Here is a 228,011-nt window from a genome sequence, read left to right on the forward strand (position 1 = left end):
CGGTGTGGTCGCCCGACGGCCGGTGGATAGCCGTCGTCGCCGAGTCGGTCCTGTGGGCCCTGCCCGTCACCGCCGCGGGCGCCCCCGCGGGACCGCCCCGGCGCCTGACCGACGAGCCCGCCGACCACCCCAGCTGGGCCGGGGACGCACGCCACCTGCTCTACCTGTCCTGCGGACATCTGCGCCTGCTCACCCTCGACGAGAGCGGCGCCCCCAAGCGGACACGCACCCTGCGCGCGCCCTATTTGACGCCCCGCCGGGGCACCGCCAAGGACCCGCACGACAGGCTGCGGATCCATGCCGGGCAGTTGTGGGACGCCACCGGCGACAGCGTGCGCCAGGACGTCGACATCCTCGTCCACGGCGACCGGATCACCGCCGTCGAACCCCATCGGCCGCGCCGCGCCGGCCACCGCACCATCGACGCCTCCGCTCAGACCGTCGTCCCCGGCCTCTTCGACAGCCACACCCACCCCTACACCGCCACCTACGGCGCCCGGCAGAACCTCACCGCACTCGCCTACGGCATCACCACCACCGCCTGCCTGGGCGGCCCCCTGTACGAGGCCGTCCGGCTGCGTGAATCAGCCGCGACCGGACACAGCCTGGGGCCACGGCAGTTGGCGTGCGCGGAGCTCATCGACGGCTCCCGCACCGCGTACAGCATGGGACGGGCGCACCGCACCTCGGCCGGTGTCGAGCGCACCCTGCGGCGGGCCACCGCCCTGGACGTCGATTTCATCAAGACGTACGTCCGTGCCTCCGGTGACGTCATGGCCCGGGCCGCCACCGCCGCGCACCGGCTGGGCGTGCCCTGCGGCAGCCACCTGTGCTCCCCCGGCCGCGCGGCCGGCCAGGACCTCACCACCCACCTTCAGGCCACCCAGCGCCTGCCCCACGGGCACGCCACCACCCCGCAGGGCCACATCCACCAGGACCTGGTCGAGCAGTACGCCGACGGGTCCTTCGGCCTGATCATCACCCCGTTCGCCGCGCAGTCCCTGCTGGGCACCGACACCGCGCTGGCCGACGACCCGCGGGTGCGGGCCCTCATGCCTCCCTGGGACATCGCCGACGTCGACGAGCGCGCGAAGACCCCGCCCACAGCCGCACAGCGGCGGCAACTGGCCACCGAGATGGCCAACTACCGGCAGCTGCGCTCTCAGGGTGCGCGCCTCGCGCTCGGCAGCGACGCGCCCCTCGTGCCGGTCGGCCTGTCCATGCACCTGGCCCTGCGCGCCCTGCACGCCCACGGTTTCTCCCCCGCGGAGGCACTGCGCTGCGCGACCACGGTCCCGGCCCGGCTCTTCGGCCTCGGTGACGTGGGCACCGTCGAGGCAGGCAAGATCGCCGACCTCGTCGTCGTCGACGGCGACCCGTTCACCGACTTCGCCACCCTCGTCAACACCTCCCTGGTCATCCGCGAGGGCCTCCCCCACCGGCAGGCCGACCTCACCGCCCTCCACCGGGCAGCCGCCGCTGCTCCGCCCCCGGGCACCACCTGGCTGGAAACCGCCCTCAGCATGCGGCGGGGGTCCTGCTGCCACCACGGCGAGGAGACCTGAACCTCTCGGTGGTCTCCTGATGGCATGTGGTGCGGGGCGGGTAGGGAAGATCGCATGCCTGAAATCTTCGAAGCCGGTGTATGGGGCCTTGTGGCCGGTTCCGCCCTCCTGCTGGGGGCGGTGGTCGGCTACGGGGTCCGGGTGCCCCAGTGGCTGGTGGCGTCCGTGATGGCGTTCGGCGCGGGAGTCCTGCTGTCGGCCGTGTCCTTCGAGCTGGCGGCGGAGGCGTACGACGAGGCCGGCCTCGCCCCTGCGGCGATCGGCACGGTGGGCGGAGCGCTCGCCTATACGGGCGGGAACGCCTGGCTGGCAGGTCGTGGCGCGCGCCACCGCAAGCGCAGCGGGCAGGGCAGGCAGCCCTCCGAGTCCGAACAGGGCGGCTCGGGGCTGGCGCTGGCGCTGGGCGCCCTGCTGGACGGCGTGCCGGAGTCGGCGGTCATCGGGGTGAGCCTGCTGAAGGGTGGTGCGGTCAGTGCGGCGACGGTGGCCGCGGTGTTCATCAGCAACGTACCCGAGGGCCTGTCCAGTTCCGCCGGGATGCGGCGGGCGGGGCGCGGCAAGGCGTACGTCTTCGGTGTGTGGGGCGTGATCGTGCTGGCCAGTACGGTGGCGGCGGTGCTCGGGTACGCCGTGGTGGGCGGCATGTCCACGGCGGTGGTGGCGGCGGTGACCGCGGTGGCGGCCGGCGCGATCCTCGCCATGATCGCCGACACGATGATCCCGGAGGCGTTCGAGAACGCGCACCTGGCCATAGGGCTGATCACGGTGTGCGGGTTCCTCGTGTCGTTCGCGCTGTCCCACGCCTGAACCACGCGGCTGACGCCGCCTCCGGAGGAAGCCTGAGTGCTTGCGCCGGGCAGGGGTAGACGCAGGGAATGCTTGGGACACACCTTCTTGCGCCCATTGCCTCTCTGCCCGGCGCCCGGCTCCGCAGAGAGCCCCGCCACGCGCGCCGCAATCGTCGCCGTGGCCGGCTGCACCGGCGTCTGCTCGCCTACCGCGACGTGGAGATCCTCCACTCGCCCGCACCGAGCGGTGCCGGAGGGCGCTGTCTGCTCCTGGTGTACGGGCGCCGCATCGTCGGCCGCCTCGACTACGAGGTGTGCGAAGAGTGCGGGAGCGGTGTGGTGACGCACGCCCAAGTGACCGGCCCCCTCCAGGACAGCGGGCTGGGGACGCGTGCCGTGTCCCATTTGCGGGCCTGTTACCCGGATGTCGCTTGGTACAGCCGCCTCACCCGGCGCCTGGCTCGTGACCTCGCGCACCGCATGCGTATGCCGCAAGGCTTCGCCGGGCCCTGCGCTCATCTGCGGCCCGTACCTCCTCTAGCGGCGGCTGCGTACGAGTAGATAGAGGAAGTACGGCGTCCCGATCACGGCCGTCATGAGCCCGGCGCCGAGCTGGGCCGGAGCGATGACCGTCCGGCCCACCAGGTCGGCGGCGCACACGAGGATGGCTCCGAGGAGGACGGCGACCGGCACCACCCGGACGTGCCTGCGGCCCACCAGGGCCCGGGCGGCGTGCGGCGCGACGAGGCCGACGAAGCCGATCGTGCCGGCGGCCGACACGGCGGTGGCGCTCAGCAGGACGCCGACGACGAGGAAGGCCAGGCGTCCGCGGCCCAGGGCGAGACCGAGCAGCCTCGGGGTGTCCTCGTCGAGTGAGACCAGGTCGAGTTCGGTGCGCCGTACGACCGCGACGACCAGGCCCACGGCGAGGACGACCGCGAGAGGCACCACGTCGGGCAGGGTCCGCCCGTAGGTGGAACCCGCCAGCCAGGTCAGTGCCTTCGTCGCGTTGAACGGGTCGGTGAGGATGATGAGCATGCTGATGACGGCCGTCGCTCCCGTGGCGAACCCGAACCCGACGAGGACGAGCCGGTTCTGCTGGAAACCACCCCGCGCCGCGAGACCGAAGACGAGGAGCGAGCTGATCGCGGCGCCCGCGAAAGCGCTCACGGCGATGCTCCACGAACCGGCCGCCGGCACCGTCGTGACGAGCAGGACGGCACCCACCGCGGCGCCGTTGGTCACACCCAGGACGCCTGGTTCGGCGAGAGGGTTGCGCGTCACGGCCTGGATGAGCGTCCCGGCGAGCGCGAGTGCCGCTCCCGCCAGGAGGGCGGCGAGGACGCGCGGCACCCGGGTGTCCAGGACGAAGGAAACGGTCCGACCGGCTCGGCCCTGGGCCCAGTTGACCACGTCACCCATCAGCAGTTTGCTGTCCCCGATGAGCACGGCGGCGATCACCAGGCCGATCAGCACGGCCACCAGGGTGACCGTCGTGACGGCGAAGACGGTTCTGCCGCGGATGCGCAGCCGGTCGGCGGGAGCGGCGCCCGCGGTGTCCCTGGCCCGCGCGGCCATGACGATCAGAAAGAGCGCGCCGACCAGACTGGTGACGACGCCCGTGGGTACGGCGACCGCGGTGTCCGACGGCACGACGGCGCGCAACAGCACGTCGGAGCCGAGCACCAGGGCGGCGCCGGTGAGACCGGCGAACGGCAGCCGCGCGCGCGAGCGGGTGAACGCCCGGAACCTGCGGGCGAGCGGGCGTACGAGGGCGGGCGCGCACAGGCCGACGAACCCGACGGGCCCGGCGAGGGTGACAGCGGCGGTGGAGAGCAGTGCGGCGAGCACGACGGTGACGACGCGGGTGGAGCGCACGGGCACACCGACGCCGTGCGCGGCGTCGTCACCGAGGGCCAGCGCGTCGACCCTGCGGGCGAGGAGGAGGAGACCGACGAGTCCGACGGCGGCGATGGGCAGCATCTGTAGGACGCCGTCAAAACCGTTCTGCGCGATGCTGCCCTGGTTCCACTTGTAGAGGCCCTCGGTCTCGTGGGGGAACAGCAGGAGCAGGCCCTCGGTGACGGCGGTGAGGCCGAGGGTGAGGGCACTGCCCGCGAGGACGAGGCGGATCGTGCCCGCGCCGAGCCCGGACAGGCCGAGGACGACGGCCGCCGCGGCGAGTCCGCCGACGAACGCTACGCCGGAGGAGGCGAGGAGCGGGAGCGAGACACCGGTGGCGGCGGCCACGCCGAGGGCGAGGTAGGAGCCCGCGTTGACGGCGAGGGTGTCGGGCGAGGCGAGGACGTTGCGGCTGATCGCCTGGAGGGCGGCGCCCGCCATGCCGAGGACGGCGCCGACGAGCAGGCCCGCGGTCATTCTCGGCAGCCGGGAGGCGACGACGACGGACGCGTCGGCGGTGTCGGCGCGGCCGGTGAACGCCTTCCACACCTCGGTGGGGCCGACGGCGGCCGTGCCCTGGGTGAGGTCGACGAGCGCGAGTGCGGCGACGAGGAGGACCAGTGCGGCCGTCACCGCGGCCGCGCCCGTGCGGGAGGCGGCTGTCGAGGGGCGGGCGGCGGGGGTGGTTGCGGTGACGGCCATGGTGTTACTTCTTCAGCGCCTCGACGACGGCGTCGACGTACTGGCTCATGGACGCGGTGGCGCCGAACATCCAGGTGCCGTCGGGCAGCCGGTGCACGTTGCCCTTCTTCACGAACGAGAGCGACGTCCACACCTTGTCCTTCTTCAGGACGCCGGTGAACGGGTTGCTGCTCTTGTCGCCGTCGTTGCCGATGTAGACGAACTGCACGTCCTTGTCGAGTTGGGTGAGGCCTTCGACGTCGGTGGCGCCGAGGCCGTAGATCTTGTCGCCCTTGACCGTCCAGTCGTTCTTCAGGCCGAGCTTCTCGTTGACGGCTCCGATGAGCGAGCCGCCGGTGTACGGGCGGATCGAGGTCTGGTTGCCGGTGACGTAGCCGTCGGCGAAGGCGTACTTCGCGCCGCCGTGACCGGCGGCGGCGAGCTTCTTCTTGCCCTCGGCGAGCTTCGCCCGGAAGTCCTTCTTGAGCTCGGTGGCCCGCTCGGTGGTGCCGGTGGCCTTGGCGAGGAGGTCGAGGTTCTCGGTCATCTGGCCGATCGGGTCCGCGGCGTCGGCGGGGCGCAGGTTCAGGACCGGTGCGATCTCTCGCATCTGCTTCACGGCGGCGGCGGGCAGGTCGGTGGTGGCGATGATGAGGTCGGGCTTCAGGGACGCGATGGTGTCCATGCTCGGCTCGCCGCGTGTACCGACGTCCTTGGGGTCGTTCTTCAGCGGGGCGGCGGTGTCCCAGGTCTTGTAGCCCTTGACGTCGGCGACGCCGGTCGGGTCGACGCCGAGCGATATCAGGCTCTCCACGGCGTTCCACTCGGTGCCGACGACCTTCTTCGCCGGGCCGTCCAGCTGCACCTTCGTGCCGGTGCCATCGGTGAGGGTGAGGGACCGGGCGTTCTTCTCGGCGTCGTCGGCGGCGGGCTCGGTGGTGCCGCAGGAGGACAGGGCGAGGGCCGCAGCGGTGGCGGCCGCCGCGGTGTACAGGAGGCGTCTCATGAGGTGGTGCTGAGCCTTTCGCTTCGCGAGTGGTGGCGGCCTATGGCGCGGGTACGCAGGTGACCGGTGAGGGGGTCGGAGTCGACTTCGATGCGGATGCCGTATGTCTCGGTCAACCGCTCCGGCGTCAGTACGTCTTCGGGGTCGCCGTCCGCGACGATCCGCCCCGCGTCCAGCAGCAGGACGCGGTCGGCGATGGCGGCCGCCTGGTCGAGGTCGTGCAGGACGGCTCCGACGGCGATCCCGTGCGCGTCCGCCAAGTCCCGCATGAGGTCGAGGAGTTCGACCTGGTAGCGCAGGTCGAGATGGTTCGTCGGCTCGTCGAGCAGGAGCACGCCCGTCTCCTGGGCGAGACAGCCGGCGAGCCATACGCGCTGGAGCTGGCCGCCGGACAGGTGCTCGGCCCCGCGTTCGGCCAGGTCCGCGACGCCGGTCATGGCGAGCGCGCGGTCGACCGCCGCCCGACCGCCCGGGTCGGCCTTGCCCCAGCGGCCCCGGTGCGGGTAGCGGCCGAATTCGACGACGTCCCGTACGGTCAGTCCGCTGGGCGTGGGGCGGCCTTGCGTGAGCAGGGCGACGTGCCGGGAGAACTCACGGGGGCTCAGGGCGAGGCCGTCGGTGGCGCCGTCGATGACGAGCGTGGCGGTCCGGGGCCTTTGGAGGCGCGCGAGGGTGCGCAGCAGCGTCGACTTCCCGCTGCCGTTCGGGCCGACCAGGACCGTCACTTCGCCCGGGCACAGCGTCATCGCGGCGTCGTGGACTACGTCGACGCCTTCGTACGCCACGGTGACACCCGTGGCCGACAGTTCATGACCCTGGGGGCGCGTGGCCTCGGCGGTCTCTTCACCTACATGCACGCCGCAGAGGTTAGCTTAGCCTAACTAGTCCGTGAAATGGGGGTGCCGTGTTCGTCTCGCAAGACGGAATCCGGCCTGACTCACATGGTTTCCGGATCCTTGGGGTGATGGCGGGCGATGTTCCGTTCCAGGAGGCGGGTCGAGGCGGTGACGCCGATGCCGTGGGCGGGGTCGACGAACGGCAGTCTGCCGTCGGTACGCTTCAGGTCGGCGAGCGCGGCCTCCATCGCCTCGTGCGCGGCAGAAGAGACAGGGCGTGCTGTAGACGGCGACGTCCACGCCCACATCGGCGAGTTCGGCGAGCGAGACCGCGGGGACTTGCCCCCGGCGATCTGGTTGAACAGCAGGGGCTTGCCGCCGACCACCTCGCGGAGCCGGCGGATACCCGCCACGTCGCGTACGCCGTCCACCAGGACCACGTCCGCGTCGGTGGCCGCCAGGCACCTGGCGCGCTCCATGATGTCCGCCTCGTCCGTCGCGTCCGTCCGGGCCACCACGACCATGTCCGTCCGGGTCCGCAGCACCATCTCCAGCTTGGTCAGGTACTCGTCGAGGGGCAGCACCTGCTTGCCGTCCGCGTGTCCGCACCGGCGGGGCCGCTTCTGGTCCTCCAGGATCACTCCGGAGGCCCCGATCCGTTCCAGGCTCTCCACCACATGACAGGCCACTTCGGGATCGGCGTAACCGTCGTCGATGTCCACGAGCAGGTGGTGCCGCGGAAACGCGCCCCGCAACCGCTGCGTGAACGCCACCATGTCCGGCCAGGCGATGAACCCGATGTCGGGGAGCCCGTAGTACGAGGCGGCGAAGCCGAACCCGGAGACGAACATCCCGTCGTAGTGGCCGGCGGCGACGGACGCGGAGTACATGTCGTACACGCCGATCAGAGGAGTCGTGCCGGGCGCGGCGATCCGGTCCCGCAACTTCGTTCCGTGCTTCAACGCCTGGCTCCTGGTGGTGTGGGGGGCGGGCATGGGGGAACGCATGCGTTTCCCGAGACAGGATGGTTTCGCCGATCGGGCGGAACCCTCCGGCCCACACCCGTCTCACCCTTCCGGTGCAGCACTTTCACCACAGAAACGTCACTGCCACCCTCGACTGTGCTGAGCCCGTCCCCCCGTCGCGCGGGTCGAGGCGATGACGCCGGGGCGCCCGCTTAGGATCCGCTCGTGGCAGACATCTCCGATGAACTGGTCAAGCTGGAACATTCCGCCGAGACAGAACGCGCCAAGCTCGCGGGCCTTGAGGACGAGGAGTATGCGGCGCAGTGGCGCCACTGGAACGACGCGACAGAGCGCTTCCGGGCAGCCGTCACGGCGCACGCTGCGGCGACCGGGCAGTCCCGCAACGAGGTCGAACAGGCGGCGAAGAAGGCCGCGCGACGCGCCGAGGAAGACCCGGTCGAGTAGCCGGTTCGTTGGACGTCAGCCCGCCGTCCGGTCTGGTGGGAATCGAGAGCGTGGAGGCGCCGGACGCGCGCGAGGGCCGGGGCCACGTTGTCCCAGTCGGTGGCGTTCTCGTCCAGCGCGTGCGACATGACGAGCGGCGGGGTGTCCGGCCGGCCCGAGACCTGATCAGCCAGCCGGACCCCTCCGCCGTCGGTCAAGCGGTGATCAACCGTGCGGGGAAGATACCGCCCCCTGTGTTCACCGCGGCGCGCCCGACCCGACCGTCGGCAGGTAGCGGGGTGCTCGCCACGCCTTGAGGCGGTGCTCCACCGCGGCACCCAGGGACAGGACTTCGGTGTCCTGGTGGTCACCGGCCATCAGGAGCAGTCCGACCGGCAGTTCGTTCACGAACCCGGCGGGCACCGAGAGGGACGGGTATCCGGCGACGGCCGCGGGCGTGGAAGAGGGGATGACGTCGTTGTCGCCGCGCGCGCAGTCGGTTGTCCAGGCGGGCGGGTTCGTGGGCGCGGCGATGGCGTCCAGGTGGTGGGCGGCCATGGTCTCGTCGATGGAGCGGCGGGAGAGGTTCTTCAATTCGGCGCGCATCGCCTTGTACGTGGGGTCGGTGGTGGGCGGCGCGGCGAGGGCCCGTTCGAACAGCTCCTGGCCTGAGAAGCAGGTCTGTTCCTCGGGATGGGCGCGGTTGAACTCGATCAGTTCGGCGAGGTTCCGGGGTCCTTCGCGGGTGCCGAGGTAGGCATCGAGGTCGCGGTGGAACTCGCTGAGCAGCGCCGGGAATTCGAGCTCGGCGAGCCGCTCCTGGTACGGGGGTGTCACCTCGACGACCACCGCTCCGGCCTTGCGCAGCTTCTTCGCCGTACGCGTCATCACCGCATCGACGTCGGGTCCGAGGGAGGGCAGGCGCCACAGACCGATCCGCTTGCCGTGCAGGCCGGGGCCGGCTGGGCCCGCCACCGCGTCTTGGAGGTTTGACGGGCCGGGGCGGCTCGACGGGCCGAGGCGGCTCTGGAGGCCCTTGAGGTGCTGGAGGCCCGGGAGGCGCTGGAGGCTCGGGAGACCTTGGAGGCCGCCGGTGCGGGCGCCATTGGCAGGCGCGTCCGTGTGCTCGCTCAGCACCGCGAGCGTGAGCGCGGTGTCGGTCACGTTGCGCGCCATGGGCCCGGCCGCGTCCTGCTCGGCGGAGATCGGCACCACGCCGGACTGGCTGACCAGGCCGAGACTGGGCTTATGGCCGACGACGCCGTTCATCCCGGCCGGGCACACGATGGAGCCGTCCGTCTCGGTGCCGATCGCCACCTGCGCCAATGACGCGGCGAGCGCGGCGGCGGATCCGGACGACGATCCGCACGGATTCCGGTCGAGGACGTACGGGTTGTTGGTCTGCCCGCCTACCGCCGACCACCCCGATGTCGGCTTCGCGGCGCGGAAGTTGGCCCATTCGGACAGGTTGGTCTTGCCGAGGATCACCGCCCCCGCCTTCCGTAGCCGGGTCACCAGCACGGCATCTGTGGTGGGCGGGCTCCCGGCGAGCGCGAGCGATCCGGCCGTCGTCGGCATGTCCCGGGTGTTGACGTTGTCCTTGACCAGAACGGGAATCCCGTCCAGCGGCCCAAGGGTCTTGCCACGCCGGTGCCTGGCATCGCTGGCGGCCGCCTGGCGCAGGGCCGTCGGGCTGGTACGCAGCACCGAGTGAATCCTGGGATCAATGTCCTGAATCCGCCGCAGGTAGGCCCGGGTCAGCGTCGACGACGTCAGGGAACCATCCGCCATACGCGCCTGTAATTCCGGAATCGTCACAGTGTCCAGGTCGACCCCCGGAACGGGGGATGACCCGCCGGTCGGCCGCGGCGAGTCGTCGCTGCCATGCTCGGCGGCTTGCGCACCGGCGTTCGGTACGCCCGTCAGAAGGGACCCCGCGACAAGCGCGGCGGTCATTGCGGCCATGCTCTTCTTCCCCATGAGTGTCAGCGGACTACACGGGCACCATCCGGCGCAAGGGTGCGAGTGCCTGGAAGGCCTCGCCTACGAGGGAACGGTCCAGGCCGCCCACTGGGCACCCGGCACCTCAGGCCGAAGCTGAAAGCCGAGCTCAGAGGGGCGCGGAGCGCGGTATGGTCCCCCGCACGGCAGCCAGAATCGGCCTGCCGCTCGATCGCGCGGACGCGCAGGCTCTTGCCGTCTTCTGCCCCCTCCTGTGCATCCCCAAGGTCCGCGAGCCCAAGACGGCGAAGAACCGGCTCCACATCGACGTCCGGGTGCCAGGACGCGGCAGCCCTGACGAGCGGTGGGCACGGATCAGGTCGAAGTCCGAACGCCTGGTGCGTGCCGGTGGGACCGTCCTGGAGGAGTTCGACGGACACCATGTCGTCATGGCCGACCCGGAGGGCAACGAGTTCTGCGTCGGCTCAGCCGCCGCGTGACGGAGCGACAGGGGCGAGACTCCCCCACCGGCGAGGCGTACAGCGTGCGGCGCTATGGATGAAGTGAAGATAGTCGTCGAGCGTCGGTACGCTCCGGACCCGGTCGACTACGAACGTCTCGTCTCGCTGGTCGAGTCCACCGGTGAACGCGTCGTGCTCACTGAGGCCGACGTGCCGGTGAGCGTGCTGCTTCCCGCGAGGGTGGTTGCCGAGCTGGAGCACTGGGCCCGCGCCGACTGCCCCGCGCCCGCACCGGGGCCCGTCCCGGTACCGATGCCGCGGGATCCGGAGGAAGAGAACGCGGACGCGGACGAGACGGCGTGGGATGTCGGCCGGCTTCGAGTCGAGCCGTTGGCCAGGCCGCGGGAGTACGGCCCCTACAGCCGGTACGTGCGCGCCGATGGCCGACGTGTGAGCTTCGCCCGGGACGGCATGGTGGTGGCCGTGCAGTTGGCCGCCGACGAGGCGGTGTGGTTCGAGAGCAAAGCCATGTACGCGCGCCAGGGGTACATGGACCCCGAGCAGTCAGCAACATTCCAGGAATTCCTGGATCGGCAGCCTCCGGTCGGCGAGCAGTGACCGGCCGCTCGGCGGACAGCGCCGAATGAGGCGGCCGGTCACAGCGCTGCCGCTGCGCCTGCGGGGGCACGGTGGTGCGTGCGTGCCCCCAGCGGTTGCCGGGTGATGTCAGATCACGCGGAACATGTCGGCGGCGGCGTGAACGTCGGTGAAGTCCTCGACGCAGCGGAGGTTGTCGCACAGGGCCTCAAGGACCGAGTCGGCGGCGCACGGAGCACCGACGGCCACGCCGAAGACCCGGAGACCCAGCCGGTGCTTGGCGTCGTTCCAGCCACGCATCCATTCCTCGGTGACGTCGCACTCGTCATCTCCCCCGGGTCCTTCCACGTACGTGGAGTGCGAGGTGTCCACACACGCGATGACGGCGCCCCTCCCGGTGGTCTGCTCCGCCTGGCTGTCGTAGAGCATCAGTTCCCCGGCGGCGTAGCGCGCGGCGAACACCGCGCGCATTGCCGGTTGTTCCTCCTCATGGGTGTACGAGATGACGTGGCTCGGCCGCGCAGACCGCCCACGCCTCAACAAGCACCCAGCGGTGCACCTGATATGTTGCCTGCCAGTACTCAAGCCTCCCCGGCCGGGCCTCAGCCTCCGCCGCGGAGGCTTTTCTCATGTCCGGGCCCGCCCCGGACGCGCCGGGCACTCGCGGGCGGCACCGCGTTCCTGACACGGTCGAGCCCACCCCGAAGTGCCCGAGCACCGCGAGACTCACGCCATGCGAGGGAGATCGATGACCGACGTATCCGCTGTATCAGCCGTATCCGATGCATCCGCCGTATCGGATGCATCCGCCGTATCCGCGCGCCTGGCCGACGCGAGCGACCAACCGATAGCGGAGCGCCTCTGGTTGCTGTTCCAACATGACATGTCGGAGTTCAGCGGTGCTCTGCCCAACCCCGACGGAACCTTCCGGAGTGAACGGCTCCAAGCCGCCTTCACGCAGGCCGACTGGGCGCCCTATCTCCTGACCAGTGGCGCGTGCCCGGTCGGTCTCGCTGTCGTGCGCGGCCTGTCGGCTCCGACGCGCGTTCTGAACAGCTTCTTCGTGGTCCGTGGCGCACGCCGGGCGGGGATCGGGCTGCGCGCCGTCCAAGAGGTCGTGGCGAGACACCCGGGGCCATGGGAAGTCGCCTTCCAGGAGCGCAACATCGCCGCGGTGGCGTTCTGGCGTCGCGTTGCCACCGAGATCGCCGGTGACGTGTGGAGTGAGGAACGCAGGCCGGTCCCAGGCCGTCCGGAACTGCCGCCGGACACCTGGATCGCCTTCAGCGCCCCGGGCCCCCGCTGAGTCCCAAGGCTGAAGGGTCACCGATGCCGCTCACTGAATGCCGTCCAGGAACGGGATGAGCGCGTCGATGAAGGGTTCGTTCCGGTCACCGACCACCATGTGCCCCGCGTCGCCCACATCGACGTACCGTGCGTGGGGAACCCTGTCGCAGAACTCCTCGGCGATGTCCTCGCGCACCACGTCGCTGAGGCCGCCGCGGATGAGCAGGATCGGCACGTCGGCGTGGCGGGCGGCGTCAAGAAGACGCTCCGCCATGCCGGGCGGGTCCGTCCGGTCCTCGAAACTTCTCAGCATCCGGGGGTCCCAGTGCCAGACCCAGCGATCGCCGAGGCGTCGCAGATTGTTGCGCAACCTCTCGGGGTCGTACGGGCGCCTGCGGTGCGGCAGGTGGGCGGAGACCACGGCGGCCGCTTCCTCGACGCTCGTGAAGCCGTCCGGCCGGCGGCGCATGAACTCGACGATCCGGCGGACCCCGCGGGGGTCGGGTCGATGGGCGACATCGACAAGCACCAGAGCGCGAATCGCCGCCCTGGGCGCCTCTCCGGCGGCGAGCAGCGAACTCAGGCCGCCGAGCGAGGCTCCGACGAGTACCGGGCGGTCGCCGAGGTCGGCGACGAGTGCCCGCACGTCCTCGGCGAACAGGTCGAGGTCGTAGACACCGTCGGCCGACCACTGACTGGTGCCATGCCCGCGCAGGTCGGGAGCGACGACCCGCCACCCCAGCCCGGCCAGTCGAGGGCCGGTCCGATCCCAGGCGTGCCGTGTCTGGCCGCCGCCGTGCAGCAGCACCAGGGGCGGCGCGGACGCTTCGCCCCACATGTCCGCCGCGAGCCGGGTCCCGTCCCGGCCCACGAAGTTCCGGGGCCGTGAGGGTGCGTCGGCCGTCATGCCGTTGCCGTCCCTCGGGTCCGCAGCGGTGCCAGCAGTCGGTCGCGGTGGGCGTCCTCGGCCGACGCGGCGAGCGCGACGTCCAGTGCGAACAGAGCGCGCGCGAGGAACTGGTCGTCGTCGATGAGGGCCGCGACCCACTGATGCAGGGCGCCCACGCACGAGGTGCCGACCACGGCCGCCAGGGCATCGGTATGGATGTCGGCGCGCAGGATGCCCCGCGTCTGTGCCTCGGCCATCGCCCGGCGGAGCTGGATGAGCGGACTGCGGTCGAGCACGAGACCGCTCGCCTCCCACTCACGCACCATGCGCCGCGACACCACCGGGTCCTCTACGAACAGACGTACGGTCAACCGCACGACGTCCCGCGGATCGCCGGCCCCAGCACCACCAGCCGGCGCTCAAGCTCGTCCATGAACCCGGCGGCAAGCGCCTCCCAGACCTTCTCGCGCGGCCCGATCAGGTTGTACACGGTGGCCGGGGCGACCGCCGCCCGCTCGGCGATCCGCTCGGTACTGATCACCGACTCCGGACTCTCCCGCAGAAGTTCCCGCGTCGCGTCGAGGATCCGCGCCCGCCGCTGGGCCTTGTGGTGCTCGCGTAGTCCCCCGTCGATCGCCTGCATTCGCGCACATCCCCTCGCGAGAACTTAGAGAGCACCCTAATTTTAGACGGGTCTCTAGGCCTAGGCAAGGGGTTGCCCAACTCGCGGTGGCCAGCGGCTACTTCGGTACCCCCCGAGCGGCGGACGGTTCTCTCAAGGCGGGCGGTGTGCGGTAGGTCCGTAGGGGTCTGTTGGTCGCGGCCACGGCGGTGATCGCCAGGACGGCGGAGAGGCCACCGGTGACCAGGGCGAAGGAGGCCGAGGTGGCCGACGCCAGCAGGCCCCCGCGGAAGTTGCCGAGTTCGGGGCCCGCGACGCCGATGACATGTTCCACCGAGGAGATCCTCCCCCGGTACGCCTCCGGGGTCTCCAACTGGACCAGGGCACTGCGGGTGACCACGGACACGGTGTCGGCGGCGCCCGCCAGCGCCAGGCAGGCGAGTGCCGTCCACAGCTGTCCCGCCAGCCCGAAAGCGGCCAGCGCCAGCCCCCATGCGCCGGCGGCGGCCAGCTGGACGAGGCCGCTGCGGCGCCGACGTGTCACCGCTCCGGAGAGGAGGCCGGCCGTGATGCCACCGACCGCGACGGCCGAGAGAAACAGGCCCAGATTCTGCGGATTGCCGTCGAAGCGGGCCTCGTTGACCAGCGGGAAGAGGGCGATGGGCATGGCGAGCAGCGTCGCGGACAAGTCGGTGGCCATCGAGCCCCACAGGGTCGGGCGACGCAGGACGAGCCACTGGCCGCCGCGTTTCGGCGGGCGCCGGCCGAGGCGCCGCGACCAGCCCTCGCCGGCGCGCTCCGGCCGGCACCGTCGTGCGCCACCCGTCGCGTCGGTGCCGTCCGGCCTCATGACCGGCAGGCGGATCGCCGTGAGGACCGAGATCCCGGCGGCTGCGACCTGTGCGGCGTAGGCGGCGGGCAGGCCCCAGCGGGCGATGATCAGTCCGGCCAGGGCGGGCCCGGCCAGCATCGCCGCCTGGAAGGAGACGTTGGTCAGCGCGAGCCCGGCGGCGACCTGGTCGGGCGGCAGCAGCCGGACCGGGAAGGTGCGCCGGGCCGGGGCGCCGAGCGCGTTGCAGGCGGCGCCCAGGGCGACCAGGGTGAGCAGCAGCAGTACGTTGCGACTGCCGGCCAGCGCCTGGCCGCACAGCCCCGCCGCGGCGGCCAGTTGGCCGGTGGTGGTGGCTCGCACCAGCGCACGGCGGTCGACGGCGTCGGCCAACGTGCCGCCGAGCAACCCGAAGAGCACCATCGGCAGGCCGGTGGCGAGCCCGATGGCGCCGGTGCCCACCGGGCTGCCGGTCAGGTCCCAGACCTGGGCCAGCACCGCCACCGTGGCTATCTGCCCGCCGAGTTGGGAGGCCGCCGAGCCGATCCACAGCTCACGGAACGGCCGACTGCCCCGCAGCGGACGGACGTCGACGAACCAGCCGCGCACCCTCATCCCGGTGGTTCGACGAGGTGGTGGAGGACCCGCTGCCGCATCGAACGGCTTTCCAGGGCCCGCCGCAGCTCCTGGACGACGGCCGTCATCGCGTACGGGATCTCCGCGTCCAGCTCGGCCACGGCCGCGTGGGTGGCGCGCCACTCGGCCGCCAGGAACGGCACCAGCGCTCGGCCGCGCTCGCTCAGGTCGATCCGGCGCGTACGGGCGTCGGGCCCCGGCTCCGAGGTGACCAGGCCCTCCTTGCGCATGGCTGCGATCGTCTGGCTGATCGCGGAGTGCGAGCGGTTCAGGGATTCGGCCAGTTCGCGGATGGTCAGCGGTCCGGTATGCGCGAGCCGGATCAGCGGGTACGCGAACCGTGGCCGTACACCCTTGATGCCACGCTCGATGTAGACCTGCTCGATCTCGGCGTCCATGGTGGCCAGCAGTTCGTGCAGGGACTGCCAGGGGTCGGGCAGTGCGGTGGGATCGGAGAATGTCACAGCGCTAATATAACAGGACTAATATAACAGCGCTGTGATACTTCACCCCCACCCCCGGTGTCCGTCAGTCCGGCTGCCCGTGGGCGGTGAAGAAGCTGACGAGGCTGTGCGGGGCGCCGTCGTCGAGGCACATCTCGTGGACGCGGGAGGCCTCGGCGGCAGCGGCGGCACTGCGCGGGAAGAGAGCCTTCTCGTACGCGGTGAGTGCCGCTTCGATGTCGTCCGGGTGTGCGGCGAGGGCCTCGCCGAGTTCCGCGCCGTCGTACATGGCGAGGTTGGCCCCCTCTCCGGACGGGGCCATCAGGTGGGCGGCGTCGCCGAGCAGCGTCACGCCGGGCACGCGGCCCCAACTATGCCCGGCGGGAAGTGAATTGACGAGGCGTGGAACCGGCGCGGTGTCGCTGTCCGTGATCAAGGCGGTGAGTTCCGGGGCCCAGTCGTGGAACTCCGCGGCGATGCCGGCCTTGGCCGACTCGGCGTCGTTGAAATCGATGGCGCCCACCCACTCCCGGGGCTTCTTGAGCGACACGTAGGCATGCAGGACGCCATTCGGCTCCCGGTGGGCGGATATCCCCTGGCCGGGGGCGAGCGCGAAGAGCGAGCCGGCGCCGACGGCCCGGGCGGAGGCCGGATGGCGGGTGTCCGCGTCGAACAGGTAGGTCTCGATCAGGGTCGTGCCGACGTACTGGGGCTCGGCGGCGGACAGCAGCGGGCGGATCCGCGACCACGCGCCGTCCGCGCCGACCAGCAGGCCGGTCCGCACGCTCGTCCCGTCCGCGAACGCCACCTCGTGCCGACCGCCCCCGAGAATGCGGGCCCCGGTGACCTTGTGCCCCCATTGGACCGTGCCGGCGGGCAGCGAGTCGAGCAGGATCTGCCGGAGGGCCGCGCGGGGCACCTCAGGGCGCCCGCCGGTACCGTCGTCGTCACGCTCGTCCAGCAGGACCTTTCCGTTCTTGTCGAGGACGCGCGACACCTCGGCGCCCTGGTGAATGATGCCGAGGAACTCCTCGAACAGCCCGGCCGCCCGGAGCGCCCCCTGACCGTTGTGGTCGTGGATGTCGAGCAGACCGCCCTGGGCGCGGGCCGACGGCGACGCATCGGCTTCATGGACCGTCGCCGGAATGCCGTGCACGTGAAGGACGCGGGCGAGCGTCAGCCCCGCGAGCCCCGCGCCGATGATCGTGACCGGAGTGGCCATGGTGCTTGCTTCCTTCCTGATCGCGGACCGGTGGGCGGACGCCCGACGGAACACCACTGAAACATTCTGGAACACCGTTCCAGCCACTCCACTGTGGAACGGCGTTCCAGGCCTTGTCAAGCTGGAACGCCGTTCCAGGGCGGCTAAAGTGGAGACATGGCAACCAATCCGCGCCGTCCGGAACAACGACAGGAACCGCTCTCGCGGGAGCGCATCGTCAGCGCTGCCGTGGAAATCCTCGACACGGTGGGCGAGGGCGGACTCACCTTCCGCGCCCTGGCCAAGCGCCTCGCCACCGGCCCGGGGGCGATCTACTGGCACGTCACGGGCAGGACCCAACTCCTCGGCGCCGCCATCGACTCCGTCATCGCCACCACCATCACCGACGACGACGCCGACGCGACGCCGCAGGAAGCGATCCGCGCCCTCGCGCTCGGCGTGTTCGACGCCATGGACGCCCACCCGTGGGTCGGCACGCAGCTCACCCACGCCCCTTCGCACTCACCGATGCTGCGGGTCTTCGAGCGCATCGGCCGCCAGGTCCAGGCGCTCCGCGTGCCCGAAGCCGCCCAGTTCACCGCCGCGTCCGCCCTGATGAGCTACATCCTCGGAGTGGCGGGCCAGAACGCCGCCAACACGAGAGCGGTGCGGCCGGACACGGACCGGACCGAGTTCCTCGACACCGTGGCGGCCGCATGGGCGCAACTCGACCCCGACGAGTACGCGTTCACCCGAAACGTCGCCGGTCAGCTGCGAGAGCACGACGACCGGGAAGAGTTCGTGGCCGGCATCGACCTCATCCTGACCGGAATCACCGCTCTCCAGCGGCCGACCGGTTGACGCCGACGCTGATACCAGGACATCGCCGAAACGGCGTGCCCCTCGCCGCCCTACGCACCCGGGACCCCCCTCATGACCGGCCGCCCCCTGAGGACGCCCCACCGAGCCCCTCCCGGTCGAAGGACGCGTCGACGACACACGCCTGGACGATCCGTACCTACTGACCACACCCCAACGCACCTGGCCCGGCGGCGACTTCAGCAGCGGGCGGTCAACACCCGCTTAGGGGGTCACGTTGGCGGCCAGGTCCGGGTCCGGGTTCGAGGTGTCGTGTCGTGTGAACACCCACAGCGCCAGTCCGAGGCAACTGAACGCGGCGCCCAGCGCGCAGACGGCCCCCCAACCGGCTGCCGTGTACAGGGAGGTCGCGGCGATGGCGCCGGTGGCGCTGCCGATCGAGTAGAAGACCATGTATCCGCCGATCAGCCGGCTGCCCGCGTCCGGGTGCAGTGCGTAGATCAAGGTCTGGTTGGTGACATGGACCGCCTGCACGGCGAGGTCGAGGAGAACCACCCCGAGGAACAGGGCCCAGAGCGAGCCGCGAGTGAAGGCCAAGGGCAACCACGAGGCGGCGAGCAGCGCCAGGGCGATGCCGGTGGTCCGCCGGGAAAGCCCGCGGTCGTTCAGGCGGCCCGCCACGGTCGCGGCCAGCGCGCCGACGACGCCGATCAGCCCCAGCGCTCCGATCGCGCTGTGCGACAGGGAGTACGGGGCCTCGCTGAGCGGCAGCGCAACGCTGCTCCACAGAGTGCTGAAGGCAGCGAAGATCAGGAGCCCGAACAGGGCCCGCAGTCGCAGCAGCCGCTCTTGCGCGAAGAGCGTGATCGTGGACCGCAGGAGCTGTCCATAGCGCAAGGGGGCGGTCGGGGAAGCGTCGCCGTGGCGGCGTGGCAGTACGCGGTACAGGACCAGGGCGAGCAGAGCGGTGAGCGACGCCGAGGCGAGGTAGACCGAACGCCAGCCCGCGAGATCGGCCATGAGCCCGGATGCGGTGCGGGCGAGCAGGATTCCGGTGACCACGCCGCTGGTGACCACACCAACGACCCGGCCGCGCCCGGCGGGAGGGGCCAGTGAGGCCGCGAAGGCCACCAACGTCTGCGTGACGACCGCGAGAAGCCCCGTCGCGGCCATGCCCACGAGCAGGATCGCCGCCGTGCGAGCGGTGGCCACGACGATCAGCGCGACCATCAGAAGCAGCAACTGGGCCCCTATGAGCAGCCTGCGGTCGGCCACGTCGCCCAGCGGCACGAGGAAGAAGAGGCCCAGCCCGTATCCGACATGGGTGAGGGTGACCACGCTGCCGACAAGTGCCGGGCTCATGGCGAGGTCGCGGCCCATGGTCACCAGGAGCGGCTGGGAGAAGTAGACGTTGGCCACCGCGGCCCCGCAGGCGACGGCGAACAGCATGACGACGCCACGGGACAGAGCCGACGGGGGACTCTCCTCACTTCGGGCGTCGGTCCGTCCTGTCACAGCCTCACCGTTGCAGGACATCCGCACCCCTCCGCATACTGGTTTCATCTTGCCACCAATGGCCGATGAGGGTGACGGTAGCCAGGTTGGTAGCATGTTGCAACCAGCATGGGGAGGAGTGAGGGAAGCCATGGTGACCAGGACGCGCTTCGATGACAGTGAGTGCCCCGTCGCCCGGTCGGTGGACGCGATCGGCGACTGGTGGTCCCTGCTGATCGCGCGGGACGCCTTCGACGGAAGCCGGCGCTTCGGGGAGTTCCAGCGCGGCCTTGGCGTGGCGAAGAACATCCTCACCGCGCGCCTGCGCACCCTGGTCGCCGGAGGAGTCCTCGAATCCGTCCCCGCCTCGGACGGGAGCGCCTACCGCGAGTACGTACTCACCGCGAAGGGCAAGGCACTCTTCCCCGTCATCGTGGCACTGCGGCAGTGGGGCGAGCAGAACTTCTTCTCCCCCGGCGAACCGCACTCGGAGTTGGTCGACCGCCGGCAGGGACAGCGTCTGCGCCCCCTGGAAGTGCTGTCCGCGGACGGACGACGGCTGGACCCCGATGACACCACCGTCCACAAGCTTTCCGCCGAGTGATCCCGGCGGAGGCACAGCGCTGACACGGGCGCGGCGGCACGGCCACGGCCGGCGGACAGGCGCGCCCGGCCGCCGGTCAGTTGGTCTTGCGATTCGCCTACAGCCCCAGGGCCGGGGCCAGGCACGGATAGAACTTCCACGGGCCTTCGGGGTTGTACGACCTGCCTGCGCCTCCCTCAGTCACCAGCCAGGCGGTTACGCACGCAGCCCGGTGACCCGTTCTCAAGCGGAGGCGACTGAATGCTTCGGCGTTGGAGGGGCATGCACAGCATGCATGCCCCATGCCGAACCGGGAGACTCGCCATGAGCCCGCACGAGCAGTGCCCTTACCAGGACGGCAGGGTGGTCATGGACCCCGCCTTCAAGGCTGACGCGCCCGCGCGGTACGCCCGGCTCCGGGAGCTCGGCCCCCTCCACCCGGCTGAGTTCCACCTCGGGCTGAAGGGCTGGGTGGTCGTCGGATACGACCTGGCCCGGGAGGCGTTGACGCATCCCGCCCTGCTGAAGGACGCCACGCCGGCCGCCGAGGCGCTGGCCGCCGCCGGCTACGTCCTGAACCGGCCCTCGGTCGGACTCGGCGCGCAGATGATGGAGGCCGACCCACCCGAGCACACCCGCCTGCGCCACCTGGCGTCGGCCGCCTTCACCCCGCGTCGTACGGCCGACATGGCACCGCGCGTCGAGCAGATCGCCCACGACCTGATCGACGCGATGCCGCCGTCGGGTGAGCTCGACCTCGTCGAGGCGTTCAACGCCCCGCTGCCCGCCACGGTCATCGCCGAACTCCTCGGCATCCCGGAGCAACACCATCGGGACTTCCGTCGCTGGTCGGGCCAGGCGCTCCGGGTGGCCTCCGCCGAGCACCGACCTGCACTGGCCGGTCTGCACGGGCTGCTGGCCGAGCTGATCGCGGACAAGCGCCGCCGACCGCAGGACGACCTGCTGTCCGCTCTGGTCGCCGTGCGCGACCAGGACAACGGCCGGCTTTCCGAGGAGGAGCTGGTCGGCACGGCCATGATGCTGGTGGTCGCGGGCCACGAGAGCACGGTGAACCTCCTGGGCAACTCTGTGCTGGCTCTGCTCCGACACCCGGACCAGTTCCGGCTGTTGCGGGAGAAGCCCGAACTACTGCCCGGCGCGGTGGAGGAGTTCCTACGGTACGACACCTCCGTCGAGCGCTCGACGAGTCGCTACGCGTCGCAGGACCTCGAACTGGGCGGGGTGCCGATCCCCCGCGGAAGCATGATCGTCGTTGCTCTCGGTTCGGCCGGGCAGGACGCCCCACAGGCGGACGGCGACGCCCCGGCGGCACTCGACGTGACCCGGCCGAACGCCCGCCACCTGGCCTTCGGACACGGCATCCACTACTGCCTGGGCGCGCCACTCGCCCGCCTGGAGACATCCATCGCCCTGCGTGTCCTGCTGTCCCGCGTCCGCGACCTGGAACCGGCCGCTCCGCTGGACTCGCTCGACTGGATCGGTTCCGGCATCATCCGCGGCGTACTGTCGCTCCCGGTGCGCTACCGCGTCGCCTGACACCGATCGGCCCTTGCCCTGCAAGCGGTTCAGTCGGATCCGCCCTGCGACTCACACTTGTGCGCACGCGCGCCCAGCTCGACCGTCTCGGCCTGGCCGACCTCGCCCTGGACCGCGGCCCGAGCACGCTCAGCGGCGGCCGGGCCGTCTCCCTCGGCCTCGCCGCCCAGTTGCTCAAGCGCCCCGACGTACTACTGCTCGACGAGCCGACGAACAACCTCGACCTGGTCAGCGCGGGCCAGTTGGAGAGCGCCCTCAACTCGTACCAGGGCGCGTTCATGGTGGTCAGCCACGACGAGCGGTTCCTCACCGCGATCGGGGTGAACCGCTGGCTGCGGCTGGCCGGCGGAGAGCTCAAGGAGACCGGAGCCTTCGTGGTGTGAACCGTCGACGTGTGAAGTGGCCCGCGCCGCGGCCGTGGGGAGAACGGCGTCGGCAAGTCCCCCCTGCTGCGGTCCTCGACGGGCTCGGCCTCGGTGCGCTCGGCCACGAGCGCGCGTTCGGTGGCCGCCAGCCAGTCCGCTACGGCGGCAACTCAGCGCCTGCCTCGGCGAGAAGCGCGCCGAGCGGGAGCCTGAACTGGAGGAAGCCCTGGGAACCGGCCCGGGCGCGACACATGTGACTGGCTGAACGACATCTCTGTCCCCCAAGGAGTGAGAGAGCCGTCAGTGCCTACATGCCTGAGCACCTTTGCGCTTAGGGTGAGGAGTGAACACGCTCGGTGAACCATCGGGCGTCCACACTCGCAGCAAAGGAGTGAACGGTTGTGAGCAGCCAGTCAGCCGCCACCCTCCGGTCTCGGTACGTGCAACAAGCCGCGTCGGATCTGGAGGCGAACCGCAGGCGTCAGGAGGAACTGGCACGGAAACTGGAGCTGTTGAAGCAGGAGGAAGCCCTTCTGTCGGACATCCTCAACCTCGCCGAGCGGTACGAGGGATTCGCCGATGCCCTGCGTCTGCCGGAGCAGGCACAGGATGAGCCAGTCATCGCGAAAGCGAAGCACCGCGACAAGACCGGTGCGTCCGCACAGCGGTCGACGTCGCGCAAGAGCAAGCCGGCTCCCGCGGGGGGCAAGGCGAAGGATGGCGCGAAGGGGAAGTCGCGCGAGCCTCTGCTCGGGGACCTGCTGATGGATCTGCTCGCCGGTCATGAGGACCCGCGACTGGCGAAGGAACTGCGGGACGAGCTCCTGGAGAAACACCCGAGCCGTAATCCGACACCGCAGGTGGTGCGGAATACCCTTGAGTCCCTGGTCGCCAAGGGGCGCGTCCAGCGCCACAAGCAGCAGCGTTCGGTCATGTACACCGTCGCGGAGTCGGCCGACGCCGGCTGAAGACGGTTCGGCGTGCCTGCATACGTTTCTCGCCGGAGAGGGCAGCGGGCACGTTCGGGAAACGCGGTGGAAGCTCAGCCGCCGCAACCGCCGTGGGGCGTGTGGGATACACGCAGTGGCGCACTCTGCCGTGTGCGATAGCGTCACGGCCGTGCCGATCAACTCTCCTACCGCCGCCCCGGGTTCCGCCGAGGGCGCCCAGGCATCAACGGGTCAGGGACGCGTCGCTCGGCGGGTCGTCGACTTCGTGGTCCTGCTGATACCTCTCCTCACCTTCGCCGTCCCCGTGATACTGGTGCGGGCCGGACTGATCGGCGAGGGATTCCTCTTCCTCAACATCGTCTCGCTGGTGGTCTGCGCGACGGTGGCCGCCTATGCCCATATGGGCTGGCACGTCCGCCCGTACGACGACGACCTGCTCTCCGCCCGCACCCTCACCGGTCGGCGCACCGTCGACCTCGCCCAGCTCACCAAGGTCGGCCGCCTCGAAGTACCGGGCCAGACCCGGAACGACGACCGGTTGATCCTGACGGACGCGCACGGCGTGCGGCTCATCGCGCACAAGCTGCGGGGCGGCGACGAGACCGTCGACGCGCTGGTCCGCCGCGCGCTCATGAGGCGGCGCCAGGGCGCGGGAGTGGTCGTCTCCGACCGCGCGGCCGAGCGTCTGGACCTGCGGGCGGAAGTGGCCCGCCCGCACGGCCGGCTCCGGGCAGGCCGCAAGATCCGCGAAGGGCTCATCGGATTCCTGCCGCTGCTGAGCGTATTCGTACTGGCCCCCGTGTCCTTCGGTCTCGCACTCCTGGCCTGGTTCCTCGCCGCCGCCGAGTAAGGCCGAGCAGGGCGGTGGTCGGGCGGGACGCGGATGTCTGATGCGTCCCGCCCGCCCTGCTGTGTCCCGCCCGCCCTGCTGCGGTGCGGTGCTGTCAGGACAGCTGGCCGGCCTCGTAGTCGCCGCCGGGGCGCCGCACGATGACGTTGAGGCGGTTGAAGGCGTTGATGACGGTGATGACGGAGATCAGGTCCGCGAGCTGGTCTTCGTCGTAGTGCTTCGCGGCGTCCGCCCAGGCCTCGTCGGTGACGCCGCCGGGCGTGTCGGCGACGCGGGTGCCCTGTTCGGCCAGTTCCAGGGCGGCGCGCTCGGCATCGGTGAACACCGTCGCTTCCCGCCAGGTGGCGACCAGGTTGATGCGTACCGCGCTCTCCCCCGCCGCGGCGGCTTCCTTGGTGTGAATGTCGAGACAGGAACCACAGCCGTTGATCTGGCTCGCGCGGATCCGCACCAACTCCTGCGTGGTGGCGGGGAGAGACGAATCCAACAGGGTTCTGCCGGCGGAGATGAGGTGTTTCAGGAACTTCCCCGCCGAGGGGTTGCCGAGATAGTCGAAACGGGCTTCCACTCTGGTCTCCTTCACTGCGTCCGGTGTGACACCTCCTCGACGACGCAGCCCCGTGGGATGTGAGGGCCTTCTGCGTGTGACGTGCGTCTCTCTCTCATGGGCGTGCCGATGCAGCCGTAGGTCTCACATTCCGGGGCGCTGTCTCGTCGTACTGGTGAAAGCAGTCGTACGAGCAGTCGTACGAGTGAAGGCAGACGCGACCATGGGAGTCGGCGGCACCATGACCACCCGAACCAACAGCACCCCGTTTGAGGCGAGGCACGACCTGGCCGCGATCACGAGCGAGCGGCGTCAGCTGATCAATCTCGCGTACCGGCTCCTGGGCTCCCTGGCCGACGCGGAGGACGTCGTGCAGGAGACGTACGCGCGCTGGTACGCCATGTCCCCGCGGCAGCGGGAGGGGATCGAGTCTCCCGGTGCCTGGCTGACGAAGGTCGCCGGTCGTATCTGCCTCGACATGCTCGGTTCGGCACGTGCCAGACGGGAGAGTTACGTGGGTGAGTGGGTCCCCGAGCCGCTGCCGGACCGTACGGAGTGGATCAGCGGGCGGTCCGGCGCCGCGAGCGCTGATCCGGCCGACCGGGTCACGCTCGACGAGTCGATCGCGATGGCGTTTCTCGTCGTGCTGGAGTCGATGAGTCCTGCCGAGCGGGTGGCGTTCATTCTTCACGATGTCTTCCGGTATCCCTTCGCCGACGTGGCGGAGGTCGTGGGTCGTACACCCGCGGCATGCCGGCAGCTGGCTTCTTCCGCTCGCCGCCGCGTTCACGCCTCGCAGGGGCTCGCGACGCCCAAGGCTCGGCAGGCGGACATCGTCAGGGACTTCAAGGTGGCCTGGGAGGCCAAGGACGTCCGGGCTCTTGTCGGACTCCTCGATCCGGATGCCACGGCGGTCGGTGACGGCGGCGGCCTGGTCAGTGCGGCGCTCCGTCCGGTTGAGGGCGGCGTCCGGATCGCGCAGGCCTTGGTCGAGATCTTCGACACGGCGGCGTCGGAGGTGACGTTCCTGGAACGCACGGTCAACGGACAGCCCGGGCTGGTGGCCCAGCAGGACGGCGTGACCATCTCGGTGATCGCGTTCGATGTCGTGGGCGACCGGATCAAGCGCATCTGGGCGGTACGCAACCCCGACAAACTCCGTCCATGGACGACAACGACGTCCCCCTCATCTCACACCTGACCCGATGGCTTTGGAGCGAAGTACATGCGTCTGCGGATCGTCACGATCAACGTCCAGAACAACGAGGGTGACCCCCGGCGCCTGGGGCTGCTCAACCAGGAGTTGCGCCGGCTGGCCCCCGACCTGGTCGCACTGCAGGAAGTCGTCGACGGAGGCAGCCCACGGCACCTCGACGCGCTGGTGGCGGGCACCGGCCTGCACTGCACCCATCAGTCCGAAGCGATGTCCTACGCACCGCCGTTCGTCGATCGCTACGGCGGCAACGCGGTCGCCACGCGCTGGCCGCACAAGGTCGTGGAAGTCCTCGATCTGCGCCTGGCCGGTGCGGGTGACGTGCCCTGGTGCACGCTCGCGGTCAAGGTTCCGCTGCCCGGCGAGGGCGAGCTGCTGTTCATCTCCGCCACCGCGTCATGGCGGTTGGACGCCGAAGCCGTCCGTGAACAGCAGGCCGTAGCGCTCGGCGATCTGGACGCCCGGCACCGCACCGACCTTCCCACGATCATCGCCGGTGACTTCAACGCGGGCCCCGACGCGGCCAGCATCCGCTATCTCACGGGGCGTCAGTCGCTCGCGGGGCGCAGCGTGCACTACCACGATGCCTGGGAGGTCGCGGGTGAGGGGCCGGGACACACCTGGAGCGTGGAGAACGAGAACGCCGCCGCCCTGTTCGACCAGATCGTGCGCCAGCCCGGGCACCGGCGCCGGCTCGACTACGTGTTCACCGGTTCCTGGCACGCGCATCCCAGGGCACGCTGCGAGATCCGTGCCGCGCGCCTCGCCTTCGACCGGCCTGTCGACGGGGTCTGGCCCAGTGACCACTACGGGGTCGTGGTCGATGTCGAGATCGGCAGGGACGAGCGCCGGCTCGAAGGCTGATACGTAGCCGATACACAGCCGCGTCACCGCGGAAGCACGGCCCTGACCGGCCGGAAGCGGCGCCCCCCGAGTGTGTGGACGTACCCGATGTCCGGCGTACGTGTATGTGGCTCAGGGAGGCGGTCGCCGTGTTCACACGTGCCGTGCATTCTGTCCGTGTCGCGCTGAGGAGACCCCTGCCGGGGCGCCCGGCAGTCGTATGGGCCCTCGCCGCGGCGCTCGTGGCGGGTGGGACCGGCGGCCGACTGGTGTTCCCGGAGGGCGGCGGGGGTGAACGTGGCGGCGTCGTGCGGCTGCCTCGGGCGCCTGAGCGCGTCAGGGACGGGCTCGACCTGCCGTGGCCGAAGGAGGGCCAGGCGGCCGTGGCGGTGGAGAAGGTCGGTGTCCTGGGGGCCGAGGGGACGAGTCGTCCGGTGCCGATCGCGAGCGTGACGAAGGTGATGACCGCGTACGTGGTCCTCAAGGGGCACCCGCTCGACGCCGGCGAGGACGGTCCCTTGATCAAGGTCGACGAGCGGGCCGCGGCGGAGGCGCACTCGTCGAGCGAGTCCACCGCGCCGCTCGATGCGGGGCGGCGCCTCTCCCAGCGGAAGCTGCTGGAACTGATGCTGCTGCCGTCCGCGAACAACGTGGCCCGGCTGCTCGCCCGTCGGGACGCCGGCAGTTGGCCATGAAACTCCTCAACCCCCGTGCTCTGCGCTGGAAGATCGCCGCCCTGACGGCGGCCGCCTGCTGCGCGGTCGCCGCCGTGATCGGCCTGCTCGTCCACGACGCGACCGCCGAGCGCAATCTGCGGACGGGACGCGATCGGGCGTACGACCAACTGCGCGACGCCGAGAAGGAGTACGCCCGCACCGGCGAACGCCCGGCCGCCGCGGAGCTCATGGCCCCCGACGACGTGCCCGAACCGCTCGCCCGCGGCCTCGCCGCCCGCGACGCGTCCGGCGCCTACGCCGACTGGTACGACAAGAAGGACCCGAACTGGTACTGGATGTGGGCGGCCGTCACCACCGGCGACCGTGTCCTGGCCGTCCGCACCGATATGAGCGGCGAAGTGCGCGGCCTGCAACTCCTTGACCGCAGCATCATCAAGGCCGTCCTCGCCGCTCTTGCCGTGGTCGTCCCCCTCGCCGCGCTCGCCACGGAACCGATGAACCGCCGACTGCGCCACGGCGCCCGTACCGCCCGTGAGATCGCCGGAGGCGACCTGGACGCCCGTATCGGCCGACGCGGCCGGGCCCGTGACGAGATCACCGAGATGTCCGCCGCCGTGGACAGCATGGCCGCCGCGCTTCATCAGCGACTGGGGACGGAGAAGCGCTTCACCGCCGACGTCGCCCATGAACTGCGGACGCCGCTGATGGGCCTGGTCACCGCCGGCGGGCTCCTTCCTCAAGGCGATGAGGTCGCCGACCTGGTCCGTGCGCAGATCCATACCCTGCGCGCCCTGACCGAGGACCTCCTGGAGATCTCCCGCCTCGACGCCGGGGCCGAACAGGCGAGGTTCGACGACGTCCCCCTCGGCGAACTGGTCACCGACGTGGTCCGCCGCGGCGGAACCAGCACCCACGTACACCTTGAGGACACCGACGCCCCGCACACCGTGCGCACCGACCCGCGCCGGGTCGAACGCATCGTGACCAACCTCGTCGCCAACGCCCACCGCCACGGCGTGCCCCCGGTGCGGGTCACCGTGACCGGCACACGTATCACGGTCCGCGACCACGGCCCCGGCTTCCCCGCCGATCTTCTGACGCACGGCCCTCAGCGCTTCCACGTCGCGGCCGCGGAACGCGGGCACGGCCACGGACTCGGCCTGACCATCGCCCTCGGGCAGGCCGCGGTGCTCGGCGCACACCTGACCCTCGCCAACGCTCCCGGCCAAGGAGCTGTCGCCACCCTCGAACTGGCCACCGCCGAGCCGGTCGACGGCCCTGCCCAACGGCCCGTCGAACGCGCCGGGCGGGGCGGCCGTGAGCGTCGGCCGCCCCACCCGGCGCCAGGTTCAGACCGCGGCCGGGAAGCGGTCCCATACGCGGTGCTCGCCCAGCAGCCGCGCCACCTGTTCCAGCACGCTCGCTCCGTCGCCCGCGAGCACCACACCCGGTGCCGTGTCCGTGATCCCGGCCGCTTCGAGTGCCGTCTGCGCGCCTCCCCAGCCGCCGATCGCCTTGCCGTGGCGGAACGCCTCCGACACCATCAGCAGGACCCGCGGGTCGATGGCGGCCCCGGGGCCCGACGGCTCGCCCGCCTTGGCGTCCCTGGCCCCATAGGCGTCGGCTCCCGGCACCGGAGCGCCCGCGAGCAGCAGGACGTCGAATTCGACGGAGCGCGCGTTGGCGAACGTGCGCTGCACGTCGAGCGCGTCCTGCCCGGTGCCGAGGCGGCCGCCGGTGGGGGCGATGATCAGCGGGACCATGCCCGCGGCGAGCACCGAGCGGCGTACGGAGCCGAGTCCGTCGAGGTCGCTCTCCCCGTCGGTGACGATGCCGACGATGCGGCCCTCCACGGGCCAGGTCCTGCCGATCTGGGACAGCGCGGGGCTCGGCTCGGGGTCCGGGAGGTTCTCGGTCGGCTGCGGCGCGGGCAGGCCGAGCCCGGTCGCGACCTGTCGGCACAGTTCGGGGTCGATGTTGGCCAGGACTTGCAGCGCCCGCTCCTTGATGGCCTGCTCGTAGCACTTACTCAGTTCGAAGGTGTAGGCGGCGATGATGTGTTCCTGCTCGACGGGCGTCATGGAGCGCCAGAAGAGCCGGGGCTGACTGAAGTGGTCCGCGAAGGACGCCGGGGCTTCCCTGACCTTCTTCGCGGCGGGTACGTCGACGGGCACCTCGACATACGCGCCGTTCTCCGCTCCCGCGAGGAACGGGCAGCCGCCGTCGAGGGAGTTCGGCCGGTAGGGCGCGGTCCCCGCGTGCACGGCGGTCTGGTGCATCCCGTCGCGGAACATGTCGTTGACCGGCGCGTGGGTGCGGTTGATGGGGAGCTGCGCGAAGTTGGGGCCGCCGAGCCGGCTGATCTGCGTGTCCAGGTAGGAGAAGAGGCGGCCGGTGAGCAGCGGGTCGTCGGTGATGTCGATGCCGGGGACGAGGTGGCCGGGGTGGAAGGCGACCTGTTCCGTCTCGGCGAAGAAGTTGGTGGGGTTGGCGTTCAGGGTGAGCAGCCCGATGGGCTGCACGGGCGCCAGTTCCTCGGGCACGATGTTGGTGGGGTCCAGCAGGTCGATGCCCTGGAAGGTCTGCTCGGGGGTGTCGGGGAAGGCCTGGATGCCGAGTTCCCACTGCGGGAAGGCGCCGGCCTCGATGGCGTCGGCGAGGTCACGGCGGTGGAAGTCGGGGTCCATGCCGTTGGTGATCTGGGCTTCCTCCCAGGTCAGGGAGTGCACGCCGAGCTTCGGCTTCCAGTGGAACTTGACGAGGGTGGTGGCGCCCTCGCTGTTGACGAGCCGGAAGGTGTGGACCCCGAAGCCCTCCATCATGCGGTAGGAGCGCGGGATGCCCCGGTCCGACATGTTCCACAGGGTGTGGTGTGCCGCTTCCGTATGCAGGGTCACGAAGTCCCAGAAGGTGTCGTGCGCGCTCTGGGCCTGCGGGATCTCCCGGTCGGGGTGCGGCTTCCCCGCGTGGATGATGTCGGGGAACTTGATGGCGTCCTGGATGAAGAAGACCGGGATGTTGTTCCCGACGAGGTCGAAGGTGCCCTCTTCGGTGTAGAACTTGGTGGCGAATCCCCGTGTGTCGCGCACCGTGTCCGCGGAGCCGCGAGAGCCCAGGACCGTGGAGAACCGTACAAAGACGGGTGTCTCGGTGTCCTTGGCCAGGAACGCCGCCTTGGTGACGTTCGCCGCCGTCCCATACCCCTTGAAGACGCCGTGCGCCGCGGCCCCGCGTGCGTGCACCACCCGCTCGGGAATGCGTTCGTGATCGAAATGCGTGATCTTCTCGCGCAGGTGGTGGTCCTGGAGCAGCACCGGACCGCGCGCGCCGGCCTTGAGCGAGTGGTCGGTCTCGTACAGGCGGGCGCCCTGCGCCGTGGTGAGGTAGGCGCCGCTCTGGGCGCGCGCGTGGGCCGGAGCACCGGTGGGCTTGCCCGTCGGGGAGACCGCTTCCGGGGACTCCTGGTCGGGCTTGGGAGGCAGGGGCTCGTGCGGCGTGGTCGGCTCGTCGACCGACGGCGGCTGCGGGGTCGGCGCTCCCGGGATGTCGTTGCGGTTCTCGTCACTCATGGGCGCTCCAGTGGTGAGGGAGGGGGGTGTCACAGCCATGGCCTCGGGAGGGCGGGCCCAAACAGGCATACGCCCGTCCAGGGGTGGTCCGGTGGGCCTGCCGCCCCGTGTGCCCGAAGGCCACGGGGCGAAACGGAAGAAGTCTTCTCTGTAGCGGAAGAACTCTTTCCCATGACGGAAGAAGGCTTCTCCGCAGCGAGAGACTCCTCAGCCGATCAGGCGGCCAGGCCGGCGTACGCCGGGGAGGCCGCGCCCGTGAGCTGGGCGCGGGCGGAGGCGAGGGCCGCGTCGAGAGTCCGCGTCCCGGTGGACACGCAGAGCGTGTACGTGACGTCGTCCAGCCGGCGGCGGACCTCTGTGGAGTCCTCCTGGGCCTGCCGGGCTCGCAGCGTCGCGTGGGTCTTGAGCAGGTCGTGCACAAAAGAGGGGTGCGGCTTGAGCACGTCGTGGTCCTTCCATCCGGTGCGAGGAATCGCTGTTCTGGTGCGGGAATCGCCGTTCGGCTGCCCCTTGTGCCCCCTCGGTCGGACGGTAATCACAGAATTTCGGCCGACTGCGCCGCAGAGCGATTGGGGACTACCGGCGAGTTTCTGTCGGCGGTCGCGGGGCAACCGGTAGACAACAGCCGTTAAGCACCGCGCAGCAATTCATCAATTGCGAGCCGAGATGCGACGTCATGGAGGTCAGACATGCTGAAGGCCATTGCAGACGTTCTCCGCGCTGTCGGCGGTGCCATCGCCACCGTGGTGACGCTTCCGTTCCGCGCCATCGCGCGGCTCTTCGGCGGAGCTTCCGACACCGCCCACGGTCACCACTGAGCGCCCTTCGGCACGAGGTCATCCGCTGACTCCACGTGCCGGTTTCACCTGCCTTGCCGCACCGCTGTCGCCGAGCAGCCATAAGGCGCATACTTGAATTCATTCAGAGGGTCGGAGGATCCAATGATCGCACTCGGAATCATTCTGCTCGTCATCGGCCTCGTAGCCGGTATCTCCATCCTGTGGACCATCGGTCTCATCCTGGTCGTCATCGGCGCGGCCCTGTGGGTTCTCGGCTCCGTCGGCCACGCCGTGGGTGGCCGACGGCACTACTGGTAGCAAGCCGGCAAAGCCGAAACGGGTCGACCGCCGGCTCGAGAGCCGGCGGTCCCACCGCGGACCGCGGTGTGAGATGACTCAGTGACCCGTGTCCGCGGCCAGATCGGCGCGGGCCGATTCGAGGCACTCACCCACGAATTCCGCGTAGGAGGCGAGCACTTCGGTGCCCGCCTCCACCATGGCGTCGAGCAGCTGGGGACGGTCGGTGAGGGCCGTCTCCAGCATTCTGCGTCCAGCGCGATGTGGCCGACGTCCACGACGACGTGCTCGTCCAGGAAGGTGAACCGTGTGGGGTCGTCGTCCATGGTGCGTCGGCAATTGACGACCAGGTCGACGGCGAAGCCCGCCGAGAGCTGCTCCATCTCGTAGAGCGCGGCGACGGTGCACACCGGCTCGTCGCCCGCGCTGAGGCGCTCGAACAGCGCGTTGTAACGTGCGGCCGAGGCGAGCGCGGGCGTGTTCTTCAGGATGTCCTCGGTGTCCAGCACGGCCCCGCCCCTGGCGCCCAGGAACGAGGCGGTGGAGCGGGCGTCGTCGACCATCAGCAGATCGTGGCCCGTCTCGCCGCGGGCGTGCTTGACGAGACCTTCGCCGACGGAGTCGTGGCCCGCGTCCTGGGCACGGGTACCGGCGGTCTCGATGACGCGCCGCATGTCACGGGTGACGTGGACGCCGTGCAGGCAGTAGCGGTAGCCACTGAAGGAACAGCGCGGCGTCGATGTGCGGTGAGCTCAGTTCCAGGACGGCGGGGTGGTCGGCGAACGCCTTCCTCCCCGCCTCGGCGCGCGCTTCGTATCGCTCTAACGCAGAGGGCATCCGCGATCTCCTCCAAGAAGGCGGGAAGGCCGGACAACGTGGCCTTCCGGGACGGCCGGATGGTTGCGGCCCCCGAGTGTGCGCCGGGTCTCTGACAGGCACCTGACCCATACCTGACACGTGACCGTGTCTGACCCGTACCTGACGCCGACGAGGCGGTCAGAGGCTGGTCAGCAGGTCATCGAGCGGGGCGGGGACGCGGTCGGACGCGAGGGCCTCGACGAGGACGCGGCCGTAGTGGATCTTGCGTCCGCTCTTCGTGCCGAGGAAGCGCCGCAGCTGTTGCCGGGGCGTGCGGTTCCGCTGTGCGGGCTGGTTCAGGAAGGTCCGCAGAGCACGCAGGTCGCCCTCCGCCTCGACGAGCTCCCGCACCCGTGCCGTGCCCAGCGCGCGGATCAGCTCGTCCTCCAGGTCCGCCGCGCAGACGAAGAACTCACCGGTTTCCTGTGCCGCACCGGCCGGCTCCAGGCCGCGGACGTAGTAGCGGCGCTCCGCCTCGTCGCACAGGCCCGCGAGGCGCAGGCCCAAGCCGGTCGGCCCGAGGAGACCGGCGAAGCGGCCGACGCTCATCGCACCGCCCATCGGCAGGACGCAGACCCCTTCGGCCGCCAGGTCCCGGCCGCGGCTCGCGGCCAGCGCGTCGACGGCCGCCGCGTCGCTCGGCCCTTCGAGCAGGACCACCGCCCGCACGGACAGTCGCGCGGCCAACTCGCGCGCCCGGGCGCCGGGTCCGCCGGCCGCCCACGCGATGATCGCCTCACGGAACACCCCCACGTCAGTCATGCCCGTGAGTCTCCGCCCTTTCCGGCGCCACCGCAGGGATTTTTCGCCGCCGCGCCGTTCGGCTGTGCGTGGCCGGATCGAGGCCCCGCGTCCCTGGGGCAACTCCGGCCAGAGGCACAGGCGTTGCGGGCCCCCTCCCCCGCCGGCCGGGCGCCTGAGAATTACGTACGCGACTCCAACGCACCGCGCCTCACGCCCACTTGAGCCCGGCCGAGACACCCGCCCTCTCACCCCGAAAGACACCTACGGGCGGTCCCTGCCCCGGATGGAGGAGGGGCGCACCACACGTGCCGGGCGAAGACCGGCCACCCGTACGGACACCCTCATCCCGTCACGCACGATTCGAACTAAACAGACAACACTGGCGAATTGCCTTAAACTAGTCCGAGGGTGGGCGTCACTGGTCATAGTGACGAAGTCTTAATCTATTGAGGAGGCATAATGCTTGCTCAGCACACAGCGATTCTCGTCACTCCGACGGATGCCACGGCACTCGGCACGACGATGGTGGAGCCGGAGGCCGACCTGAGCGACGCGCCGGTGTACAGCCCGCAGGCGCAGGCCCAGCTCCTCCTGCTGGCACTTCTTTCGCCGAAGCAGCCGAAGGAGCCGAAGAACAAGTGAGCTCCGATCAGTCGCAGGCCGCTTACGCTGCGTCAGCGGCTGACCTGGCTCTTCGTGCCCTCGATGCCCTCCATGGCATCGAGGGCACGGCCATGGTCGCCGAGCACGTCGAAGGCGCCGACGATCCCAAGGCGGCCCTCGCCGCGATCCGCGTCATCGGCGCCGACCTCTTCGCCCCCTGCCTGCTGGGGGACGCGGTGTTCTCTCCGCAGGACGCGGCGGCGGTCGCGCAGTCCTTCACGGTGTTCCCGGCCGCGGTGAGCACGCCTCCCCCGCCCCCGGCAGGGGCCCCCGAGCCGTGGCTCGTCGCCTGGCGTGACTGGGCCACCGCCACCCTGCTCGCCCGCTTCACCGGCCCGGCCGCCACCGCGAGCGCAGAGCCGGTCGACGCGCCCGGCACGCCCGGCACGTTCGACGGCTCCGGAACCGAGCCAAGCGAGGGCGTTCTCGCTCCGCGGCCCGCCGAGGCCCCGGCACTCTCCGAACCGGACCACCACAGCCCGGCCACCGCAACCGCCCACGCCACGGCCACAGGCACCGGGACGAGCGCAGGCCCCGACACAGGGGCCGGCTGGCAGCGCTGGTCCGTCCGGATGGGACAGCTCTCCCCCTCGCCCTGCCGGGGCTCGAAGGACCGGTCCGGGACGCCGCCCGTGCCGCCCCGCTGGCCCTCGCGCGTGGCGCCACCCGCACCGTGCTGCGCCGCGACTTCCCGACCGCCGCCCGGATCGTGCGCTGGCTGGCCCTGCTGAGCGCCGAGGGCGTGCCCGTCCCCTTCGACCCCGCCCCACTGGTCGAACACCTGCGCCTGCACGGCGGTGGTCCGCGGCTCGCGCTCGACGTCGCGATCGCCGAGCGGGTGCTCGCCCTGCCGCCGCGGAAGGATCAGGAGACACCATGACGGCGTCCGTGACGCAGACCGCGCACCAGGTGAGCACACAGGCCCTGGCCTGGCTCCACACCCACCGCGAGCTCGGCGCGCTGCCCCCCGACACCACCGCCGACCTCGGCGACCCCGACAGTGTCTACAAACCGCTCGGCGAGGCCGCCCTCGCCGCCTCACTCGTGCTGCGCGAGTCGGCGGCGGGCAGTACCACGCTGGGCATGGCCCACGAGCTGATGGCCTTCTGCTGGCGACAGCTCGGCGACGGCGACATGCTCTACGAACGGCTGCTGCGGCACTCGATGACGACCGACCCCCTGGAGACGTACGCGCCCTTCGCCCGCTGCGGCTTCCGGCACGAACCCCTGGAGCGGCTGCTCGCCCACACCAGCGCCCTGCGTTCGTTCCGGGGCGTCGAGATCCTGCCCAACCGCAGGCTCGCCGTCGCCAACGCGGCCCGCGTCGTGGGGCTCGACCCGGGAAACCGGGACTACGACTGGGCGGCGCTCACCCGCGCCACCTGGCTCGGCGGCACTCCCGAACCCTGGCTCATCGACTGGATGGCCGGTTACTGCGTCACCCACGCCGTCTTCCACCTCACCGACTGGGCCGCCCGCCCCGACGGCCTGCCCGAAGACCTCGCCGCGTACGTGTCGGCGTGGCTGCCCGTGTGGATCGACATCTGGGCGGAGATCGAGCAGTGGGACCTCGTCGCCGAGCTGATGATCGTCGGCTGCTGCCTCAAGGAGCCGTACTGCGACCCGGCGGACTGGGAGCGGCTGGCCCGGGTGCAGCACGCGGACGGTCTCCTGCCCCGTGACGGCGACCCCGTCGCCGAGGACCCCGAGCGGCGGTTCCAGGACCACCAGCACACCGCCGTGGTGGCCGCGGTCGCCGGAACCCTCGCGGTCTCCCGCACGCTGGGCGGGGCGGCGGGTGCGCGGTGAGGTTCCGCGGTCGCCGGCGCGAGGGGCGCCCCGAGGAGTTCGTGGCGGCACCGGGCAGCCCCGCCTGGGCGGCCGGTCTGCTCAGGTCCCTGCGCGGTGCCGCACCCGGTGCGAGCACCGTGGCGCTCGCCGTCCGGCACGGCCCCGAGCGCGCCCTCCTCGCCACCGGCGAGACCGCGTGGCGCGGCGGCACGCCCGCCGACGCCGACACCCGTTTCGAGATCGGTTCGCTCACCAAGACGTTCACCGGCCTGCTCCTGGCGGAGATGGTCGCGCGCGGCGAGGTCGCGTACGACGATCCCATCAGCCGTTTCCTGCCCCGCACCGCGAGGCCGCAGCTGCGGGGCTCGCCCATCACCCTCCTCCACCTCGCCACCCACACCTCGGGCCTGCCCCGGCTTCCTCCGGGCCTTCTGCGCAGCGGCGCGCCCGCCTGGTTCAGCAATCCCTACGCCGGTTTCTCCCCCGACGCGCTGCTCGGCGCCCTCGCCCGCACGCGACCGCGGGCCGCCCCCGGCACGCGCGTGCGCTACTCCAACTACGGCGTCGGCCTCCTCGGTGAGCTGCTGGTCCGCGCCGCCCACGGCCCCGGCGGCGACATCGCCCCGCTGCTCGCCGAGCGCGTACTGGATCCGCTGGGTCTGGCCCGCACCAGCTGCGCCGCCGACCAGCCGCAGGCCACCGGCTACTGGCACGGCCGGGCGCGCCCCCGCTGGCAGATGGCCACCATGGCGGGCGCCGGGGCCGGGCGGTCCAGTGCCCGGGACCTGCTGACGGTCCTGGACGCCCTCTGTGCCCCCGGCGCCGTACCGCCGGCGGTTCCCGGCACGCTGCGGGCCGCGCTCCTCGATGTCACCGTGCCCCGCATCGCGCTGCCGACCGCCGGTACACGGATCGCGCTGGTCTGGAACATCCGGCCCCGCCCCAGCCACGACCTCTACCACCACTCCGGCGGCACCCGGGGCTTCACCTGCTTCGCGGGGTTCAGTCCCCAGACGCGGGTCGCCTTCGCCGCGCTGGCGAACACGAGCCCGTCGCTGTCCGGCGGCTTCATCCAGCGGGCGTACCTTGAGCTGTGGGCGCTGGCCCAGCACGGCATCGTCCACCGGGAGAGTTAGCCGGTCCCGGGCGGCGTGCGCGCCGAGGGGTGTCCGCCGTCCCGGCTCGGGACGGCGGATGAAATCATCGGGGGATGTCTGACGTGATCATCGCCGCCTGTGACGGAGCGGCCAAGAAGAATCCCGGGCCCGCGGCCTGGGCCTGGGTCGTCGCCGACGCCGAGGGCCGCCCGCAGCGCTGGGAGGCCGGGCCGCTGGGCCACTCGACGAACAACGTGGCCGAACTGACCGCGCTGGCCGAGCTGTTGGAGTCCACCGACCCGGCGGTGCCGATCGAGGTGCGGATGGACAGTCAGTACGCGATGAACGCGGTCACCAAGTGGATCGCCTCCTGGAAGCGCAACGGCTGGCTGACCGCCGCGAAGAAGCCGGTCGCCAACAAGGACATCGTCGTACGCATCGACGCGCTGCTCCAGGGGCGTGCGGTGACGTTCCGGCACGTGGCCGCCCACCAGGTGGGCGGCGACCACCTCAACGCGATCGCCGACGTCGCGGCCAGCGACGCCGCGACGACCCAGCAGCCCGCCGGCACCGCCCACGGCGCGCTGGAGATCCCCGAGCCGCGCGCGGAACGGATGACCGCCGCGCCCGCGAGCCGCGCCCCCAAGAAGAGTGCCGCCCGCGCGAAGAAGACCGGCCCGGGCCCCGTGATCAAGGCCAAGTTCTCCGGCCGCTGCCACTGCCAGAAGCCCTACGCCGCCGGGGAGAAGATCGCGAAGAACGCGCACGGCTGGGGCCACGTGGAATGCCGGGATGCCGGCGACTGAGCCGCCGGGTTTCCGCAACAGTTCGGCAACCGACACTTCCCGGCCACTTCGAGGGAATTAAACCTGCTGGTTTCGGGCAGGGGTTCCCCTCGGACAGGCATCGCGCGGGAGGAACCAGAGGGGGGAGGCTCATGCCGGCGCAACAGACACGGCTGAGTGAGGGGCCGCCTGGGACAGTCACCTTCGACAAGGAGCCCAGCGCGGTCACCGAGGCACGGGACCTGACGCGGGATTTCGTCGCCGGGCTGAGTCCGGCCGTGGGCGAGCAGACCGCCGCGAGCGTCGAACTCATCGTCTCCGAGCTCATCACGAACGTGGTGCGCCATGCCCGCGGCACCTTGTGCGCGCTGCGGCTCCAGGCGCTGCCCGACGCCCTCACGGTCACGGTGTCCGACGCGGACCCGCGGCCGCCTCGGGAGCGGACCCCCGATCTCTCGGGGGAACGGGCGGGTTCGGCTGGCCCATGGTGCGCAGTATGGCCACGGACGTCAGTGTCACGCTCGGTGCCACCGGCAAGACCATCCGCGCGGAACTGGCGAGGTAGCTCTCCTGGGGTGGGGCTGGCCCCAGGCCGAATTCGGGGGCGGACCGCAGTGAGGCGCGGGTGGTGTCGCGCCTAGCGTGCGGCTCATGAGAATCAACGCGTGTTCACGGGTCGCCGTCGCCGCCGCGGCGATGCTGGCCGTCGGGGCGGGGACGCTGCCCGCCGCCGCCTCGTCGCCGGCCGAGCCGCTCAAGCGGTACTACGACCAGGCCGTCGACTGGCACGGGTGCACCCTTGGCCCCGATGACGCCACCGGGCGGAAACTCGACGCCGCGGGCGCCCGGTGCGCCGACATCACCGTGCCCCTCGACTACTCCGACCCGGGCGGGCGGACCCTCACCGTCGCCGTCTCCCGGCTGCGCGCCACCGATCCCGCGCACCGCGTCGGCGCGATGCTGCTCAACAACGGCGGCCCCGCGGCGCCGGGCCTCGCAATGCCGCCCGGCATGGCCGAGTTCATGGGAAAGACGGCCGGGAAGTTCGACCTGATCGGCATGGACCCGCGGTTCGTCGGGCGTTCCACGCCGCTGGACTGCGGCTGGGACGTCGGCTCGATGATCTTCTCGGCCGGCCGTGACCGGTCCGGGTTCGAGCGGTCCGTCAGCCGTGGGAGGGACTTGGCCGAGCGGTGCCGGCGCACCAACGGCGACGTGCTGCCGTACGTCACCACCCGCAACACGGCCCGTGACATGGATGTCGTCAGGGCCGCGCTGGGCGAGAAGCGGATCTCGTACTTCGGTTACTCCTACGGCAGTTACCTCGGCGAGGTCTTCACCGAGCTGTTCCCCGGCCGCACCGACCGCATGGTCCTCGACGGAGTCATCGACCCCGCGAGATACAGCCAGACGCTCCTTGCGGACTCCACCTCGGCCAATGAACGGGCGCTGCGCGCCTGGGCCGCCTGGGCCTCCGCGCGCCACGGGACGTACGGCCTCGGCGGCACCCCGAAGGCCGTGCTGGCCACGGTGGACCGCATCGAGGAGGCCGCGGCCGAGCAGCCGCTGCGGGTCGGGAGGTTCCGCGTCGACGAACACTTCCTGCCGATCGTCTTCTTCGGAGGTCTCGGCAGCGATCTCGACGCGGCCCGGGGCGAGCTGGCCACCGCGACCCGGACGCTCGCGCGGGCCGCCGAGGGTGAGCGGGTGCAGCCGGGGCCCTGGCTGACGGAGATGCTGACGGCCATGGCGACCAAGGCGGGGTCGCACCAGGGCAGTGCGCAGGCGGCCATTCTCTGCGGGGACGTCGCGACCCGGCGCGGGGCCGAAAGCTACTGGCGTGCCATTCAGGGCGACCGGGAGTCGGCTCCCTTCGCGAGTCCGCTGACGCACAACATCACGGCGTGCGAGTTCTGGGACCGCCCCGTCGAGTCACCGACCGTGGTCGACAACGACGTGCCCGCGCTGCTGGTCAACGCCACGGGTGACACCCGCACCACCTACTCCGGGGCACGGCAGGTGCGCGAGCAGTGGTCGCGCTCCCGGCTGATCACCGTGCCCAGAGCCAACCAGCACGGTGTCTACGGTGACTACGGCAACGCCTGTGTGGACCGGCGGGTGAACGACTACCTGGCCACGGGCAAGCTGCCCGCACGCGACCTCACATGCGGCGCCGTGTAGCCCGCTGCCCCTCCTGAAACCGTCTGAGCGGCCGCGTCCCTGTCCCACGAAGGCGCGGCCGCTCAGCTCACATGTGGCACCGCCCACTGACCATCGGCGGCACCTGCCAGGTTGTCACCCCTGCACTGCACGTGTGCCCACCTCGGGGACGCTCACACCTGGTGCCGAGCGTTCTCCTCCGCCAGCCACGTGCTCCGGCCGGACCACCACTCTCAGCCGCGGCAGCCCGATGCGGGGCGCGACGCACTCGTTCGCGTCGGCCATCCTGGTCGTCGCCCGGACCACCTCGCAGGGGAGCGCCGCCAGCGGGTTCGTGGGCGAGCCATGGTCCGTGGTCTGGGTTAGCTTCCAGCCAGTCCGGTCTGTGGCCCTATTCCGGGAGGATCCATGACCTCGCGTCTCAACCCCTACATCTCCTTCGCCGGTGACGCCCGGCAGGCGATGGAGTTCTACAAGGAAGTCTTCGGCGGCACCCTGGTGCTCCACACCTATGCCGAGTTCGGCCAGACGGACTCCCCCCTGGCCGACAACATCATGCACGGCATGCTCGAAACACCCCGGGGCTTCACCCTGATGGGCGCCGACACCCCCTCGGACGACCACAGGCCGGGCAACAACATCTCGGTGAGCCTCAGCGGTGACGACGACGCCGAACTGCGGGGGTACTGGGAGAAGCTTTCCGCCGGCGCCTCGGTGACCGTGCCGCTGGAGAAGCAGATGTGGGGTGACGTCTTCGGCATGTGCACGGACCGCTACGGCATCACCTGGATGGTCGACATCACCGGACAGGGCGGCTGAGCGCAGGCCGTCGCGGGCGGCCTGCCACTGCCGTCAGACCGAGCCGAGGTCCGAGGAGTACCAGTGCTCCGGGCGCAGGTGGTAGACCGCCTGTTCGCCGTGCTCCTTGGAGGCGAGCTCCACGTACGCGTCGACCTTGTCGGCCGGGAGGTAGCGGGCGGCGATCTCCCGTAGTCGGTCCACGGTGGCGTCCTCGGTGCGGACCACGGGGCCCTCGACGGAGACGTAGCGGACGGTGGGCTCCACGCGGTCGACCATCAGGGAGAAGCGGCCGGCGGCGGCGATCAGGCGGCCCTTCTTGGAGTCGCGTCCGGTCATCACCCACAGCTCGCCGCCGGGAGCGTACTGGTACCAGATCGGGAGGGTGAGCGGTGCCCGCCCTTGGTCCGAGGCCACGGCCAGGGCCCCGATGTGGGGTTCGGCCAGGAACTGCTCGCGCTCTGCGACGCTGAGGGGCATGCGGTTCTCCTGTTCTCCAGCGGTTGGGGCCGTGCTGGTGCCGTCTTACCAGGCGGTGCCGGATCGGGGCATCCGGCTCTCCCGGCATGCCGGAACGTGTGTCCTGGCACAGGCTGGATACGCGGTCATCGCACGGACCACGCAGGACGAGGGAGCAGAGCCTCATGGGAACCGAAGCGTTCCACTCGGAAGTACCCCTGACGGTGAACGGCAAGCCCTGCCGTATCTCCGTCGACCACCGCTCGACGCTGCTGGACGTCCTGCGCGAGCAGCTGGGGCTGACCGGCGCCAAGAAGGGCTGCGACCACGGCCAGTGCGGTGCCTGCACCGTCCTCGTCGACGGGCGCCGGGCGAACAGCTGCCTGCTGCTCGCCGTGGCGCAGGAGGGGTGCGACCTGACCACCGTCGAAGGTCTGCGCGCGGCCGACGGTGAGGGGCCGCACCCCCTTCAGCGGGCCTTCGTGGAGCGCGACGCCTTCCAGTGCGGCTACTGCACGCCGGGGCAGATCTGTTCGGCCGTCGGCGCCATCGCGGAGGCCGAGGCGGGCCACCCCTCGCACGTCACGGACCCGCAGACGCCCGCGGACTTGGCCGTGGAGCTGACCAGGGACGAGATCCGGGAGCGGCTCAGCGGCAACCTGTGCCGCTGCGGCGCCTATCCGCACATCGTCGAGGCCGTGGAGGACGTGACCCGGTGAAGCCCTTCATGTACGTACGCGCGCACAGCGTCGAGGAGGCGACCGCGGCGCACGCGGGCCGCCCCACCTCCCGCTATCTGGGCGGCGGCACAAATCTCGTCGACCTGATGAAGCTCGGCGTGGAGAGCCCCCGGACGCTGATCGACGTCAGCGCCCTGCCCCTGGACGCGGTCGAGGAACTGCGCGACGGCTCCGTGCGCGTCGGGGCGACGGTGCGCAACAGCGACCTCGCCGCTCATCCGCTGGTGCGCGAGCGCTATCCGGTGCTGTCCCAGGCGCTGCTCGCGGGCGCGTCGGGTCAGCTGCGCAACATGGCGACCACGGGCGGCAACCTCCTCCAGCGCACCCGCTGCCCCTACTTCCAGGATCCGGGCAAGCCGTGCAACAAGCGTGCGCCGGGCACCGGCTGCGGGGCCCGGGACGGTGTCCACCGCGACCACGCGGTCCTCGGTCAGTCGCCGCAGTGCATCGCCACGCACCCCTCCGACATGGCGGTCGCGCTCGCCGCGCTCGACGCCGAGGTGGAGTTGTACGGGCCGGGCGGCCGGCGGACCGTGCCCGCGGCGGAGTTCCACCGGCTGCCGGGCGACCGCCCCGACCTGGACACCGAGATCAGGCACGGCGAACTCATCACCGGCGTCGTGCTCCCGCCGGAGACCGCCGGCCTGCCCTGCGCCTATCGCAAGGCCCGCGACCGCGCGTCGTACGCGTTCGCGCTCGCCTCCGTGGCCGTGGTCCTGGACGTCGAGGGCTCCGTCGTACGCGAGGTGCGGATCGCGTTCGGCGGCCTCGCGCACCGGCCCTGGCGTGCGCGGCGGGCCGAGCGGGCGCTGCTGGGCGGCGCGCCGAGCGACGAGGCGTTCCGGCGGGCCGTCGAGGCCGAGCTCGACGCGGCCGAGCCGCTGCGGGACAACGCGTTCAAGGTGCCGCTGGCCCGCAATCTCGCGTGTGACGTCCTGCGCCGCCTGGCGGGCAGACCCCCGGCTGTCTGACTCGGTCCCCGTCGTCCCGCCCCTCCTCCGCCCTCCCAGGGAGAACACCTCATGCCGGACACCACCAGCGTCAGCGCTCTCGGGGCGCCCGCCGAGCGCAGGGAAGGCCCCGCCAAGGTCACCGGGGCCGCCCGGTACGCCGCCGAACACACGCCCGACGGGTGCGCGTACGCCTGGCCGGTCCCCGCCACGGTGGCGCGCGGTGAGATCACCGCCCTCGACGACACGGCGGCTCTCGCCCTGCCCGGAGTCGTCGACGTGCTCAGCCATCTCAACGCGCCGCGCCTGGTCGAGCCGGAGGACGCGACGCTGGCCGTGCTCCAGGACACACATGTGCCCCATCGCGGCTGGTACGTCGCCCTGGTGGTCGCCACGACGCTGGAGGCCGCCCGTGAAGGCGCCGCAGCCGTCGAGGTCACCTACGCCGAGGAACCCCACGACGTCACCCTGACCGCCGACCACTCCGACGCGTACGTGCCCGAGGACACCGACGGCACCTCGGGCGAGCACGTCCGCGGTGACGCCGACGAGGCGTTCTCCTCCGCGCCCGCCCAGGTCGACGTCGTCTACCGCGTACCGCCGTTGCACAACCACCCCATGGAGCCGCACGCGGCGACCGCCTCCTGGGAGGACGGGCGGCTGACGGTGTACGACTCCAGTCAGGGCGCGACCACCGTGCGCGACGTCCTCGCCGGCATGTTCGCGCTGCCCAAGGAGCGGATCACGGTCGTCTCCGAACACGTCGGCGGCGGCTTCGGTTCCAAGGGCACACCCCGGCCGCATGTCGTGCTCGCCTCCATGGCCGCCCGCGTGACCGGGCGGCCCGTCAAACTCGCCCTGCCCAGGCGGCAGTTGGCGACCGTCGTGGGCCATCGCTCGCCGACGCTCCAGCGGGTGCGGCTGGGCGCGCGGCCGGACGGCACGCTGGTCTCCGTGATCCACGAGGTGGCCTCGCACACCTCGCGCGTCAAGGAGTTCGTGGAGACGGCGGCCGCCGTCACACGCGTCGTGTACCCCTCGCCGCACGCCCGCACCACGCACCGCGTCGTACCGCTCGACGTGCCGAGCCCCTCCTGGATGCGGGCGCCGGGTGAGGCGCCCGGCATGTACGCCCTGGAGTCGGCGATGGACGAGCTCGCCGTCCGCCTCGACATCGACCCCGTCGAGCTGCGGCTGCGCAACGACACCCGTACGGAACCCGACAGCTCCAAGCCCTTCAGCAGCCGTCACCTCGCCGAGTGCCTGCGGGAAGGGGCCCGCCGTTTCGGCTGGTCGACGCGTGACCCGCGGCCCCGCTCGCGCGCCGAAGGACCCGTCCTGATCGGCAGCGGTGTCGCCTCCGCGACGTATCCCGTGCTCGCCTCGCCGTCCCGGGCGAGCGCGCACGCCTACCCGGACGGCAGCTTCGTGGTCCGTGTCAACGCCACCGACATCGGCACGGGCGCCCGCACCGTGCTCGCGCAGGTCGCCGCGGACGCGCTCGGCGTTCCGGTGGAGCGGGTACGGGCCGACGTCGGCAGTAGCGACCTGCCGAACGCGCCGCTGGCCGGCGGCTCCTCCGGCACGGCCTCTTGGGGATGGGCCGTCCACGAGGCCTGTACACGGCTGGCCGAGCGCCTCTCGGGGCAGTACGGGCAGCAGTTGCCGCCGGAGGGTGTGGGCGCCACGGCCGACACGGCGGGCACGGCGGACGCGGACAGCGAGTACGCGCGCCACGCGTTCGGCGCGCACTTCGCCGAGGTAGGTGTCGACATGGTGACCGGCGAGGTACGTGTGCGCCGCCTACTGGGTGTCTACGCGGCCGGGCGCATCCTCAACGCCCGTACGGCGCGCTCGCAGTTCGTCGGCGGGATGACCATGGGTCTTGGGATGGCACTCACCGAACACAGCACCATGGACAAGGCCTTCGGTGACTTCGCGGAGTCCGACCTCGCCTCCTACCACGTACCGGCCCACGCGGACGTGCCCGCCATCGAGGCGCACTGGATCCAGGAGGACGACCCCCACCTGAACCCCATGGGCAGCAAGGGGATCGGGGAGATCGGCATCGTCGGGACGGCCGCGGCCATCGGCAACGCGGTGCATCAAGCGACGGGCGTACGGCTGCGCGAGCTGCCGCTCACGCCGGACCGGGTGCTCGCGGCCGCCGAAGGCGTCCTGTGACAGCCACCGGGCCGGCGTGTCGTCAGGCGGCGGCTCCGGCCCGGCTCTGACGGGTCCAGGCCAGCAGTTCCTCCGCCGTCCAGGTCGTCACGACGCGCTCGGCGGGGACACCGCACTCCTCGGCCCGCGCGCATCCGAAGATCTGCCAGTCCAGCTGGCCGGGGGCGTGCGCGTCGGTGTCCACGGAGAACAGGACCCCCGCGTCCACGGCGCGGCGCAGCAGCCCGCGCGGTGGGTCGAGGCGCTCGGGACGGCTGTTGATCTCCACCGCCGTGCCTGCCGCCGCGCACGCGGCGAACACCTCGTCGGCATCGAACGTCGACTCGGGTCTGCCGCGTCCGGTGACGAGCCGGCCGGTGCAATGGCCGAGGATGTCGGCCCGGGGGTTGCTGACGGCGGCGACCATGCGGCGGGTCATCGCGGCGGCTTCCATGCGCAGTTTGGAGTGCACCGACACGACAACCACGTCGAGCCGGTCGAGCAGTTCGGGTTCCTGGTCGAGGGAGCCGTCGTCGAGGATGTCGCACTCGATGCCGGTGAGCAGCCGGAAGGGCGCCCAGCGGGCGTTGAGGTCGGCCACCACCTCCAGTTGCTCGCGCAGCCGCTCCGGGGAGAGGCCGCGGGCGATGGTGAGCCTCGGTGAGTGGTCGGTGAGCACCGCCCATTCGTGGCCGAGCGCCTGTGCGGCCCGACCCATCTCCTCGATGGGGCTGCCGCCGTCGGACCAGTCCGAGTGCAGGTGGCAGTCGCCGCGCAGCAGCGCCCGCAGCTCGGCGCCGCCTTCGGCGAGCGGGTCCCCCGCCTCGCCTTCGAGCCGTTCGAGATAGCCGGGCACGTCACCGGCGAGCGCCTCGCGGATGACGCCGGCGGTCTTCGGTCCGATCCCCTTGAGGGACTCCAGCGTGCCGTCGGCGGCGCGCCGCGCGGCCTCGCCGTCGGGCAGGGCTCCGATCACCGCGGCCGCGGTGCGGAAGGCTCGCACCCGGTAGGTCGGGGCGCGGCCGCGCTCCAGCAGAAAGGCGATCCGTTCCAGCGCCTCCACGGGCTCCATCGGCACCTCCGGCCGCCGGTCTCCATCGACGGCGTACGCGTCCTACCAGCGTCACCCATGACGGGCCGCGCGGCACGGCGAGCCGGCCGCGCGGCCTGGCGCCGGGGGAAGCGCGTACGCCGGAAAGGTCGCCCTCAGGCAGTGGGCTCGTCCGGCTGCGGGTCGTCGGTGGGCGAGGCGTCGGCTTCGGCCGAGCCGCGTCGGCCGGTGCCCGCCTCGTCCGTGTCGGGCACGTCGTCGTCCGCGTCGTCGGGGCCGTTGCCCGTGGTGGACGCCTTCTCGTCCACCTCCCAGGGGTCGGGCTCGTCCGAGGCCTGCTGGTCCGGCAGGTCCCTGGGCACGGGTGGGCCGTCCTGGCCCGGCGACGGGGGGTTCCGCTCGTCCATGGGGTCCATGGGTGGTGCTCCGTTTCCTCGTGTTCTCTGTGCGTTCTCTGTGTTCTGTGTGTTCTCTGTGCCCGGGTGCGCCCCGGTGCGTGCGGCGGGGCCTGCCTACTCGACGACGACCCGCACCGTGTCCAGTTCGCTGTCCTTGGCGTCGGGGAGGTTCGTCCCTGCCGCCACACCGGTGCGGAGACAGCGCAGGACAGGCTCGGTGAGCCGCTCACCGGGCAGTGCGGTGGGGATGCCGGGCGGGTAGGGGGGCATCATCTCCGCGGCGAGGCCGGGACCCCAGAAATCGACGCGGTCGTTGACGTGCAGGCCGTCGATCTGCTCGACTCCGCGCGCACCTGGGCCACGGGGTCGGCGTGCACGGCGTCCGCCATCAGATCCTCGGCACGCTCCAGGACGCGGCCTCGGGTGCGCCGGTCGTCGAGGCCTCCCGAGCCCAGCAGGTCGCCGTGGAACACCGCGTCACCGCACTTCGCGTACGGCCGGGTCGGCGCCGCGGGCTTGTTTGTGGCCGGGTGGCGCGAAGCCGAGCCGGTCCTTCTCGCGGTATGCGGCGAGGGCTTCCAGGACGAGGGCACTGGGTGTGGTCAGGCGGCATGGGTCACGCGTTCCCTGGAGTCGTGCCGCCCAATCCGGGCGTCCGTCAACCGGGCGTAACGCCCGCCGACCAGGAGGGTCACGCGGCGCGGGCGTGCTCGGCGCCGTCGTACCCGGCGCCGGCCTCCGCGCGCACGCGGGCGCAGCTGCGGCTGATCAGGCGCGAGACGTGCATCTGCGAGATGCCGAGCTCCTCGGCGATCCGGCTCTGCGTCATGTCCTCGAAGAAGCGCAGGTAGAGGATGGTCCGCTCGCGTTCCGGCAGCTGCCGCAGGCCCGCCTTGGCCGCTTCGCGGTCGGTGATGCAGTCGTACGCGGGGTCGGGCGCCCCCAGGGTGTCGGCGAGGCTGAAGCCGTCGGGGTCGGCGGAGGAGATCTCGGCGTCCAGCGACAGGGCGCTGTACCCCTCCATGGCCTCCATGCCGTCCTTGACCTCGTCCTCGGTGAGCCCCGCGTGCTCGGCGATCTCGGTGATGCCGGGCTCGGGGCCGCTGCCGGGCCGGTCGAGCAGCTCGCGGCGCGCGACACGGACCTTGTTCCGCAGTTCCTGGACGCGCCGGGGCACACGCACGTCCCACATGCGGTCGCGGAAGTGCCGCCGCAGTTCACCGGTGATGGTGGGGACGGCGTAGCTCTCGAAGGCGCCGCGTCCGGGCTCGTACCGGTTGACCGCCTTGACCAGGCCCATCGCGGCGACCTGCTGGAGGTCCTCAAGGCTCTCGCCCTTGTTGCGGAAGCGACCGGCGATGCGGTGCGCCATGGGCAGCCACGCCTCGACGATCTGCTCGCAGAGGAGTTCGCGCTCGGGGCCGTCCTCAAGGGCGGCGAGGCGGGCGAAGTCCGAGGCGGTGTCCGGTGCGTCGTTGTGGGGGTGCCGGGTCGCCGTACGACGACGGGCGGAGTATGCAGTCAGGTCGGTAAGCATCAGAAAATCGCTCCTCAACGGTGCCGCCAACAGGGACCGCGAGAAACGGAGGCACCCCGGTGACAGGCATCCACCGGGAAGCAACACACCGCTCCCGCGAACGCGCCTCCGGTCCGAAGCACGTTTTCCGCCTGCCCTTCGAAGCTGGGGCCAAACAGCCTTTCCTCCAAAGCGGCGCGGACATGTCTCCGCGCTTGCCGGGAAGACGACCGGCGGGGAGCGAAGCGTCGGAACGGCACGCGGACGCAGGCCTCGCCGACCGGCCGCATTGGGGTGCGGCCGGTCGGTCTCCTCTCCTCCCTCGGCTCACGCCTTGCCGACGGGCACCTCGGCGTCCAACTGGTTCAGCAGATCCGCCGGGTTCGCGTACACGGCCGAGGCACCGGCCTCCTCCAGATCGCTGCGGGGAATGCCACCCGAGAGCAGCGCGATGCTCCGTACGCCCGCGCGGGACGCCGCCCGCATGTCCCATACGGTGTCACCGATGAACAGGGCCTCGTCCGGGCCGCAGCCCGCGATGTCCAGGGCGTGGTGCACGGGGTCGGGAGCCGGCTTGCCCGCGGACACGTCGTCGGCGCTCGCGATGCCGGCGATCACGTCGTCCGCGTCGATGGCCCGGCGCAGCGCGCCCAGTTCCCCGCCGCCCGCCGAGGTCGCGAGGACGATGCGCCACCCGCGCCCGTCGAAGGCGTGCAGCAGGTCACGGGCGCCCTCCAGCGCGGGCAGCCGGTCGAAGTACGTGGCGTACAGGGTGCTGTGCGCGGCGCTGATCTCGTCGTCGAGGCCTCGGTCGCGTTCGTCGCCGAGGAGGTGGGCGATGAGGTCGGTCGAACCGAGGCCGATGGCGTGGTGGATGTCGTGCATCGCGACGTTCTCACCGGCTTGGCGGAACGCCTCCCACCATGTGGTCACATGCAGGTGGTTGGTGTCGGCGAGGGTTCCGTCGACGTCGAACAGCGCGGCACGCGCCATGGTTTTCCCACCGTTCTCTTCGAGGGGTCAGCGTACGTCCGTGATGACGAAGCCGCTGCGGGGCCTGGTCGGCACGCGGTGCAGTGGGATCCGCAGATCCTGTTCGGGTACGCGGTAGTCGAGCCGGGCGAGGCGCGGGAGCAGCGTGGTCAGTACCGCCATGGTGACGTCCTCGCCCGGGCAGCGGTGCCCCGCGGAGGCCTCGCCGCCGCCCTGGGGGACGAGTTCGTCGCGGCCCGGTTCCCGGCCGTCGAACCGTTCGGGGTCGAAGGTGTACGGCGCCTCCCACAGCCCCGGGTCGTGGTTCTGCCCGTAGAGGTCGAGCAGGATCATGGAGCCTTCGGCGATGCGCTCGCCGTGCCAGTCCAGGTCGCTCGGGGCGAGACCGGCGACGAACGGCGCGAACGGGTAGAAGCGCCGCACCTCGTGGGCGAACGCCCGGGCGTAGCCTTCGCCCTCGGTGGCCAGTCGCTCGCGCAGTGCCGGGTGCCGGTGCAGCGCGTGCGCGCCGAAGACGGCGAACCACGTGACGGCGACGGTCGGGCGCAGGACGTTGAGGACCTCGACGGCGGCCGTGCGGGGGTCGAGCAGCCGCCCGTCGGCCTCGCGGTGGGCCGCCACGGCCTCGACCACGGTCGGCGGGTCCAAGGCCTCGTGGCCCGCCGACCGGGTCTCCTCGATCAGGCGGGCGATCCGCTCCTCCTGCCGCTTGCGGGCGCGCCGCGCCTTCCAGTGGCGGGGGCCCGCGGTGGCGAATCCGTCGACCATGGCCACCAGGTCGTGTGCGGTCTGCCGGGCTTCGTCGTCCGGGTGCCCGCTGTTCGGATGCCGCGTCAGAGGGACGCCCGCCCAGGCGCAGACGGCGCGGGTGATCAGGAGGCTCACTTCGTCGAAAAGCGTCACGTGGGAGTCGTCGGCCCACTCCTTGTCGGCCCACTCCTTGACGGTGCGCTCCCATTCTTCGGCGACCCGCTCCGCCAACGCGGTGACCGCGGTCGCGTCCTTGAGCGCCGAGACGAACATGGCCTTGCGCTCGCGGTGCTCCTCCCCGTCGAGGGTGTGCACCGCGCCCTTGCCGAAGAGCGTGCTCAGGACGGGTTCGGGCAGCGCCGTGCGACGGCGCACGTGGTTCTCGTCGTAGAAGAAGGAGACGGCCTCCGGACCGCGCAGCGCGATGGCGGGCCTGCCCATCAGGCGGGTGCGCACAGGCCCCGGTCCCTTGCGGCGGGTGAGGTCGGGGAGCCACGCGTAGCCCTGGGCGAGGAGCGGCAGCGTGTGGTCCAGCATGAGGTCCTCCTGATGGAAAAGGCGCGGGCCGTCGGCATGCGGAGGTGGTGGCCCTCTGACGATCCTCACCGGATCAGGGCCCGCCCGCATTTCCCCGGCCGGCGCACGACTCGGTCGCGTGATCCGCCGCTCGCCTCCCGGTGATCAGCGGATCACGGTGATCGTGTGCCCCGGGGCCATCATGACAAATCTGCCCTTTCTGTACGCATCTCCGCCGTCTCTGGGACAGGTGTACGACTCCGGTAATCTGATCTTTTCCCGCGGGAGGGGTTGCGTCAGTGGAGTTCCGGCTGCTCGGAGCGGTTTCCGTGGCCACGGAGGTCGGCGTGTTGCCGCTCGGTCCCGCCAAGCGGCGCAGCCTGCTCGCCGCGCTGTTGCTGCGGCCCAACCATCCCGTTCCGGTGGATCAGTTGACGGCCGCGCTGTGGGACCAGGAGCCGCCCGCGCGGGCTCGTGGCGTCATCCAGGGGCACGTGTCGCGGCTGCGGGCGCTGCTCGCCGACGCCGAGGCCGACATGTTCGGCGTCGAGCTGATCACCCAGGGCACGGCGTACGTCCTGCGGATGCCGGAGTCGCTGCTGGACGCCCATCGCTTCGAGGAACTGGTGACGCTGGCCCGCGGTCGGCGGGCGCCCGCCGACGCCGTGGCCATGTATCAGGAGGCGTTGTCGCTGTGGCAGGGGCCCGCGCTGACGGGGGCGTACCCGAGTCAGCCGTTGCAGGCCGCCGCCCAGGCGCTGGAGGAGCTGCGGCTGGCGTCGGTGGAGTCGTTGGCCGGGGCCTACACGCGCATGGGCGAGCACGCGCGGGCCGCCGCCGTGCTGCGGGCGGAAGCCGGCGTTCATCCGCTGCGTGAATCGCTGTCGGCCGCGTTGATGGGGGCGCTTCAGCGGGCGGGGCGGCGGACCGAGGCGCTCGACTGGTTCCACCGCACCCGGCGGCTGCTCGCCGACGAACTGGGGGTCGACCCCGGCCGGGAGCTGGCCGACGCCTACGCGGTCGCGTTGCGCGGGGCGGGCGAGGACGCGGACGCGATTACGGGTACGGGTCCGGGTACAGGAGCGGATATGGGGGCGGGTACGGGGGCAGGTACGGTCGCGGGTGCAGGTACGGGTGCGGGCGCCGGTGCCGGTACGCCCGGCACGGTCGACCTGCTGCCGCGTATGCCTCGCGGTTTCCACGGGCGGGCCGGGGAGCTGACCGCGCTGTCCAGGGCCGCCGCCGGTGAGGCGCCCGTCTGTCTGGTCACCGGGCCCGCGGGCGTCGGCAAGACGGCGCTGGTGACGCACTGGGCGCACCGCAACCGCGAGCAGTTTCCCGGCGGCCTCCTCTACGCCGACCTGCGCGGCTTCAGCGAGACCGGCGAGCCTGCCCTGCTGGAGGTGCTGCGGGAGTTCCTGTTGGCGCTGGGGGTCGCGCCGCGCCGGATACCGGAGTCGACGGGCGCCCCGTCCGCGCTGTTCCGCTCTTTGTGCGGCGACCGGCAGTTGCTGGTCGTCCTCGACAACGCACGCGCGTCCGAGCAGGTCAGGGAGTTGCTGCCGGGCGGCGCCCGCTGCGTCACCGTCGTCACGAGCCGCTACCGGCTGCGCGGTCTGATCGCCTCCGACGCCGCGCGTCCCGTACCCGTCGACGTCCTCGAACCGGAGGACAGCACCGCCCTGCTCGCCGCGGTGCTCGGCACGGAGCGGGTGCTCGCGGAGGAGGTGGCCGCGCGGCGCCTCGCCGAGCTGTGCGGTGGGCTGCCGCTCGCGCTGCGGGTGGCCGCCGCGCGGCTCGCGGACCAGCCGGAGTCACCGTTGAGCGCGATGTGCGCCGAACTGTCCGACGAATCGCGCCGGTTGGCCCTCCTCGACGTGGAGGACACGAGCGTACGCGCGGCGCTGCGGCTCACGGTGCGCCGTCTCCCGGCGGACGCCGCGCGGCACTTCGCCCACCTCGGGCGCCATCCGGGCATGTACGTCGACCGGTACGCGGCGGCCGCCCTCGCCGGCACCGACCCGGCGACCGCCGAGGCCGCGCTCGACAAACTCACCGCCGCGCACCTCGTCGTGCGGGCCGGGCCGGACCGCTGGACGCTGCACGATCTCGTACGGCTGTACGCACGTGACCTGGACGCGGGGGCGGAGGCCCTGCCGCGCGTGCTCGACCAGATGGTGGCGACCGCGCTGGCCGCCGCCGACGCGGCCGAACCCGGCGACGAGCCGTGCTTCACGCTGCCCGCGGATTTCCGTCCGCCGCGGGACACGCGGGAGTTCACCGACCGTGAGCAGGCCATGGCCTGGTACGCGGCCGAGCGCGACGACCTGACGCTGGCGGCCGCCGCGGCGGACTCCGCGGGACTGCACGGCAGGACGTGGCGGATCATCCTCGGCATGTGGCCGCAGATCGTGTGGCGGGTGCGGGACGGGTGGACTCCCCTGCTCCGGACGGCGTTGGAGGCGGCGCGGGCCGACGGTGATCCTCGCGCGGAGTCGCGGGTCCTGGCGCTGCTGGGGTGGGTGCTGACCGAGGAGGGCCGAATCGACGAGGCGCTCGCCCACCTGGAGGCCGCGCCGGTGCTCGCGGCGCGGGCGCGGGACACGCGCGGCGAGGCGACGGCGCTCATCAATCTGTCGCTCGCTCAGGCGGCGCTCGGCGGTCCGGACGAGGCGGCCGAGGGGTGCGCGCTCGCGGCGGAGCTCGCGCACAGCATCGGCGACCGGCACACCGAACGCCTCGCCCTGTGCCACCTCGCCCGGCACCGGCTGGACGCCAGGGAGTGGCAGGCGGCCCACGAGACGGCTATCGCCGCGCTGGACCTCGAAGCCCCTTCGGAGGCGTCGGCGGCGGCCAGGGTGCTGCTGCTCACCGCGATCGGCGAGGCCCTGCTGGGGATGGGCGACGAGACGGAGGGAATCCGCCGTCTGGAGAACGCGGCGCTGGAGGCGGAGACGTGCGGCTACGACGACGGCGCGGTCCGGGCCCTCGGCGCCCTGCTCCGCGTCTCGGCGGACGCGGGGCTCCAGGCACGCCACGACATGGCGATGGTCCGGCTGATGTCCCGCACATGACGGCTCGCCGCTCGCCCGACCTGCCCGCACATGACGGCTCGCCGCTCGCCCGACCTGCCCGCACGTGCTGCTCCACGGGTGCGCCGCCGTGCCGGCGCGGGCCCGGCCCCGCGATGGGCGGTGCCGCCGGTCGCGGGGTCTGCACGGGGGCCCGGGTGTGCCGAGCGAGCAACGGGGCGCGCTTCGGTCAGGCCTCTTGCGAGCCGCGCGTGGCGTTCTCCGCCAGTTGGCGGTTCACCTCGCGGGTCTGTTCGGCCAGGTCGCGGGCCCTCGCCTCGGCCTCGTCGGCACGGGCGTTGATGCGGGCGATGTCCTCCTCGATGACCCTCAGGGCCAGCTCGGCCGCGGCCCCCGCCTCCGGTGGGGGCAGGTCCGCGGGGAGGTCCGCCAGCGCGCTCTTGACCGCGGGGATGCCGCCGCGGTCGTGGATCTCTTTCCAGAACTCGTAGTCCATGGCGTCATCCTGGCCGATCGGCCGGCCCCGGCGCGAGGCGGTGCCGCCCCGGGGCCGGGTCAGGACGCGGGCTCCGCGGGCGCGCTCACGCGGGGCGGGGTGCTGAAGTCGAGAACGTCCTGGGCCGTCTGCTGGGTCTCCTCCGCGGCCTTGCGAGCCGTGGCGAGGACGTCGCCGTGCTCCTGGACGAGGGTTTCATAGATCGGCGCCTGGGCGGCGTCATTGGCCGGCATGACCTGCGACTCCTTGTTCGGTGACTGCGTGGTTCGGGTCGGCCGTGGGTGGCCGACCCGCGACCTTACGCGAACTCGGTGCGTGATGGGCACCCGGCCCCGATCATGAGTTCGGGGCTTGTGACCACTTTCACAGGACGAAAGGTGCCGGTCAGGAGCATCGGACGTCCTGGTCGGGGCGCTCCCCCGCGGCGAGGTGGCGCGAGACGGTCCGGTCGCCGCAGGCGGTTTTCGTTGGCGAGGCAGGCGTCGTGGCCGGTCGCGTCGACGGTCACCACCGCCTTGCTGAGCGCGGTTCTCGACGGTTCCGGTCTGGCGTACGAGGCCGTCGAGGGCGAGACCGCGTTCTACGGGTCCAGGATCGACGTCCAGGTCGCCGACGGGGCGGGCCGGGAGTCGACCCTCTCCACCGTTCAGGTCGACTTCCACCGGCCCGAGCGGTTCGACCCGCACTACGTCGGCGCGGACGGCGCGAAGCACCGACCGGTCATGGTCGACCGCAGCATCATCGGCAGCGTGGGGAGGGCCGTCGCACACGTCGCGTCGACGCGCCGCCGGTCGACGAGGTCCTGGCGCGCGCCGAGGCGCTGGTCGGGGCGCGCCGGGCGGAGTTGTGGGACGGTGAGGCCGCGCCGTCCCGGCATGTCTGACGTGCTGACGTGCCTGACAGGCCTGACGCCGCGGCTCACGCTCCACTTCACCCCGGCTGCCGCAGGTGGGCGAGGAGGTCGTCGAGAGCCTTGTGGAGGGCTTCGGAGTTGGCATGGTCGAACCACGTGGTGCGGATGCGTTCGTTGTTGCCGTTGGGGGTCTCGTGGTCGGCGGCGAGCCGGTCCAGGGAACGGCTCTCGTCGCTCAGGGCGCGGCCGACGCCCTGGAAGAGTCCACGGATGTAGCGGTCGGCGTCGTCGGAGGTGATGCCCTGCTCCGAAGCCCATGACGTGAGCGTGGCGAGATACGCGTAATGGGTGGTCAACGTCCCTGTCAGCGCGGAGAAGACGTCGAAGGCCGCCTCGTCCCCGACGGGGAGCGCCCCGCCCAGCCGCTCGAAGAGCGCGTCGGTCACCGGATGGGACGGGAACGTCACCGTGACGGAACGGCGTTCGCGTATCGACGGCAGCGGGATGGCCCGCACCAGCGGGGCGTCGGTGGCCAGTGTCCGGCGCAGGTCGTCATTGGCCACGCCGGCCATCACGTTGACCACCAGTTTGTCGCGGTCCACCGTCAGCCCCGCCAGGGCTTCGTGCCGGTCCTGGCGGCGCACGGCGACGAGCACCACCTCGGAGCGGTCCACGACCTCCTGGTTGTCGGCGCAGACCTGTACGCCTTGAAAGCGCGAGGAGAGTTCCGCGGCCGTGCGGGCTCCGCGGGGTGAGAGGAACACCTCGGGTGCCTCGTCACCTCCGGCGTGCAGACCCGTCACGATGGCTCGCCCGATCTCGCCGACTCCGATGACTCCGATCCGCTTCGCTCCGGTCTGCCGTACGCTGGTCGGCTTCACTCTGTTCCCCTCCGTGCCCATGGTGCGCTGTGGTCGTGGTGAGCCGTGTCGGTCCGCGACGGGCCCGTCCTCAGCAGAGCCTGCCGGCGTGCACGAGCGACGGGACCGGCGCCGTGCCCGGATTCGGTGTCGCCGCATACCCTGCCATGGCCGCGCTCACCCCCCTCATGAACGACTTCGGATCGCTGAGGCCGGGCCGCCCGCCAGGCCCCGGCATGATGTGGCATGTTCACGCCACTTCTGTGCTGCCGGCCAGGTTCGGTGAGATCTGCTCCGGGCCGGGGAAACAAGGCCGCGCCCCCCTTCCACTTCGCTCCCGGCCCGGGATACCCCTGGTGGGACAGACCTGGTCCACTCCCCCGCAGGAAGCGAGTCACACCGTGAACGACGCCCTCGCCGCCCAGCCCCTGGCCTCCGGTTGGTACGTGGATGATCGCTGCACGAACTGCGACGTCGCCCGGCAGCTCGCGCCCGACCTCTTCCATGAGGTCGACGGCCGCTCCGAACTCCTCCGCCAGCCGCGCGACGCGGCCGAGGAACGCCAGGTCCATGCCGCCGCGTTCGCCTGCCACACCCGCTCCATCCGGCCCACCACCGGCCGGCTGGACGAGCGGTGGGACCCGTATCCCCTCCCCATCGGCGAACGTGAGGGTGCCGACCACGCCGACGACAGCGTCCTGTTCTGCGGACACAACTCCACCCGCACCGCGGGCGCCAACTCCTACCTCCTGCGCCGCCCTTCGGGGAACCTGATGATGGTGGACACCCCGCGCTGGAGCGAGGCGCTGGCCGCCCGGTACGAGCGGATCGGCCGAGTCACCGACGTCCTGCTCACCCACCGCGACCACGCCGCCCACGGCCGCCGCTACGCCGACCGCTTCGAGGCCCGGCTCTGGATCCACGAGGGGGATCTGGACGCGGCGCCCGACGCCGACCGCATCCTGCGCGGCACCGGGAGCGTCGAGATCGGCGAGGGAGTCCTCGCCCATCCGCTGCCCGGCCACACGCGGGGCAGCGTGCTGTACGTCGCCGACGAGCGGTACTGCTTCAGCGGCGACAGCTTCTACTGGTCGCGTTCGACCGGCGACATCGAGGTCGCCGAGAGCGTCACCTGGTACTCCATCGAGGAGCTGGCGGCCTCGTTGGCCCGCACGGCCGAACGGTTCCGCTTCGAGTGGCTGCTGCCCGGACACGGCGACCGCACGCACCTGCCCGCCGCCGAAATGGCCGACCGCATGCGGTCGTTGACCGCTCGGACGGCGACGCTGCGGCCCCGTCCGGTGGACTTCACGGCCGTGCGCTGGTGACCTCCGGGTGCGGACACGGCGGTCCGCGCGGGGGGCGCCGAGAACATGCGGCGGACGCCACTCCTGTCTAGCGTCGTCGCATGGAGACTCATCCGCAGCGCTACGAGATTCTGCTGGTTCCTGAGTTCGACGGGGACGGCAGGGCCACCGGCGACACCCGCGGGGCCCTGCGTTCGGCCGTCGTGGTGGCCACCGGCGAGACCGGCGCCTCCGGCTATCCCCGGTACGTGGGGGACGGCATGGAGGCCGACATCGACCCCGTGACGCGCTCTGTCGAGGCCCTGCTCGTGGACGGGGCAGAGCTGGACTACGGGCTCTCGGTACGGGTCGCGGCGCCCGAAGACGGCTGAACCACCGACTGACTGGTGCCGGTACCGGTCAGTCGGTGGCTTCCGCCTCCACCGGCTTCGGGATGAGGAAGGACGTCGCGAAGGCGGCCGCGATGAGCGCGACCCCGGCGAGCATGCCTGCCGTGTACCCGGCGGGCGAGGTCTTGTCGGCCGGCTCGGCGGCGGTCTGCACGGCGTACAGGACCGCGAAGCTGAGACCGGCGCCGAGGTTGAAGGCGCCCGCGTTGAGACCCGGCAGGAAGCCCGGGTTCTCCTTCGGGGAGAGCACGATGCCGAGGCCGTTGAGGACGATGTTGCCGACGCCCGCGTAGGTCACGCCGATGAGGATCGACGCGCCCAGGAGCAGCAGCCGCGAGTCGGCGTGCAGCGTGAACAGCATCAGGGCCACCGTCACGGCCGAGCCGATGAGGCCGAGGCGCAGGATGCGGCCGTATCCGTACGTGGCGGCCAGGCGCCCGGCGATCGGGCCCATGGCGAGGCCCGCGAGGGCGTACGGCGTCAGGGTCCACCAGGCGGACTGCTCGGCGCTCATGCCGAAGCCGGCCTGGGCGTCCTGCGCGAAGGCGGGGATCATGCCGTTCATCACGGCGAAGACGCCCGTCATGGTGAGGACGGTGGTGAGCAGCAGCGCCCACGTGGAGCGTTGACGCAGGTGCCGGGTGGCGACCAGAGGGTGGCTACTGCGGTCCTCGGTGCGCCAGAACAGGGCGAAGGCCAGGGCCGAGACGACGAAGAGGCCGGCGACCAGCGGCCAGTTCGCGGCGGCCAGTTTGCCCGCTTCGTTGAGGGCGATGAGGGCGGCGCCGACCGAGACGACCAGGAGCGTGACGCCGGGCCAGTCCATGCGGCTGTCGGCCGTGGCGGCCGCCTTGGACTCCGGGGTGAGGGTGGCGACCAGGAGCGCGGCGACGGCGGCCACGCCGGCCATGGACCAGAACACCGACTGGAAGCCGTGGTGGTCGGCGAGGTAGCCGCCCGCCAGGGAGTCGACGCCCGCGATGCCGCCGTTGACTGCGGTGATGACGCCCAGCAGCGTGCCGTACTTCTTCGGCTCGTGGACCTCGTGACGCAGCATGATCAGGCAGAGCGGCACGGTGGGGCCGGAGACGCCCTGAATGACGCGGCCCGCGAAGAGCATGGGGACGCTTTCGGCGAGCGCGGCGACCACGCAGCCGACGACCATGAGCGCGAGCATCCCGGCGAGCACCTTGCGGCGGCCGACAAGGTCGCCGAGGCGTGGCAGGAAGAGCGAGAACAGCGCGGCGGAGGTGAAGAAGGCCGTCTGGGTCAGGCCGACCTCCGCGGAGGTCGCCCCGAGGGAGTCCTCGATGTTCTTCAGGGCGGGGCTGAGCATGCTCGCGTTGAGCTGGAAGGCGAAGCAGGCCGCGAGGAGCGCGGTGACCAGGACGCCGATGCGCACGGGGCGGGAGCCGCGGGCGCCGCCGGGGGCCGCGGCGGACGGTTCGGTGAAGGAGGCGTTCATGCGGGGACGTCACCGATCCGGACGCCACCGGTCCCAACGCCACCGGTCCCGACGTCACCGATCCGGACGTCACCGATCCGCTGGAGCGCGTCCACGACGAGGTCCCAGAAGCGCTGGTGGTCGAGGTCGACGGCGACCTGCGTGTGGCAGTCCTCGGGGGCGGGCGCGCGGAGGTCCGTCACGGTCATGCCGAGGGTGAGGGTGCCGGTCAGCTCGATGTCGACGGGGGCCTTGCGGACCGTCATGACGTCGGGGTCGATGACGTACGCGACCGCGCACGGGTCGTGCACCGGGGGCGCCGCGAAGCCCTGGGCCTCCAGGTACATGGCGCCGAAGAAGTCCAGGAGTTCGGTGACGAAGACGGCGGGCTCGGTGCCGACCTTCGCGATCCGCTCGACGACCTCGGGGGTGGCGAGCGCCTGGTGGGTCAGGTCGAGGCCGACCATGGTGACGGGCCACGGTTCGTTGAAGACGATGTGCGCGGCCTCGGGGTCGATCTTGATGTTGAACTCGGCGACGGGACTCCAGTTGCCCGTGTGGTAGCCGCCGCCCATCAGGACGACCTCGCGGACGCGCTCGACGATGCGGGGCTCCTTGCGGGCCGCCATGGCGATGTTGGTCAGGCCCGCGGTGGGGACGAGAGTGATCTCGCCGGGCTCGTGGGCCATGACCGTGTCGATGATCAGGTCGACGGCGTGGCGCTCGTCCAGGGCGAGGGTGGGCTCGGGCATGACGGGGCCGTCGATGCCGCTCTCGCCGTGGATCTCGGGCGCGGTCTCGACGGTGCGCACCAGCGGGCGCGAGCAGCCCGCCGCGAAGGGGACGCCGGTGATGTTCGCGATGCGGGCCACCGAGAGGGCGTTGCGGGTGACCTTCTCCAGGGTCTGGTTGCCCACCACGGTGGTGACGGCGACCAGCTCCACATCCGGATTGCCGTGCGCCAGGAGCATGGCGATCGCGTCGTCATGTCCCGGGTCGCAGTCCAGGATGATCTTTCGGGGCATCGCGGAACCTCTTTGTTCGGCTGAGCCGCCGCCGTCGCCCGCCGGGGGGCGGGGCGGGGGCTCGGGAAAACGTTCTCCGAAGACTGTGTGCACAGGGGCGAATTATGTCAATGGCCGAAACCACACTCCGGCAAACGCGCCCGGAACGGACACGGTCCGGCAGACCCTGGGCTGACTCCAGCAAGGAACTAACTGCCGTAATACGCCCCAAACCAAGACTCTCCGAGGCTCTCCGAGGGTCTCCGAGGCTCTGATTGGAGGGTCTGGTTGTGAGGAACGCCCGCTGATAACGTTTGCCGAAATTTGGCGGCTGGTCGAAGGGACGGGCACGGCGTGGCCGACGTGACGCTGAGGGACGTGGCCCGGGCCTCCGGTTGCTCCGTCGCCACGGTCTCCCGGGTCCTGGCCGGTACGCGGCCCGTCGGCGCCGAGACCGCCCGCAGGGTCCGCGAGGCCGCCGAAGCGCTCGGCTACCGCCCCAATCACGCGGCGCGGGCGCTGCGCGGCCGCTCCACGGGCACGGTCGGTCTCGTCCTGCCGCAGATCACGAACCCCTTCTACCCCGCGCTGGTGCGCGAGTTGACGCACGCCCTGCACGCCGACGGCCGGGCCGTGCTCCTCGCCGACTGCGACGACGACCCGGTGGCCGAGGCGGAGTACGTGGCGGACCTGCTGAGCCGGCAGGTCGACGCGCTCCTGGTGATCCCGGCGGACGAGGACCGCAGCCGGGCGGCGGTGGCCGCGGCGGCGGCGCGGGTGCCCCTGGTCCTGATGGACCGCGGCTGCGGGCCCGGCGTCGCGGACTCCGTCGCGGTCGACAACAGCGCGGGCATGGCCCTCGTCCTCGATCACCTGGCCGCCACGGGGCGCCGCCGCGTCTGTTTCCTCGGGGCGGCGGGGACGGCGTCGGCGGCCGCCGAGCGGCGCGGCGCCTACGCGGCCGGGGCGGGCGCACTCGACGCCGGCGCTCCGGAACGGGTGGTTCTCGGTGACTTCTCCGTGGAGTGGGGGCGGGCCGCCGTCGACGAGGTGTGGCCCGCCCGCCCCGACGCCCTGGTCTGCGCCAACGACCTCATCGCGATCGGGGCGCTCCAGCGGCTCCAGCAGCTCGGCGTGGCGGTCCCCGGCGAGGTCGCCGTCACCGGCTTCGACGACATCCCGATGGCGGCGCTGTCCGCGCCGGGCGTCACGACGGTCCGCCAGCCGGTGGCCGAACTGGCCGCCGAGGCGGCACACCTCCTGGCCCTGCGCCTGTCCGGCGACGCCGACGGCCCCCAGCGATCGATACGGCTGGCACCCACCCTGGTCATACGCGCCTCCAGCGCCCCGATCCGCTTGGCGGAACCACGCAGGGCGGAGCGGGACACCACACCGGTTACGTAGGAGCGGCTGAGGGTGGGGCGGCCGGGGGGCGGCGTGCGGGGGCGCACGGGACCCGGAGGGAACAGCGCGTCAGGAGCGGACGCAGGGCCCGGGGCGGGCCGGGGCCCCGCGACCACTCCCCGGGGTCGCGTCGCCCACACGGGGTCGCGTCGCCCACACGCCCCGGAGACCCGGTGACCGGCGCTCCGGGGCTCAAGCCACCGGCCACCAGCCACCCCGCCAGTCCCCAGTCCCCAGTCCCCAGCCACCCGACGCGCACGCCCATCAGCGCGTTACCCGCCACGTCAGCGTGTCGCTCAGCAACGGCTTCAGTTTCGGGTCACGGACCGCGTCCGTGACATCCGTGGCGCGGACGGAGAGCGTGTGCGTACGGCCGTCGGCGGGGACGCCGAGCGCGCGGGGGCTGACCACGGTGTCGCCCCTGGCCCGCCCGGCCTCGCGGCCGTCGACGGACCAGCGCAGCCGGATGCCGTCCGGCGCTTCCACGGCGACCTTCGCGTCGCGGCGCACCACGCGTTCCGTGGACGTGACAGGGGTGACGACCGACGCGTGCCGGTGAAAGCCGGCGATCATCGCCTCGCGGCCGGGCAGATTGAACTGGCGGCCGAGCGTCCGCATGATCGAGTCGGTCGTGGGCCGGTACAGGCCGCGCGGGTAGTAGCCGCCGCCCTCGTACGCGCCGACGGTCCCGCCGTCCGGTGAGGTCTGCCCGATCCACCGGTACCACTTCTTCTTCTGCGCGGTGAGCCGGTCGGCCGTGAGCTTGCTGGAGTTCGACTCCCACGGCTCGGCGCCGGTGTAGGTGCCGTACTCGTCGTACCAGTACTCGTCGGCCAGCTTGCCCAGCGAGTGGCCCGTCTCGTGGACGAGGACCTGGTCGGACCGGGCGTGGTCGGAGGAGGCGGTGGCGATGCCGTCGTAGCCGGACGGTGAGGTGATGTCGTTGTAGCCCGCGCCGCCGTACTTGGTGGAGTTGGCGAGGACGATCACGAGGTCGGGGTCCGCGGCCTTCTTCGCGTACGACTCGACCTTGTTGGTGTCGACGCACAGCAGCCGCTCGATGCCGTCGCAGTAGAAGGCGGAGCCGAGGGCGGTGTCCTTGACGGTGCCGCTCGTCGGGTCGCCGGAGACGCCGGACTGTCGGGAGACCGCGTTTACGGCCCAGACGTTGAAGAGGCTCTTGTACGAGGCGTACGGCTGGACGGCGGCGACCTTCGCCCAATTGGCGCGCACGTCGGCGTGGAAGTCCTCCTGCTGGGAGGCCGTGTAGCCGTCGCCGATGAAGACGACGTCGAGCTTGGAGCCCGGCGGCCCCGTCTGCACGATCGGCACGACGTCACCGTCGCCGTCTCCCTTGATCGTGGCACGCTCCTTCGCGGAGAGCGGCTCGGCCGCGGGGACCTCGGTGTGCCGGGGGTGGGCGCCGGGCCCGGTGAAGTACTCGACGCGTTGCGTCTGCCGCCGCTCCGGGCCCGGGTCCCGGTCCGGGCCGGCGGCCGAGGCCGTGCCGGCCGGTGCGGTGGCGGCGAACGCCGCGGTGAGGACGATGGCGGTGGCGAGGGCGGCGCGCAGCGGTGTGCGTCTGGGCCGGCCGGATATTCGGTGCGTGGGGGGCATGGGCGTCCTTCCGAAGTCCGCGATATAAATGGAGAGTTAAGCGGGGTTAATGCGCGGTTCAACGTAGAGGCTCCTGGGGTTCCAGGCAATGGGTGTGCCACAAGCCCCTTGTGATGCAAGCGTGTTCCCGCCCGCGCCGCCCCTGATCCCGTTCCGAGAGCCTGGATCTGCGCCCCCGGGACTCAAGACGGCGCGGCGCCGCGACCGAAAGAGCGATGCACGGGGAGGCCACAGTGGCGCAGGACAGTTCCGAAGGCGTACGACCCGACGATCCGGCAGAGATCGGGCGGCGCGTGCAGCGACTGCGCGGCGAACGGGGACTCACACAACGGCAGTTGGCGCAGCCCTCCTACACTCCCGCGTACGTCTCCACGCTCGAATCGGGCAAGGTGCGCCCCTCGGAGGCCGCGTTGCGGCATCTCGCCGGACGCCTCGGCGTGAGTTACGAGGAGCTGGCGACCGGCCGCCCCGCCGAACTCGCCGCCGGGCTGCGCCTGCGGCTCACCGACGCCCGGCGCGCCCTCGCCACCGGGGCCCCCGAGGACGCGGCCACCCTGTTCCGCGCCCTGCACGAGGAAGCCGTCACGCACGCGCTCGCCGAGGAGCAGGCGGCGGCGCTGCTCGGCCTCGGCGACTGCCTGCTGGAGTCGGGCGAACTGTCCGAGGCCCGGGATTGTTTCGCCGCCGTCGAGCGGCTGCTCGCCGACGAGCCGCTGCCGCGCCGGGTCCCGGCCATCCGGGGCCGCGCCACCGCCCATCTGCTCACCGGCGAGCTGCGGTACGCCTGTTACCTCCTGGAGAGCACTCTCGACGAGCTGGACGCCGCCGGGTTGCACGACCCGGAGGCGCTGCTGCTCCTCTACACGGCGTCGATCGCGCCCTACATGGACATGGGCGCGCACGCCCGTGCCGCGCACGCCGCCGAGCTGGCCCTCGCACTCGCCCCGCGGGTCAGCGATCCGGCGCTGGTCGCCGGCATGCACCGCGGAGTGGCCCGCACGCTCATCACCGAGGGACGCATCGCCGAGGCCGACGCGTCGCTCGCCAAGGCCCAGGAGCTCTACCGCCAGCTGCACATCCGTACCGAACTCGCGCACTGCCACTGGATGCGGGGCTATGTGCACGCCCAGGACGGTGACCTGGAGCAGGCCGAGAGCGAGCTGCGCACGGCGCGCTCCATCCTCGCCTCGAAGCGGGCCGCGCTCTTCACCGAGCAGGTCGAGGTGGAGCTGGCGGACGTGCTGCGGCGGCGCGGCAGGACCGCGGAGGCCGAGGCACTGCTCCGGCCGCTGCTGACCTCCGGCGACGAGCGGCACGGCGCGGGCGAGGGCATGGGGGCGCTCGGGGCGGGACGGGGCGCGGTGCACGCGGGCGGCGCGCACCGGCTGCTCGGGCTGATCGCCGAGGAGCGGGGCGACACGGAGGCCGCCGAGGAGCACTACTGCGCGGCACTGTCCCTGCTCGAACGGTCCAGCGCGGCGGGCGACTTGGCGGACCTGTGCCGCCTGCTGGGGGATCTGCTGCGCCGTACCGGTCGGGTGGAGGCGGCCATGGACGCGTACCGCACGGGCCTCGGGCACCGTGCCGCGCCCGGCACGACGACGCTGGGCCCGGCGCCCGCCACGCCCCCCATGTGAGGCACCGCTCCTGCATCGAAGGATGTACCCGCATTTCATCCGCGCCTACGACCCCCTTGATCGCTGCGGCGCCGACCATGGTGAGGACAGCACCTGGTACGGCGGTACGCGACCGTACGGTGGTCCGGCGCCACGGCGGGGGTGTCCGGCGAGAGAGACAGAGGTGACACCGAGATGCGCCCCATGACCGGCCATCGCTCCGGGCCATCGGCCCCGCTCCTCGGGACACTGCGGCGCGCCTTGGGCGGCGGGCTCGGTATGGGCGCGGCGCTGGGCGTCGGCACCGAGGTGGGGCCGGTCGTCGCGGATGCCGTGGGGGCGGGCGGGTTCGTGGCACAGCTGATTCCCGCCGCGGCGGTCAGCGCGCCGGCCGTGCCGCTCGTCGTCCTCGCGCTGCGCCGCCGCGGCGGCTCGCTCAGGGACCTCGGCTTCGACGGGACGGGCGCGAACCTGCGGGCGCTGCTCATCGGCGCGGGAGTGGTCCTCGCGGCGGCTGCGCTCGTGCTGGGCACGGGGACCGCCGCCGGGCTGCTCCGCTGGTCCCGCCCCGACCTCGGGACCCTCGCCGCGTACGTGGTGGCGAACGGCGTGGTCGCCCTCCTCCTGGAGGCCCTCCCCGAGGAGACGACCCTGCGCGGTTACGTCTGGACGTCGCTGCGCGAGCGGTTCGGCGGCGCGGCGTCGGCGCTCGGCACCACGGCCGTGTTCCTGGTCGTGCCGGGCGTCTCGACGGTGGTGGGCGCGGCGACCGCGCGCCTTCTCGGCCGGGAGGCGGGACCCGTCGCAGCGGCACCCGGCGGGCAGGATCCGGTCGGCTATCTGATGCTGCTGACCGTGTTCGGTTTTATGCTGGTGGTGGCCCGCACGGCCGTCCGGCGTGCCCCGTTGTGCGTCTCCATCGGCGCCCATCTGGCGTTCCTGACCGTCAACCGGGTCGTGTACGAGGGGGATCGGCGCGGCGCGGGCTGGCACGCGGACGTGTCGTCGCCGGACGTCCAACTCCTCGTGCCCGTCTACCTGTTGGTGGCTACCACGGGCTTCGCGGTGTGGCGGCTGGTGGCGCGACTTCGTGGCGTGGCGGCGCGGCGGCGCGGCACCGAACCGTCAGGCGCCGAACCGTCAGGGAAGAGCTTCGGCCATTGTGGCGTCCCGGAGGCCGACCGCCGGGACCGCTCATGGACGGCGGGGTCCGCGGTGGCGCACCATGGCGGGCAGAGCGGCTCGGCGTCGCCCGTCACGCCACGTCAGCTCAGGCCGACGCCTGGAAGGGAGCGGCCCCTTGACCCCCTCAACGCCCCCGCCGAAACCTCCGCCGCAGCCCCCGCCGCGCCCCCCGAGCACCTTCCGGACCCTCCCTCCCACCGCCGAGGTCGTGATCATCGGCGGCGGGGTGATGGGGACGAGCATCGCCTTCCATCTCGCCGAGGCCGGCGTACGTGACATCGTCGTCGTCGAGCGCGGCGCGCTCGGCGGCGGCAGCTCGGGCAAGCCGATCGGCGGTGTGCGGGCGCAGTTCTCCGATCCCCTCAACATCGAGCTGGGCCGGCGGAGTCTGCGGGCCTTCCGGGACTTCCCGCGCCGCCCCGGTGCCCGCATCGGCCTCGACACCGTCGGGTACCTCTTCCTGCTGACCGACCCGCGACAGGTGGCGGACTTCGAGGACGGCGTGCGGATCCAGAACGAGCTCGGCGTCCCCAGCCGCATGATCGGCGCCGAAGAGGCCCGGGCGCTCTGCCCCTACCTCAGCACCGACGGGCTGCTCGCCGCCGCCCACTCCCCCGCCGACGGCCACGCCCGGCCCGCCCTCGTCGTCCAGGGGTACGCGCGCGCCGCCGCCCTCTCCGGAGCCGTCTTCGCCTCGCACACCACGGTCACCGGCATGGACATGGCCGGTGATGGTGTCACCGCCGTGCACACCGACCGCGGGCGGGTCTCCTGCGCCACGGTCGTGTGCGCCGCGGGAGCCTGGTCGGCCGGGATCGGGTCCATGGCGGGTGTCGACCTGCCGGTGTGCCCGCTGAAGCGTCAACTCGCCTTCACGGTCCCGCTGGTGCCCGCCGCGCCCCGCATCCCGTTCACGATCGACTTCGCCTCGTCGGCGTACTTCCACAACAGCGACGACGGGCTGCTCCTCGGCCTCGCCGACCCCCGGCAGCCGGAGGGCTTCGACACGACGTGGACGCCGCAGTGGCTCGACCTGTTCCGCGCGGCCGCGCGCCGGCGGGCACCCGCCGTGGCCCGCATGGAGACGTGCCGAGGCTGGGCGGGCCTGTACGAGGTCACGCCGGACCACAACGCGCTGATCGGCCGCTGTGCCGCCGTGCCCAACTTCCTGTACGCCACCGGGTTCTCCGGGCACGGCTTCCTCCAGGCCCCCGCCGTGGGCGAGGTCGTCCGCGATCTGCACCTGGGGCGACGCCCGTGCGTGGACGTCACCCCATTCGGCGCGGGCCGCTTCCGCACGGGGTACGCGAGCCGGCCGGAAGCCCATGTGGTGTGACACCTCCCACCGGCCGGGACGCGCCCTGACCGCAAGCCGAAAGGACGACCGCCGATGACGATCGGCCAGTGGCAGCTGCGCGCCGCCTTCGCCGCGCGGCTCTCCCGGATGTACGGACGTGAAGTCCCCGCCTACACCACGCTCGTGGACGTCTCCCACGAGGTCAACGAGGACGTTCTGCGCGCCCGCGGGGCCGACGCCGAGCGCCTCGGCTCGATCCGCCGGGTCACCGCCGAGCGGCACGGCGCCATCCGCGTCGGCACCCACGGGGAACTGCGGCAGGTCGCCCGCGTCTTCGGCGCCCTCGGCATGCGTCCGGTCGGCTTCTACGACCTGCGCGACACCGCCGGCAGCGCGCTGCCCGTCGTATCGACCGCGTTCCGGCCGGTGGCGGAGGAGGAGCTCGAACGCAATCCGTTCCGGGTCTTCACCTCCATGCTCACGGTCTCGGACCCGCGCTTCTTCGACGCGGACCTGCGCGCCCGGCTGACCGCGTTCCTCGCCGCGCGTGAGCTGTTCGCACCGGAACTGCTCGCCCTGGCCGACCGGGCCGAGGCCGAGCGGGAACTGCCCGAGGCCGACGCCGAGCGCTTCCTCGACCTGGCCGTGCGCAGCTTCGAGCTGTCGGCGGAGCCCATCGACAGGGACTGGTACGCCACGCTGGAGCGGGTCTCCGCCGTCGCCGCGGACATCGGCGGCGTACGCGCCACGCACATCAACCACCTGACCCCGCGCGTCCTGGACATCGACGAGCTCTACCGGCGGATGACCGAGCGCGGCGTCGAGATGATCGACACGATCCAGGGGCCGCCCCGCTGGGAGGGCCCGGACATCCTGCTGCGCCAGACGTCCTTCCGGGCGCTCGCCGAGCCGAGGGCGATGCGCGCGGCGGACGGCACGGTGACCCGCGGCGCGCTGCGGGTGCGCTTCGGCGAGGTCGAGGCGCGCGGCATCGCCCTGACCCGCGAGGGCCGCGCCCTGTACGACCGGATGCTCGCCCTCGTCGACGAACGGGCCGCGCACCGGGCGCCGGGCGACCGCGGTGACGTCGCCCGCGCCGTGTGGGCGGAACATCTGCCGGTGACGGAAGAGGGGCTGGCCGAGCGGGGGCTCGGATTCTTCACCTATCACGTGGCTCCCGGGCGGCCCGAGGACGGCCGTCCGCCGCCCTCGGAGGTCGGCGCGCTCCTGCGGGACGGCTGGGTGCGGGCCGAGCCGATCGTCTACGAGGACTTCCTGCCCCGCTCCGCCGCGGGCATCTTCCGGTCCAACCTGAGCGTCGACACGGGGTCCCGGGACAGCGCCCAGGAGGCCGACGCGTACGACGCCGGGCGGCTCTCCGCCGCCATGGGCCGGGAGGTGCTCGACCCCTTCGCCCTGTACGAGCGGCAGCGGCAGCTCTCCCTCACCCGGGTCGCCCGCGAGCTGGGGCTCGCGGCCACCCCGGACGTGCTCAGACCTGGCTCTCCTTGAGGCGTCGGACGGCGGCCAGGGCACGGTCGGCGTGTGCGCTCATGCGCAGTTCGCTGCGGACGACTTCGGCGACGGAACGGCCCTGGTCGATCACGAACGTGGCGCGCTTGGTGGGCGCCAGTGAGAAGCCACGCGTCACACCGAACCGGTCACGCACCTGGCCCTCGGTGTCCGAGAGGAGGGGGAAGCCGAGGGTGTGCCGCTCGTTGAACTCCCGCTGGCGTTCGACCGCGTCGGCGCTGATGCCCACCGGCCGCGCGCCGGCCGCGGCGAACTCCGCGGCCAGGTCGCGGAAGTGGCAGGCCTCGGCCGTGCAGCCGGGGGTGAGGGCCGCCGGGTAGAAGAACAGCACGACGGGGCCGTCCGCGAGGAGTTCGGAGAGTGTGCGCGGGGTGCCGGTCTCGTCCGGCAGCGTGAAGTCCTCGACGGTGTCCCCGACGGTCACGCGCGCCGTCATGTCCGGTCCCTCTGTGACGTACGGTCCATCGGCGACACGCTGCCTCCTCAAGTGCCGAGTGACGGGAGCCAGAGCCTACGCGACAGGAGGGCCGGGGCTGTCGCGAGTCGCCGCGCCGGCCCCGGTGTACACGCCTCCCACCAGCCTTGATCTCCGCGAATGTGCTCGTGCGATGCTGGGCACGAGCCGAGAGGTACCGAGAGAAGAGCGGGGAGCACGGCATCGCGATGGCAGTGGCACGAAGGACAGCGAAGAGCGTCTGGGACCGGTTCTCGGCGTCGGACCCGGGACTTCTGCGTCTGATGGCGGGGTTGCGCACGGTCGGGGCGATCCTCCTCGCGCTGGCCGTGCTCGCCCTCGTCGGTACCTCGGTGACGCATCTCGTGGCGGGCGCGATGACGGCGATGGTCGCCACGTTCGCGATCCAGGAGAAGGAGGTGCGCGGCCAGGCGATCACGCTGGCGCTCGGCCTGCCCGTGGCGCTCGCGGCGATATCCCTGGGCGCGCTGCTCAACTCCCGTGTCATCGCGGGCGACCTCTTCTTCGTCATGCTGATCTTCGGTGCGGTGTACTCGCGCCGGTTCGGCGACCGGGGCACCGCGCTCGGCCTGATCGGCTTCCAGGTCTACTTCGTCTCGCTCTTCGTGAGCGCGTCCGTGTCGGCCCTGCCCGAGCTGTTCCTGACGCTCACTATCGCCTTCGTATGCAGCGCGGTGGCGCGGTTCGCCCTGGTGCCGGAGACGCCCGAACGCACCCTGGCGCGGTTGCGTGAGGCGTTCCGTGCCCGCCTCGCCCAGCTCGTGGCGCACCAGATCGAACTCCTCGACGCCGACGCCGGGGACGTCGACGCGGTCCTGGCCGACCTGCGGCGCAGCACGGCCCGCCTGCACGAGGCCGCCTTGATGATCCAGGGCCGCCTGGAGGAGGGCACCCGCGACGCGTCCGCGGCGGCGCTGCTCCAGCGGCGGGTCGCCGACGCGGAGATCGCCGCGGAGCGCCTCGGTGTCCTGCTCCTCAACGCCCGCAGCGCCGAGCGCGTGGAGACGCTGACGCTGCATCTGCCGAACGCGTCGGCGGCCATGCCGGCGCGCGCCCGGATCGCGCAGGACGCGGGCTCCGCGCTGCGCCGGGATCTGCGGGCCCTGCACCTCCTCGTGGTGCGCCTGGTCCCCGACGACCGCGGCACGGCACTGCCTCACGTACGCAACCGGCTTCTCGGTTACCGCGAGGAGCAGGGCCTTCCGCAGGGTTCGCCCGCCGTGCAGGACTGCTTCCGCGCGGTCGGTGAGGCGGCGCGCGCCATCGTGGGTCTGCGGCTCGCGGTGCACGCCGCCCAGGACGAGGAGTACGACACTCCGGAAGCGGCCCGCTCCCGGGAGGAGTTCGAGGCGGAGGAGATATCGATCTCCGGTGAGGCCGCGGCCGCCGCCGAGGAGGAGCCGACCGGGCTGCGGCGCCCCACCACCAGGGCGGCCGTGCAGGTGTCGGTGGGGTCGGCGCTGGCCATCGTCGGGGGCGAGTTCCTGTCCACGCAGCGCTGGTACTGGGCCGTGCTGACCTGCTGGGTGGTCTTCCTCAACACCGCCTCCACCGGGGAGATCCTGGTCAAGGGGTACCGCAGGCTGGTCGGCACGGTGCTCGGCGTGGTGGCGGGGGTGGCGCTGGCCGGGGCCGTCGGGAACCACACGTGGATCGCGTTCGCCCTGGTCCTGCTCTGCGTCTTCGGAATGTTCTTCACCGCGCCGCTGTCGTACGCGCTGATGTCCTTCTTCGTCACGGCGATGCTGGGACTGCTCTATACGCTGCTCAACACCTACAGCCTCGATGTCCTGGTGCTGCGCGTCGAGGAGACGGCGCTCGGCGCGGCCTGCGGGATCATCGCGGCGGTCCTCGTCCTGCCGGTGCGTACGTCGCACCGCACCGACGAGGAACTCGGCACCGTCCTCGCACGCCTGCGGGACGTCGTCTCGGCGGCGGTGGCGCAGCTCAGCGGCGGGCCCGCGGTCGACTTGGTGGACCTGGCGCGTGACTTGGACACCGCGCTGGACGATCTGCGCAGCTCCACGAAGCCGTTGACGCACCCGATCGCCCCGCTGCGGGCGCGGCGGCAGAACGCCCGCTATGTGGTGGCGCTTCTGGAGACCTGCGCCTACCACGCGCGTTCGCTGGCGGCGACGGCCGAGTTGGTGCCGTCCAGCAAGAGCGTGGCGGCCGACGCGCGCCTGGCCCTGGCGGGGCGGCGCATCACGCACAACATCGACCTGATCGCCGCGCACGTACGGGACGAGGAGACCGGCGGCGAGATCGAGTCGGGGGCGAGCATCGCCTCGATGCTGGACAGCGGCCGTCACGAGGTGCTGCGCACCGGGTCGGTCGCCTTCCGGGTGCTGCGTCACCTCCAGCGCCTCGACGAGGGGATCGTGGGCCTCGCGCGGCCGTTGGGGGTGCCGCTCTCGGCGCGGGAGGAGAAGGCGGCGGGGGCGCGGGGCGTGGGGTGAGCCGAGCCGCTCCGGCAGGTGCGTCGGGGCTGCCGCCGACTGAGGAAGGCGTGGCGCGCCGCCGCTGCGAACGCGCCCTCACCGTCGCCGGACGGCCGCGTGCGCCGCGGCGAAGTCGGCGAAGGAGCGTGGGGCGCGGCCCGTGACCTGCTCCACGGCGGGGCTCGTACGGTCCTCCGCTCCCCCGGCGATCGCCTCGTCCATCCCGGCGAGGAGATCGGCGAAGCGCTCCGGGATGCCGTCAGCGGCCAGCCGGTCCCGCATCGTCGCGCGAGAGACGGCGCGATGGCGCACAGCCGTGCCCGTGACGCGGGAGAGCGTCGCGGCGACCTGCTCGTAACTCAGCGCCTCGGGGCCGGTGATGAGGTGGGCGGTGTTGTGCGGTCGCTCGTCCGTCAGGGCTCGGGCGCCGACGGCCGCGATGTCCTCGGCGTCCACGAACGCGACCTTGCCGTCCCCGGTGGCCGTCACGATCTCGCCGCGCTCGCGCATGCCGCGGGCGTGCGGGTGATCACCGGTGAAGTTCTGCATGAACCAGGAGGGCCGCAGCACGGTCCACTGCGGGAACCACGCCGGGACCGCGCGGTGGACCTCGCCGAGGCCGCCGTCCGTCTCCACGATGGCGGAGGAGCTGAGCAGCACCACGCGGTCGGCCCCTGCCCGGCGCGCCCGGTCGAGGAACGGCAGCAAGTACGCGGCGGGATCCGGCTCACCGGTGGGCGGGACGAGGTAGACGCGGCGTACGCCTTCCAGGGCCGGGCCGTGGGTCGCCTCGTCACCCCAGTCGAAGCGCGCCCACGTGTGGCCGGCCCCGGTCCCGGTCCCGGGCGACGGCTGGCCGCGCGGACGCGGTGGCCGGCCCCGGCCAGGAGGTCCGCGATCCGGCGTCCGGTGTTGCCGGTACCGCCGGTCACCAGAACCGGTGCCGTACGGCCGCTCATCGTTTCGTGCTGCATGGCTGCGCCTCTCCGCAGGGTGTGACCCGCGTCAGGTAGGGCGAGGCCCGCGCTAAAATACGGACCAGCGGTCCGGATATACGATACGGACTGGCGGTCCGTATTTCCAGTGGAGGCACCGTGACACCACCCCCGCGCAAGGAGCGGGCCGACGCCCGGCGCAACCGCGAGGCCGTACTGGCCGCAGCCGAGCGGCTGTTCCGCGAGCGCGAAGACCCCGACCGCGTGTCCATGGACGACATCGCGGCCGCCGCCGGGGTGGGCAAGGGCACGCTCTTCCGCCGGTTCGGCGACCGGGTCGGGCTGATCAAGGCGCTCGTCGAGCAGCGCACCGAGCAGCTGCGGGCCGATGTCGCGACCGGCCCCCCGCCGCTCGGCCCCGGCGCGCCCGCGGAGGAACGCGCCCTCGCCCTCCTGGACGCCCTGCTGCGCCTGAAGCTGGACACGCGCCCCCTCATGCTCGCCCTGGAGAGCGCGGGCAGCGGCAGCCCCTACCGCAACGGCACCTACGCGCTGTGGCACGCCGAGCTGACCGCCCTGCTCACCGCGGCCCGCGGCGAACGGAACGCCGAGTTCCTCGCGCACGCGCTCCTGGCCGCCGTACGCAGCGACTTGATCGAGCACCTCCGCGCGAACGGCACCCCGGTGCGGCGCATCCACGACGGAGTGGCCGCCCTCGTCCGCGCCACGCTCACGCCCGACGCCCCACGCGCCTAGGCACGGGGGAGGAAGGGCCTATGCTGCCGGCCCCGCCTGCCCATGACCTCCCGTACCCCTACCGGAAGGCGGTGCTTCGATGACGGCACCGAGCCGGCTCGCGGTCTTCACTCACCCCGACGACGAGTCCCTGATGTCCGGCGGCGTGCTCGCCCGGCACGCGGCGGCGGGCGCTCGCACCGCCGTGGTAACCGCGACCTGGGCCCCGGGCACCGGGCGCGCCGCGGAGCCGGCGGAGGCGACGCGCGTCCTGGGCGCCGGGGAGCCCCGCCTGCTCGGCTTCGCCGACGCGCGTGTACCGGATTCCGCCCCGGGAGAGCCACGGTTCCTCGACGCGCCGCTGGACGAGGCGGTGCGGCGTCTGGTGGCCCGCATCCGGGACGTCCGCCCGGACATCGTGATCACCCATGACGCCTACGGCGGGCTGACGGGACACCGGACCACGTCCACACCCACTGGGTGACCGTGCTCGCCACGCAGGCCGCCGGGCTCGAACAGCTCTACCCGCGGGCCGGCGCGCCCTGGCAGCCCCGCGCGCTCTGCCTGGCCACGCACCCGCACGCGGCCGTGGCGGCCCTGAGCGAGGTGGTCGGCGAGCGCAAGGCGGCGCACAGCGTGCCGGACGCGTGGGTCACCGCGACCGTGGACGTCGGCCCCTGGCTGGACCAGAAGGTCGCCGCCGTGCTCGCGCACCCCAGCGAGGTGCAACGGGGCGCCGTGCCCGCCCTGATCGCCGCCCTCGCACCGGAGGTCCGCGCGCGGCTGCTCTCACCGAGTGGTACATCCCTCACCACGTTTCCCCGGTGGCCGGGCAACAGACCGAACTCACCGCCGACGACTGACCGCGCACGAGCGGGTGACCGCCGGGCGCCCCACGGGAACGCGGTCGGTCCGGGCCGCGCGGGCCCGCAAGAAGAGACGCGGTTTTCCCCCCCGGGCCGGGGCCCGGCGAAGAACCCTTCTGCTCCGGGCGGCAGGGCTCGCGCTAGCGAACAACCCGGCCGACCCAGGCGTGGGCCCCCGCAAGAAACCGATCCACACGGGGAAGGGCCCTTCGAAGAACCGGCCGCCCACGGCACGTCCACGGCGGGAAACCCTGCGAAGAACCCGGTTGATCTTGACCCCGGCCCTGAGAAGGTCACGCCCATGCCTGCCCGGCCCCGAGCGGTGCGCGGGGGCGCGGCGGCGCCCCCGTGGTGTGTCTGCCCGGCGGGCCCGTGCAGGCTTCCGCGTACCTCGGCGACCTCGGCGGCCTGAGCGCCCACCGACCGCTGGCCATGCTGGACCTGCGGGGCACCGGCGCGTCCGAGGACACCGCGTCCTACCGCTGTGACCGCCTCGTCGACGACGTGGAGGCCCTGCGCGAGCACCTGGGCCGCGACACGATGGACCTGCTCGCGCACTCCGGCGGCGCGAACCTCGCGGTGCTGTACGCCGCCCGCCACCCCGAACGCGTCGCGCGGCTCGCGCTGATCACGCCGGGCGTGATGGCCCTCGGCATCACGGTCACCGGTGACGTACGGTGTGCGACGGCGCTGCTGCGCCGGGACGAGCCGTGGTTCCCGACAGCGTTCACGGCCCTGGAGGCGATCGTGGCCGGGCGGGGCACGGCAGAGTCCTGGCAGGCGATCCCGCCGTTCGCGTACGGCCGCCTGGACGAGACCGCGCGGGCCCACCAGGCGGCCGAGGACGCGCAGCGAGACGACGAGGCCGCGGCGGCGTTCGGCGGCGAGGGGCCTACGACCCCGACAGCACCCGCGCCGCGCTCGCCCGCCTCCGGGCGCCGGTGCTGGTCCTCGCCGGGGAGGCCGGCCTCGACTCGCCGCCGTCCGCCATGGCCGAGGTCGCCGAGCTCGTCGTGCAGCCCGGCGCCGCCCACTTCCCGTGGCTGGACGACGCCGCGCGGTTCACGACGGCCACGGCCGTTCTCCTCGCCTGAGCCAGGAGGAGCCGGCTCACCAGATCCGTACACGCTCCGCCGGGTCCAGCCACAGGCCGTCGCCCTCCACCGTGCCGAACGCCTCGTGGAACTCGTCGAGGTTGCGGACGATGTTGGCGCGGAACTCCGGCGGCGAGTGCGGGTCGATCGTGAGGTACTGCTGCTCCTGCTCCTTGCGGCGCTTGGTGCGCCAGCAGTACGCCCAGTTCGTGAAGAGCCGCTGCGAACCGGTCAGGCCGTCACTCTCGGGCATCGGCGCCCCGGCGAGCGAGATGAGATAGGCGGTGTGCCCGATGGTGAGGCCGCCGAGGTCGCCGATGTTCTCGCCGACCGTCAGCGAGCCGTTGACGGACTCGCCGGGGAGGTTGCGGGGCGAGAAGCCGTCGTACTGCTTGATCAGCGCCTTCGACTTGGCCTCGAACGCGGCCTTGTCGGCGGCGGTCCACCAGTCGTTGAGGTTGCCCGCGCCGTCGTACTGCGCGCCCTGGTCGTCGAAGCCGTGGCCGATCTCGTGGCCGATGACCGCGCCGATGCCGCCGTAGTTCTCCGCCGGGTCGGCGTCGGGCGAGAAGAACGGCTTCTGCAGGATGCCCGCGGGGAAGCAGATCTCGTTGGTGCCCGGGTTGTAGTACGCGTTGACTGTCTGCGGCAGCATGAACCACTCGTCGCGGTCGACCGGCGAACCGATCTTGGCGAGCTGCCGGTCCGACTCGAACGCCGCCGCCGCCTGCGCGTTGCCGAGCAGGTCGTCGGCGCTGACCTGGAGCGCCGAGTAGTCGCGGAAGGTCTCCGGGTAGCCGATCTTGGGGCGGAACGTGGCGAGCTTCTCGTACGCCCGTTCCTTCGTCTCGTCGGTCATCCAGTCCAGGCGGGCGATCGACTGGCGGTAGGCCTCCAGGAGGTTGGCGACGAGGTCGTCCATCTTCGCCTTGGACGACGGCGGGAAGTGCCGCGCGACGTACTCCTTGCCGACGGCCTCGCCGATGGCGTCCTCGACGAAGGCCACGGCACGCTTCCAGCGGGCGCGCAGCTCGGGGGTGCCGTTGAGGGTGCGGCCGTAGAACTCGAAGTTGTTCTGCACGAAGTCGTCGGTGAGGTACGGCGAGCAGGCCCGCAGGACCCGCGTCAGCGCCCAGTCGCGCCACTGCTCGATCGGCACCTCGGCGAGGACCGCGGAGAGGTGCGCGAGGTAGGAGGGCTGGCGCACGCACGTCTCGGCGATGGTGGCGTCCGAACCGCCGAGCCCCTTGACGTAGCCGCGCCAGTCGAACTCGGGTGCCAGCGCGAGGAGTTCGTCAAGGGACGTGAGGTTGTAGGTCTTCAGTACGTCACGGGTCTCGGCGCGCTCCCAGTGCCCGGCGGCGAGCCTCGTTTCCAGCGTGAGCACGGTCTTCGCGGCGGCCTCGGGGGCGGTGTGCCCGCCGAGCGCGAGGAGCCGGGTGAGGTGGGCGACGTACTTCTCGCGGATCTCGGCGAACTTCTCGTCGCGGTAGTACGACTCGTCGGGCAGGCCGAGGCCGCCCTGGAGGATGTTGAAGAGGTACCGGTCGGAGTCGCGGTCGTCGGAGTCGATGTACGAGCCGAAGAGCCCCGAGCCGCCGACGCGCTCGAAGCGGCCGAGGAACACGGCGAGCTCCCGCACGTCCCGCAGGCGGCCGACCTCGTCGATCAGGGGCTGGGCGGGGGCGAGGCCGCGGGCGGCGATGGTCTCCTCGTCCATGAAGGAGGCGTACAGCGCGGCGATCTTGCGGGCGTCCTCGGACGGGGCGCCGGAGGCCTCCGCCGCCAGTTCCTGGATGATCTCCTTGACCTGCTGCTCGGCCGTGTCGGCCAGCTGCACGAAGGGGCCCCAGCTGGAGCGGTCCTCGGGGATCTTCTCGGTGTCCAGCCAGTGGCCGTTCACGTGTCCGAACAGGTCGTCCTGCGGGCGGATCTCGGCGTTCATGCCCGGGCGGGCGTCATCCAGAATGCTCATCCACGCACCCTATGCGAGCCGTCACCCCGGGAAGAAGGTGCGGCACCAACGGATGCCGGGCGCAGGGGAGCGCGACGCCAACTCGCGTGCAAACCATCCCAATAGGAGCGATAAAGTATCCCGTCCACCTCCGCGTATCTGTCCCACCAGGAGAGCTTCTGTGACCGCAGCCATCGCCCCGTCCGCAACCGCCGCGTCCGAGACCGCCGCCGACGCCGACGCCGACGCGGCACTCCTGGTGGCCGAGGACGCCCGCGCCTTCGGGGCGTACGCGCGCACCGGCGGCTGGGCCTTCGGCCTGAAGGTGGCCCGCAGCGTGCGCCCGGGCGGGCAGGGCGCGGGCGAGACGCCGAAGATCTCGGCCAAGGAGTTCGCCGAGCTCGCGGGCTGCTCGGCGGAGCGGGTCATGCGGTACTACAAGGCCTGGGACAAGGCCGCCGACGACGGGATGGTGCCGCACTTCGAGGCGCTCGCCCCCGGCATGGACGTGGAGCTGCCCGACGCCGACGTGTGGCTGTCGTACTACACCTCCCGCTCCAGCGCCCTGACCCCGCGCGGCAACGCGATCACGGAGGCCGCGGAGGCCGAGGGTATCCGCCCGACCAAGGCCCTGGAGGTCGCGGAGAACCCGACCGCGCTGCGCGCCGCGATCCTCGCCGACCCCGGCACCGCGGAGGCCGCGAGGAAGGCGCTGATGGACCGCCTCGGGGACGACTCGGCGCTCCGCACCGAGCTGGTCCGCGACATCGTGCGCGCCGACGACCTCAAGAAGGCCGTGGCCGCCGAGGCCAAGGCGGGCGACCGCGTTGAGTATGTCCGCCAGATCGTGCAGAAGGGCCAGGTCAAGACTCCCGCGGGCCAGCTGATCGACGCCCCCGCCGAGCTGCGCGAGGAGGCCGAGCGACACCTGTCCCTGATCGACGAGCTGGACGACGGCGAGGAGTCCGGCGAGTGGGCGCGCGAGGCGTACGACACGGTGCGCGACCTGGTGGCGCAGACCGTCCAGAGCGACCCGGAGCTGCGGGTGCAGGAGCGGCGCGCGAAGTTCTACAGCAGCTTGCAGAAGGCGACGAAGGTCTTCGAGGAGCTGACGTTCGACGACATCCAGAACGCCGAGGACTTCCAGGACATCTACGAGGACGACATGGTGCGCCGTCTCGAAGACCTCCAGCAAGCCATCGGCGCGTGCATCTCGGCCCTCCAGGCGGCGACGGCGCGGCCGAGCGCTTCCTGAGGCAGGAGGCAGGGAAGCGGGGCCGCCCCGGCTCAGCTCATCGGCGCGGCGGCGCGAGCGTGATGCGGATGCCGACCGTGCCGTCAAGGCCGCGCCGCAGCCTACTGCCGAGCAGGGTGAGGAAGCCGATCACGCCGTACTTGCGGCCGATGAGGCGGCGGTAGCGCGCGGTGACCTCGGGCGGGCAGATCTCGGCGGTCGCGGGGACCTGCTTGCCCGTCGGGTTGCCCCGCAGATCGCACGGCCCGACCATGACGTCCGCCCGCCGGCGGATGCGCTTCACTTTCCAGGAGTCGGCGGCGGTCCAGATCCCGAGCGCGTCACCGTCCGGGACGACCCAGACGGGGCTCGGCACAAGGGCGCCGTCCTTTCGGTAACTGCTGACCAGCAGGTACTTTCCGGCGCCGAGCTGTGCCCGCGGAGTGTCGTCCATGCGGGGGAGTCTAAGCGCCGGGGGCGGCCGCCGTAACCGCTTATGGTAGTTACATGGAACCGTCCGCGTCCCCCGGCCTCCTGATGCGCGCCCACAGCGGCGCCACCTACCGCTTCGATCCGGGCGCGCTCTGCCTGGAGCTGCTGACCACCGGCGGCCCCGGCGAGTTCCGCCGCTACGAGACGCTGCACGCACCCGAGGACCTGGCCGCCTGGGCGGAACGTTCACGGCTGACGCCGACGCCCGTCCTTGAGGTGTCCGAGGACGACGTCGCACACGCGCGGCGGCTGCGGGACGCGCTGTTCCGGGTGACGACCGCCTTGGCCGAGGGCGCGGGCGCCACCCCTGCCGACCTCGACACCCTCAACGAAGCGGCCGCCCACCCGCCGCTGGTCCCCGCCGTCGGACCGGACGGGGGGCGCCGGTGGGCGCGGGGCTCCCACGGGGCCGGGCTGCTCTCCACCGTGGCGCGGGACGCCGTCGATCTTCTGACGGGACCGTTCGCGCACCGCGTCCGCGTCTGCGCGTCCGACAACTGCTTCCTGATCTACGTCGACACCTCCCGCCCCGGCCGCCGCCGCTGGTGCTCGATGGAGCACTGCGGCAACCTCCACAAAGTACGGACGCTGCGCGCGCGCCGCGCGGCGGACGAGCGGGACGGTTGAAACCGCTGGGGCGCTGTACGGGGCGGGCGGCGTCGACCGCCCCGTACAGCGACCCGGCACGAGCGGACCGCGCCCACCGGTGCGGAGGCCGCGTACGTCGGCCGTGGAGGGGGCGGGCGGTGGCTGCTCCGGAGGTCCGTGCTGCCGGCACGTCTTCCAGGCGGCCTGCGGGGCGACTCCGTAGTTGGTCTTGGTCTCGCGGTAGGCGCCGAAGCCCTCCGCGCCCAGCTCCCGCCCGAGGCCCGACGCCTTCAAGCCGCCCGACGGGGCACCGAAGTCGGGCAGGTAGCTGTTCAGGCCGAACGAGCCGGTACGGACCGCCATGGGTGGCGGGAGACACCACGGTGATGGTCCGGTCACCGGCCGGTTCGTGCCGGCGGCCGTCGATGAAGAAGTGCTCGTGGTCAGACATGGGAGGCGCTCCGCGATGCGAGGGAAACGGGGTTACGGGAACCACCGTGCGACCCCCGCCGCGTCGCAGCCAGGGCCACGGTTTCCGGGGTCCGGCAGGGCCAAGCTGGGTTCCTGCGACCGGCCTGGGCTGGGCTGTATGGGCACTGACCTGGGTGACCTGGGTGATGTCCTGCGGCTGGAGCCGGGCCCGGCTCCAGCCGCAGGACATGGGGCTGCCGGGGGCCGGGCGGCGACGCGTGCCCGGCCTGCGCCGGGCGGAAGTCGCCCAGCTCGCCGGGGTGAGCGTCGACTACTGCACCCGCCTCGACCAAGGCCGTACTCCGAGCGTGTCCGACGCCGTGCTCGACGCCATCGCCCGGGTCCTCCGCCTGGACGAGGTCGAACACGGTCACCTGCGCGACCTGTCCCGTCCGCACCGGAAAGCGGCCCGCCCGCCGGGTGCCGAACGGCTGCGCCCGGGGTTGCGGCACGGCGTCAAGCTCCTGCGGCACCCGGTGGTCGGCGACCTCGACCTCGGCTACGAGATGATCCCCTCTCCCCGGCGACCCCGACCAGTCCCTGGTCGTCTACACCCGCCTCGCCCGGCTCCCCGACCGCCGAGAAACTCGCCGTCCTGGCGAGCTGGACGGCGGATGCGTACGGACGGGCGGACGGGTGACGTGGCCGGTCACACTTACGGACCAGTAGCGATCTTCAAGTCACGATCATCCACACGCATCCACACGGCGGGTGTTCGAGTGTTCCCTCCCGTCGGTGGCTCTCGGCCCGCGCACCACGGCTCCCCCGGTAACCTGCGCATCGGTGCGGAGTGACACCACCGAGAGGTCGTTGATGAGGCGTCAAAAAGCGGGCCCGCGCGCCCCGGCCGACACTGCGCGAGAGATGGCGGAAGGCGCCGGGCGCGAGGCCGAGGGCGTGGGGCGCGAAGAAGACGGCGCCGCGCGGCTCCGCCCGGTCGACCTCGCGCGTGCGGCCGGCATCTCCACGCAGCAGATCCGGAATTACGCGGACGCGGGGATCCTGCCGCCCGCCCCGCGCTCCCCCGCCGGGTACCGCAGGTTCGACGACAGTCACCGGCAGGCCCTGCTCACCTACCGGGTCCTGGCCCGCGGGCACGGTCCGGGCGCCGCTGGGGCGGTCATGCGGGCGGTGCACGAAGGGGACGTACGGAAGGCGCTCGCCCTCATCGACGCGGGGCACGCCGCCCTGCACGAGCAGCGGCGCTCCCTGCGGGCGACCGGCCAGGCGCTGGAGGCCGTGGCCGAGGGCGGGCCCGATGCCCCCGCACTGCCGCGCTCTCGGTTGCGCATCGGAGAGGTGGCCGCCCATCTGGGCGTGCGCACCTCCGCCCTGCGGGTGTGGGAGTCCGCCGGGCTGCTCGCACCCGCACGCGATCCGGGCACGCGCTACCGCGTGTACCTCCCTGCCGATGTGCGCGACGCCCGCGTGATCCACCTGCTGCGGCAGAGCCACTACCTCTTCGCGCAGATCCAGCCGGTCCTCGACGACCTGCGCCGCAGCGGCGGCGTCGAGGCGCTGCGGGCGGCCCTGGCCGAGCGGGACACCGCGCTCGACGCACGGACGCGGGCGATGCTGGAGGGCGCGGGCCACCTGCACCACTACCTCGACCACGCCTCGCGCGGCCCGTTCGGCGCGGACTGCGTCCCCGACAGCAGCGCCCGGTAGTGCCTGCCTCGGGGTAACAGGCGGCCGTGCGGCTCGGATCCAGGTCTCGGTGGGCGGCGGTCAGCTCTCCCACGTCGCCCTCGTCGCCCTCGTCGTGCGGAAGCGCGCCGCGTACGCGGACGGTGTCGTGCCGAGGTGGCGGGCGAAGGTCCTGCGGAGCGTCTCGTCGCTGCCGAGTCCGCTGCGTCGCGCTGCCTCGGTGACGTTCGCGCCGTGCTCCAGGAGGATGCGGGCGGCCTCCACCCGCATGGTCTCCACGTGGGCGGCCGGTGTGCTGCCGATCTGCTGGGCGAAGAGCCGCGAGACGTGACGGCCGCTGATGTTCGCCCGCTGGGCCAGGGAGCGCAGGCTGTGGTCGGCCGCCGGGTCGGCGGCGATGGCGTCCAGGAGCGGGCGCAGCACCGGGTGGCGGGTCGTCGCGGTGCGGGAGGCGGCGGAGAACTGGGACTGGCCGCCGGGCCGCTGGAGGAAGACGACGAGGTCGCGGGCGACCCGGCGGGCCTCCTCGGGGCCGTGGTCCTCCTCGACGAGGGCCAGGCACACGTCGATGCCCGCGGTGACGCCCGCCGAGGTCAGGATCGGGCCGTCCTGCACATAGATGGCGTCCGGCGTGACGGTGACGTCGGGGTGGGCGCGGGCCAGGTCGTCGGCGTACTCCCAGTGCGTCGTCGCCCTGCGGCCGACCAGCAGACCGGCCGCCGCGAGCGCGAACGCGCCGGTGCACACCGCGGCCACGCGCCCCGCGCCGGCGGCCAGTCGGGCCACGTCCGCGACCAGTGCCGGGCGTTCGGCGAGGATGCGCAGGTCGGCCGGGCCGGGGACGACGAGGGTGCCGGTTCCGGTGACGTCGGCCGTGGCCACGTCGGCGGCGATGCGCAGCCCGGTGGAGGTCGTGACGTCCCGGCCGTCGGGGGTGCAGACCCGCACCCGGTAGGCGCCGGTGCGGCCGGCCGCGGTGTGGAAGACCTCCAGCGGGGCGGCGACGTCCAGGAGCCGCGCGCCGTCGAAGGCAAGAACGACGACATCGTGGCCCTCGTGGCCGTCGTGGTCATCGGGGGCGGCGTGGGCGGCGCGCGGGTGGGCGGCGGCGGGTGAGGTGGGCATGGCTCCAACGTAGCCGGTGGCGGTGTCCGGATCTGTGGGAGTCGTGTCCGTGGGGACATGGCCGAGGCAGGGGCCCGAGGCCCAGTCTTGGACCTACAGAGCCCGACCGACACAGGAGCCCTCCATGACCACCCCGTCTTCCGCCGCCTCTTCCTCCGCCGCCCCGCTCACCTCTTCCTCCGTCGCGGGGGTCTTCGTCCCGGACTCCAAGCTCGCCGCCGAGGCCACCGAGCTGGTCCGGGACATCACCGACGACCTGATCTACCACCACTCCCGCCGCGTCTACTGGTTCGGGAGCCTCCAGGGCCGGGCCCGCGGGCTGAGCTTCGACGCCGAACTGCTCTATATCGGCGCCATGTTCCACGACTTGGGCCTCGGCGCCCACTTCCACGACAGCGGGCGCCGCTTCGAGGTCGACGGCGCCGACGAGGCGAGCCGCTTCCTGCGGAGCCGGGGTGTGCCCGAGGACGCCGTGCGGCGCGTGTGGACGGCCATCGCCCTGCACACGACCCCGGGCATCCCCGAGTTCATGGAACCGGAGGTGGCGCTCGTGACCGCCGGGGTGGAGTACGACGTACTCGGCGTCGGCTACGACAGCGTCAGCGCGAGCGACCGCGCGCAGATCACGGCCCTGCACCCGCGCCCCGACTTCAAGCGGCGCATCCTCAAGGCGTTCACCGACGGGATCGCGCCGAAGCCGGAGACCACGTTCGGCAATGTGAAGGCCGACGTCCTGGAGCACTTCGTGCCGGGCTTCACCCGCGGCGACTTCGTCCAGGTGATCCAGGACTCTGGGTGGGAGGAGTGAGCCACGGCGGGCTCCGCGCGGGAGGAGTGAGCCACCGCGTCGCGGCGACGCTGCCTGACGCTCTGCTCTGCCGGCCCCTCAGGGCCGCACGTCCTCCAGCGCGTCGGCGAGTGCGGTGCAGAAGCGGGCGTGTTCCCGGGCGCTGGGCGGCAGTTCGGGGTTCCAGGGCAGGGTGCGCATGGTGGGCCCCAGGGCGTCGCCGAGCCGGGCCGCGTTGGACCGTACGTCGGTGAGTACGAGGTCGGGCTCCAGCGCGGCCGCTTCGGCCCAGCCGGTCGTGGACCAGTTGGTGCCCTGCCCGGACGCGGGGTCCACGAGAGCGACGCCGAGCCCGGCGAGCGCGGCGAGGTCGGGCCAGGCGTAGGGCCTCGCCAGGTGGACGGAGTCGGGCCCCGCCGGCGAGAGGGCGAGCACACGCGGCCGTACGACACCGGCCGCCACGCCGCTCAACCGGCGTTCGGCGGCGTCAAGTTCGGCTTCCGCGTCGGACTGCTCGGGGGCTCCGAGGCTGCGCGCGAGGGCGGTGAGGCGGCTCCTGATCCCGGCGAGGCTGCGGCCGCGGCCGACGTCGAGCACGGCGAGGGGGACCCGCTCCTCCAGGTGCTTGGCGGCTTCCGGGTCGATGCCGTAGACCTGACCGCCGCCGTAGGTGAGCGCGACGACCAACTCGGGCCGTGCGGCGAGGAGGGCGTCCAGGTCGAGCGCGGAGCCCGCGCCGAAGTAGGTGACGTCCTCCAGGGGCAGGCGGCCCGACTTGGCCGGATCCGGTACGGCGGGGTCGTCGTGCGCGGAGCCGAAGACGCCGGCGGGGCGTATGCCGTGGTCGTGCAGCGCGGCGGCCGTCGGCAGGTACGCGACCAGCCGGGCCGGGCGGCGTGGAGCCCTCACCAGCTGGTCCCGGTCGTCGGTGAACTCCCAGTCCTGGCCCATGTGGTGTGTCATGTCGTCCGACTCCTCCTGGTCCGGTGCCACGACGTGGCCCTCCCCTGCCGTGGCCTGTTCCGCCGCCTGCCTGTTCCGCCGTGGCCGTCCGGTGCTTCCTGCCCGGGCGCGCACCGGCGTACACGGAGAGGGGCGCGCGAGCCCGCCCCGAACCGATGCGCGCGTCAGGCTCGCGCCGCGCGCCCCACCGAATGCGCCGGCCTTGCCTGGAGGCACTGAGCCGGCACCACCATGGCTTCCGCCGCGCAGCCTGTGCCCCGGCAGGCATACTCGCCGACCTGTCCGTCAGAGCCAGCGTTCCGCCGACTCGACGGTGTCGTCGACGCCCGTGTTGAACGCTATGGCCGCTTGCGGCGCGTGGCGGTGGATCAGGTTCACGATGCGTTCGAAGAACGGGAGGAGTTGCTCGACCTTGCGGATGCCCGCGCCGACGAGCACCACGTCCCAGGGGCGTTCGGTGAGCGAGGCGACGAGGGTCGGCTCGGCGGTCTCGTCGAACACGATCGCCGACACCGCGGCTTCCATGCCGCGCTCCGCGAAGACGGCCAGTTCCTTGTCGAGCGCGGCGCCGATGGCTTCCGCGTCGACGCCGGGCAGGGCCTGAGGGTCGTAACCGATGACAAGTACGGAAGGCATGCGGTCGACGGTAACAATACCGTCGAGCAGCGCCTTCTCCGCCTCCTCACCTCCGCAGCCAGTGGCCCGCGCCCTCCAGCCAGGTGGCGAAAAGGGCCTCGTCGCCCAGGACTTCGATACCGTCGGCGGGAGTCGGGGAGCGGCGCTGGTAGAGGAGGAGCAGGAGGTCGGTGAGAGGGCCGCGCACGGCTGCGCCCGCCTTCTCGTGGACGTGGCTCACGGTGATGGGCGCATCGGTCAGGTCGATGAACCACTCCCCCGCGCCCGCTACTGTGCCTTCGCCCGCGCCTTCCCCCGCGCCTCCCGGCACGTCGGTGGCGTGGAAGTGGATGCTGCGGCCGGGGCCGAGCAGCGCGCGGTGTGCGGCCTGCGACTCGTAGGCCTGCGGCAGCGTGCTGAACTCCAGCCACTCGTCGAGGCCGTCGAGCGCGACATCGGCGTCCAGGGTGAAGGTCCCGCCGACCGCGGCGGTCGCGTCGAAGCGGTGCACGACCGTCTCGTACGTCATGCGCCGCGCCCAGAACAGCGGCGTGCCGCCCGGGGCCGGCGTCCACACCGTGGCGTCCGGGCCCGCCTCGCGCAGCGTGCCCACGAGCCGGGCGGCGCTCTCGGTGAGCCGGGCGGTCAGCGTGGTGATGTCGTCGTCCGCGCCGGGCGTGACGTCGTTGACCTCGTGGTCCGGGACGGGCCCGGTGGCCCGCGTCCGCACGACGGTCTCGGCCCAGCCGTGCGTGCCGCCGACGTGGCGCAGCAGGTGGGCGAGGGTCCATCCGGGGCAGCCCGGCACGGGCGCGGTGGTGTCGGCGCCCTCGACGGCCGAGACCAACTGGGCGCTCTGGTCGGAGATGCGAGTGACAAAGCGGTCGTACACCGCACGGGGGTTCGGACGCGTCATGGCGCCACGGTAGACCAAGGGCCCCACCGTGGCGGGCACGAACCAGGGGGTGATCAGGACAGCCGGCGGGGCGCTTCGGCCGCCGGGGAATTCGCCGTCCGGCTCGCCGTGGCCGCTCACGCCGGAGCCGAGGTCGACGCGGCCAGGAACTGGGTCGCCGCCAGTTCGCCGTACAGCGGGTCCGCCGCCACCAGTTCGGCGTGCGTTCCTGTCGCCCGGACCTTCCCCGCGTCCATCACCACGATCCGGTCCGCCAGCATCACCGTGGACAGACGGTGGGCCACCACCAGGACCGTCACCTCGCGCGACACCTCTGTCACGACGTCCCGCAGCGCCAGTTCGTTGACCGCGTCCAGTTGTGAGGTCGCCTCGTCGAGCAGGAGCAGGCGGGGTTTTCTGAGCAGCGCCCTGGCGATCGCCACCCGCTGCCGCTCCCCGCCGGACAGCTTGGAGCCCCGGTGGCCGACCACCGTCTCCAGGCCTTCCGGCAGCCGTTCGACGACGCCGTCGAGGCGGGCGCGCACGAGGACCTCGCGGACCTCGGCGTCGGTGGCGTCGGGCGCGGCGAAGAGGAGGTTCTCGCGGAGGGTGCCCGCGAGGACGGGCGCGTCCTGCTCCACGTAGCCGATGGCCGACCGGAGCTGGGCCAGCGGCCACTGCCGCACGTCCTTGCCGTCGACGAGTATCCGCCCGCCCGTCGCCTCGTAGAACCGTTCGATCAGGCCGAACACCGTCGTCTTGCCCGCACCGGACGGGCCCACGAAAGCGGTCATGCCGGGCCCCGGCACGTCGAAGCTCACGCCGTGGTGGACGTATGGGAGGTCGTCGCGGTAGCGAAAGGTCACGTTCTCGAAGGCCACGGCAGCCGGACCGCCGCCGGCGTGCCCCGCCGCCCGCTCCGTCTCCGGGTGCGTCTTCGGGTGCGTCTTCGGGCCCGTGTCCGGGTCCGCATCCGGGTCCGTCTCCTCTGTTTCGAGTCGCTCCGCCTGCACGATCCGTGCGATCGCCGCCGAGCCCACCTGATACTGCGAGGCCGCCTCGACCAGCCGCGACACCGGGTCGATCAAGTAGAAGAGGAAGAGCAGGAAGGCCACCAGCGTCGAAATGGATATCGCGCCGGACGCGACCCGCGCGCCGCCGATCCCGAGCACCGCGAGGAATGACACCTGCACGGAGAGCCCGACCGAACTCCACGCCACCGACTGCCACTTCGCCGCCCGCACGCCGTGCCGCCACGCCTCCTGCGCGGCCTCCTGCACCGCCTCCGCCTCCCGCCCCTCGGCACCGGACGCCTTGAGCGTGCGGAAAGCTCCGAAGGCGCGTTCGAGCGCGGTCGAGATCGTGCCCACCGCCTCCTGGGCGCGCCGCGTCGCCTGCGCGATCTTCGGCATGACGAGGGAGACCGCGCCCCCGATCAGTACGATCACGCCGAGGGTGACACCCAGCAGCACCGGGTCCATCAACGCCATCAGCACGATTGTCGCGATGAAGGTCAGTCCGCCGGACGCCGCGGACACCACGGACTGCGTGGTCACGGCCCGCAGCAGCGTGGTGTCGGAGGTGACCCGGGACATCAGGTCGCCGGGTTGGGTGCGCTCCACCTCCGGGAGGCGCAGCCGCAGCAGCCGACCGATCAGCGTGCGCCGGGCGGCGAACACCACGGATTCGGCGGTGCGCTCCAGGACGTACGCGCCGACCGACTCGATCGCGGTACCGAGGACCACGAGCGCGGTGAGGAGCACCAGGATGCCGGCGATCGAGTCGTCGGCGCCGAGCCGGTCCACGAGCGCCTTGGCCGCGAGCGGCTGCGCGAGGCCGGACGCCGCACCGATCAGCGTCAGGAACGCGCCGAGGGCCACGGCGGCGCGGTGCGGGCGGAAGTGGCGGTACAGGGCACGCCAGGTCTCCCCGGCCGGGAGCCGCTCGGGTTCAGCGGCGGAATCGGCGAAATCGGCGGGATCGGCGGGATCGGCGGGATCGGGGGTCTTCTCGGCGGAGGCGGAAGCTGCGTCGGTCACGTCCGGCAAGACGCAGCCGCGCGTGATCCACCTGACTCGCGGCGCGCACACGTCGTAGGCGTACCCGTACCCGTACCCGTACAGGGATACGACGGACTCAACCCCCCACGGGGCTGCTCTCCCCCTCATCCGGCCCTGCCGACGACTTCTTCGCCCGGGTGGCGGACCGCGTCGCCACCCCCGCCTCCCGGGACGCGCTCCGGCGCCACTTCCTCGCGGGGCTCCCGCCACCCTGATCAAGGATGCCCGCCGCGCACACGGCGACGGCACAGAACGCCACCGGCAGGAAGAACGTGAGGTTGAGCGGCACGAGGTGGGTCAGCGGCCCGATGACGGCGGGGCCGGCCAGCATGCCGAGGTAGCCGAGTCCCGCGACGCGGGAGACGTTGACCCCGGCGGCGTCCTCCTCCGCGTGGCCCGCGGCGCTGAAGAGCTGGGGTACGCAGCCGGAGAGTCCCGCGCCGAACAAGGTCCAGCCGAGGAGCGCCGACGGGATCCAGGGCGACAGCGCCGCCACCGTCAGTCCGACCGCCGCCAGCGCCGCGCCGTAGCGGAGGATCGCCACGGGGCCGACGCGGGCCGCCACCCGGTCGGCGAGCAGGCGGCCGACGGTCATGGCGGTGGAGAAGACGCCGTAGGCGAGGGCGGCGGTGGCGGCGGGTGCGTCCAGGACGTCACGGAGGTGCAGCACGCTCCAGTCGTTGGCCACGCCTTCGCAGAGCATCAGCATGAAGGCGAGGGCGGCAAGGGCCCAGACACGCCGGGGAGTCCGGCGGCGTGACGTCGTACCGCCGCCGCCGGCTTCGGCACCGTCGCCCGAGGTCGCGTCACCCGAGGTCGCGTCACCCGAGGTCGCGTCACCCGAGGTCGCGCTGCCCGAGGTCGCATCGCCCGCGGCCCTCGTACCAGCGTCCGGTCCCGGCCGCAGCAGCGCGGGCGCGGACAGCGCGGCGGCCACCAGGCCGAGCAGCGCCACTCCGCCGAGGGTCGCCGCGGGACTCCAGCCCCAGCTGAGCGTACGGGCGCCGGCCAGCGCGGCGATGACACCGCCGATCGAGAACGTGGCGTGGAAGGCGGACATGACGGGCCGTCGGTAGCCGCGCTCCACCTGGACCGCGTGGGCGTTCATGCTGACGTCCAGGCAGCCGTTGCCGAGCCCGAGGGCGAGCAGGGCCGCGCCCAGTGCCCACACGTTCGTGGCGAGGCCGGGGAGGACGACGGCCGCGCTGCACAGCGCGGCGCTGACCGGCACGACGACGCGGGCACCGAGACGGTCGGTGAGGGGACCGACGACCTGCATGCCGGCGAAGGCTCCCGCGCCGAGCAGCAGCAGGAGCCAGCCGAGCACGGCGTGGCTGATCCCCGCACGGTCCTCGACGGTGGGGATGTGGACGATCCACATCCCCAGGAGGAAGCCGTTCAGGGCGAAGTACGCGAAGGTGGCCAGCCGCCCGGCCCGCAGTGTTGTTCGTTCCATGGCCTCGAACATAACGAACATGATGCATGTTCGGAAGGTTGCCTTACGAACATATCGAGTGTTTGAATCACGAGGTGACCAAGACGAGCAGTACAAGCGGTACAACCAGTGCGAGCAGTGGGAGCAGTGCGAGCAGAGACCGGCTGCGGCAGATCACCGAGGCCGTGCGGGAGGCGGGCCGGCTCGGCGTCGCGGAGCTCGCGGAACTCACCGGCGCTTCCGAGATGACCATCCGGCGCGACCTGGAGGCCCTGGCCGAGCAGGGCGTACTGGAGCGCTATCGCGGCGGCGCGCGGAGCCTGCTGCTGCGCGGGGAGGAACCGCCGTTCGCACTGCGGGAGCAGGACGGCCCGGAGGTGAAGCGGCGCATCGCCGCCGAGGTGGCCGGGCTGATCGCCGACGGGGAGTCCGTCGTCGTGGACAGCGGCACCACCTGCCTGGAGGTCGCTCGCGCGCTGGAAACCCGGCGGCTGACCGTGATGCCGCTCTCCCTCCAGGCGGTGAACGCGCTCAGCGGCGCCCCCCGCCTGACGCTGCTCGTGCCCGGCGGGCGGCCGCGCCCCGGCGAGCTGGCCCTGACCGGCCCGCTCACCACCGCCTCGCTGGCCGCGCTGCGCTTCGACACCGCCGTCATCGGATGCTGCGGCCTGACCGCGGCGGACGGCCTGACCGCCTACGACCTGGACGACGCCGCGGTCAAACGGGCCGCGATCGCCTCGTCCCGCCGCGTCATCGCCGTCGCGGACGCCGGCAAGCTCTCCCGCACCGCCCTCGCCTTCGTCGCGCCCGCCACCGCCCTGCACGCCATCGTCACCGACGGCGCCGCGCCGGACGAGGAGACCGACGCGCTGGCCGCGGCGGGCGTGACCGTACGAAAGGTATGACCCCGGTGAAAGGTGTGACCCCGGTGACCGACACGACGCGCCATATGAACCCTCCGACGGACAGCCCCGGCGACAGCCACAGTTCCGGCGCCAGCCACAGCCACAGCATCCTCCTCTTCGACATGTTCGGCGTCATAGCGCGCCACCAGTCCAAGGACGGCAGGGCCCGCCTGATCGCCACCGCGGGCGTGCCGGAGGTGCCCTTCTGGGAGGCCTACTGGGGGCTGCGTCAGCCGTACGACCGCGGTGACGTGACCGGCCGCGGCTACTGGCGCCAGGTGGCCGACGCCCTCGGCACCGGCTTCGGGCACGAGCGGGTCGCGCGGCTCATCGAGGCCGACATCGTGAGCTGGAGCGGCGTCGACGACACGATGGTGACGTTGATCGAGGAGCTCGCGGCGGCGGGCGAGCGGATCGCGCTGCTGTCCAACATCCCCGAAGAGCTGGCCGTCCACTACGAAGAGCGGCACGCCTGGCTCAAGCACTTCCAACTGCGCGCGTTCTCCTGCCGCATCGGCCACGCCAAGCCCGAGCCGGGTGCCTACCGCTGGTGTCTGGACGCCCTGTCCACCGAGGCGAACCGGGTGCTGTTCGTCGACGACCGCGAGGAGAACATCCGGGCCGCCGAGGCCTGCGGCCTGCGCGGTCATCTCTTCACCACCCCGGCCGCCCTGCGGAGGACGCTGCGGCTCAGCGCGTGATCGCGCCCAGCAGCGCCTTGGCGCACAGGTCGCGCACCTGTTCGCGTGTCAGGTCCTGTTCGGCCAGCCACTCCAGGCAGACGGCCACCATGAAGGCGAGCCAGCCCCGCACCGCGAGGCGCAGCGCGGGCGGGTCGCGGACGATGTCCGTGACCTCCGGGTCCGCGGCGAGGGCCGCGAGGATCTGCCGCTCCTGGGCCGCGAGACCCTGGCCGTAGACCTCGCGGACCAGCGGGTCGCCCGCCGCCTCGGCCCGGTGGAAGGCGCGAAATCCCTGCGCGTGGCTCTCCGCATAGCCGAGGAACGCGTCGAGTCCGGCGCTGATCTGCTCCCGCACCGGCAGACCCGGCACCGCCGCCGTCAGGCGCAGCATGCGTTCGCTCTCGCGCTGCACGACGGCGGCGAAGAAGTCCCTCTTCGTCGGGAAGTAGTGGTACAGGAGTCCACGGGAGACGCCCGCGATCTCCGCGACCCGCTCGATCCACACATCGTCGTAGGGCTTCTGCGCGAAGAGGCGCGCCCCGACGGAAAGCAGCTGCTCACGCCGCTCCTGAGTGCTCATCCTGCGGCGCGTGCGCTCCTGTGGGTTCGCGGCCATGCGGGCACTTTACTCGACTTACTTGACGTGAATTCAATAGCGGGACCAGACTGGGGACGCTTATTGAATCCGCGTATAACAGGCCGCTACGGGGTCCGCCTGTGGTCCCAACCGGCCCTCCAGGCAAGGGAGATGGGCACATGGCGCAGACGACGCGGTCCGCGGCCGGCCAGCCGGGGCCGGCGGCTCCCCCGTCACCCCCGCCACCTCCTCCCAAGGGCTTTCGCAGCGCGGAGCTGGGCTGGCCCGAGCTGCACCGAATACCGCATCCACCGCGCCGTCTGCCTTTTCTCGGCGACGTCCTGGGTGCCGACGCGCGGACGCCGTTGCAGGACTCGATGCGGCTGGGACAGCGGCTCGGGCCCATATTCCGGCGCAAGGCGTTCGGCAAGGAGTTCGTCTTCGTGTGGGGCGCCGGCCTCGTCGCCGACCTGGCCGACGAGTCGCGCTTCGCCAAGCACGTGGGCCTCGGGGTGGCCAACCTCCGTCCGGTCGCGGGCGACGGGCTGTTCACGGCGTACAACCACGAACCCAACTGGCAACGGGCGCACGACATCCTCGCCCCGGGGTTCAGCCGCGAGGCGATGGCGGGGTACCACCCGCTGATGCTGGACGTCGCCCGGCAGCTGACGGCGCGCTGGGACGAGCGGGAGTCGGCGGGCCGGGCGGTGGACGTGCCGGGCGACATGACGAAGTTGACGCTGGAGACGATCGCCCGCACGGGCTTCGGGCACGACTTCGGCTCGTTCGAGCGGTCGGCGCCGCACCCCTTCGTGCGGGCCATGGTCGGCACGCTGTCCTTCGCCCAGCGCCGCAACGTCGTCCCTCCGCTGCTGGCCCCGCTGGTGCTGCGCGGCGCCGACCGGCGCAACGACGCCGACATGGCGTACCTCAACCACACCGTGGACGCGGTGGTCGCCGCCCGCCGCGCCTCGTCCGGTTCGGGTGGCCACGGCGATCTGCTCGACCGCATGCTGGAGGTGGCCCACCCGGAGACCGGGGAGCGGCTGTCTCCGGAGAACATCCGCCGCCAAGTCATCACCTTCCTTGTCGCCGGCCATGAGACGACCTCCGGAGCGCTGTCCTTCGCGCTGCACTATCTGTCGCGTTCTCCGGAGGTACTCGCCCGCGCGCGGACGGAGGTCGACGAGGTGTGGGGCGCCGATGGGGAGCCCGCTTACGAACAAGTGGCCAAGTTGCGGTACGTACGCCGGGTGCTCGACGAGTCGCTGCGACTGTGGCCGACCGCTCCCGGGTTCGCCCGGGAGGCGCGCGAGGACACCACGCTCGGGGGTGAGCACCCGATGCGCCGGGGTGCGTGGGCGCTGGTCCTCGCCACGATGCTGCACCGTGATCCGGCCGCGTGGGGCGAGCGCCCCGAGGAGTTCGATCCCGACCGGTTCGCCCCTTCGGCGGTACGCGCGCGGCCCGCCCATGTCTTCAAGCCGTTCGGCACCGGCGCGCGGGCCTGTATCGGACGTCAGTTCGCGCTGCACGAGGCCACGTTGGTCCTCGGTCTGCTGCTGCGCCGCTACGACCTGCACGCCGCCCCCGGCTACCGACTGCGCGTCGCCGAGCGCCTGACCCTCATGCCGGACGGCCTCACTTTGCGGCTCACCCGGCGCTCACCGGCCGCGTAGGAGCGCCATTGTCAGACCCGTGCGCGAGAGTGAAGGTGGGCATCGCCGCGATGCCGCCCACGCCATCCAGCGCAGAGGAGTCGCTCGACATGACCGGCACGACGTCCGAGGAGCTGCTCGCCGCCCAGGCCTGCTTGCGTCTGCTGCACACCGCGCGCGCCGCGCTGTCCGACACGGCGACGGTCTCACCGGCCGCCGCGGCGACGCTGCTGGCGGGCCCGATCGCGGAGGCGGACGACGCGCTGCGCCGCGCCGGCCTCGCGGGGAACGAGGCGGTGCTCCTCGACCGGATCTACGACCTGGCGCCGCCCCCGCGCTCGCCGGAACCGCCGGCCGCCGCCGGGCACGCTCCGGTGTCCCGTTCCTGTGCGCGCGAGGGCGACTGGTCATGAGCGGCTCGGCGGGAAGCCCGGCGGAGGGCAATGCCTCGTACGGCCACAAGGAGTTCAAGCGGTCCAAGAGCCACTTCGCGGACCGTGTCACCGCCGACGGCCGCGACGGCTGGCCGGTGGAGGCGGGCAGGTACCGCCTGGTGGTGAGCCGCGCGTGCCCGTGGGCGGGGCGGGCGCTGGTGGCCCGGCGGCTGCTCGGCCTGGAGAGCGCCCTGTCCCTCGGGATCACCGACCCGATCCAGGACGACCGGAGCTGGCGGTTCACGCTGGATCCCGGCGGCCGCGACCCGGTCCTCGGCATCGGTTTCCTGAGCGAGGCGTACGACGCGCGGGAGAGCGGCTATCCGGGCGGTGTCAGCGTGCCCGCCCTCGTGGACGTGCCGAGCGGCAAGCTGGTGACGAACGACTACCAGCAGATCACCCTGGACTTCACCACCGAGTGGACGGCGCTGCACCGCGAAGGGGCGCCGGACCTCTATCCCGAACCGCTGCGGGACGAGATCGACGCGGTGATGGACGGCATCTACCGCGACGTCAACAACGGCGTGTACCGCGCGGGTTTCGCCACGGAGCAGAGCGCGTACGAAGCGGCGTGCCGCGATGTGTTCCGCCGCCTGGAGCTGACCTCGGAGCGGCTGGCGAGGCGGCGTTATCTCGTCGGGGAGACCATCACGGAGGCGGACATCCGGCTGTTCAGCACGCTGGTGCGGTTCGACGCGGTGTACCACGGCCACTTCAAGTGCAACCGCTGGAAGCTGGCCGAGGACCCGGTGCTGTGGGCGTACGCCAGGGATCTGTTCCAGACGCCGGGGTTCGGGGACACCATCGACTTCGACCACATCAAGCGGCACTACTACCAGGTGCACGCGGGCATCAATCCGACCGGCGTCGTGCCGCTCGGCCCCGACCTCGGCGGGTGGCTGACGCCGCACCACCGTGAGGAGCTGGGCGGGCGGCCGTTCGGCGACGGCACACCGCCGGGCCCTGTGCCCGCCGGGGAGGAGGTGCCGGCCACCGGGCGGCCCTGACCGGCGCCCCTCCACGGCTCCCCGGCCGTGGAGAGGTCAGTGCGGCCCGCCGTGGGGAGGTCAGTGCGGCCCACCGTGGGGGGTCAGTGCGGCCGCCAGGTGAACTTGTCGCCCCCGACCCAGCGCACGGTGTCCGGGTCGTCGAGGTCATGCACGGTGATGCCGGCCATGGAGGCCGCGTCCAGGACGTCCGTGACGGTCTTCGCCGTGCCGACCACCTCCCCGTCGATCTCCACGATGCGGAACGGCGGGCTGCCGGGCTGGACACCGAGGACCGTGATCCGAGGGTTCGCCGTGTACGGGTAGTCGCTCATGCCGGGAACTCTTCCACGGCGAGCCGACGGACCGCCTCGCCAGTCGGCCGCTCGGGCTACTCCCCCGCCCGCCCGACCAGCCGCCGCGCCGCCGAGCGGGCCGCCGCGAGCGCGCTCCTGCGGTCCGCGCCCCGCTGCCCGAGCACCACGCGCGTACTCAACCCGTCCAGGAGCGCGAGGAGTTCACCGGCGCGGCCCGCGCTGTCGTCGGCCGCGAAGACGCCGGCCGCCGCGCCCTGGGCGAGGAGCGTGGCGAGGTCCTCGTGCCAGCCCTGGTCCAGTTCCTCCTGGGCGGTGCGGAGCGGTTCGTTCGCCCCGGCGCGCGCCCATAGCTCGATCCACAGCATCCAGCGCGGGTCGCGCGGCCCCTTCGGCAGGTACAGCTGGAGGAAGCGGTCGAGCTTGCGGGCAGGCGCGGTCCGGCCCGAGAGCAGGACGCGGCGCTCCTCGGTGAGTGCCGCCTCGCTCCAGCGCAGCGCCTCCAGGAAGAGCCGGTCCTTGCTGCCGAAGTAGTACAGGATGTGGCCGCCGCTCGTGCCGAGGCGGTCGGCGAGCGCGGACATGGTGAGCGCGGCGAGACCGTCCGTCGCGATGGCCGTCATCGCCTCCTCCAGCATCCGGTCCCGCGCGACCTGCCCGTCCCGCCGTCGTGCCACGTGCGCTCCCGCTCTTTCTCATCGACCCGTCGCGTGCGCCGACTTCCCTGGCGACCCTATCCCCGCCCGGCCTGCCTGCGTTTTCCGCCGAGGTCTTGACGTGGCCAAGGCCGGTGCCTCACTTTGAATGCCATTCAAACACTTAGAACGGCATTCAAAGTCTGGGTGCCGGGGAGCGAGGTCCCGCATGGCGCAGCATGCCCCGGTGTCCGCCGGGATCGGCACGGGAGTCACCAGCGACGAGGTGTTCCGGGTCGAGACCCACGGCATCGATCCCATCCCCGAAGCGGACCGGCACGGCAGCGCCAAGGACCTGTTCTGGCTCTGGTTCGGCTCCAATCTGACCTTCACCTACGTCATCAACGGCGCCCTCGCGGTCTCCTTCGGCCTCAGCTTCTGGCAGGCCGTGACGGTCGTCGTCATCGGCGGCCTGTCGTTCTTCGTCATCAGCGCCGCGGGCCTGAGCGGCATCCGCACCGGCACCGCGACCCTCGTCATCTCCCGGGCCGCCTTCGGTGTCCTCGGGAACTTCCCCGCCGGACTGCTCAACTGGGTCGTGTCCATCGGCTACACCGTCGTCAACACGGTGGTCGGCACGCTCGCCCTGGAGGTGCTCCTCACCGACCTCGGCCTGGCCGCCGGGCACACGGCACGCGCGCTCGCCCTCGCGGTGACGCTCGCCATGACCTTCGCGGTCGCCATGTGGGGGCACGCGACGGTGCAGCTGGCCGAGCGATGGCTGGCGTACGTCCTGGCGGCCGGTTTCGGTGTGCTGCTGCTTCTCCTGTTGCCGGGCGCGGAGTTCGGCGGGGCCGGGGCGGCGGGTGGCGCGGGGTTCTCCGGCTGGACGCTCGCCTTCGTCGTGATGCTGGCGGGCCCCTTCTCGTACCTGCCGATGCCCGCCGACTACACCCGCTATCTGCCGCCGCAGACCTCGTTGCGCTCGATCACCCTCTCCGGGGCACTCGGCGGGCTGGTCTCCTCCGTGGCGCTCGGCGTCGCAGGGGTGGCCGCCGCGAGCCAGACGGACATGACGGACGCGGTCGCCGGTGTGGAGGGCCTTCTTCCGGGCTGGTTCCGGCCCGTGTTCCTGCTCCTGGTGCTCGGCGGCTGTGTGACGAACTCGATCCTCACGCTCTACTCCTCCAGCCTGAACCTCCAAGTTCTCGGCATTCCGTGGAGCCGCGCCAAGGCCATCGTGATCAGCGTCGTCGTCACGGCACTCGGTTCGCTCGGCGCCCTGTTCCTGACGGACTTCACCGAGTCGCTGCTCAGCTTCCTTTCGCTACTGATCATCGTCTTCGCGCCGTGGGGCGGGGTGTTCCTCGCCGACATGCTGCTGCGCCGCTGCCGTTACGACACCGACGCCCTGCACGCGACGGGGCGCACGGGCGCGTACTGGTATCGCGCCGGTTTCCACCCCGCCGGGATGGCGGCGCTCCTCACCGGCATGGCCTTCGCCGCGCTGACCTGCGACTCCGAGCTGTGGACGGGGCCGCTGGTGGCGCCGCTCGGCGGCGGTGACCTCACCCTGCTCGGCTCCGTAGTCTCCGGGCTCACGTACTGGGCGCCGGCCCGCCGCACCGTCCGGGCCGCGCTCCCTGTCTGACCCGGGCCCTCCCTCGTACGCATGGACAACCACCGCCCGCACCACCTCTGGAGTTCACCTCTCATGACCCGCACGACCGATTTCGCCCCCTCCCCCGCCGACCTGGTGCTGCGGAACGCCCGCGTCCACACTGTCGACCCCGGCCTGCCGGCCGCCGAGGCGCTCGCCGTCCGCGACGGCCGGATCCTCTGGCTCGGGCCCGACGCGGAAGCCGACCGGTGGACAGGGCCGGGCACCCGGATCATCGAGGGGCGCGGGCGGCTCGTCCTGCCCGGCTTCATCGACGCGCACAACCACGTCCGGCTCGGCTCGGACGACGCCTGCGTGCAACTGGCCGGCGCCCGCACCCTCGGGGAGATCCACGACCGGATCCGCGTCTGGCGCGGCGCGCACCCGGACGCCGAGTGGATCGAGGCGGAGGCCTTCGACTACTCCGCGATCCCCGGCGGCCGCATGCCGAGCGCCGCCGACCTCGACCCGGTCACCGCCGACACCCCCGCCTTCGTCCTCAGCTACGACGTCCACACCGCCTGGCTCAACACGGCCGCCCTGCGCCGCCTCGGGATCGACCGCGACCATACGTCCCTGCCGTTCGGCCGCGCCGAGACCGACCCGGAGACCGGCGAACCCACCGGCTTCATCAAGGACTTCGCCGTCAAGGGGCTGAGTCGCGACGGCCACCGGGCGCTGCGCGCGCTCGGCGTCCCGTGGGCGTCGCCCGACCGGCAGTACGGGCGGCTCGCCAAGAGCCTGGACGACGCGATCGGCTACGGCATCACCACGGTCGTCGAACCGCAGAACTCCCTCGACGACCTCGCGCTGTTCGAGCGCGCCCGCGCCGAGGGGCGGCTGCGCTCGCGGATCGTCGCCGCCCTCTTCCACCCGCGCGGCACCGGCGACGCGGACCTGGACGACTTCGCCGCGGCGGCGGAGCGCTTCGCCGACGACCGGTTCCGCGTGGGCCCGCTGAAGCTGTACATCGACGATGTCGTGGAGCCGCGCACGGCCGCCCTCCTGGAGCCGTACGCGGGGTGCGGGCGGCACCGCGGCGAGACCTTCTACCCTGCGCAGGAGTTCGCGGAGCTGCTGGCGAAGCTGGACGCGCGCGGCTTCCAGTGCTTCGTGCACGCCACGGGCGACCGCGGCATCCGCACCGTCCTGGACGCCGTGGCGCACGCCCGCTCCGTGAACGGGCCGCGCGACGCGCGTCACCAGGTCGTGCACGTCGAGTGCCTGGACCCGCGCGACACCCCGCGCTTCGCGGAGCTTGGCGTCGTGGCCTGCATGCAGCCCCGCCACTGCGCGCCCGAGATCGCCGGGCCCGGCAAGGACTGGGCCGAGAACGTCGGGCCCGGCCGCTGGCACAAGGCCTGGCCGATGCGCAGCCTGCACGAGGCGGGCGCGGTGCTCGCCCTGTCCAGCGACTGGAACGTCGCGGAGATGGACCCGATGGCGGGCATCTACACCGCGGTCACCCGCCGCCCGCTCACCGGCGGCGCCGCCTGGCAACCCGCGGAGACCCTGGACGTGGCGACCGCGGTCCACGGTTACACGATGGGCTCGGCCTACGCCAACTTCCTTGAGAACGAACGCGGTTCGCTGACGGTGGGCAAGCTGGCCGATTTCGTCGTGCTGTCCCGTGACATCCTGCGCGTACGCCCGGAGGAGATCCCGGGGACGCGGGCGGACGTCGTCGTGGTGGGCGGTGAGGCGGTCGTCGACCGGGGGTGCTGAGGGCGGCCGCCGCGCAAGGACCACACGCCCGGCCGACCACCACCGCCGGCCGCCACCGGGGCGTTGGAGCAGCCGTCCGAGCAGCCGCCAGCGCAGCCGTCCGATCGCCTTGAGCACGTGGCCCGCGCCGTCCTCCGCGCCGTGCGGCGGGCGATCCCCCGCGGCCGACCGCGCGTACGCACCCTCGCTCGTCAGACGGCGAAGCGCCTCGGTGAGACGGGGAGTGAGGGCCTCGTAGGGCAGCGGCGCGGTCGCCGCGCCCAGTGACGCGAGGCGGGCCGCCCAGAAGGGCAGGTCCGCCATGACCGGCACGGGGACGGCCGGGGCGCCCGCGCGCAGCGCCGCCGCCGTGGTGCCCGCCCCCGCGTGGTGCGCCACCGCGGCCACCTCGGGGAAGAGGAGGGCGTGCGGCACCTCGGGGAAGAGGAGGGCGTGCGGGCGTGCGGCACCTCGCCGACCGTGCGGACGTCGTCTCCGTACGCCGCGAGCCCCGCGCGCCCGGCTCGCGGCACGCCCCGCAAACCGGCCGCGCGCAGCGCCGCCACCGCGATCGGGAGCAGCGGCACCCGTCCCACTCGCCTCAACCTCAGGTTTAGGGTGAGACTCCGGCTCGAAGTCGTGTCGCCGTCATGGCGCCCGCGAGAACCGGCCGACTCGGCGCCGGCCCGCTCGGCCGTCCGGAGATACGCGGCGCCCCCCGGCCGCTGCTGGGACCAGCGGCCGATGTGCAGCCGGTGCGCCTCGGCCGGCTCCCGCGCCCGCTCACCGCGCGGCGGCTCCCTGGCGTCGAAGGCGACCAGTGCACGGGCTTCGGCCAAGACAGCGATGTCCCGCGCGACGACCAAGGAGGTGGGCACGCTTCCCGCTTCCCGTCCGGTGGAGGTCCGCGCCGGGCGAGCGTTCCGTTCAGGACGGAGCGCGGGAGAAGCGTTCCGTTCAAGACCGAGAGCGAGGGAAGCGTTCCGTTCAAGACCGAGCGTGAGGGGCGGCTCGATCATCGCCGCATGTCCACCTTCGCCACCCTGGCCCTCGCGGCCTTCTTGTCCTGCACGGCCCTCGCCCACGTCGTCTTCCCCGCGTATTTCCGCACCCTGGTCCCGGCCTGGCTGCCGTCTCCCTCCATCATCGTCGCCGGGAGCGCTGCCGCCGAACTGGCCGTCGCGGGCCTGCTGTTCGCGCCCACCACGCGCACGGCCGGCGGGTGGTGCGCGGTCGCGCTGCTCGCCGCCTTCCAGGTCTCCCACCTGGACGCCGCACGGCACACGCGCTCCGCCGACCGGTTCCTCGACACGTGGCCCGGGGTGGCGGCGCGGCTCGTCGCGAACGCCGCGTATCTCGCCTGGGCCGTCGCCGTCGCGAGGGTCAGTTGTTAATGGGATCCATTTTCATATAGCGTCGGGGCATCACCCTCGCCCCCACGACCCAGGAGGACGTCATGGCCGTACCCAAGCGGAAGATGTCGCGCAGCAACACCCGGCACCGCCGCGCCCAGTGGAAGGCCAGCACCCCGCAGCTGGTGCCCGTCACGGTCGACGGCGCGCGGCACATGGTCCCGCAGCGGCTGCTCAAGGCCTACGAGCGCGGCCTGCTGCGCCCGGAGAGCTGAGCGCCGAACCGCATGACGCACCCATCGACCGCGGCCCCCGACCGGCTGCCCGTGACCGTCCTGTCCGGCTTCCTCGGCGCGGGCAAGACCACGCTGCTCAACCACGTCCTCGGCAACCGCGACGGCCTGCGCGTCGCGGTGATCGTCAATGACATGAGCGAGGTCAACATCGACGCCGCGCTGGTGCGCGGCGGCGAGGCCGCCCTCTCACGCACCGAGGAACGCCTGGTCGAGCTGACCAACGGCTGCATCTGCTGCACCCTCCGTGACGACCTGCTGGAAGAGGTCGACCGGCTGGCCCGCGAGGGCCGCTTCGACCATCTGCTCATCGAGTCCAGCGGCATCTCCGAACCGATGCCGGTGGCCGCGACCTTCGCCTTCCCCCGTGACGACGGCGCGACGCTCGACGATCTCGCCCGCCTCGACACCATGGTGACGGTGGTGGACGCCGCCAACTTCCTGCCGGAACTGTCCGGCGGGGACGGCCTCGTGGAGCGCGGGCTCGATCAGTACGAGGACGACGAACGCACCGTGAGCGACCTCCTGATGGACCAGGTGGAGTTCGCCGACGTCATCGTCCTCAACAAGCTCGACCTCGTCGACACCGCCACCGCCGAGCGGCTCGCGGCCACCCTCGCGCGCCTCAACCCGCTGGCCCGCGTGGTGCCCGCGACCCGGGGCCGGGTGGACCTCGCCCAGGTCCTCGACACCGGCCTGTTCGACCTGGAGCGCGCCCAGCAGGCTCCGGGGTGGGTGCGGGAGCTGAACGGCGATCATGTCCCGGAGACCGAGGAGTACGGCATTTCGAGCACGGTCTTCCGCGCCGAACGGCCCTTCCACCCGGGGCGGTTGTGGTCCTTCGTCACGGAGGAGATGGACAGCGGGGCCTACGGCCGGATCCTGCGCTCCAAGGGCTTCTTCTGGCTGGCGAGCCGCCCCCGGGTCACGGGCCTGTGGTCGCAGGCCGGTTCGGTGGCGCGCTTCGAACCCTCGGGGGCGCGCACGGCGGACGACGCGCAGGGCCAGGAGCTGGTGTTCATCGGTACGGAACTGCGTGCCGAGCCCCTCAAGGCCGCGCTGACGCGTTGCCTTATCGACGCCGGAGCGGAGGCGCCGGGGCACGACCCCTTCCCGGCGTGGGACACGCACGGCGTCGACGCATGTGAGGCGGAAGCCCCGTCGGCAGCCGCGGCCGCAGGCCGGTCGGCGTAGCAGGCCGCCGCAGGCCGCCCCCGGCCAGGCCGGGTCGCGCGAACGGTGCGCCTCTTGTCCGCGCGATCACCCAGCGGGCACTGTGGCTGGCACATCCGTCACCACCGACGCACGAGGTGCAGCAATGAACAGCGGAGCAGGGTCGGCCGAGGCTTCCGGGAGCGGTCCGGGGCGGCGGCGGTTCATCGGGGCGCTGGCCGGGGCGGCCGCGGCGGTGTCGTCCGCCGCGGCCTGCGCCTCCTCAGAGCCGCCGGAGCGCGCACGCCCGGAGCGCACCCGCAAGGGACCCGCCTCGTCCGCGGCTCACCGTCCGCGCCGCGAGGGGCAGTTGTTCCTCGGGACGTACACGTCTCAGGAGGGCGGCGGTTCGGGCATCGGGCTGGCGACGTACGACGAGACGACGGGCCGCGTCACCGGGACCGGCACGCTCACCGGCGTGCCCGACCCCTCCTATCTGGCGCTGCACCCTTCGGGCCGCACGCTCTACGCCGTCGACGAGCGGGAGAAGGGCGGCGTGACCGCCGTCGCGCTCTCGCCCGAAGGCAAGCATGAGGTGCTGGGGACGCGTGGGACGGGCCGGGCGGGTCCCTGCCACCTCTCTGTGCACCCGAGCGGCCGTTGGCTGCTCAGCGCGAACTACCTCTCGGGCAGCGTGACCGTCCATCCCATCGGCGAGTCAGGTGCGCTGGGCGAGCGGACGGACGTCATCACGCACTCCGCTCCGCCACCGGGGCCTGGCCAGGAGGGTCCGCACGCCCACCAGATCATCACGTCTCCCGACAAGCGGCACGTCCTCGCCGTCGACCTGGGCAACGACACGGTCTACACGTACCGGCTCGACGGCGACGCGGGCACGCTCCGGCAGGTCTCCTACGCGACGCTGCGCCCCGGCGCGGGGCCGCGCCACCTCACCTTCCACCCCTCGGGGCGCTTCGCCTACCTCGCCAACGAGCTGGACGACACGGTCGTGGTCTGCGCGTACGACCCGGCCACCGGCCGCCTCAGGCCGGGCAAGCCGCAGTCGACGGGCTCGGGCGGTGGCGGTGGCGGTGGCGGTGCCACCAACTACCCGGCGCAGTTCGCCGTGACGCGCGAAGGGCGCTTCGCCTTCCTCGCCAACCGGGGGCACGACAGCCTCGCCCGGTACGCGATCGAGGCCGGCGGTGCCCGGCTGCGGCTCCTGGGCACGGTGCCGGTCCACGGCGAGTTCCCCGGCACCTCGCGCTCTCCCCCTCCGAGCGGCTGCTGTTCACCGCGAACCAGAAGTCGGACTCGGTGAGCGTGTTCCACGTCGACCGGCGCAGTGGTGAACTCCGCCTCGCGGGCAAGCCGTTCCGGGCACCGGTCGCGGTGTGCGCGCTGCCCGTCACGGCCGCGTGAAGCAGACGTCGCGGGCCCGGGCGACGGTTTCGGCGCGGTCGGCGTCGACGGGCAGCCGGAGGCGCCCGGCGGGCGTCCCGGGTTCGACGAGAGAGCCGGCTGCCCCGTCACGCCTCGCGGGTATCGGTCACCCTGCGGGTGTCAGTCACCGTGCGGGGGTGCGGCTGCTCATTCACACGGCCATCATGCCGCCGCCGAGAACTCGCCGCGAAAACACTCGCCCCAGAACGCCTGCCCCGGAACACCTGCCGCAGGACCGCGACGACGAGGGCCGCCCTCGGTAACGTACATGCGTATGAGCACGGAACTGACCATCCTCCTCGTCGGCGCAGCCGTTCTGGCCGTCGCGACGCTCGGCGTCGCGGTCATGCTGCTCATACGTCTCGTCCGCACCCGCCGTGCCCTGCGCAGAGCCGGGCTCCCCGTCGAGCGGCGGTGGGTCTTCTGGGGCGCGGTCGCCTATCTTCTGCTGCCCGCGGATCTGCTCCCCGACCCCGTCTATCTGGACGACATCGGGGCGCTGCTCCTCGCGCTGCGGTCGATGCGGTCAGCCGCCGCCGACGGGCCGCCCGCGCCGGGTCGCTGAGAGCCGGGCCTTCGTCAGCAAGGCGTGCATGCACTCCGTCACCTGGGAGACGTCCGCGACGGTCTCATGGAAGGGCAGGCGTACGTCGGCCTGGCTGCGGGCCCGCTCCAGGCGCAGGGAGATGCCGTGCCGGTCGATGGCGAGGGGCCGGACCCGCACCACGCCCTGGAGGCTGTCGGGGCTGATGAGGCGGGTCAGTTGTTCGACGGCATCCGGGTGGGCGTCGGCGAGGTGGGTGAGCAGCCGTGACTCGGCCTCGGCGAGCGGGTCCGGCACGGTCAGGGCGAGTTCGTCCAGTTCGACGCCCTGGCGTTCGCCGTTCGACTCGTGCAGCACCGCGCACGTCGGGTCGAGGAACAGTTCCTCCCCGTCGTACGCCAGCGAGCCGGACAGCCACAGGCGCGCTCGGATGCGGTCCCTCAGCGGTACGGGCGCGACGTCGACGAACTCGACCAGGGTGGACGGCTCGCCGCGCGGCGCGCAGATGACGGCGGCGGCGAGGGCGCTGTCCTCGGGCGGTCGCAGCCGCAGCCTTCCGTCCTCGGTGAAGCTGTGCGCGCCCACAAGTTCGTCCTTGCCGATCTCCGTGGTCACCGCGCAGGACCACGCGGTGGCGAGCAAGGAACGAGCGCGTGCCGCCGCTGTGGGCACGATCGTGCTGCTGTGACGGACACCCATTCTCAACCTCCATTAGGTAAGCCTTGCCTAACTTATCGGAGATCGAAGAGGAGGGCCAGCACGCGTACGGCCCCGCGCTGTCGATCGCGCGGGGCCGTACCGATGCCGTACCGGCGTCGGGGTGTCAGTGCCCCCTGGCGATCCACTCCTCCAAATGCGGCGCCTCGGCGCCGACCGTCGTGCTGTCGCCGTGGCCGGTGCGCACCACCGTGTCGCACGGCAGCGTCAGCAGCCGCTCCCTGATGGACTCCACGATCGTCGGGAAGTCACTGAAGGAGCGGCCCGTCGCACCCGGCCCGCCCGCGAAGAGCGTGTCGCCGGTGAAGACGGTGCCGAGGTCCGGGGCGTAGAGGCTGACCGCGCCGTGGCAGTGGCCCGGCGTGTGCAGCACCCGCAAGGCCGTGCCCGCGACGGCCAGTTCCTGCCCGTCGACGAGGTCGCCGTCGGGGGCCCGGTCGGGGTGGGTGAGCTTCCACAGCTCCGTGTCGGCCGGGTGCAGCAGGATGGGCGCGCCGGTGCGGGCGGCGAGCGCCGGGGCCGCGTCGATGTGGTCGTCGTGCGCGTGCGTGCAGATGATCGCCACGAGACGCCGCTCCCCCACCGCCCGCGCGATGGCGTCCGCGTCGTGCGCGGCGTCGATGACGACGCACTCGCTGTCGTCACCCACGATCCATACGTTGTTGTCGACCTCCCAGGTGCCGCCGTCCAGGGAGAACGTCCCGGACGTGACGAGGTGGTCCACGCGGGCGCCCGAGGCGCCGCCCACCGGCTCGGCCGCCATCAGAACATCACCACCGAACGCAGGACGTCGCCGTGGTGCATCCGCTCGAAGGCCTTCTCCACGTCCTCCAGGGCGATGGTCTCCGTGACGAACGCGTCCAGGTCCAGGCGGCCCTGCCGGTAGAGGTCGATGAGCATCGGGAAGTCACGCGAGGGCAGACAGTCCCCGTACCAGCTCGACTTCAGCGCGCCGCCGCGCCCGAAGACGTCGAGGAGCGGCAGCTCGATCCTCATGTCCGGGGTCGGCACGCCGACCAGGACGACCGTGCCCGCGAGGTCACGGGCGTAGAAGGCCTGTTCGTACGTCTCCGGGCGGCCGACCGCCTCGATGACGACGTCGGCGCCGTTGCCCCCGGTCAGCTCGCGGATGGCCTCGACCGGTTCGGTGGCGCGGGAGTTGACGGTGTGGGTGGCGCCGAGGCCCTGCGCCGTCCGAAGCTTCTTGTCGTCGATGTCCACGGCGATGATCTTCGCGGCGCCCGCGAGACGGGCGCCCACGACGGCGGCGTTGCCGACGCCGCCGCAGCCGATGACGGCGACCGAGTCGCCGCGGCCGACACCCCCGGTGTTGATCGCGGCGCCGATCCCGGCCATCACACCGCAGCCGAGGAGACCCGCCGCGGCCGGGGACGCCTCCGGGTCGACCTTGGTGCACTGCCCGGCGGCGACGAGGGTCTTCTCCGCGAAGGCTCCGATGCCGAGGGCGGGCGACAGCTCGGTGCCGTCGGCCAGGGTCATCTTCTGCTTCGCGTTGTGCGTGTCGAAGCAGTACTGGGGGCGACCGCGCAGACAGGCGCGGCACTGGCCGCACACGGCACGCCAGTTGAGGATCACGAAGTCGCCGGGCGCGACCTCGGTCACCCCGGCGCCGACCGACTCGACGACGCCCGCCGCCTCGTGCCCCAGCAGGAAGGGGAAGTCGTCGTTGATGCCGCCCTCGCGGTAGTGCAGGTCGGTGTGGCAGACCCCGCACGCCTGGACCTTCACCACGGCCTCTCCCGGCCCCGGATCCGGGACGGTGATCGTCTCGATCCGTACCGGCTCGCCCTTCGCGCGGGCGATCACGCCCCGCACCTGCTGCGCCATGACTTCAGCCCTTCTTCCGTCCACGTCTTTCCATCTCCGACTGCCCGGCCCATCGTTGCAGGTCGCCCCCCTCATGTCCCGGGCGGCACCGGATCGCGCACGGGCGCGGCGCGCCGCCGCGCGGCCTAGGGTGATCGCGTGCGTGATCTCGCTGCCCAAGCTCTCCTGCCGGTCAACACCGCGCTCGCCGTGGTCCTGCTCGTGCTGCTGCTCGCCGCCGCGGCGGCGGCGGCCGTCTGCCGGCTCTCCCCGACGGCTCGCGCGGCAGGGCGCGCGAGATCCTGATCGCCGGGGCCCGCGCCACGGCCCAACTGGCCGTGGTCTCCCTGGCCATCGGGTGGGTGGTGCACCACACGGCGGCGCTCTTCGCCTTCCTGCTGCTCATGTTCTCCGTGGCCGCGCGCACCGCCGGGCGGCGCATCACGCCGAACGGCACGTGGTGGTGGGCGGCGCTGCCGATCGCGGTCCCCGTCGTCCCGGTGGTGACCGGTCTGACCCTGGCCGGGCTGCTGCCCGTGCGGGGCATGGCGATGATCCCCGTCACGGGCATCCTCATCGGCGGCGCGCTGACCGCGACGGTGCTCGCCGGCCGCCGCGGCCTGGACGAACTGCGCACCCGCCACGGCGAGTTCGAGGCGGGCCTCGCCCTTGGCCTCGCCGACCGCGACGCCCGCCTGGAGCTGGTCCGCCCGGCCGCCTCGGACGCTCTGCTGCCGGGCCTCGACCAGACCCGCACGGTCGGGCTCGTCACCCTCCCCGGCGCCTTCGTCGGCATGCTCCTGGGCGGCGCGTCCCCGGTGCTCGCGGGCGCCGTGCAGCTCTTCGTGCTGGTCGCCCTGATGGCGGTCCAGGCGGTGGCGGTGGCCCTGACGGTCGAGCTGGTCTCCCGGGGGCGGCTGCACCGCGAGGAGCCGGGTGCTTCTGCCGGGCGTCCGGGGTGGGCGTAGGCTCGGTCACTATGTCTGTCTACGAAGAGTCTGTCCACGAAGTCGAGATCGACGCCCTGCGGGGCGGCCCCGCCTACCTGCGCCAGTTCGAGGGCAAGACCGTTCTCGTCGTCAACGTCGCCTCCAAGTGCGGCCTCACCCCGCAGTACGCGGGTCTGGAGCGGCTCCACGAGCAGTACGCGGGGCGCGGCTTCAGCGTGCTCGGCGTGCCCTGCAACCAGTTCATGGGCCAGGAGCCCGGCACCTCCGAGGAGATCGCCGAGTTCTGCTCGGCGACGTACGGCGTGACGTTCCCGATGACGGAGAAGGTCGACGTGAACGGCGCGGGCAGGCACCCGCTGTACGCGCGCCTCGTCGACACGGCGGACGCCGAGGGGCACACCGGGGACATCCGCTGGAACTTCGAGAAGTTCCTGGTCGACGGCTCCGGCAAGGTCGTCGCCCGCTTCGGCCCGCGTGTCGAGCCGGACGCCCCCGAGGTCGTCGCCGCGATCGAGAAGCACCTCTCGGCCTGACCCTTCGCCGGGCCCGGCCAGGGGGCCGGAGGCGAGGGGGACGGGGTGATACCTCCAGGCGGACGAAGCCGATCTGCGGACTCGCGGGCGCGATCCTACGGTGGCTGAATGGTCATCAGGTACCTTTCGCGCTCCTGCTCCGTACGGACCGCGGCCCTCGCGCTCGGGACTCTGGTCCTCCTGCCCACACCCGCCGCGGCGGCCGGCGTGTCCGCCGAGCCCGCGCCGCCCCGGCCGGTTCCCGCGTACTCCTCCGCCCTCCTGGACCGGCCGGGCGTCCAGGTCCGGCCCGGGCCCGCCGCGCCCGGGCTGCCCGGTGACGTCTCCGCCCTCGCCTGGCTGGTGGCGGACGCCCATACGGGTGAGGTGCTCGCCGCCAAGGACGCGCACCGTCCGCTGCCGCCCGCCTCCACGCTGAAGTCCCTCTTCGCCCTCGCGGCGCTCCCCCATCTCGACCCGCACCGGCGCCACATCGTCACGCAGGACGAGCTGGACCGCGTCGGCGACGGCAGCAGTCTGGTCGGCGTGGCGCCGGGCCGCGCCTACCGCGTCGCCGACCTGTGGCGCGGGGTCTTCCTCAGCTCCGGCAACGACGCCGTGCACGTCCTCGCGAGGCTCAACGGTGGGATGCGCAGGACCGTGGAGCAGATGCGCGCGAAGGCCCGCGAGCTGGGCGCCCGGGACACGCACGTGGTGTCGCCCGACGGCTACGACGCCGCCGGACAGGTCTCGTCGGCGTACGACCTGGCGGTCTTCGGCAAGGCAGGACTCGCCGACCCGGAGTTCACCCGCTACTGCTCGACCCCGGTCGCCAAGTTCCCCGCCGGCGGCTGGTCGTATCCCATCCAGAACACCAACCGTCTGCTGACCGGAGCCGACGGCGTCGCACCCTACCCGGGGCTGCTCGGCGTCAAGAACGGCTACACCAGCCACGCGGGCTCCACCCTGATCAGCGCGGCCCAGCGCGGCGGGCGCACCCTGATCGTGACGGTGATGAACCCTCAGGTGAGCGGGGCGCGGGCGGTGTACGAGGAGGCGCGGTCGCTGCTCGACTGGGGGTTCGCGGCGGCCGGGAAGGTGCGGCCCGTGGGCTCGCTGCTGCCGCAGGCCCAGGCGAGCCGCACCGCCCAGGGTCCCGTGCACGCCGTCGCTGCCGAGGGCGAGGCCCTGCGGACGGAGCCACAGCGCTCGGACTGGCCCGCGGTGCTGCTGGTGATCGCGGGTATGGCCGCCGTCCTCGCGGGCGTGGTCATGGCGGTCCGGCGGCGGGCGGCCACGGTGGCGCGGCGCGGGCGCTTCAGGGGAGAGTACGTCGAGCGGGAACCGGCGAGGAGGCCATCGGATGAGTGAACCGCTGGGGGTGGCGGTGCTGGGCGCCGGCCGCATGGGGGCCGACCATGTGCGGCGGCTGGGCGAGACGGTGGGCGGGGCCCGCGTGGTGGCGGTGGCGGACCCCGACACGGCGCGGGCGGAGGCGGCGGTGGCGGGGCGGGAGGGGGTGGCCGTGTACGGCGAGACGCTCGCGGCGCTGGGCGCCCCCGGTGTGGAGGCGGTGCTGGTGGCGTCACCGGATGCGGCGCATGAGGAGGCGCTGCTCGCGGCGTGCGCGCGGGGCCTTCCGGTCTTCTGCGAGAAGCCTCTCGACCCGGCCGCCGCCCTCGGAGTCGTCGAGGCCGAGGCCCGGCTCGGGCGCAGGCTGATCCAGGTGGGGTTCATGCGCCGGTACGACGCCGAGTACGCGGCCCTGAAGGCCCTGCTCGACTCCGGCGACCTCGGCCGCCCCCTTCTGCTGCGCTGCGTCCACCGGAACGTGTCGTCCCCGCCGCACTTCACCTCCTCGATGCTGATCAGCAGCTCGATGTCGCACGAGATCGACGCGGCGCGCTGGCTGCTCGGCCGGGAGATCACCGCGGTGACGGTGGTCCGGCCGACGCCGTCGCGAGACGCGCCCGCGGGACTGCTCGACCCGCAGCTGGTGCTCTTGGAGACGGCCGGCGGCGCCGTCGTCGACGTGGAGGTCTTCGTCAACTGCGGCTTCGGGTACGAGGTGCGGTGCGAGGCGGTCTGCGAGCGCGGCAGTGCGCGGATCGGCGACGCGCGCGCGATGGTCGTCCGCGCGGCGGGCCGGGCGCATGAGGACGTGGCCCAGGATTATGTGGTGCGGTTCGCCGACGCGTACGACCGTGAGGTGCGGGCGTGGGTGGCCGCCGCCCGCGGGGGCGGGGCCGTGGGGCCGAGCGCGTGGGACGGGTACGCGGCGGCGGCCGTCGCCGAGGCCGGGGTGGCGTCGCTGCGGGCCGGGGGACGCGTCACCGTCGACTTGGCCGGGCGCCCGGCGCTGTACGGCGAGAGCGGCGACGACGCCTGAGGGCTGCCGCTGCACACCGTCACACGCCGCCGTCACACGCCGCCGTCACACGCCCCCCAGCAGCCGCGAGAGGCCTTGGTCGAGGTCGAGGCTGGTCTCCTCGCCGCCCGCGGGCACCATGGCGTAGGACCGTGTCAGGAAGCGGCGCAGGGCGATCTTGTCGAACTGCACCAGGGCCAAACCCTGGTGCGAGTGGAACTCCAGCACCGTCCGCGCCCGCCCGCACGGCCAGATGTGCACGTCACCGCTGCCCGCGGGGGCGCCGAGACCGTCCTCCAGGAGCTGGCGGGCGAAGACCCAGGTGACCTCCGCGCCGTCGAGCGAGGCGGAGGAGGGGAACGTGATCTGAACCGCCAGCGGGTCCTCGGCCATATACCGCAGGACCACGGGGAGGTTGCGCTCCTGGCCTTCCGGGGTGATGAGGCGGGCGCGGGTGGGCTGCTGGAGGGTGACGGCCATGATCGAGCTCCACTTCTGCGTTTCTTCCAGTTCTCGGGGCCCCGCTCGCTCCCGCGGACCCCTGTGCCCTTACGACCCCGTGGCGGGGGGTGCCATTACGGCATCGCGTCAAGGGATCTGTGTGACCTGTGCCACTCTCCCCGCATCCGGCCCCCGGCGGCGGTGCGGCCGTCACGTCTGTCGATGAGCCCGTCCATGTATGCGTCCATGTGTCGGTTCATGTGCCCGTCACAGCGGAGTACACACGTGTCTTCGCGCAACAGCGGTCACGTGGCCCGCGTCGCGGCCCCGCCGACCGTGCGCCCCGCCCCGCCCCGTTGCAGGATGGGCCCATGCTGCTGGCTCGGCTCGCCCACGTGTCCAAGGAAGTGGCCGCCACCTCCGCGCGGTCGCGGAAGATCGCCCTGCTCGCCGAGTTGTTCCGGGCGGCGGAGCCGGAGGACGTACCGATCGTCATCCCCTATCTGGCGGGACGGCTGCCGCAGGGGCGGCTCGGCATCGGCTGGAGCACCCTCAGGGACGCGGGGCCGCCCGCCGCCGAACCGTCGCTGACGGTACGCGGCGTGGACGCGGCGCTCACGGCGATCGGCGCGGTCTCCGGCACCGGTTCCCAGGCGGAACGCAAGCGCCTGATCGGCGATTTGATGGGGTCCGCCACCGAGGACGAGCAACGGTTCCTGTTCGGACTGCTCACCGGTGAGGTCCGGCAGGGCGCCCTGGACGCGGTCGCCGTGGAGGGCCTCGCGGTGGCCACGGACATCCCGGCGGACGCGGTACGGCGCTCGGTGATGCTCGCCGGCGCCATCAGCCCGGTCGCCGAAGCGCTGCTGGAGCGTGGCCCTCAGGCGCTGGACGAGTTCCGGCTGACCGTGGGGCGGCCCCTGCTTCCGATGCTCGCGCACGGCGCCGCGTCGGTCGCCGAGGGCATCGACAAGCTGGGTGCGTGCGCGGTCGAGGAGAAGCTGGACGGCATCCGGGTACAGGTCCATCGCAGCGGGGGCGACGTACGCGTCTACACCCGGACCCTGGACGACATCACCGACCGGCTGCCCGAGCTGACGGCCGCCGCGCGCGGGCTCGAAGGGGAGCACTTCATCCTGGACGGGGAGGTCATCGCCCTCGACGGCACCGGGCGCCCCCGGCCGTTCCAGGACATCGCCGGACGCGTCGGGTCACGCGTCGACGTCGAGGCGGCGGCGGCCGGGCTGCCCCTGTCGCCCGTCTTCTTCGACGCCCTGTCCGTGGAGGGACGGGACCTGCTCGACCTGCCGTTCACCGAGCGGCACGCGGAGCTCGCCGCACTGGTGCCCGAGCCGATGCGCGTACGGCGCGCGGTGGTGGACGACCCCGCTGACGAGGAGGCGCGCGGCGCGGCCCGGGAATTCTTCGAGGCGACGCTCGCACGCGGTCACGAGGGGGTCGTGCTGAAGTCGCTCGACGCCCCGTACAACGCGGGGCGGCGGGGCGCGTCCTGGCTGAAGGTCAAGCCGGTGCACACCCTTGACCTGGTGGTGCTCGCCGCCGAGTGGGGTCACGGCCGCCGCACCGGCAAGCTCTCCAACCTCCACCTGGGCGCGCGGCGGCCGGACGGGACGTACGCGATGCTGGGCAAGACGTTCAAGGGCATGACGGACGCGATGCTCGCCTGGCAGACCAAGCGCCTTCAGGAGCTGGCGGTCAGCGACAACGGCAACGTCGTGGAGGTGCGTCCCGAACTCGTCGTCGAGATCGCCTACGACGGCCTGCAACGATCCACCCGCTACCCGGCCGGCGTCACACTCCGCTTCGCCCGAGTCGTGCGCTACCGCGAGGACAAACCGCCGGAGCAGGCGGACACCGTGGAGACGGTCCTTGCCCGCCGTACGTCTGTGTGATTTTGCCATGACTTGACCCCGATAGGGTGACACCCCGGGATGATCACCTATCGCACGAGGGGAAAGCTGTGCCCGCATCACGTCTCAGCCGTACGCCGCTGCCAGGCATCGGCATCCGGTACGACCTGACGACCCGAGAACAGCGGCGCCTGTCGGTCGTCGCGCACCGGGACGGTGCGCGGACGCTGAGCGCGTACCGTTCCGACGATCCGGACGAGTGCGCGCTGTCCCTGCGGCTGAGTTCGGGGGAGGCGGACGCGCTGATCGACGCGCTGATGCCCTCGCACCACAGCCCCAATCTGCTGCACACCACCGATCTGGGGCTGGTCGCGGAGCGGGTGCTCCTGTCGGCCACCTCGCACTGGAACGGGCGGCTGCTCGGGGAGACCCGGATGCGGACCGAGACCGGGGTCTCGATCGTGGCGGTGCTGCGGCGGGCCGACGCCATCCCGTCGCCCGCCCCCGACTTCCGGCTGGCGGGCGGGGACACGCTCATCGTGATCGGCACGCGCGAAGGCGTGGAGAGCGCCGCGGCGATACTCGGTCGGGAGTGATCGCGTGCACTCCGCTGTCTTCCTCATCGAGTTCGGCGCGATCATCCTCGCTCTCGGCCTGCTCGGCCGGTTCGCGGGGCGTTTCCAGTTCTCGCCGATACCGCTGTATCTGCTCGCGGGCCTCGCGTTCGGCGAGGGCGGACTGCTGCCGCTCGGCGCGAGCGAGGAGTTCGTCGCCATCGGCGCCGAGATCGGCGTCATTCTGCTGCTGTTGATGCTGGGGCTCGAATACACCGCCAGCGACCTCGTCAGCAATCTCAAGACGCAGTATCCGGCCGGCCTGGTCGACTGCACGCTGAACGCCCTGCCCGGCGCGATCGCCGCGCTGCTCATGGGCTGGGGTCCGGTCGCCGCCGTCGTACTCGCCGGCGTCACATGGATCTCGTCGTCCGGCGTCATCGCCAAGGTCCTCGGCGACCTCGGCCGGCTCGGCAACCGCGAGACCCCGGTCATCCTCAGCATCCTCGTCCTCGAAGACCTGGCGATGGCCGTCTATCTGCCCATCATCACCGCCCTGCTGGCGGGCGTCGGCTGGGCCGCGGGCAGTCTGACCCTCGCCATCGCGCTCGGCGCGGCCGGACTCGTGCTCTTCCTCGCGGTGCGCTACGGACGGCTCATCTCCCGCTTCGTATCGAGCGACGACCCCGAGAAGCTGCTCCTCGTCGTGCTCGGTCTGACCATCCTCGTCGCGGGGATCGCGCAGCAGCTCCAGGTGTCCGCCGCCGTCGGCGCGTTCCTCGTCGGCATCGCGCTCTCCGGTGAGGTCGCCGAGGGCGCGCACGCGCTGCTCGCGCCGCTGCGGGACCTGTTCGCCGCCGTCTTCTTCGTCTTCTTCGGGCTGCACACCGATCCGGCGAGCATCCCGCCGGTGCTGCTTCCGGCTCTCGCGCTCGCCGTCGTCACCGCCCTGACGAAGATCGCGACCGGTTACTGGGCGGCCCGCCGCGCGGGCATCTCCGTCAGGGGCCGCTGGCGGGCGGGCGGCGCGCTGGTGGCGCGGGGCGAGTTCTCCATCGTCATCGCGGGGCTCGCGGTCGCCGCCGGCATCGAGCCGTCGCTCGGCCCGCTGGCCACGGCGTACGTCCTGATCCTGGTGATCGTCGGGCCGCTGACCGCGCGGTACACACAGCCGATGGCGGGCTTCGTGGGCGGTGTCCTCGCGCGGCGGCGGGAGAGCGCCGCCGCCGGGGCCGCGCGGGTTCCCGGGCCCCGGGAAGCGGCCGAGTCGCTCGACGGGCAGGACGCGGGGGCGGGCGACCGGTCCTAGGAGCCGCGGCATGAGAACGACCACCCGGCCCGGGCCGCAAGCGGACCTTCGCCCGTACGGTCCGGGCCGGGCGCCATCAGGCGTGCGCTCCCCGCGCTAGACGCATCTGGGCTGGAAGGCCGCGTCGGCCGGGCCCTTGCGGCCCAGCGCGTCGAGCACCCACTGGGCGACGACCGGGTCCTTGGTGGCCTGGTCGTGCAGGAACGGGTCGAGCGGGCAGCGGTCCTGGAGGACGACGTTGGTGACGTGCTCCTTCGGTCCGCTCAACAAGGCGTTCGTGTACGGGACCACGACCTCGTCGTAGCGCGTGGTCACGACCGTGTAGTCGGGGCCGGGCGGGGTCTGCGTCCCCGCGTTGAGTCTCGTCAGCAGGTCGGATCCCGTGATCTGGTCGGTGCAGGCCGGGCAGACGGTGTCGCCGAGGGGCTTGGCCAGCGGGTTGGTCGTGCCGTGGTTGGACGGCACGATGCCGATCAGGTCGTCCACCGTGTCCGCCCCGCCGAGGAACTTCACGTAGTAGCGCGGCATCATGCCGCCCTGGCTGTGGCCGACGAGGTCGACCTTCGCCGCGCCCGTCGCGCCGCGCACGGCCTCGACGAAGTCCTTCAGCTCGACGGCGGAGCTCGCGACCGGGTCGGTCGCCATGTTCCCGTAGTTGAACGCGAAGACGCAGTAGCCCGCCCGCTTCAGCTTCGGCGAGAGGACGGCCCAGTTCTCCGCCATCAGCTTGAACGTGCCGTTGACCAGTACGACCGGCTGCGGGTGGGCCCGGTCGGGCTTGCAGGACCAGTCGTTGGCACCGCGGGGTGGTATGTCGAGGAGCGAGGCCCGCGTGGTGGAGGGGGCGGTAGCGGACGCCGGGGCGGTGAGGCACGCGACGCCGAGGGCGAGGGCGGCCGCGGCGGTCATCAAGGACCGGACGGCGTGACGCAGATGCATGGCGGTTCCCATCGTTCGGTGGTGCTTGACACAGGTGGTGCTTGACACGGGTGGTGCTTGACACGGGTGGTGCTTGACACAGCAGTCGCTTGACACAGCAGTCGGCGTGCGAACACAGTTCGGCAATGCCGACCACTGGGAGAGATCGTTTTCCGCGGACACGTAGCGCGTCAAGCGATTTACAGTCCGTATTCGTCACACCCCTCGGGGCTTGCGCTCCCGGTACGGTGAAGTGCGCTCGGGCCAAGTCCGGGACTCGCCGCCCGGCGGTGCCCGCGCGCCTGGCACCATGCTCCCCATGACGTCCGGGCCCGCGTTCCGCCTCGCACGAGCCGCCGTGTTCGCGGCCCTGTGCGTGGTGACGACGGCCTTCGGACACGTCCTCATGTCCGGCGCCACGCTGCCCTGGGGGGCGGTGGGCTACGCCTTCGCCGCCACGACAGCCGCCGCGTGGTGGCTGACCGGGCGCGAGCGCGGCGCGTCGGCGGTCACTGGCGCGACGGTCGCGGCGCAGCTGGCCCTGCACGAACTGTTCGGCCTGGCGCAGCGGGCGGGCGCGGGCCCCAGCGGGCGCGGCGCACCGGGCACGCACGGGGCGCCGCCCGGCGGGGGCGACGGCATGAACCACATGCACCATGCGATGCCGCCACCGATGCCGGTGCCGACGCCGACGGGGATGCCGTCCTCCGACGCCGCCTCGGCCGCCCTGTCCGACGAGGCCCTGTCCCGTTGGGTGATGTCCGTCTTCGGGCACAGCGGCTTCGGCATGTTCCTCGCCCACCTGGCCGCCGCGCTGATCTGCGCTCTGTGGCTGTGGCGCGGCGAGGCCGCCGCGTTCCGCACCGGACGCGCCCTCGCCGCGGCCGTGTTCGTCCCGCTGCGGCTCGCCCTGACGCTCCTCGTCGCCGCGCTGCCTCCGGCGCCGCCACACGTCGGCGCGCCGGCGCCCGTGCCACGGCTGCGCGGGGTCCTGCTGCAGTACGCCGTCTCGCGCAGAGGTCCGCCGGTCCTTCCGGTCAGTTCCTGACACCGCCCGCACCTCAAGGTGCCGGGCGGATCTTCGGCGTTCGCGCCGCTCCTCGAACTCCCTTCACCGAAGGACCTTCTGCGATGACTCCTGCCCTCTTGCGCCCCGGGCCCACCCGTGTGGCCGAGCCGGACCGTGACGATCTGATCACCGAGTGGGCGCTCGCGGCCCGTGACGGCGACACCGCGGCGTTCGAACGGTTCGCGCGTGCCACCCGGCGTGACGTCTGGCGCTTCGTGGCCCACCTCAGCGGCGACCTGCACGCCGCCGACGACCTGACGCAGGAGACGTATCTGCGCGCCCTGACCGCGCTGCGCGGGTACGCCGCCCGCTCCTGTGCCCGTACGTGGCTGCTGGCCATCGCGCGCCGCACCGTCGCCGACCGCTTCCGCTCGGCGGCGGCCCGGCCGCGGATCGCCGACACCTCCGACTGGCAGGCGGCCGCGGAGCGCGCGCAGCCGCGCGGTCTGCCCGGTTTCGAGGAGGGCGTGGCGCTGCTCGACCTCCTGGAGACGCTCGACGGGCCGCGCCGTGAGGCGTTCGTGCTCACTCAGCTCGCGGGGCTTCCTTACGCGGACGCGGCGGCCGCCGTCGGCTGTCCGATCGGCACCGTACGTTCGCGGGTGGCGCGCGCACGGGAACGCATGGGCGCGCTGCTCGTCGCGGCGGACCACGCGGCCTGACGGCCACGCCCGCCCCCGCCGCCGTCCGGTGCACTCCGTGCGGACGCCGGCGGGGGCGGGCCCCGGCCCGCTCACTCCGTGCCGCGCAGGGCCATCCCCCCCCAGCGCCGGCCGGTCACCTCGGCACGGCGAGCAACCTCGGGGTGACCGCCCCGTCCGACGCCGCCCCGCCGTCGCCTCCAGCGCGCTCCGCGCGGGCGCCGGCCGGGGGCAGAGTGCACCGGCCCGCTCACCCGTATGCCAGGGCACCCCCTACGGACGCAACCACATCGCGGTACGCGCAGGGGCAGCCGAGCCCACTCACGCACCCGGGCTGTCACCTCGCACACGGGCCAAGCAATCGCGGCGCGGCCGACGTGCGGGGCCGCCCCGGCTACGGGGGCGTCTCGCGTACGAACAAGGTCACCGACACGCTCGCCTCGAAGCCGTTGCTCCGCATCAACGCGGCCGACGCGGTGTTTTGGGACTCGACGTCGGTCACCACGGCGCTCGCGCCCGCTTCGGTGAGCGTCGCGCAGCAGGCCTTCACCAGGCGGCTCGCGACGCCCTGCCCCTGGTACTCGGGGGCGCTCGCGATCCACTCCAGGTTGCCCCAGTCGCCGCGCTGGTCGAACCCCATCGAGCCGAGCACGAACCCGGCGAGCCGCTCCCCGTCCAGCGCCACCCAGCAGGCGGCCGCCTCGCTGTCCAGGTGCCTCGCGATAGCCGAGAGCGACCAGGACGTGTAGGGCTTCACGGACGTGTCGTAGACGTGGCGGCCGAGGGCCAAAACGTCGGCCAGATGGGTGGCCGTCATCGGCGCGAGACCGATCGCCCGGTGCTCCGGCGCGGCGGGGGTGGACATGGGGCCTCCCAGGGGCGGGGGCGGCGCTCGGCCGCGGCTTCGTCCACTTCACGCTATGAGGCGGGCCGGGGCCACGCATGCGGAGAGCGGGGGGACTCGTATACGGAGTGGGGCCTCGGGCCGCGCCCGAGGCGGCGCCCTTGACCTGCCTCCAGCGTGCGCGGCAGCCCGCAGTCACTCGCCATGCTCCCTGGCCGCCGATCCGACTCACGTGGCAACTGCCCCGCACACACTGTCCTTTGATCAGTTGGACGTCCGTCAGAGCCGTCGCCGCCGAGCCCCTATCGTGGGGCGCATGTCCGTTCCTGAGCTGATCCGCATCGTCTCCCGCTCCTCCCCCATGGCCCTGGCCCAGGTGGAGCGCGTCCGCGCCGAGCTCGCGACGCTGCACCCCGGCATCCGTACCGAGGTCGTGCCGGTCACGACCTCCGGCGACCGCTGGATGGGCGACCTGGCCCGCCTCGGCGGCAAGGGGGCCTTCACCAAGGAGGTGGACGCCGCGCTGCTCGCGGGCGAGGCGGACCTCGCGGTGCACTGCGTCAAGGACGTGCCGGCGGACCGGCCACTGCCCGCCGGGACGACGTTCGCCGCGTTCCTCAAGCGGGACGACATCCGGGACGCACTCATCCACCCGGACGGACTCACCCTCGACGAGCTGCCCGCGGGGACCCGCATCGGCACCTCCTCGGTGCGCCGCCGCGCCCAACTCGCCGCCTCGCGCCCGGAGTTGGAGTGCGTGCCGATGCGCGGCAACGCGGGACGCCGCCTGGAGAAGCTCGCCGCGGGCGACGCCGACGCCCTGCTGCTCGCCCAGTCCGGCCTTGAGCGCATCGGCCGCCCCGACCTGGCCAGTGAGGTCCTGTCGGTGGAGACGATGTGCCCGCCGATCGGCGCCGGGATTCTCGCCCTCCAGTGCCGCGAGGACGACACCACGACCATCGACGCGGTCACGGGCCTCGGCGACAAGGACGCCTGGCGGGAGGCGACCGCCGAGCGCATGTTCCTGCATGTGCTCCAGGGGCACTGCAATTCACCCATCGCCGGGTACGCACGCTCGGAGCGCGGCGGTGACCTGTCGCTGCGCGCCTGCGTGTTCACGCCCGACGGCAAGACGGTGCTCAACGCCCACGAGTGGGCGGGGCCGCTCGACCCGGCGACCCTCGGCACGTCCGTGGCCGTCGCGCTGCTGCGCCAGGGCGCCCGGGAACTGATCGACGGGATCGCCCACTGACGCCCGGCACCCGGACGGAAGCCCCCGCCTGTGTACGGCGGGCTCGCCCTGGCGCTCGGCGAGTCCGCCGGGTTCGTGACGTTCTTCGCGGGGCGCGCGGCGATGGCCGACGGGGTGCCGAGCTCCTCGCTCGGAGACCCCGGAGTGTTGCCGGCGGTGCTGATGTCCGGCGCGTACCTGGCGATGACCGGGCCCATCGGGATCGGTGTAGTTGCCATCACGGGGCACACCGCGAGCGCCGTCGCGGTGCTCGTCGGCGTCACGTTCGTGCTGCCCGCGGTGATCGGGGGCGTCTGGGGCCGGCGGTCGGGCGGTACTTCCCGACCGTGATCGCCGCCAACTCCCTCGCGGTCGCCGAGCCGGTGCCGGACATGCTCACCCCGTGGGCCGGGTTCGCGGTGCTGTGCCTGTACACGGCCGCGGTGCTCGCGGTGGGCGGGCGGCTGCCGGCCCCGGGACGCGTGAGGGGAGACGAAGTACGCCAGGCGCCTGCTCGCGGCGGGCTCGGCGGGCGTCGGCCATCTGCTCAAGGACCGGGTGGCGAACGTCGCGGAGTTCACGGACGCGCTGGAGCGGGTCGCGGCGGGCGGCACCGCGCTCGACCCCGAGGTCGTCATGCAGCTGGCGGGCGCGGGCCACCGCGCGGCCGAACTGGCGCCGCTCACCGACCGGGAGCGCGAGGTGCTCTCCTTGGTGGCTCAGGGCCGCTCCAACGCGGCGATCGCCCAGGCCCTTCGTGTCGGCGGGCACGGTGGAGAAACACGTGGCGGCGGTCTTCGAGAAACTCGGGCTGCCCGCGTCTCACGATCACAATCGGCGGGTACTCGCGGTCATTCGGTATCTGCGTCCTTGAGGCACCGAGTCGGCCGGGGCAATTCAGCCGTCGTAGCCGGACCGGACACCTCACGACCTCAACTCCCCCACAGGAGCGCCATGTTCCGCCCGCTTCGCCTACGCGCTTTTCACCGTTCACCCATAGACTCGCGCCCCTGGGTCCGCATATCCGCAGGACAAAGGCATATGCCATAAGCACCACCGCGTCGGGTGTTGCCAAATCCCTTACGAGCCCCCCTCTGCTGTGCGAAAGTCATGAGCGGTCCACCACCCGTCAAGCTGGTCGCACCGCACCCTCACCGGAGCAACCCATGCCCTCCCATGTCTTCGCGGACCACGCCGCCGCCCAGCCGCCCGAGCGCGGCACGGTCGACGCGCTGATCTCGCAGACGCGCCGACTCCGCGGCGAGGTGGACGCCGTACGGCGTGAAGCCGTTGCCGACCGGTCAGACCCGGCGGGGCGCTGGCAGAGAGCCCTGTGCGAGCTGGCCGTGCACCAGCTCGACGACGTCGACGACCACCTGGCCCAGCTGAGGGAGGGGCCGCCTCGGGCGGGCGGCGAGCCCGGGCTGCCGCCCGCGCCCGGAGCCACCGACCCGCGCCGGGGTTCACTCCTGAGCCGGGTGGGCAGCGCCGAGTGGAACCTCCTCACCGACGAGGCCAGCTGGTCCTGCGAGCTCTACCAGATCCTCGGCCGCGATCCCGCGGCTCCCCCGCTCTCCCTCGACGAACTACCCTCCCTCGTACACACCGACGACCAGCCCCTGCTGACCGCGATGGTCACGGACTGCCTGGTCGACGGGAAGCCCATCGACGGCGAGTTCCGCATCGTGCGCCCCGGCGGGGACGTGCGCCACGTGCACATGATGGGCGAGCCCGTGCTCGCCGCCGACGGCTCCACCGCCTCCATGTGGGCGGTCCTGCGGGACGTCAGCGAACTGCGCCGCAGCCGGCGCGTGCTGCGCGAGACCCACGAGTCGCTGCGCCGCCGCCGCGAGATCGAGCAGGCCGAGCACCGGCTCGCCGTCGAACTCCAGGAGGCGGTCCTGCCGCCCTGGCGCGGCTCGCTGCGCTTCGCGCACGGCGGCCCCGCCCGGCTCGACCTCGCCGCCCATTACCTCCCCTCCTCGGTCGGCGCGCTCATAGGCGGCGACTGGTACGACGCGATGGAACTGCCCGACGGCCACGCTTTGCTGAGCGTGGGCGACCTCACCGGGAACGGCGTCGCCGCCACCACCGGCATGGCGATGCTGCTCGGCGCGGTGCGCGGCATGGCGGTCGCGGGAGCCATGCCCGGCCGGCTGATGGGCCGGCTCAACGGCCTCCTCGACACCACGGTCCGGTCCGCCCTCGGCAGCGCGATCTGCTGCCGCTACGACCCCACCACCCGGCTGCTCACCTGGGCGCAGGCCGGACACCCCGCCCCGCTGCTGTTCCGCGACGGGACAGGGCGCTCGCTCAGGCCACCGGCCGGCGCGCTCCTCGGAGCCGCGCCCGAAGCGGCGTACGAGCAGGCCGAGGAGCAACTCCGTCCCGGAGACCTGTTGTTACTGCACACCGATGGTCTCGTGCCACGCCATGACAGGGACGCGGCGGCGGACCTGCTGCTCTCCCTCGCCCCCCGCCTCACCGAGGCGCGCACGGCCGAGGACTGTGTGCGGACGGTCGTCGAGGAGTTCGGCGGGAGTCCGCGCGAGGACGACGCCTGCCTGTTGATCGCCCGGTGTTGACCCTCCGGAATTGCGTGTCGTGCGTTACGCCCTGGCCGTTCTGCCCGCCCCCCTCGCCCCCTTCGTCCCCTTCGGCAGCGCGAGCTTGATCTCCTCGCGCAGGTCCTGGATCTTCGGATAGCCGGCGTACTGCCCCGTCAGCCGGTACATCTCGCGCAGCCGGTCCCAGGTGCGGTGCGAGGAGTTGGACCCCATCGACACCAGCGCAAGGCGCGCGTAACGGTCGGCCTGTTCGGGGTCATCTGCGATGAAGCACGCCGACGCCAGCGAGAGGTAGTCGAAGATCTGCGACCGGTCGTGGCCTTTGGTCCGCAGCTCGATGGCCTCCTTGGCGTGCCGCTGCGCGATGGTGGCCGCGGCCGGTTCGTGGTCGGCGAGGGTGCGGTAGGCGAGGGCCTGCATGCCGTGCAGGTCCGCCTCGTCGAACATCTGCATCCAGCTCGGCGGCGGCACGTCCCCCTTGTCCGAGACGAAGAGGTCCTCGGCCAGGCCGAGCGTGCGCCGCATGGCCTGGCCGCGTCCCATCGATGCCTGCGCCCAGGCCTCGATGGTGTACAGCATCGCCTTGGTGCGGGGCAGGGCCTCCTCGCCCGCTCCCGACTTGGCGAGCTTCATCAGGTCCAGGGCGTCGTCCGGCTTGCCCAGGTGGACCATCTGGCGGGCGGCGCGGGAGAGGGCCTCGCCCGCGCGGGGACGGTCACCGCCCTCGCGGGCCGCGTGGGCGGCGATGACGAAGTACTTCTGGGCCGTGGGCTCAAGGCCGACATCGTGCGACATCCAGCCCGCGAGGACGGCGAGGTTGGCGGCGACGCCCCACAGGCGCCGCTGGAGATGGTCGGGGTGACGATAGGCGAGGATGCCGCCCACTTCGTTGAGCTGGCCCACCACGGCCTTGCGCTGGAGTCCCCCGCCGCGGGCCGCGTCCCAGGCGCGGAACACTTCGACGGAGCGCTCCAGTTCCTCGATCTCCTGGGACCCGATGGGGGCGGCCTCATAGCGGTCGAACCCGGCGGGGTCGGCGTGCAGGGGGTCGTGGATACGGGGGGCGTCGGCCGCGAGGGCCGGATCGGTGTGCAGCCAGTCGTGCATGGCGCTGCTGAGTGCGGAGCCTGCGGCAAGCGCGGCGCCCGCGCCCACCAAGCCGCGTCGGTTGAGCATGAGGTCCATTCCCGTGAATTCGGTGAGGACCGCGGCTGTCCGCTCGGGCGCCCACGGCACGCCGTCGGGGTGCTCCGCACTCCCGTCGCCACGCCGCTTCCCGGTGCGCCCGTGCCGGACCAGACCCAGATCCTCAGTGGTCACGACACGGCCGAGACGCTCGGTGAACAGAACAGCCAGCACCCGGGGCACCGGATCGCGCGGGATCTCCCCCATGTCGATCCACCGCCGCACCCGCGAGGTGTCGGTGGCCAGCTGGGGGTGGCCCATGGCCGCCGCCTGCCGGTTCACCAGTCTCGCGAGCTCGCCCTTGGACCAGCCGGCGAGGCCGAACAGATCCGCCAGGCGGGTGTTGGGTTGTCCGTTCACGTCAAGCCCCCAGGTTCTCGGCTGAGTTGACAGTAACCGGCTGTCAGTTGCTGAGCGACTATTCGCCAGGGTTCGCCAGGGTGCGCCACATGGTGTGCCAGGGGACGCCGGGTGTCAGGTAGGAGTGCGCCACCCCGACCCGGTCGCCGCAAGGCACTCCCCAGGGTGATCCCGACGCGATCGGGGCGGGAGGGCGCACGCGAATCCACAGGCACACGAAGGGATCTGTATCGCCCATGTACGCAGCATCGTCCTCCGTGTCCGCCCCGCCCCGGCCGCTCCGCCCGCGCCCCCCGGTTCCCCGGGGCCGCGAGGTGCCCCCCACCGCGGGGAGCGGCCCCTATCTGGAGCCGGTGCGGCCCGCTGCCGCGCAGCTCGGCGCCGGACGGACGCGTCGCGCGCCGGGACCCGGCGCGCAACCGCTCAGCGGGAGACTCGACCTCTCCGGCCCCCAAGGGGCGCAACTGCGCACCGCGATCGCTTCGGTGCACCGCATCTGCCCCGAGTTCAACCCCGTGCAGGTGCTCCGCCGAAGCGGCCGTACCGTCCTGCTGGTCGGTACGGCGGGGCGCGGCGCGGCCGTCGCCAAGTGTTTACTGGACCACTCCCCGCTGTGGGCCGATCGGCTCCGGCACGAAATAGCGGCATACCGCTCGTTCGTCCGGCACCGGCCGCCGGTCCGGGCGCCCCGGCTGATCGCCGCCGATCCCGAGGACTGCACGCTGGTGATCGAGCGGATGCCCGGGCGGGCGGCGGCACTGCAACGGCATCCCGTCGAGGCCCCGCCGCGGGCGGACATCCGGGCGGCGCTCGGCTCCGTCCTGCGCCTGAACCAGTGGCGGCCGCCCGCGGAGATGTTCGGCAGGCCGCTGGAGTACGGCAGGCGGATCTCCCGCTTCCATGAGCTGGGCCTGCTGACGGACCGTGACATGGGCGACCTGCAGAAGCTGCTGCACGGCATCGCGCACTCGGCGGTTCACCACGGCGAGGGTCCCGAGGCGATGTGGCAGTTCTGTCACGGCGACGCACTGCTGTCCAACATCCTGCTCTCGCCTGCCGGGCCCGTCCTGGTCGACTGGGAGCACGCGGGGTGGTATCTGCCGGGGTACGACCTGGCGACGCTGTGGGCGGTCCTCGGGGACGACCCGGTGGCGCGGCGCGAGATCAGTCAGCAGGCTCAGCTCGCGGGCCCCGCGGCACGCGACGCGTTCCTGGTCAATCTCATGCTGGTCCTGACCCGCGAGATCCGGCACTACGAGACGGCCGTGCAGCGTTCGATGCACGAATCGGCCCCGGCGGCACCGGGCCCGGCCCCGACCGGTGCCGCGCCGACCGGCGAGGAACAGCGGCTGCTGCTCAGGCGGCTGCACGACGACTGTCAGCTGGCCCGCCGGGCCGTGCGAGCGGCGGTCGGTACTCGCTGAGGGGAACAAGGTCCGCGGTGCGCCGAGAACAGTGGCGTACCGCGGACCTTCGTATGCCTCTGGTCTATGCCCTCGGGAAAGCCACACCGGCCTATGCCCGTGCCGGTTCCGCTCCCCCCGAACCCCACTCCCCCGAACAGGTGTATCCCGTGCCCCCCATTGGTCCACGCCACTGACGCGTCGCAGGCGGTGGGGCCTGCCCCGGCGAAAGTACGGGCGTGACCCGCCGGGACCGTCACTGACATGCGAAGTCCGTTCTCCTGGGCATGATTGACGGATCGTCGGAGAGCCGGTACCACTGACGCACGCCCGGCCCCGCACGCCCCGCCACGCTTCATCGGCCAAGGAGCCCCAGGAGGCTGCATTGCGAGGATCCGCCGCCCGTACCTCGTCGGCGCGCAGACGCACCATCAGGACGGCGGGCGCCCTCGCGTCGGCCGGTCTGCTGGTGCCGCTGCTCGGCGCGGCCCCGTCGTCCGGCGCTCAGCGACAGGCATCCGACGACATCCAGTTGCAGGACGCCTTCGCGTCCGCCTCCGAGGAGTACCGCGTACCGCAGAGCGTGCTGCTCGGCGTCTCGTATCTCCAGTCCCGCTGGGACGCGCACGGCGGCGCGGCCAGCGTCACCGGCGGCTACGGCCCCATGCACCTCACCGACGCGCGCACCGCCCTGGCCTCGGCCCCGCACCACAGCGAGGGCGAGGAGGATCCGCGCGGCGACACCTCACGCCCGATGCCGCCGCCCAAGGCGAAGGCGCCCGCCGTGCCTTCGGAGTCCGAGCTTCCCGCACGGCTCAAGACGCTGCCGCGCGCGGCCGGGCTGACCGGTCTGCCCGCCGAGGAGCTGCGCACCGACGCCGCCGCGAACGTGCAGGGCGGCGCCGCCCTGCTCGCCGCCGCCCAGAAGAGGCTCGGCAAGCCACTGAGCGCGGACCCCGCCGACTGGTACGGCGCGATCGCCCGTTTCTCCGGGGCGGACGACGAGGCGACGGCGGCGACGTACGCCAATGACGTGTTCGCGGTGATCCGCGACGGTGCGCGGCGGACGACGGACGCGGGTCAGCGTGTGGTGCTGGCGCCGGAGCCCGGCCTGCGGACCGACGCGGCGCAGCTGAGGAGCATGGGGCTGCGCAAGGCGGCCCCCGGTGACACGGAGTGCCCGAAGACGGTGTCCTGCGAGTGGATCCCGGCGCCGTACGAGGAGTTCAAGGACCCGGCCGGCAACCCCGACTACGGCAACCACGACCTGGCGGACCGGCCCAAGAGCCAGAGCATCGACTCGATCATCGTCCATGACACCGAGGGCCGGTGGGAGGGCGTCCTGAACATGGTGCAGGACCCGACCTACGTGTCGTGGCAGTACACCCTGCGCTCCACGGACGGCCATATCGCCCAGCACGTGAAGGCCAAGGACGTCGCCTGGCACGCGGGCAACTGGTACGTCAACGCCAAGTCGATCGGCCTGGAGCATGAAGGTTTCCTCACCGCTCCCGACACCTGGTACACGGAGGCGATGTACCGCGCGTCGGCGCGGCTGGTGAAGTACCTCGCCAAGAAGTACGACATCCCCCTGGACCGCCAGCACATCCTCGGCCACGACAACGTCCAGGGCACGGTCTCGTCCACGATCCGGGGGATGCACACGGACCCGGGCCCGTACTGGGACTGGCAGCACTACTTCACGCTGCTCGGCAAGCCGTTCCACCGCACGGCGGGCCCGAAGGGCGGCCTGGTGACGGTGGCGCCCGAGTACGCGAAGAACCGGCCGCAGTACACGGGCTGCGGCAAGCCCGCCGACACGTGTGTGCCGCACGGTTCGGCGGCGGTACGCGTCCACACCGAGCCGCGTGACGACGCGCCGCTGATCAAGGACATCGGCAAGCGGCCGGGCGGGCAGGACTCCACCATCGACGTGAACGACGTCGGGGCGCGGCTCTCCACCGGTCAGCAGTACGCGGTCGCCGGCCGTCAGGGCGACTGGACCGCCGTCTGGTACCTCGGCCAGAAGGCCTGGTTCAAGAACCCGGGGAAGCAGCCCACGGCCCTCGACGCGAAGGGGTTCGTGGTGACGCCGAAGAAGGGCGCGACGGAGGTACCGGTGTACGGGCGGGCGTATCCGGAGAAGGAGGCCTACCCGGCGGGCGTGCCCGTCCAGGCGGTCTCGCCGCTGCCGTACAAGATCCTGGCGGGCCAGAAGTACGTGATCGGCGACAAGGTGCCGGGCGAGTACTACTACGCCTCGACGTTCGACACCGCCGGGCACAAGGTGGTGCGCGGCAAGGACATGTACTACGTCATCCAGTACGGGCACCGCATCGGGTATGTGCGGGCGGCGGACGTACAGGTGGTGCGCTCGGCGTCGTGACGACGCCATGAGCGGGGTCGGGACCGGGGCCGCCTGGGTGCGGTTCCGGTCCCGGCGTGTGTCCGGGGCGGGCGGCGGGCGCCGCGTGGTCGCGGCCCGGCGACTCGGCGACTCCGGCCCGATGCCGGATCCCGTTTCCGCGTTCTTGATGCCGACGCTAGTCGAAGACGTAACGCGCCCCGGCCCTCGCCCTGAACGTCTTCGTGCCGGTGCGCGTGCCGGTACGCGTGCCGGTCTCGAACAGCGTGCTGCACACGGTGAGCTCGCGGGTGCGCGTCGCCTTGAGGACGACGCGGACGGCGCGGCCCGACGCCCAGGTGATGTCTACGGTCGTGCCGCCGCGGGCCCGCAGTCCGCGCACCGAGCCGTCGGGCCAGCTCGCGGGCAGGGCGGGCAGGATCTCGATCGTGTCGTGCTGGCTTTGGAGGAGCATCTCGACGATGCCGGAGGTCGCGCCGAAGTTGCCGTCGATCTGGAAGGGCGGGTGGGTGTCCCAGAGGTTGGGCAGCGTGGAGGACTTCAGCTGCTCGCCGAGCATCTTGTGCGCGTGGTCGCCGTCCCGCAGCCGCGCCCAGAAGTTGATCTTCCAGGCCTTGGACCAGCCGGTGCCGCCGTCGCCGCGCGCGGTGAGCGAGACTTTCGCCGCCTCGGCCCACTTGCCGCCGGGCTCGATCTGCCGGCCGGGGTGCAGGGCGTAGAGGTGGGAGACGTGCCGGTGTTCGTCGGTCCTGTCGTCGAGGTCCGCCTTCCACTCCTGGAGCTGGCCCCAGGAGCCGATTCGCAGGCCGGGGTCGAGCTTGCCGAGGGCCTTCTCCAGTTCGGCGCGGAAGCTCGCCGAGTCGCCGAGTACGCGCGCGGCTTCGAGGGTGTTGGTGAGCAGGTCGTGGACGATCTGCTGGGCCATGGCGCCACCGGCGGTGAAGTCCCCGTGCTCGGGCGAGTAGCTGGGCGTGGCGATCAGCGTGCCGTCGCGCGGATCGGCGCGGAGGTTGTCGAGCCAGAACTCGGCGGCTTCCTTCATCGCCGGGTAGGCGGTGGAGCGCAGGTAGGCCGTGGAGCCGCCGAAGCGGTAGTGCTCGTAGAGCTGCGCGGTGAGCCAGGCGGCGGCCTCGGGGAACCAGAAGGCGGTCGCCCAGTCGTGGACCCCGGTGAAGCCGTAGGGGTTGGCCTCGTTGTGCGCCACCCAGCCGCGGCTGCCGAACATCTCCTTGGCCGTCCGGCGCCCGGGCGCGCGCAGGGCCTGTACGAAACGGTCGTACGGGACGGTGGTCTCGGCCAGGTTGGCGGCCTCGGCGGGCCAGTAGTTCATCTGGAGGTTGATGTTGGTGTGGTAGTCCGCCGACCAGGGCGGCATGGTGCTCTTGTTCCACACGCCTTGCAGGTTCGCGGGTAACGAGCCCGCGCGCGAGGAGGCGATGAGGAGATAGCGCCCGTACTGGAAGTAGAGGGCTTCCAGGGCGCGGTCGCCGGCGGCGCTTCCCGCTCCCCCGTACCGCTTGAGCAGCCGGTCGGTGGGGACGTCGGCGGGGTCGTCGGCGGGGAGCGACTGGCCCAGGTGGAGGGCGACGCGGCCGAACAGGGCACCGTGGTCGCGCAGATGGCGGGCCCGCAGGGTGCGGTGGCCCGCCTCGACCGCCTGGTCGACGGCGCGGGTGACGGCCCGGTGCGGGTCCTCGCCCCGGTAGCGGGGGTAGGTGTCCGCGTAGTCGGTGCCCGCGGCGAGGACGAACCAGACGTGGTCGGCACCGGTCACCGTGACACTGCCGTCGCCGTGCGCGACGCGTGTACCGCCCTGGTGCCTGACGCGCAGCTGGGCCTCGAACTTCAGGGCGTTGTCGGCGAGTTCACCGCGTACGGTGATCCGGTCGCCGTCCGCCTCCGCGGTGAAGTCGGCGCGGGGCGAGCTGTAGCGCAGGGTGCAGGTGACCTGGGCGGCGCGGTCGGCGGAGAGCCGGCCGACGATCACCTTGTGGGGGTACGAGGCGAAGAACTCCCGCTGGTGGCGCACCTGTTCGCGGCGGTACGTGACGGTCGCGAGGCCCTGGCCGAGGTCGAGGGCACGGCGGTAGGCGGCGTCCGGCGCGGCCGGGGCGCCGGGCACGTCGATGTGCAGGTCGCCGAAGGTCTGGTGGGCGCCGTAGCCGCGGCGGGGCTGCCCGAGTTCCGTCGCGACGGCGTCGGGGCCGAGCCTGCCTTTCCCCGCGAGTTCCTCGCGCACGGCGTCGAGGGCGCCGGACCTCGGGGTCCGCCAGTTGCCGAAGTCGTACCCCTCGCTCGAACCGGGGCCGCCGGTCCACAGGGTCTTCTCGTTGAACTGGAGGCGTTCGCAGGTGAGGGTGCCGAAGACCATGGCGCCGAGGGCGCCGTTGCCGATGGGCAGGGCCTCACGCTCCCAGTCCTCGGCGGGAGCGGCGTACCAGAGCAGCGATTCATCCGAGGTGTCGCTGCGCGACTCCTGGGCTGCCACGGCGTCGGCGAGCCCACCGTCACCGGCTGCCAGGGCGGCAACACCGCCGAGGGCGGACTTCACCGTGGTCCTTTTCGAGATCCCCTGAGTCATGACCGGTCACGTTAAAAGTCCGATGACTGGCCTGGCAAGACGGAAAACCGCCCCGCTCCTTGGACGGAACGGGGCGGCGCTTGGACGGAAAGTGCGGGGTGGGGCGCGCTGGGGGCCTTCCGGGGCTGGTCAACCCTGCTGGAAGAGCTCCGCGGGCAGCGGCTTCAGGAGCGCGTACAGATCGTCGGTGATCGGCCGGTCCCAGGCGGCGATGGTCACCAGGACATTGTCACTGCGGTCGAACTGCACGCACGAGATGCGGCTCTCCGACAGCTTCAGGCGGCGCACGATGAGGAGGTTGTCGCCCTGCATCACCGGCATGTCTTCCGTGGAGACGACCGTGATGTCCTCCTCGTTCTCCAGGGCGAGGAGCAGCTGGGCCACCTCGAAGGGGACCTCGCCCTCGGCGGTCTCGCGCGCGGGCGAACCCTCGGGGAGGTTACCGATGATCATTGCGGGGCCGCGGCCACCGAACAGGTCGTAGCGCAGGAAGACGCCCTGGCAGCTGCCGTCGGGGGCGGGCAGCAGGCCCGCGCCGAGATTGCCGGGCCAGTCACCGGGATCCATGGCCAGGACGTCGAAGTCCGGGCCCGCGGGGGTGGCGGAGCTGCGGCGGCGGAGGAAGGACATGCGCCCATGGTACGTGGCCGCCGGTGTTCGCCGACGCGGGGGCGCGGCTGGTCGGAGGCGGGACGCGGCTGGTCGGAGCGGGGGCGCCGGTGGTCGGAGGCGGGGGCGCGGCGGTTGGCGGGGGTGGCGGAGGATTCAGGGGCCGGTGGCCCGTGGCCGGTGCCCGATGCCCGGTCGCCGGTCGCCGGTCGCCGGTCGCCGGTCGCCGTCAGCCGAGTAGGGTCGCGGCCGGGGATCACGAGCCGGGGCACCGGCGAAGGGGGCGGGAGTGGCGGGCGAGGGCGTGGCGACGAGCAGCGGCAGTGGCGGTACGACAGGTGTGGGCACGGGAGCAGGAGCAGGTGGCCGTACAGGGGACACCTGTGCGACGCCCGGCGACCACACCGCGGCGGACGACAGCGCCAGGGCACACGGCGGCACCGGCGCCGCACACGGCGGCACCACTGCCACGGACAACATCACCACCACCGCCGCCGGTGACCGCGCCGTCGTCCTCAACTACTGGCACGGCGGTCTCAGCCAGGTGCCGGACGAGGTCTGGCGCCACCCGCGCCTGGAGGTGCTGCTCCTGCCCGACAACGCGCTCACGCACGTCCCCGCCCGCGTCGGCACACTCGCGGCCCTGCACACCCTCGACCTCGGTCACAACCGTCTGCGCGCGGTCCCCGACGAGCTCGGCGACCTCGCGGCACTGAGCCGCTTCCTCTACCTCCACGACAACGAACTCGCCGAGCTGCCCGCCTCCCTCGGCCGCCTCACCCGGCTCGGCTACCTCAACGTCGGCGAGAACCGCCTGACGGCGCTCCCCGACACCCTCGGCGCGATGTCCGGCCTCGTCGAACTGCGCGCCCAGCACAACCGGCTGACCCGGCTGCCCGACACGATCGGCTCCCTCGCCGCCCTGCGTGAGCTGTGGCTGCGCGGGAACCGGCTCAGCGACCTTCCCGCAGGCGTGGGGGCGCTGACCGCCCTGCGCGAGATCGAGCTGCGGGAGAACGCCTTCACGGCCGTGCCCGAGGCCCTGCGCGGCCTGCCGTCGCTGCGCCGCGTCGACCTGCGCGGCAACCGGGTGCGTCAACTCCCTCGCTGGCTGGCCGAGTTGCCCTCACTGGAGAAGCTGGACCTGCGCTGGAACGACACCCACGCCCCTGAGGATTTCCTCCGGACCCTGGAGGACCAGGGCTGCGTCGTACTCCGCTAGGGCCTGTCGCGCCCGGAGCGGCGCTAGGTCAGGTCGAACTCGCCCTTACGCGCGCCGTGGACGAAGGCTCCCCACTCCGCCGGTGTGAAGATGAGGGACGGGCTCTCGGGCCGGCGGCGTTGCGCATGGCGACGAAGCCTTCGACGAAGGCGATCTCGACGTCCCCTCGCCCTTCGCTGCTCGATCGCCAGTCGGCTGTGCTGAGGTCGAGCTCCGGCTTGTTCCAGCCCGCGAGCGGATGCTGTTGCGCGAGCTGGTGCTGCTGCGCGAATGGATGCTGCTGCTGAATGGTGCTGTCGGCCACGTCCGTGCTCCTCCCGATGCGTCGTCCGGCGCCAGCCTAGCTTTCGCCCCGGGCGCCGGACAGGCCGCGGCGGAAGGACCTCGGTCCGCCCGGTGTGCGGAAGTACCGTCAGGTGGTGGGTGGTTCGGCTCCGACGAGCCACATGGAGAAGAACTGCGCGCCGCCTCCGTAGGCGTGCCCCAGCGCCTTGCGCGCCCCCTCGACTTGGTGCTCCCCCGCCTGGCCGCGCACCTGGAGTGCCGCCTCGGCGAAGCGGATCATGCCGGAGGCGCCGATGGGGTTGGTCGACAGGACGCCGCCGGACATGTTCACCGGGAGGTCGCCGTCGAGTTCCGTCACGCCGGACTCGGTCAGCTTCCAGCCCTCACCCTCCGCCGCGAAGCCGAGGTTCTCCAGCCACATCGGCTCGTACCAGGAGAACGGCACGTACAGCTCGACGGCGTCGATCTCGCGGCGCGGCTCGGCGATGCCCGCCTGCCGGTAGACGTCGGCCGCGCAGTCCTTGCCGGCCTGCGGGGAGACGAAGTCCTTGCCGGCGAAGAGCGTCGGCTCGCTGCGCATCGCGCCGCCGTGCACCCAGGCGGCCGGCCGGGGCGAGCGGGCCGCGCCCGCGCGATCGGTGAGGATCATGGCGCAGGCGCCGTCGGAGGACGGGCAGGTCTCCGAGTAGCGGATCGGGTCCCAGAGCATCGGTGAGGCCTGGACCTTCTCCAGGGTGATGTCGTGCTCGTGGAGGTGCGCGTAGGGGTTCTTCAGGGCGTTGCGGCGGTCCTTGTACGCGACGAGGGAGCCGACGGCGTCGGGTGCGCCGGTGCGCCGCATGTACGCGCGCACGTGCGGGGCGAAGAAGCCGCCCGCCCCGGCGAGCAGCGGCTGCTGGAACGGGATGGGCAGCGAGAGACCCCACATCGCGTTGGATTCCGACTGTTTTTCGAAGGCGAGGGTCAGGACCGTGCCGTGGACGCGGCCCGCGACGAGGTTCGCGGCGACGAGTGCCGTGGAGCCGCCGACGGAGCCCGCCGTGTGGACGCGGAGCATGGGTTTGCCGACGGCGCCGAGGGCGTCGGCGAGGTAAAGCTCCGGCATCATGACGCCCTCGAAGAAGTCGGGGGCCTTGCCGATGACGACGGCGTCGATGTCGGCCCAGGTCAACTCCGCGTCGTCGAGAGCGCGTTGTGCCGCTTCGCGCACCAGGCCCGCGATCGACACGTCACGCCGGGCGGCCACGTGCTTGGTCTGCCCGATCCCGACGACGGCCACGGGTTCTTTGCCCACCGTGTCGCTCCGCGCGTTGCTCATCGGGGGTCTCCTTCCAGGACGGCGACCAGGTTCTGCTGGAGGCAGGGGCCCGAGGTGGCGTGCGCGACGGCACGGTCGGAGGCGCCCCGGTGGATACGGGCGGCGGCCTCACCGATCCGGATGAGCCCGGCGGCCATCATGGGGTTGGCGGCGAGCGCGCCCCCGGAGGGGTTGACCGTGACGTCGTCGCCCAGGTCGAGTGCCTTGCGCAGGACGACCTCCTGGGAGGTGAAGGGGGCGTGCAACTCCGCGGTGTCCACGGGCCGTTCGTAGACGCCCGCGCGTGCGGCGGCCAGGCGTGTGGACGGCGAGTCGGTGAGGTCGCGCACGCCCAGGCCGTGCGCTTCGATGCGGTGGTCGATGCCGCGGATCCACGCGGGCCGCTCGCACAGGTCCCGCGCGCGCTCCCCGGCCGCGAGGATCACGGCGGCGGCCCCGTCGCCGACCGGCGGGCAGTCGCCGGTACGCAGCGGACGTACGACGTACTCACCCTGCGCGACCGAACCGCGCACCTGCGCATGAGAGTTGGCGGCTGCGTCGGTGCGGCTGCGGTGGGCGACCCCGGCCAGCGCGGGCTCGTCGGTCTCACCCGCGTCGATGAGCGCCTGCGCCTGGAGCGCGGCGAGCGCCACGGAGTCGGGCCACAGGGGGGCCACGTAGTACGGGTCGAGCTGGCGGGTCAGCACGTCACGCACGGAACCGGGTGAGGTCTTGCCGTAGGAGTAGACGAGCGCGGTGTCCGCCTCGCCGCTCTGGAGCTTCGTCCACGCCTCGTAGAGCGCCCAGGCGCCGTCCATCTCGACGTGCGACTCGGAGATCGGGGGCCAGGCGCCGACGCCGTCGAGCGCCATGGTGAAGGAGAAGGCGCGGCCCGCGAGGTAGTCCGATGAACCGGAGCAGGTGAAGCCGATGTCGCTGGTCCTCAGGCCGGTGGCGGCAAGGACCTCGTGCAGGACCGGCATGAGCATCTCCACCTCGGAGAGCTCGTCGGTGGAGCGCAGGTGGTCGGTCTGCGCGAAGGCGACGACGGCGACGTCACGGACGGGCCGCATCACGGGCGGCTGTACGGACGGTTGCGCGGACGGCCGCACGGGCGGTTGCGCGGACGGCTTGCGGGGCGCCATCTAGACCAGCTCCTTGTACGTGTCGTAGTCGGCGTCGGGCTCGCCCGTGGGCCGGTAGTGGTCGGGGTAGCGGCCGCCGTCGGTCCACACGGGCTCCACGCGCAGGCCCATCCGCACCTCGTCGTAGGGAATCCCGGCGATGCGTGCGTGCAGCGCGAGGTCGGCGCCGTCGAGGGCGATGTGCGCGTAGACGTAAGGGACTTCGATGGCGTCGTTCATTGCGTTCTTCGCCTTGATGTTGACGATGCAGTACGTCGTGACGGTGCCGCGCGGCCCGACCTCCACCCGCTCCTGAGTGGCGAGGCCGCAGGTGGGGCAGGCGCCCCGGGGCGGGACATACACCTTGCGGCAGGACGGGCAGCGTTCGCCGACGGTCTTGCGCTCGCAGAGGGCGTGGATGTAGGCGGACTGGGCGCGGCCGGGCGAGTACGTGTAGTCGAGCCGCGCGGCAGCGACGATGCCGGTGACGGGCTCGTCGAATTCCCCCGTGTGAGCACTTGGCCGGCGGTCGTCGCGCACCCCGTCGTACGGCTCGAAGCAGGCGATGTCCGTGATGGCGCCGACGCGCTCGGCGGCCCAGCGGATCCGGACGCGCATTCCGGTGCGCACGGCGTCCGGGCCGGGGGCGTCGAGGGCGTGGAGCAGCGCGGTGTCGGCGCCGTCCAGCTTGACCAGGACCCAGGCGAAGGGGGTGCCGAGGGGCTGGCCGCGGCGCGGCTCGTGGTTCCAGGCCCAGGTGGTGACGGTCCCTGTGGCGGCGACCTCGACGAGGTCGCGTATCTCCTCGGCGGTCACGGGGTCGTACTCGACGGGCGGAACGAGGGTGCGACCGTCGCCGGTCTCCACACCGAGGACGGTGCGCTCCCGCAGCCCGGTGAGAAAGGCGCTCTGCACGGGCCCGAGCGAACGGGTGAACGGAAACTCAACGACCAAAGGCGCACGCAGCACCTCCGGGGCGGGAACGGATGCCATCGACGGAACTCCTTCTCCTCCAGAACCGAAAGACGCAACGACGCCCCATTCAGGGACGCCCTGGCCAGGGACACGGGCCGGCCGCCCCTTTTGGGGCGCGAGGAACGGCGCGACCAGCCACAACGGGCCCGCACCCAAAAGACCCGACCAACCCACCCCCTCCCATAGGGGCGCGGGGAACTGCGCGACCAGCCACAACCAAGCCGCACCCAAAAGACCCGACCAACCCACCTCCACCCCTAGGCCCGCCGAAACACCGGCACCCGCTTCTCCGCGAACGCCCTCGCTCCCTCCTCCGCATCGGCAGTGCCAAAGACCGGCCACCCCCGCTTCAGTTCGGCCGCCAACCCCTCCGCCTCCGCCATCTCCGCGGTCTCGTACACCGACGCCTTGACCGCCTCGACCGCCAGCGGCCCACACGCGTTGATCTGCTCGGCGAGGGCAAGGGCCTTCTCCAGGGCGGTGCCGTCCGGCACGACATGTCCGATGAGGCCGACGGCCGCGGCCTCGGCGGCCGTGTAGGCCCGCCCGGTGAGCAGCATTTCCAGGGCGTGCGTACGAGGAATCTGCCGCGGCAGCCGCACGGTCGACCCGCCGATGGGGAACAGCCCCCGGCGGACCTCGAAGAGGCCGAACGTCGCCGACTCTCCCGCGACCCGGATGTCGGTGCCCTGAAGGATCTCCGTGCCGCCGGCCACGCAGTACCCCTCGACGGCGGCGATGACGGGCTTGCGGGGGCGATGGTGGCGCAGCATCGCCTTCCAGTGCAGGTCGGGGTCGGCTTTCAGCCGGTCCCGGTACTGCTCACCCGCCATCCCTTCGCCCGCCAGAGCCTTGAGGTCCATGCCCGCGCAGAACGCGCCCCCCGCGCCGGTGAGGACGATCGAGCGGACCTCGTCGTCCTCATCGGCGGCGCGCCACCCGTCGTAGAGGCCCACGAGCATCGCCAACGACAGCGCGTTCTTCGCTTCGGGCCTGTTCAGCGTGAGGATCAGTGTGGCGCCCGCGCGCCGCACGCAGAGGTGTTCCGTCCCGCCCATGTGCCGTGCTCCCTCCATCGACGGCCGGCGAACGGCCGGCCTGTCGCTCCGGACCCGGACCTGGAACAGGTTGCAGCAGGCGGTGAGTCAGTTCAATAGTTTTCTGACACTCAGTCAGTTTTCCTCCGCGGCGGCCCTTCCCACTTACCGGCGCCTCTGCTCTGATGACCGCCAAGCCAGACGTACGTACGCACGTACGCACGTACGCGACGTCGCCGGGAACGCCAGGGTCAGGAGGAGTGCGGTGGAGTACAACCTTGCCGACCTTTTCGAGTCGGTCGTCGACGTGGTCCCCGACCGCGAGGCACTCGTCTACATCGACCACCCCGGCACGGGCGCGGAGCGCCGACTGACCTACGCCGAGCTGGACGCGGCCGCGAACCGCATCGCTCACCACCTGACCGAAGGCGGCGGCCTGAAGCCCGGCGAGCACCTGGGCCTGCACCTGTACAACGGCGTCGAGTACCTCCAGACGGTCCTTGCCTGCCTCAAGGCCCGCCTCGTCCCGGTCAACGTCAACTACCGTTACGTAAAAGAGGAGTTGGTCTACCTCTACCGCGACGCGGATCTCGCGGCGCTCGTCTTCGACGCCGAGTTCACCGAGCGGGTCGCGGCGGCGCTGCCCCGCACGGAACGGCTGCGGCACCTGATACGGGTGGGGACGCCGCCGGCCGACGCCCCGGAGCTCGACGCGGTGGCGTTCCGGGAGGCGGAGGCAGCCGGCTCCCGGAGCGCGGGTTCGGGCCACGCTCGGCCGACGACCTGTTCATCATCTACACCGGCGGCACGACCGGCATGCCGAAGGGCGTGATGTGGCGCCAGGAGGACCTGTTCTTCGCGGGGCTCTTCGGCGGCGAACCGGCGGGCGAGCCGGTGAAGCGCCCCGAGGAGCTGGCCGAGCGCGTCGCGGCGGGCGGCCCGGGCCTCACCTTCTTCCCCGCGCCCCCGCTGATGCACGGCACGTCCACCCTCACGTCGTTCATCGCCTTCAACTACGGCCAGCGCGTGGCCCTGCACCGCAAGTACGTGCCCGAGGAGGTGCTCCGCACCATCGAGCGGGAGAAGGTGTCGAGCGTGTCGCTGGTGGGCGACGCGATGCTCAGGCCGCTCATCGACGCGCTGCGCGGACCGCTCACGGGGACCGATCTGTCCTCCCTGTTCAGCGTCTCCTCGTCCGGTGCGATCATGTCGGAGACGGTGCGTGCCCAGTTCCAGGAACTGGTGCCGAACGTCCTGCTCCTCAACAACTTCGGCTCCTCCGAATCGGGCTCCAACGGCAAGGCCACCGACGACTCCGGCCCGGACAAGGGCTTCCGCCTGGAGGTCAACGAACGCACCCAGGTCGTGGACCCCGCCACCCACGAACCGGTCCCGGTGGGCGAACCGGGCCGTCTCGCCCAGCGCGGGCACGTCCCCCTCGGTTACTACAACGACCCGGTGAAAACCGCCGAGACCTTCTTCCAGAAGGGCGACGAGCGCTGGGTGCTGCTCGGTGACATGGCGACCGTCGACGAGGACGGCATCGTCACCGTCCTCGGCCGCGGCTCGCAGTGCATCAACACCGGTGGCGAGAAGGTGTATCCGGAGGAGGTCGAGCAGGCCCTCAAGTCCCATCCGGACGTGTACGACGCGCTGGTCGCCGGAGTGCCCGACGAGCGGTGGGGTGCCCGGGTCGCGGCGGTCGTCCAACTCCGCGCCGACGCGCCCGCGTTGGACCTGGAGGGCGTCCAGGCACACTGCCGCGCCCTGCTCGCCGGTTACAAGATCCCGCGCGCGGTGGTCTTCACCGACCACATCCAGCGCTCGCCGAGCGGCAAGGCGGACTACCGGTGGGCGAAGGCCGTCGCGGCCGGAGGATAGGCGCGGCGTTCAGGCCACCCAATGCGATCGCCGGGCGGCGGCCGTCTGCGGGAGGCCCGCGGCGAGCACGGCCGCCAGGCGGCACACGGCCTCGCGCAGGGTGTCGCCGGGCAGGGTGTACGGGATGCGGAGCCGCTGTTCGAAGAGGCCCGGTTCGGTGGCGAAGTGTCCGCCGCCCTCGATGCGCACCCCGTGGCCGAGCGCCCGCTCCGCCAGCGCGGCGGCGACCGGCTCCCCGAGGTCGACCCAGAACGACAGTCCGCCGGGCGGGAGTCTCCAGGTCCAGCGCGGCAGCTTCTCGGCGAGGGCGGCGGCCAGGGCGTCCCGCTGACCGCGCAGCCTCTCCAGTCGGTCCGCCGTCAATTCAGCGGCGCGGTCGAGGAGGTCGAGGGCGAGGAGCTGATCGAGTACGGAGCCGCCCATGTCGGTGGCGACGCGCTGCCCCGCCAGTTCGGTGACGAGCCGCGCGGGCGCGCGCAGCCAGCCGACCCGCAGACCCGCCCAGTGCGTCTTGCTCATCGAGCCGACGGTGATGACCTGGCCCGCCCCGCCGGGAGCCGCGTGGGAGGCGAAGGGCGCGGGCGCGGGGACATCGAGGGCGAGTTCGGCGAGCGTCTCGTCGACGACGAGCCAGGCACCGGAGCGCTGGGCCGCCCGCAGGGCGCGGGGCCGGTCCCCCTCGGGCATGAGGTGGCCGGTCGGGTTGTGGAAGTCGGGCACCAGGTAGGCGAGTTGGGGCATCTGCCGGAAGGCGGACTCGACGATCTCGACGTCCCAGCCGTCGTCGGTCACCGGAACCGTGGCCGTACGCAGCCGGGCGCGCCGCATGGCCTCCAGGGCGTTCGGGTACGAGGGGTTCTCGGTCAGGACGCGGTCGCCGGGACGGCAGAGCAGCGCCAGGACGAGGCTGAGCGCGTGCTGGGCGCCGGAGGTCACCAGGATCTGTTCCGGCACGGTGGGCAGACCCCGCCGGGTGAAGCGTTCGGCGAGGGCGGCGCGCAGGCCGGGCAGGCCGTACGGGTGGTAGCCGGGGGTGCCCTCGTGGTCGGCGAGCTGCGGGGTGGCGCGGGCGAGGGCGTCGGCGAGCGTCCCCGGCGGGAGCGTGGGCGCGGCCCTCGCCAGGTCGATCGCGGTGTCCTCGGCCGCGGTGAGCAGGCGCCGCACTCCGTTCGGGGTGCGGCCCTCGGGCAGGGCCGTCCAGGTACCGGCGCCCTGGCGGCTGCGCGCGTAACCGCCCTCCCGCAGAAGGTCGTAGACGGCCGTGACGGTCGTCCGGCTGGTCCGGAGCGCGACGGCCAGGTCCCGCTCGGCGGGCAGTCTGACGTGCAGGGCGATACGGCCGTCCAGGATGAGGCCGCTGATCGCCCGGGCGAGGTGGCGGTAGGCGGGGCGGGCGCCGGCCGGGTCGGGCAGCAGGGCGGCGAGCTGTCGGCCGCCCAGGGCGTCGACCACACCATTCTCCTCTGATTGGCCGTGTTTTCCGGGCCAATCAGACCACAGAGTGGCGCCGGTGGCCCTGATGCACGCGAGTGGTCTGCCACTGACCCGTCCCTACGCCCTCACCACCGCCCCGGAGGCAACCGACCATGCCGCAGGACATCACGTACGTCCCCCTGCGGGAGCGTCCCACGAGACGCCTCCCGCAGCTCTTCCTCGGCCTCGCCCTCTACGGCTTCAGCCTGTCGCTCCTGGTCCGGGCGGCGCTGGGCGTCAATCCCTGGGGCGTCCTGTACGAGGGGCTTGAGCAGCGCGCGCCGCTCAGTTTCGGCACGATCAGCGCCGTCGTGGGGGTCCTCGTCCTGCTGGCGTGGATCCCGCTGGCGCAGCGGCCGACGTTCGGCACCGTCGCCAACATCTTCGTCCTGGCCGTCTCCTCCGACCTGGGTCTCGCGCTCCTCCCCGATCGTCTCGGTCTGCCCGCCCGGATCGGTCTGCTTGTGGGCGGGGTGCTCCTGAACGGGCTGGCCGTCGCCGTCTACGTCGGCGCGCGTCTCGGCCCCGGCCCCAGGGACGGCCTGATGACCGGCTTGTCCGCCGCCACGGGGCGCTCTCTGCGCCAGGTTCGTACGCTCATCGAGGTCGCGGTGCTGGCGGTGGGCTGGCTGCTGGGCGGCACCGTCGGTGTCGGGACCGTCCTCTACGCGCTCGCGGTGGGCCCGCTCACGCAGCTCTTCGTGCCTTGGTTCGCCTATGCGCGCGGGTCATGCGGCTTCGGTGCAGACGGATCGCAACGCCCGCTCCAGGGCGAGCGAATGGAGGGCGTCGAGGTGGTCGGTGTGCCGGACGTGCGCGGTGGCGGCGGCCAGAGCTCCCCCGCAGTACGGCGCCGTCCGCGCGCCCGCTGAGGCGGCGATGGCCCGCACCAGCTCCCCGTTGACCCGGTTGATCTCCTCGCGGACCTCGGCGAGGTCGGGCCGCTCCTGCGGGGCCTTGGCCGGGTCGGCGTCCCAGCGTCTGAACAGCTCCCGTTGCACGGCCTTGTTGGCCTCGATCTGATCCCGGAAGACCCGCACCGTGTCCCGTGGGTCGGCGTCGGCCTCCCGCGCCGCTCGGGCCACCGCGTCCAGGACCTGCTTCTCACGGGCCGGGTCATCGATGGGGCCGCCCGTACCGTACTTGGCGGCGGCGACGAGGTCGGCCGTGGCCAGGCGCCGCGCGGACAGTTCGGCGAGCGGCTGCAGGCGGGCGTACGGCCCGTGGGATGTGGCGGTGACATCGGCGCTCGTCCGTACGGGGGTGGCGACCGCCGCGGGGCTCCCCGCGCACAGGGCGGCGGCCGTGACGGCCGTGACGGCGACGATCAGAACACGGCCCGCGGCCGAGGTGAGTTGCACGAGACGTTCCTCCTGGCGAGTATTCAAGTTTGAGTGACTGCTCGGCATGGCCGAGAAGATGATCCCCCTGCTCCCCTGTCAGAATCTGCAACCGGTCCGCGACTTCTACACCGCCCTCGGCTTCGAGGTGACCTTCCAACAGAAGAGCCCCCATCCCTACGCGGTGGTCGCGTACGGCGACATCGAACTGCACTTCTTCGGCATGAAGCGGTACGACCCCGCCGAGTCGTACAGCGGCTGCTTCGTCGTCACGGACGACGTGGACACCCTCCACGCCGCGTTCCGCAGCGGACTCAAGGCCACGTACGGCAAAGTCCCGAGCCGGGGCCTGCCGCGGATCGGGCCCGTCAAGGACATGTCGTACGGCGTGCGGCAGTTCCTGATGAGCGACCCGGGCGGCAACTGCGTCCGGATCACCGAGAAGATCAGCGAGAACCAGCACCACCGGCCCGCCCCGAAGGAGACCTTCGCACGCGCCTTGCACTACGCCGCCGTCTTCACCCACTCGCGCGAGGACCCGGCCGGCGCCGCGCAGGTCATCGACCGGGTGCTCGACCTGGAGGAAGAACGCCCGACCCCTCTCCAGGAGGCCCAACTCCTGCTTCTGCGCGCCGAAGCGGCGTACCGCCTGGGAGACGACACCACGGCGGAGCGCATGCGGGACAAGGCCGCTTCGGTCTCCCTCACGGAAGAGCAAAGGGAGTCGGTGCGCGGCGACCTGGAACGCCTGACGGAACTCCTGGCCCAGCCGGCCATCCGGTGGCCGCAGACGTGATCGACTGGCGATCATCGAGCACGAGCAGGAGGCCGGTGCTCCCGGCACCGCCGGAAAGGCACGCCCGCGACCAGCCCGGTCGACGACGGTATCTCCACGCCGGACACCCGCGGTCCCTTGACGCCCGTCGCCGGGCCTGGATTACTGACCTCGACAGAAGATCGACGACCGAATGATCGGTCGCCCGTTCGGGACGGGAGAACTCCTTATGACGCGTATGCCGCTACAGCTGGACGCGGGGAACGGCTCGGCCCCCGCGAGCTCGGGGCGCTCCAGTTGGAACGCCTCCAGGACACCCTGCTGCACGCGTACGAGAACGTCCCGTTCTACCGGGCGGCGTTCGACAAGGCGGGCCTGCGCCCCGACGACTGCCGTTCGCTCGCCGACCTGGCGCGCTTCCCCTTCACCGCCAAGGACGATCTACGGTCCAACTATCCGTTCGGCATGTTCGCGGTGGAGCAGACGGAGGTACGCCGGCTGCACGCCTCCAGCGGCACGACGGGGCTCCCCACGGTCGTCGGTTACACCGAGCGTGACCTGTCCATGTGGGCGGACATGGTGGCGCGTTCGATCCGCGCGGCGGGCGGCAGACCGGGCGACAAGGTCCATGTGGCGTACGGGTACGGCCTGTTCACCGGCGGCCTCGGCGCGCACTACGGCGCCGAGCGGCTCGGCTGCACGGTGATCCCGGCGTCCGGCGGGATGACGGCGCGGCAGGTGCGGCTGATCCAGGACTTCCGCCCCGAGATCATCATGGTCACCCCCTCGTACATGCTCACGCTCCTGGAGGAGTTCGAGCGGCAGGGCGTCGATCCCCGTACGACGTCCCTGCGGGTCGGCGTCTTCGGCGCGGAACCGTGGACGGAGGAGATGCGGCGCGAGATCGAGGAGCGCTTCGCGATCGACGCGGTCGACATATACGGGCTCTCGGAGGTGATCGGTCCAGGTGTCGCGCAGGAGTGTGTGGAGACCAAGGACGGGCTGCACATCTGGGAGGACCACTTCTATCCGGAGGTCGTGGACCCGATCACGGGCGAGGTGCTGCCGGACGGTGAGCGCGGGGAGCTGGTGTTCACCTCGCTCACCAAGGAGGCGATGCCCGTGATCCGTTACCGGACAAGGGACTTGACGCGTCTGCTGCCCGGCACCGCGCGCACCTTCCGGCGTATGGAGAAGGTGACCGGCCGCAGCGACGACATGGTGATCCTGCGGGGCGTCAATCTCTTCCCGACGCAGATCGAGGAGATCGTCCTGCGCACGGCGGGTGTCGCCCCGCACTTCCAGCTGCGCCTGACCCGCGAGGGCCGCATGGACGCCCTCACGGTCCGGGCGGAGGCACGCGCGGACACCCCGCCCGAGCGGCGCGAGGCGGCGGCCGTGGAGATCGCGTCGGCGGTGAAGGACGGCATCGGTGTCTCGGTGGGCGTGGACATCGTGGACCCGGAGACGATCGAGCGCTCGGTGGGGAAGTTCAAGCGGATCGTGGACCTGCGTACAGGGTGAAAGACAGGCGGACCTTCAGGTCGTACCGAAGCGGTCCCGCAACTCCCTCTTCAGGATCTTGCCGCTCGCGTTGCGTGGCAGCTCGTCCACGAAGAGGACCCTTTTCGGGGCCTTGAAGGGGGCGAGATGCTCGCGTGCGTGGGCGATGAGCCGGGCCTCCGTGAGCTGTTCGTCCTCACGGACGACGACGGCGGTGACCGCCTCGATCCAGCGGTCGTCCGGCAGTCCGATCACCGCGGCCTCCGCGACGCCGTCGTGCCGGTAGAGCACGTCCTCGACCTGGCGCGAGGCGACCAGTACGCCACCGGAGTTGATGACGTCCTTGACGCGGTCGACGACGGTGAAATAGCCGTCGGTGTCGCGCACGGCGAGGTCCCCGGAGTGGAACCAGCCGTCGCGGAACGCCTCCGCGGTCTCCTCGGGCTTGTCCCAGTAGCCGTCGCACAACTGCGGTGAGCGGTAGACGACTTCGCCGCGCGTGCCGTCCGGGACCTCGTGCCCGTGTTCGTCGACGACGCGCGCCTCGACGAACAGGACGGGCCGCCCGCAGGAGTCCATGCGCCCCTCGTGCTCGTCGGGCCCGAGGACAGTGGCGAGCGGCCCGATCTCGCTCTGCCCGAAGCAGTTGTAGAAGCCGAGCCCCGGCAGCCGGGCCCGCAGCGCCTCCAGGACCGGCACCGGCATGATCGACGCGCCGTAGTACGCCTTGCGCAGCGCGCTCAGGTCTCGGGTGGCGAACCCGGGGTGGTGCGAGAGGCCGATCCAGACGGTGGGCGGCGCGAAGAGGCTGTCGGCGCGACCCGCCTCGACGAGGTCGAAGATCCGTTCGGCGTCGGGTGCGTCGAGGATCGCGTTCTCGGCGCCGACCGCGAGGTACGGCAGGAGGAAGACGTGCATCTGCGCCGAGTGGTAGAGCGGCAGCGAGTGCAGGGGCTTGTCGCTCGCCTTGAGGTCCAGGGCGGTGATCGCGCTCGCGTACGCGTGGACGAGGGCGCGGTGCGACATCATCGCTCCCTTGGGCTGCGCGGTCGTCCCGGAGGTGTAGAGCAGCTGCGCCAGGTCGTCGCCGCCGGGGCCCTCACCTTCGTACGCCTTTGACGTGGCGAGCCGTGTGAGGAGCGAGTCGTCCGTGTCGCGCAGGGGCAGGGTCGCCACCCCGTCGGGGAGGCGTCCGGCGAGGCCGGGGTCGGCGAGGATGAGGGAGCTTCCCGACTGGCGGAGGATGTACGCGAGGTCCTCTCCGGTCAGGTTCTGGTTGACCGGCACATGCACCAGGCCCGCCCTGGCGCAGGCGAGGAAGCCGATCAGGTAGGCGTCGGAGTTGTGGGCGTAGGCACCGACCCGATCGCCTGGGGCGAGGCCCTGGTCGCGCAGCACCCGGGCCGCACGCGAGACGGCGCCGTCGAGCTCCTCGTACGTCCAGGACCGCTCGCCGTAGTGAAGTGCCGTGCGCCGCGGTGTGCGGCGGGCACTGCGGCTGAGAACTGCGTCGACCGTGCTGTCGCGTACACCCGTCATGGCGTGATCGTGGGTCCCCCGGGACGGACCGGTCAAGGGCAGGCGCAGATGACATACCGCTTGGTACGCTCAACCGCCCTTTCCCTCACCGCAGTTGGGAGGCACCATGCGTACCCGCACGAGACGACTGGCCGCCGCGGCGGTCACCCTGCTGACCGCCGCGGCCCTGCTGCCGGCCGGCGCGGCGGCCGCGCCGCGCGACACCGGCCCCTCCGGCGGTGGCCTGCACGCCACCGTCCGCTACACGCAGTACGGCATCCCGCACATCCTCGCCAAGGACTACGCGAACCTCGGCTTCGGCACCGGCTGGGCGCAGGCCTCCGACCAGGTGTGCACGCTCGCCGACGGCTATGTGACCGTACGCGGGGAACGCTCGCGCCACTTCGGGCCCGACGCCTCGCCCGGCTCCGCCCTGTCGTCGGCGTCCACGAACCTCGGCAGTGACCTGTACTTCCGTGGCGTACGGGAGGCGGGGACCGTGGAGAAGCTGTTGCGGCAGCCCGCCCCGGCGGGTCCCAGCCGCCGGGCCAAGGAGCTGATGCGCGGCTTCGCGGCGGGTTACAACGCCTGGCTGAAGCAGAACCGCGTCACCGACCCGGCTTGCGCGAAGGCCGACTGGGTCCGCCCGATCACCGCCCTGGACGTGGCCCGGCACGGCTTCGCCGTGCAGGTGCTCGGCGGACAGGGGCGCGGCGTCGACGGCATCACAGCGGCCCGTCCGCCGGGCGCCACGGGCCAAGACCGCACGGCCGATCCGCGGAAGACGGCCGAGGCCGCCCGGGAGCTGTTCTCCGCGCAGGACGCCGACATGGGGTCCAACGCCGTGGCGTTTCACGGCAGGACCACCGCGAACGGCAAGGGGTTGCTGCTCGGCAACCCGCACTACCCTTGGCAGGGCGGGCGCCGCTTCTGGCAGTCGCAGCAGACGATCCCCGGCGAACTGAACGTCTCCGGCGGCTCGTTGCTCGGCACCACCGCGGTCAACATCGGTTTCAACGGCCACGTCGCGTGGAGCCACACCGTCGCCACGGGCGTCCCGCTGAACCTGCACCAGCTCACGCTGGACCCGGCCGACCCGACCACCTACCTGGTGGACGGCAAGCCGCACAGAATGACGAAGCGGACCGTCACCGTGCCGGTGAAGGGCGGCGCCCCGGTCACCCGCACCCAGTGGTGGACCCGCTACGGCCCCGTCGTCACCGACCTCGGCCCGCAGCTCCCCCTGCCCTGGTCCGCCACGACGGCGTACGCGCTCAACGACCCCAACGCGAGCAACCTGCGCGGCAGCGACACGGGCCTCGGCTTCGGCAAGGCCCGTTCCACGGCCGGCATCCTCAAGGCGCTGCGCGACACGCAGGGGCTGCCCTGGGTCAACACCGTGGCGGCGGACCGGCACGGTCACTCGCTGCTCACCCAGTCGCAGGTGCTGCCCCGCGTCACCGACGAGCTGGCGCAGCGTTGCAGCACCGCCCTCGGCAAGGTCACCTACCCGGCGTCGGGCGTGGCCGTGCTCGACGGCTCGCGGGGCGCGTGCGCGCTGGGCTCCGACAAGGACGCGGTGCAGCCCGGCATCTTCGGGCCGTCGAGGATGCCGACGCTGAAGAACGCCCCGTACGTGGAGAACTCCAACGACAGCGCCTGGCTGACCAACGCCGACCGGCCGCTCACCGGCTACGAGCGGATCTTCGGGACGATCGGCACGCAGCGTTCCCTGCGTACGCGCGGCGCCGTCGAGGATGTGGCGGCGATGGCGGAGAGGGGCCGTCTGACAGTTGCCGACCTGCAACGCCAGCAGTTCGCGAACCGCGTGCCCGCGGCGGATCTCGCGGCCGACGACACGGCGAAGGCCTGTGCGGCGCTGCCCGGCTCCACCGCGACCGGCAGTGACGGCGAGGCCGTCGACGTACGCAGGGCCTGTGAGGTGCTGGCACGCTGGGACCACCGGATGGACACCGGCAGCCGTGGCGCGCTCCTCTTCGACCGCTTCTGGCGCAAGCTGACGAAGGTGGTGGCGAACGAGCGGCGGTGGAAGGTGCCGTTCTCCGCGGCCGACCCGGTGCGCACCCCGCATACCCTGGACACGTCGGCGCCGGGCTTCGCGACCGCGTTGGCCGACGCGGTGGCCGAGCTGGAGGCGGCCGGGATCGCCCTGGACGCGCCGCTGGGCGAGAACCAGTACGTCGTACGCGGCGGCAAGCGCCTGCCGGTCCACGGCGGCACGGAGTCCCTCGGCGTCTGGAACAAGATCGAGCCCACCTGGGACACGAAGGCCGGCGGCTACACCGAGGTCGCGCACGGTTCGAGCCACATCCAGGCCGTCGGCTGGGGCGAGGACCGCTGCCCGAAGGCCCGGACGCTGCTGACGTACTCCCAGTCGTCCAACCCGGATTCGCCCCACTACAGCGATCAGACGCGGCTGTACGCGAAGGAACGCTGGGTGACGTCACGCTTCTGTGAGAAGGACATCTACCGCGATCCCGCGCTGGAGGTGGTGCGGGTGCGCGAGCGCCGCTGAGGCCGTGGGCCGGGCGTGCTGCGCCGCCCGGCCCGCTCCCCTCTCACACGGCGCGCTCGCGCCCCTCCCAGTAGGGGTCGCGCAGCCGCCGCTTGTAGAGCTTGCCGTTGGGGTCGCGGGGCATCGTCTCGATGAAGTCGACGCTCTTGGGCCGCTTGTAGCCGGCGAGCCTGCGCTCGCAGTGGGCGAGGATCTCGGCGGCGAGCGCGTCGTCGGCGGCCCTGCCCTCGGCGACCTCGACGACCGCCTTGACCTCCTCGCCCCAGTCGTCGTGCGGGATCCCGAAGGCCGCGGCGTCGGCGACCGCCGGGTGGGTGAGCAGCGCGGATTCGATCTCCGCGGGGTAGATGTTCACCCCGCCCGAGATGATCATGTCGATCTTGCGGTCGCGCAGGAAGAGGTAGCCGTCCTCGTCGAGGAGGCCGAGGTCGCCGACGGTGAAGAAGTCGCCGACGCGGTTCTTCTTCGTCTTCGTCTCGTCCTTGTGGTACGAGAAGCCGCCGGTGGACATCTTCATGTAGACGGTGCCCAGCTCGCCGGGCGGCAGCCTGTTCCCGTCGTCGTCGAAGACGGCCAGCTCGCTGATGGGCCAGGCCTTTCCGACCGTGCCGGGCTTCTTCAGCCAGTCCTGCGCGGTGGCGAAGGAGCCGCCGCCCTCACTGGCCGCGTAGTACTCCTCCACGCACTCGCCCCACCACTCGATCATCGCCCGTTTCACGTGGTCGGGGCAGGGTGCGGCGCCGTGGATGGCGTGCCGCATGGACGACACGTCGTACGCGGCTTTCGTCGCGGCGGGCAGGGCGAGCAGGCGGTGGAACTGGGTCGGCACCATGTGGGTGTGCGTGCACTTGTGCGCGTCGATGAGGCGGAGCATCTCCTCGGGCGTCCACTTGTCCATCACGACCAGCGGGTGGCCGATGTGCAGGGCGGCGCCCGCGAATTGGAGGACGGCGGTGTGGTAGAGCGGTGAGCAGACCAGGTGGACGTTGCCGTCGAAGGGCTTGATCCCGAAGATGCCGAGGAAGCCGCCGAGGTAGGACTCCTCGGGGAGCTTGCCGGACAGGGGGCGGCGGATGCCGCGCGGGCGGCCCGTGGTGCCCGAGGTGTAGTTCATGACCCAGCCGAGGGAGCGGTCGGCGGGTGCGGACTCCGGTTGCCCGTCGAGAAGTTGGGAGTACGGGCGGAAACCGGGCACGTGTCCGACGGCGTAGCGGTGGGTCGTGGGCAGGCCCGCCTCGTCGGCCGCGGCGACGGCCGCGTCGGCGAACCTCTCGTGCGCGATGAGCACCTTGGCCCCGGAGTCGGCGACGATCCAGGCGATCTCGGGGCCGACCAGGTGGTGGTTGACGGGGACGAGGTAGAGCCCGGCCTGGGCGGCGGCCAGGTAGGCGGTGAGGAACTCCACGCCGTTGGGCAGGACGACGGCGAACGCGTCCCCGCGCTCCAGGCCCGCCGCCCGCAGCCCGTGCACCAACTGGTTGACGGCGCCGTGCAGTCGGCCCGCCGTCCACTCGGCGCCGTCGGGGGCGACGAGGACGGTGCGGCCGGGGTCGGCGGTGGCCTGCGCCCAGAAGCCGTTGGGAGGTGTGCCGGCGGATGTGCTCACGACTGACTGCTCCTTCCCGCGATGCGGTTGACTCGGTCGACGGCCCGCTCGAAGCCGCGCGTCAGATCGTCGAAGACGGCCTGGACACCGCGTTCGCTGTTCATCCGGCCGACGATCTGTCCGACCGGGGTGCCGAGCAGTTCCCGCACCTCGTACTTCTGGATACGGGACACGGCCTCGGCGACCAGGAGCCCTTGGAGCGGCATCGGCAGCGGCCCCGGGCCCCGCGGGTCGTCCCAGGCGTCGGTCCATCGCGTACGCAGCTGCCGTGCCGGTTTGCCGGTCAGGGCGCGGGAGCGAACCGTGTCCCCGGAGCCCGCGGCCAGCAGTTTCCGGGTGAGGGCGGGCGAGTGCAGGTCGGCCTCGGTGGTGGTGAGCCACAGGGAGCCGAGCCAGACGCCCTGCGCGCCGAGTGCGAGCGCGGCCGCGATCTGCTCGCCGCTGCCGATGCCGCCGGCGGCGAGGACCGGCAGCGGCGCGACCGCCTCGACGGCCTCGGGGGTGAGCACCATGGAGGCGATCTCGCCGGTGTGGCCGCCCGCCTCGTACCCTTGGGCGACGACGACGTCGATGCCGGCGTCCGCGTGTTTGCGGGCGTGGCGGGCGCTTCCGGCGAGGGCGGCGACGAGGACGCCCTGGGCGTGGGCACGTTCGATCACGTCGGCCGGGGGTGAACCGAGCGCGTTGGCGAGGAGTTTGATCGGGTAGTCGAAGGCGACGTCGAGCTGATCGCGGGCGACCTGCTCCATCCAGCCGGTGATGCGCCAGCCGGACGCCTCGCCCTCGGCGAGTTCGGGCACGCCGTGCTCGGCGAGGGTGTCCTTGACGAACTGCCGGTGCCCTTCGGGGATCATCGCCTCGACGTCGGCCTCCGTGACGCCTTCGACCTTCTTGGCGGGCATGACGACATCGAGGCCGTAGGGCCGGCCGTCGACGTGTTCCTGCATCCAGTCGAGGTCCTTGGCCAGTTCGTCCGGTGCCGTGTAGCGGACCGCGCCGAGCACCCCGAACCCGCCCGCCCTGCTGATGGCGGCGGCCACCGCGGGGAAGGGCGTGAAGCCGAAGATGGCGTGCTCGACGCCCAGTTCCTTGCTCAACTCCGTCTGCATGGGCGCAGGATGCCGCAGCGGCCCGGACGAGGGAAGGGGTTTTCTGATGCTGTGTCAGTTCCTTTCGCGACCCTCCGCCCGACCGGCCCCTGCCGCATGGCTAACCACTCGGTCAGATTTCTGACCCATCGGTTAGTGTGGTCGCGTCCGAAAGAAAGAACTGAGGGAGGACAGCGACATGGAACGCACGACGTGCTGCGTGGTGGGCGGCGGCCCGGCCGGCCTGATGCTCGGTCTGCTGCTGGCGCGGGCCGGCGTCCAGGTGACGGTCCTGGAGAAACACGGCGACTTCCTGCGCGACTTCCGCGGCGACACCGTGCATCCGTCGACCCTGCGCCTGCTCGATGAACTCGGCCTCGGCGAGCGCTTCGCCCGCCTCCCCTCCCGCAAGCTGCGGGACATGCGGATGCGCATCGACGACACCACGGTCGTCGCCGGGGATCTGCGGCACATCCCCGGCAGGCACAAGTACATCGCGATGGTCCCGCAGTGGGACTTCCTCGATCTGCTGGCGGGCGAGGCCGCCACCGAGCCGTCGTTCACGCTGCGGATACGGACGACGGCGACCGGTCTGCTCACCGACTCCTCGGGCAGGGTCACCGGTGTGCGGTACCTGAGCGAGGACGGCACATCCGGCGAGCTCGCCGCCGACCTGACCGTGGCGTGCGACGGCCGCCACTCCCTGGTCCGCGCCGCCGCGGGGCTCACCCCGGTCGCGTACGACGTGCCGATCGACGTCTGGCAGGTCGGCGTGCCCGCGCCGCCCGACGCGTCCAAGAGCGGCCGCGTCTTCCTCTCCGTCCGCGACGGCCAGATCGCCGCCACCATGGACCGCGGGGACTACTACCAGACCTCCTACCTCATCAAGAAGGGCACCGACGCCGAGCTGCGGTCCCACGGGATCGACTGGTTCCGGGACCGCCTCGGCGCGCTGCTCGGCTGGGACCGCGCCACGACGGCGGCGATCCGCTCCTGGGACGACGTGAAACTCCTGGAGGTCACCATGGGCCGCCTGCCCCGCTGGTACACGGAAGGTCTGCTCTGCATCGGTGACGCCGCGCACACCATGTCGCCGGTCGGTGGCGTCGGCGTCAATCTCGCGGTGCAGGACGCTGTCGCCGCGGCCCGCATCCTGGCCGGACCGCTGCGGCGGGGCCGGGTCGGCGTACGCGATCTCGCCCGCGTCCAGAAGCGCCGGACGCTGCCGACGGTCCTCACGCAGAAGCAGCAACTGGCCGAGCACGACATGCTGTTGACGCCCGCCCTCGCCGGGACCCTCCGCGGGGACCGGCTTCCGATGCCCCTCAAGGCGCTGCGGTGGGTTCCCGCGTTGCGGACGGTGACGGGGTACCTGGGCGGGGTGGGCGTACGACCGGAGCACGCGCCGGGGTTCGCGCGGCGCTGACCGCTGCGGAGGGGGACCGGAGGGGGCCACCGGAGGGTGATCCAGCCCGGACTCCCGCCAGACCCGGCCAGACCTGATCAGATCCCGACCGGATCCCGACCAAATCCCGGCCGGACTCCGGTGAGATGCGGAAACGTTTTCGCATCCCGAACGGATGATGGACAGGTCTCCGGGGCGGCGGCGTCGCCGTCCCGGGCAGTGATCTCCGCATGACCGAGAAACCTCCCGGCAAGCCGACCGTGTCGGAACTCATCATCAAGGCGGCGCCGGCGCTGCTGCGGGCCCATCCGAAACTCACTCCGAAGCAGGCGCTGGAGGAAGCGATGCAACGACTTCGAGAAGGGCGACGACGACAGATATGTGGTCAAGACACCCTGGCACTTCCCCACGCCCGAACGCATCGCCTTCAAGTCGACGGGAACGGACGCGTGGCTGCTCCAGTGGGTCATCGTGGCCGCCCCCGACGGCAAGGCCAAGTACCACTGCCCGCTGCTCAGCTCGCGGCAGCCGTGGCTCGCCGCTCGGGAACGGCACTCCATGAAGGACACCGACGACAACAACCCGTGGGCGGTGAACGAGGTGAGCCTCTTCCTCGCCCCCGGCGAATGAGAGGTGAAAGGCGAACCGAACCCGGACAGTCCGGGCAACCGGTATGTCCCGCCGGTCCCTGCCGCGATCAGGATGGGAAAGAAGTGACAGGACCGCCGTACGCGGTGCGCGGCGAAGGCCTCAGCCGCGCTTCTCGATGGCGTACAGCGTGAACGTGACCAGTTCGTCCGCGGCGGCGTCGAGGTCGAGTTCGGGGTGGGCGAGCCACTGCCCGATCACCCCGTCGATCGACCCGCCGATGGCGAGGGCGACCGTCGGCGAGTGGAACTCCCGCAGCAGCCCGGCTTGTTGACCGGCGGTCAGGAGATCGGCCAGGGCGTTCCAGCGGCCCGCCGTGTCATGGCCGCCGGGATTCTTGAGCCGGGTGCCGTCGGCGTCGTCGAGGAGCGTCTCGGTGATCACGCGGACGTGACGGCGGTTGTCCCGCTGGTAGCCGATCATCGCCCGGACGTAGGCGACGACGGCCGCGCGCGGGTCCGGCGCGGCGGCCACCCTCTCGTTCACGTACGCGGTGAAACGTTCGATGACGTACGTGAGGGTGGCGCGGGCGAGGTTGTCCTTGGACGCGAAGTGGTAGAGGACCGCGGCCTTGGACAGGCCCGCCCGCTCGGCGATCGCCGCGAGGGACGTCGCCGGGTAGCCCTTGGAGGAGATCAGGTCGATCGTGCACTCGATGAGCTGACCGCGGCGGGCCTGTTCGATGAAGGTCGGTGTGCCGTCCCCTCGGCGGGAAGCCATCGTGGCGCCCCTCTCCTCGCTCGCGTCGCCGGTGATCGACACCCGACCGTACACCAGCGGCTACTGGCCCAGAGCGGCCATGGCGGCGTTGTGCCCCGGGATGCCGCTGACCCCGCCGCCGCGCACGGCGCCCGCCCCGCACAGCAGGACGTTCGCATGCCGGGTCTCCACGCCCCAACGCCCGGTGCCCTCCTCGGCGTAGGGGAAGGCGAGGTCGCCGTGGAAGATGTGGCCGCCGGGCAGCCGCAGGTCCCGTTCCAGGTCGAGCGGGGTCTTCGCCTCGACGCAGGGGCGGCCCTCCGCGTCGAGCGCGAGGCAGTCGGCGATCGGCTCGGCGAGATGCGCGTCGAGCCGGGCGAGCGTCGCCTTCAGGAGGTCGGCTCGTACGGCGTCGTTGTCCCGCTCGAAGAGCCGGGCCGGCGTGTGCAGGCCGAAGAGGGTGAGGGTCTGGTAGCCGCGCTCGACGAGGTCGGGGCCGAGGATCGTCGGGTCGGTGAGCGAGTGGCAGTAGATCTCGGAGGGCGGCGCGGTGGGCACGGCGCCGCCGGCGGCCTGGGCGTACGCCGCCGCCAACTCTTCGTACCCCTCGGCGATATGGAAGGTCCCGGCGAAGGCCTCACGCGGGTCGACGGACGTGTCGCGCAGCCTCGGCAGCCGCTTGAGCAGCATGTTCACCTTGAGCTGGGCGCCTTCGGCGGGCGCGGGCGGCTCCTCACCGAGGAGGGCGGCGAGGGCCTGCGGGGAGGCGTTGACGAGGACGTGCCGGACGGCGACGGTCCGCTCACCGCTGTCGCCTTCCCGGTACGTGACCTCGCCGCGCCGCCCGTCGGTGTCGATCCGCGTCACCTCGCATCCGGTGCGCAGCCGTGCTCCCGCCACGCGTGCTGAGTCGGCGATGGCGCCGGTGAGGGCGCCCATGCCGCCGACGGGCACGTTCCAGTCGCCGGTGCCGCCGCCGATGACGTGGTAGAGGAAGCAGCGGTTCTGCCGCAGGGCCGGGTCGTGGGCGTCGGCGAAGGTGCCGATGAGGCCGTCGGTGAGGACGACTCCGCGTACGAGGTCGTCGGCGAAGCGCTCCTCGATCGCCGTGCCGATGGGCTCCTCGAAGAGGGTGCGCCAGGCGGTGGCGTCGTCGACGCGGTCGCGCAGTTCGTCGCGGCTCGGCAGGGGCTCGGTGAGCGTGGGGAAGACGCGGCGGGCGACCTGCCCGGTCATGGCGTAGAAGCCGCGCCAGGCGTCGTACTCCCGGCTGTCCCCGGTGAGCCGCGCGAAGGCCCGCCGGGTGCGGGCCTCGCCGCCGCCGACGAGCAGACCGGTGGGGCGGCCCGCGCGCTCGGTCGGGGTGTACGAGGAGATGGTGCGCGTCCGCACCCTGAAGTCCAGGTCGAGATCCCGGACGATCTTCTTCGGCAGAAGGCTCACGAGGTACGAGTACCGGGACAACCGCGCGTCGACCCCGGCGAACGGCCGACTGGACACGGCGGCACCCCCGGTCCCGCCGAGCCGCTCCAGAAGCAGCACGGACTGTCCGGCGCGGGCGAGGTAGGCGGCGGCGACGAGACCGTTGTGACCGCCGCCGACGATGACGGCGTCGTACGCATCACGATCAGGCATGGCTCTTCCTAGCACGGATGCCCGGGACAGAGGCCTTACGTGTCCGGCCCGAACGCCCGAAGCGCGGTGCCCTCCAGCCGCCCCGACCCCGACAGGTCCGGCCGTGCGCGTGCGGGGCCATTACCGCGACGGCGTGTACGTGCGGCCTCATGAGCGCGGGATCAGCGCTCCCGCCGCGGCGGCAGGGGGCGGCGGCGCGCTGTTGAACCCGCCGCTCGTGCCGGCGCTACTCAGCGGGGGCGGGACGGACGTGAAAGACGCGCCGCGCGAGCAGCCGTCGTCGTCCTCGTCCGTCAGCGCTCCGCGCCAGGGAGTCCGGAAACTTGTGGCGCGTTCGTCGGAGGGGCGCGTTCGTCGGAGGGGCGCCTGCTGTTTTCGGCGTCGCCCTGCCCCCCACCACCACAGAGTCAGAGCCCCCTTGAGGCCCGCTGCTGGCGGAGTGCCGCCACTCGGCGGTAGAGCGCGACCGCCTCTGTGCCGCGGCCCAGTTGTTCCAGGCAGTGGGCTTCGTCGTTGCGGCTGGCGAGGGTGTCGGGGTGGTCGGGGCCGAGGACCCGCTCCCTGGCGGCCGCCACCTTGCGGTACTCGGTGAGGGCGTCGGACCAGCGGCCGAGCCAGCCGAGGCCGACGGCGATCTCGCGGCGGCTCACCAGGGTGTCGGGGTGGTCGGGGCCAAGGACCCGCTTCCGCAGGGCGCACACGTCCCGCGCCTCCGCGAGGGCCTCCTCCCAGCGGCCCTGCCGGCCGAGGTTCACGCCGAGGCCGTGCCGGGCCCGCAGCGTCTCGGGGTCGGCGGGGCCGTTGACGCGCGTGCGGTCGTCGATCAGGTCGCGGTACAGCTCCAGGGCCTCCGCGCTGCGGCCGAGCCTGCCGAGGCTGATGCCGACCTCGTAGCGGGCGGCGAGCGTGTCGGGGTGGTCGGGGCCGAGCGCCCGCACCCGCGCGTCGGCGACTTCCCGGTAGGTCTGCAGCGCCTCCGGCCAGCGCCCCAACTGGCCGAGTGCGTAAGCCACTTCGTACCGCGTGACGAGGGTGTCGGGGTGGTTCGGGCCGAGCACCCGCGCGCGGGCGGCCGCCACGTGTTCCGCCAGCCGGTAGGAGTCCTCCAGGCGGCCGAGGCGGCTGAGGTTGTAGGCGAGGTTGTGGCGGCAGCGCAGGGTGTCCGGATGGTCGGGGCCCGCCGTGCGTTCTCGGGCGGCGAGCACCGAGGTGTACGCCTGGTGGGCCTCGAAGTGCCGCCCGAGCTGGCCGAGTACGTACGCCATCTCCTGACGGGCGGCGAGCGTCTGCGGGTGCTCGGCGCCGAGCGAGCGCTCCCGGCCCTGGGCGACCCGGCCGTACTCCCGCAGCGCGTCCGCGGCGCGACCGGTGCGGCTGAGGGTGAACCCGACCTCGTACCGGCTGGCGAGCGTGTCGGGGTGGTCGGGGCCAAGGGCGTGCTCACGCTCGGCGGCGACCGCGCGGTGCACCTCGCCCGCCTCCTCCCAGCGCCCGAGCCGGCCGAGGCTGAGGCCCGCGTTGTGGCGGCTGGTGAGGGTGGCGATCAGCTCCGGCGGCGGCGCGGGCCGCTCGGGCCTGCGAGGCACCGCCGCTCGGCGCGCGTCGGTGCGCGGGATCCACTCACCGGTCAGACCGGCCGCCGCGTCGGGCGGTGTGGCGCGCAGCACGGAGGCGCCGGTCGCCTTGTGGCCGGTGGTCATGCCGCGGGTCCAGGAGGGCAGGCGCGGCTCACCGGAGGCCAGCCCTTCGGGGCGGCGCAGCGGAGGCGTGGCGACGGTCGGGACGTACGAGGGTGTGGCGCGGCCCTCGGCGATGCGGCGGCGCACTTCCCGCGCGTCCGGCGGCAGGCCGGCGGGGTCTTTGGCGAGCAGGTCCAGGACGATGTGTTCGAAGTAGGCGGGCAGTTCACCGCGGTGGCCGCGCGGCGGCGCGGGTGTGGTGTCCCGGTGTCCGACGAGGACGGCCCAGGCGTCCTCCAGGTCGAAGGGCGGGGCGCCGGTGGCGATCTCGTAGAGCACGCAGCCGAAGGAGTACAAGTCGCTGCGCTGGTCGACGGGTTCGCCGCTGATCTGCTCGGGCGACATGTAGTGCGGGGTGCCCATGGCGATGCCGGTGCCGGTGAGGCGGGAGGTGAAGCCGATGTCGGCGCCGAGCCGGGCTATGCCGAAGTCGCATATCTTCACGGTGCCGTCACCGATCAGCATGATGTTGGCGGGCTTCAGGTCCCGGTGCACGATGCCCTGTTCATGGGTGTACGCGAGGGCCGCGGCGACCTGGTCGGCGATCTCGACGACGTCGGCGACGGGCAGCGGGTGCTGTTTGTTGTCCTCCAGGAGCTGGCTCAGGTTGCGGCCTTCGAGGAGTTCCATCACGAGGTACAGCACGCCGTCGTGCTCGCCGAAGTCGTGGACGACGGTGACGCCGCGGTGCTGGAGCGCCGCCGCGACGCGCGCCTCGCGCCGGAAGCGCTCGCGCAGCACGCGCGTGAAGGACTGGTCGTGCTGGGGCCCCATCGGCTTGAGGCACTTGACGGCGACGTGCCGCCCGAGCGACTCGTCGCGCGCCCGCCACACCTCGCCCATGCCGCCGCGCCCGATCAGATCCAGGAGCCGGTAGCGGCTCTGGATCAGCCTGGTGTCCGCCATGTCGCGCTGTCGCCCCCGTTGCCTCGCTGCGCCCTCCCCGGCCCGTCCAGTATGGCGTCCCCTCTGTCGAGTTTGTACGGGGCCGGGCGGCTGCCGGGCCCGAGGCGGGCCATGGCGCCAAGGATGTGCTTCGGCGGAAGTTGCCAGCGCACACGCGCGGGGACGGTGCGCAGGATGGTGCCGGTGCGGACCAGGCGGCGGGTCACCGTGGCGGCCGACGGGGCGGTTCTGCCGTACAGCCGGTGGGCGTACGGCGGCAGGGAGGCGTACGCCAGGTCGGCCACGCGCCGCCACAGCAGGGCGCGCGCCGGGGTGAGCAGGGGGTGCGTGGGCGGCCTGCGGAGGAAGTCGTCGACGGCGCGGGCGTCGGGTCCGGCGGCGAGTTCGGGGCGTACCTTCTCGAAGTACGCGGCGAGTCCGGCCGTCGAGCCGGGGACCGCGCCGGGGTCGAGGCCGACCAGCCGGGCGCTTCGCCGGTGCTCGTCGACGTACCGGTCGGCGAGCGCGTCCGTCATCCGGATCCCGGAACGGCGTACGACATGGAGGTAGGAGTCGATCTCGGCGCAGTGCACCCAGAGCAGCAGCGCCGGCTCGTCGACGCCGTACCGCTCCCCCGTGTCCGGGTCGGTGGCACCGAGCATCGTATGGATCTTGCGGACGCGGGCGCCCGCCTTCTCGGCGGCTTCGGTGGTGCCGTAGGTGGTGGTGCCGACGAAGTGGGCGGTGCGCATCAGGCGCCCCCAGGCGTCCTGGCGGAATTCGGAATTCTGCATCACGCCACGGACGACCCGGGGGTGCAGGGCCTGGAGGTAGAGGGCGCGGATTCCGGCGACCCACATCATGGGGTCGGAGTGCACCTGCCAGGTCACGGACGCCGGCCCGAAGAGACCGGGGTCGGGCTCACGCACTGGCTCGGACATGGTGTGTCCCTCTCCTGGGCGCGGGAACGGGTTCCCTCCTTCCCACGTGCGGGGGGACGTATGCATGGAGGAAGCATGAATACATGGGGGAGGAAGCATGAACACATGGAACGCCCTCACTCAGCCGGGTCCTTCGCGGGCAGCGGCGTGCCGAGCATGTGACAGGCCGCCTCGTCGACAAGGGTCTCGGATCGCGCTCAGGCCGGCGCGGATGACCGGCTCGTCGTCCACCACGAGCACGCTGGTCCATTCAGACGCCGGCGTTCTCCCACGGCATCGTGGCAACGACGTGGAAGCCGCCGTCGCCGGTCGGCCCGGCGGTGAGCCCCGCCGAGCACGTCCACCCGTTCGCGCATGCTGACAAGGCCGAGGCCGACACCCGCGCCGGCGGTGGCTCGCCGCGCCCCGCGGCTGTTCACCACTTCGCACCTCAGTCGCCCGGCGGTGCCGTCGACGGTGAGCCGCACGGGCGCCCCGGGCGCGTGACGCCGGGCGTTGGCCAGCGCCTCCCGCACGACGCGGTAACCGGCCGACTGCACGGCACCGGGCAACGACTCCAGGCCGGTCCCCACGCGCGCCTCCACCGTTCCTCCCGCGGCGCGGTGGCCGCCCCGGCAACGCGTCCAGCTCGCCGAGCCCGGGCACCGGATGCAGCGGCGCCGCGTCCGCGGGATCGCGCAGCATCCGCAGCAGCTCCCGCAGTTCGCCACCGCTCTGCCGGCCCGCCGCCGCCGGTCCGTCGACCTGTGCGCGGGCCCAGTCGGACAGTTCGTCGCCGCGTGCGCGCGGGGTCTCCGCGTGCACGACGAGCAGCGTGAGCGAGTGCGCGACCACGTCGTGCATCTCCCGTGCGATCCGCGCCCGCTCCTCCTGAGTGGCCCGCGCCGCCTCCGCGCGCCGGGCGCGACCGGCTTCGGCGGCCCGCTGCTCGGCCGCGACGAGCAGCGCCCGCCGGGTGCGTGCGGCGGAGCCCATCGCCCACGCCAGCGGCATCGGGGCGAGAGCGGCGAGAACGTCCAGGCCGCCCCGGAACTCACCGGCGCCGACCGTCATCCGGTTCACCCACAGACCGGCCAGAGCCAGCGCACCGCCGCCGAGCAGCGCCGGCACGGTACGGGCCCAACTCACGCGCCGGCTGCCGACGTTGTACAGGAGCACGGCGAGCGGCAAGAAGACCAGAGGGGTGACCTTGGCCCCCGCGCCCGCGCTGCCCACCAACGCCGCCACCAGCGCGGCGAAGCCGACCACGAAGGCGGTGACCGGCAGCCGCAGCGACAGCGCGGCCGCGGCCACCGTCTCGTACCCCATCAGTGACGTCCATGCCGGTGCCGACGTGTCCACGTACGGCTGCGACAGCAGCGGCGGCACGAACGTCAGGGCGAGCAACCCGGCCTCGGCGATGCATCTGACCACACGCCGTCAAGGTCGACTTCTCTCATCCGTCCCACACTGGGAGGCCACGGCGGACGGGCGGAAAAAGACAGCGGCGAAAAAGACAGTGGCAAGGAGAATCCTCTCCTCGCCACTCTCAACTTATAGCGCACCAGGGGGCTTGCGGCAAGGCCCCTGTCGTGCCGCAGAATCATCGGCCGAAGCCACCACCTGCGGAAATGAGGACACGACGTGCCTAGTGCAGTGCCAGCGCGAGGGAACACGGCAGTCGGCCCGAGAGGCGTCGCGATGAGCGAGCGGTACGTGATGGACCTCCTGGAGGCCGACGAGACGCGGATCGCGGTGGTCGGCGGCAAGGGCGCGCACCTGGGCGGGCTGTCACGTATCGAGGGCATCCACGTGCCGGACGGCTTCTGCGTGACGACGGACGCCTTCCGGCGGACCATGGCGGACGTACCGTCGCTCGAAGAACGGCTCGACGTGTTGGCGCGCCTCGACCTGGACGACCAGGAGGCGATCCGCGCGCTCAGCGCGGAGATCCGCAGGAGCATCGAAGAGACCCCGTCCCGGACGATCTCGCGGCGGCCGTCACCCGCGCCCTCGCCCGGCTCGGCGAGCAAGAGGCCTACGCCGTACGGTCCAGCGCGACGGCGGAGGACCTGCCGACGGCCTCCTTCGCCGGCCAGCAGGACACCTATCTGAACATCGTGGGGCCGACGGAGATCCTGCGGCACATCAGCCGGTGCTGGGCCTCGCTGTTCACCGAGCGGGCCGTGACCTACCGTCGGCAGGGCGGCATCGATCACCGTGCCGTCCACATGGCGGTGGTCGTGCAGCGGATGGTCTTTCCGCAAGCGGCCGGCATCCTGTTCACGGCCGACCCCGTCACGGGTGACCGGAGAGTCGCCACCGTGGACGCCGGCTTCGGCCTGGGCGAGGCCCTCGTCTCGGGTGTGGTGAACCCGGACGTGTACAAGGTGCGGCACGGCGAAGTCGTCGCCAGGACGATCGCCGCCAAGCGGCTCGCCGTGCAGGCCCTGCCGGGCGGCGGTACGCGCGAAGTGGCCATCGACTCGCGGCGCCGGGAGCAGCCGGCTCTGACGGATGCCCAGGTCGTGGAGCTCGTACGGCTCGGGCGGCGGATCGAGGCGCACTTCGGCCGCCCGCAGGACATCGAATGGTGCCTGGCCGACGACGGCTTCCGCATCGTCCAGAGCCGGCCGATCACGACGCTGTTCCCCGTCCCCGAGGCCGATGACGAGGAGAATCACGTCTACGTCTCCGTCGGCCACCAGCAGATGATGACCGACCCCATGAAGCCGCTGGGGCTCTCCATGTGGCAGCTGACGGCCATGGTGCCGATGCACGCCGCAGGCGGCAGGCTGTTCGTCGACGTCACCCGGCGCCTGGCCTCCCCGCAAGCCGCGCCGCCCTCCTGGACGTCATAGGGAAAGGCGATCCGCTGATCAGGGACGCGCTGGAGACCGTCCTCGACCGCGAGGACTTCGTGCCGTCCCTCCCGGACGAGGGCCCCGCCGGTCCGCCCGCCGGTGGCGCCCCCGCCCCGGTCGCCACCGATCCGGCCCTCGTCACCGAACTGATCGAGCGCAGCCGGACCTCCCTCGCCGCCCTGGAGCGCGACATCCGGGCCCGGACCGGACCGGCGCTCTTCGACTTCCTGCTGGAGGCCTTCGAGGAGCACAAGCGCGTGCTCGGCGACCCGCTGAACATGCGGGTGGTCATGGCGGGGATGGACGCCACGTGGTGGCTCAACGACAAGCTGCGGGAGTGGCTGGGCGAGAAGAACGCCGCCGACACGCTCACGCTGTCCGCCCCCGGCAACGTCACGTCGGAGATGGGACTGGCGCTGCTCGACGTCGCGGATGTGGTCCGTCCGCATCCAGCGGTGGTGGCGTTCCTCCAGGGGGTCGAGGACGACGACTTCCTGGACGACCTGGCGGAGCTGCCGGGCGGCAGCGCGGCACGCGACGCCATCGAGGCCTACCTCGACCGGTACGGCATGCGCTGCGTCGGCGAGATCGACATCACGAGGCCGCGGTGGCGCGAGCACCCCACGGCGCTCGTGCCGGTGATCCTCGACAACGTCAGGAACTTCGAGCCGGGCGCTGCCGAGCGGCGCTTCGAGCGCGGGCGTCAGGAGGCCCTGAGGAAGGAAGAAGACGTCCTGACACGCTTGCGGGCGCTGCCGGACGGGGAACGGAAGGCCGACGAGACCAAACGGATGATCGACCGGGTCCGGACCTTCATCGGGTACCGGGAGTACCCGAAGTACGACATCGTCAGCCGCACCTTCTTCTACAGGCAGGCGCTGCTCGCGGAGGCCGAGCGCCTGGTGGGGGCCGGTGTGCTCGCCGAGAAGGAGGACTCCTTCTACCTCACGTTCCAGGAGCTGCACGAGGTCGTGTGCTCGGGACGGGCGGACGAGCGGATCGAGCGGATCATCCAGGAGCGCAAGGACGCCTTCCAGGCGTATCAGGCGCTCACACCGCCCCGGGTGCTCACATCGGACGGCGAGGCCGTCTCCGGGGCGTACCGGCGTGCGGACGTGCCGGCCGGTGCCCTGGTCGGCCTGCCGGTCTCCGTCGGGACCATCGAGGGCAGGGCCCGCGTCATCCTCGACATGGCGGACGCCGACCTGGAGGCGGGCGACATCCTGGTCACGGCCTACACCGACCCCAGCTGGTCGCCCCTGTTCGTCGCGATCAAGGGCCTGGTGACGGAGGTCGGCGGTCCGATGACCCATGGCGCGGTGATCGCCCGTGAGTACGGCTTGCCGGCCGTCGTGGGGGTGGAGCGGGCCACGCGGCTCATCCGGGACGGGCAGCGGATCCGCGTGCACGGAGCCGAGGGGTACGTCGAGATCCTGTCCTGACCGTCCGGGCCCGGAGGCGGGCCGCGGTCGCCACGGATCAGCGGCGGATCAGCGGCGGACGCGAGGCATTCCCAGGCCGATCCAGGAGATGATCTCGCGCTGGATCTCGTTGTTGCCACCGCCGAAGGTGAAGATCACGGCGGAGCGGTAGCCACGCTCCAGTTCACCGTGGAGGACCGCGCCCGCCGAGCCCTCCTTCAGGGCGCCCGCCGCGCCGACGACCTCCATGAGCCAGGCGTACGCGTCCCGGCGCGCCTCGGAGCCGTAGACCTTGACGGCGGAGGCGTCCTGGGGGGTGAGGGTGCCGTCCTGGACGGCGTTCACCATCCGCCAGTTGAGGAGCTTCATCGCGTCGAGCCGGGTGTGCGTCTTCGCCAGGCACCGGCGGACCCAGGCGAGGTCGATGACGCGGCGGCCGTCGGTGAGCTTGGTGTCCATCGCCCAGCGCTGTACGTCGTGCAGGGCGCGGATGGCCATGGTGCCGTGGGCGGCGAGGGTGACGCGTTCGTGGTTGAGCTGGTTGGTGATCAGGCGCCAGCCCTTGTTCTCCTCACCGACGCGGCGGGAGACGGGGACGCGGATGTTCTCGTAATAGCTGGCGGTGGTGTCGTGGGAGGCGAGGGTGTTGATGAGGGTGCAGGAGTAGCCGGGGTCGCTGGTGGGGACGAGGAGCATGGTGATGCCCTTGTGGAGCGGGACACCTTCCTCGGCGGTGGCGGTGCGGACGGCGAGCCAGACCCAGTCGGCGGTGTCGCCGTTGGTCGTCCAGATCTTCTGACCGTTGACGACATACTCGTCGCCCTCCCTGACCGCCTTGGTCTTGAGCGCGGCGAGGTCGGTGCCGGCGTCGGGTTCGCTGTAGCCGATGGCGAAGTCCAGCTCACCGGAGAGGATCTTCGGCAGGAAGTAGCTCTTCTGTTCCTCCGTGCCGAACCGCATGATCGTGGGGCCGACGGTGTTCAGGGCCATGAGGGGCAGCGGGACGCCGGCCTGCGCGGCCTCGTCGAAGAAGATGAACTGCTCCATGGGCGTGAGCCCCCGCCCGCCGTACTCCTTGGGCCAGCCCACGCCGAGCCAGCCGTCCGCGCCCAGGCGCCGGACGGTCTCGCGGTAGAACCGCTTCTGGGCGGCGGGGTCGGCGTAGCGCCCGTGTACGTTGTCCGGCACCAATTCGGCGAAGTACGCACGCAGTTCGGTACGCAACTGCTGCTGCTCAGGCGTGTATTCGAGGTGCACGGCCCCTCCAGGCTCTGACTGGCTCGCTCGGCCCCGGACTTGACGGCGCACACAGTAGAACGCGTTGCAGAAATAGGGAATGCCGGTGACGCGCGCGAACGCCGCCCGACGGGTCGGCGTCGGTTCTGTCAGCCCTGTTCGTGAGGAAGGCGTCGCACGCCTTCGCGCAGCGCCGACGGGCCTCCGGAGACGCGAGGTCGCGTCCCAGGCCTGCGCGCGGGCGAAGCGGTCCTCCAGGTACCGCCCGAGCTCTTGGTGGCTGCGCTCCTGCGGCTCGCTCGGGGGCGCCGGGGCGGGGTGCGCGCCGCCTGGCGAGTAGCCGGGGCCCGGCGGGCCGAACCGAGCCGGGGGTCCCGGCGGCATGAGGGGAGCCCCGCCGCGACGGGGGAGACACGGCGGGGCCCGTCCTTCGAGTGCCCCCTCCGAAGCCGGTCATACACGTGGAGCGGAATCTCATCGCGGCGAGTCCGGGCGGGTGGCCGGTCGGCCGTCCCCGCCCGGACTCCTCAGGCGTACGTACGCCTCCCCCGCCGGTACGCGACCTCCCCCAGCACGACGTCCACCGCGAGGAACGCCGCCAGCGGAATGCCGAGCAGCGGCACGAAGTAGCCGAGGACCGCGATCGCCGCCATCAGCGGGACCAGGACGTACGCCGGTACGTCCTGCCAGGCGCCGCGCGCCATGGGACGGCCGAACGAGGAGCCCCGGCCGCGCTGCCACCACATGCGGTACCCCCACACGATCAGCAGGATCAGGCCGAGGGCGAGCGCGGCGAGCGCGATCTGGTTGACGAGGCCGAACAGCGAACCGGCGTGCGCGTCGATGCCCCAGCGCGTCAGCTTCGCCAGCACGGGGTAGTCGTCGAACCGCAGGACTTCGGTCACCTGGCCGTTCGCCGGATGAACCGCGACCGAGTCCTGCTTCTCGGGCCAGCTGCGCTGGACCTGCTTGACGACATACGCCGACGACGCGTCGGCGGGCGGGACGATCTCCACCGGATCCGAAAGCCCCTGGCCGCGGGCGGACTTCAGGACCGCGTCGAGACCCACGTCGGCCGCGCGCTCCCCGCTTACGGCATCCGCCGAGCCGCCCGGGCCGCCGGCCGCACCGCCCGCCGCGCCGTGCCCGGAGTGCTCGTCCGCGCCGGCCGCGCCCGGCCCCGCTCCCGGCTCGACGCCCGCCGTCACCGCGGGCGTGGTCTGGCCGATGGCCTCGCGCAGGTCGGCGACGCTCTGGCCCGCGTACGTCGACCAGGTCAGCCCCGTCGCGGACAGGAAGAACAGCCCGGCCGCCGTCCAGGCTCCCACCGCGCCGTGCAGGGACAGCGTGCGGCTCCGGCCTGTCGTGTTCCGCCGCTTCCGCCGCGACCTCCGGCGCCCGAACCACAGGACGAGGCCGCCGCCCGCGATCACCCACAGCCAGCTGCCCGCCAGTTCGCTGTAGAGGCGGCCCGGCTCGCCGAGGTGCAGATCGCGGTGGAGTTCGCTGATCCAGGTGCGCAGCGGCAGCGCGCCGGACGCGCCGTACTGCTCCAGGGCGCCGCGCACCTCGGCCGTGTACGGGTTCACGAAGACGGCGAGCGTGCGGTCGGGGTCGGCGCCCGGCACCCCGGACAGCAGGACCCGGGTGGTGGCGCCCTCCTCCGGTGCGGGCCGGACCGCGCTGACCGTCCCCTCCGGGTGCGCCTTGCGGGCCGCGGCGACCTGCCGCTTCAGCGGCAGTTCGCTCTGGCCGGCCGCCGCCACGGGCACGCGGAGTTCATCGGCGTACACGAACCTCTCCACCTGGTACGAGCACGCGTACAGCAGGCCCGTCGTGGCGGCGACCAGGAGGAACGGCGCGATCAACAGCCCGGCGTAGAAGTGCAGCCGCAGGACCAGCGGACGGAGCGACGCCCAGCCGGGCCGCTTGGCGGCGGGCCGGGTCTCCGAGGCGTGCGGCGGCTTCGAAGGTTCGGCTGGCTCCCGCCCTTCGCCTTCGGCGAGGACGGTGGGTTCGGCGGACATGAGGCGTACTCCAGGTTCGATGGACCGTTGCCCGGCTGCGACCGGACCGGTCCAGGAGTCGGCCCGCGCCCCGGCCGAGTTCCCGCCGCCCCCTGTGACCTGCACCACCTGGACCTCCTGGCACCACCTGCCACCACCTGGCACCCCCTGAGCCCCCATGGTGCCACTCAGCGCCATCTTGAGCCAGAGTGGCTCGCACTGGCGCCACGGGTGTGCCATGCTGGCGTCCGTCGGCTTCCCGCATCGGAGGACACGCCATGCCGCACGATCTGTCGAACGACCCGTTACGCCTGCCCACCGCCCGCCAGGAGGGCTGTCCCTTCGACCCGCCCAAGGAGTTGGCGCGGCTGCGCGAGGAACAGCCGCTCACCCGGCTGCGCTTCCCCGACGGGCACCTCGGGTGGCTGGCCACCAGCCATTCCGTGGTCCGCGCGGTCCTGGGCGACCCTCGCTTCAGCTCGCGCTACGAACTGATGCACCTGCCGTACGAGTCCGAGTTCTCAGGACAGCTCGGGCCCGCGCCGGTCGGCGATCTCACCGGGCTCGACGCCCCCGAGCACACCCGCTACCGGCGGCTGCTCACCGGCAAGTTCACCGTGCGCCGCATGCGGCTGCTCACCGAACGCGTCGAGCAGATCACCGCCGACCACCTCGACGCCATGGAGCGCCGGGGGCCGACGCTCGACCTGGTCAAGGCGTACGCGCAGCCCATCCCGACGCTGATGATCTGTGAGCTGCTCGGAGTGCCGTACGCCGACCGGGAGTTCTTCCGGCGGCAGACCGAGACGCTCATGACGCAGGGCACGAGCGAGGCGGAGCTCCTGGCCGCCATGACGGCCGGCCAGGAGTACCTGCACCAGCTGGTCCTCGCCAAGCGGGCCGAGCCCACCGACGATCTGCTGAGCGACCTCACCGGTACCGACCTGAGCGACGAGGAACTCGCCGGGATCGGCCACTTCCTGCTGGGCGCGGGCCTGGACACCACCGCCAACATGATCGCGTACGGCACCTTCGCGCTGCTGAGCCACCCGGACCAGCTCGCCGCCCTGCGGGACGATCCGGGCCTCGCCGAGTCGGCCGTCGAGGAGCTGATGCGCTATCTGACCATCGCGCAGACGGGGGCGCGGACGGCGCTGGAGGACGTCGAGCTGGCCGGCCAGTCGGTCAAGGCGGGCGAGACGGTCGTCGTCTCCATGGAGGCCGCCGACCGCGACCCGGCGCGCTTCCCCGACCCCGACACCCTCGACGTGCGCCGCAAGGCCACCGGCCACCTCGGGTTCGGCCACGGCATCCACCAGTGCCTCGGCCAGCAACTGGCCCGCATCGAACTTCGGGTCGCGCTGCCCGCGCTGGTCAGCCGCTTCCCGACGCTGCGGCTCGCCGCCGCGCCCGAGGACATTCCGCTGCGGACCGGCATGAACATCTACGGGGTGCACTCGCTGCCCGTCGCCTGGTAGGAGACGCCGCAGCGTGCCGCTCCCCGGCCGGGAGCGGTATGTCGGGCACCGGTCAGGACAGCGTGCGGATCACCTCGCGCACCTGACCGGCGACGGATTCCGGCAGCGGCGCGTAGCTCAGCCGGGACAGCGGCTCCTGTCCCGCCTTGCTCGCGGTGTAGGCCAGGAACGACTTGAGCGCGGGCAGGGTCGCCTTCTGGTTGCCCTTGTCGCACACGATCTCGTAGGTGACCTGGACGATCGGGTACGCGCCCGGCGTCGAGGCGCCGTAGCGGAACTTCAGCGTCATGTCCTTGCCCCGGCCCACGACCCGCGCCGCCGCGATGCCGGCCGACGCCGTCGTGGGCGTCGGCTCGACCGGGGCCGACGCGCCCGTGTCGACGCTGACGGTCTTTATGTGCCGGGCCCGCGCGAAGGACAGCTCGAAGTAGCCGATCGCGCCGAAGCCCGAGGTGACCTCCGAGGCGACACCGCTGGAGCCGCTCGCGGACGCGCCGCCCCTGCCCTGCCACGCCTTGCCCACCGGGTGCTGCCAGACCTCGGGGGCCGCGCCCGCGAGATACGCCTGGAAGTTCTGTGTGGTGCCGGAGTCGTCGGAGCGGTGGACGGGGCGGACGGGCATGGAGGGCAGTTCGGCCCCGGGGTTGAGCCGCTGGATCTCCCGGTCGTCCCAGGACGTGATCCGCCGGTCGAAGATCTTGGCGAGGGTCGGGGCGTCGAGCACCAGGTCCTCGACGCCGGGCAGGTCGTAGCCGATCGCGATGGGTCCGCCGACCATGGGCAGGTCGATGGCGCGGCCACCCTCGCAGACGTCCTTGGACCGGGCGACCTCATCGGGCTTCAACGCGCTGTCGGAACCGCCGAACGCGGTGGCGCCCCGGAGGAACTGCGCACCACCGGCCCCGGAACCGATCGGGTTGTACGCGATCCGAACGCCGGGGCAGGCGCGTTGGTACTGCTTGATCCAGTACTTCATCGCGTTCTGCTGGGCGCTCGATCCCGTGCCGGGAACCTTGCCGCTCTTCGCGCAGTCGATCCCGGGGAGGGCGGCGGGCGCGACGGAGGCGTGGTCGTCCCCGTCCCCCTCCCCGAGACCCGCGAACCCGCATCCCGCCAGGGCCAGCGACAGCACGGCCGCCAGTGAGCCCGCCGCGAATGTTCTCCTGGCTTGGTACGTACGTCCTGGACGTCGGCGTTGCAACGTTGACCCCTCGGGATACCGCGATCGGACCTCAGATGCTCGTCGATCGACGCCGACGGCGGGTGACGTCGGGGCGAACATCGGGCGACGTACTTCCGTACGGAGATCAAGTGGTAGCCGCCTGGCGGCATACGGTGACCAGGCGCTGGACGGTTGGCCTCGCACGCGGCTTGCGCCGGTGCACGGGCAGGGCCCCGGCGACGTCGCGGCAGACGTCCCCGGGGCCCTCGCACACCGCCCGATGCGCTAGCGCTTGCCGATGTCCTTGGTCTTCTCCTTGGCCTGGCGCGCGTCGCCCTTCATCCGGTCGGTGCGGCCTTCGGCGGTCAGGCGCTCATTGCCCGTGGCGCGGCCCGCGGCTTCCTTGGCAGCGCCCTTGGCCTGCTCGGTCTTCGCCTTGGCCTTCTCGTCGGCGGTCATGTCCGCTCACGCTCCCTTGGCATCGACGACATCATGTTCTGATCTTCGTGTGACCGCTCATCGCCCGCCCAAACGTCCCGGACACGCGCGCAAGGCGGTGCCATCATGAATGGCGGCTCCAGTCGGCGGCCGCCGGGTTGGCACGAGAGGGAGCAGGACCGTGGCTGCAGAACGGGCGGGGCGGGCGGAGTTCAGTCGCTTTGTCACGCGGGACCTGGACGAGGCACGCACCGCGCTCTCGCAGGCGTTCTGCGATCTGCGCCTCAGTGTGACGGGACCGCCGCGGGACTTCCGCACCAGCATGAACTTGGCCGAGCTGGGAACGCTGGCGGTCGGCGAGACGGGGCTCGGCACCGCCGTGAACTTCCGCGCGGCCGAGCTGGGTTCGTATCTCGTCGCCTGGACCCGCACCGGCAGCTTCGACCTGCGCCAGGGCCGGTCGGTGAGGACCCACGTCACTCCCCAGCGGGCCGCCGTGTACGACCCCACGGCCGACAACTTCGTCGACATCCGGTCGGCCGAGTGCCGCATCATCTCCGTGAACATCGACATGATGGCTCTTCACCGCCAGTTGGAGGCCCTCCTCGGCCGGCCCGTGCACCGGCCCCTGCGACTGGCCCCGACGCTCGACGTCTCGCGCGGGCCGGGCCGCAGCTGGGCGCAGCTGGCCCAGTGGGTCCTGCGGGAGAAGGACGTGGCGCACGGGCTGTTACGGCAGCCGATCTTCGCGAGGCAGTTCGAACAGACGCTCCTGGAGGGGCTGTTGCTCGCCACCGACCACCCCTACCGGGCGTTGCTGGACGAGCCCGCGCCCATGACGCGGCCCGCCGCGGTGAAGCGGGTCATGGACGTCGTGCAGGAGCGCCCCGCCGAGCCCTACGACGCGGCCCGGCTCGCCGAGATCGCCCAGGTCGGCCTGCGCACCCTGCAGGAGGCGTTCCGCAAGAATCTCGGCATGTCCCCCATGGCGTACGTCCAGGAGGTCAGGCTGCAACGGGTGCGGCAGCACCTGCGCGTCGCGGATCCCGGCACGGTCACCGTCACGGAAGTGGCCTACCAGTGGGGGTTCGCGCACCTGGGCCGGTTCGCTCGGCGCTATCGCGCCCGGTTCGGCGAATCCCCGTCGCAGACACTGCGGGCCCGATGAGCGCACGCCACGCGGCGTCGGGCGGATTCCCGCGTTTTGTGGACAGCGCCGCGCGGTGCGGAGCGCCCCGGCGTACGGCGGCACCGTACCTTCGCTTCGACCGCTGCCGAGGGGCGGGTACACCGGAGATGAACGGCGTCGGCGTCGCTCATCTCCCGTGATCGGCTCCCTCGGCGGCGGGCTCCGGCGACCGCACACCGACTTCCGGTCACGCAAGGGCGTTTACGCCTTCGTGTGCGGCTTCGTGCCCGCCCCAGCGCATCCGGCACGCCACACTGGTCTCCCCCGTCATTGGTCTCCCCGTCATTGGTCTCCCCCGTCCCGGTTCTGGAAGGACCCACACATGGCGGAGCCCAGTCCCTCGGTCGAACAACCGGAACCACCGGCACCCTCCGGCGCCCCTGGCCCAGACCGCGGTCCCGACCGCGGCGCCGACCACCGCGGTCCCGATCCCGGCCGGACGGAGAGTGCTCGCGTATCTGCTCGCCGCCCCCACCCTCGCCGTCGGTGTCCGCTTCGGCGCCGACGCGGCCGGCGGGCAGGAGGCCGTGGCGGCCATGCCGTCCCCTCCCCAGCCCGAGAACCTCTTCGACCTCGGCGATCTGCAGAACCTGGCGGCAGCGCCCACGTCCGGCCTGATCACGGTGCGGGTCCACACGGACGGCACCGCCTCGTTCGCGGTGCCCCGCGCCGAGGTGGGCCAGGGCATGACCACCGCGATCGCCATGATGATCGCCGAGGAGATGGACCTGCCGTTGGAGAACGTGCGGGTCTCCCTCGCCGACGCGCGGCCGGAGTTGCTGATGAACCAGTTCACCGGCGGTTCCAACTCGATGCGCAGTATGTACCTCCCGGTTCGCACGGCCGCCGCCGTCGCCCGGCAGCAGCTGGTCGCGACCGCCGCCGGGCAGTGGGGTGTCGACGCCTCCCGGCTCACCGTCGAGGACGGGGTGATCCGGCACGGGGCGCGCAGCGCCACGTACGGCTCGCTCGCCGAGAAGGCCGCCCGTACGAAGGTCAGGGTGGCCGGCGCGCGGCTGAAGTCCCGCCAGGACTTCACGGTGCTCGGCACGCCCCGCAACCGCGTCGACGCCCTGGAGATCGTCACCGGTCGCAAGAAGTTCGGTATGGACCACGACATACCCGACGCGAAGCCCACCATGGTGCGCCGCCCGCCGACGATCAACGGCACGGTGAAGGCGGTGCGACGAGATCACGACGATCGAGGGGCTGCCCGCCACCGTCGGCAAGGACCTGCACCCGATGCAGGAGGCCTGGCTGGAGCTGGACGTCGCGCAGTGCGGTTACTGCCAGGCCGGGCCAGATCATGACCGCCGTCGCCAAGGCCCGGCGGGCCGCCGCCGAGGGCCGTGAGATAGCGGAACGCGACCTGGACGAGATCCGCAACATCTGCCGCTGCGGTACCTACAACCGGATCCGGGAGGCGATCAGGGCGGGTGCGAAGAACATTGACGACTAGTACACGGGGTGATACGGCCTGCGGGGCGGCTTGCATGGTCATGCGTCATCATGCATACTCTTCCTATGTCCAAGGTCCTCACCTCCCTCCCCACCGGCGAGCGCGTCGGCATCGCCTTCTCCGGCGGCCTCGACACCTCCGTCGCCGTCGCCTGGATGCGCGACAAGGGCGCCGTCCCCTGCACGTACACCGCCGACATCGGCCAGTACGACGAGCCCGACATCGCGTCCGTGCCCGGCCGTGCCTCCGCGTACGGCGCCGAGATCACCCGTCTCGTCGACTGCCGTGCCGCGCTGGTCGAGGAAGGGCTCGCGGCGCTGGCCTGCGGCGCGTTCCACATCAAGTCGGGCGGCCGTCCGTACTTCAACACCACGCCGCTGGGGCGTGCCGTGACCGGCACCCTCCTGGTCCGGGCGATGCTTGAGGACGGCGTGCAGATCTGGGGCGACGGCTCCACGTTCAAGGGCAACGACATCGAGCGGTTCTACCGCTACGGCCTCCTCGCCAACCCGCACCTGCGGATCTACAAGCCCTGGCTGGACGCGGACTTCGTGACGGAGCTCGGCGGCCGCAAGGAGATGTCCGAGTGGCTGCTGGCGCACGGGCTGCCCTACCGGGACTCGACGGAGAAGGCGTACTCCACGGACGCCAACATCTGGGGTGCCACGCACGAGGCGAAGACCCTGGAGCACCTCGACACCGGCGTCGAGACCGTCGACCCGATCATGGGCGTGCGGTTCTGGGACCCGTCGGTGGAGATCGACACCGAGGACGTGACGGTCGGCTTCGACCAGGGCCGTCCCGTGACGATCAACGGCAAGGAGTTCGCCTCCGCGGTCGACCTCGTCATGGAGGCCAACGCGATCGGCGGCCGGCACGGCCTCGGCATGTCCGACCAGATCGAGAACCGGGTCATCGAGGCCAAGAGCCGCGGGATCTACGAGGCGCCCGGCATGGCCCTCCTGCACATCACCTACGAACGCCTGGTCAACGCCATCCACAACGAGGACACGGTGGCCGCGTACCACAACGAGGGCCGGCGGCTGGGCCGCCTCCTCTACGAGGGCCGCTGGCTGGACCCCCAGGCCCTGATGGTGCGCGAGTCGCTCCAGCGCTGGGTCGGCGCGGCGATCACCGGCGAGGTGACGCTGCGGTTGCGGCGCGGCGAGGACTACTCCGTCCTCGACACGCGGGGCCCGGCGCTCAGCTACCACCCGGACAAGCTCTCCATGGAGCGGACCGAGGACTCGGCGTTCGGCCCGGTGGACCGGATCGGCCAGCTCACCATGCGCAACCTCGACATCGCGGACTCGCGCGCACGCCTTGAGCAGTACGTGGGTCTCGGCCTGGTCGGCACCGCCCACCCGACGCCGATCGGCGCCGCGCAGGCGGCCTCGACGGGCCTGATCGGCGCCATGGACGCGGGCGGCGCCCAGGCGATCGCCTCCCGCGGCGAGACCACGGAGGAAGAATCGATGCTGGACCGCGCCGCGATGGAGTCCGGCACGGACTGACACCGGTTCGGTTGGTTCGGCGGTTCGACTGGTTCGATTGATTCGGGTGGCAGGTGCCGTGGGTGCGTGCGCGGCGCGGTGGGTTCGGCACCGCAGTGCCGGCCGTCACCCCGCTCACCGTCTGGCGGCAGGGGGCGGCCGCGCGGGTGGCTGCTGTCACAGGGGGCCGGAGCCGAGGAGTTGGCCTCCGTCGATGACGAGGGTCTCCCCGGTGATCCAGCGAGCGCCGTCCCCGGCGAGAAACGCCACGGCCTCCCCCAGGTCCTCGGGCTCCCCGATGCGGCCCAGCGGGGTGGCCGCGGCGACCCGCGCCTCGTTCTCCTGCCAGAGCGCCTCGGCGAGGCGGGTCCGTACGACGCCGGGGGCGATGGCGTTGACGCGGACCTTCGGGCCCAGTTCCAGGGCGAGTTGCTTGGTGAGGTGGATGAGCGCGGCCTTGGAGACGTGGTAGACGCCGACGTCCTGGGCGACCGTGAAGCCGCCGATCGAGGCGGTGTTGACGACCGACCCGCCGTGCTCCCCCATCCACGCCTTCACCGCGAGGGAGGTCCACAGGATCGGCGCCCACAGGTTGACGTCCATGGTCTTGGCGAACCGGGCGTGGTCCTGGTCGATGACGGGGCCGTACGCGGGGTTCGTACCGGCGTTGTTGACGAGGACGTCGAGCCGTCCGTGCGTGTCCAGGGTGAAGTCCACACAGGCGCGGGCCGCGTCCTCGTCCGTGGCGTGGGCGCCGAATCCGGTGACCCCGTCGCCCAGTCGGGCCGCCGCCTCGTCGGCGCGCTCCTGGCTGCGCGAGGTGACCACCACGCGTGCGCCACGGTCGCGCAGGGCGGCCGCGGCCGCGAGGCCGATGCCGCGCGAGGCGCCCGTGACGACGGCGACCCTGCCGTCGAGCGGACCGCTCACCGCGCGGTCCGCTCGGCCTCGCGGCGGCGCAGCTCCCGCAGCGCGATGGTGCGCTTGTGCACCTCGTCGGGGCCGTCCGCGAGGCGCAGGGTGCGCAGGTGGGCGTACATGCTCGCGAGCGGGAAGTCGTCGGAGACACCGGCGCCGCCATGGACCTGGATCGCCCGGTCGATGACCTTGAGGGCCACCTCGGGCGCGGCGACCTTGATGGCGGCGATCTCCGTGCGGGCCTGCTTGTTGCCGACGGTATCCATGAGGTGGGCGGCCTTGAGGGTCAGGAGCCTCGCCATGTCGATCTCGATGCGCGCCTCGGCGATCCAGTCCTGGATGTTGGCGCGGTCGGACAGGGGCATGCCGAACGTCGTGCGGGACTGGGCCCGGTCGATCATCAGGTCCAGGGCGCGCTCGGCCATGCCGATCGAGCGCATGCAGTGGTGGATGCGGCCGGGGCCGAGGCGGGCCTGGCTGATCATGAAACCGTCGCCCTCGCCCGCGAGCAGGGCGGTGCGTGGGACACGTACGTCCTCGAAGAGCACCTCCGCGTGGCCCTCGCGGTCCTGATAGCCGAAGACGGGCAGGCCGCGCAGGACGGTGACGCCCGGGGTGTCGAGAGGGACCACCATCATGCTCTGCTGACGGTGGCTCGGCCCGTCCGGGTCGGTCTTGCCCATGACAATGAGCACCCGGCAGTTCTTGTGCAGGGCGTTTGAGGTCCACCACTTGCGGCCGTTCAGGACGTAGTCGTCGCCGTCGCGCACCATCCGCATCTCGATGTTGCGGGCGTCGGAGCTGGCGACGGCCGGTTCGGTCATCGCGAACGCGGAGGCGATCTCCCCGGCGAGCAGCGGCTTCAGCCACTTCTCCTTGTGCTCCTCGGTGCCGAAGAGGGTGAGGACCTCCATGTTGCCGGTGTCCGGGGCGTTGCAGTTGGTGGCCTCGGGCGCGAGGTGCGCGCTGCGGCCCATGATCTCGGCGAGCGGCGCGTACTCCAGGTTGGTAAGGCCCGGGCCCCACTCGGGGTGCGGGTGGAAGAGGTTCCACAGGCCCTGTTTCCTCGCCTCGGCCTTGAGCTCTTCGAGGACCGGCGGATGGAAGTGCGGATCACCGGACTCCGTCATCTGCCTCTCGTACACCGCCTCGGCGGGGTAGATGTGCTCGTCCATGAAGGCGAGCAGTTGCTCCTGGTACTCCTTGCCCCTGTCGGTGACGTAGAACATGAGTCCTCCCACGGTCCTGGTCCTGGTCCTGATCCTGGTGCTGGTGCTGGTGCTGGTCATGAGCTCCGAACGTCCCGGGCGTCCCGCCCGGCGGTGGGCGCGAGGAGTCGCGCCGCGAAGCCGTCCTCGAACTCCCGCTCGCCGATGCGCCCTTCTTCGTGGGCGACGAGCAGCGCGTCGCTCTCCGCGTCCCCGGAGAGGAGCCGCAGCGGCAGCCGCGGGTCCTCGCCCAGCTCCGCGCCGAGTCCGTCGAAGGCCGCGACCACGCTGGTGGTCAGCACTCCGCCGAAGTCGAACAGGACCGCGCTGCGGGTACGTTCCCGGCTCATCGCACCGCCCCCTCCACTCACTCCACTCGGCACCGTCACCGTATTTGAATCCGGATTCAGGTTCAAGAGGCGGTTCGGCCGCGTCGCCGTCGCGCGGGGTCGCGCACGAGCCCCGGCACCGCGTGCGGATCCTGCCGCACCGACGCCGGGTTCGTCTCGCGCAGCGCCCACGCGCAGCCGAAGGTGAGCAGGCCCATGGCGGCGACGAACACCGAGACCCAGGTCGTCCCGCCGGTGCCGCCGATGATCGCGGTCATGATCAGCGGGGTGCCACCGCTGAGGGTCAGGGCGGAGAGCTGGTAGGCGAGCGAGGCACCGGAGTAGCGCACGTGCGGCTCGAACAGCTCACCGATGTACGCGGCGATCGGCCCGTACGTCAGCGACTGCCCGATGCCGCCGATGATCACGGCGACGCCGAGCAGCGCCAGCGACCCGGTGTTCACCAGCCAGAAGTAGGGGAACGCCCACACCACGATCAGCGCGGCGCCGATCAGGATCATGGGGCGGCGGCCCACCCGGTCGGAGATCCAGCCGGACGCCAGCACGAAGACGGCGCCGAGCGCGGTGACCGGCAGCGTGACCAGGAGGATGGAGTCACGGTCGAGGCCGAGGTCGTCGGCGGCGTAGCTGACGACGCCCGCGATGCTGATGTAGAAGAGGCAGTTCGTGCCGGCCAGCATCCCCGCGGCGAGCAGGACGGTGCGCCAGGCCGAGCGGATCACCTCGACCACCGGCGCCTTGGCGACCTTCGCCCCCTCGCTCTCCGCCGTCCGCGCGGCCAGGCGGCGGAAGTCCGGCGAGTCCTCGACGCGCCGCTGGACGTACATGACGACGGGCAGCAGCACGCCGCTGGCGAGGAACGGTATGCGCCAGCCCCAGCTCAGGAACGCGTCGTCGGAGGCGAGGCGGCTCGCGAGCAGGAAGGCGCCGTTGCCGAGGAAGACGCCGAGCGAGACGCCCATCTGGCCGTACGTGCCGACGTACCCCTTGCGTTTCGGCGACGCCGACTCCGTGAGCAGCAGGACGATGCCGCCCCACTGCGCCCCGCACGCGAGGCCCTGGACGAAGCGCAGCAGCACCAGGAGCACCGGGGCGAGGGCCCCCATGACGCCCGCCCCCGGCAGGCAGCCGATCAGGAAGGTGCCCGCCCCCATCAGCGACAGGGAGGCGACGACCATGGCCTTGCGTCCGTACCGGTCACCGAGGTGGCCCGCGACCACGCCGCCGATCGGACGGGCCAGGAAGCCCGCCCAGAAGGTGCTGAACGACAGCAGCGTGCCGGTCAGCGCGGTGGAGTCGGGGAAGAAGACGTGCGGGAACACGAGCGCGGCGGCGGTCCCGTAGAGAAAGAAGTCGTACCACTCGATGGAGCTGCCGATGAGGCCCGCCGCCAGCAGTCTGCCGGAGGCGCGGTTGTCGCCACGGCCCGGGGAGGCCCGCCCTTCTCGCGTGCCGAGTTCCTCGTGCGGTTCTGCCGTGGACGATGTCACGTGATCGCTCCTCGTCGTCGGAGCCACCCTGTATATTTGAACCCAACGTCAAGTTCAATACTTTGAACACGCCCTCTGCCTGCGCGAGTTCCTCGCGAAGGTGCCTGCGGATCCCAGGAGTTCTGCCCATGACGACACATGTGCCGGTCAGCGAGTGGGAGCGCGTCGAGGCGCGCCGGATCTCGACGGGCGGTGTCACGCTGCGCGTTTTCGACCACGGTGACGAGCGGCCGGGCAGGCCCCCGGTCGTGCTCTGTCACGGCTTCCCGGAGCTGGCGTTCTCCTGGCGGCACCAGGTCTTCGCGCTGGCGGGCGCCGGCCACCGGGTCCTGGTGCCCGACATGCGTGGCTACGGAGGGAGTGCACGCCCCGCCGGCATCGAGGCGTACGACATCCTGACGCTCTGCGCGGACCTCGCCGGGGTGCTCGACCACGTGGGCGCGGACGACGCCGTCTTCGTGGGGCACGACTGGGGCGCGAACGTGGTGTGGAACATGGCGCTGGAGCACCCCGAGCGGGTGCGGGCGGTGGCGGGGATGAGCGTGCCCGTGACGCCGCGGGCGCCCGCGCCGCCCCTGCCGATCCTGCGCTCACGCCTGGGGGACGACTTCTACATGGTGTGGTTCCAGGAGCCGGGCGTCGCGGACCGCGCGCTGAGCCGCAATGTGCGCAGGACCCTGGTGACCAGGGAGATCTACTCCGCCGAGTGGGCGGCCCGCCCCGACGAGCAGTTGCCGCCCCCGCGGTGGCTGAGTGAAGAGGAACTCGCCTACTACGTCCACATGTTCGAGGAGACCGGGTTCACCGGCGGCCTCAACTACTACCGCAACCTGGACCGCAACTGGGCGCTCACCGAGCACCTGGAGGGCCGCGTCATCGCGCAGCCCTCGCTCTTCGTCACCGGCTCCAAGGACCCTGTCGCACGGTTCATGCCGGCGGACGGCCTCGGCCGGATGCTCACCGACCAGCGCGGGCACGTCGTCCTCGACGGCGGTGGTCACTGGATCCAGCAGGAGCGGGCCGAGGACGTGAACGCCGCTCTGCTCGGCTTCCTCTCCGCGGTCGGCTGATAGCATCCGCTGCCACCGGTTATGACACGTTCGAACGACAGTGAATGGATCGCAGTGGCTGCCCAGGCCCCGGCCGCGGACGGCGGCCAGAAGCAACCGATCACGCCACGCAGCGCGCGCGGTGTCCGTACCCGCAACGCGCTGATCGCCGCCGCCCGTGCGGTCTTCGAACGCGACGGCTATCTGGACGCCCGGATCACGGACATCTCCAAGGCGGCTCAGGTCGCCTCGGGGTCGTTCTACACGTACTTCAACAGCAAGGAAGAGATCTTCCAGGCGCTCGTCGAGCAGGTACAGGAGGAGATGCTCCACCCGCATCTGCGCGAGCGCACCGGCATCACCGACACCCGCGAACTCATCGACGCCTCCAACCGCGAGTACCTGCGCGCGTACAAGAAGAACGCGCGCCTGATGGCGCTGTTCGAGCAGGTCGCGCAGATCGACGAGCAGTTCATGGCGCTGCGCATCGAGCGCGGCAACGCCTTCGCGCGGCGCAACGCCAAGCTGATCCGCGCCCTCCAGGAGAACGGCGAGGCCGACACGAGCCTCGATCCGCTGGTGACCGCGCACGCCCTGTCCGTGATGGTGAGCCGCATGGCCTACATGGTGTTCGTGCTGGGCCAGCGCATCCCGTACGAGCGGCTGGTCACGACGCTCAACAAGATCTGGGAGAACGGTCTGCGGCTCACGGACCCCGAGCGCCCCGAGCGGATGACCGAAGGGTCCTAGCAGTCCCGCGAGGCCGCCAGCAGGTGGTCCCGGACCAGGGCGACGTGCGGGTTGTCCGAGGAGCCGGGCCGCTGCACGAGGTAGCCGGTGTTGATGGGCGGGTCCTCCGGGTCGTTCAGCAGGACCAGGGTCCCCGAGGCCAGCTCGTCCAGGCACAGGTAGCGGGGCAGCACGCTGAATCCGGCGCCGCCCGCCACGGCCGCCTTGACCGCGCGCAGGTCGGGCATGGTGACGGCGGGCTCGCACACCAGACGCTTGCCGAAGACGTGGCGCCAGTAGCGGCGGACGATCGGCACGTCCTCGGCGTACGCCACCAGGGGCACGCCCCGCAGCGCGGCGGGACCGAGTTCGGTGAGCCGCTCGGCCCCGCCGATGCGCTCCGCCCATGAAGCCGCCGTGACCAGCACGAACTCCTCGTCGGCGAGAGGCACCCAGGTCAGCGCCCGGCCACGGGGGCGGGCCGTGGCGACCACCAGGTCGTGGCGGCCGGTGCGCAGCTCGTCCAGGAGGTCGTCCGTCAGGCCCGTGGTGATCCGCAGCCGCACACCCCGCTCCACGAGCGGCGCGAGGCCGGGCAGCACGCAGTGGGAGAGGAACTCCGCGGGGCCCGCCAGGTGGACGGGCTCCGTCGCGCCGTGGCCGCCGTGGCCCGCGACCTCGGCCAGGGCGTCCAAGGGCTCGACGATCCGCGACGCCAGTTCGTCCGCGAAGGGCGCGGGGGCGGCGCCGCGCGGCAGCCGCTCGAACAGCTCCCGGTCCAGCTGCCGCTCCAGGGAGCGGATCTGCGCGGTGACCGTGGGCTGCGACAGGCCCAGGATGCGGGCGGCGGCCGTGAAGGACCCCGAGCGGTAGACGGCGAGGAAGGTGCGCAGCTGGTTGAGATCCAGCGACGCGGCCCCGTGCTGCGGTGCGGCCGCCTCTGCCCCGCCGGCCTCTGACTTTCCCATACGGGTGAGCCTAAGGCGGCGGGGCGCCCGGAGCAGCCGCACCCGTGGTGGTCCACCTCCACACGGGGGCGGACCGGTCAGGCCTTGCAGGTCCTCGCTCCCACGTGCAGGGCGACCGCCGTGTTGTGGCCGAGCGTGGCGGTGAACCGTCCGGAGGAGTCGACCGTGACGCGCCTGCCGGACTGGACGTCGCAGTAGCCGCCCGCGGGCAGCGAGGTCTGGAAGGTGCGGGTCAGCGCGGAGCCCTCATGGTTGATCGCGACGTACGCCTTGTCGCCGCGGCCGAAGGCGATCTGGTTGCCGCCGTTGTCCCACCAGTCCGTGACGGCCTGGCCGCGCGCGGTGTTGCGGAGGGCGACCATGCCCGAGATCTCACGCCAGGCGTGCTGGCACTTCCAGCCGTCGGAGTAACAGGCCTTCACCGTACCGCCGTTGGGCGGTCCGGCGTCGCGGTCGGAGAACTCGTAACCGGAGTGGACGTCGGGCGCGCCGTAGGGCCAGGCGAGCATGAAGACGTTGGCCAGGGTGTAGTTGGCGCCGTCCTTGTAGCTGAGGGTGTCGCCGCCGCGCTCGGTGTCGTGGTTGTCGACGAAGACGGCGGACTTCCCGGAGGGCAGATAGCCCCAGCCCTCGCCGTAGTTCTTGAGGTAGGCGAGCTTCTCGGCGGTGAAGACACGCTTGAGGTCGCGGGCGTAGCGGAACTCCTGGACGTCTCCGGTGCCGACGTACTCGCTCGGGGAGACCGCCTCGCCCCCGCCGTAGATGGCCTCCTGCTTCCAGTACACGCCCGGGTCGCCGAGCCGTGCCTTGATGGCGGCGAGGTCGGCCGCCGGCATGTGCTTGGCGGCGTCGATGCGGAAGCCGTCGACGCCGAGCGAGCGGAGGTCGTCGAGGTAGGCGGCGACGCGGCCGCGCACGTAGCCCTCGCCGGTGTCCAGGTCGGCGAGGCCGACGAGTTCGCAGTTCTGTACGTTGCCCCGGTTGCCGTAGTCGTTGATCGGCGACCGGCAGTCGTCCATGTCGGCGCCCGAGTAGGTGCCGGGGTAGTCGTACTTCGTGTAGGCCGAGCCGCCCGTGCCGGTGCCGGAGCCCGCCGACATGTGGTTGATCACGGCGTCCGCGACCACCTTGACGCCCGCGGCGTGACAGGTGCCGACCATGCGCTTGAAGGCCGCCCGGTCACCGAGGCGCCCGGCGATCTTGTAGCTGACGGGCTGGTACGAGGTCCACCACTGGCCGCCCTGGATGTGCTCCTGAGGCGGTGACACCTGCACGAACCCGTAACCGGCCGGGCCGAGTTGGTTCTCGCACGCCGTGGCGACCGAGTCGAAGCGCCACTCGAAGAGGACGGCGGTGACGTCCTTGCCGCCGGGCGGGGACGCCTCGGCCTCGGGTGCCGCCGTCGCGAAGAGGCTCCCGAGCACACCGGCCGTCAGGGCGAGTGTGACGGCAAGGGATCTGCGGGCTATGTGCGTCGGGCCTTTCACGGGGCCTCCAGTGGGGGGACGGCGGAACGGGGGGAACGGGCGGAGCGGGGGGCGAGCCGGGCTCGCTCGGAGGGTGCTTGCAGAAAACTTGCCGGTTGAATCTGCAAGAACTTGCGATCGGGACCGTAAGCGGCTTCAAACGCCAGGTCAACCCTTCGCGCACGCTCGACCCTTCACCGCGCGGCGGCGCGTGCGCGGTGGCGGCGTACCGCGTCGCGGTTGGCGCACGGGTGGGAGCAGTAGCGCCTGCGGCCGGTGCGGGAGGTGTCGGCGAAGATGGTGGCGCACTCGGTGACCTCGCACCGCCGCAACCGGTGCATGCCGCGTCCCACCAGGTGCAGCGCGGTGCCGACCGAGATCAACGAGAACAGGAGTGCGCCCAGCGGCAGTTGGTCGTCGCGGTAGTGCAGGTGCCAGCCGTCGCCCGCGTGATCGGTGAGCCGGGGGTGGGCGGTGGACGCGGCCAGCATCCGGTTGGCCAGCGCGGCGCGCTCCCGCTCGTCGGTGGCGTCGACGACCTTCTCCCACGCGTCCAGGGCGGCCAGGGCGTGTGCCAAGTCCGCCGGCCCGACGGGGCGTTCCAGGGACAGTCCGACCGCGCGGCAGCGGTCCGCCAGCTCCTCGGCGCTGGTCGGGCGCCGGTTGCAGAGGTCCGCGGCCAGGTCGACGGCATCTCCGCCGTAAGGGTTGAGGTGCATAAGCCCATTACATCAAGGTGATCCACATGAGACACCCCGACGGACGGCCCGCCACGGGCCGGGCCGGACACACCACTTCCCGCCCTGACCGCCGCCCCGCCGTGCGACAGGCCGTGGCGGACGACCTACCCGAACTCCTGCGCCTGCGCGCGTCATTGTTCGAGGACCTGGGCGGCGACTATTTCAACCCCGCCGCCGCGGGCGACGACTGGCGTCACCACCTCGCCGCGGTCATGAAGGAGCAGCTGACCTCGGACACCGCCACCGCGCGGATCCTCGTCGTGGACGGCGGTTCCGGCCTGGCCGCCTGCGGCATGGGCACCGTCGACCAGTGGTTCCCCGGGCCGCACAACGTCAACGGCCGGGTCGGTCATGTGATCGGCGTGGTCACCGACGTGCCCTACCGGCGGCGCGGGTACAGCCGCGCGATCATGCGGGAGCTGCTCGACTGGTTCCGCGAGCGGGAGGCGTCCCGCGTGGACCTGTACGCCTCACCGGAGGGCGAACCGCTCTACCGCGCCCTGGGCTTCGTCGACCACCCGGACCCCGCGCTCTTCTGGCGGCCTTGAGCGGCTGTGTGTCCGCACCGGTCTCCGCAGGTCTCTGCCGGCCGCCTGGCATGATCACCGCGTGATCAGTGAACCTGGGCGGCCGGGCCGCAAGAGGTACGTCTTGTTCGACGTCGACGGCACGTTGATCGACGCGGTGAGCAACCAGCGCCGGGTGTGGGCGACGTGGGCGGAGCGGTACGGCCTGGACGCTGACGAGGTGTACCGGGTGGCCCTGCGGACACGGCCGATGGAGACGTTCGCCCAGGTCGCCGCGGACCGCGATCCGCGCGAGTGCCTGGCCGTGCTGCACGAGCTGGAGGACGAGGACGTCTGCTGCGGCGTCTACACGGCTTTCGACGGGGCGTCGGAGCTGCTGCGCGATCTGGCGCCGGGGAGCTGGGCGCTGGTGACCTCCAACTACGAGCACCGGGTCCGCGGCCGCTTCCTGCGGACGGGCCTGCCCACGCCGGACGTGATCGTGGACGCGGCCGCGGTGGACGAGGGCAAGCCCTCCCCTGTGCCGTATGCGCGGGCCGCCGCGCGGCTGGGCGCCGAGGCTGAGAACTGCCTGGTCATCGAGGACGCGCCGTCCGGAGTGCGGTCCGGGCTGAGCGCCGGGATGACGGTGTGGGGCGTGAACACCGCTACCGCGGTGGAGGGAGTGCACCGCCACTTCGTCGAGCTGCGCGAGGCGGTTCCGCACATCCTGGCCGCCGTCGAATCCACCGGCTGACTCGACGCTCGGGCTTACTATCGCCGGATGCTTTCGAGGAGGAGTCGACGGTGACCGAACATCTGCTCAGTGGCACGTCCGAGGCGGGGGCGGAGCCGGAAGAAGCGGCGGACCGGCTCGCCGCGATGGTCGCGGACCTGAGGGAACTGGTGGAGTGCGAGTCGTTCTCCTCGGACCTGGAGGCCGTGGCGCGCAGCGCGGACGTCGTGGCGGCGCAGGGGACCCGCCACCTCGGCGCCCCTCCGGAGCGCCTCGTCGTCGACGGGGTGACGCATCTGCGGTGGGCGTTCGGCACGCCTCGGGTCCTGCTCCTCGGCCACCACGACACCGTGTGGCCGATGGGTTCGCTCGCCACTCACCCGTGGTCGCTCGTGGACGGTGTCGCGCGCGGGCCCGGCATCTTCGACATGAAGGCGGGGCTCGTGCAGATCTTCCACGCCCTGGCCTCGCTGCCCTCCCTGGAGGGCGTGTGCGTTCTGATCACCGGGGACGAGGAGGTCGGCTCGGACACCTCGCGGACGCTCATCGAGGAGACGGCGCGGAAGTGCGCGGCGACCTTCGTACTGGAGGCCTCGGCGGACGGAGGCGCGGTGAAAACGGCGCGCAAGGGCACGTCGGCCTACGAGTTGGTGGTGCACGGCAAGGCGGCCCACTCCGGCCTGGAGCCGGAGAAGGGCGTCAACGCCGCGATCGAGGCCGCGCATCTCGTCCTCGCCCTGGAGAGGCTGGGAGCGGAGGCGGACACCGGCGCCCCCGAGGGGTGGCGGACCACGGTGACGCCGACGATGACGTGGGCCGGTTCGACGACCAACACGGTGCCCGCCGAGGCGACGGTCTGTGTCGACGTGCGTGTCCCGACGCTCGCCGCGCAGCAGCGGGTGGACGCCGCGATCCGGGCGCTGAAGGTGACGGTGCCGGGGGCGCGCCTGGAGGTGCGCGGCGGGCCCAGCAGGCCGCCCCTTGAGGAGACGTCGTCCGCCGCGCTGTTCGAGCGGGCACGCGAGATCGCCGGGCGTCAGGGCTGGGGGACGCTGGGATCGGCGGCGGTCGGCGGAGCGTCCGACGGGAACTTCACCGGTGGTGTCGGCTGTCCGACGCTGGACGGGCTGGGCGCCGTCGGCGGCGGGGCGCACGCCGATCACGAGCATGTGATCGTCGCCGAGATGGTCCCCCGGTCCCGGCTGCTCGCCGCCCTCGTCGAGGAGACCGCCCGGTGAGCCCGCTCTTTCGGTCCGCAGGTAAACGAACTGGGCGAACCGACCGCCGGTGGACGCGCCGTTCGGGCGGGTCTTAGGCGGCCACCACGCCCGGCGACTCGCCGCCCCCATCGGCCACCGCTCCCTACGCCTCGCCGCCCCCATCGTCGCAGAAACCGCCCGGTGAGCCCCCAAGCGGTCCGCAAGGTGCACGCACCGGACGAACCGGCCGCCAGTGGACACGCCGTTCGGGCGGGTCTTAGGCGGCCACCACGCCCGGCGACTCGCCACCCCCATCGGCCACCGCTCCCTACGCCTCGCCGCCCCCATCGTCGCAGAAACCGCCCGGTGAGCCCCCAAGCGGTCCGCAAGGTGCACGCACCGGACGAACCGGCCGCCAGTGGACACGCCGTTCGGGCGGGTCTTAGGCGGCCACCACGCCCGGCGACTCGCCACCCCCATCGGCCACCGCGCCCTGCGCCTCGCCGGTACGGACCGACCAGGTGCGGGCGCTCTCGCACGCCGGGGGCCACGTCACGGGCGGCCTTCGCCGACGGCCGCCCGGTCGGCGCGTCCGTCGCCTTCTTCGTGGCCCCCGCCGGACAGACGCTGCAACTCCCACGTCACCGGGGCCCTGCCCGGGGACGCGGCGGGCCTCGCCCTCAAGCGGCACCAGCGGCACCAGCGGCACACCCTGAATCCCCGGAAAATCATGTGCGAATCGGCATTCCGCTTGACACGCTGGCGTCATGAACTCTCCGCACGATCCCGCCCCCGGCTCCTCCGTCACTCCCCGGGGAGGGGACTGGGTCACCACGCCCATCACGCCTGCCCTCGCGAAGGACCTGCTGCGCGGCGCGCTCGACGTGGAGCGCACCGAGCACGGCGTCCTGCCGCACCGGCTGCCCGCACGGGCCCGCGCCCAGTGCGGCGACGAGCAGTTGGCCAGGGCCGAGTCCCAGCCCTCCGGCGTACGGCTGGCCTTCCGTACGGGCGCCACCACCGTCGAACTGGACGCGCTCCGTACGAAGATGGGCTATCGGGGCGCACCGCCGCGCCCCGACGGTGTGTACGACCTGCTCGTCGACGGCGTCCTCACCCGGCAGGCCGGTGTGCACGGCGGCAATGTCCTGATGATGGACATGACCACCGGTACGACGGAGACCGTGCCCGGGCCGGTCGGCACCGTCCGTTTCGCCGGCCTGCCCGACCGGGTGAAGGACGTCGAGATCTGGCTGCCGCACAACGAGATCACCGAGCTGGTCACCCTGCGTACCGACGCCCCCGTGGAGCCGGTCCCCGACCGGGGCCGCAAGGTGTGGCTGCACCACGGCAGTTCCATCAGCCACGGCTCCGACGCGGCGAGCCCCACGGCCATCTGGCCCGCGCGCGCCGCGTCCCTCGGCGGTGTGGACCTGGTCAACCTCGGCCTGGGCGGCAGCGCCCTGCTCGACCCGTTCACCGCGCGCGCCCTGCGTGACACCGCCGCCGACCTGATCAGCGTCAAGATCGGCATCAACATCGTCAACGCCGACCTGATGCGTCTGCGCGCCTTCGGTCCCGCGGTGCACGGCTTCCTCGACACGATCCGCGAGGGGCACCCGACCACCCCGCTGCTGGTCGTCTCGCCCATCCTGTGCCCCATCCACGAGGACACCCCCGGCCCCTGCGCCCCGGACTTCGGCAACATGAGCGAGGGACGGCTCCGGTTCGTGGCCATGGGCGACCCCGCCGAGCGCGCCGCAGGGAAGCTGACGCTGAACGTGATCAGGGACGAGCTGTCCCGCATCGTGAAGCAGCGCGCCGCCGACGACGCGCATCTCCACTACCTCGACGGCCGCGACCTCTACGGCCAGGCTGACTACGCCGAGCTGCCGCTGCCGGACGAGCTCCACCCCGACGCCGCGACCCACCGCCTCATGGGCGAGCGCTTCGCGGCCCTGGCCTTCGGCTCGGGCGGGCCGTTCGCCTCGGGAACCCACCGCTGAGTCCGGGCCGGGCGGGCGGCCCGCCGGCCGCCGCCACGCCCGGCCCCGGCACCCCGTTTCACTCCCCGTCCGTGCGCGCCATACGGGACAGCAGCGCGTGCAGGGTGTCCCGCTCCCGCGGGGCGAGTGGGGCAAGGAGTTCGGCGGTCACGCCGCGCGCCACCTCGTCGGAGTCGCGCAGGAAGTCGCGGCCCGCCGGGGCGAGGGCGACGATGCGGCGGCGGCGGTCGTCGGGAGCGGGGCGGCGCTCCACGAAGCCGAGGCGTTCCAGGTCGTCGACCAGGCCGACGATCGCGCTCGGGTCATAACCGAGCCGCCGGCTCAACTCGCGCTGGGCGGCGCCCTCGACGGTGGCCAGGTAGCGCAGCAGCGCGTAATGGCGCAGGCGCAGGCCCGACCTTTCGAGCGCCGCGTTGAAGAGCTGTCCCGAGCGCAGGCCGAGCCGGTAGAGCAGGTAGCCCGCGTCGGCGTGCAGTCCCCGCATCCAGGGGGCGCCCTCGTCGACGGAGCCTTCCTCCACGGGTTCGGCGGTCGTCTTGCGGCTGGTCATGAGGGGCGCTCTCCCTGTTCGGTGCTTCGCGGTTCGGTGCTTCGCGGTTCGGTGCTTCGCGGTTCGGTGCTTCGCGGTTCGGTGCTTCGCGGGTACGTGCGGCGATGGTGGCCCGCCGCCCCAGCATGCCGTAACACCGGTGTCGACAACAACCATTGACGACAACAATGGTTTGTCTTAGCTTCCTTCCAAGACGTCCTCCAACCTCCCCCCTGCGTGACGTCTCCAGCCTCTCCCGCCCATCGAAGGGATACCGCCATGCCCGAAACATCCCCTGTGGACATCAGCGGCAAGGTCGCCGTCGTCACCGGGTCAGGGCGCGGCCTCGGCCTCGCCTATGCCTCCGCTCTCGCTCGCGCCGGGGCCGCCGTGGTCGTCAACGACGTCGACGAGGCGGCCGCCGAGCGTGCCGTCAAGAGCATCACCGAGGCCGGTGGCCGCGCCGTCGCGGAGTGCGTCGCCGTCGGGACGAGCGAGGCCGCCGACCGGCTGGTCGGCCGCGCGGTCGAGGAGTTCGGGCGCCTGGATGTGATGGTGACCAACGCCGGGATCCTCCGCGACCGGGTGCTGTGGAAGATGTCCGACGAGGACTTCGACACGGTCGTCACGACGCATCTGCGCGGCACGTTCACCTGCGCCCGCGCGGCCGCCGTGCGGATGCGGGAGCAGGGCGAGGGCGGCCGGCTGATCCTGGTCGGCTCGCCCGCCGGGCAGCGCGGCAACTTCGGGCAGACCAACTACGCCGCCGCCAAGGCCGGCATCGCCGCCATGGCCCGCACCTGGTCCATGGAGCTGGCCCGGGCGGGCATCACCGTCAACGCGATCGTGCCGGTCGCCGCGACCGCGATGACCGAGACGATCCCCGCCTTCGCGCCCTACGTCGAGGCGATGCGGGAAGGCCGGCCGCTGCCGGACTTCCTCCGCAAGGGCGAGGGGTTCGGCACGGCGGAGGACTGCGCCGCGCTCGTCCCCTTCCTGGCCTCCGAGGCGGCAGCCGACGTGACCGGGCAGTGCGTGGGCATCGGCGGCGACCGCCTCACCCTGTGGTCGCACCCCCACGAGGTCTCCGTCGCGTACGCCGACGGCGGCTGGACTCCGGAGTCCATCGCCGCCGTCTGGCACACCTCCGTGGGCAGCGCCCCGGAGACGGTCGGCGTCCCCGCGCCCAAGTCGCACGAGGCGTGAGCGCGTTGGACCTCTCCGAGCTGACCGCGATCGACGTCCACACCCACGCGGAGGTCTCCTCGCGGGGCCACACCTCGCTCGCCGCGGATCTCGACGCCGCCTCCAGCGCGTACTTCAAGGTCGAGGGACGTACGCGCAAACCGACCCTGGAGGAGATGGCCGCCTACTACCGCGAGCGCAAGATGGCCGCCGTCGTCTTCACCGTGGACGCCGAGTCCGCCACCGGCACGCCCCCCGTACCCAACGAGGAGGTGGCCGAGGCCGCCGCCGCGCACCCGGACGTGTTCATCCCGTTCGCCTCCGTCGATCCGTTCCGCGGCAAGGCGGGTGTGCGCCAGGCGCGCAGGCTCGTGGAGGAGTACGGCGTCAAGGGCTTCAAGTTCCACCCGAGCATCCAGGGATTCTTCCCCAACGACCGTGCGACCGCCTACGAGTTGTACGAGGTGGTCGAGGAGACCGGCTGCGTCGCCCTCTTCCACACCGGGCAGACCGGCATCGGCGCGGGCGTGCCCGGGGGCGGCGGGATCCGGCTGAAGTACTCGAACCCCCTGCACGTCGACGACGTGGCCGCCGACTTCCCCCATCTGAAGATCATCCTCGCGCACCCGTCGTTCCCCTGGCAGGACGAGGCGCTCGCCGTGGCCACGCACAAACCGGGCGTGCACATCGACCTCTCCGGCTGGTCACCGAAGTACTTCCCGCCCCAACTCGTGCACTACGCCAACACGTTGCTGAAGGACAAGGTGCTCTTCGGCTCCGACTTCCCCGTCCTCACACCCGACCGCTGGCTCGCCGACTTCGAGCAGCTCCCGATCAAGGACGAGGTCCGCCCCAAGATCCTCAAGGAGAACGCCGCCCGCCTGCTCGGGCTCGAATAGAGGGGGCGCCATGCGCAACGAAGGACTCGGTTCCTGGCCCGCGCGCCGGGCCCGCAAGACCCCGCACCGCACCGCCCTGGCCCACAAGGGCCAAGCCGTCACCTACGCCGGCCTGCACTCCCGCACGCTGCGCCTCGCGCACGCGCTGCGCGCCCGCGGTGTCCGGCGCGGGGACCGGGTCGCCCACCTCGGGCCGAACCACCCGGCCTTCCTGGAGACCTTCTTCGCCGCGGGTGCGCTCGGCGCGGTGTTCGTCCCGCTCAACACCCGGCTGAGCGGTCCCGAGATCGCCTACCAGCTGGCCGACGCGGGCGCCGGCACCCTGATCCACTCCCCCGCGCACACCGCCCTGGTCACCGCACTGCGAGAGGCGGGACAGACTCCTTCGCCGGGATGCGTCGTCGAAGTGGGGCCGGAGTACGAGGCGTTGATCGCGGAATCCGTCGAGGAGCCGCTGGACGAGGCGGTCGGCCCGGACGACGTCTGCCTGCTGATGTACACCTCCGGCACAACGGGTCGGCCCAAGGGCGCCATGCTCACCCACGCCAACCTCACCTGGAACGCCGTCAACGTCCTGGTCGACGCCGACCTCGCCGCCGGCACAGTCGCGCTGGTCTGCGCCCCGCTGTTCCATGCGGCGGCGCTCGGCATGCTCGCCCTGCCCGTGTTCCTCAAGGGCGGCACCTGCGTCCTCGTGGAGTCGTTCGACCCGGCTCAGACCCTCGACCTCGTGGAAGAGCACGGTGTGAGCGTCATGTTCGGGGTGCCCACGATGTACGAACGCCTCACCCGGGAGGCCCGCTGGGACGCGGCCGACCTGTCCTCGCTGCGCATCCTGATGTGCGGCGGCGCGCCCGTGCCGACGCCCCTCATCGAGGTGTACGCGCGGCGCGGCCTGGCCTTCCAGCAGGGCTACGGCATGACGGAGACCTCCCCCGGCGCCCTCTACCTCGACGCCGAGCACGCGGCGCGCAAGGCGGGCACGGCCGGGGTGCCGCACTTCTTCACCGACGTCCGTGTCGTACGCCCCGACCTCACCCCGGCAGCGGCCGGGGAGACCGGCGAAGTGCTCGTGCGCGGGCCCCATGTCATGGCCGGGTACTGGCAGTTGCCGGACGAGACGGCCGCCGCGTTCGCCGACGGCTGGTTCCGCACGGGTGACGCGGCGCGGGTGGACGCGGACGGTTTCGTCACCATCGCCGACCGCCTCAAGGACATGATCATCTCCGGCGGCGAGAACGTGTATCCCGCCGAGGTCGAGAGCGCCCTGCTCGGCCACCCCGACATCCTGGAGTGCGCCGTCATCGGCGTGCCCGACGCGCGGTGGGGCGAGGCGCCGCGCGCCGTCGCCGTGCGCCGCGAGGGCGCGACGGCCACCGCCGAGGAGGTGCTCGGCTTCCTGGCCGGCCGTCTCGCCAAGTACAAGATCCCCGCGTCGCTGGTGTTCGTACGCGAACTGCCGCGCACCGCCTCGGGGAAGCTCCACAAGCCCAGCCTGCGCCGCGAGCACGGCGGCGCGCCCACCGACCAAGGAGTGCCCCAATGAGCCGTACTGTCCAGGGACTTGACGAACTGTTCGCCCTCGCCGGAAGCGAACTGGGCGTCACCGGATGGCTGGAGGCCGGGCAGGACCGCATCGACACCTTCGCCGACGCGACCGACGACCACCAGTGGATCCACACCGACCCCGAGAAGGCCGCGCGGGGGCCGTTCGGGGCGCCGATCGCGCACGGCTACCTCACCCTCTCCCTCTTCATCCCGCTCTTCACCGACCTCCTCGACGTCCAGGGCGTCACCACGAAGGTCAACTACGGCCTGGACAAGGTGCGTTTCCCCGCCCCCGTGAAGGCCGGTTCCCGGATACGGCTGCGCGCCACGCTGGCCTCCGTCGACGAGGTGCGGGGCGGGGCGCAGATCGCCGTGGACGGCACGATCGAGATCGAGGGCGGCGACAAGCCCGCGTGCGTCCTGCGGAGCCTGTCCCGCTTCTACGCGTAAGGAGCCCGCCATGTCGCACCCACCCGGCACGACGGCGAACCCCGGGACCAGAGCCGACGCGGCGCCCGGACAGCTGCGCCGCGTCGCGCTGTCCGGACTGCTCGGCACGGCCGTGGAGTTCTACGACTTCCTGGTCTACGGCACCGTCGCCGCGCTCGTCTTCGGCGACCTCTTCTTCCCCGAGGCCGAACCGGCGGTGGGCACCGTGGCCGCCTTCGGCACCTTCGCCGCGGGCTATCTCGCCCGCCCGCTCGGCGGCATCGTCTTCGGCCATTTCGGCGACCGGCTCGGCCGCAAGTCGATGATGCTCCTGACGATGGTCCTGATGGGCACCGGCAGCTTCCTCATCGGACTGCTGCCCACCTACGACGCGATCGGTGTCTGGGCCCCCGTCCTGCTCGTCCTGCTCCGCATCGTGCAGGGCATCGCGATCGGCGGCGAGTGGGGCGGCGCGACACTCATGGTCGCCGAGCACGCCGGTGATCGGCCGCGCGGCCTGTGGACCAGCTTCACCCAGCTCGGCGCCCCGCTCGGCACGGTGCTCTCCACCGGGGTCGTCGCGCTCGTGAGCACGCTGCCCGACGACGACTTCCGCGCCTGGGGCTGGCGGGTGCCGTTCCTGCTCTCGCTCGTGCTGCTCGGCGCCGGACTCTACGTACGCCTGAAGGTCGCCGAAAGTCCGCTCTTCGCCTCGCTGTCCGAGCGGCGGGAGCGGGCGCGGGTGCCGCTGCTCGACGTGCTGCGCGCGCCGCGGCCGGTGCTGCTCGCCTCGGCGGTCGGCATCGGCCCGTTCACCGCGCAGGCGCTGATGACCAGCTTCATGATCTCGTACGCCGTCGATGAGGGGTACGGCCGCCAGCAGGTGCTCATCGGCGTCACCGTCGCCTCGTGCGTGGCTCTCGTGGTGCTGCCCTGCGCGAACCATCTCTCGGACCGGTTCGGCGCCGGCCCGTCGTCCTGGCCGGGGCGCTGCTCTCGGCGGCCACCGCCTTCCCGGTCTTCGCGCTCGTGGACAGCCACCGGCCCGGGCTGCTGATCCTGGCCTGCGTGATCGGGCACGGCATCGCCCAATCCGTGATGTACGGGCCGCTGGGCGCCCTGTTCAGCGAGATGTTCCCGACCCGGGTGCGCTACACCGGCGCCTCGCTCGGCTACCAGACCGCGACGCTGCTCGGCGCCGGCCTCTCGCCGCTGATCGCCGGCGCGCTGCTGGCCGCGCACCACTCCAGTGACTCCGTCGCCCTGTTGCTCACGGCCGGGAGCGCGATCACCGCGCTCGCCGTCTGGCGGGTCAAGGAGACCAGCGACCGGAACCTCGCCGCCCAAGGAGAATCCCCGTGACCCGCACCGCCCGCCGCCCCGTGACCGCACTCGCCGCGCTGCTCCTCCTCCTGGCCCCGGCCCCGGCCTCCGCCGCCGAACCCGCTCCCCGCCATCTGGAAGGCACCCTGCCGTCCGGCGCCACGTACGTGATCGACACCCCGGCCCACTGGAACGGCACCGTGCTGCTCTTCAGCCACGGCTACCGCCCCGAAGGCACCCCGAACCCGGCCGTCAACGCCCCCGACGAGCCCACCAAGAAGCTGCTCCTGAAGGAGGGGTACGCGCTCGTCGGCTCCTCCTACGCGAAGGACGGCTGGGCGGTGGAGCAGGCGGTGCCCGATCAGCTGGCCGCCCTGGACACCTTCACGGGGAAGATCGGCGAGGCGCGGCGGACCCTCGCCTGGGGCCAGTCGCTGGGCGGGCTCGTCACCACGGCGATCGCCGAGCGCCACCCGCGGCGTATCGACGGCTCACTGTCCCTGTGCGGCCTCGTGCACGGCGGCGTCGCCAACTGGAACTCCACGCTGGACGCCACGTTCGCGCTCCGCACGCTGCTCGGGCCCGGCTCCGGCATCCGGCTGACCGGCTTCGAGGACACCGCCGACGCCACGGCCTCCGGCGAACGGCTCGGCGCCTCCCTCAAGGCGGCGCAGCGCACGGCTCCCGGGCGGGCCCGGATCGCGCTCGCCGCCGCGCTGCACGCCATCCCCGGCTGGAACGACCCGGCCACCCCTCGGCCCGCCCCCGACGACCACGCTTCCCGGCAGGCGAACCAGTACACGGCGCTGCGCGGCCTGGTGGCACAGCCCGGCTTCGTCTGGCGGGCGGAGGCCGAGCGCCGCGCGGGCGGCAACATGTCGTGGAACACGGGTGTCGACTACACGGCGATGCTCGCCCGCTCCGCCGCCTACAAGGAGGTCAAGTCCCTCTACAAGTCGGCGGGGCTGTCGCTCGGCGCCGACCTGCGCGCGCTCGCCGAGGAACCCAGGGTCGGCGCCGACCCGGGCGCGGTGCGCTACATGGTGGACCACGCCGCGCCCTCCGGCCGGCTCCGCAAGCCGCAGCTCGACGTGCACACGACCGGTGACGCGCTCGTGCCCGCCGAGGTCGAGAGCGCCTACCGCCGTGCGGTGAATCGAGCGGGCCGCGCTCCTCTCCTGCGCCAGGCGTACACCGACAACGCCGGTCACTGCACGTTCAGCCCGGCGGAGCGGCTCGGCGCACTGCACACGGTCGAGGGGCGGGTCGGTACGGGAAGCTGGGGCGACACGTCACCGGACGCCCTCAACTCCCGTGCGCGGGACGCGGATCCGACCACACCGGCCCGCTACACGTCGTACCGGCCCGGCCCGTACCCGCGCCCCTACAGCTGACCCCGGCCGTTGCTACGCGTCGGCCGGGCGGCGCGGCTCGCGCCACATCGTCCACAGCTGCGGTCCGCCGCCCGGCAGCCGCAGCTCGTCGCGCACGGCGAAGCCGAAGTGCTCGTAGACCGGGAGGTTCTCCGGCTTGGAGGACTCCAGGTGGACGGGCATGCCGGCCACGTCCGCCTGGGCGAGCCCCGAACGCAGCAGGGCGGCTCCCTGCCCCTGGCCCCGCACGGCCGGGTCGGCGCCGATGAGCGCCAGCGACCAGTGCGCCTCCTCGGGCGTGTGCTTGGCTGCCGTCTCGACGGCGCCTGCGAACAGCTCCGCCCGGTCGCCGAGGAGGTTGGTGAGCTCCTGGATGGTCTCCTCGTCGGGGACAGCCTTCTCCTGCGCCTGAGCGGGCACCCAGAACGCGGCGGCGGCGTCGGTGCGTTCGCACACGCCGTGCCGCACGTACTGGCGGGTGAAGATCGTGGCGAAGTAACGGCCGAGCGACGCTTCCCGGGTGGCCTCGTCGGGGAAGAGCCAGCGCATCATCGGGTCGTCGTCGAAGGCGCGGGCGAGGGTGGTGCCGACCTCGGAGGCATCGTCGGGTGTCGCCGTCTTCGGCGTGTGCGACATTGGCATACGGGTCATTCTGCACCCGGTGATCTTCGTTGCCGACCCGGGGTACTGGTTGAACTGCCGTGGACTGGGGCTCCGTTGTCGCTCAGCCGTTGGGGAGGATGACCGCGCGGCCGTGGACGCGGCCTTCGTGCAGGTGCTCGTACGCCGTGGGGGCGTCGTCCATGGCGTACGTCTGGACGTGTACGTCGATGGCGCCGGCGCGGGCGAGGTCCAGGACCTCCGTCAGCTCCGCCCGGCTGCCCCAGTACGGGGAGCGGACCGCCACGTTGTAGGCGGTCGTGCCGAAGCCCACGGACGCGGCGCCGCCGCCGATGCCGACGATCGTGACGTCCGCCTCCACCGCGGCGCAGGCGGTCGCCGTGGTGACGGTGGGCGGTGCGCCGACGAAGTCGAACACCGCCTGGGCGCCGAGACCGCCGGTCAGTTCGCGGACCGCTGCCGCCGCGTGCCGGTCCGACAGGACGGCGTCATGGGCGCCGACCTCGTGGGCCAGCCGCAGCTTCTCGTCGGTGACGTCCAGTGCGATGACCCGCGCCGGGGTGAGCGCGCGCAGCAGTTGGATGGCGACGTGACCGAGGCCGCCCGTGCCGATGACCACGGCCGTGCTGCCCGGGGTCAGCTTGGGCAGCGACGTCTTGATGGCGTGGTACGGCGTGAGGCCGGCGTCGGTGAGCGGCACGGCGGTGACGGGATCGAGGGCGCCGAGGGGGACGAGGTGCCGGGGGTCGTCCACGATCATGTACTCGGCGATGGCGCCGGGCGCTCCGAGGCCGGGCGGGCGGATGCCCAGCCCGGCGGCGCGCGTGCAGTAGTTCTCCTTGCCCTGCGCGCACATCAGGCAGGTCCCGCAGCCCCACGGGCCGTAGACGGCGACGGAGTCACCGAGCGCGAGACCGGTGACGCCCTCGCCCAGCGCGGCGACGGTGCCCGCGCCCTCGTGGCCGAGGGTCACCGGCAGGGGGAAGCCCAGTGCCTCGTCCGGCCGGCTCATCACCGCGATGTCGGAGTGGCAGACGCCCGCCGCCGTGATCTTGAGGAGGACCTGGCCCGGGCCGGGCTCGGGGCGCGGGAGGGTGACCACCTCGGGCGCGGTGCCGGAACCGGCGTACTGCAGAGCCCTCATCCCGGCGGGCAGCGAGGGGAGTTGTTGTTGCGCTGACACGTGTGTGCCTCCTGTCTTCGGCGGGTGTCTTCAGCGGGTGTCTTCAGCGGGCGGCGTATCCGCCGTCGACCAGGTGGTAGCTGCCGTTGATGAACGACGCGCGGTCGGAGAGCAGGAAGAGTGTCAGCTCCGCGACCTCTTCGGCGGTGCCGAGGCGGCCCTGCGGGTGGAGCGCGACCAGCCGCTCCCGTTGGATGGTGTCGCCCTTGAGCAGCGGGGTGTCGATGAAACCGGGGGCGACGGCGTTGACCCGTACGCCCCGCGCCGCGTACTCCACGGCGGTGGTCTTGGTCAGGCCGACGACCGCGTGCTTGGCGGCGGCGTAGGCGGACGAGCCTCCGAAGCCGTTCGTACCGAGGATCGAGGACATGTTGACGACCGCGCCGCCGCCCGCGGCGAGGATCTGCGGCAGCTCGAAGCGCAGGGAGTAGAAGACGCCGTTGAGGTTCGTGTCGATCACCCGCTGCCAGTCGGTGACCCCGTACTCGCCGGTCGGGGCGGAGGCTCCGGCGATCCCGGCGTTGTTGACGGCCAAGTGCAGCGCGCCGAAGGTCTCTGCGCCGAAGTCGACGGCGCGGCGCACGGAGTCGGGGTCGGTGACGTCGACGTGCACGGCGGCGGCCCGGCCGCCGGCGTCGGTGAGCGCCCGGGCGGCGTCGCTCGCCCCTTGCTCGTTGTGGTCGGCGACGACGACCGCGGCCCCGGCCTCGGCGAGGCGGCGGGCGATCTCCAGGCCGATGCCGGAGGCGGCGCCGGTGACGAGGGCGGTCCTGCCGGCGAACTCCTGCGGGGCGGGGTGACCGGTGCCGGTGTCGACGTGGGTGTGGGCGTCAGTGTCGGTGTCGGCGTGGGTGCTGAGGCTGGTGGTCATGGTGGTGCCTGGTTTCACTTGGTGGTGGTGCCGGGTGTGCTGGGTGCGGGCTCGTCGGCCAGGGCCGTGAACGCCGCGTCGATGAGGTGCGGGAGGGGGGCGGGCTCGCCGGGCGCGATCCAGAACCGCACGGCCGTGCCGAACGCCCCCACCGCCAGCGAGACGGCCAGCGCGGGCCGCAGATCGCGTTCGGCGTCCAGACCGAGCCGCCGGGCGACGATGGCCACGGACTCGCTCTGGGCCTCGTCCTGTACGCGCAGATACGCGGGGAGCAGCGAGGGCTCCGCGTGGAGCAGCCGCAGCAGGTCGCGCGAGCGCGGTAGGCGCTGCCAGGCGGTCGGCTCGTCGTCCAGCCAGCGGCGCAGGGCCCGGTGGTAGGCCGTGAGGGGGTTCTCCGCCGCGGGGCGGGCGGTGAGTGCGGTGTTGATCCGCGCGTAGTCGGCGCGCAAGGCGTCGACGACGGCGTCCTCCTTGCCGGAGAAGTACCGGGAGAAGGTGCGGCGGGAGACGTCGGCGCGTTCACTGATCGTCTCGACGGTCACCTGGTCGAGTCCGCGGTCGAGCACGAGGTCCACGGCGGCGTTGGCCATGGCCGCCCGGCTCTCCTGGACCTTGCGGGTCCGTCGGCCCGCTGTCTGCCGGTCCGCTGTCTGCCGGTCCCCTGTCGCGCTCATGTCTACGACCGTACTCCACAAACTGTCCCAGTGGGACACTTGGCTCACTGGGACACGTCGGGTGTGCCGCTCGCGGGAGACAGCCGGCCGCCCGTGATGGGACGCGAAGGGAGCGAACGACGAAACGGGACCTTCGCCGAAGCGGGTCCCGTTCGATCGCGGCGGACCGCTGGAAGCGCCGAACGGCGCTCAGCCGGTCCAAGGCCGGGGTCCGGCCCCGGGGCTTCCCCGGGGCCGGACCGCCGCCTGTTCAGTGGTTCTTACACTTGTTGTCGCTGGCCGGGTTGAGGAGCGCGATGATGTCGATGGTGTTGCCGCAGACGTTGAGATCGGCGTCGACCGGCACCTGAACGGCGTTGCCGGAGACGATGCCCGGGCTGTCGTGGACATGCCCCGTGGCGGAGGGGCCGTCGTCGGCGAGGGCGTGGCCCGCACCGCCGACCACGGCACTGGCGGCTATCAGGAAGGCGACGCTGAGGGTACGGACACGCATGGCGTGATCTCCTCGGTGTAGGAAAAGCGATCGCTGTCCAGCAGATAGCCCACAGCCCGTTCCCGCGACCGCTCACCGCCGTTCGGGCGACACGCGGGTGGACCGGAGGGCTCACCGACGACGACGGTCCCTGCCGCGTCGCCCCCCCCGCTCACTGATCCAGCGCGGTGAGCCTACTGTGCCGGCGCCGCGTCCCCGCGGCCGAACGCGGCGGCCGCCGCTGTCGCCGCTCGCTCGATCCTCGCGTGGTGGGCCTCCCGGAACGCGGCGTCGTGCTGCGGGGTGGCGTAGTCGGCGCTCGTCCCTGTCGAGCCGTCGAGCTGTTCGCGCAGGATGTCGGCGTGTCCGACGTGCCGGCCGGTCTCGGTGAGCACGTGGACCAGGACGTTGAACAGCCTCACGTCGGTCCGCGGCCACCAGGGCACATGGCCGGGAGAGTCGAGGGTCAGGGCGGCGATCGTCGCATCCGAGTGTTCCCAGACGCGACGGTAGCGGCCGATGATCTCCTCCCTCGCCTCGTGCTCGGTCACCCACAGGTCGGCGCCGCGTTCCCCGACGTCGTCCCAGCGGGGCAGGGGTTCGGGGAACGGCCGGTCGAAGACCTCGCCGAGGTATCTCGCCTCCCAGGTCGACAGATGCTTGACGAGGCCGAGGAGGTTGGTCCCCGTCACGGTCAGGGGGCGGCGTATGTCGTACTCGCCGAGCCCGTCGAGTTTCCACAGCATCGCCTTGCGCATCTCTCGCAGGTCGCCGTGCACGTACTCTTTCACGAGGTCATCGATCATGGGGCACGACGCTGTCACGCGCCGCCCGCGGACTCAAGGGTGTCATCGGCGGCCGCCATCTGTGGCGCAGGCCAGGAGGGGCCCCCGTCTCACTCCGGGTCGATGAAGAACTCCTGGGACAGGGCCGCCGTACACGACTGACGCATGGCCTCGATGCCCTCCGCCGTGCCGCCGCCCACCATGCCCAGACACTGGCCCGTCGCCGCCTCCCGGATGCGGAAGCCGCCCGGCGCCGGGGTCTCGACCGGTTCGACCAGGAACACGCCGGCGGAGCCGCAGGCGTCCCACGGTTCGGGCATGCCGGGGACCGGACCCCCGTTCATGACGGTCAGACAGCCGACGCCGAATTCGGGGTGGTGCCACTGGATGCGGTAGCGGCCGGTGCCGACCTCTTCGAGGTAGGTGCGCGGCGGGACGGCCTGGGCGCACGCACGCTGCACGGCGACGGCGCTGGGGAGGGCGCCGGCGGAGGGGCTGGAGTTCTCCACCGCCACGCACTTGCCGCTGTAGACATTCAGGATCTGGTACGAACCGCCGCCCAGGGGCGACGACTTCAGCGTCCACAGCGCGTTCTCGCGCCCCGCGCAGCGGCGCTGTGTGATCACCTCGCCCTCGGTGGCGGTGCCCACTTCGAGGCACATGCCGCTGTGGGTGGAGACGATGTTGATGTTCTGCTCCGCGGTCGAGGCCGCGCTCGCCGTTCCCGCGCGCCCATCAGGGTGAGGGGGAGGGCGAAGGCGGCGAGCAGGGCGGCGGAGCGGGAGCGCGGACGTCTGTGACCTGGTCTTCGCATGGGTGTGACCTGGTCTTCGCATGGGCCGGAGCCTCGCACGGCGGGCTGACGTGGACCTGACGAGTAATCGTTTGTCAGCAACATGTCAGTCGGCGCGGTCACCATCGGCCCCGTACCGCCGGAGACAGCCGGAGACAGCCGGATCGGTCGACCGAGACGAGGGGTGGACGCGCCATGAGTGGAAGACCCAGGGGCCGGCTGCGTCGGCTTCGCGCGGCAGTGGGCCCACTGGCCGCCGCCGTGCTGGTGTGCGGAGCGCTCACCGCGCCCGCCTCCGCGGCGTCCACCGCGGATCCGGCGTGCTGGCTGCGCCCCAGCGAGCCGCACGTGGACTGGACCGGGATGAACTTCACCGGGGACATGTGGTGCGACCTCACCCCCGGCTCGGTGCGCATCCAGTCACGCTCGACCAGCCCGGTGGTGGGCAAGATGCTCTTCAGTCCCCGCTGGTTCGTGTGCTGGAAGGAGGGCTCCGACTACATGGGCAACAACATCTGGTACTACACCCAGGGCGACCAGGTCGTTTCCTCCCCCACCGTCAAGGCGTGGGGCTACATGCCGGCGGTCGCGGTCAAGGCACCTCAGCACCCGTTCCCGGGCCTCACCCAGTGCCCCTGGTCGTGATGGCCGCCGTCCCATCGCCGCTCCACCCCGCTCCTCCCCATCTCCCTCCCCCTCCTGCTTCTCTCCTCCCTCTTTCGCCCCTTCCGGCACATGACGAGCCATCAGGAGTACGTCGTGAACAGGAGACCGTTCCTCCCTCGCATCTCGCCCCGCGCGGCCGCCGTCGCCGCGGCCCTCGGCGCGCTGCTGTGCCTGCCGTTGTCGGCCGCTCCCGCGAGCGCAGGTGAGCGGGCCACCTGTTCCCTTCAGGAAGGCCTCGATCTGCGCGACACCATCGGCAACGCGTTCACCAAGGCGCTGTACTGCGACAACCTTCCGTCGGACGTGTACGGCAGGCCCTCCTTCGACGCCCCGATCACCGGATGGCTGCGTCTGACGCCGTCCTGGTTCACCTGCTACACCATCGGGCCGAGGGACACCCAGGGCAACAACGTCTGGTACTACACCCAGGGCGACCAGGTGGGCGAGCTGCCCCGCATCAAGGGCTGGGGCAACGTTCCGGCGGAGGTCGTCAAGATCCCCTCCACCATGTCGCACCCCGTCGCCGGACTGCCGCGCTGCCCCTGGTACTAGCCGCCCCTGGCGCCAACAGCCGCCCCCCGGCCTGACAGGCACCGCCGCACCGCCGCACCGCCCGGCACGGCCCGCCCGAGCCAGTCCAGTCCAGTCCCAGCAGGCGCCCCCCGGGCGCGAGGAGGAGACCCGATGAAGACCGGACGCACGATCCGTACGGCCGCCGCGGTGGCCGTGGCCGCCGCCGCTCTGGCGATGTCCGCCACAGGCCCCGCCACCGCCCGCGCGCCGCTCAGCTCGGCGGGCACCGAGTGGCGTCTGTGCATGTACCTGGGCGGACACACCACCCTCCAGATGGGCAGCACTGGAGAGGGCGTACGGCACCTCCAGTGCATCCTCAACGAGGTCTACCGCTACGTGAACGTCCCCATGAACGGCGTCTTCGAAGAGGTCACCAAGGCATCGGTCGAACACCTGCAACGGCAGTTCGCCCTGCCCGTCACGGGCGTCGTCGACGCCGCCACCTGGGGCGCGCTACATCCCTGAGCGACGCGCCGCACGAGCTACAGGGCCGGGACCAGGACGAGGGCGACTCGCCCTGGTCCCGGCCTGTTGTGGAGGTGTCGTAGCGTGACGGCAGGCGCATCGACTCAACCCGCCGCGGCTCCAGGGACTCCTCATCCATGTGCGAACGAACGGATCCATGAACACTGCGACGCTGCTGGACGTCCTGCTCGGCGCGGTCCGCGAAGCCCCCGGCCAGGTCGTCGTCCATGTGCGCGGGGACGGCAGCGAGGTAGCTGTCACCTTCAAGGAGCTCCTCGACGAGTCCCTGCGCGTCGCGGGCGGTTACCGCGACGCCGGGATCGAGCCCGGCACATGTGTGCCGCTGCTCGCGGAGCACGGCGAGGACTTCCAGCCCATGTTCTGGGGCGCGCTCGCGGCCGGTCTGGTGCCGGTGCCGCTCGCACCCGACGTGCGGCGGGTCCGCCCGGTGTGGGAGCACCTCGGCCGTCCTGCCGTCGTCACGGACGCGGCGTGCGCGGCGGTGGCCGGGGAACTCCACGGCGCGGCGCGGGTGCTGCGCCTCGACGCGCTGCGCGAGTGTGCCGTACCCGCGGTCCCCGTCACGTCGGTGGCGCCGGACGACGTGGCCTTCCTCCAGTTCTCGTCCGGCAGCACCGGTGCGCCCAAGGGCGTCGAGCTGACGCACGCCGCCGTGGTGGCGAACCTGCGGCAGATCACCGCCGCCGCCGCGCTCGGCGACCAGGACGTGGTGGTCAGCTGGATGCCCTACTTCCATGACATGGGCCTCATCGGGACCCACTTGGCGCCGCTCGCCGCGCGGGCGAAGCAGGTGCGGATCGGCCCCCTGTCGTTCGCGAAGTCCCCGCGCCTGTGGTTCGACGTGGCCGCCGCGCACCGGGCCACGGTGCTGTCCGCGGCCAACTTCGCCCTCGCGCTCGCCGTCCGCCGGGTGCCCGACGAGGTCGTCACCGGGCTGGACTTGAGCGGCGTACGACTGATGCTCGTGGGCGCCGAGCCGATCTCGGCGGCGGTGTGGCGGGACTTCGCCGCCAAGCTGCGCCCCGCGCGCCTGGACCCGCGGGCGGCGACGCCCGTGTACGGGCTGGCCGAGGCGACGCTCGCGGTCACGTTTCCGCCGCTCGGCGAGGTCGCCGAACCCGTGGTGCTGGACCGGGGGGCCCTCAGCCGCGGGCGTGCCGTGGACGTGGCGGACAGAGCGGCGGACGGCGACGCGGTGGAGGTGATGGACGTCGGGGTGCCGGTGCCCGGTTGCTCGGTGAGGATCACCGATGACACCGGCAGGCCCCTGCCCGAGCGGCGGGTCGGCCACATCGAGGTCAGCGGTCCACAGATCGCGCGCGGCTACCACGGTCTGCCCGGGGCGACGGCCGAGGCCTTCGCCGACGGCTGGTTGCGCACGGGGGACCTCGGGTTCCTGCGGGAGGGCAGGCTGTGCGTCAGCGGCCGACACAAGGACGTCCTCTTCCTGAACGGCCGTACCTTCCACGCGCCGGACATGGAGGACGTGGCGGCGGCGACGCCCGGGCTGCCTCGGGGCACCGCCGCGGTGGTCGGCTCCACCGACCCGGTGACCGGCGCGGAACGGGTCGTGGTGTTCGTGGCCTGGGCCCGGCCGCCGCGCGGCGCGACCGACGTACTCGACGAGGTCGCGAGGCGGGTCCGCGGCGCGCTGGGCCATGACGACGTGTCGGTGTTCGCTCTGCCGCCGTCGGCCTTTCCCCGTACCACGAGCGGGAAGTTGCGGCGGCAGCGGATGCGGGCCCGGTTCGAGTCGGGCGCGTACCGCTCCGCGGTCTCGTCCGACACGTCGCCGCCCGCCGCCGTCCCCTCCGCTCCGCGACGCGCTGCCCTCCCCTCCGCGTCGCCCCTCACTCGCGGGGACGTACGGCGCGTCGTACGCGACGCCTGGGCGCGGGCGCTGGGGCGGGCGGAAGAGTCCTTCGGCGACCGGGAACACTTCGCCGACCTGGGCGGCACCTCGCTCAAGGCCATGGAGGTGCTCGCCGAACTGGAGCAGGTCCTCGATGTCACCTTGGCCCCGGCCGTCATCCGTGCGGACACCGTCGCCGCGCTGACCGACCGCCTGCTGGCCGAGGCGGCAGGCGAGGCAGGCCAGGCAGTCGGGGAGGAGCCGGAAACAACCCACGGGAGCGTACGGGTGCCCGCCTCAGCCGCGACGCCCGCGACGCCCACCACGGCCGCGATGCCCGAGACGGCGATCGTCGGCATGGCGTGCCGGTTTCCCGGCGCGAACACGCCCGAGGAGTTCTGGGAGTTGCTGGCCGACGGACGGGACGCCGTCACCACGGTGCCCGCGGACCGGTGGGCCGGCAGCCATTGGGGGGCCTTCCTCGACGGCCCCGCCGCCTTCGACGCCGACCACTTCGGCATCGGTGACGAGGAGGCCCGGACCCTCGACCCGCAGGCACGGATCTTCCTCGAACTCGCCCACGAGGCACTGGAACGGGCCGGTTACGCGGGCCCCCGCCGACGCGGCCTGCGCGTCGGTGTCTTCGCCGCCGTCGGGGACAGCGGTTACCGGCGCGTCCTCGCCGACGCCGCCCCGCCGGGCACCCCACCGGCCGCCACGGCCCTGACGGGGAACCTGCCCAACCTGGTGGCCGCCCGCGTCGCGCACTGCCTGGACCTCGACGGCCCGGCACTGGCCGTCGACACCGCGTGCTCCTCGGGCCTGGTGGCGCTGCACATGGCGCGGCGCGGTCTCGCGGACGGCGAGTGCGACGTCGCCGTGGTCGGCGGCGTCAATCTGCACCTCACGCCGGCCGCGCACGAAGCACTGGCGTCCGCCCAGGCGTTGTCGCCGACCGGGCGCAGCCGTGCCTTCAGCACGGCGGCCGACGGGTTCGTGCCCGGTGAGGGCGGCGCCGCCCTCGTCCTGCGGCGTCTGGAGGAGGCCCGGCGGGACGACGACGTCCTGGCCGTCGTACGCGGCACCGCCGTCAACAACGACGGCACCTCGCTGAGCCTGATGGCACCCAATCCGCTGCGGCAGCACGAGGTGATCGGCCGGGCGTACGAGGCCTGCGGCGTCGACCCGGCGTCGGTGACGTACGTGGAGGCGCACGGCACGGGCACGGCCGTGGGCGACCCGAGCGAACTGCGGTCCCTCGCCCGGGCCTTCCCGCCCCGCCCGGACGGCCGGCCTCGGCTGCTCGGCTCGGTGAAGACGAACATCGGGCACCTCCTCAACGCGGCGGCCCTGCCCTCCCTGGTCAAGGTGGTGCTCTCCCTCGGCCACGGGCGCCTGCCCGCCTCGCTGCACCACGCGCCGCCGTCGCCCGCGGTCGAAGGCTGCGGGTTCGCCCTGGTCGGCGAGTTGACCCCGTGGGACTCCGTCGGGCCGCGCAGGGCCGGCGTCAACTCCTTCGGCTTCGGCGGCACCAACGCGCACGCGGTCCTGGAACAGGCACCGCCCGCCCAGGCCCCGACCTCGGCCTCGGCCTCGGTCCCGGCCTCGGTGTCGCCTCTGGAACCGGCACCCGTCCTGCTCACCCTGTCCGCCCGCGGCGCGGCCGGCCTGGACGCCTGGACGGCACGCCTCGCCGAACACCTGCGCGCGCGCCCGGAGTTGGCCGAAGGAGACGTCTGTCTGACGGCGGCCACGGCACGGGACGAGGCACCGCACCGCCTCGCCGTCGTGGCCGAAGGCGACCTCCGGGAACGCCTGGCCGCCGTGGCGGCCGCTCCGGGCGGCGACCGGGCGCCGGGGGTGTTCACCGGGACGGCGGCGAACCGGCCGCGCACGGTCTTCGTCCTTGCCGGCCAGGGCTCACTGCGGCCGGGGCAGGGCCGGGCGCTGTACGCGACGGCGCCGGTCTACCGCGACACGCTCGACGAGGCGTCGGCCCGCGTCGGCGCCATCCACGGGCGGGACCTCAGGGCTTGGTGCGTGGACGCGGACGTGGACGCCCTGGCGCAGGCGGCGACGGAGGTGGCGCAGCCGCTGCTGGTCGCGCACGGCGTGGCACTCGCCCGGCAGCTGATGGCGTGGGGCGTACGGCCCGACGCCCTGGTCGGGCACAGCCTCGGGGAGATCACGGCGGCCTGCGTCGCCGGGGCCCTGCCGCTGTCCGACGCGGTGGCGTTCGCGGCCGAACGCGGGCGGCTCATGGGCACGGCGACCGCGCCGGGCGCCATGCTGGCCGTGCGGGGAGCCGACGAGCGGGACGTCGTCGCCCTGGTCGACACGGCACCCGCCGAGCTCGCGGTCGCCGCGTACAACGGCCCCGGACAGCTCGTGCTCTCCGGCAGCCCAGAAGCGGTCGGGAGGGCGGCGGAGAAGCTCGCCGGGCAGGGCGCCGCCGTGCGCCCGCTGCGGGTGTCACATGCCTTCCACTCACCGCTGATGGAACCGGTCGCGCAGGCGCTCGCCGATGCGGCGCGGACTCTGGATGCCAGGCCGTACGCCGTGCCCGTGATGAGCACGCTCACCGCCGGGTGGCAGCCGTGTCTCGACCCGGACCACCTGCGTGAACACGCGCTGCGTCCGGTGCTGTTCGGGCGTGCGGTGGCCCGGCTGGCCGAGGAGGGCTACGACACGTTCGTGGAACTCGGCTCCGGCGGCAGCCTCGCGGGAGCGGTGCGCGGCGCGGCGAGGAGCGCCGACGGCGACGTGCTCGTCGTTTCCGCGCCCGCGGAGCCGTCCCGTGGCGGGGCCGAGCCGGGCGGTGCGGCGGGCGGTGCGCGGGAGTTGCTGGAGACGGTGGCCCGGCTGTGGGTGCGGGGCATACCGCTGGACCGCACGGAACTGGACGCCGGTCGGCGGCGGGTGTCCCTGCCGCCCTACCCCTACCAGCGGCGTCGGCACTGGCCCGATCCCCCGGCCACCCGGCTGCTGCACCGCGTGACGTGGCGGGAGGCCCCCTCGGAGGAGGGGCACGCGGCCCAAGGGCCCGTACTCGTGACCGGCGCGGACGCGACCGCGGTGCGTGAGCTCGCGCGACAGCTCGCGGAACAGGGCGTGGAGGCGGCCACCGACCCCGGCGCCTCCTACCGCCCCCGAACGGTCGTGCTGCTGGCAGGTCCGGCCGGGCGGGGCACCGCCGAGGACTTCGACCGGCTCCAGCGGCGCTCCGTCTCGGCGTTCGTCGAAGCCCTTGCGCTGCTCGACGCGACCGGAGCCGGGCGTCTGCTGGTCGTGACGGAGGACGCGCACGTCACCGGATACGGCTCCGAACGGCCGGACCCCGCGCAGGCCGTGCCCGGGGCGCTGGCCCTGGCTGTGCCGCCAGAGACCCCCGGGACGATCGCGAACTGGGTCGATCTCGCCTCCCCCGACGATACGGAGCAACGTCTCCGGGCCATAGTCGCCGAGACATCGGCACCGCAGGCCCCTGGAGTGGTCGCCTGGCGGAACGGACGGCGGCTGATCCGGACCGTCGTACCGGCGGAGCCTGCGCAGGCAACGGGATCTCCGGAAGCGGCGGAACCGGACGCAGCGCTCGACGGCCGATCGCCGCTGCCCGCCGACGGCACCTTTTTGATCACCGGCGGCGGCGGAGGCATCGGTTCCGCTCTGGCCCGGGAACTTGCCGGCCACGGGCGGCCGACGCTCATCCTCACCGGCCGCTCCCCGCACCCGCCCGAGGGTCTCGTGGCGGACCTCACGGCGCTCGGCGCTGACACGCGCTACCACCCGGCCGACCTCGCGGTGGCGGACGACGTGGAGCGGCTCGTCGCCACGCTGCCCCGCCTGCATGCCGTCTTCCACGCGGCCGGGGTCGTGCGGCCCGGCAGCCTGCGCGCGACGGACGTACAGGAGGCGATGGACGGCCTGGCGGCGAAGACGCTCGGCACCGTACTGCTGTCCGAGACGCTGCGCCGGCACGGGCAGCACCCCGGAGTGTGCGTCGCGTTCTCCTCCGTGTCGTCGGTCCTGCCCGGGTCGGCCGGAGCGCTCGGTGTGTACGCCGCCGCCAACGCCTTCCTCGACTCCTTCGCCGCGGCCGAGCGCCGGGCGGGCCGGCCGTGGCTGTCGGTGAACTTCGGGCCGGTCGCACGGACGGGGCTCGCCACGGCGTTCGGCACCGACGCGCCGGCGGGTGCCGGGGGCCGTCCACTGGCGATCGTGCCCGCGCTGGCGGCCCTGCGTTCGGCGTGCGGCGGCACGGACGCGGCGCAACTGGTCCTCGCCGACCTGACGCCCCCGGAGACCAGGCCCCCCGCTTCGAGCGGCCTCCCCGCGGCGTCCGCGTCCACCCTCCCCCCGCCGCCACGGAGTTCGCCCTCGGGCGAGGCCGGGCCGGCCCCGCAGCCGCCACCCCGCCCCGCACCGCACGCCGCCCCCCGCACCGAACCGTCGCCGTACTGCGGGAGCTTCTGGCGCAGTCACTGGGCATCCCGGTCTCGGCCGTGGACGACGACGCGCCCTTCCTGTCGCTGGGCCTCGACTCGCTGGGCGCCGTCGACCTCGTCAAGCGGCTCGAACGCCGGGTGGGGCGGTCCCTGCCCACCACCCTGTTCTTCGAGTTCCGGACGGTGCGTGAGCTGGCGGCCCATCTGGACGCGCACGGTCGGCAGCACAGCGGGGCACTGACACCCGAGGCCGGTCCTTCGACCGCGCCCACTTCCCCTGCCGGGGCCGAGGGCACGCCCTTCGCTCTCACCTCCGTACAACAGGCCCTGTACACCAGCAGTCGGCTGCACCCGGACATCCCCGCGCGCGGGCACCTGCGGCTGACCGTCACCGGTCCACTGGACACACATGTGCTCGGCCGGGCCCTGGCCGCCCTGGCCGAGCGGCACGGGATGCTGCGAGTGCGGGTCGACGACTCGGGGGCGCGGCCGACGCAGCACGTCGTACCGTCTGTTCCTGTATCGGCCTGGTACGAGGTGCGCGAGGGCGCGGCCGAGCGTCTGGTCGACGCCGAGGCGGACCTGTGCAACCGGCCCTTCGATCTGGCGGCGGAACCGCCGGTGCGGGCCGTCGTCTTCCGGGAGGGCCCGGACTTCGCGCATCTGCTGCTGGTGGTCCACCACGCGGCGGCGGACGGGTACAGCCTGAACGTCCTGGCCGAGGATCTGTGGACGCTCTACACCGCGCTGTGGCGAGGGGAGCCGCCGGTGCTCGCCGGGCCTGCCCTGGACTTCGCCGCCTACGTCTCGGCACACGCCCGTCCGTCGGATTCCGCGACGCCGGATCCCGGGCCGCTGGGTTCCGCGCCGTCGGATTCCGCCCTGCCTGACAACGACCGGCGCTACTGGGCCGAGCGCCTGGCCGCGCGCGGCGAGCCGCTGACGCTGCCCTACGACGGTGATCCCGACGCCCCCGCGCGAGGGCCGCTCGCGCAGCACTACGGCGAGCTCGACGCGACGCTCACCGCCACGCTGGAACGGGTGGCCGCGGCGCACGACGTCTCCCTCTTTCACCTCCTGTTGGCCGCGTACGTACGCTGCCTGGGCCGGTGGGCGGGCCGCGCGAACGTCACCGTGAACGTGGCCCGCGCCCGGCGCGAGGACCGGATCGACGGCTTGGACCGGCTCGTCGGTCCACTCGCCGACACCCTCCCCCTGCTCTGCGAGACGGGCGATACGGGTAGGACAGGCAGGACAGGCGGGGCAGACCGCGACGAGCCGCTGACGGCGCTCGCGCGGCGGCTGCGCGAGGCGTGGCGGGAGAGCGAGCGTCACGCCGGGCTGAGCAGCCTTGAGCTGGCCGGTCTGCTGCCGGGTGCCGACGGAGGCCTCCGTACGGCGAGCCCGGCGGGTTTCAGCTTCGCCCGCTTCCCCGTCCGCCCTGCCGGAGACTGCCCGGTGGCGGTACGGGCGACCGGGGCGGGGACCGGTTCGGCCGCGACCCGCCTCAGCCTGCTGTCCTGGGCCGACGGGCCCCTGCTGCGCCTGTCGTGGAACTTCCCGGCACGGTTGTTCCGCCGCACGACCGTGGCGCGTCTGGACCGGGAGTACCGCGAGGAGTTGGCCGCGCTGTGCGCCTCGACAACCAGTGGCCGGGGCCGGGGCCGTCACCATGGCCGTGGCCTGGTCGCCCGGCTCCTCGGCCAGTTCCGCGCCACGCCGCACGCGACCGCCGTCGACACCGACGGGGCGGAGCTCACCTACGAGGCCCTCGCCCGCGCCTCCGGTCGACTCGCCGCGCGGCTGCGCGCGCTCGGCGTACGTCCGGGCCACTTGGTCGGGCTGCTCACCGAGCCGGGCCCGGACACCGTGATCGGCGTGGTCGGCATCCTGCGGGCCGGGGCCGGCTGGGTTCCCCTGGACCCGGCCCACCCCACCGCACGCCTGTCGGATCAGCTGAGCCGCACGGGCGCCACAGCCGTGGTCTGCCATGCCGCGACGCTGCGGACCGCCGACGCACTCAGCGGCGTGCGCACCGTACCTGTACCTGTACCCGTCGTCGATTCTGCCGACGATCCGGCGAACGCGACACCGGAGAACCTGGACCTGGACCTGGACCTGGATCCGGATCCAGAGGCCGTCGCCTACGTCATCTTCACCTCCGGGTCCACGGGCCGCCCCAAGGCCGTTCCCGTGACCCACCGGGCGATGGAGAACTATCTCGGCTGGGCCCTCGACACCTTCGGCTACGACGCCGGGGACCGCCTGGCGCAGACGGCGTCCCCCTGCTTCGACGCCTCCGTACGGCAGTTGCTGGCGCCGCTCATGGTGGGCGCCACCGTGGTGAGTGTGGAGCGGGACCTGCTGCGCGACCCCGAACTGCTGCTGGCGTACATGGAACGGGCGCGGATCACCGTGTGGAGTTCCGTGCCGACGCTGTGGGAGCAACTACTGTCGGCCGCCGAGGAGCGGGTGCGGCAGGGGGCCGGGCTGCCGGACCTGGCGGCGCTGCGGTGGGTGCATGTCGGCGGCGAGGCGCTGCCCGCCGAGCACGTGCGCCGGTGGTTCGACCTGTTCGGGGGCGAAGGGCGCATCGCCAACCTGTACGGCCCGACCGAGGCGACCATCAACGCCACCTGCCACGTCATCGACGTACGCCCCGGCGACGGCGTGCAGCGGCTGCCGATCGGCCTGCCCGTGGCCGGTACCGACCTGGAGGTGGTCGCCGCCGACGGAAGCCCGTGCGGACCGGGTGAGCCCGGGGAACTGCTCATCGCGGGCGTCGGCCTGACGCCCGGTTACCTCGGCGAGCCGGAGCTGACGGCGCGGGCCTTCGTCGTACGGGACGGGCGCCGCTGGTACCGCAGTGGAGACCGGGTGCTGCGCGCCGCCGACGGCGACCTGGAGTTCCTGGGGCGCCTCGACGACCAGGTGAAGATCCGCGGGAACCGGGTGGAGCCGGGCGAGGTGGAGGCCGCCCTCCAGACGCATCCCGCCGTCGCACGGGCCGCCGTGACCGCGCGGGAGGGCAGGCTGCTGGCGTTCATCACCGTCCGGGCCGGTGCCGGGCGGCCGGGCCCCCGGGAGGTGCGCCGCCATCTCGCGCGCGTACTGCCCCCGTACATGCTCCCGGCCCGCATCGCGGTCGTCGACGCGCTGCCGCTGAGCGACACCGGCAAGGTCGACCGTCGCGCGCTGCCGGGAGCGGTCGTCCCGGCGACGCCACGTCGTTCCGAACCCGGGCCGGTGACGTCGCCCACCGAGCGACGATTGGCGGCCATCTGGGAAGAGTTGCTCGGCGTCGGCGCGGTCGGCCGGGAGGACGACTTCTTCGACCTCGGCGGCGATTCGCTGCTGATCCTCCAGGTGTTCGCCCGGCTCGGGGAGGAGTTCGGTTCCCTGCCGCGCCCGACCGTGATCTACGAACACCGCACCCTGGCGGCCCTCGCGGCGGCGGTGGACGCGGCGGTCGATATCCCGGCCCCCGCTGCTCCGGCCACTGCCACCACCGCCACCGCCACCGCAGCCGCCGCAGCCACGGCGGCTGCGGACCGCACGACGCCCTTCCCTCTCACCCCGGGCCAGCGCGGCTTCCTCCTCGCCGACGCGCTCGCTGCGGGCCACGGGTCCTGGCTCGCCCGGCTGCGGCTGTCCGGGCCGCTGGACCCGGAAGTCTTCCAGGCGGCGGTGGATCTGCTGGTGGAGCGCCACGGCATGCTGCGCACCGTCTTCCCTTCCGGGGCCCGGCCGCCCGTCCAGCAGGAACTGCCGCGCTCCCTGCGTCTGCCGGTCGTCTTCGAGACGGTCGCGGACCGCGACGCGGTGGACAAGCGGGTGGCGGGCGAGAAGGAGCGGCATCTGGAACCGTGGGCGTGGCCCCTGCTGCGGCTCCGCGTGCTCACCCTGGCCCCGGACGAGCATGTCCTGCTCGTGCACGCGCATCACCTCATCGGCGACGGATACAGCGCCGCGCTGCTCATCGGGGAACTCACGACGGTGTACGACCGTCTGGCCACCGGCCGCACGCCCGAACTGCCGCCCCTGCGCGCCGATTTCAGGGACCGCGCCCTGCTGCCGTCGACGGGCCCGGAGCGCGACACCACGCCGGGCGAGGCCGAACGCCGGGCGCGGGTCGGTGCCCCCTACCGGCCTCCGGTGCTGCGCACCACTGAACCGGTGCCGCGCACCACCGAAGGCGAGGGCGCCCCGGCGGACGAAGCGCCCTCCTACCACTCGGCACAGTTCATGCTCGACGCCGAGCGAACGGCGGCGCTGCGGGCGCTGGCGGCGGAGGCCGGGGCGACGTTGTACGCGCCCCTGCTCACCGCGTACCACCAGCAGTTGGCGGAGGCGACCGGCCGAGCGGATCTGATCCTCGGCCTGGCGGTGAGCGGCCGGGACCGCGCACTGCCCGACGCGCATCGGATCTTCGGCCCGTTCGCCGCCGCCGTGCCTCTCCGCCCGGCTGCCGAACCCCGAACGGGGGATTTCGGTGCCCTCCTGCGCCGGATCGTGGCCGAGGTGCAGGCGGCGCGCGCCCACGAAGAGGTCGTCGCGCCCCGGCGCGCCGACGGGCTGCCGTCGACGTCCCAGTTCTTCTTCACGTTCCTGGACTTCTCGGCACTGGACTTCTCCGCACTGGACGTCTCGGCACCGGACGTCTCGGCACCGTACCGCTCCGCGCTGACCGTGTCCTGGGACGACGTGGACAGTACGTTCGCGCCGCCGTCGTCCACGACGGACGTGTTCATGGCGGTACGGCCGGAGGGGGACGGGCTGCGGGTGACGGTGAGAGGATCCGCGGCGGCGTTCTCCCCGCCGGAACTGACCGGCTTCGTACGCTCGCTCCGGGACCGGCTCACCCGCGCCACGAGCCCCGGCGGCAGCCCGGTCCGGCGGAAGGCCACGGGCGCGACGATGGACGCGGCGCTGGTCGGATACCTGCCCGCACCCGACCATCTGGCGCGGCTCACGGGCCTTCCCGCGGGGGCCCTGCCCCGGGCCGAGCTGCGCGCGATGCTGTTCCCGGACGGCGCTCCGCGTCATCTGGAGACGGTGGAGACCCCGCTGGGCCGCTCGGGCTTCGTCTGCGTGCCGCTCTTCGCCGACGAACTCGGCCGGGAGCCGGGCCTCGCCGGGCATACCGCCCGCGCGGTGTCGCTGGCCTCGTCGCTCGGGGCGCGGTGCGTCTCACTGGCGGGCATGATCCCTTCGCTGACCGGTTACGGTTTCGACGTCCTGCGCTCCGTCGAGGACGCGGCGACCGTGACGACCGGGCATGCGGCGACCGTCGTCTCGGTGGTCCGGACGGTGCACGCGGCGCTCGACGCCACCGGTCAGGACCTCGCGGACCTCGATGTCGCGCTCGTCGGGCTGGGTTCGATCGGCGCCGGCTCGCTGGAGCTGCTGCTCTCCCTGGCCGCCCGCCCGCCACGCCGACTGCTGCTGTGCGACGTGCGGAGTACGGGACCACGTCTCGCACGGCTGGCGCGCCGCCTCCAGGAACGCGGACTTGCGGGCGAAGTGGAGAGCGTGGAGACGGCGGAGTCCCGTGGGGCCTTGCCGGACGCGGTGTACGGGGCTGATCTGCTCGTCACCGCGGTCAGCGGAGCCACGGCGGTGCTCGACGTCGACCGGCTGCGGCCGGGCACCACGGTGGTCGACGACTCCTTCCCGCACTGCTTCGACACCGGCCGGGCGCTCACCCGGATGCGGGAGCGGCGGGACGTACTGATGCTGGGCGGCGGCCTGCTGCACGTCGGGGACACTCGGCGGCAGGTGGCCGACGGGCTCCCCGACGCGGCAGCCTCGGGCTACCTCGCCCAGCCCTGGATCCAGGGCACCCTCGCCTCCTGCCGCACGGAGTCCCTGCTCCATGCCTCGATGCCGCAACTCCCGCCGGTGCACGGCCTCGTGGGGCCGGATGTGGCCCGCGCCTACGCGCGGGCCGTGGAAGACGCCGGCATCACGGCGGCGCCACTACACCTGCTCGGGCATGTCATCGCCCCCGGCCCGACCGGTGACTCAGCGCCCGGCCCCTGCCACCAGTTGGGAGCGGAGGGTGTCGTACGCCCACTGCTCCCACCTGGCCGGTGACCAGGCACGGTCGCGGGTCAGGACCAGGAAGAGCTCGGGGCTGAGGAGCCCGTAGATGATGTCCGCCGCCTCATCGGCGGGAACGCCGGACCGGGCGTCCGGCTTCGCCGTCAGGGACTGCGCCGCCGCCGACATCACCGTGTACCGGGGGTCCGTGCGGTCCGGCCACAGCTCCCGGATCTCCGGGTTGGTGGCCGCGGCGGCACGGACCATCTCGGTAAGGGCCGCGACGCGTTCGAGGGTGTCGCGGACGCCTGCGACCAGTGCGGCCAGTGCGGTTTCGGCGGTGGGCGCGGACGTGACCTCCGCGAACCACGGACGCTCCATCGTCGGCACGGGCTCGTCGTCGCCCGCGATCGCGACGTCCATGAGTTCCTTGAGCAGGGAGGGCTTGTTCCGGAAGACGAAGTAGATCGTCTGCACCGCCACGCCCGCCCGGTCGGCGATCTCCTGCAGTTTCGTCGCGCCGTAGCCCTTCTCGACGAACAGTTCACCGGCGGCCTCGACGATCCGCCGCCGTGTCTTCAGGGCTCTGTCACCCCGCGTTCCCTTGCCTTCTCGCATGATTGGAGTCTATATCTAGAGTTGAGCTCTAGAGATGGACTCTAGTGCGGGGAGGGCAAGCCATGCACACCATCGCAAACCGGCAGCAAGCAGAGGCATGGAACGGCTGGGAGGGCGTCCACTGGGCCGACCATCCGGAGCGGTACAACGCGATGCTGGACGCGTTCAACGCACCACTTTTCGCCGCCGCGGGCATCAAGGCCGGCCACCGGGTCCTCGACGTCGGCTGCGGCACCGGCCGCACGACGCGCCTTGCCGCGCAACAGGCGTACGACGGCTGCGTCGTCGGCATCGACCTGTCCGTGCCGATGCTGGAGCGCGCCCGCCGTGACGCGCTCGCGGAGGGCCTGGGCAACGTCACCTTCGAGCAGGGCGACGCCCAGGTGCACCCCTTCCCCGAGGCCGGGTTCGACGTCGTTCTCAGCCGTGGCGGTGTGATGTTCTTCGCCGACCTCGTCGCGGCCTTCACCCACCTGAGGAACGCGCTGGCGCCGGCCGGCCGACTCGCCTTCCTCAGCCCGCAGCCGGAGGGTCCGCACAGCGCCTACGCCCGTGCGACCGCCGCGCTCTCATCCCATCTGCGCGAGCCCTCCCCCGCGGCCCGCGGCATGGGGTCGCTCCTCGACCCGGCCCGTATCCTCGAAGTGCTGGCCGCCGCCGGTTTCGCCGAGGCCGACGTGGCCTCCGCCGTGGCCCCCATGACCTTCGGCTCCGACGCGGACGACGCCGCCGACTTCCTCTTCGCGATGGGCTCGACGCGTCACAACCTGCGCGATGCCGAGCCCACGACCGTGGCCAGCGTGCGTGCCGAAGTACGGGAGGCGCTCCGGGAGTTCGAGTCGGCCGACGGTGTCCGGATCCCCGGATCCGTCTGGGTCGTCACCGCGTCGCGGAGTACGACCGGGGCGGGCGGGCCGACCCCGGTGTGATGACGCGGGCGGCCGGCTTCGGCGGCGTTCAGCCCGGCGCGGGAAGGTCGGAGTGCAGCGGCGTGAAGCCGCGGGAGCACAGTTCGTCCCGGGTGCGTGTGCGCTGGACCTTCCCACTGGTGGTCCGGGGCACACTCATCGGCCCGACGATGACCACGTGAGCGGCCAGCCGCAGCTCTTGGGCCAGGCGCTTCTTGATGAGGTCCGCCAGGGCCGCGGGAGTACGGCCGTTGAGGTGCAGGGGGCGGACCTCCTGTACCAGGACCACGCGCTCGGTGCCGGAGGGGTCGGGCAGGGCGAAGGCGGCGCAGGGGCCCGTGGCGGGGTCGGTGGTTTCGCTGACGCGCTCGATGTCCTGGGGGTGGACGTTGCGGCCGTTGAGGATGATCAGGTCCTTGGCGCGGCCGGTGACGTACAACTCCCCGTCGAGCAGGAAGCCGAGGTCGCCTGTGCGCAGGAAGGGGCCCTCGCCGTCGGCCGTGGTGGCGCCGAAGTGCTCGGCGGTCGCCCGGGGGTCACCGAGGTACCCGGCGGCGACGCTGTCACCGCCCACCCAGATCTCCCCGATGTGGCCGTCGTCCAGCAGGCGTGCGGTGGTGGAGTCGACGATGCGGACGTCGGCGCCGGCGGGGCGGCCGCAACCGACGAGCTCCGCACCGTCCGGGACGGGCACGGCGCGGCCGGACTCCAGCGCGTCGCGGGCGAAACGCCGCACGGTCGGGCCGCTGCCGCAGCGCGTTCCGGTGACCATGAGGGTGGCCTCGGCCAGTCCGTAGCTGGGTGCCCAGATGTCCGGGCGGAAGCCGATGGGTGCGAGGCGGCGGGCGACCGCGTCCAGCACATCCGGGCGCACCGGCTCGGCGCCGCTCAGCGCGAACCGCAGGCAGTCGAGTGCCAGGTCCGGGTCCAGGTCCGCGAGCCGGCTGTTCCTGAGGGATCTGAGCAGCCAGTCGTAGCCGAAATTCGGGGCGAAGGTGTAGAAGGCCCGGTACCGGCTGATCATCTGGAGCCACAGCAGCGGGTGGGCGATGAAGGCGACCGGGGAGGAGAAGACGAGGTTGCCGTAGTTGGCGAGCGGGCTGAGCAGCATGCCGACCAGGCCCATGTCGTGGTAGTGCGGGAGCCACCCGGCGCCGGTCTCCGACGGGCTGTGGCGCACCTCGTCCAGGACCTCTTCGGGGAGGATCTTCTCCCTGATCGACAGCAGGTTGTGCAGGAGGTTGCGGTGGGTGATGACGACACCGCGCGGCTCGCTGGTCGACCCGGAGGTGTACTGGATGTAGGCGGTCGCCGAGAGATCCTGGGCGAGGGGGGACCAGGCGTCCGGGCCTTGCGGGCCGAGTGCGTCGGTCGCGACGGACTCGGGTCGCGGCGCGGTGGTCAGGCCGGCGAGCCAGGAGCTGAGTGCGGGCCGGTGCGCGGTGTCGGTGAGGACCAGGCCGATGCCGGCGTCGCGGATGATGTTCTCGGCCCGGTGGAGGGCTCGCCGGTCGGTGTCCGGCAGTGGGGCGGGGACCGCGATCCGCCCCGAGTACAGGCAGCCGAGGAAGGCGGTGAGGAACTCCAGGCCCGCCGGATACATCAGCATGACCCGTTCGCCCGGCGGTGTCCGGGCGGCCAGCCATGCCCCCACCGTGCGGGCGCGGGCGTCGAGTTGCGCGAGGCCCAGACGTTCCACCTCGACGAGTTCACCGCGGACGCTGTCCACCCGCGCGTACCAGCGGGTGTCGCCCAGGAGCCACACCTTCTCGCGCAGGAACCGGACGAGCTCACTCACCGCCGGCTCCGATCCGCGCGGCCAGTGTCTCCTCGACGTGGTTGACCACGGCGCCGACCGTGTGCAGTTCCCACGCGGCCTCGTCGGGGATGCGCACGCCGAAGCGTTCCTCGGCGAGGACGGTCATGCGCACCAGGACGAGCGAGTCGAGTGCCAGGTCGGCGATGAACGCGGTCTGTTCGTCGACCTGTTCGGGGTCGACGTCACCGCACTCGGCGAGCAGTGCCTTCACCTCCGCCAGGATCTCGGACCGGTTCACCGGGAGGTTCCCTTCTGTGGCGCGTCCGCGTCCCAGGCGACGGGCAGGACGCTGAGACCGCGTTCGAACATGCTGGGCCGCCACCACGGTGTGCCGTCCAGGCGCAGGCCGGGCAGTCGGCGCAGGACGGTGGTGACGGCCGTCTCGGCCGTCATCCGGCCGATGTGAGCGCCCAGGCAGTAGTGGGCGCCGTGGCCGAAGGCCAGATGCCCCTGGGTGGGACGGTGCAGGTCGAGGCGGTCGGGGTCGGGGAAGCGCGAGGGGTCCCGGTTGGCCGCGCCCAGACACAGGAACAGGGACTCGTTCGCCGGGACGGTCACCTCGCCGAACTCGACGGGTTCGAGGGTGCCGCGCCAGCTGGTGAACGGCAGCGGGCTTTCGAAGCGCAGCAGTTCGCCGATGCCCGTCGCCGTCAGGGCGGGGTCCTCGCGCAGCGCGGCGAGTTGGCCGGGGTGGGTGAGCAGGGCGTGCAGGCTGTTGCCGACGCTGTTGATGCTGGGGTCCTGGCCCGCCACGAGCATCATCATGACCTGGCCGTGCAGTTCGTCCTCGCTGAGCAGGCCGTCCTGGTCGCAGGCCGTCACCAGCAGGGAGATCAGGTCGTCGCCCGGCGAGCGGCGCTTCTCGGTGACGGCCTTGCGTACGAACGCGTCGATCTCGTGGGCGAGCGCCGCGACGTAGGGGACGTCGTTGTTCCACTCGGCGGTACGCCAGATCATCGCCCGCAGATGGTCCATGTGGGGCGGAGCGGCGCCGAGGACGGAGAACAGGACGTTGCCGCCGAGGGGATAGGCGACAGTCGCCATGAGGTCGGCGCGGCCCCGGCAGGCGATCTGGTCGATCCGGGTGTCGACGAGGCGCTGCACCCGGGCGCGCCACTGCTCCTGCCGGGCGGGCGTGAAGAAGGGCCGCATGATCGCGCGCAGGTCGGCGTGGCGCGGGTCGTCGCTGTCCAGCAGGTGGACGAAGAGCCGCTCGCGCAGTTCGTCCGGCCAGTGCCGGAGCCACATGCGGCCCGCGGTGACGCGTGTGCTGTCGCAGGTCACCCGCGGGTCGGTGTGGGCCTGCCGGACGTCCTGGTAGCGGGTCAGCAGCCAGCCCGGACCGTCCGGGCTCACGATCCGGCTCACCGGCCGGCGCTCGCGCAGCCAGTGCAGGGTGGGGTACGGATCGTGCTGGAAGGCCTCGGTGAACGGCGCCGGCAGCCCACCGGGCAGGTCCGCGGGCGGCCAGCCGGGCGGGTACTCGCGGACTGCCTCGACCCGGTGCCTGGGCTGCGCGGGGACGTACGGGACAGTGGCCGGGGAAGGCGGCGGGGCCTTGGCCACGGACACGCCCTGGAGACGGCTGGTGCGCAGCATCGGGTAGTTGAGCTCGCCGTACCGGTCGCCGCTCAGCCCCGGGCCACCGTGGTTGGACAGGTACGGCACGCCCGCGAGGTGGGAGTCGTTGACGCGCAGCTGGCCGCAGGAGCGGATGTCCCGGACAAACCGGTCGATGACCTCGGGGGCTTGTGCGAGAAGGGAGTTGCGCAGGCCGTAGGCACTGGATGAGACGAACGAGAGAATCTCGGTGAGGAGGTCGGCGTCGGCGGCCGGGTCGGGGACGGCCAGGGTCAGCACGGGGAAGAACGTCTCGTGCCGCACCGATCGCAGTTCCCGTGCCCGGGCGAGTCCGTCGGCCCGGACGATCGCCGGCTCGGCGAAGACGCCGATGTCGCTCTCCCGGCCGTGGACGTCCAGGTGGCGTCCCCCGGTCAGCACGCGGGCGCCCGCCCGCCGGGCGTCGGCGAGCGTGGCGTCGTACCCGGCGGTGTTGGGCGAGGCGGCGAGCACCACGTCCGGGTCGTCGGGAAAGCCGGGGCGCAGCGCCCGGACCCGGTCGGTCAGCAGGTCGGCGAGCGGGTCGGCGACATCGGGGTGGACGAGTGCGATGTTGGGAGCGCAGCAGATCTGGCCGCTGCCGTGGAAGGACTCCATCAGCGTCTCGACGGCCTGGTCCAGCGGCGCGTCCCGCCACACCACCACCATGTCGTTGCCGCCGAGTTCCAGGACCGGCTTCTTGCCCGCCGCCAGGCAGGCCTTCTCCAGCTGCTCGCCGCGGATGGAGTCGCCGAAGTACAGCACGTCGTCCACCAGCTCACTGGCCAGCCAGGTGTCCAGCGCCTGGGCGGGGTCGGTGCACAGCGCCGACAGGACGCCGGGCGGGGCGCCGGCCTCGGCCAGCGCCGGCACGCCCACCTGCTCAAGCAGGTGCATCGCGGCGATCGGTGCCTGCCGGGAGAGCCGCACCACCAGCGCGTTGCCCGCCAGTACGCACTGGAAGGCCGCGCCGACACTCAGCGCCGGAGTGTTCTGCGGCGGCTGCACGCACACCACACCGTCCGGTACGCGGCGCATCACCACCGTCCGGCCGTCGACACTGTGGCGGGTCTCCAGCTGCCGCAGACACCACTCGGTGGTCTGCGGACCGAAGAACGTGAGGAGGTTGTCGACCTCCATGCGGGCCATGCGGACCGGGTGCCCTTCCTCGACGAGGAGGCCGGTCAGCGTGGCGGCGTGGTCGTGCAGCCGGGCGCGGAACGCTTCGGCCAGCGCGGCGCGCCGGGCGAGCGGGCTGCCGCCCCATTCGGTGGCCGCCCGACGGGCGGCGCGCAGTGCCGCGTCCATGTGGTCGGGGCCGGCGAGGGCGCAGCGGCCCAGGACCGTGCCGGGGTGGGCGTCGGGGGTCATGCGCCCGGCGTTGAGCGCGTTGCGGTAGCAGGTGGCACCGATGGGATCGTCGACCAGGGCACTCGCGCGGAGCGTGTAGACCCAGTCGGTGGCGTCGGGGACGGTGACACCACCGACGAGCGGACCGAAACTGAGCAGGCCTTCGGCGGCCTCGGCCGCGGGGCCGTGTGGTTCCTGACAGGTCACCATGGGGTTCCTCCCTTTCAGCCGTTGGCGGTGTCGGTGGTGCGGGCGCCCAGGCGCAGCAGGACGTGGCGGGAGATGTCGGTGAGGGTGATGCCGCCCTGGAGCAGTTCCAGGGGCGGGATCTCGACGTCGAGGTGCTGCTTCAGGGTCGTCAGCAGCTCGGCGGCCATCAGGGAGTCGACTCCGTAGTCCTGGAGCGGCAGCCGCGCGTCGAGGCGGGCGGCGTCGGTCTGCAGGATGCGGGCCAGCAGCTCGGCGAGCGTGCCGTTGACGGTCTCCAGCGCCTCATCCGGGGTGAGTCCGGCCAGCGCGGCCAGGAGGTCCTGGCGGCTGTGGCCGCGGAGGTCGCCGGCGGCGGGCAGCAGCGCCGCGAAACGGGGTGCGGCCACGGCCGGCATGAAGGTGCGCGCCCGGGCCCAGTCGAACCGGCCGATACCGGCGACGACGCTGCCGGACGCCGTCAGTGTCTCCAGGGCGTCCAGTGCCTCGCGGGAGCCGCACGGAGCGCCGCCCAGCGCCTCCAGGGCCGGGCCCAGGCCTTCGCGTGCCACATAGCCGCAGTCCCCGATCGGTCCCCAGGCGACGGCGAGCGTCGGCTTGCTGCCGCGTCGTTGCCGGGCCAGAGCTTCGGTGAACAGGTTTCCGCCGACATACGCGGACTGCGTGATGTTGCCCAACGTCGTGGTGAAGGAGGAGTACAGCCAGAACAGGTCCAGGTCATGCTGGTGTGTCACGGCGTCGAGGGTCGCCGCCCCGGCCGTCTTGGGGGCGAGCACCGCACGGACGCGTTCGTCGGTCAGTTCGACGAGCGGGCCGTCGTCCAGCGTCATGGCCGCATGGACGACACCCGCGAGCCGGTGCCCGGTCGCGTCGATGCCGCTGATCACATCGGCCATGGCGGTGGCATCGGTGACGTCGGCGGCGTACGGAGTGGCCGTCACGCCCCGCGCGGCGAGGTCGGCCAGTACCCCGGGCGCTTCAGGGGCTTCGGCGCCCCGCCGGGAGACCAGGGCCAGGTGACGGGCGCCGTGATCGGCGAGCCAACGGGCGGTGGCGGCGCCGAACCCGCTCAGCCCGCCGGTGACCAGATAGCTGCCGTCGGGGTCGAGCCGGAGCGGCTCGGGCCGCATACGGACGGGCACCGGGCCGTCCTGCGGATCGAACCCGACCACGACCTTGCCGATGTGCCGCGAGTGCTGTAGCAGCTCGAATGCCTCCTTGACCCGGGCGGCCGGGTACACCGTGTGCGGCAGCGGCCGGTACCGCCCGTCCGCGACCCGTGCGGCCACCTCGGTCAGCAGACGCCGACCGCCGGTCCCGGAGTCGCCTCCGTCGGACAGCAGGGTGGTGACGTTGACACCGAAGAAGGCGATGTTGCGGCTGAAGGGCCGCATGAGCAGCGGTTTGTTGGCGTAGATGTCGCGCTTGCCGAGTTCGATGAACCGGCCGCCCGGCCTGAGCGTCTCCAGGCCCCGGTCGATGGCCTGCCCGGCCAGCGAGTTGACCACTACGTCGACCCCGCGCCCACCGGTGATGCGCCGGGCCTGGTCGGCGAAGTCCAGGGTGCGGGAGTCCAGGACGTGTGCGACGCCCAGAGCGTGCAGCAGATCGCGTTTGGCCGGGGTCCCCGCGGTGGCGATGACGGTGGCGCCCACCTGATGGGCGTACTGGACGGCGGCCAGCCCCACCCCGCCGGCGGCACCGTGCACCAGTACGGTCTCCCCGGCCACCAGGTGTGCCAGGTCGTGCAGGGCGTAATGGACCGTCAGGAAGGCCACGGGCAGGGTCGCGGCTTCCGTGAATCCGAGACGGTCGGGGAGCTTCACCACCAAGGGGGCGGGAACGACCGTGTGCGAGGCCAGGCAGGCCGGGGCGGCCGCGCACACCCGGTCCCCGACGCTCAGGCCGTCGACGCCGTCACCCGCCGCCGTGACGATTCCGGCGCATTCCAGGCCGGGTCCGACCTCACCTGCGGTGCTCTCGGTCTCCTCGGGCGGCAGCAGCCCGGTCGCCAGCATGATGTCGCGGTAGTTGAGCGCGGCGGCACGCACCGCGATCACCACCTCGCCGGGCCCCGGCGTGAGGGGCACGCTCTGTGTCCAGACGGGCTCGTACGACAGTCCGGGCGCACGGATCTCCAAGGTGAAGGGATGCTCGCCGCTCGCCTCGACGTGCTCGCCGAAGGGGGCCGTGCGTTCCCGGGGCACGAAGCGGCCGCCCGCGGTGAGCACGATCTCGTCCTCGCGCCCCTGCGCGTCTTCGGTGTCCCCGGGTGACGCGAGGGGCGCCAGGAGTTCTTGGGCCAGCCGGTACGCGTCGGCGGCCGGGTCGCCGAGGCGTTCCAGCGACAGCCGGTTCACCCGCAGTCCGGGGTGTTCGTTGGCCAGGGTGCGGGCCACGCCCCAGGCGACGGCGTCCTGCGGATGGTCGGCGCGCTCGGGTGCGGGCAGCGCGCCGCTGGGCCGGGTCACCAGCCACAGGGCGGGCCGGGCGCCGTCGGGAAGGTCCCGGCAGGCCGTGGCCAGGGCGCGCAGCACGGCCGTACGGCGTACGGCCTGATCGAGCATCGCTTGCGGGCCGGTGGGAGCCTCGCCCAGCACGAGCACCACGGCCGGACTGCCGTCACCCGTAAGGGATTCGGTCCAGAGCGCTGTGTCGACGGGTGCCGTCATCAGCGGCACGGGCCCTGTGCCGTCGCCGGTCAGCAGTGCCGCCAACTGCTCGGCGAGCGGCGTCTCGGCCGCGCTCTCGGTGGACACGATCCAGCGGATGGCTCCGTCCGGCCCGACCAGCGCGGGCCGAGCCGTCTCGTACGCGGGCGACGAGGCCATCAGCACCGAAGTGGGTTCCTCGTCCATTCCGGTGATGTCGCCGAGGCAGGCGATGTCGCCGAAACCCCCCGCACGCAGCGCGTCGCACCACTGGTCGCGGCTCAACAGGGGGGTGTCGGGCCGCGCTTGGTCGTCGTGCCCCCAGAAGCTGTCCAGCGTGCCGAAGAACGGCAACAGATAGTCGGTGTCGTGCGTCTCGGCGGCCAGCAGCCTGCCACCGGGTGCCAGCAGAGCACGCACCCGGCGCAGAGTCGCCCGCGGATCGGCGGTGGTGTGCAGGGAGTTGGCCGCGACGACCAGGTCGTAGGTGCCGTCGGCGAAGCCCTGTCGGCTCGGGTCGGTATTCAGGTCGAGGGGCCGGTAGTCGACGAAGGGGTGGCCGCCGAACCGATGGCGGGCGCGGGCGAAGAAGCCCGCGGATACGTCGGTGAAGTGGTAGACGGTGCGTTCCGGCGGCAGCAGGGGAAGCAGTGCGGCGGTGGCACCGCCCGTGCCCGCGCCGACCTCCAGGACGCGCAGGGGCCGGTCCTCGGGCCACTCCCCCGCGATCCGCGCCGCCAGCGCGGCCAGGACCCTGTTGGCGGGCCGGCAGGTCGGCGCCACGTCGTAGAACTGCTCCAGAGCCTCCCGTGAGCCCTGGCCGGTGAGCAGGTGCAGCGCGTCCTCTTCGCCGCGCAGTACCTTCGGCATGTGCGACAACTGGCGTACGGCCAGCTGAACTTCGGCGGATGCGGCCGGGAAGTCGAACGGCAGTCGTGCCAGGAGAGGCCCGGGCGCCGGGGCCCCGGTCAGCCGCCACCGCCCGTCCTCGCCCCGCGCGGCCAGACCGTGCCGGGACATCAAGGTGAGCAGGGCCCGCGCCAGTCGGCCGTGCTGCCGGAGCATGCCGTGGTGGACCAGGTCGTCGCAGGAGAACTCGCCCGCGCCCGCGCCGAGCAGATCCGCGAACGCGGTGGCGGCCACATGGGCGGTCGCCTGCTTCAGCCGGTCGAAGAATTCCGCGGCGCGCACGGAACGCGCGTCGGCCCGTGCCCCGTCGACGGTGGCCGCGACGGCTCCCACCAGGTCCTGGTTGCCCGGCAGCGGTGAGGGTGGGCAGGGCAGGTGCGGCCGCGGGGCGGCGCGCAGCACCGTCTCGTACCGCTGCGTCGCCCGCTCGGTGGGTGTCGGCATGCGCCGCATGCGTACGCCGTCCAGTTCGGCGGTGACACTGCCGTCAGGGTCGGTGACGGTCACGTCGAAGCAGAGTTCGGCGGTGCCGCGCGTGCGGTCGCGGACGTGCAGCATGCCGGTCGGCGAGGGGCCGCGCCAGACGCGTACGCCCCCGATCGAGGCCGGAAGCCACGCCTGGCCGCCGCCCGTCCGGGCGAGCACGAGCGGCACACACGCCTGGAGCGCGCCGTCCAGCAGCGCGGGATGCACCACGTACTGCGCGGTGTCGGCGGTGTCCGTGGTGTGCCGGTAGGCGGCCAGCGCCTCCCCGTCCCCGGCGTGCAGCCGCACCAGTTGCCGGAACGCCGGCCCGTAGTCCAGCCCGCCCGCGGCCAGTTCGGGATAGAGGGCGTTGGTGTCACCCCGGCGGGTGCAGCGGGCCCGCACCCCCGCCAGGTCGATCCGCGCGGGCGGTCGGCCGATCAGCTCACGTACCCGGCACCGGGCGTGCGGGCGGGGCTGTGTGCCGTCGTCCTCGACGCCGTCGACGGCCTCGGTGCTGGTGATGGTGACCATGCCGTCCTCAGGTGAGAACGCCAGTTGTACGCGCACGTCACCGGCCCGGTCCCAGGGGACGACCAGTGGGCGGCTCACCTCCAGCCAGGACAGCTCCACCGGGCCGTCCAGCACCCGTCGGCCCGCGGACAGAGCCATCTCGGCGTAACCGGCCGCGGGAAACACCACGGAGCCGGCCACCTTGTGGTCGATCAGCCAGGGCACCAGGGCCGGTTCGACGGCTCCCTGCCAGGAGGGCTCCGCCGTCGGCAACCGCTCCCCCAGGAGCGCGTGGTCCAGCCGTCCCGCCCCACTGCTGCGGATCCACTGCTGCGGGACGCCGCTCCAGTACCGCTCCCGCTGCCACGGGTACGCGGGAAGGTCCGCCACCCGCGCGGGACGGGGGAACCAACGCGCCCGGTCCAGCTCCGGCCCGGCGGCGAGCAGCGCCTCGGCCGACCGGCGCAGCGCGACCGGCCCGGCGACATCACGGCACAAGGTGGGGAGAACGGCCACCTGCTCGCGTCCGCCGGTGATCCGTCGCAGATACGTGCGCAGGACCGGATGGGGACCGACCTCCAGCAGGACATCGACGCCCGTGTCCATGGCGTGGTCGACGGCGTCGGCGAACCGGACCGGTTCGCGCACGTTGCGCCACCAGTAGTCGGCGTCCAGACCGGTCGCGGGAACGGGTCCGCCGGTCACGGTGGAGATGAGCTTCTCGGTGCTTCCCGTGGGGGCCAGTCCGGCGAGGCCTGCGGCCAGCGGTGTGCGGGCCGCTTCCATGGCCGGGCTGTGGAAGGCGTAGTCGAGGTCCATGAGCCGGAAGAACACGTCCCGGGCCGCCAGGTCCTCCCCCAGCGACTTCAGCCGCGCCTGCGGCCCGGCGACCGTCACGTCCCTGGCGCTGTTCACCGCCGCGACGACCAAGCCGGGGTACGCCTCCACCACCCCCTCTGCCTCGGACGACGACAGTCCCACCGCGGCCATCCGGCCGCGTCCGGCCGTGGCCGCCTGGGCCCGGCCGCGCTCGGCGACCACCCACGCCGCTTCGCGAAGCGTCAGCGCGCCGACGGCGTACGCGGCGGCCACCTCGCCGACGCTGTGCCCGAGGGCGAGTTCCCACCGCACACCCCCCTCGCGCAGCACCGCCGTGATCCCGGCCTGCACCGCGAACAGCAGCGGCTGCGCCACCTCCGTGGCGGCCAGCCCCCATTCGTCCGCCTGGCGCAGCTGCTCGGCGACGGACCAACCGAGCCGGGGCGCCAGCTCGGTGTCGACCGCCTCCACCTCGGCGCGGAACACCGCGTCGACGTCCAGGAGGTCGGCCGCCATCCCGGCCCACTGCGAGCCGTTGCCCGCGAAGACCAGGCAGACCTCGCCGCGCCGCACCGCCTCGCCCGTCGCGGCCTCGCCGGACAGGAGCCGCGCCGCCTCGTGCGGCGTCGAGGCGAGCGCCACCCGACGGTGGCGGTGCCTGGCCCGTCGCACACCCGCGGTGGCCGCGATGTCGTAGAACTCCCGTGCTGTGGCGCCCGTCAACCGTGCGGCCAGGCGCCGCGCCGCCTCCTCGGCCGCCTGCGGGGTGCGCCCCGAAGCGATCACCGGAACCTCGCCCCGCTCCTCGGCGTCGGGGCCAGGAGCGGCGGTCGGCGGCCGGCCGAGGACCACATGGGCGTTCGCGCCGCCGAACCCGAAGGAGTTGACGCTCACGAAGCACCGGCCCTCACCCGACGCCAGGGGGCGCGTCCGCCCGACCGGATCCAGGCCAAGGCCGGCGAAGTCGATGTCCGCGTTGAGCGGATCCAGGTGGAGCGAGGCCGGGATCGTGCCGTGGCGCAGCACTGCCAGGGCCTTGAACAGCCCCGCCATGCCCGAGGCGGGCTCCAGGTGCCCGAGGTTGGACTTCACCGACCCGATGGGCAGCGGACCCCTGGTCCGCGCGGCGCCCAACGCCCGGCCCAGTGCCAGGCACTCGGCCGGGTCTCCCGCCTGCGTGCCCGTGCCGTGCGCCTCCACGTACGCCACCTCGTCGGGGGCGATACCGGCCCGCTCGTACACCTGTCGCAGCAAGTCCTCCTGCGCCTGCGCGCTGGGCAGTGCCAGTCCGGCGGTGCGCCCGTCGCAGTTGCTGCCGGCCGCGGCGATCACGCCATGGACCCGGTCCCCGCCGGCCACCGCGTCGGCCAGGGGCTTCAGTACGACCACGCCCGCGCCCTCGGCCCTGACGAACCCGTCGGCGTCCGCCGAGAACGCCGCGCAGCGGCCCCGCTTGGAGAGCATGGACGCCTGGCTGAACCCTACGAATCCGCTCGGGTTCAGCAGGACGTTGACTCCGCCCGCCAGTGCCACGCGGCTGCCGCCCGAGGCCAGTTCGCGGCAGGCACGCTCCACGGCGACCAGCGACGAGGAACAGGCGGTGTCGATCGCCATGCTCGGCCCGCGCAGGTCGAAGAAGTGCGAAAGCCTGTTCGCCGCGATCGCGTGCGCGGCACCGGCCATGGAGTAGGCGTTCATCTGCCGGGCCCTGATCATCTGCAGACCGCCGTAGGAGAAGTCCGAGACACCGATGAACACGCAGGTGTCGGAGCCCGTCAGCGTGCCGGGGTCGATCCCCGCGTCGTCCAGTGCCTCGACGGTCGTCTCCAGCAACAGGCGGTGCTGCGGGTCCATTTGGGCCGCTTCCCGCGGCGAGATCCCGAAGTAGGCCGCGTCGAACCCGGCGATGTCGGGGAGGAAACCGCCCCGGGCGGTGTACGACTTGCCGGGCCGCGCCATCGCCGTATCGACGAACCGTCCGGCCTCGAACCGGTCCTGCGGCACCGTCCCGACCAAGTCCCGCCCGGCTTCCAGCGCCTCCCACAATCCGGCCAGATCCGTGATCCCGCCGGGCAACCGGCACCCCAGGCCCACGATGGCGAACACGTCTGTCTTGGACAAAGCCACCGTCATACCGACACCCCGGGCCATCACTGTCTGAATTCATGTGAGTACGGGGCGTAACCATGGCAAGAGATGCGAAGTGAGTCAAATGGGCGGGGTCCGACCTCCGGGGGAAGCCCTCCAGGGGGGAACCTTGGGCGGTTCCCACCCCGGCCCGGTGTAGCCACGGGGCCGCCACCCTTCCTCTTCGTTCGGCACGCCACCAGCATCCAGAGCGCGCCCCGGGCCGCCATGCCTGTGCGCATTTCCAACTGCCTTGGGGTGAAGGCGAGTTGGCCAGCCAGCCGCTTCACTTCCGCGCCGCCAGTTGGAAGAGGCGGGCGGTGTGCATGTAGGGCGGGCGTGCGGTCGCGGCGAGTTCGAGCTGTTCCAAGTGGGCGTAGAACGCAGGGTCGTACTTTCGTGCGTCGTCGGTGATGTAGTCGCAGAAGCTGCGGATGCCGTAGTGCCGCACGTCCCGGCAGCCAAGGGTCCGCAGGACGGTGATGATCTCCTCGGCCGCGTGGAGCCGCAGTGCCGTGTCGAACGTCTGCGTGCGGGCCTGGTCGGTGTCCAGCGCGGCCAGCGCGGCGGCGGGGTCCATCGCGCGGACGGCGGCGGTCAGGGCGGCCGAGTGCCGGTTGATCGCCATGACGGAGAACAACCCACCGCGCCGCAACGGAGCGAGGGCCGCGGCGAGAGTGCCCGGGACGTCGTCCACGTACTGGAGGAGGTTGTGGCACAGCACCACGTCGAACTCCCCCTCGGCCAGGTCGTGGGGCAGCGCGGCCACGTCGGCGCGCACGCAGGTGATCAGCTCCGACAGGCCTGCCGCGGCGGCTCGTTCGGTCGCGGCGGCGAGCATGGCGGGGGCGTGGTCGACGACGGTGACGCGGTGCCCGCGCGCGGCGAGACGCACGGCGTCACCGCCGTCGCCGCCGGCCAGGTCGAGTACGCGCGACGGCGGGCCGTCGTCGCCCAGGTGACGGAGCAGGTTGGCCTCGGCGATCACGTAGCGCAGACGGCCCCAGGGGGCGTCCTGCCACTCCTGCCACCTGGTCATGGCGGTCTCGAACTTCTCGGCGGCTTCAGACATCCGGTGACGATAGCCGGGGTTGCCTTTTGTCGGGCTGGCGGGCGGGCGGCCGGGCCGGCTGGCGGGGTTGGTGGACTCGGCCCGTTCGAAGTTCTGCTGGATCCCGGCACCGCGCGGCGACACCTCTTTCTCGCGCGGCGGAACCGCCCTGATCAGCGCCACGGCCCCCGCGCCGGGATGTCACTTCGTGTTACTCTCGGATCTTTGCGCGCGCGTGATGGCCGACGCTCTCGCCCTCGGGGCGGCGTCGTCCGTCGACCGCTCGTCCTGCGACCAGCAACCACCATCCTGCCGGGCCTTCCTCGGTATGTTCGCCTGCGGAAGGCTCTTCATGAAGCGTACGGACCACCCCGGCACCGCCCCTGCCCCTGGCGACGGACTCGACGGCCCCACTCCGGCCGCGCCCGCGATCACCTCCTTCGCCGAGCTGGAACTGCCCGCCCCGGTCCTGCGCACCCTCACCGAGCAGGGCGTTCGCGAGCCCTTCCCGATCCAGGCGGCCACCCTGCCCAGCGGCCTCGCGGGACGTGACGTCCTGGGGCGCGGCCGCACCGGTTCCGGCAAGACGCTCGCCTTCGGTCTGCCGCTGCTCGCGCGCACCGCCGGGCGCCGCGCCGAGCCGAAGCAGCCGCTGGCTCTGATCCTGGTGCCGACCCGTGAGCTGGCCCAGCAGGTCACCGAGGCGCTCACGCCGTACGCCGACGCGCTCCGGTTGCGTATGGCCGCGGTCGTCGGCGGCATGTCGATCGGCCGGCAGATCGCCGCGCTCCGTGAGGGCGCCGAGGTCGTCGTCGCCACCCCCGGCCGTCTCCACGACCTCATCGAGCGCAAGGCCTGCCGCCTGGCCCGGGTCCGGATCACGGTCCTCGACGAGGCCGACCAGATGTGCGACATGGGATTCCTTCCGCAGGTCACCGACGTACT

180 protein-coding genes and 23 pseudogenes (2 of these 203 cut by a window edge) are annotated in these 228,011 nt (G+C 72.3%); 108 read left to right on the top strand and 95 right to left on the bottom strand.

The window, feature by feature from the left end:
- Both ACOBQB_RS01175 and ACOBQB_RS01180 read left to right on the top strand, forming a co-directional pair.
- Positions 1-1,565, top strand: partial view of an amidohydrolase family protein gene (locus ACOBQB_RS01175; protein ID WP_423588043.1) — the 3' end only. Its footprint begins 1,594 nt before the window's first position; only the last 1,565 of its 3,159 coding nucleotides appear in the window; its start codon lies off the left edge, out of view; the stop codon is at positions 1,563-1,565.
- 54 nt (positions 1,566-1,619) lie between these two features.
- On the top strand, positions 1,620-2,372 hold the full coding sequence (locus ACOBQB_RS01180) for a ZIP family metal transporter (RefSeq protein ID WP_423588044.1): 753 nt from the start codon (positions 1,620-1,622) through the stop codon (positions 2,370-2,372).
- A gap of 518 nt (positions 2,373-2,890) precedes the next feature.
- Here ACOBQB_RS01180 and ACOBQB_RS01185 read toward each other — a convergent pair.
- From ACOBQB_RS01185 to ACOBQB_RS01200, 4 genes and pseudogenes are all read right to left on the bottom strand, one after another.
- Positions 2,891-4,957, bottom strand: a complete 2,067-nt coding sequence (locus ACOBQB_RS01185; RefSeq protein WP_423588046.1) for an iron ABC transporter permease — start codon at positions 4,955-4,957, stop codon at positions 2,891-2,893.
- 4 nt (positions 4,958-4,961) lie between these two features.
- Positions 4,962-5,942: an ABC transporter substrate-binding protein gene (locus ACOBQB_RS01190; protein ID WP_423588048.1), complete on the bottom strand. Its 981-nt coding sequence runs from the start codon at positions 5,940-5,942 to the stop codon at positions 4,962-4,964.
- A complete protein-coding gene (locus ACOBQB_RS01195) occupies positions 5,939-6,799 on the bottom strand; it encodes an ABC transporter ATP-binding protein (protein WP_423588050.1) in 861 nt (286 codons plus the stop codon). Before ACOBQB_RS01195 ends, ACOBQB_RS01190 begins: the two co-directional genes overlap by 4 nt.
- Positions 6,800-6,879: 80 nt before the next feature.
- Positions 6,880-7,740: pseudogene (locus ACOBQB_RS01200) on the bottom strand (isocitrate lyase/PEP mutase family protein).
- A gap of 228 nt (positions 7,741-7,968) precedes the next feature.
- Here ACOBQB_RS01200 and ACOBQB_RS01205 point away from each other — a divergent pair.
- Positions 7,969-8,208 (top strand): hypothetical protein, encoded by a 240-nt coding sequence (locus ACOBQB_RS01205; RefSeq protein WP_423588052.1) that lies wholly within the window; start codon positions 7,969-7,971, stop codon positions 8,206-8,208.
- A 237-nt stretch (positions 8,209-8,445) separates the two neighbouring features.
- Here ACOBQB_RS01205 and ACOBQB_RS01210 read toward each other — a convergent pair whose 3' ends face one another.
- Positions 8,446-10,167, bottom strand: a complete 1,722-nt coding sequence (locus ACOBQB_RS01210) for an amidase family protein (RefSeq protein ID WP_423588054.1) — start codon at positions 10,165-10,167, stop codon at positions 8,446-8,448.
- Between the two features lie 227 nt (positions 10,168-10,394).
- Between ACOBQB_RS01210 and ACOBQB_RS01215 the strand changes: the two are divergent.
- Together ACOBQB_RS01215 and ACOBQB_RS01220 are read left to right on the top strand one after the other, a co-directional pair.
- Positions 10,395-10,628, top strand: a pseudogene (locus ACOBQB_RS01215) (VOC family protein); the annotation flags it as partial.
- A gap of 54 nt (positions 10,629-10,682) precedes the next feature.
- The gene (locus tag ACOBQB_RS01220) at positions 10,683-11,207 is read left to right on the top strand and encodes a type II toxin-antitoxin system Phd/YefM family antitoxin (protein ID WP_423588056.1); all 525 of its coding nucleotides are present in this window, start codon (positions 10,683-10,685) and stop codon (positions 11,205-11,207) included.
- Between the two features lie 108 nt (positions 11,208-11,315).
- Here ACOBQB_RS01220 and ACOBQB_RS01225 read toward each other — a convergent pair.
- Positions 11,316-11,663, bottom strand: a pseudogene (locus ACOBQB_RS01225) (hypothetical protein); the annotation flags it as partial.
- Between the two features lie 271 nt (positions 11,664-11,934).
- On the opposite strand from ACOBQB_RS01225, the gene ACOBQB_RS01230 reads away from it, so the two are divergent.
- Entirely contained in the window at positions 11,935-12,492 is a 558-nt protein-coding gene (locus ACOBQB_RS01230; RefSeq protein WP_423588057.1) for a GNAT family N-acetyltransferase, read from the top strand.
- 30 nt (positions 12,493-12,522) lie between these two features.
- On the opposite strand, the gene ACOBQB_RS01235 is transcribed toward ACOBQB_RS01230, so the two are convergent.
- The 6 genes from ACOBQB_RS01235 to ACOBQB_RS01260 form a co-directional block, all read right to left on the bottom strand.
- Complete coding sequence (locus ACOBQB_RS01235; RefSeq protein WP_423588059.1) at positions 12,523-13,380, bottom strand: alpha/beta fold hydrolase; 858 nt, start codon at positions 13,378-13,380, stop codon at positions 12,523-12,525.
- Complete coding sequence (locus tag ACOBQB_RS01240; RefSeq protein ID WP_423588061.1) at positions 13,377-13,733, bottom strand: hypothetical protein; 357 nt, start codon at positions 13,731-13,733, stop codon at positions 13,377-13,379. The genes ACOBQB_RS01235 and ACOBQB_RS01240 overlap by 4 nt, the downstream gene beginning before the upstream one ends.
- A complete protein-coding gene (locus ACOBQB_RS01245) occupies positions 13,730-14,005 on the bottom strand; it encodes a TetR/AcrR family transcriptional regulator (RefSeq protein ID WP_423588062.1) in 276 nt (91 codons plus the stop codon). The genes ACOBQB_RS01240 and ACOBQB_RS01245 overlap by 4 nt, the downstream gene beginning before the upstream one ends.
- A gap of 97 nt (positions 14,006-14,102) precedes the next feature.
- Positions 14,103-15,428: an MFS transporter gene (locus ACOBQB_RS01250; protein WP_423588064.1), complete on the bottom strand. Its 1,326-nt coding sequence runs from the start codon at positions 15,426-15,428 to the stop codon at positions 14,103-14,105.
- Positions 15,425-15,913 carry a MarR family winged helix-turn-helix transcriptional regulator gene (locus ACOBQB_RS01255; protein ID WP_423588066.1) on the bottom strand — a complete coding sequence of 163 codons (489 nt, stop codon included), beginning with the start codon at positions 15,911-15,913 and terminating at the stop codon, positions 15,425-15,427. The genes ACOBQB_RS01250 and ACOBQB_RS01255 overlap by 4 nt, the downstream gene beginning before the upstream one ends.
- Before the next feature lie 64 nt (positions 15,914-15,977).
- Positions 15,978-17,114 carry an FAD-dependent oxidoreductase gene (locus tag ACOBQB_RS01260; RefSeq protein ID WP_423588068.1) on the bottom strand — a complete coding sequence of 379 codons (1,137 nt, stop codon included), beginning with the start codon at positions 17,112-17,114 and terminating at the stop codon, positions 15,978-15,980.
- Between the two features lie 156 nt (positions 17,115-17,270).
- On the opposite strand from ACOBQB_RS01260, the gene ACOBQB_RS01265 reads away from it, so the two are divergent.
- Entirely contained in the window at positions 17,271-17,954 is a 684-nt protein-coding gene (locus ACOBQB_RS01265; RefSeq protein ID WP_423588069.1) for a TetR/AcrR family transcriptional regulator, read from the top strand.
- 222 nt (positions 17,955-18,176) lie between these two features.
- Here ACOBQB_RS01265 and ACOBQB_RS01270 read toward each other — a convergent pair whose 3' ends face one another.
- Positions 18,177-19,448, bottom strand: a complete 1,272-nt coding sequence (locus ACOBQB_RS01270) for an MFS transporter (RefSeq protein ID WP_423588071.1) — start codon at positions 19,446-19,448, stop codon at positions 18,177-18,179.
- A 109-nt stretch (positions 19,449-19,557) separates the two neighbouring features.
- On the opposite strand from ACOBQB_RS01270, the gene ACOBQB_RS01275 reads away from it, so the two are divergent.
- The 5 genes and pseudogenes from ACOBQB_RS01275 to ACOBQB_RS01295 all read left to right on the top strand — a co-directional run bounded on the left by ACOBQB_RS01275 (position 19,558) and on the right by ACOBQB_RS01295 (position 23,711).
- The gene (locus ACOBQB_RS01275) at positions 19,558-20,010 is read left to right on the top strand and encodes a winged helix-turn-helix transcriptional regulator (RefSeq protein WP_423588073.1); all 453 of its coding nucleotides are present in this window, start codon (positions 19,558-19,560) and stop codon (positions 20,008-20,010) included.
- Positions 20,011-20,313: 303 nt separating this feature from the next.
- Complete coding sequence (locus ACOBQB_RS01280) at positions 20,314-21,546, top strand: cytochrome P450 family protein (RefSeq protein WP_423588074.1); 1,233 nt, start codon at positions 20,314-20,316, stop codon at positions 21,544-21,546.
- Between the two features lie 68 nt (positions 21,547-21,614).
- Positions 21,615-21,929 (top strand): annotated as a pseudogene (locus tag ACOBQB_RS01285) (ATP-binding cassette domain-containing protein); the annotation flags it as partial.
- 383 nt (positions 21,930-22,312) lie between these two features.
- A complete protein-coding gene (locus ACOBQB_RS01290) occupies positions 22,313-22,879 on the top strand; it encodes a hypothetical protein (protein WP_423588075.1) in 567 nt (188 codons plus the stop codon).
- Positions 22,880-23,030: 151 nt separating this feature from the next.
- A complete protein-coding gene (locus tag ACOBQB_RS01295; protein ID WP_423588076.1) occupies positions 23,031-23,711 on the top strand; it encodes a hypothetical protein in 681 nt (226 codons plus the stop codon).
- A 94-nt stretch (positions 23,712-23,805) separates the two neighbouring features.
- On the opposite strand, the gene ACOBQB_RS01300 is transcribed toward ACOBQB_RS01295, so the two are convergent.
- Complete coding sequence (locus ACOBQB_RS01300) at positions 23,806-24,279, bottom strand: carboxymuconolactone decarboxylase family protein (RefSeq protein WP_423588078.1); 474 nt, start codon at positions 24,277-24,279, stop codon at positions 23,806-23,808.
- A gap of 220 nt (positions 24,280-24,499) precedes the next feature.
- On the opposite strand from ACOBQB_RS01300, the gene sigJ reads away from it, so the two are divergent.
- From sigJ to ACOBQB_RS01320, 4 genes and pseudogenes are all read left to right on the top strand, one after another.
- On the top strand, positions 24,500-25,459 hold the full coding sequence (gene sigJ, locus ACOBQB_RS01305) for an RNA polymerase sigma factor SigJ (protein ID WP_423588079.1): 960 nt from the start codon (positions 24,500-24,502) through the stop codon (positions 25,457-25,459).
- 24 nt (positions 25,460-25,483) lie between these two features.
- On the top strand, positions 25,484-26,335 hold the full coding sequence (locus ACOBQB_RS01310; protein ID WP_423588081.1) for an endonuclease/exonuclease/phosphatase family protein: 852 nt from the start codon (positions 25,484-25,486) through the stop codon (positions 26,333-26,335).
- Positions 26,336-26,478: 143 nt separating this feature from the next.
- The gene (locus ACOBQB_RS01315; protein ID WP_423588083.1) at positions 26,479-27,009 is read left to right on the top strand and encodes a hypothetical protein; all 531 of its coding nucleotides are present in this window, start codon (positions 26,479-26,481) and stop codon (positions 27,007-27,009) included.
- Positions 27,006-28,247 (top strand): annotated as a pseudogene (locus tag ACOBQB_RS01320) (sensor histidine kinase); the annotation flags it as partial. The gene ACOBQB_RS01315 and the pseudogene ACOBQB_RS01320, both read left to right, overlap by 4 nt.
- 93 nt (positions 28,248-28,340) lie before the next feature.
- Here the strand turns inward: ACOBQB_RS01320 and ACOBQB_RS01325 are convergent.
- Both ACOBQB_RS01325 and ACOBQB_RS01330 read right to left on the bottom strand, forming a co-directional pair.
- Positions 28,341-30,560, bottom strand: a complete 2,220-nt coding sequence (locus tag ACOBQB_RS01325; protein WP_423588085.1) for a catalase — start codon at positions 30,558-30,560, stop codon at positions 28,341-28,343.
- Between the two features lie 215 nt (positions 30,561-30,775).
- Positions 30,776-31,003, bottom strand: coding sequence for a DUF5133 domain-containing protein (locus ACOBQB_RS01330; RefSeq protein ID WP_423588086.1), 228 nt, complete (start codon positions 31,001-31,003; stop codon positions 30,776-30,778).
- Between the two features lie 246 nt (positions 31,004-31,249).
- Here ACOBQB_RS01330 and ACOBQB_RS01335 point away from each other — a divergent pair, with 246 nt between their 5' ends.
- Both ACOBQB_RS01335 and ACOBQB_RS01340 read left to right on the top strand, forming a co-directional pair.
- The gene (locus ACOBQB_RS01335; protein ID WP_423588088.1) at positions 31,250-31,378 is read left to right on the top strand and encodes an LPFR motif small protein; all 129 of its coding nucleotides are present in this window, start codon (positions 31,250-31,252) and stop codon (positions 31,376-31,378) included.
- Between the two features lie 123 nt (positions 31,379-31,501).
- Positions 31,502-31,657: a DUF6131 family protein gene (locus tag ACOBQB_RS01340; protein WP_423588090.1), complete on the top strand. Its 156-nt coding sequence runs from the start codon at positions 31,502-31,504 to the stop codon at positions 31,655-31,657.
- Here the strand turns inward: ACOBQB_RS01340 and ACOBQB_RS01345 are convergent.
- Positions 31,648-32,310 (bottom strand): hypothetical protein, encoded by a 663-nt coding sequence (locus tag ACOBQB_RS01345; protein WP_423588091.1) that lies wholly within the window; start codon positions 32,308-32,310, stop codon positions 31,648-31,650. The two genes, ACOBQB_RS01340 and ACOBQB_RS01345, sit on opposite strands and share 10 nt — an antisense overlap.
- Before the next feature lie 322 nt (positions 32,311-32,632).
- Complete coding sequence (locus ACOBQB_RS01350; protein ID WP_423588093.1) at positions 32,633-33,256, bottom strand: TOPRIM nucleotidyl transferase/hydrolase domain-containing protein; 624 nt, start codon at positions 33,254-33,256, stop codon at positions 32,633-32,635.
- A gap of 441 nt (positions 33,257-33,697) precedes the next feature.
- Here ACOBQB_RS01350 and ACOBQB_RS01355 point away from each other — a divergent pair, with 441 nt between their 5' ends.
- From ACOBQB_RS01355 to ACOBQB_RS01395, 9 genes are all read left to right on the top strand, one after another.
- Entirely contained in the window at positions 33,698-33,880 is a 183-nt protein-coding gene (locus ACOBQB_RS01355; RefSeq protein ID WP_423588095.1) for a hypothetical protein, read from the top strand.
- Entirely contained in the window at positions 33,877-34,632 is a 756-nt protein-coding gene (locus ACOBQB_RS01360; RefSeq protein ID WP_423588097.1) for a hypothetical protein, read from the top strand. The genes ACOBQB_RS01355 and ACOBQB_RS01360 overlap by 4 nt, the downstream gene beginning before the upstream one ends.
- Complete coding sequence (locus ACOBQB_RS01365; RefSeq protein ID WP_423588099.1) at positions 34,611-34,781, top strand: hypothetical protein; 171 nt, start codon at positions 34,611-34,613, stop codon at positions 34,779-34,781. The genes ACOBQB_RS01360 and ACOBQB_RS01365 overlap by 22 nt, the downstream gene beginning before the upstream one ends.
- Positions 34,778-35,710, top strand: coding sequence for a DUF6895 family protein (locus ACOBQB_RS01370; RefSeq protein WP_423588101.1), 933 nt, complete (start codon positions 34,778-34,780; stop codon positions 35,708-35,710). Before ACOBQB_RS01365 ends, ACOBQB_RS01370 begins: the two co-directional genes overlap by 4 nt.
- A complete protein-coding gene (locus ACOBQB_RS01375) occupies positions 35,707-36,828 on the top strand; it encodes a serine hydrolase domain-containing protein (RefSeq protein WP_423588103.1) in 1,122 nt (373 codons plus the stop codon). The genes ACOBQB_RS01370 and ACOBQB_RS01375 overlap by 4 nt, the downstream gene beginning before the upstream one ends.
- A 74-nt stretch (positions 36,829-36,902) precedes the next feature.
- Entirely contained in the window at positions 36,903-37,595 is a 693-nt protein-coding gene (locus tag ACOBQB_RS01380; protein ID WP_423588105.1) for a ribonuclease H family protein, read from the top strand.
- Between the two features lie 131 nt (positions 37,596-37,726).
- Entirely contained in the window at positions 37,727-38,215 is a 489-nt protein-coding gene (locus tag ACOBQB_RS01385; RefSeq protein ID WP_423588106.1) for an ATP-binding protein, read from the top strand.
- 10 nt (positions 38,216-38,225) lie between these two features.
- Positions 38,226-39,755 (top strand): alpha/beta fold hydrolase, encoded by a 1,530-nt coding sequence (locus ACOBQB_RS01390; RefSeq protein WP_423588108.1) that lies wholly within the window; start codon positions 38,226-38,228, stop codon positions 39,753-39,755.
- 387 nt (positions 39,756-40,142) lie between these two features.
- Complete coding sequence (locus ACOBQB_RS01395) at positions 40,143-40,553, top strand: VOC family protein (protein WP_423588110.1); 411 nt, start codon at positions 40,143-40,145, stop codon at positions 40,551-40,553.
- Positions 40,554-40,586: 33 nt separating this feature from the next.
- On the opposite strand, the gene ACOBQB_RS01400 is transcribed toward ACOBQB_RS01395, so the two are convergent.
- The gene (locus ACOBQB_RS01400) at positions 40,587-41,012 is read right to left on the bottom strand and encodes a pyridoxamine 5'-phosphate oxidase family protein (protein ID WP_423588112.1); all 426 of its coding nucleotides are present in this window, start codon (positions 41,010-41,012) and stop codon (positions 40,587-40,589) included.
- A gap of 164 nt (positions 41,013-41,176) precedes the next feature.
- Between ACOBQB_RS01400 and ACOBQB_RS01405 the strand changes: the two genes are divergently transcribed.
- The 3 genes from ACOBQB_RS01405 to ACOBQB_RS01415 are packed head-to-tail and all read left to right on the top strand — an operon-like array spanning position 41,177 to position 44,865.
- Positions 41,177-41,710, top strand: coding sequence for a 2Fe-2S iron-sulfur cluster-binding protein (locus ACOBQB_RS01405; protein ID WP_423588114.1), 534 nt, complete (start codon positions 41,177-41,179; stop codon positions 41,708-41,710).
- Entirely contained in the window at positions 41,707-42,702 is a 996-nt protein-coding gene (locus ACOBQB_RS01410) for an FAD binding domain-containing protein (protein WP_423588116.1), read from the top strand. Before ACOBQB_RS01405 ends, ACOBQB_RS01410 begins: the two co-directional genes overlap by 4 nt.
- A 51-nt stretch (positions 42,703-42,753) precedes the next feature.
- Positions 42,754-44,865 carry a xanthine dehydrogenase family protein molybdopterin-binding subunit gene (locus ACOBQB_RS01415; RefSeq protein WP_423588117.1) on the top strand — a complete coding sequence of 704 codons (2,112 nt, stop codon included), beginning with the start codon at positions 42,754-42,756 and terminating at the stop codon, positions 44,863-44,865.
- A 22-nt stretch (positions 44,866-44,887) separates the two neighbouring features.
- On the opposite strand, the gene ACOBQB_RS01420 is transcribed toward ACOBQB_RS01415, so the two are convergent.
- The 7 genes and pseudogenes from ACOBQB_RS01420 to ACOBQB_RS01450 all read right to left on the bottom strand — a co-directional run bounded on the left by ACOBQB_RS01420 (position 44,888) and on the right by ACOBQB_RS01450 (position 50,089).
- On the bottom strand, positions 44,888-45,916 hold the full coding sequence (locus tag ACOBQB_RS01420; RefSeq protein ID WP_423588119.1) for a PHP domain-containing protein: 1,029 nt from the start codon (positions 45,914-45,916) through the stop codon (positions 44,888-44,890).
- Between the two features lie 134 nt (positions 45,917-46,050).
- The gene (locus ACOBQB_RS01425; protein ID WP_423588121.1) at positions 46,051-46,311 is read right to left on the bottom strand and encodes a hypothetical protein; all 261 of its coding nucleotides are present in this window, start codon (positions 46,309-46,311) and stop codon (positions 46,051-46,053) included.
- A 96-nt stretch (positions 46,312-46,407) separates the two neighbouring features.
- Positions 46,408-46,578: pseudogene (locus ACOBQB_RS01430) on the bottom strand (ornithine decarboxylase); the annotation flags it as partial.
- 80 nt (positions 46,579-46,658) lie between these two features.
- Positions 46,659-46,906 (bottom strand): annotated as a pseudogene (locus ACOBQB_RS01435) (ornithine decarboxylase); the annotation flags it as partial.
- A gap of 78 nt (positions 46,907-46,984) precedes the next feature.
- Positions 46,985-47,830, bottom strand: a complete 846-nt coding sequence (locus ACOBQB_RS01440; protein ID WP_423588122.1) for a SigB/SigF/SigG family RNA polymerase sigma factor — start codon at positions 47,828-47,830, stop codon at positions 46,985-46,987.
- A gap of 306 nt (positions 47,831-48,136) precedes the next feature.
- Positions 48,137-48,802, bottom strand: coding sequence for an HAD family hydrolase (locus tag ACOBQB_RS01445; protein ID WP_423588124.1), 666 nt, complete (start codon positions 48,800-48,802; stop codon positions 48,137-48,139).
- Between the two features lie 27 nt (positions 48,803-48,829).
- Positions 48,830-50,089 (bottom strand): cytochrome P450, encoded by a 1,260-nt coding sequence (locus tag ACOBQB_RS01450; RefSeq protein WP_423588126.1) that lies wholly within the window; start codon positions 50,087-50,089, stop codon positions 48,830-48,832.
- A gap of 278 nt (positions 50,090-50,367) precedes the next feature.
- Between ACOBQB_RS01450 and ACOBQB_RS01455 the strand changes: the two genes are divergently transcribed.
- A complete protein-coding gene (locus tag ACOBQB_RS01455; protein WP_423588127.1) occupies positions 50,368-53,142 on the top strand; it encodes a BTAD domain-containing putative transcriptional regulator in 2,775 nt (924 codons plus the stop codon).
- 187 nt (positions 53,143-53,329) lie between these two features.
- Here ACOBQB_RS01455 and ACOBQB_RS01460 read toward each other — a convergent pair whose 3' ends face one another.
- Together ACOBQB_RS01460 and ACOBQB_RS01465 are read right to left on the bottom strand one after the other, a co-directional pair.
- A complete protein-coding gene (locus ACOBQB_RS01460; protein ID WP_423588128.1) occupies positions 53,330-53,596 on the bottom strand; it encodes a hypothetical protein in 267 nt (88 codons plus the stop codon).
- Between the two features lie 59 nt (positions 53,597-53,655).
- The gene (locus ACOBQB_RS01465) at positions 53,656-53,829 is read right to left on the bottom strand and encodes a hypothetical protein (protein ID WP_423588129.1); all 174 of its coding nucleotides are present in this window, start codon (positions 53,827-53,829) and stop codon (positions 53,656-53,658) included.
- 273 nt (positions 53,830-54,102) lie between these two features.
- Here ACOBQB_RS01465 and ACOBQB_RS01470 point away from each other — a divergent pair.
- Positions 54,103-54,411 (top strand): annotated as a pseudogene (locus ACOBQB_RS01470) (aminoacyl--tRNA ligase-related protein); the annotation flags it as partial.
- 115 nt (positions 54,412-54,526) lie between these two features.
- On the opposite strand, the gene ACOBQB_RS01475 reads toward ACOBQB_RS01470, so the two are convergent.
- Positions 54,527-55,330 carry an NAD(P)-binding domain-containing protein gene (locus tag ACOBQB_RS01475; RefSeq protein WP_423588131.1) on the bottom strand — a complete coding sequence of 268 codons (804 nt, stop codon included), beginning with the start codon at positions 55,328-55,330 and terminating at the stop codon, positions 54,527-54,529.
- A gap of 380 nt (positions 55,331-55,710) precedes the next feature.
- On the opposite strand from ACOBQB_RS01475, the gene ACOBQB_RS01480 reads away from it, so the two are divergent.
- Positions 55,711-56,637 carry an MBL fold metallo-hydrolase gene (locus ACOBQB_RS01480; RefSeq protein ID WP_423588133.1) on the top strand — a complete coding sequence of 309 codons (927 nt, stop codon included), beginning with the start codon at positions 55,711-55,713 and terminating at the stop codon, positions 56,635-56,637.
- Positions 56,638-56,717: 80 nt separating this feature from the next.
- The gene (locus ACOBQB_RS01485) at positions 56,718-56,987 is read left to right on the top strand and encodes a hypothetical protein (RefSeq protein WP_423588134.1); all 270 of its coding nucleotides are present in this window, start codon (positions 56,718-56,720) and stop codon (positions 56,985-56,987) included.
- A 28-nt stretch (positions 56,988-57,015) separates the two neighbouring features.
- Here ACOBQB_RS01485 and ACOBQB_RS01490 read toward each other — a convergent pair whose 3' ends face one another.
- Both ACOBQB_RS01490 and ACOBQB_RS01495 read right to left on the bottom strand, forming a co-directional pair.
- Positions 57,016-58,470 carry an MFS transporter gene (locus tag ACOBQB_RS01490; RefSeq protein ID WP_423588136.1) on the bottom strand — a complete coding sequence of 485 codons (1,455 nt, stop codon included), beginning with the start codon at positions 58,468-58,470 and terminating at the stop codon, positions 57,016-57,018.
- Positions 58,467-59,474 (bottom strand): nucleoside hydrolase, encoded by a 1,008-nt coding sequence (locus tag ACOBQB_RS01495; RefSeq protein WP_423588138.1) that lies wholly within the window; start codon positions 59,472-59,474, stop codon positions 58,467-58,469. Before ACOBQB_RS01495 ends, ACOBQB_RS01490 begins: the two co-directional genes overlap by 4 nt.
- A 333-nt stretch (positions 59,475-59,807) precedes the next feature.
- On the opposite strand from ACOBQB_RS01495, the gene ACOBQB_RS01500 reads away from it, so the two are divergent.
- The gene (locus ACOBQB_RS01500; RefSeq protein WP_423588140.1) at positions 59,808-60,857 is read left to right on the top strand and encodes a LacI family DNA-binding transcriptional regulator; all 1,050 of its coding nucleotides are present in this window, start codon (positions 59,808-59,810) and stop codon (positions 60,855-60,857) included.
- A gap of 264 nt (positions 60,858-61,121) precedes the next feature.
- On the opposite strand, the gene ACOBQB_RS01505 is transcribed toward ACOBQB_RS01500, so the two are convergent.
- Positions 61,122-62,474, bottom strand: a complete 1,353-nt coding sequence (locus ACOBQB_RS01505) for a M64 family metallopeptidase (RefSeq protein ID WP_423588142.1) — start codon at positions 62,472-62,474, stop codon at positions 61,122-61,124.
- A gap of 215 nt (positions 62,475-62,689) precedes the next feature.
- Between ACOBQB_RS01505 and ACOBQB_RS01510 the strand changes: the two genes are divergently transcribed.
- The 4 genes from ACOBQB_RS01510 (at position 62,690) to ACOBQB_RS01525 (ending at position 68,084) form a co-directional block, all read left to right on the top strand.
- Positions 62,690-64,111: a helix-turn-helix domain-containing protein gene (locus ACOBQB_RS01510; protein WP_423588144.1), complete on the top strand. Its 1,422-nt coding sequence runs from the start codon at positions 62,690-62,692 to the stop codon at positions 64,109-64,111.
- 183 nt (positions 64,112-64,294) lie between these two features.
- The gene (locus tag ACOBQB_RS01515; RefSeq protein ID WP_423588145.1) at positions 64,295-65,551 is read left to right on the top strand and encodes a type II CAAX prenyl endopeptidase Rce1 family protein; all 1,257 of its coding nucleotides are present in this window, start codon (positions 64,295-64,297) and stop codon (positions 65,549-65,551) included.
- Positions 65,505-66,611, top strand: coding sequence for an NAD(P)/FAD-dependent oxidoreductase (locus ACOBQB_RS01520; protein ID WP_423588146.1), 1,107 nt, complete (start codon positions 65,505-65,507; stop codon positions 66,609-66,611). The genes ACOBQB_RS01515 and ACOBQB_RS01520 overlap by 47 nt, the downstream gene beginning before the upstream one ends.
- A 54-nt stretch (positions 66,612-66,665) precedes the next feature.
- Entirely contained in the window at positions 66,666-68,084 is a 1,419-nt protein-coding gene (locus ACOBQB_RS01525; RefSeq protein WP_423588147.1) for a 2-oxoadipate dioxygenase/decarboxylase family protein, read from the top strand.
- Here ACOBQB_RS01525 and ACOBQB_RS01530 read toward each other — a convergent pair.
- Entirely contained in the window at positions 68,065-68,541 is a 477-nt protein-coding gene (locus ACOBQB_RS01530; protein ID WP_423588148.1) for a peroxiredoxin, read from the bottom strand. The two genes, ACOBQB_RS01525 and ACOBQB_RS01530, sit on opposite strands and share 20 nt — an antisense overlap.
- Before the next feature lie 227 nt (positions 68,542-68,768).
- Between ACOBQB_RS01530 and ACOBQB_RS01535 the strand changes: the two genes are divergently transcribed.
- The gene (locus ACOBQB_RS01535) at positions 68,769-71,039 is read left to right on the top strand and encodes an FUSC family protein (protein WP_423588150.1); all 2,271 of its coding nucleotides are present in this window, start codon (positions 68,769-68,771) and stop codon (positions 71,037-71,039) included.
- Between the two features lie 78 nt (positions 71,040-71,117).
- On the opposite strand, the gene ACOBQB_RS01540 is transcribed toward ACOBQB_RS01535, so the two are convergent.
- A complete protein-coding gene (locus ACOBQB_RS01540) occupies positions 71,118-71,729 on the bottom strand; it encodes an NmrA family NAD(P)-binding protein (protein WP_423588152.1) in 612 nt (203 codons plus the stop codon).
- A gap of 386 nt (positions 71,730-72,115) precedes the next feature.
- Between ACOBQB_RS01540 and ACOBQB_RS01545 the strand changes: the two genes are divergently transcribed.
- The 3 genes and pseudogenes from ACOBQB_RS01545 (at position 72,116) to ACOBQB_RS01555 (ending at position 74,651) form a co-directional block, all read left to right on the top strand.
- On the top strand, positions 72,116-72,712 hold the full coding sequence (locus ACOBQB_RS01545; protein ID WP_423588154.1) for a TetR/AcrR family transcriptional regulator: 597 nt from the start codon (positions 72,116-72,118) through the stop codon (positions 72,710-72,712).
- Positions 72,713-72,791: 79 nt separating this feature from the next.
- Positions 72,792-73,554: pseudogene (locus ACOBQB_RS01550) on the top strand (PIG-L deacetylase family protein).
- 351 nt (positions 73,555-73,905) lie between these two features.
- Positions 73,906-74,651: pseudogene (locus tag ACOBQB_RS01555) on the top strand (alpha/beta fold hydrolase).
- Between the two features lie 16 nt (positions 74,652-74,667).
- Here ACOBQB_RS01555 and ACOBQB_RS01560 read toward each other — a convergent pair.
- Entirely contained in the window at positions 74,668-76,626 is a 1,959-nt protein-coding gene (locus ACOBQB_RS01560) for a M13 family metallopeptidase (RefSeq protein ID WP_423588156.1), read from the bottom strand.
- A 160-nt stretch (positions 76,627-76,786) separates the two neighbouring features.
- On the opposite strand from ACOBQB_RS01560, the gene ACOBQB_RS01565 reads away from it, so the two are divergent.
- Complete coding sequence (locus ACOBQB_RS01565; protein WP_423588157.1) at positions 76,787-77,860, top strand: hypothetical protein; 1,074 nt, start codon at positions 76,787-76,789, stop codon at positions 77,858-77,860.
- 37 nt (positions 77,861-77,897) lie between these two features.
- Here the strand turns inward: ACOBQB_RS01565 and ACOBQB_RS01570 are convergent, their stop codons facing one another.
- Positions 77,898-78,293 carry a PPOX class F420-dependent oxidoreductase gene (locus tag ACOBQB_RS01570; protein WP_423588159.1) on the bottom strand — a complete coding sequence of 132 codons (396 nt, stop codon included), beginning with the start codon at positions 78,291-78,293 and terminating at the stop codon, positions 77,898-77,900.
- Positions 78,294-78,346: 53 nt separating this feature from the next.
- Here ACOBQB_RS01570 and ACOBQB_RS01575 point away from each other — a divergent pair, with 53 nt between their 5' ends.
- From ACOBQB_RS01575 to ACOBQB_RS01585, 3 genes are all read left to right on the top strand, one after another.
- Positions 78,347-78,958 (top strand): CGNR zinc finger domain-containing protein, encoded by a 612-nt coding sequence (locus tag ACOBQB_RS01575; protein ID WP_423588161.1) that lies wholly within the window; start codon positions 78,347-78,349, stop codon positions 78,956-78,958.
- Positions 78,959-79,578: 620 nt separating this feature from the next.
- Positions 79,579-80,184, top strand: coding sequence for a helix-turn-helix domain-containing protein (locus ACOBQB_RS01580; protein ID WP_423590321.1), 606 nt, complete (start codon positions 79,579-79,581; stop codon positions 80,182-80,184).
- 70 nt (positions 80,185-80,254) lie between these two features.
- A complete protein-coding gene (locus ACOBQB_RS01585; protein ID WP_423588163.1) occupies positions 80,255-81,058 on the top strand; it encodes a MerR family transcriptional regulator in 804 nt (267 codons plus the stop codon).
- Positions 81,059-81,118: 60 nt separating this feature from the next.
- Here ACOBQB_RS01585 and ACOBQB_RS01590 read toward each other — a convergent pair whose 3' ends face one another.
- Positions 81,119-82,162 (bottom strand): GlxA family transcriptional regulator, encoded by a 1,044-nt coding sequence (locus ACOBQB_RS01590; protein WP_423588165.1) that lies wholly within the window; start codon positions 82,160-82,162, stop codon positions 81,119-81,121.
- Positions 82,163-82,286: 124 nt separating this feature from the next.
- On the opposite strand from ACOBQB_RS01590, the gene ACOBQB_RS01595 reads away from it, so the two are divergent.
- On the top strand, positions 82,287-82,970 hold the full coding sequence (locus ACOBQB_RS01595; protein WP_423588167.1) for an HD domain-containing protein: 684 nt from the start codon (positions 82,287-82,289) through the stop codon (positions 82,968-82,970).
- Between the two features lie 78 nt (positions 82,971-83,048).
- On the opposite strand, the gene ACOBQB_RS01600 is transcribed toward ACOBQB_RS01595, so the two are convergent.
- The 5 genes from ACOBQB_RS01600 to ACOBQB_RS01620 form a co-directional block, all read right to left on the bottom strand.
- Positions 83,049-83,900 (bottom strand): ABC transporter substrate-binding protein, encoded by an 852-nt coding sequence (locus ACOBQB_RS01600; RefSeq protein ID WP_423590323.1) that lies wholly within the window; start codon positions 83,898-83,900, stop codon positions 83,049-83,051.
- Positions 83,901-84,197: 297 nt separating this feature from the next.
- The gene (locus ACOBQB_RS01605) at positions 84,198-84,548 is read right to left on the bottom strand and encodes a hypothetical protein (RefSeq protein ID WP_423588169.1); all 351 of its coding nucleotides are present in this window, start codon (positions 84,546-84,548) and stop codon (positions 84,198-84,200) included.
- Positions 84,549-84,594: 46 nt separating this feature from the next.
- Complete coding sequence (locus ACOBQB_RS01610; RefSeq protein WP_423588171.1) at positions 84,595-85,443, bottom strand: maleylpyruvate isomerase N-terminal domain-containing protein; 849 nt, start codon at positions 85,441-85,443, stop codon at positions 84,595-84,597.
- A gap of 116 nt (positions 85,444-85,559) precedes the next feature.
- Positions 85,560-87,461 (bottom strand): ABC transporter ATP-binding protein, encoded by a 1,902-nt coding sequence (locus ACOBQB_RS01615; protein ID WP_423588173.1) that lies wholly within the window; start codon positions 87,459-87,461, stop codon positions 85,560-85,562.
- Between the two features lie 97 nt (positions 87,462-87,558).
- Entirely contained in the window at positions 87,559-88,938 is a 1,380-nt protein-coding gene (locus ACOBQB_RS01620) for an MFS transporter (RefSeq protein WP_423588175.1), read from the bottom strand.
- Positions 88,939-89,081: 143 nt separating this feature from the next.
- On the opposite strand from ACOBQB_RS01620, the gene ACOBQB_RS01625 reads away from it, so the two are divergent.
- Both ACOBQB_RS01625 and ACOBQB_RS01630 read left to right on the top strand, forming a co-directional pair.
- A complete protein-coding gene (locus ACOBQB_RS01625) occupies positions 89,082-89,822 on the top strand; it encodes a DeoR/GlpR family DNA-binding transcription regulator (protein WP_423590325.1) in 741 nt (246 codons plus the stop codon).
- A 23-nt stretch (positions 89,823-89,845) separates the two neighbouring features.
- Complete coding sequence (locus ACOBQB_RS01630; RefSeq protein WP_423588176.1) at positions 89,846-90,523, top strand: HAD family hydrolase; 678 nt, start codon at positions 89,846-89,848, stop codon at positions 90,521-90,523.
- Here ACOBQB_RS01630 and ACOBQB_RS01635 read toward each other — a convergent pair.
- Positions 90,513-91,121 carry a TetR/AcrR family transcriptional regulator gene (locus tag ACOBQB_RS01635; protein ID WP_423588178.1) on the bottom strand — a complete coding sequence of 203 codons (609 nt, stop codon included), beginning with the start codon at positions 91,119-91,121 and terminating at the stop codon, positions 90,513-90,515. The two genes, ACOBQB_RS01630 and ACOBQB_RS01635, sit on opposite strands and share 11 nt — an antisense overlap.
- Positions 91,122-91,261: 140 nt before the next feature.
- Between ACOBQB_RS01635 and ACOBQB_RS01640 the strand changes: the two genes are divergently transcribed.
- The 3 genes from ACOBQB_RS01640 to ACOBQB_RS01650 all read left to right on the top strand — a co-directional run bounded on the left by ACOBQB_RS01640 (position 91,262) and on the right by ACOBQB_RS01650 (position 94,181).
- Entirely contained in the window at positions 91,262-92,761 is a 1,500-nt protein-coding gene (locus ACOBQB_RS01640; RefSeq protein ID WP_423588179.1) for a cytochrome P450, read from the top strand.
- Positions 92,762-92,850: 89 nt separating this feature from the next.
- Entirely contained in the window at positions 92,851-93,153 is a 303-nt protein-coding gene (locus ACOBQB_RS01645; protein ID WP_423588181.1) for a hypothetical protein, read from the top strand.
- Positions 93,150-94,181: a glutathione S-transferase family protein gene (locus tag ACOBQB_RS01650; protein WP_423588182.1), complete on the top strand. Its 1,032-nt coding sequence runs from the start codon at positions 93,150-93,152 to the stop codon at positions 94,179-94,181. Before ACOBQB_RS01645 ends, ACOBQB_RS01650 begins: the two co-directional genes overlap by 4 nt.
- Positions 94,182-94,264: 83 nt before the next feature.
- On the opposite strand, the gene ACOBQB_RS01655 is transcribed toward ACOBQB_RS01650, so the two are convergent.
- Positions 94,265-94,495 carry a hypothetical protein gene (locus tag ACOBQB_RS01655; protein WP_423588184.1) on the bottom strand — a complete coding sequence of 77 codons (231 nt, stop codon included), beginning with the start codon at positions 94,493-94,495 and terminating at the stop codon, positions 94,265-94,267.
- A gap of 56 nt (positions 94,496-94,551) precedes the next feature.
- Positions 94,552-95,112, bottom strand: coding sequence for a TetR/AcrR family transcriptional regulator (locus ACOBQB_RS01660; protein WP_423590326.1), 561 nt, complete (start codon positions 95,110-95,112; stop codon positions 94,552-94,554).
- Positions 95,113-95,338: 226 nt separating this feature from the next.
- On the opposite strand from ACOBQB_RS01660, the gene ACOBQB_RS01665 reads away from it, so the two are divergent.
- Together ACOBQB_RS01665 and ACOBQB_RS01670 are read left to right on the top strand one after the other, a co-directional pair.
- Entirely contained in the window at positions 95,339-96,760 is a 1,422-nt protein-coding gene (locus ACOBQB_RS01665; protein WP_423588186.1) for a purine-cytosine permease family protein, read from the top strand.
- 63 nt (positions 96,761-96,823) lie between these two features.
- Positions 96,824-98,494, top strand: coding sequence for an amidohydrolase (locus ACOBQB_RS01670; protein ID WP_423588188.1), 1,671 nt, complete (start codon positions 96,824-96,826; stop codon positions 98,492-98,494).
- 93 nt (positions 98,495-98,587) lie between these two features.
- Here ACOBQB_RS01670 and ACOBQB_RS01675 read toward each other — a convergent pair.
- Positions 98,588-99,045 (bottom strand): annotated as a pseudogene (locus ACOBQB_RS01675) (nucleotide disphospho-sugar-binding domain-containing protein); the annotation flags it as partial.
- A 453-nt stretch (positions 99,046-99,498) separates the two neighbouring features.
- On the opposite strand from ACOBQB_RS01675, the gene ACOBQB_RS01680 reads away from it, so the two are divergent.
- The 5 genes and pseudogenes from ACOBQB_RS01680 (at position 99,499) to ACOBQB_RS01700 (ending at position 103,278) form a co-directional block, all read left to right on the top strand.
- Positions 99,499-99,867: a hypothetical protein gene (locus ACOBQB_RS01680; protein ID WP_423588190.1), complete on the top strand. Its 369-nt coding sequence runs from the start codon at positions 99,499-99,501 to the stop codon at positions 99,865-99,867.
- Positions 99,868-99,929: 62 nt separating this feature from the next.
- Positions 99,930-100,100 (top strand): 50S ribosomal protein L32, encoded by a 171-nt coding sequence (gene rpmF / locus ACOBQB_RS01685; protein ID WP_423588192.1) that lies wholly within the window; start codon positions 99,930-99,932, stop codon positions 100,098-100,100.
- Positions 100,101-100,112: 12 nt separating this feature from the next.
- Positions 100,113-101,312 (top strand): GTP-binding protein, encoded by a 1,200-nt coding sequence (locus ACOBQB_RS01690; protein WP_423588194.1) that lies wholly within the window; start codon positions 100,113-100,115, stop codon positions 101,310-101,312.
- A gap of 124 nt (positions 101,313-101,436) precedes the next feature.
- Positions 101,437-102,692: pseudogene (locus ACOBQB_RS01695) on the top strand (lactonase family protein).
- Between the two features lie 295 nt (positions 102,693-102,987).
- Positions 102,988-103,278 carry a DUF1232 domain-containing protein gene (locus ACOBQB_RS01700; protein WP_423588196.1) on the top strand — a complete coding sequence of 97 codons (291 nt, stop codon included), beginning with the start codon at positions 102,988-102,990 and terminating at the stop codon, positions 103,276-103,278.
- Here ACOBQB_RS01700 and ACOBQB_RS01705 read toward each other — a convergent pair.
- The 3 genes from ACOBQB_RS01705 to ACOBQB_RS01715 all read right to left on the bottom strand — a co-directional run bounded on the left by ACOBQB_RS01705 (position 103,240) and on the right by ACOBQB_RS01715 (position 105,822).
- On the bottom strand, positions 103,240-103,956 hold the full coding sequence (locus tag ACOBQB_RS01705; RefSeq protein ID WP_423588198.1) for a DUF2470 domain-containing protein: 717 nt from the start codon (positions 103,954-103,956) through the stop codon (positions 103,240-103,242). The two genes, ACOBQB_RS01700 and ACOBQB_RS01705, sit on opposite strands and share 39 nt — an antisense overlap.
- Before the next feature lie 124 nt (positions 103,957-104,080).
- Positions 104,081-104,737: an MBL fold metallo-hydrolase gene (locus ACOBQB_RS01710; protein ID WP_423588200.1), complete on the bottom strand. Its 657-nt coding sequence runs from the start codon at positions 104,735-104,737 to the stop codon at positions 104,081-104,083.
- Positions 104,737-105,822, bottom strand: coding sequence for an S-(hydroxymethyl)mycothiol dehydrogenase (locus ACOBQB_RS01715; protein WP_423588202.1), 1,086 nt, complete (start codon positions 105,820-105,822; stop codon positions 104,737-104,739). Before ACOBQB_RS01715 ends, ACOBQB_RS01710 begins: the two co-directional genes overlap by 1 nt.
- Positions 105,823-105,960: 138 nt before the next feature.
- Between ACOBQB_RS01715 and ACOBQB_RS01720 the strand changes: the two are divergent.
- The 4 genes and pseudogenes from ACOBQB_RS01720 to ACOBQB_RS01735 all read left to right on the top strand — a co-directional run bounded on the left by ACOBQB_RS01720 (position 105,961) and on the right by ACOBQB_RS01735 (position 109,652).
- Positions 105,961-106,769 (top strand): annotated as a pseudogene (locus ACOBQB_RS01720) (ABC transporter permease).
- Positions 106,770-106,780: 11 nt separating this feature from the next.
- Entirely contained in the window at positions 106,781-107,284 is a 504-nt protein-coding gene (locus ACOBQB_RS01725; protein WP_423588204.1) for a glutathione peroxidase, read from the top strand.
- Between the two features lie 108 nt (positions 107,285-107,392).
- Positions 107,393-108,634: a D-alanyl-D-alanine carboxypeptidase family protein gene (locus tag ACOBQB_RS01730; protein ID WP_423588206.1), complete on the top strand. Its 1,242-nt coding sequence runs from the start codon at positions 107,393-107,395 to the stop codon at positions 108,632-108,634.
- Positions 108,627-109,652 (top strand): Gfo/Idh/MocA family oxidoreductase, encoded by a 1,026-nt coding sequence (locus ACOBQB_RS01735; RefSeq protein WP_423588208.1) that lies wholly within the window; start codon positions 108,627-108,629, stop codon positions 109,650-109,652. The genes ACOBQB_RS01730 and ACOBQB_RS01735 overlap by 8 nt, the downstream gene beginning before the upstream one ends.
- A 45-nt stretch (positions 109,653-109,697) precedes the next feature.
- Here the strand turns inward: ACOBQB_RS01735 and ACOBQB_RS01740 are convergent, their stop codons facing one another.
- Positions 109,698-110,111, bottom strand: a complete 414-nt coding sequence (locus ACOBQB_RS01740; RefSeq protein WP_423588210.1) for an SsgA family sporulation/cell division regulator — start codon at positions 110,109-110,111, stop codon at positions 109,698-109,700.
- 332 nt (positions 110,112-110,443) lie between these two features.
- Between ACOBQB_RS01740 and ACOBQB_RS01745 the strand changes: the two genes are divergently transcribed.
- The 3 genes from ACOBQB_RS01745 (at position 110,444) to ACOBQB_RS01755 (ending at position 113,806) form a co-directional block, all read left to right on the top strand.
- Positions 110,444-111,985 (top strand): ATP-dependent DNA ligase, encoded by a 1,542-nt coding sequence (locus ACOBQB_RS01745; RefSeq protein WP_423588212.1) that lies wholly within the window; start codon positions 110,444-110,446, stop codon positions 111,983-111,985.
- A gap of 68 nt (positions 111,986-112,053) precedes the next feature.
- Positions 112,054-112,539 (top strand): cation:proton antiporter regulatory subunit, encoded by a 486-nt coding sequence (locus ACOBQB_RS01750; protein ID WP_423588214.1) that lies wholly within the window; start codon positions 112,054-112,056, stop codon positions 112,537-112,539.
- 4 nt (positions 112,540-112,543) lie between these two features.
- Positions 112,544-113,806, top strand: coding sequence for a cation:proton antiporter (locus ACOBQB_RS01755; RefSeq protein ID WP_423588215.1), 1,263 nt, complete (start codon positions 112,544-112,546; stop codon positions 113,804-113,806).
- Positions 113,807-113,902: 96 nt separating this feature from the next.
- Here ACOBQB_RS01755 and ACOBQB_RS01760 read toward each other — a convergent pair whose 3' ends face one another.
- Positions 113,903-114,745 carry an alpha/beta fold hydrolase gene (locus ACOBQB_RS01760; protein ID WP_423588217.1) on the bottom strand — a complete coding sequence of 281 codons (843 nt, stop codon included), beginning with the start codon at positions 114,743-114,745 and terminating at the stop codon, positions 113,903-113,905.
- A gap of 298 nt (positions 114,746-115,043) precedes the next feature.
- Between ACOBQB_RS01760 and ACOBQB_RS01765 the strand changes: the two genes are divergently transcribed.
- Positions 115,044-115,772, top strand: coding sequence for a hypothetical protein (locus ACOBQB_RS01765; RefSeq protein ID WP_423588218.1), 729 nt, complete (start codon positions 115,044-115,046; stop codon positions 115,770-115,772).
- Between the two features lie 83 nt (positions 115,773-115,855).
- Positions 115,856-116,455: a sigma-70 family RNA polymerase sigma factor gene (locus tag ACOBQB_RS01770; RefSeq protein WP_423588220.1), complete on the top strand. Its 600-nt coding sequence runs from the start codon at positions 115,856-115,858 to the stop codon at positions 116,453-116,455.
- Positions 116,456-116,828: 373 nt separating this feature from the next.
- Here the strand turns inward: ACOBQB_RS01770 and ACOBQB_RS01775 are convergent, their stop codons facing one another.
- Positions 116,829-117,299, bottom strand: coding sequence for a GNAT family N-acetyltransferase (locus ACOBQB_RS01775; RefSeq protein ID WP_423588222.1), 471 nt, complete (start codon positions 117,297-117,299; stop codon positions 116,829-116,831).
- Positions 117,300-117,594: 295 nt separating this feature from the next.
- On the opposite strand from ACOBQB_RS01775, the gene hemC reads away from it, so the two are divergent.
- The 4 genes and pseudogenes from hemC (at position 117,595) to ACOBQB_RS01795 (ending at position 121,094) form a co-directional block, all read left to right on the top strand.
- Positions 117,595-118,530: a hydroxymethylbilane synthase gene (gene hemC / locus ACOBQB_RS01780; RefSeq protein ID WP_423588224.1), complete on the top strand. Its 936-nt coding sequence runs from the start codon at positions 117,595-117,597 to the stop codon at positions 118,528-118,530.
- A 30-nt stretch (positions 118,531-118,560) separates the two neighbouring features.
- Positions 118,561-118,860 carry a hypothetical protein gene (locus tag ACOBQB_RS01785; protein WP_423588226.1) on the top strand — a complete coding sequence of 100 codons (300 nt, stop codon included), beginning with the start codon at positions 118,561-118,563 and terminating at the stop codon, positions 118,858-118,860.
- A gap of 138 nt (positions 118,861-118,998) precedes the next feature.
- Positions 118,999-119,383: pseudogene (locus tag ACOBQB_RS01790) on the top strand (response regulator transcription factor); the annotation flags it as partial.
- 292 nt (positions 119,384-119,675) lie between these two features.
- Positions 119,676-121,094, top strand: coding sequence for a PP2C family protein-serine/threonine phosphatase (locus ACOBQB_RS01795; protein WP_423588228.1), 1,419 nt, complete (start codon positions 119,676-119,678; stop codon positions 121,092-121,094).
- A gap of 24 nt (positions 121,095-121,118) precedes the next feature.
- On the opposite strand, the gene ACOBQB_RS01800 is transcribed toward ACOBQB_RS01795, so the two are convergent.
- Positions 121,119-122,621, bottom strand: coding sequence for a hypothetical protein (locus ACOBQB_RS01800; RefSeq protein WP_423588230.1), 1,503 nt, complete (start codon positions 122,619-122,621; stop codon positions 121,119-121,121).
- Between the two features lie 236 nt (positions 122,622-122,857).
- Between ACOBQB_RS01800 and ACOBQB_RS01805 the strand changes: the two genes are divergently transcribed.
- Positions 122,858-124,045 carry an aminoglycoside phosphotransferase family protein gene (locus ACOBQB_RS01805; RefSeq protein ID WP_423588232.1) on the top strand — a complete coding sequence of 396 codons (1,188 nt, stop codon included), beginning with the start codon at positions 122,858-122,860 and terminating at the stop codon, positions 124,043-124,045.
- Positions 124,046-124,409: 364 nt separating this feature from the next.
- A complete protein-coding gene (locus tag ACOBQB_RS01810; RefSeq protein WP_423588234.1) occupies positions 124,410-126,410 on the top strand; it encodes an N-acetylmuramoyl-L-alanine amidase in 2,001 nt (666 codons plus the stop codon).
- A gap of 157 nt (positions 126,411-126,567) precedes the next feature.
- Here the strand turns inward: ACOBQB_RS01810 and ACOBQB_RS01815 are convergent, their stop codons facing one another.
- The gene (locus tag ACOBQB_RS01815) at positions 126,568-128,970 is read right to left on the bottom strand and encodes a glycoside hydrolase family 95 protein (protein WP_423588235.1); all 2,403 of its coding nucleotides are present in this window, start codon (positions 128,968-128,970) and stop codon (positions 126,568-126,570) included.
- A 129-nt stretch (positions 128,971-129,099) separates the two neighbouring features.
- Positions 129,100-129,600: a hypothetical protein gene (locus ACOBQB_RS01820; protein ID WP_423588236.1), complete on the bottom strand. Its 501-nt coding sequence runs from the start codon at positions 129,598-129,600 to the stop codon at positions 129,100-129,102.
- Positions 129,601-130,057: 457 nt separating this feature from the next.
- Here ACOBQB_RS01820 and ACOBQB_RS01825 point away from each other — a divergent pair, with 457 nt between their 5' ends.
- Positions 130,058-130,801, top strand: a complete 744-nt coding sequence (locus ACOBQB_RS01825) for a leucine-rich repeat domain-containing protein (RefSeq protein WP_423590328.1) — start codon at positions 130,058-130,060, stop codon at positions 130,799-130,801.
- A gap of 23 nt (positions 130,802-130,824) precedes the next feature.
- Here the strand turns inward: ACOBQB_RS01825 and ACOBQB_RS01830 are convergent.
- From ACOBQB_RS01830 to ACOBQB_RS01850, 5 genes and pseudogenes are all read right to left on the bottom strand, one after another.
- Positions 130,825-131,090 (bottom strand): annotated as a pseudogene (locus tag ACOBQB_RS01830) (DUF397 domain-containing protein).
- A gap of 123 nt (positions 131,091-131,213) precedes the next feature.
- Positions 131,214-132,380, bottom strand: a complete 1,167-nt coding sequence (locus ACOBQB_RS01835) for a thiolase domain-containing protein (RefSeq protein WP_423590330.1) — start codon at positions 132,378-132,380, stop codon at positions 131,214-131,216.
- A 20-nt stretch (positions 132,381-132,400) separates the two neighbouring features.
- Positions 132,401-133,456: a thiolase domain-containing protein gene (locus tag ACOBQB_RS01840; RefSeq protein ID WP_423590332.1), complete on the bottom strand. Its 1,056-nt coding sequence runs from the start codon at positions 133,454-133,456 to the stop codon at positions 132,401-132,403.
- Between the two features lie 72 nt (positions 133,457-133,528).
- On the bottom strand, positions 133,529-134,500 hold the full coding sequence (locus ACOBQB_RS01845; RefSeq protein ID WP_423588237.1) for a Zn-ribbon domain-containing OB-fold protein: 972 nt from the start codon (positions 134,498-134,500) through the stop codon (positions 133,529-133,531).
- A 239-nt stretch (positions 134,501-134,739) separates the two neighbouring features.
- The gene (locus ACOBQB_RS01850; RefSeq protein ID WP_423588239.1) at positions 134,740-135,540 is read right to left on the bottom strand and encodes a crotonase/enoyl-CoA hydratase family protein; all 801 of its coding nucleotides are present in this window, start codon (positions 135,538-135,540) and stop codon (positions 134,740-134,742) included.
- 244 nt (positions 135,541-135,784) lie between these two features.
- Between ACOBQB_RS01850 and ACOBQB_RS01855 the strand changes: the two are divergent.
- Positions 135,785-137,400 (top strand): annotated as a pseudogene (locus ACOBQB_RS01855) (acyl-CoA synthetase).
- A gap of 9 nt (positions 137,401-137,409) precedes the next feature.
- Here ACOBQB_RS01855 and ACOBQB_RS01860 read toward each other — a convergent pair.
- The gene (locus tag ACOBQB_RS01860; protein WP_423588241.1) at positions 137,410-138,852 is read right to left on the bottom strand and encodes a PLP-dependent aminotransferase family protein; all 1,443 of its coding nucleotides are present in this window, start codon (positions 138,850-138,852) and stop codon (positions 137,410-137,412) included.
- Positions 138,853-138,986: 134 nt separating this feature from the next.
- On the opposite strand from ACOBQB_RS01860, the pseudogene ACOBQB_RS01865 reads away from it, so the two are divergent.
- Positions 138,987-139,610 (top strand): annotated as a pseudogene (locus ACOBQB_RS01865) (YczE/YyaS/YitT family protein); the annotation flags it as partial.
- On the opposite strand, the gene ACOBQB_RS01870 reads toward ACOBQB_RS01865, so the two are convergent.
- A complete protein-coding gene (locus ACOBQB_RS01870) occupies positions 139,602-140,234 on the bottom strand; it encodes a chorismate mutase (RefSeq protein WP_423588243.1) in 633 nt (210 codons plus the stop codon). The pseudogene ACOBQB_RS01865 and the gene ACOBQB_RS01870 sit on opposite strands and share 9 nt — an antisense overlap.
- Positions 140,235-140,280: 46 nt before the next feature.
- On the opposite strand from ACOBQB_RS01870, the gene ACOBQB_RS01875 reads away from it, so the two are divergent.
- Both ACOBQB_RS01875 and paaK read left to right on the top strand, forming a co-directional pair.
- Complete coding sequence (locus tag ACOBQB_RS01875; protein ID WP_423588245.1) at positions 140,281-141,009, top strand: bleomycin resistance protein; 729 nt, start codon at positions 140,281-140,283, stop codon at positions 141,007-141,009.
- A 276-nt stretch (positions 141,010-141,285) separates the two neighbouring features.
- Positions 141,286-142,512, top strand: coding sequence for a phenylacetate--CoA ligase PaaK (gene paaK, locus ACOBQB_RS01880; protein WP_423588247.1), 1,227 nt, complete (start codon positions 141,286-141,288; stop codon positions 142,510-142,512).
- Positions 142,513-142,527: 15 nt separating this feature from the next.
- Here the strand turns inward: paaK and ACOBQB_RS01885 are convergent, their stop codons facing one another.
- On the bottom strand, positions 142,528-144,030 hold the full coding sequence (locus tag ACOBQB_RS01885; protein WP_423588249.1) for an acyl-CoA synthetase: 1,503 nt from the start codon (positions 144,028-144,030) through the stop codon (positions 142,528-142,530).
- Positions 144,031-144,136: 106 nt separating this feature from the next.
- On the opposite strand from ACOBQB_RS01885, the gene ACOBQB_RS01890 reads away from it, so the two are divergent.
- On the top strand, positions 144,137-146,545 hold the full coding sequence (locus ACOBQB_RS01890) for a penicillin acylase family protein (RefSeq protein WP_423588251.1): 2,409 nt from the start codon (positions 144,137-144,139) through the stop codon (positions 146,543-146,545).
- A 43-nt stretch (positions 146,546-146,588) separates the two neighbouring features.
- Here ACOBQB_RS01890 and ACOBQB_RS01895 read toward each other — a convergent pair whose 3' ends face one another.
- Together ACOBQB_RS01895 and ACOBQB_RS01900 are read right to left on the bottom strand one after the other, a co-directional pair.
- Positions 146,589-148,151, bottom strand: coding sequence for an acyl-CoA synthetase (locus ACOBQB_RS01895; RefSeq protein ID WP_423588252.1), 1,563 nt, complete (start codon positions 148,149-148,151; stop codon positions 146,589-146,591).
- Complete coding sequence (locus ACOBQB_RS01900; RefSeq protein WP_423588253.1) at positions 148,148-149,260, bottom strand: nitronate monooxygenase; 1,113 nt, start codon at positions 149,258-149,260, stop codon at positions 148,148-148,150. The genes ACOBQB_RS01895 and ACOBQB_RS01900 overlap by 4 nt, the downstream gene beginning before the upstream one ends.
- 178 nt (positions 149,261-149,438) lie before the next feature.
- On the opposite strand from ACOBQB_RS01900, the gene ACOBQB_RS01905 reads away from it, so the two are divergent.
- Complete coding sequence (locus ACOBQB_RS01905; RefSeq protein WP_423588255.1) at positions 149,439-150,665, top strand: FAD-dependent oxidoreductase; 1,227 nt, start codon at positions 149,439-149,441, stop codon at positions 150,663-150,665.
- A 360-nt stretch (positions 150,666-151,025) separates the two neighbouring features.
- Positions 151,026-151,274, top strand: a complete 249-nt coding sequence (locus ACOBQB_RS01910) for a hypothetical protein (RefSeq protein ID WP_423588257.1) — start codon at positions 151,026-151,028, stop codon at positions 151,272-151,274.
- 120 nt (positions 151,275-151,394) lie between these two features.
- On the opposite strand, the gene ACOBQB_RS01915 is transcribed toward ACOBQB_RS01910, so the two are convergent.
- The 5 genes from ACOBQB_RS01915 to ACOBQB_RS01935 all read right to left on the bottom strand — a co-directional run bounded on the left by ACOBQB_RS01915 (position 151,395) and on the right by ACOBQB_RS01935 (position 158,604).
- Complete coding sequence (locus tag ACOBQB_RS01915; protein WP_423588258.1) at positions 151,395-152,012, bottom strand: TetR/AcrR family transcriptional regulator; 618 nt, start codon at positions 152,010-152,012, stop codon at positions 151,395-151,397.
- A 60-nt stretch (positions 152,013-152,072) separates the two neighbouring features.
- Positions 152,073-153,626, bottom strand: a complete 1,554-nt coding sequence (locus ACOBQB_RS01920; RefSeq protein WP_423588259.1) for a phytoene desaturase family protein — start codon at positions 153,624-153,626, stop codon at positions 152,073-152,075.
- A 407-nt stretch (positions 153,627-154,033) separates the two neighbouring features.
- Positions 154,034-156,271 (bottom strand): tetratricopeptide repeat protein, encoded by a 2,238-nt coding sequence (locus ACOBQB_RS01925; protein WP_423588260.1) that lies wholly within the window; start codon positions 156,269-156,271, stop codon positions 154,034-154,036.
- Positions 156,253-157,191 (bottom strand): oxygenase MpaB family protein, encoded by a 939-nt coding sequence (locus tag ACOBQB_RS01930; RefSeq protein ID WP_423588261.1) that lies wholly within the window; start codon positions 157,189-157,191, stop codon positions 156,253-156,255. Before ACOBQB_RS01930 ends, ACOBQB_RS01925 begins: the two co-directional genes overlap by 19 nt.
- A 120-nt stretch (positions 157,192-157,311) precedes the next feature.
- Entirely contained in the window at positions 157,312-158,604 is a 1,293-nt protein-coding gene (locus tag ACOBQB_RS01935) for a histidine kinase dimerization/phosphoacceptor domain-containing protein (RefSeq protein WP_423588262.1), read from the bottom strand.
- Positions 158,605-158,871: 267 nt separating this feature from the next.
- Here ACOBQB_RS01935 and rph point away from each other — a divergent pair.
- Positions 158,872-161,476, top strand: a pseudogene (rph, locus tag ACOBQB_RS01940) (rifamycin-inactivating phosphotransferase).
- Between the two features lie 48 nt (positions 161,477-161,524).
- Here the strand turns inward: rph and ACOBQB_RS01945 are convergent.
- Together ACOBQB_RS01945 and ACOBQB_RS01950 are read right to left on the bottom strand one after the other, a co-directional pair.
- A complete protein-coding gene (locus tag ACOBQB_RS01945; protein ID WP_423588263.1) occupies positions 161,525-162,712 on the bottom strand; it encodes an acyl-CoA dehydrogenase family protein in 1,188 nt (395 codons plus the stop codon).
- Between the two features lie 506 nt (positions 162,713-163,218).
- The gene (locus tag ACOBQB_RS01950; protein ID WP_423588265.1) at positions 163,219-164,718 is read right to left on the bottom strand and encodes a PepSY-associated TM helix domain-containing protein; all 1,500 of its coding nucleotides are present in this window, start codon (positions 164,716-164,718) and stop codon (positions 163,219-163,221) included.
- A gap of 257 nt (positions 164,719-164,975) precedes the next feature.
- Here ACOBQB_RS01950 and ACOBQB_RS01955 point away from each other — a divergent pair, with 257 nt between their 5' ends.
- Entirely contained in the window at positions 164,976-166,175 is a 1,200-nt protein-coding gene (locus ACOBQB_RS01955; protein WP_423588267.1) for a cytochrome P450, read from the top strand.
- Positions 166,176-166,227: 52 nt separating this feature from the next.
- Here the strand turns inward: ACOBQB_RS01955 and pstS are convergent, their stop codons facing one another.
- Positions 166,228-167,307 carry a phosphate ABC transporter substrate-binding protein PstS gene (gene pstS / locus ACOBQB_RS01960; RefSeq protein WP_423588268.1) on the bottom strand — a complete coding sequence of 360 codons (1,080 nt, stop codon included), beginning with the start codon at positions 167,305-167,307 and terminating at the stop codon, positions 166,228-166,230.
- A gap of 315 nt (positions 167,308-167,622) precedes the next feature.
- Positions 167,623-167,796 (bottom strand): CsbD family protein, encoded by a 174-nt coding sequence (locus ACOBQB_RS01965; RefSeq protein ID WP_423588270.1) that lies wholly within the window; start codon positions 167,794-167,796, stop codon positions 167,623-167,625.
- 160 nt (positions 167,797-167,956) lie between these two features.
- Here ACOBQB_RS01965 and ACOBQB_RS01970 point away from each other — a divergent pair, with 160 nt between their 5' ends.
- The 4 genes and pseudogenes from ACOBQB_RS01970 (at position 167,957) to argG (ending at position 171,937) form a co-directional block, all read left to right on the top strand.
- Entirely contained in the window at positions 167,957-168,943 is a 987-nt protein-coding gene (locus tag ACOBQB_RS01970; RefSeq protein WP_423588271.1) for an AraC family transcriptional regulator, read from the top strand.
- Positions 168,944-169,500: 557 nt separating this feature from the next.
- Positions 169,501-169,959, top strand: a pseudogene (locus tag ACOBQB_RS01975) (molybdopterin cofactor-binding domain-containing protein); the annotation flags it as partial.
- Between the two features lie 190 nt (positions 169,960-170,149).
- Positions 170,150-170,423, top strand: a pseudogene (locus ACOBQB_RS01980) ((2Fe-2S)-binding protein); the annotation flags it as partial.
- Positions 170,424-170,488: 65 nt separating this feature from the next.
- Entirely contained in the window at positions 170,489-171,937 is a 1,449-nt protein-coding gene (gene argG, locus ACOBQB_RS01985; protein WP_423588273.1) for an argininosuccinate synthase, read from the top strand.
- 156 nt (positions 171,938-172,093) lie between these two features.
- On the opposite strand, the gene ACOBQB_RS01990 is transcribed toward argG, so the two are convergent.
- The 4 genes from ACOBQB_RS01990 to ACOBQB_RS02005 form a co-directional block, all read right to left on the bottom strand.
- Positions 172,094-172,846, bottom strand: a complete 753-nt coding sequence (locus ACOBQB_RS01990; protein ID WP_423588275.1) for an SDR family oxidoreductase — start codon at positions 172,844-172,846, stop codon at positions 172,094-172,096.
- Positions 172,843-174,063, bottom strand: coding sequence for an acyl-CoA dehydrogenase family protein (locus ACOBQB_RS01995; protein WP_423590334.1), 1,221 nt, complete (start codon positions 174,061-174,063; stop codon positions 172,843-172,845). The genes ACOBQB_RS01990 and ACOBQB_RS01995 overlap by 4 nt, the downstream gene beginning before the upstream one ends.
- A 56-nt stretch (positions 174,064-174,119) precedes the next feature.
- On the bottom strand, positions 174,120-174,392 hold the full coding sequence (locus tag ACOBQB_RS02000) for a hypothetical protein (protein ID WP_423588277.1): 273 nt from the start codon (positions 174,390-174,392) through the stop codon (positions 174,120-174,122).
- 62 nt (positions 174,393-174,454) lie between these two features.
- Positions 174,455-175,882, bottom strand: coding sequence for an MFS transporter (locus ACOBQB_RS02005; protein WP_423588279.1), 1,428 nt, complete (start codon positions 175,880-175,882; stop codon positions 174,455-174,457).
- 128 nt (positions 175,883-176,010) lie between these two features.
- Here ACOBQB_RS02005 and ACOBQB_RS02010 point away from each other — a divergent pair, with 128 nt between their 5' ends.
- Positions 176,011-176,952, top strand: coding sequence for an alpha/beta fold hydrolase (locus ACOBQB_RS02010; protein ID WP_423588281.1), 942 nt, complete (start codon positions 176,011-176,013; stop codon positions 176,950-176,952).
- Positions 176,953-177,006: 54 nt separating this feature from the next.
- Positions 177,007-177,681 carry a TetR/AcrR family transcriptional regulator gene (locus tag ACOBQB_RS02015; RefSeq protein WP_423588283.1) on the top strand — a complete coding sequence of 225 codons (675 nt, stop codon included), beginning with the start codon at positions 177,007-177,009 and terminating at the stop codon, positions 177,679-177,681.
- Here ACOBQB_RS02015 and ACOBQB_RS02020 read toward each other — a convergent pair.
- From ACOBQB_RS02020 to ACOBQB_RS02030, 3 genes and pseudogenes are all read right to left on the bottom strand, one after another.
- Complete coding sequence (locus ACOBQB_RS02020; RefSeq protein WP_423588285.1) at positions 177,678-178,628, bottom strand: LysR family transcriptional regulator; 951 nt, start codon at positions 178,626-178,628, stop codon at positions 177,678-177,680. The two genes, ACOBQB_RS02015 and ACOBQB_RS02020, sit on opposite strands and share 4 nt — an antisense overlap.
- Positions 178,629-178,714: 86 nt before the next feature.
- Positions 178,715-180,097: pseudogene (locus ACOBQB_RS02025) on the bottom strand (alpha-amylase); the annotation flags it as partial.
- A 191-nt stretch (positions 180,098-180,288) separates the two neighbouring features.
- Positions 180,289-180,813, bottom strand: coding sequence for a CGNR zinc finger domain-containing protein (locus ACOBQB_RS02030; RefSeq protein ID WP_423588287.1), 525 nt, complete (start codon positions 180,811-180,813; stop codon positions 180,289-180,291).
- A gap of 26 nt (positions 180,814-180,839) precedes the next feature.
- On the opposite strand from ACOBQB_RS02030, the gene ACOBQB_RS02035 reads away from it, so the two are divergent.
- The 4 genes from ACOBQB_RS02035 to ACOBQB_RS02050 all read left to right on the top strand — a co-directional run bounded on the left by ACOBQB_RS02035 (position 180,840) and on the right by ACOBQB_RS02050 (position 185,281).
- The gene (locus tag ACOBQB_RS02035; protein WP_423588289.1) at positions 180,840-181,382 is read left to right on the top strand and encodes a GNAT family N-acetyltransferase; all 543 of its coding nucleotides are present in this window, start codon (positions 180,840-180,842) and stop codon (positions 181,380-181,382) included.
- A 61-nt stretch (positions 181,383-181,443) separates the two neighbouring features.
- Positions 181,444-182,097, top strand: coding sequence for an HAD family hydrolase (locus tag ACOBQB_RS02040; protein ID WP_423588291.1), 654 nt, complete (start codon positions 181,444-181,446; stop codon positions 182,095-182,097).
- 125 nt (positions 182,098-182,222) lie between these two features.
- Positions 182,223-183,314 carry a M20 family metallopeptidase gene (locus ACOBQB_RS02045; RefSeq protein ID WP_423590336.1) on the top strand — a complete coding sequence of 364 codons (1,092 nt, stop codon included), beginning with the start codon at positions 182,223-182,225 and terminating at the stop codon, positions 183,312-183,314.
- A 728-nt stretch (positions 183,315-184,042) separates the two neighbouring features.
- Positions 184,043-185,281 (top strand): GDSL-type esterase/lipase family protein, encoded by a 1,239-nt coding sequence (locus ACOBQB_RS02050; RefSeq protein ID WP_423588293.1) that lies wholly within the window; start codon positions 184,043-184,045, stop codon positions 185,279-185,281.
- A 58-nt stretch (positions 185,282-185,339) separates the two neighbouring features.
- Here the strand turns inward: ACOBQB_RS02050 and ACOBQB_RS02055 are convergent, their stop codons facing one another.
- Entirely contained in the window at positions 185,340-185,831 is a 492-nt protein-coding gene (locus ACOBQB_RS02055; protein ID WP_423588295.1) for a MarR family winged helix-turn-helix transcriptional regulator, read from the bottom strand.
- Between the two features lie 258 nt (positions 185,832-186,089).
- Here ACOBQB_RS02055 and ACOBQB_RS02060 point away from each other — a divergent pair, with 258 nt between their 5' ends.
- From ACOBQB_RS02060 to ACOBQB_RS02085, 6 genes and pseudogenes are all read left to right on the top strand, one after another.
- Positions 186,090-187,016, top strand: coding sequence for an SDR family NAD(P)-dependent oxidoreductase (locus tag ACOBQB_RS02060; RefSeq protein ID WP_423588296.1), 927 nt, complete (start codon positions 186,090-186,092; stop codon positions 187,014-187,016).
- Positions 187,017-187,021: 5 nt separating this feature from the next.
- A complete protein-coding gene (locus ACOBQB_RS02065) occupies positions 187,022-187,894 on the top strand; it encodes an amidohydrolase family protein (RefSeq protein ID WP_423590338.1) in 873 nt (290 codons plus the stop codon).
- Between the two features lie 10 nt (positions 187,895-187,904).
- Positions 187,905-189,440 carry an acyl-CoA synthetase gene (locus ACOBQB_RS02070; RefSeq protein WP_423588298.1) on the top strand — a complete coding sequence of 512 codons (1,536 nt, stop codon included), beginning with the start codon at positions 187,905-187,907 and terminating at the stop codon, positions 189,438-189,440.
- Positions 189,437-189,892 carry a MaoC family dehydratase gene (locus ACOBQB_RS02075; RefSeq protein WP_423588299.1) on the top strand — a complete coding sequence of 152 codons (456 nt, stop codon included), beginning with the start codon at positions 189,437-189,439 and terminating at the stop codon, positions 189,890-189,892. Before ACOBQB_RS02070 ends, ACOBQB_RS02075 begins: the two co-directional genes overlap by 4 nt.
- A 10-nt stretch (positions 189,893-189,902) precedes the next feature.
- Positions 189,903-191,233 (top strand): annotated as a pseudogene (locus ACOBQB_RS02080) (MFS transporter).
- Complete coding sequence (locus tag ACOBQB_RS02085) at positions 191,230-192,588, top strand: alpha/beta hydrolase family protein (protein WP_423588301.1); 1,359 nt, start codon at positions 191,230-191,232, stop codon at positions 192,586-192,588. Before ACOBQB_RS02080 ends, ACOBQB_RS02085 begins: the two are co-directional and overlap by 4 nt.
- A 12-nt stretch (positions 192,589-192,600) precedes the next feature.
- Here the strand turns inward: ACOBQB_RS02085 and ACOBQB_RS02090 are convergent, their stop codons facing one another.
- The 7 genes from ACOBQB_RS02090 to ACOBQB_RS02120 all read right to left on the bottom strand — a co-directional run bounded on the left by ACOBQB_RS02090 (position 192,601) and on the right by ACOBQB_RS02120 (position 198,009).
- Positions 192,601-193,209 carry a GNAT family N-acetyltransferase gene (locus ACOBQB_RS02090; RefSeq protein WP_423588303.1) on the bottom strand — a complete coding sequence of 203 codons (609 nt, stop codon included), beginning with the start codon at positions 193,207-193,209 and terminating at the stop codon, positions 192,601-192,603.
- An 82-nt stretch (positions 193,210-193,291) separates the two neighbouring features.
- Entirely contained in the window at positions 193,292-194,332 is a 1,041-nt protein-coding gene (locus ACOBQB_RS02095; protein WP_423590339.1) for an NAD(P)-dependent alcohol dehydrogenase, read from the bottom strand.
- An 82-nt stretch (positions 194,333-194,414) separates the two neighbouring features.
- Positions 194,415-195,242 (bottom strand): SDR family NAD(P)-dependent oxidoreductase, encoded by an 828-nt coding sequence (locus tag ACOBQB_RS02100; RefSeq protein ID WP_423588304.1) that lies wholly within the window; start codon positions 195,240-195,242, stop codon positions 194,415-194,417.
- A 14-nt stretch (positions 195,243-195,256) separates the two neighbouring features.
- Complete coding sequence (locus tag ACOBQB_RS02105) at positions 195,257-195,916, bottom strand: TetR family transcriptional regulator (RefSeq protein ID WP_423588305.1); 660 nt, start codon at positions 195,914-195,916, stop codon at positions 195,257-195,259.
- Positions 195,917-196,166: 250 nt separating this feature from the next.
- Positions 196,167-196,409 (bottom strand): chaplin, encoded by a 243-nt coding sequence (locus tag ACOBQB_RS02110; protein WP_423588306.1) that lies wholly within the window; start codon positions 196,407-196,409, stop codon positions 196,167-196,169.
- Positions 196,410-196,582: 173 nt separating this feature from the next.
- Positions 196,583-197,194, bottom strand: a complete 612-nt coding sequence (locus ACOBQB_RS02115; RefSeq protein ID WP_423588307.1) for a DinB family protein — start codon at positions 197,192-197,194, stop codon at positions 196,583-196,585.
- An 89-nt stretch (positions 197,195-197,283) separates the two neighbouring features.
- On the bottom strand, positions 197,284-198,009 hold the full coding sequence (locus tag ACOBQB_RS02120; protein ID WP_423588309.1) for an RICIN domain-containing protein: 726 nt from the start codon (positions 198,007-198,009) through the stop codon (positions 197,284-197,286).
- A 152-nt stretch (positions 198,010-198,161) separates the two neighbouring features.
- On the opposite strand from ACOBQB_RS02120, the gene ACOBQB_RS02125 reads away from it, so the two are divergent.
- The 5 genes and pseudogenes from ACOBQB_RS02125 (at position 198,162) to ACOBQB_RS02145 (ending at position 212,084) form a co-directional block, all read left to right on the top strand.
- The gene (locus tag ACOBQB_RS02125; protein WP_423588310.1) at positions 198,162-198,611 is read left to right on the top strand and encodes a hypothetical protein; all 450 of its coding nucleotides are present in this window, start codon (positions 198,162-198,164) and stop codon (positions 198,609-198,611) included.
- 114 nt (positions 198,612-198,725) lie between these two features.
- Positions 198,726-199,184, top strand: a complete 459-nt coding sequence (locus tag ACOBQB_RS02130; RefSeq protein WP_423588312.1) for a hypothetical protein — start codon at positions 198,726-198,728, stop codon at positions 199,182-199,184.
- A 132-nt stretch (positions 199,185-199,316) separates the two neighbouring features.
- Positions 199,317-199,670 carry a peptidoglycan-binding domain-containing protein gene (locus tag ACOBQB_RS02135; RefSeq protein WP_423588313.1) on the top strand — a complete coding sequence of 118 codons (354 nt, stop codon included), beginning with the start codon at positions 199,317-199,319 and terminating at the stop codon, positions 199,668-199,670.
- A 157-nt stretch (positions 199,671-199,827) separates the two neighbouring features.
- Positions 199,828-205,632 (top strand): annotated as a pseudogene (locus tag ACOBQB_RS02140) (SDR family NAD(P)-dependent oxidoreductase); the annotation flags it as partial.
- Between the two features lie 413 nt (positions 205,633-206,045).
- Complete coding sequence (locus ACOBQB_RS02145; protein ID WP_423588314.1) at positions 206,046-212,084, top strand: amino acid adenylation domain-containing protein; 6,039 nt, start codon at positions 206,046-206,048, stop codon at positions 212,082-212,084.
- Here the strand turns inward: ACOBQB_RS02145 and ACOBQB_RS02150 are convergent.
- Positions 212,013-212,648 (bottom strand): TetR/AcrR family transcriptional regulator, encoded by a 636-nt coding sequence (locus tag ACOBQB_RS02150; protein ID WP_423588315.1) that lies wholly within the window; start codon positions 212,646-212,648, stop codon positions 212,013-212,015. The genes ACOBQB_RS02145 and ACOBQB_RS02150 overlap by 72 nt on opposite strands.
- Before the next feature lie 62 nt (positions 212,649-212,710).
- Between ACOBQB_RS02150 and ACOBQB_RS02155 the strand changes: the two genes are divergently transcribed.
- Complete coding sequence (locus tag ACOBQB_RS02155) at positions 212,711-213,577, top strand: class I SAM-dependent methyltransferase (RefSeq protein ID WP_423588317.1); 867 nt, start codon at positions 212,711-212,713, stop codon at positions 213,575-213,577.
- 28 nt (positions 213,578-213,605) lie between these two features.
- Here ACOBQB_RS02155 and ACOBQB_RS02160 read toward each other — a convergent pair whose 3' ends face one another.
- The 5 genes from ACOBQB_RS02160 to ACOBQB_RS02180 form a co-directional block, all read right to left on the bottom strand.
- Positions 213,606-215,354, bottom strand: a complete 1,749-nt coding sequence (locus tag ACOBQB_RS02160; RefSeq protein ID WP_423588319.1) for a fatty acyl-AMP ligase — start codon at positions 215,352-215,354, stop codon at positions 213,606-213,608.
- Entirely contained in the window at positions 215,347-215,613 is a 267-nt protein-coding gene (locus tag ACOBQB_RS02165; protein WP_423588320.1) for an acyl carrier protein, read from the bottom strand. Before ACOBQB_RS02165 ends, ACOBQB_RS02160 begins: the two co-directional genes overlap by 8 nt.
- Positions 215,610-218,534, bottom strand: a complete 2,925-nt coding sequence (locus ACOBQB_RS02170) for an aldehyde dehydrogenase family protein (protein WP_423588321.1) — start codon at positions 218,532-218,534, stop codon at positions 215,610-215,612. Before ACOBQB_RS02170 ends, ACOBQB_RS02165 begins: the two co-directional genes overlap by 4 nt.
- 14 nt (positions 218,535-218,548) lie before the next feature.
- Entirely contained in the window at positions 218,549-226,015 is a 7,467-nt protein-coding gene (locus tag ACOBQB_RS02175) for an SDR family NAD(P)-dependent oxidoreductase (protein ID WP_423590341.1), read from the bottom strand.
- Between the two features lie 286 nt (positions 226,016-226,301).
- Positions 226,302-227,087: a class I SAM-dependent methyltransferase gene (locus ACOBQB_RS02180; protein WP_423588322.1), complete on the bottom strand. Its 786-nt coding sequence runs from the start codon at positions 227,085-227,087 to the stop codon at positions 226,302-226,304.
- Between the two features lie 331 nt (positions 227,088-227,418).
- On the opposite strand from ACOBQB_RS02180, the gene ACOBQB_RS02185 reads away from it, so the two are divergent.
- Positions 227,419-228,011, top strand: the beginning of a protein-coding gene (locus ACOBQB_RS02185; RefSeq protein ID WP_423590343.1) for a DEAD/DEAH box helicase. It continues 823 nt past the right edge of the window; only the first 593 of its 1,416 coding nucleotides appear in the window; its start codon is at positions 227,419-227,421; the stop codon falls past the right edge of the window.

Origin of the sequence: Streptomyces sp. G5(2025) (assembly GCF_049542075.1) — a bacterium.
In the GTDB taxonomy this organism is placed as follows: Bacteria; Actinomycetota; Actinomycetes; order Streptomycetales; family Streptomycetaceae; genus Streptomyces.

What these genes read in the sequence shown, in the direction of transcription:
- ACOBQB_RS01180 (WP_423588044.1), top strand. Translation starts at nt 1,620, where the DNA reads ATGCCTGAAATCTTCGAAGCCGGTGTATGGGGCCTTGTGGCCGGTTCC.
- ACOBQB_RS01185 (WP_423588046.1), bottom strand. Translation starts at nt 4,957, where the DNA reads ATGGCCGTCACCGCAACCACCCCCGCCGCCCGCCCCTCGACAGCCGCC.
- ACOBQB_RS01190 (WP_423588048.1), bottom strand. Translation starts at nt 5,942, where the DNA reads ATGAGACGCCTCCTGTACACCGCGGCGGCCGCCACCGCTGCGGCCCTC.
- ACOBQB_RS01210 (WP_423588054.1), bottom strand. Translation starts at nt 10,167, where the DNA reads ATGGGGAAGAAGAGCATGGCCGCAATGACCGCCGCGCTTGTCGCGGGG.
- ACOBQB_RS01220 (WP_423588056.1), top strand. Translation starts at nt 10,683, where the DNA reads ATGGATGAAGTGAAGATAGTCGTCGAGCGTCGGTACGCTCCGGACCCG.
- ACOBQB_RS01230 (WP_423588057.1), top strand. Translation starts at nt 11,935, where the DNA reads ATGACCGACGTATCCGCTGTATCAGCCGTATCCGATGCATCCGCCGTA.
- ACOBQB_RS01235 (WP_423588059.1), bottom strand. Translation starts at nt 13,380, where the DNA reads ATGACGGCCGACGCACCCTCACGGCCCCGGAACTTCGTGGGCCGGGAC.
- ACOBQB_RS01245 (WP_423588062.1), bottom strand. Translation starts at nt 14,005, where the DNA reads ATGCAGGCGATCGACGGGGGACTACGCGAGCACCACAAGGCCCAGCGG.
- ACOBQB_RS01250 (WP_423588064.1), bottom strand. Translation starts at nt 15,428, where the DNA reads ATGAGGGTGCGCGGCTGGTTCGTCGACGTCCGTCCGCTGCGGGGCAGT.
- ACOBQB_RS01260 (WP_423588068.1), bottom strand. Translation starts at nt 17,114, where the DNA reads ATGGCCACTCCGGTCACGATCATCGGCGCGGGGCTCGCGGGGCTGACG.
- ACOBQB_RS01265 (WP_423588069.1), top strand. Translation starts at nt 17,271, where the DNA reads ATGGCAACCAATCCGCGCCGTCCGGAACAACGACAGGAACCGCTCTCG.
- ACOBQB_RS01270 (WP_423588071.1), bottom strand. Translation starts at nt 19,448, where the DNA reads ATGTCCTGCAACGGTGAGGCTGTGACAGGACGGACCGACGCCCGAAGT.
- ACOBQB_RS01275 (WP_423588073.1), top strand. Translation starts at nt 19,558, where the DNA reads ATGGTGACCAGGACGCGCTTCGATGACAGTGAGTGCCCCGTCGCCCGG.
- ACOBQB_RS01280 (WP_423588074.1), top strand. Translation starts at nt 20,314, where the DNA reads ATGAGCCCGCACGAGCAGTGCCCTTACCAGGACGGCAGGGTGGTCATG.
- sigJ (WP_423588079.1), top strand. Translation starts at nt 24,500, where the DNA reads ATGACCACCCGAACCAACAGCACCCCGTTTGAGGCGAGGCACGACCTG.
- ACOBQB_RS01310 (WP_423588081.1), top strand. Translation starts at nt 25,484, where the DNA reads ATGCGTCTGCGGATCGTCACGATCAACGTCCAGAACAACGAGGGTGAC.
- ACOBQB_RS01325 (WP_423588085.1), bottom strand. Translation starts at nt 30,560, where the DNA reads ATGAGTGACGAGAACCGCAACGACATCCCGGGAGCGCCGACCCCGCAG.
- ACOBQB_RS01335 (WP_423588088.1), top strand. Translation starts at nt 31,250, where the DNA reads ATGCTGAAGGCCATTGCAGACGTTCTCCGCGCTGTCGGCGGTGCCATC.
- ACOBQB_RS01340 (WP_423588090.1), top strand. Translation starts at nt 31,502, where the DNA reads ATGATCGCACTCGGAATCATTCTGCTCGTCATCGGCCTCGTAGCCGGT.
- ACOBQB_RS01345 (WP_423588091.1), bottom strand. Translation starts at nt 32,310, where the DNA reads ATGCGGCGCGTCATCGAGACCGCCGGTACCCGTGCCCAGGACGCGGGC.
- ACOBQB_RS01350 (WP_423588093.1), bottom strand. Translation starts at nt 33,256, where the DNA reads ATGACTGACGTGGGGGTGTTCCGTGAGGCGATCATCGCGTGGGCGGCC.
- ACOBQB_RS01355 (WP_423588095.1), top strand. Translation starts at nt 33,698, where the DNA reads ATGCTTGCTCAGCACACAGCGATTCTCGTCACTCCGACGGATGCCACG.
- ACOBQB_RS01370 (WP_423588101.1), top strand. Translation starts at nt 34,778, where the DNA reads ATGACGGCGTCCGTGACGCAGACCGCGCACCAGGTGAGCACACAGGCC.
- ACOBQB_RS01380 (WP_423588105.1), top strand. Translation starts at nt 36,903, where the DNA reads ATGTCTGACGTGATCATCGCCGCCTGTGACGGAGCGGCCAAGAAGAAT.
- ACOBQB_RS01385 (WP_423588106.1), top strand. Translation starts at nt 37,727, where the DNA reads ATGCCGGCGCAACAGACACGGCTGAGTGAGGGGCCGCCTGGGACAGTC.
- ACOBQB_RS01390 (WP_423588108.1), top strand. Translation starts at nt 38,226, where the DNA reads ATGAGAATCAACGCGTGTTCACGGGTCGCCGTCGCCGCCGCGGCGATG.
- ACOBQB_RS01395 (WP_423588110.1), top strand. Translation starts at nt 40,143, where the DNA reads ATGACCTCGCGTCTCAACCCCTACATCTCCTTCGCCGGTGACGCCCGG.
- ACOBQB_RS01400 (WP_423588112.1), bottom strand. Translation starts at nt 41,012, where the DNA reads ATGCCCCTCAGCGTCGCAGAGCGCGAGCAGTTCCTGGCCGAACCCCAC.
- ACOBQB_RS01405 (WP_423588114.1), top strand. Translation starts at nt 41,177, where the DNA reads ATGGGAACCGAAGCGTTCCACTCGGAAGTACCCCTGACGGTGAACGGC.
- ACOBQB_RS01415 (WP_423588117.1), top strand. Translation starts at nt 42,754, where the DNA reads ATGCCGGACACCACCAGCGTCAGCGCTCTCGGGGCGCCCGCCGAGCGC.
- ACOBQB_RS01420 (WP_423588119.1), bottom strand. Translation starts at nt 45,916, where the DNA reads ATGGAGCCCGTGGAGGCGCTGGAACGGATCGCCTTTCTGCTGGAGCGC.
- ACOBQB_RS01425 (WP_423588121.1), bottom strand. Translation starts at nt 46,311, where the DNA reads ATGGACCCCATGGACGAGCGGAACCCCCCGTCGCCGGGCCAGGACGGC.
- ACOBQB_RS01440 (WP_423588122.1), bottom strand. Translation starts at nt 47,830, where the DNA reads ATGCTTACCGACCTGACTGCATACTCCGCCCGTCGTCGTACGGCGACC.
- ACOBQB_RS01445 (WP_423588124.1), bottom strand. Translation starts at nt 48,802, where the DNA reads ATGGCGCGTGCCGCGCTGTTCGACGTCGACGGAACCCTCGCCGACACC.
- ACOBQB_RS01450 (WP_423588126.1), bottom strand. Translation starts at nt 50,089, where the DNA reads ATGCTGGACCACACGCTGCCGCTCCTCGCCCAGGGCTACGCGTGGCTC.
- ACOBQB_RS01460 (WP_423588128.1), bottom strand. Translation starts at nt 53,596, where the DNA reads ATGGACTACGAGTTCTGGAAAGAGATCCACGACCGCGGCGGCATCCCC.
- ACOBQB_RS01465 (WP_423588129.1), bottom strand. Translation starts at nt 53,829, where the DNA reads ATGCCGGCCAATGACGCCGCCCAGGCGCCGATCTATGAAACCCTCGTC.
- ACOBQB_RS01485 (WP_423588134.1), top strand. Translation starts at nt 56,718, where the DNA reads ATGGAGACTCATCCGCAGCGCTACGAGATTCTGCTGGTTCCTGAGTTC.
- ACOBQB_RS01490 (WP_423588136.1), bottom strand. Translation starts at nt 58,470, where the DNA reads ATGAACGCCTCCTTCACCGAACCGTCCGCCGCGGCCCCCGGCGGCGCC.
- ACOBQB_RS01495 (WP_423588138.1), bottom strand. Translation starts at nt 59,474, where the DNA reads ATGCCCCGAAAGATCATCCTGGACTGCGACCCGGGACATGACGACGCG.
- ACOBQB_RS01505 (WP_423588142.1), bottom strand. Translation starts at nt 62,474, where the DNA reads ATGCCCCCCACGCACCGAATATCCGGCCGGCCCAGACGCACACCGCTG.
- ACOBQB_RS01510 (WP_423588144.1), top strand. Translation starts at nt 62,690, where the DNA reads ATGCACGGGGAGGCCACAGTGGCGCAGGACAGTTCCGAAGGCGTACGA.
- ACOBQB_RS01515 (WP_423588145.1), top strand. Translation starts at nt 64,295, where the DNA reads ATGACCGGCCATCGCTCCGGGCCATCGGCCCCGCTCCTCGGGACACTG.
- ACOBQB_RS01520 (WP_423588146.1), top strand. Translation starts at nt 65,505, where the DNA reads ATGGGGACGAGCATCGCCTTCCATCTCGCCGAGGCCGGCGTACGTGAC.
- ACOBQB_RS01525 (WP_423588147.1), top strand. Translation starts at nt 66,666, where the DNA reads ATGACGATCGGCCAGTGGCAGCTGCGCGCCGCCTTCGCCGCGCGGCTC.
- ACOBQB_RS01530 (WP_423588148.1), bottom strand. Translation starts at nt 68,541, where the DNA reads ATGACGGCGCGCGTGACCGTCGGGGACACCGTCGAGGACTTCACGCTG.
- ACOBQB_RS01535 (WP_423588150.1), top strand. Translation starts at nt 68,769, where the DNA reads ATGGCAGTGGCACGAAGGACAGCGAAGAGCGTCTGGGACCGGTTCTCG.
- ACOBQB_RS01560 (WP_423588156.1), bottom strand. Translation starts at nt 76,626, where the DNA reads ATGAGCATTCTGGATGACGCCCGCCCGGGCATGAACGCCGAGATCCGC.
- ACOBQB_RS01570 (WP_423588159.1), bottom strand. Translation starts at nt 78,293, where the DNA reads ATGGACGACACTCCGCGGGCACAGCTCGGCGCCGGAAAGTACCTGCTG.
- ACOBQB_RS01575 (WP_423588161.1), top strand. Translation starts at nt 78,347, where the DNA reads ATGGAACCGTCCGCGTCCCCCGGCCTCCTGATGCGCGCCCACAGCGGC.
- ACOBQB_RS01580 (WP_423590321.1), top strand. Translation starts at nt 79,579, where the DNA reads ATGGGGCTGCCGGGGGCCGGGCGGCGACGCGTGCCCGGCCTGCGCCGG.
- ACOBQB_RS01585 (WP_423588163.1), top strand. Translation starts at nt 80,255, where the DNA reads ATGGCGGAAGGCGCCGGGCGCGAGGCCGAGGGCGTGGGGCGCGAAGAA.
- ACOBQB_RS01590 (WP_423588165.1), bottom strand. Translation starts at nt 82,162, where the DNA reads ATGCCCACCTCACCCGCCGCCGCCCACCCGCGCGCCGCCCACGCCGCC.
- ACOBQB_RS01595 (WP_423588167.1), top strand. Translation starts at nt 82,287, where the DNA reads ATGACCACCCCGTCTTCCGCCGCCTCTTCCTCCGCCGCCCCGCTCACC.
- ACOBQB_RS01600 (WP_423590323.1), bottom strand. Translation starts at nt 83,900, where the DNA reads ATGGGCCAGGACTGGGAGTTCACCGACGACCGGGACCAGCTGGTGAGG.
- ACOBQB_RS01605 (WP_423588169.1), bottom strand. Translation starts at nt 84,548, where the DNA reads ATGCCTTCCGTACTTGTCATCGGTTACGACCCTCAGGCCCTGCCCGGC.
- ACOBQB_RS01610 (WP_423588171.1), bottom strand. Translation starts at nt 85,443, where the DNA reads ATGACGCGTCCGAACCCCCGTGCGGTGTACGACCGCTTTGTCACTCGC.
- ACOBQB_RS01620 (WP_423588175.1), bottom strand. Translation starts at nt 88,938, where the DNA reads ATGGAACGAACAACACTGCGGGCCGGGCGGCTGGCCACCTTCGCGTAC.
- ACOBQB_RS01635 (WP_423588178.1), bottom strand. Translation starts at nt 91,121, where the DNA reads ATGGCCGCGAACCCACAGGAGCGCACGCGCCGCAGGATGAGCACTCAG.
- ACOBQB_RS01640 (WP_423588179.1), top strand. Translation starts at nt 91,262, where the DNA reads ATGGCGCAGACGACGCGGTCCGCGGCCGGCCAGCCGGGGCCGGCGGCT.
- ACOBQB_RS01645 (WP_423588181.1), top strand. Translation starts at nt 92,851, where the DNA reads ATGACCGGCACGACGTCCGAGGAGCTGCTCGCCGCCCAGGCCTGCTTG.
- ACOBQB_RS01650 (WP_423588182.1), top strand. Translation starts at nt 93,150, where the DNA reads ATGAGCGGCTCGGCGGGAAGCCCGGCGGAGGGCAATGCCTCGTACGGC.
- ACOBQB_RS01655 (WP_423588184.1), bottom strand. Translation starts at nt 94,495, where the DNA reads ATGAGCGACTACCCGTACACGGCGAACCCTCGGATCACGGTCCTCGGT.
- ACOBQB_RS01660 (WP_423590326.1), bottom strand. Translation starts at nt 95,112, where the DNA reads ATGCTGGAGGAGGCGATGACGGCCATCGCGACGGACGGTCTCGCCGCG.
- ACOBQB_RS01665 (WP_423588186.1), top strand. Translation starts at nt 95,339, where the DNA reads ATGGCGCAGCATGCCCCGGTGTCCGCCGGGATCGGCACGGGAGTCACC.
- ACOBQB_RS01670 (WP_423588188.1), top strand. Translation starts at nt 96,824, where the DNA reads ATGACCCGCACGACCGATTTCGCCCCCTCCCCCGCCGACCTGGTGCTG.
- ACOBQB_RS01680 (WP_423588190.1), top strand. Translation starts at nt 99,499, where the DNA reads ATGTCCACCTTCGCCACCCTGGCCCTCGCGGCCTTCTTGTCCTGCACG.
- rpmF (WP_423588192.1), top strand. Translation starts at nt 99,930, where the DNA reads ATGGCCGTACCCAAGCGGAAGATGTCGCGCAGCAACACCCGGCACCGC.
- ACOBQB_RS01690 (WP_423588194.1), top strand. Translation starts at nt 100,113, where the DNA reads ATGACGCACCCATCGACCGCGGCCCCCGACCGGCTGCCCGTGACCGTC.
- ACOBQB_RS01700 (WP_423588196.1), top strand. Translation starts at nt 102,988, where the DNA reads ATGAGCACGGAACTGACCATCCTCCTCGTCGGCGCAGCCGTTCTGGCC.
- ACOBQB_RS01705 (WP_423588198.1), bottom strand. Translation starts at nt 103,956, where the DNA reads ATGGGTGTCCGTCACAGCAGCACGATCGTGCCCACAGCGGCGGCACGC.
- ACOBQB_RS01710 (WP_423588200.1), bottom strand. Translation starts at nt 104,737, where the DNA reads ATGGCGGCCGAGCCGGTGGGCGGCGCCTCGGGCGCCCGCGTGGACCAC.
- ACOBQB_RS01715 (WP_423588202.1), bottom strand. Translation starts at nt 105,822, where the DNA reads ATGGCGCAGCAGGTGCGGGGCGTGATCGCCCGCGCGAAGGGCGAGCCG.
- ACOBQB_RS01725 (WP_423588204.1), top strand. Translation starts at nt 106,781, where the DNA reads ATGTCTGTCTACGAAGAGTCTGTCCACGAAGTCGAGATCGACGCCCTG.
- ACOBQB_RS01730 (WP_423588206.1), top strand. Translation starts at nt 107,393, where the DNA reads ATGGTCATCAGGTACCTTTCGCGCTCCTGCTCCGTACGGACCGCGGCC.
- ACOBQB_RS01735 (WP_423588208.1), top strand. Translation starts at nt 108,627, where the DNA reads ATGAGTGAACCGCTGGGGGTGGCGGTGCTGGGCGCCGGCCGCATGGGG.
- ACOBQB_RS01740 (WP_423588210.1), bottom strand. Translation starts at nt 110,111, where the DNA reads ATGGCCGTCACCCTCCAGCAGCCCACCCGCGCCCGCCTCATCACCCCG.
- ACOBQB_RS01745 (WP_423588212.1), top strand. Translation starts at nt 110,444, where the DNA reads ATGCTGCTGGCTCGGCTCGCCCACGTGTCCAAGGAAGTGGCCGCCACC.
- ACOBQB_RS01760 (WP_423588217.1), bottom strand. Translation starts at nt 114,745, where the DNA reads ATGCATCTGCGTCACGCCGTCCGGTCCTTGATGACCGCCGCGGCCGCC.
- ACOBQB_RS01765 (WP_423588218.1), top strand. Translation starts at nt 115,044, where the DNA reads ATGACGTCCGGGCCCGCGTTCCGCCTCGCACGAGCCGCCGTGTTCGCG.
- ACOBQB_RS01770 (WP_423588220.1), top strand. Translation starts at nt 115,856, where the DNA reads ATGACTCCTGCCCTCTTGCGCCCCGGGCCCACCCGTGTGGCCGAGCCG.
- ACOBQB_RS01775 (WP_423588222.1), bottom strand. Translation starts at nt 117,299, where the DNA reads ATGTCCACCCCCGCCGCGCCGGAGCACCGGGCGATCGGTCTCGCGCCG.
- hemC (WP_423588224.1), top strand. Translation starts at nt 117,595, where the DNA reads ATGTCCGTTCCTGAGCTGATCCGCATCGTCTCCCGCTCCTCCCCCATG.
- ACOBQB_RS01795 (WP_423588228.1), top strand. Translation starts at nt 119,676, where the DNA reads ATGCCCTCCCATGTCTTCGCGGACCACGCCGCCGCCCAGCCGCCCGAG.
- ACOBQB_RS01805 (WP_423588232.1), top strand. Translation starts at nt 122,858, where the DNA reads ATGTACGCAGCATCGTCCTCCGTGTCCGCCCCGCCCCGGCCGCTCCGC.
- ACOBQB_RS01815 (WP_423588235.1), bottom strand. Translation starts at nt 128,970, where the DNA reads ATGACTCAGGGGATCTCGAAAAGGACCACGGTGAAGTCCGCCCTCGGC.
- ACOBQB_RS01820 (WP_423588236.1), bottom strand. Translation starts at nt 129,600, where the DNA reads ATGTCCTTCCTCCGCCGCCGCAGCTCCGCCACCCCCGCGGGCCCGGAC.
- ACOBQB_RS01840 (WP_423590332.1), bottom strand. Translation starts at nt 133,456, where the DNA reads ATGCGGCCCGTCCGTGACGTCGCCGTCGTCGCCTTCGCGCAGACCGAC.
- ACOBQB_RS01845 (WP_423588237.1), bottom strand. Translation starts at nt 134,500, where the DNA reads ATGGCATCCGTTCCCGCCCCGGAGGTGCTGCGTGCGCCTTTGGTCGTT.
- ACOBQB_RS01850 (WP_423588239.1), bottom strand. Translation starts at nt 135,540, where the DNA reads ATGGGCGGGACGGAACACCTCTGCGTGCGGCGCGCGGGCGCCACACTG.
- ACOBQB_RS01875 (WP_423588245.1), top strand. Translation starts at nt 140,281, where the DNA reads ATGGCCGAGAAGATGATCCCCCTGCTCCCCTGTCAGAATCTGCAACCG.
- ACOBQB_RS01885 (WP_423588249.1), bottom strand. Translation starts at nt 144,030, where the DNA reads ATGACGGGTGTACGCGACAGCACGGTCGACGCAGTTCTCAGCCGCAGT.
- ACOBQB_RS01890 (WP_423588251.1), top strand. Translation starts at nt 144,137, where the DNA reads ATGCGTACCCGCACGAGACGACTGGCCGCCGCGGCGGTCACCCTGCTG.
- ACOBQB_RS01900 (WP_423588253.1), bottom strand. Translation starts at nt 149,260, where the DNA reads ATGCAGACGGAGTTGAGCAAGGAACTGGGCGTCGAGCACGCCATCTTC.
- ACOBQB_RS01905 (WP_423588255.1), top strand. Translation starts at nt 149,439, where the DNA reads ATGGAACGCACGACGTGCTGCGTGGTGGGCGGCGGCCCGGCCGGCCTG.
- ACOBQB_RS01915 (WP_423588258.1), bottom strand. Translation starts at nt 152,012, where the DNA reads ATGGCTTCCCGCCGAGGGGACGGCACACCGACCTTCATCGAACAGGCC.
- ACOBQB_RS01920 (WP_423588259.1), bottom strand. Translation starts at nt 153,626, where the DNA reads ATGCCTGATCGTGATGCGTACGACGCCGTCATCGTCGGCGGCGGTCAC.
- ACOBQB_RS01925 (WP_423588260.1), bottom strand. Translation starts at nt 156,271, where the DNA reads ATGGCGGACACCAGGCTGATCCAGAGCCGCTACCGGCTCCTGGATCTG.
- ACOBQB_RS01930 (WP_423588261.1), bottom strand. Translation starts at nt 157,191, where the DNA reads ATGTCCGAGCCAGTGCGTGAGCCCGACCCCGGTCTCTTCGGGCCGGCG.
- ACOBQB_RS01950 (WP_423588265.1), bottom strand. Translation starts at nt 164,718, where the DNA reads ATGTCCGCCGAACCCACCGTCCTCGCCGAAGGCGAAGGGCGGGAGCCA.
- ACOBQB_RS01955 (WP_423588267.1), top strand. Translation starts at nt 164,976, where the DNA reads ATGCCGCACGATCTGTCGAACGACCCGTTACGCCTGCCCACCGCCCGC.
- ACOBQB_RS01965 (WP_423588270.1), bottom strand. Translation starts at nt 167,796, where the DNA reads ATGACCGCCGACGAGAAGGCCAAGGCGAAGACCGAGCAGGCCAAGGGC.
- argG (WP_423588273.1), top strand. Translation starts at nt 170,489, where the DNA reads ATGTCCAAGGTCCTCACCTCCCTCCCCACCGGCGAGCGCGTCGGCATC.
- ACOBQB_RS01995 (WP_423590334.1), bottom strand. Translation starts at nt 174,063, where the DNA reads ATGTTCTACGTCACCGACAGGGGCAAGGAGTACCAGGAGCAACTGCTC.
- ACOBQB_RS02000 (WP_423588277.1), bottom strand. Translation starts at nt 174,392, where the DNA reads ATGAGCCGGGAACGTACCCGCAGCGCGGTCCTGTTCGACTTCGGCGGA.
- ACOBQB_RS02010 (WP_423588281.1), top strand. Translation starts at nt 176,011, where the DNA reads ATGACGACACATGTGCCGGTCAGCGAGTGGGAGCGCGTCGAGGCGCGC.
- ACOBQB_RS02020 (WP_423588285.1), bottom strand. Translation starts at nt 178,628, where the DNA reads ATGGGAAAGTCAGAGGCCGGCGGGGCAGAGGCGGCCGCACCGCAGCAC.
- ACOBQB_RS02030 (WP_423588287.1), bottom strand. Translation starts at nt 180,813, where the DNA reads ATGCACCTCAACCCTTACGGCGGAGATGCCGTCGACCTGGCCGCGGAC.
- ACOBQB_RS02035 (WP_423588289.1), top strand. Translation starts at nt 180,840, where the DNA reads ATGAGACACCCCGACGGACGGCCCGCCACGGGCCGGGCCGGACACACC.
- ACOBQB_RS02045 (WP_423590336.1), top strand. Translation starts at nt 182,223, where the DNA reads ATGGTCGCGGACCTGAGGGAACTGGTGGAGTGCGAGTCGTTCTCCTCG.
- ACOBQB_RS02050 (WP_423588293.1), top strand. Translation starts at nt 184,043, where the DNA reads ATGAACTCTCCGCACGATCCCGCCCCCGGCTCCTCCGTCACTCCCCGG.
- ACOBQB_RS02055 (WP_423588295.1), bottom strand. Translation starts at nt 185,831, where the DNA reads ATGACCAGCCGCAAGACGACCGCCGAACCCGTGGAGGAAGGCTCCGTC.
- ACOBQB_RS02060 (WP_423588296.1), top strand. Translation starts at nt 186,090, where the DNA reads ATGCCCGAAACATCCCCTGTGGACATCAGCGGCAAGGTCGCCGTCGTC.
- ACOBQB_RS02070 (WP_423588298.1), top strand. Translation starts at nt 187,905, where the DNA reads ATGCGCAACGAAGGACTCGGTTCCTGGCCCGCGCGCCGGGCCCGCAAG.
- ACOBQB_RS02075 (WP_423588299.1), top strand. Translation starts at nt 189,437, where the DNA reads ATGAGCCGTACTGTCCAGGGACTTGACGAACTGTTCGCCCTCGCCGGA.
- ACOBQB_RS02090 (WP_423588303.1), bottom strand. Translation starts at nt 193,209, where the DNA reads ATGCCAATGTCGCACACGCCGAAGACGGCGACACCCGACGATGCCTCC.
- ACOBQB_RS02095 (WP_423590339.1), bottom strand. Translation starts at nt 194,332, where the DNA reads ATGAGGGCTCTGCAGTACGCCGGTTCCGGCACCGCGCCCGAGGTGGTC.
- ACOBQB_RS02100 (WP_423588304.1), bottom strand. Translation starts at nt 195,242, where the DNA reads ATGACCACCAGCCTCAGCACCCACGCCGACACCGACACTGACGCCCAC.
- ACOBQB_RS02105 (WP_423588305.1), bottom strand. Translation starts at nt 195,916, where the DNA reads ATGAGCGCGACAGGGGACCGGCAGACAGCGGACCGGCAGACAGCGGGC.
- ACOBQB_RS02110 (WP_423588306.1), bottom strand. Translation starts at nt 196,409, where the DNA reads ATGCGTGTCCGTACCCTCAGCGTCGCCTTCCTGATAGCCGCCAGTGCC.
- ACOBQB_RS02115 (WP_423588307.1), bottom strand. Translation starts at nt 197,194, where the DNA reads ATGATCGATGACCTCGTGAAAGAGTACGTGCACGGCGACCTGCGAGAG.
- ACOBQB_RS02120 (WP_423588309.1), bottom strand. Translation starts at nt 198,009, where the DNA reads ATGCGAAGACCAGGTCACACCCATGCGAAGACCAGGTCACAGACGTCC.
- ACOBQB_RS02125 (WP_423588310.1), top strand. Translation starts at nt 198,162, where the DNA reads ATGAGTGGAAGACCCAGGGGCCGGCTGCGTCGGCTTCGCGCGGCAGTG.
- ACOBQB_RS02135 (WP_423588313.1), top strand. Translation starts at nt 199,317, where the DNA reads ATGAAGACCGGACGCACGATCCGTACGGCCGCCGCGGTGGCCGTGGCC.
- ACOBQB_RS02150 (WP_423588315.1), bottom strand. Translation starts at nt 212,648, where the DNA reads ATGCGAGAAGGCAAGGGAACGCGGGGTGACAGAGCCCTGAAGACACGG.
- ACOBQB_RS02155 (WP_423588317.1), top strand. Translation starts at nt 212,711, where the DNA reads ATGCACACCATCGCAAACCGGCAGCAAGCAGAGGCATGGAACGGCTGG.
- ACOBQB_RS02170 (WP_423588321.1), bottom strand. Translation starts at nt 218,534, where the DNA reads ATGGTGACCTGTCAGGAACCACACGGCCCCGCGGCCGAGGCCGCCGAA.
- ACOBQB_RS02180 (WP_423588322.1), bottom strand. Translation starts at nt 227,087, where the DNA reads ATGTCTGAAGCCGCCGAGAAGTTCGAGACCGCCATGACCAGGTGGCAG.